Source organism: Psychromonas ingrahamii 37 (assembly GCF_000015285.1).
GTDB classification, from domain to species: domain Bacteria; phylum Pseudomonadota; class Gammaproteobacteria; order Enterobacterales; family Psychromonadaceae; genus Psychromonas; species Psychromonas ingrahamii.
This window is the reverse complement of the sequence record NC_008709.1, coordinates 2883574-3114259: the sequence shown is the minus strand read 5'-3', so window position 1 is coordinate 3114259 and position 230686 is coordinate 2883574. Positions and strand designations below refer to the sequence as shown.

The window sequence follows — 230686 nt, the reverse complement described above, 5'->3', positions numbered from 1 at the left end:
ATTTAAAATCTTTATTAAGTCGCTCAATTCAAGGGTTACAGTTTGACGAATTGACCGCTGAACGGGTATTTCAGCTTTTACAAGCGCATCAAGCTTTTACGCCTGCGATGGGATTTAGCCGTTTAATTGAAGTGCTGGTTATTTTAAGTGAAGCAAAACAGGTAAAACGTTTAAATACTTATAGCTTGCCAAAGATAGAAGATAATCCAAAAGAGTTAAAACTGGTACGAAAAATATCTGATTATATTGAATTAAATTTTCGTAATCATATTCAAGTTATTGATTTATGTAATGAGGTACATGTTAGTGAAAGCACTATTTATCGACTTTTTGAGCGTCATTTTGTCTGCAGCTTTTCGAATCATGTTAAAGAATTTAGGATAGGCAAAGCCTGTGAACTTTTGATTAACGGTAATACCAGTATTGCCGTTATTGCAGACCTGGTCGGTTTTACTAATTTATCGAATTTTAACCGCCAGTTTAAGCAGTGCAAACAGATGACACCTAAGCAGTTTCGTTTACTGTTTGCTTGATATCAAAAGCATTAAGTTTATGATCATTTGCTTCAAAGGCAAAATTTATGCTTACAAAGCCGCTAGGATGAATTTGCAGAGTAAATCTGATCACTTTATTAATACGTTTGTTATAAACACGCTGTTCAAGAGATTGAATCGACATGACAAATTAATTATTGGAATGGGTATTATGTTATCGGTAGGGTGCGCTTCGCGCACCGAAAGTGGCGTAAATCGGTGCGCAGAGCACACCCTACGCGCTGATCACTTAATTAATGCGTTTGCTATTAAAATTTTTCCATACAATCTTTTATTCATAACATCCTGTTATTCACCATTTCGTGGCCAGCTGAAGCTGTTCAAAATCGTTCCATACGATTTTGTATTCATAACGTCCTGTTATTCACCCTTCGTGGCCAGCTGAAGCTGTTCAAAATCGTTCCAGACGATTTTGTGAAGTGAGAATAACGATCGAATAGAACTCACACCTTGTTGTACCAATGGTTTAGGCCTTAATTTAGTTTAATTTAATGACGCGGGTTGCTTGTGATAACCACTGTAAATCACTGTCCGCTAACAGCGGGGATAAAGTGTTAAAGACTTGCTGGTGGTAATTATTAAGCCAGTTGACTTCATTTGGGTTTAATAGTTTTTGATCAATAAGATGCAAATCAAAAGGAACCAAGGTTAAGGTTTCAAACTCATAGAATGTTTTCCCGTCATGGCCATTATCTTTGTTAACCACGGAAACGAGATTTTCACAACGAATACCATATTCATCTTGTTTATAATAACCCGGCTCATTGGAGACGATCATTCCCGGCATTAAGGGCACTGCGCTATTCTTTTTACCTATACGCTGCGGGCCTTCATGGACGTTTAAAAAACTCCCCACACCATGCCCTGTACCATGCTCATAATCATAACCTTCCTGCCATAAAAACTGACGAGCCAGTGAATCGAGTTGGCCACCATTAGTGCCCATTGGGAATTTCATTTGCGCGAGGGATATGTGACCTTTTAGCACTAAGGTAAACATTTTTTTATGTTCAGCACTCGGTGTACCAATCGCGACAGTGCGGGTAATATCCGTGGTCCCGTCAAGGTATTGGCCGCCAGAATCAAACAGGTAAATACTATCCATCGCAAGTACTGCCGGTACGCCATTGGCAGGGTTGTAATGGCACATCGCAGCGTTAGCACCTGCGGCTGAAATTGTATCAAAACTCAGTTCCACAAAATGTTCATTACTGGCTCGGAAACTGGCTAGTTTATTCGACAAAGTGATTTCATCATGCAAACACTCGGCGGCAACTTCTGCTGCTAACCACGCGAGAAAACGTACTTCTGAGGCGCCATCACGAATATGTGCCGCGCGCATACCCGCGAGTTCAGTGATATTTTTACAGGCTTTTGGTAATGCGACCGGATCATCGCCGGCGATTAATGTCGCACCTGCTTGTTGTGCGGTAAGTTGAAAAAATGCATTGCAGGTTTCTGGATCAGCGAGTACCTGGAGTTTTTGTTCGCCTAATGCTTGGTAGGTTGCTGTCGATTGTGACTCATCAATAATGTCGACGCCTGCGCCTACATGGTCGTGGAAACCGGCAGGGATCTTGGCCGGGTTAGTTAAAAACGTGAGAGAACCATCTTTATATAAGATAGCCGAGCCTAAGATCACGCAGAAGCAGTGGATGTCTTTACCGCGAATATTTAATAACCAGGCAATAGAATCTAAGGCATTAATGATCACTGCATCAGCCCCTTTTTTCGCAATATCAGCACCAATTTGTTGGCGTTTTTCTAAACTTGGCTGGCCGGTATATTGTTCATCCAGCAGTAATCCTATATTAGTTGTGGGTAGCGGCCTCCCCGACCAACTCAGGTCGACTAAATTTTCTTGGACCGCAAGCAGATTTATGTGCTGTTTAGACAGCGTATTAACACTGGCATTGTGCCAGTTCAGGTTGTGGACTTTGGGATCATACCCAACATTGGCTTGCACCGGTAATTGCTGACTTAACCAGGCTATATGCGGGGTTTCATGCAGATCATAAAATTCAAATAACTCAGTATTGACCTGTTGCTTAACTTGAATAGTATAACGGCCATCAACAAAAATCGCTGCACGGTCTTTTAAAATAATAACAGTGCCCGCTGAACCACTGAAGCTACTACACCATAATAGGCGTTGGTTATGTTCGGGAATATGTTCACCGAGGTATTCGTCGGCACGGGGAATAATAAAGGCATCTAAATTGGCCTCTTCCATGTGCGCGCGGATTGTTGTCAGTTTTTGTGCGATTGTTTGAGGCAAGTTAGGCTCCGTTTATTTTAAAGGATAATACTAGCTAATAATAAGACTCTAACCTGTTTGGCTTTAGATATACAAGAGTTGCTAGGAAGAATGGATATACTTTTAGTCAATCAAGTTGTTTCGTTTGCTTCAGCATTTGCAACCATTTATTAGCGCAAGTGCTTGATATGAAGTGCTGTCAATTCAAAGACTAATCCCTTGGATATTTGTTTAAAGAGCAACTGAAAAATAAAGTTTAATCAAAAAAAGAGATTGTTTTTATTGAGGGTGGCAATTAATATCAATCAGATTCAGACTTTAAATCTTCAACGACAGTTACCTATACCCAAACAACTTCAAAATGCAGGAATCAGCAAGTCGATAAATGATGAGGTTCTAGGCAGAAGGTTGATGATCTAGTCATTCTAAATCAAAACATTCTAACAACGAAGATCATCGTTTATCGCATTGCCCTCAAGGAGTTTTGCCTGAAAGCTAGCACTGTGTTGCAACATTTGAAAAGGGAATGCCATTCTCATCATGTTACGCTTTGTTCTAGTATCCGGGCGAAGCTCTGAATCTGCATTTTGAAGTAGCTTGGGTATAATATAAAGGATGAAAAACATCATAAATTTTATCAAAATGGAGCTATCTAATGACAGATCTTTTTAATGAAAAAGCCAAAGATTGGGATGCAAATGACTTTAGGCGTCAGCTTTCGACAGCTATCGGTGCAGCCATTCTAAAACACGTACCGCTTCATACAAAGATGGAGGTAATGGATTTTGGTGCAGGTACTGGCTTGATAAGTTCTCACGTCGCCCCCTCGGTACAAAAAATTCTTGCATTGGATATTTCTGAATCCATGTTAAGTCAACTTTTGTCAAAACCTGAGTTACAGGGCAAAGTCGAGGTACTTTGTCAAAATATTTTAGATAAACCTGTCGATACAAAGTTTGATTTGATAATGAGTGCGATGGCAATGCATCATGTCGAGGATGCCGATAAACTTATTCAGCGGTTTAGCGAGCATTTAAAGCCCGGCGCAATGGTGGCCTTGGCTGATCTTGACAAAGAAGACGGAGATTTTCATCCGATCGATACTGAAGGTGTTTTTCATTTTGGTTTTGAACGAGATGAATTTCAGACTTTGTTAGAAAAATACGGCTTTGAGGATATCTGTTTTCACACCGCGCACACTGTTTTAAAAGAAGGCAATAAATTCCCGGTATTTTTGGTTATTGCGACCAAAAAATAATGCCGTTTACTTTTCTTTCGCCTCCAACCTTTATTTTGCTTTCGCCTTTAGCAAGAGAGGCGAAAGCGAGCTTCTTAGACATTTACATTCGTCATTTAAAAGTGCCGCTAAATTGACTTAATCTGAGCGTTTGTCTTAGTCGCCTTGACTTTTATTTTAAATTCTATAGTGTGGGCGTCAGCAAGAAAGAAAGCCTTTTTTTTACATTCTCCATTACGTTGTTATATTAATAATACCTCGCTCTGTAGTCTTTAAGTTCCAGTCTGTTTTTACGCTATTCAAGCCTTTTGAAGGCACCCTACATTAAAATTACAGGATATTATTATGTCTACTAAAGAACAAGGAACCGTTAAGTGGTTCAACGAAGCTAAAGGTTTTGGTTTTATCGAGCAAGCATCTGGTCCTGATGTATTCGCTCATTTCAGCGCTATTGCAAGCGAAGGTTTCAAAACCTTAGCTGAAGGCCAAAAAGTAGAATTCACTGTAAGCCAAGGTCAAAAAGGCCCGCAAGCAGACAGTATCGTAGCACTTTAATTTGCTGTGATATTTTAGCTCCCATGCGGAGCTGATTAAATATTAAAAAAATGGTAAACCTTTACGGGTTTGCCATTTTTTTTTGCTTATTTTAAAGGTGTCAACCAATCCAACCAATTCAATTGATACCAAAACCATTAAGTTTATGATCACTGGCTTCAAAGGAAAAATTACACTGGCAAAGCCGTCACGATGAATTTGAATTGCAAATCTGACACTTTATTAATGCGTTTGGTATTCTCGGTAGTGTGCATTCTTGCGCAGGGAAAAGCGAGCTTCGAGTTTCTCGCAGCTCGTTGCTCGCGACTCGCCTTCAGCCCTATAGCCTTATCATAGCTCTTAGCTCGCCCTCTCGTAGCTCATCCTAAAGTATGAGTTTTTTCATGCGGATGGGGTATGGCGGCATCTGCCTGTCTAAGGTTAAAGTACTTCTCGTAAAATGCTTTTAATCACTTAATGGTGACTTAAAAACTGTTACCGTTGTTGCACTTAGCTTAAAAATTACGTTTTACCTTTATTTTTACTTGATTATGTATTGATAACAAAAAAAGGAGAGAAAAAATGGCTTTAGACATGCTCGACACAACCATTGCGGACCGGACGCAGCACTTTCTGAATGATTTTGGCAGCGCATTGGCTGCCCGTGAGGTGAACCGTGCGGCGGTAATGTTCCTGGATGACAGTTACTGGCGCGATCTGGTGGCCTTTACTTGGAACTTAAAAACGGTTGAAGGCCCAGCGGGTGTGCAGGACATGCTGAAAAGCCAGTTGTCGCAGGCAAACCCCTCGAACTTTAAATTGCAGGAGGGGGAAACTCCAACAGAGGAGGGGGGTGTGACGACCGCGTGGATCACCTTCGAGACTGCGCAGGGCCGTGGTTGGGGCCTGATCCGCTTAAAAGAAGGAAAAATTTGGACTCTCTTGACCGCTTTGCATGAATTAAAAGGCTATGAGGAACAAAAAGGCGATACCCGCCCAAAAGGGGCCGAACATGGCGCAGCGAAAAACCGTCTCAGCTGGAAAGAACGGCGTGAGCACGAGTCGGAGACGCTAGGGTATGATAAACAGCCCCATACCGTTATCATCGGTGGCGGGCAGGGTGGTATCGCACTGGGTGCGCGGCTGCGGCAGTTGGGTGTGCCAACTATTATAGTGGAAAAGAACGACCGCGCCGGGGACAGTTGGCGTCATCGTTACAAGTCGCTCTGTCTGCATGATCCAGTCTGGTATGATCATTTGCCCTATATCAAGTTTCCGGAAAACTGGCCAGTCTTCGCTCCTAAGGACAAGATAGGCGATTGGCTTGAGATGTATACAAAGGTGATGGAGCTGAACTACTGGACTAAGTCTGAGGTCACTTCTTCCAGCTATGATAAGAAGAATGGTAAGTGGACCGTCGAGGTCGACCGTGACGGTGAAAAAGTGACCCTGCAACCCGAGCAATTGGTGCTGGCGACCGGTATGTCCGGCAAGCCGAATATGCCGACATTCCCCGATCAGGATACCTTCAAAGGCACAATCCAGCATTCATCGCAACACCGCAGTGCAGATGCTTGGGAAGGCAAAAAATGTGTGATCATCGGATCCAACAACTCTGCTCACGATATCTGTGCCGCCCTGTGGGAAAATGGCGCGGATGTCACTATGGTGCAGCGCTCCTCGACCCATATAGTGAAGTCCGACACGCTGATGGATATTGGCCTCGGCGGGCTTTACAGTGAGCAGGCGGTGAAAAATGGCATTACGACGGAAAAGGCAGATATGATCTTTGCGTCGCTCCCCTACCGGATCATGCCAGAATTCCAAACCCCTCTGACTAACCAAATGCGCGAACGTGACGCAGATTTTTACAGGGGGCTTGAGGATGCGGGTTTCAAGCTTGACTTTGGCGATGATGATTCAGGTATGTTCCTAAAATACCTGCGCCGCGGGTCAGGCTACTATATTGATGTTGGTGCAAGCCAACTGATCATCGACCGTAAGATAAAACTGGTACAGGGGCAGATGCAGGAATTTGTTGCAGATGGCGTGGTGCTCAAAGACGGCACTAAGCTTGAAGCAGATCTTGTGGTGCTGGCTACCGGCTACGGCTCCATGAATGGATGGGCTGCGGATTTGATCAGTCAGGAAGTTGCCGATAAGATTGGAAAAGTCTGGGGACTGGGATCCGATACTCTCAAAGATCCCGGCCCATGGGAGGGTGAGGAGCGTAATATGTGGAAGCCAACCCAGCAGGATAATTTGTGGCTTCACGGCGGTAATCTGCACCAGTCGCGCCACTATTCATTGTATCTGGCCCTGCAACTCAAGGCGCGGATGGAGGGAGTAGAAACGCCTGTCTATGGTCTGCAAGAAGTCCATCACATAGGCTGATAACTTTCCAGCCCGCCAGCGTTGATGGCGGGCATTTACACCATAAAAAAAGGAATTCACATGAGCATTTCAGGAAAAGTGGCACTTGTCACTGGCGCGGGTCAGGGGATAGGGCGCGCCATCGCGCTGCGCTTAGCTAAGGATGGGGCTGACATTGCATTAGTCGATCTGCAGCGTGACAAGATAAATAGTGTGGCTAAAGAGATTACTGCATTGGGCCGCAAGGCGGTGGTGTTTGTTGCCGACGTTGGACAGCAGCAGGAGATGCTGGAGGCGGTCAATTATGCGAGCAGCGAACTGGGCGGTTTTGATATCATGGTCAATAATGCCGGCATTGCGCAAGTAGCGCCGTTGCTTGATGTTACACCGGAACAAATTGATCAGATCTTTCAGGTCAATGTACAAGGTACGCTGTGGGGCATTCAGGCCGCAGCCAAAAAACTAAAAGCCTTGAAGCGGCATGGCAAGATCATTAATGCATGTTCAATTGCCGGCCATGATGGCTTCGCAATGCTGGGAGTCTATTCATCCACCAAGTTCGCCGTGCGTGCCTTGACGCAAGCGGCTGCCAAGGAACTCGCAGCCGATGGCATTACCGTCAATGCGTATTGTCCCGGTGTGGTTGGCACCGATATGTGGGTCGATATCGACCAGCGTATGTCTGATATCACTGGTGCCGAAGTGGGCAGTACATACAAGCAATACGTCGAGGGCATCGCGCTTGGGCGCGCCGAAACACCGGAAGATGTTGCTGGCTTTGTATCCTTTCTGGCGGGCCCGGATTCCGATTATATGACGGGCCAGTCACCCTTAATCGATGGCGGCTTGTTGTACCGCTGATTTTGTCCTTTAGATCCTCCCCGACCTTTAGGGCTTTAAGGCGTTAGGGCTAGAAGGCGGGAAGGCGAGCTTCGAGCTTTCGGCTTTGAGCTTTCGAGCCTTCGGCTTTCTGGCTTTCGATACTCAGTTTTTATACCGCTTTATTCACTTCAGCATCGACAAGGTATACCCTATCAAATAGTTGTAAAATAATTATTTATCAAAGGAAGCCATAAAATGCATGTAATTGAAGCGTCTGAAGTTCATCAGGCAATGAATTTTGAAGAATTGATCCCGGCAATAGAAGAAACATTTGCAGGCACTCACGGTATGCCGCAACGTAATGTATTTAGTTTGGAAGAAGACAGCGACCACAGTGATGGATTTGCCGTATTACCGGCTTGGAACAGCAAAGCGATTGGCGTTAAAGCCTTTACCCATTTTCCTGAAAATGGCCCGAAGGGCTTGGATCGCTTATATTCAAAGATTTTAATGTTTAAGCGTGAAACCGGGGAGCCCTTAGCCCTCGTTGACGGATCCAGTGTCACTTATTGGCGAACAGCGGCAGTTTCAGCTCTGGGCAGTCAGTATCTGTCACGTAAAAATGCCAGTCGTTTATTAGTTTGTGGTGCAGGTAATCTAGCTGCGTACATGGCATTAGCGCACGCGACTGTGCGACCCATTACGCAGATAGATATTTGGGGGCGCAGCATCGATAAAGCTGAAAAAGTGGCCGAGCAAATACGCATGCAACGACCAGACATCAGCGTTGCAGCCATCACAGATCTTGAACATGCGGCAGGTCAAGCTGATATTATCAGCTGTGCGACGGGTGCCGGTGAGCCATTAATTTTAGGTGAATGGGTAAAACCGGGCACACACACGGACTTTGTTGGCAATCATTCGCCAAACCGCCGCGAATGTGATACTGATTTAATCACCAAAGCCAGTGTTTTTGTTGATAGCCGTGTTAACGTCCTAAGTGAAGCAGGAGAGTTATTAATACCTATTGAGGAAGGGGTGTTCAGTAAGGATGATGTCAAAGCTGAATTGGCCGAACTTGCCAGAGGTCAACATAAAGGACGCCAAACAGAAGAAGAAATCACTGTCTTTAAAACCGTCGGTACCGCGCTGTCAGATTTAGCGGCGGCTTGTTTAGTCGTAGAAAAATTGACTAACTAATATCTTAAGCTGAGTAACGATCCAATTATATGTACATAATATTTAAATGAAAAATTGGCTAAATTATTGAATTTAATTGCCTGACTTGTGCAATATATTGGCGATGTAACAGCCCGTAGGGTGTGCTCTGCGCACCGATTTACACTGCTTGCGGTGCGCAGAGCGCACCCTACCGATAACATAAAACCCATTCCATTAATTAATTTGTCATGTTGATTCACTCTATTGAACAGAGTGTTTACATTCTCTCTCGATCACTGATAAAAAAATTCCACGCTCGGCTGCATTTATTAATATCAAACGTATTAGCTGATGTTGCGCACCAAATCTTTATAAATAAATAATTTACTGTTTTAAGGTGGCGCTCTAAGCCCCTTTCTTAAAAATTTTTTATGGCATTAATAAAGCACCAGGGGCTGTAAAATCATCTCTTATTTTCCCGTATCTCATCCTAAAGTATGATTTTTTTCATGCCAATGGCGGATGGTGGTATCTGCCTTGATAGCGTTATTATAACTCTCGTAAAACACATCCGACTAAAGACAAACAACAGGCAGGTAATTTATCGGCCGACTATAAGAGGTTCATTATGATCTATTCAAATCCAGGCAGTGAAGGTTCTGTCGTTACATTTAAAGAAAAATATGAAAACTTTATCGGCGGAGAATGGGTTGCCCCTGTGAAAGGTAATTATTTTAATAATACGACACCCGTAACAGGCGAAGTCATCTGTCAGATTCCGCGTTCGAGCGCTGAAGATATCGACTTAGCCATTGATGCCGCACATGCAGCCAAAGATGCCTGGGGACAGACTTCCGTGCAGGATCGTGCCAATATCTTACTGAAAATAGCCGATCGTATGGATGCCAACCTTGAACTTCTTGCTGTTGCTGAAACTTGGGATAACGGTAAATCGGTTCGTGAAACAATGGGGGCCGACCTGCCTTTAAGTTCCGATCACTTTCGTTATTATGCCGGCTGTATTCGTGCACAGGAAGGTACCTTGTCACAGATAGATAACGATACTGTTGCTTATCATTTTCATGAACCTCTTGGTGTTGTCGGCCAAATTATTCCATGGAATTTCCCGATCTTAATGGCTTCATGGAAACTGGCACCTGCCTTAGCTGCTGGTAACTGTGTAGTGCTTAAACCTGCAGAACAAACACCCGTCAGTATTTTATTGCTGATGGAATTAATTGCTGATCTGCTGCCGGCTGGTGTGTTAAATATTGTTAATGGCTACGGTAAAGAAGCTGGCGAAGCCTTAGCGACCAGCAAACGTATTGCTAAAATAGCCTTTACCGGTTCAACACCCGTTGGTGAGCATATTCTAAAATGCGCTGCAGAGAATATGATCCCCTCTACCGTTGAGCTTGGTGGCAAATGTCCAAATATATTTTTCGGTGATATCACTCAACATGAAGATGATTATCTGGATAAATGTGCGGAAGGTTTTGTACTGGGATTCTTTAACCAGGGAGAAGTCTGTACTTGTCCTTCCCGTGCGTTGGTTCAGGAAGACATTTTCGATGAGTTTATGGTAAAAGTCATTGAAAAAGCGAAAAAGATTGTTCGCGGAAATCCACTGGACAGCAACACTATGGTGGGTGCTCAGACATCAGAGCAGCAGTTTGATAAAATCATAAGTTATCTGGATATAGGCGTAACAGAAGGGGCTAAAGTACTGACCGGTGGTGGTAAAGAAGTCCTTGATGGCACACTTAATAGTGGTTTTTACATCCAGCCGACCATTATGCAGGGTGATAACTCTATGCGGATTTTCCAGGAAGAAATATTCGGACCAGTTATCGCGGTAACCACCTTTAAAGATGAAGCAGAAGCTCTGGCAATTGCCAACGACAGTATTTTCGGTTTAGGCGCAGGAGTTTGGACACGAGATGCCAACCTTGCACATCGAATGGGCCGAGGCATTCAGGCCGGACGAGTATGGACTAACTGTTACCATTTATACCCAGCGCATTCAGCTTTCGGTGGATATAAAAAATCCGGCATCGGCCGTGAAACACATAAGATGATGCTCGATCATTACCAGCAGACTAAAAACTTATTAGTAAGCTACAGCACATCACCGATGGGTCTGTTTTAACTAGTAACCAGTCGCGAGTGGTGGGCAGCTTTCTGCTCTCTGCTCTCTGCTCTCAGCCCGAAGCTCAACGCCCGAAGGCTGAAAGCTGAAGGCTCTCAGCTTGACACTCGCAACTCGAAGCTCAAATCTTGCCACTCGAAGCTCGCATTCCCGTCCTCCGTCTCGTTTCCCATAGACCATATTTGTTATAGTTTTACCTCAATATTTTACAATTAACGTTTTTGAAAGATCTTCTCAAAAACCGGGAAAAAACATGACTAAGATTAAAACCATTACTGCACTCAGCAGCTTAAGCTCCCCACAACAGGCCAGTGAAGAGATACATCAGCAGCTTAATCATGGCGATCTTGGTTTTATTCTCTTTTACTGCTCCTCAGTCTATTCATTACCCGCGATAGCATTATCGATCCAGGCTTTATTTGCCAATATCAAAGTTGTCGGCTGCACCACGGCAGGCGAAATAAGCTCTGCAGGTGATCAGGAACATTCGATTGTCGCGATCGGATTCTCATCAAAGTATTTTGCTATCAGCGCAGAGTTAATTAAGTCAATGTCCGGATTTGATCTGCTTGATGCACAAAAAACCATTAACAGACTCAGCGAAAAATGCACCTCAAAAGCATTAACTACCATTAAAAATAACACCTTTTTACTGACCTTACTTGACGGACTGTCCTTTGAAGAAGAGCACTTTTTAGCGTCGTTAAATTCAGCCGCCGCGGGCATTCCCCACTTTGGCGGCTCTGCAGGTGGTGATGATCATCTCAGCAATACCCATGTCTATTACGACGGTCAGTTTTATCAGCAAGCGGCTGTTGTTATTATGGTCAATACTATCTGCCCCTTTGAAGTCTTCAACTGTCATCATATAAAGCGGGCCACAGAAAAGTTGGTGGTGACTAAAGTTGATGCGCCAAGACGCACCGTATACGAGCTCAATGCTGAGCCTGCAGCTCTCGAATATGCGCGCTTATTAAACCTTGAGGTTAAAGATCTTTGTCCGACGGTTTTTTCGCTTAATCCGCTGGCAGTAAAAGTGGGCGGTCAGTATTACATCCGCTCTATTCAGAAGGTCAATGAAGCCGATTTAAGTTTAACCTTTTACTGCGCTGTTGACGTCGGCATTGTACTGACAGCGGTAGAGATGGACGATATTCTGGATTCCTTATCCGCTAAGCTTACAGATATTTCAGAGCGTTACGGCAAACCGGAGCTGGTACTTGCCTGCGACTGTGTTTTAAGGCGTCTGGAAATTGAGCATAAAAATTTAAACACGCAGGTACAGGCATTAAACAGTCAATACAAAATAGCCGGTTTTAATACTTATGGTGAACATATTAACGGCATTCATCTTAATCAAACCTTTACCGGTGTTTATATCGCGGGAGGCTCGAATGAATGAGATGCAGCTTAGCGATGAAAATAAACGCCTGAAATATGATAATGCCAAACTCCTGAAAATTAATGAGGCATTGATGCAGCGCGTGGAAGAGGGTGGTAATCAGTCGGCACCCTATGCCGCTTTTGAGCATTCAGTACATTTAGCCGAACAGGTCAGGGAAAAAACTCAAACACTGGGTGAAACCCTGTCACAGCTGGAACGCCGCAACCGGCAATTAAAAACCTTTCAACAGCGCTTTACCGATGCCATCGAAAGCCTTTCTGAAGCCTTCGTTTTATTAGACTGTGACGGACAAATTATTCTTCAGAACAGCAATTTTGAAGCCTTTCTGCAGACATCAAATCTGCCCTCAGAAACTGTGCTTAATCTTAAAGCGCTAACCGAAAAAAAAGATCATCAAAAAAACACTAATAATGATGGCCAGCTGCTAAAACCGGTTTTTCAGTTATCCGACGGACGCTGGTTTCAGCTTAACGAACGTCCTACTGTCGAAGGTGGAAGGGTATTGCTTTATACGGATATCAGCGCATTAAAAAAAGCTGAAACAGTACGTTACGAACAGGCAATGGCGCAGAAATCCGTACAGCTTCATAGTCTGGTGGATAATTTATCTCAGGGTGTGGTGCTGCTGAGCAGTGAAAAGCAGATTGAAGTCTGGAACAGCCGTTTTGTACAACTGAGTCAGTTAGCGACGCAGCAGCTGCACGCTAATATCGGTTTGCGGGATTTGCAGGCCCTGACCGAGTTGGAACTGCCCACCCATCCGCGTTTGGGCAGTGATTTTTATGTGCAGACCTTACAAGGTGGAACCGTACTGGAAATAAGAGTTCACCAGCTTCATGATGGAAAAACCATCATAACCTACACCGATATTACCGAGCGCCACCGCAATCAACAATCTCTGCAGGAAAATGAGCGCCGGCTGCGCCTGATAACAGATAACGTACCGGCGATGATTGCTTATATCGGTGCTGATCTTAAGTTTGAATTTACCAATCAGGTTTATATTGACTGGTACGGCAGCACTTCGCGGGGTTTGGATATTACTGAGCTGGATAAAAGCCTTAATTATAAGCAGATTAAGCCTTTTGTTCAGCGCGCCCTAAAGGGTGAAAGTGTCATTTTTGAAAGTAGAGAACTAAACCGCACCGGTGAACCTAATTATCTGCTTAAATCCTATGTCCCAAACCTTGACGGCAACGGCGTTGTACTGGGATTTTTTGTTTTAATTCGCAATATTACCGAGCGCAGGATAAATGCATTAGCCCTGCAGAAAGCCCATGATCAGCTGGAAAGGAGGGTTGTTGAGCGTACTTCGCAGCTTTCGAGCCTTAACCAAAAATTGCTTAATGAAGTTGAAGAACGCCGCCGGGTACAAACTGACCTACAGGCTGCCACACGCGAAGCTGAACAAGCTAATTTTTCTAAAACAAAATTTCTTGCGGCCGTCAGTCACGATTTACTGCAACCGCTTAATGCTGCCCAGCTGTTTACCAGCTCAATTGTTGAAAAGACTGTTGATGCTCAATTAGCCCCTTTAATTAACTCAGTCAGTAGCTCACTTGATGATTTAGAAAACCTGATCTGCACACTGGTTGATATTTCCAAATTAGATGCGGGTGTGGTGAAAGCGGATAAATGTAATTTTAAGCTTTCCGATTTATTGGATAACTTAGCGCGAGAGTACCAGCAGCAAAGTGGCCTTTACGGTGTGCAGTTGCGCTATGTTAGCTGTGACAGCCTAGTGCACAGCGACAGTTTTTTATTGGCCCGCATCCTGCGTAATTTTTTATCCAATGCCTTCAGATATACTGACAAAGGAAAAGTGCTACTCGGTTGCCGGCGTGTGGATAATAAACTCTGCATCGAAGTATGGGACAACGGCGCAGGTATCGCGCAGGATCAGCAGACTGAAATATTTAAAGAATTTAAACGTCTGAAATCATCACGCAGCGCATTCACCAACGGTTTAGGTCTGGGTCTGGCCATTGTTGATAAAATATCCAAGGTACTTGAACATCCGGTTAAGGTCTCCTCGACACTGGGAAAAGGTTCACTGTTTTCAGTAACAGTACCGCTGGCTGATAAGACTGATTTACCCCAGCCTGCGGCGCAGCTTAATCAGGCATTAACCAAGACAGAGTTAGCCGGGCGCACCGTTTGGTTGGTTGATAACGATTTTAATATTTGCGCGGCAATGAAACAGTTGCTCGAAACCTGGGACTGTACCATTATCACCGCAGCAAGCCTTGCAGATTTACAAGCGCAGGTGGATATTGGCAATGACCATGCGAATATTTTAATCGTTGATTACCATCTTGATGACGGCATTAACGGCCTGGACGTTGCAGAGCAGATTAATCACTTACGCAGCACGCCATTACCGGTATTAATGATCACCGCTAATTACAACAAATCATTACAAAAAGAAATTAAAGAACACGGTTTATTGTTATTACATAAACCCGTCAGGGCAATAAAATTAAAAACAACTATGTTGTATTTGTTAAATAAGAAATAGGAATCGGTTGTTGGCGGTCGGCTGTTAGCTGTCGGTGGTCGGTTGTTGGCTGTCAGCCGTTAGCTGTCGGCCTTATAGCCATCCTGCCTTCAAGCTTTACATGTGCTGACTAAAATCTATATCAGCGCAACCGAGTACTACTTTAACGCGGTTAGAAGCGCCCAGTTTTTTCAGAATGGAGGAAACATGGCTTTTAACTGTTGCCTCTGAAATAAACAGATTAACAGCAATCTGTTTATTGGCTTCTCCCTGAGAAAGGTTTTTTAATACCATCAGTTCGCGGCGTGTGAGCGATGCAATTTTTTCCGGTAAAACAACAAATTCATTATTCGGTTTTGGGATTTCCGGCAAACGCATAATATCAGCCGGCAGGCAGACATTACCCGCAAAAACACTTTCAAGGGCTTCAACAATACACGTTTTAGAAGAAGATTTAGCAATAAAGCCGACTGCACCGTAGGAGAGTGTCTGCAGTATTGTCTGTTTATCCCGTTCTGCTGAAATAATCACCACAGGTATTGTCGGGCACTCATTACGCAGCGCTAATAATCCCTGCAGACCGGACATACCCGGCATATTCAGATCTAAAAGAATCAGGTCAAGATCATCATTATCTTTAACAAATTCAAGAGTCGAGTCAATATCTTCCGTCTGCTCGATGGTCGATGCCTTAAAGCTTTCAGCAATAATATTGGCAATCGCATCTCTAAACAAAGGATGATCATCTGCAATTAAAATTTTATACATACGACTGGCCTCTGCGTAGTGAATAACGCTATCACTTTAACAGCTTTTTTGCGCGTACCGGCAAGCGCACTTAAACCATGTGAAGTTTGACGCCCTTTAAACCTATTCCGGCTAATGCAGACTCGAGCCGCGAGCGGTCAGCCGTCAGCTGTCAGCCATCAGCCGATAGCTGATAGCTGATAGCTGATAGCTGCTCTTCCTAACCTAAATTCGGTTTTAACACATCAAACAAGGCTTCAATATGATCATCCCGATCATTTAATGCGGGAATATAGCGGTATTTTTCACCGCCAGCGTGCTTAAATATCTCGCGATTTTCAACTTCAATCTCTTCCAGAGTTTCTAAGCAATCGGCGCTAAAAGCAGGGCTGATAATCGCGATATCTTTAATACCTCGTCCCGGATAACTTTTTAAGGTTTCATCGGTATAGGGCTTTAACCATTCTGCTTTACCAAAACGACTTTGGAAAGTGCTGACAACGCGCTCCTTATCTAAGCCAAGTTTTTCAACCACCAGACGTGTCGTTTGCAGACACAAGCAGTGATAAGGATCGCCATTTTTTAAAAACAGTTTAGGCATACCATGATAGGAGAAGACTAATTTTTGCGGCATGCCGTTGGCCTCTAAGTCTTCACTGACACTGTTGGCTAACGAATTGATGTAGGATTCATTTTTGTGGTATCCATTAATAAAGTGCAGCTCAGGTACCCAGCGCCATTTACATAAAACCTTAGCAACAGCATCAAAGGTTGAACCTATCGTGGGACTTGAATATTGCGGGTACAAAGGAAACACCACAATCCGAGTAAAGCCCTTCTCACGTAATTCTTCCAGGCCCGCTTCAATGGAGGGATTACCGTAGCGCATGGCCATCACCACTTCGGTATTTTCATAGCCTTTCTCTTTTAAAAAGGCACTCAGTTTATCGCTCTGAACACGCGTCATATGGGTTAAGGGTGAACCATCTTTGGTCCAAACACTTTCATAGAGTTTCGCAGAACGTTTAGGCCGTGTTCTAAGTATAATGCCGTGTAAAATCATCATCCAGAGTAAACGCGGGATTTCAACTATACGTCGATCAGATAAAAACTCTCTTAGATAGATGCGTAATGCTTTGGCAGTGGCGGCGTCCGGGCTACCAAGGTTGGTAAGTAAAATGCCGGTTTTTTGATGAAAACGCCCTTCATGAGGGTTGTCGGTAATACCTGAAAATCGTGACACGCAAAGCTCCTTTTGAGCATATAGAATTGAAATAAACGCCACTGTAACGAATTGACAGTGATTTGAGAATACTTTTTGAGTGAATTTGTAAGACACTCATTTTGATGGCCTAGGGGGTTGCAGTCAACGGTTTAATGCTCGCCGTGACATAATTGACCGACAGATCCCGCTGCGAAATTGACCAGCGCCATAAAAGCGGGTTAAAAGAAAAGCCTCTTTTATTTAACTGCGTAAGACCGGCTTTTTTGGTAATGACGGAAAGTTCGTCAGGAGTAATAAACTTAGCCCAATCATGTGTGCCGATCGGCAGCCAGCGCATTACCCGTTCAGCCCCGATAATAGCCACTATATAACTTTTAGGATTGCGATTGATAGTCGAACAGAGCATTAATCCGCCGGGCTTTAACAGCTCCGCGCAGGCATTAAGAAAGACCTGCGGTGAAGCAACATGTTCGATTACTTCCATATTGAGGATCACATCAAACAGCTCACCCTCATCCACCAAAGCCTCGGCCATGGTATGACGATAATCAATTGTTAGCCCCGATTTCTCAGCGTGAATTTGTGCAACGGGGATATTCCGCGCGGCCGCATCGGCGCCAACCACCTCGGCACCGAGCTGTGCCATCGGCTCGCTTAACAGACCACCACCGCAGCCGATATCAAGGAATCGCAAACCCTCGAAGGGTTTCAGACTATTGCGGTCACGACTGAACTTGGTCGCTATCTGATCAACAATATATTCGATCCGCGTGGGATTGAGCATATGCAGGGGTTTGAATTTTCCGGTTGGATCCCACCACTCGGCGGACATTGCTTCAAATTTAGCCACTTCCGATTTATCGATGGTATTTCTGGATGGTGCTGCACTCATATTATTAACCTGCCTTGATTATTAATTAATCTGAATTCGGGATAAGGTTCAATATTGTTATTTTCACTTCAACATAGTCATCTTCATATCTCAACATAGTCATCCTCACCCATCCACATCGTCATCTTCGAGGTGTTCTAGTCGAAGATCTCGAAGATAAGGCTTATGCGCCAGAAAACTATTTCTCACTTCCAGCCAACACAATGCCGGAATGACCTGATCTAGTGTTTTTCCTTAAGCCAAGCTCAGGTTCATTATAAATAAACAGCGTATTTAAGCGCTTAATCTTTAAACCATTCCGGTGGCGCACGTTTAGTCCACTTTGCAAATTTGGCTTTATCGCCCCGATAAAAATTTCTATAGGCCAATACCGGATCGTTAGCCACTTTATATTGTTCCGGCATGGCTTGGGGAAAAGTGGTTAATCCAATGGATAAAAATGAATACTGAGATATTTCAGAGAGCACCACAATAGATTTATGATCTGTTTGCTTATCATATCGATATTTGTATTCTTTGTTTAGCTCAAGGGTTAAATCACTCAGCCACAAAAAATTATCAAAAGATGCTTCAGCCCACAATACAGAAGGGTGATTAGCATGGGTTGATTTATAAGGGGTTGAAAAGCCTTTTTTATTCAATACAGTACAAAGAATTTGAACACTTTCCAGAATCATTTTAATGACGTGCTGATCACAATGATATTGTGCACATGTTCCAATATCATTATCCAGAATGAAAATATTCATCGACGCCTGTACCTTAAATCATCGCTATTGCCGTTAAGTAAAATAGCTCATTACTGTCCACTGTGTTAACTAATAGATTGTGTATTTTTATACTTTATCTTGGTCAGCCAATAAATCTGATATTCTGTTAAAAAAAATGTCTAGAGTATCTTTTTCTTTATAGTCAAAATCGTGTCTACCATGGAACATAATCGTCACAGTCAAATCTTTATAGGCTAACCAGCAGGTATATCCGTCGAAATCCTGAGACGCACGAATACCTGAAAGCTCATAAACGCCATCGGTCCTAGTGCCCTTAGTGGTGACTAAATTAAATACTTTTAACATGTTTTGTTTTTTTATTCGATCTAAAGACATAACTCTCTCCTTTCTGAACATTCAGTATTAATATTATTTATTTAAAAACTGATTAGATTATCATCTCAAAGATTAAAAAACCTATTAATAATGAACTATTGCCTTAAATACGAGCTGCAAGGAAAGAAGGATCAATTTGAAAAGTAGATGGGCAACTATTTGGCGACTTTACTGTTACTTTCGTTCAAATCACTCCCCGACAAAACGCTTCGGGGATGACGGGTAATAGGGGCGTCATTCCTAAACGGGTAATAGGACCGCGGCACTTTTAAATAACAACCCTCCGTCATTCCCGAAGTCAGTTTGTAGGGTGCATTCTATGCACCGCAAGCAGCGGTAATCGGTGCGCACCATACGAGCCTGTATTAACGAATAGATTGTGTGCTTTTATAAATTGTCTTTTTCAGCCAATAAATTTGATACCATTTTAAAAAAAAACTCCAGCGTCTCTTTATGTTGATACTCAAAATCATACGAACCGTGAAACATGAGTGTGACAGTTAAATCCCTATAGGCTAACCAGCAGGTATATCCATCGAAATCATAAGATGCACGAATACCTGAAAGCTCATAAACACTCTCAGTCTTGTGGCCTTTAGTCGTGATTAAATTAAAGACGTGTAACAGGTTTTGTTTTTCCTCTCGATCTAAATGCATAACGCTCCCTTGCTTGGACATTCAGCACTGATATCATTTCTTGAAAAATGATGAGACTAATCATTGAATCAATCCGCTCAAAGCTTGAAAGCCCGGTTAATAGTAAATCTTGACTATTACAGTGCCTAAATACGAGCTGCAAGGCAATAGCGAGCAATCGATTAATTATCCTGAAAAATTGATGGGCAACTATTTGGCGACCTTACCGACATCGCATGCTTAGGGCTTTGAGCTTTCTAGCTGCGAGTTTCGAGCTGAATAGTTATCGGTAGGGTGCATTCCATGCACCGCAAGTTATGATTGTTGCGTAGCGTTTTACGGATTATGCAATCTGTAGGGTGCATTTTATGCACCGTTAATGACGATCAGCCCACACACTATGAGCTATGTTTATCGGTAGGGTGCATTTCATGCACCATAAATAGTTATTCTTGATGGAGTTTAAATAATGGCTAATTATCGGTGTGCAGATATCAAAGGAGGCACCTATTTTTTCACTGTGGTGACCTATCGACGGCAGCAGATATTATGTAATAAAAAGGTGATGCTTGCCTTGCGTAATGCCATTCGCGATGTACAAGCAATATATCCTTTTGAAATTAATGGCTGGGTATTACTGCCTGACCATCTCCACTGTATCTGGACGCTGCCGGTGGGTGATGCGAATTTCAGTATGCGTTGGGCAATGATAAAACGAGCGGTCAGCAAACAATGTGGGCCAGATCTGTTACATGAGGAGTTACTCAATAAATCCAAGCGGCAACGCAGGGAATCGACTATCTGGCAACGCCGTTTTTGGGAACATCAAATCCGTAATGAAGATGATTATGAAAAGCATCTGGACTATCTGCATTACAACCCTGTTAAGCATAGTTATGTGAATAATGTCGTCGATTGGCCTTACTCGACATACCATCGCTATCTGCATCAGGGTGTTTATGATGACAGTTGGGCTGGTGATGGGATTGATAATGGATTTGGTGAATAACGCAGGTCATCGGTGCGCATAGCGCACCCTACAGCTTATGTTATTGGTAGGGTGCATTTCATGCACCGTTAATAATACTTGATGTGTGGAGAAGGCCCTACGGGGATGTTATCGGTAGGGTGCATTCCATGCACCGTTAATGATGCTCGGTGCGCGGAGCGCACCCTACGGGGATGTTATCGGTAGGGTGCATTCATGCACCGTTAATGATACTCGGTGCGCATAGCGCACTCTACAAGTTATGTTATTGGTAGGGTGCATTTCATGCACCGTTAATAATACTTGATGTGCGGAGAGGGCCCTACGGGGATGTTATCGGTAGGGTGCATTCCATGCACTGTTAATAATGCTCAGTGCGCGGAGCGCACCCTACAAGTTTTTCTCGCCAAGCGGGGCTTTTTAAAAACTGCCCATGGTCATTCCTGAATAACCTGATGCTACCGTCGTATGCTGGTTATTATCACCTGGTTGCCAAACCCAGATATTATCGGCTAACTTTTTCACACATTTCCAGGTGAAAACTGTATTAACGGGCAGCGGTGCAACTATCTTGGTCCATACCGGTGCCGAAGGACCCGGACCATTATGGTTGGGGGGAGGGTTTGAAATATAGGCATGATAAACGCTAGGGTTCATTTTTATCGCCCGATTAAGATTCCAGTTACCCAATTCCACAATACTGCCGACTAAGTAGAGTTCATCACCCGGGTTGGTCCAGCCGTTATCACAGGCAAAATAGGCTGAACTAATAGCCGGCGTGCTTTGCTGATAAAAATCCAAGTATTTGACCTTGCTGGTCAGCATACTAGCTGTTTTGGCATAAACCACATTGTTACCTGCGTTATACCAGCCGGAGCTTGCCCCATCAAAAGAATTTTTGCTGTTATATTGGGTGAGTGACATATTATTGAGTTTCACGTCCGTGGCCTGCTGATTATCCAAAATCAGCTGCACTGTATTTTGACGAGATTTGGGCGCGCCAGCATAAGTGCCACTGCTGGCATGAATCGAGACTCGCTGGTGATCACCTTGTTTTTTCTGCGTGAGCAGGGTGGTTCTAGTATTATAAACTGGCTGCTTCTTGGCATCATAGCTTAAGGTGCTGCCATCATCTTCATAGAGCGTAAAGCCGGCAGGGTTATCACCGGCAACCACCTTAAGTATTAATTCATTATGCACAGCAGTGCCGTTTTTCGAATGACCGAAGGCATCTTTGCTATTAGCATCGACATACATCTGCGGAATAATCGCCCCCGCTTTAACAAAAGCGGGCAAACGGAAAAGTTTATTCCGATAAACAGGCACCTGATTTAACCACTGACCCTGACTGTCAAGCCACTCATTACTGTGGTAGTTAACCCATTTACCGGCAGGCAAATACATATTGCGTTGATATTCACCGTGGTTGGCAACAACGCCTACCAGTAAGTCTTTACCGATCATCTTTTCATGTCCCATTTCACGCAAGTTAATATCATCCTGATAATAAAATAGCGGTGGCGGCATCACAGGTTCGCCTTCCAGAAAAGCGCGATAAGCCAGAGAATAATAGTAAGGAATAAGGGCATAACGCTGGCGGATATTTTCGCGGTTACTGTTAATATAACCCACTAAATAAGGCGCGGTTTCATAGCGCTGCGAGCTCTGAAAAGCATTGTCCGTATGAGGACGTACCGGTACATCAAACCAAGCACCATTAGCGAACCACTGCGTATAGAGTTCATCTTCGTACTGGCGATTACCCGAATGATCCTGATTATAGGGCATACCTTCGCGGCGAAAACCGCCAATATCCGCGCCATAATAATCAATGCCGGAAAAGGACATATGCAGCTGCGCATTTGAATGGCTTGCCAGTAAATCCAGATTTGAGCCGATATCACCGGACCACATGGCTGCGCCAAAGCGTTGAATGCCCGAGGTGCCCGAACGGGTAACAATAAAGGAGCGCTCATCTACCTTATCGCGCTGCTGATAATAGCCCTCATAAATGGATTTATTCCACAGAAAATTATACAGATTGTGTATATCACCGTGGCTGTTTTTAAGACCATTAACCGCTGTTTCTAGACCGTCATAACAGCTTGAAGGATTGTATTTTTCCGGCTCGCCCAAATCTGTCCAGTGCGAAGTAATACCTATGTTAGAGAGATTAGGAAAACGGCGGTTGAGGTGCAGCCAGCCAGCACCCGCAGTGTCGCTCCAGTCAAGCATGGCGGCATCACCAAACCAGTCATTAATATGGGTTATTTTTCCCTGTTGTAAGTCATCACATTTTCCAGCACTTTTTGCATAGGAAAAATAGTTGCCCGTCTGCATCATATCGTTATAGGTTGCAGTATTTTTATTGATATAAGACTCTTCAATCGCCACCAGAGAAATATTATCCTGCTGATATAAGGCTACTTTTCCGGCCGGATCGGGAAAATAATAGTCATTGCCGTCATTGTTGCTGGTATCCCAGTCCAGTTTTCCCATCGGGCTGTCGGGATTGTTGGCTTTGATTCCGCCAAACCAAAACAGATCCAGCACAAAACCGTCAATGGGAAAGTTATTAGTTCGGGCAGCTGACAGTAACGTGTCTACTTCATTCCAGTTTTTATAGCCAAATTCCGATAACCACAGACCGAAGGCTTTTTTCGGTGGTACTGGCGGTCTGCCCACTAGTTCCATATAGTCTTTGCGCAAATCCGGCAGGTCCGCCCCTGACATTATATAAAAGCGAATTTGATCACCCCACATGCGCACTTCCCACCAGTTGGCCTCAAAATCCCACTGCTGCTTGTAAACATTATCCAGAAATAATGCATAATCTGCCTTGCTGCCCAGAGAGTAGATAACTGGAAATTGTACATTGCCCACCATACCTGCCTGGCCAAAAGGCATAAAACCATTGCCGTGCGCCTGTGCCTGACCGTTTGGCTGAGCTTCGCGCACTTTGTGGGCTAACCAGTCACCATCGGCGCTGCCCAGTTTTTTAAATTGCTGACCCAGACCATAAATATTTTCAGTGCCGCTGGGACTGATATTAATGCCTTTCCAGGCGAGACTTAAATCCACCGGGCAGACCGTGGTTAACAGAGTATTTGCCTGGGTTTTATCGCGCACGGCAACGCACAGGTTGCTACTGTTTATATGTACAATTAAATCGCTCGTTTCAAGGGAATTACCCTTGTCCTGGATGCTGGTGGGGCCGCTATAATCCGATTTATAGACCATCGGTGATTGATAAATAGGGCTGCTGCCATTGGTGCTGTTGCTCGGGCTTGCATACTCAAAATGTACTAAATCATCATCGAGCAGCTCCACTATCAGAGTGGCTGAATCGATCGTAAATTTTTTATGAAATATCTCACTGTGGGCATTCAGGCTGAGGCTAAAGATACTTATTGTAAGCAGGCACATACAAAATACTTTACTGACTGTGTTCATTATTCATCTCCATAAAAGCTATCGGCTTCCCTAGTGCTCCTTGCTTGAAGGATCATAAGGGGCCTGTGGCAAACTAACCAAGCGGTGTTCTTTTTTCCCTTTGAACTGCAAACAAACAACGGGATTATTTCCAGCAAATATTTGCTATTGATTATTGTAGACCTTGAGCAGGTTATTGGGGTGGGGCACTGACGAATATGGTTGATTAAAAAAGGATAAGGGTAGTGGATGAGCAAGCGGTTAACAGCCGCTGTTGTTATATTGAATATGGGATTAACATTCTTACCCGCCTCGCTAAGGTACCTGATAAGTCCGAAAAGAAAGGGAATTACGATCAGTTAAAAATTAAACCCTGCGGGTTGCTCTCACCAATAAATCGGGTTACTGCTTAATTGAGCTAACCTAGGCCAATCTTGCCGGAGAAAAAGCGCTAGCTTATTGAGAGGATCGTTTTTCTACCTATTTAAGTTATGCGCTTACTATTTGAATCCAAGATATTGGTTTGGTCACAAATAGGGATCTAAATTTCCTCCTATTTGTAAACTTTATTTAACCTTCATTAGAATATTTCACTTTGTAAATAGTCCGCATAGTGATGTGTTTAGATAGTAGTACTCATTGCCATGCTCGATCTTATCTAAGATTCCAATTTTAACTAGCTTGTTTAAATAGTTTCGTGCTGTATTTCTATGTATATCAAGTTCATCTTTAGCAAATTCGACTTTCGTATAAGGATGTGTGAAAAGATGATTAATCAACTCATGACTATACATCTTTGGGAAAGTCGCTTTAATGATATGTTTATGCTCTTGCATCAGCGCAAGTAAGCGCTTTATAGTGCGTAGTGTATCTTGGCTGGTTATTTGCACGGCTTTTAGCATATACAAAATCCATTCCTCCCAGTCACCAGTCTCGCGTACATGCTGCAAATGTTTGTAGTAGTCAGATTTGTGCTGATTAAGGTAGCTTGATATGTATAGCACGGGGGTATCGAGCAAACCTTGCTTGCACAGGTACAATATATTGATTATGCGGCCCGTTCTTCCGTTACCATCGTAGAACGGATGTATGCTTTCGAACTGATGATGTATGAGTGCCATCTTGACTAGCTCGTCATAATCCGAGAGGTCGTTATTATTGATAAAGGCTTCCAAAGCGCCCATTAAATTAAGCACTTCTTGTTCTGTTTGTGGAGGTGTATGGATAACTTCATCCGTTTTTTCATTCTTAAGAACGGTGCCGCCTTGCTTACGAAAACCCGCATTGTTATGTTCTATATTCTTCTGGATTTCGCAGATTGTGTTGTTCGTAAGCAAGCCTGTCTTTTGTACTATGTCAAAGCCAAAGGTAAGAGCGACAGCATAGTCGTGCACTTCCTTGGCGCTCGCCGAAGTAAATTGCCTTGCCTTGTAATTACTACGGTATAGCTCATCTTGCGTTGTCACAATATCTTCTATCTCAGAGCTTTCACGCGCTTCTTGAAGTGACAGTGTTGCAATAAGTAAATGCGGATTAGGCAGGCTGTTCGTCAAACCTTGTAGCTCTGCGAGAGCTGCACGAGCTTTAACTGTCGCTTTCAGCACAGCTCTACTTTCTAAATTCTCCAGCATCGCTAATGGCTTTAAATAATTGTTGGTAGTCATCGTAGTAATCCATATTTAGTTGTTCTTTTTGTGCACACAGAATAGCGTTTTTGAGTGCAGCTGTCGAGGTGCGCACACAGAATGGCGTTTTTGAGTGCAGCTGTCGAGGTGTGTAAATAGAATAGGGAATTTAAGTGCGCACAAAGAAACTTGCATGCGGAATTGTAACAACAGAAATTGTAACTGAAATCACCAACACGGAAATGGAACTTAGCCTTCAGGCTCCGCGATTTCTCCAACCGTCATCCTCAAGTATTTTGTCGGGGAGTGATTTGAACGACAGTTCAGTATTATTACCCGTCATCCCCGAAGTTTTTTGTCGGGGATCTCAGCATGCAATGCCGTGGAGTGAATTGAAAATACAATATCGGGGTGTTTTAGGAACGGAGTATTCTATGCGAAATGCGCACTGAGATTCCCGACTAACTGACTTCGGGAATGACGGTAAAAAAACCTGCGCTTCCTCCAACCGTCATCCCCGAAGTTTTTTTTCGGGGATCTCAGCATGCGATACCGTGGAGTGAATTAAAAATACAATATCGGGGTGTTTTAGGAACAGAGTCTTCTATACAAAATGGGCACCGATAAAGGGCACGCAGAGCTTAGCTCGTTTATGACACTGAACTGCTGAAAATGACTTCAGCGTCCTATATTATTACCCGTCATCCCCGAAGTTTTTTGTCGGGGATCTCAGCATGCGATGCCGTGGAGTGAATTGAAAATACGATGTGGGGGCGTTTTAGGAACTGAGTCTTCTATGCGAAATATGCACTGGGATTATCGACTAACTGACCTCGATAATGACGGGCAAAAATGCGCACTAAAGGTCCCAATCCCCTACAATAAGGCCTCTAAGTCTTCAATAATATCGTCCAACTTGTTATTGAGTTTCTGCAATTGTTTTTTATTTAAAGAGTCAATTAACTGCGCGAACGTCACTTTCCACAGGGTTTTATTATATTCTGTTTTTTGCTTAAATTGCGCTGAACGAAAAGAGTCAGCCTGCAAAATCGAACGCCTTAATGCTTTTTCAAAAGCGGGTTTATCACCTTGCAGGGTATAAGCTTCCCGTATCGAATTTGCCCAATTACGGCGAAACTCAATCCATTCAACAAATGTCGATAATTGTTGCTCGTTGGTACTATTGATTAATTGCTTTTGTGCTGGGTCAAGCTTACCGATAAAGGAGGATAATCGGCTTTCAATTTTATCAAATCTCTTATCTAATCTTGCTTGCTCACTTAAATCCTCAAACTCCTCAACCCTATCCCGATTTTTCTTTTCATTGGCCGCTAAAAACTCCGTTATTTGTTCCTCTTTTAGTGAATAGGCTAACTTCAGCACACCCGGTTCTATGCCAATTAAAATAGCCTGCCAGAAGCCTTCAAAGGTTTTCATATAAGCTTCTATATCGGTCTGTTCCAACCCGTTATTGATATCCTGTTTAATTTGCTTAATCTGAGTAAGGTAGCTTGGTAATTCTGATTTTCGGTGCCAGTCTAAAAACTGCACTAATGCCGGATCAAACTCCGCTTCCTGCACATTGGTTAAGGTAATATAATCCTCTATATACCAATAAGAAAGCCAGTCCAGGTTGTTGTAAATCATTTTTGAACTGCATGCCGATACCCCTAATAAAAGGAAGACCAGCAAAAATCCGCGGTGTTTTTTGTTTTTAATCAAGCTTAGCTCCAGGTGTAATAATATTCGTACTAAGTGGGATTAAATAGCATCATTACAAGTATACGAAAGTTTGTGCAATCTGGTTCAGTAGAACGCGAGCCTTTAAGCTTTAAAGCGGGAAGGCGGGCGCTAGGGCGGGAAGGCTGGCTTCGAGCGTTCGAGTTTTCTAGCTTCGAGCTTTCAAGCCTTCAAGCTTCTATTTTTGGGCCTTCAAGCTTTATACAGTGTCTTTTATCCTGCAGAGCCTGTATAAAGGCGGACAATCTTTATAGTCAGTTTCAACAACTTTAAATAATTAAAAGGTCTTATTATGAATAAATTTATCCCCGTTACCCTAGCAGCAATCTCTGTGTTTGTTACTGGCTGTTCAAACACCGGAAGTTATCCCGTTATGCAGCAAGGCAGTGTGTTAGTCAGTGAAGTTGTTTCAGTCTGTAGCGCTATTGTCGGTGGTCAGGCAGCACAGCGTATTAATCAAGAATGGGCTAAATACCCGGCCGCAGAAGCCAGCCGCCCAATGATAGAATCCGTTGCCGCTGTATTACTGAACAATCCTGATGCGACGGCGCAACAAAGAACCACTCAGTATACACAATATATAACCTGTGCCACTGGCCTGTTTGTAACAAAGAATGCAATGCAGTAAAGATTTTTCTGCTGTTTTTAATCTCTGAACTTTCCAGCCTTTTAGCTTTTAGCTTCGGGCTGCGAGTTTTCTAGTTTCCAGCTTCAATAATACTCCGCATTATTTTCTGTACTATCTGCTTCAAAAAAACGATTTATCACTCAAATTAAGCAATCATTTATTAAAAGCGTAATAACTCATTGAATATCAATTAAATATAAATTACTGTGACTTTTATTTTAAATAAATATGCTAAAAATGAGAAATGCGACAGCCTCATTATATGCCTAAGTAAATTATGGAATTCTCTGAACGTTATAAATTTTCTGATTGGCCTAATAAAGAAATACCAAAAGTAGCGGCAGGTATCTACGCAATTTGGAATGGCGCTGAGCTGTTCTATTGTGGAATGTCAGGTAGAGAAATGGAGAAAAATCGACACAAGACAAAATATGGGATGGTTACTCGATTGCAGAGTCATTCTACCGGGCGTTTAAGCGGTGATCAATTTTGTGTTTATGTGGCCAATAGGTTGGTTATACCTTCTCTAAAACAGAATGATTTAACATTGTTCGCGAGTGGAGAATTAAAGCTGGATACGCTTACCAAGAGATATATTCATAATTATTTAGAGTATCAGTATGTGTTAGTTGATAGCAGTGCTGAGGCATATTCGATCGAAATAAAAGCAAGAAATGGAGAGCTGTTCGGGCAAAAGCCAAAACTCAATCCTATCGGTATATAGCTGTTCGCCCTGCAGAGTAAAAATCGAACTTCAGGAACAGCTCGTCTTGTGAGTGGTACTGACATAAACCCAAATTGAAAACGTTTGATTTAAACCTTTCTCTTCAGTAGAGTTATTTTCATAATTTTCTCTTTAAAATCAGTAATAAATAATAAATTTATTATGCTAAAAATGAGATCGTGATGCTAAATATAAACCAGCAATATTATGATGAGAATGCTCAGGATTTTTATGATGCGACCATAGCGCTCAATATGCAGTCGCTTTATCGTCAATTTCTACCGTTAATTCCTGCTGGTGGATCAATCTTAGATGCTGGTTCCGGTGCTGGTCGTGACAGTAAGGCTTTTTTAGATTTAGGTTTTGATGTTGAAGCTTTTGACGCCAGCGAGAAACTAGCTTTACTGGCCTCAGAATTAACGGGTAAAAAGGTAGCTGTCGAGCTCTTTCAAACCTTTGAAAGTAAAAAGCAATTTGACGGGATTTGGGCTTGTGCTTCTTTACTGCATGTATCCTTACTGGAGCTGCCAGCGGTGTTTTTGTCTTTATCTAACATGCTTAAATCAGAGGGGCTTTTTTACTGCTCTTTTAAATATGGCGAGGGCGAAGTCGCTCGTAACGGACGCGTGTTTACCAATCTAAATGAGTGCGGTTTTGCTTCGCTGATTAAAGGTTTACCTTTGCGTATTAAAGATCAGTGGATAACGGCTGATTTGCGGGAAGGGCGTGAAAATGAGAAGTGGTTAAACGTTATTTTACAAAAGGATTAAGCATAGGTGTCTGCCATCGCATTTAATAATGTATCACTTGCTTGTGATGCAAAAAAACTAACAACAGGTGGCGATGATCCCTTATTGCCTAAGCTTATTCATGCCATTAATCATGCCAGTGAAATTGAGATTGCCGTTTCATTTGTACAGTGCAGCGGTTTGAATTTATTATTTGAACCTTTAAAAGATGCCATTCTTAATGGCGCAATCTTAAAATTATTAACCTCTGATTATCTTGATATTACTGATCCCGTGGCATTAAGAGAATTAATGCCTTTGCTTGATCGTGGGGCTGATATTCGCATTTACCAAAGTGATAACAAGCAAGCCTTTCACATGAAGTCTTATATTTTTGTAAAAACTGTTGCAGAAAAAAAGGAAGAGGAGCTTATTGATGGCTGTGCTTTTATCGGCTCAAATAATATTAGTAAAAGTGCATTAACGACTGGGCATGAATGGTGTTTCAGACATGATTATCTACCACCAAGAACGTCACGTGAAGCGCTCGAATTTAACTATATACGCAGTGCTTTTAACGAAATCTTTGCCCATCCTTTAGTGCATAAACTGGATCATGATTGGATTTCAGCTTATTTAAGACGGCGTAAAATGATGCAGTTTGTCAGCGTCGATCCCGGCTCACCCCCAGAATATATTGAGCCAGCAACCCCTAATCATATTCAAATTGAAGCATTAACGGCTTTAGTAAAAAGCCGGGAAATTGGCTTTAAACGAGGTTTAGTTGTTCTGGCCACAGGAATGGGTAAAACCTGGTTAGCCGCCTTTGATGTGTTGCAGTTAAAAGCTAAGCGGATTTTATTTGTCGCACATAGAGAAGAGATATTACTGCAGGCTCAACGCACATTTGCACAGTTAATGCCGGAAAAAAGCAGCGGTTTTTATAATGCACAAAATCGTCAAAAAGGGGCTGATGTATTGTTTGCTTCAGTGCAGACGATAGGCAGAGAAAATCATTTGCAACAGTTCTCAAAAGATCACTTCGATTATGTTGTGGTGGATGAATTTCATCACGCCAGTGCACCCGTTTACAGTAATTTATTAGCCTATTTTAATCCGGATTTTCTACTTGGTTTAACCGCAACGCCTGAACGAACAGATCAATCAGATATTCTTTGTTTGTGTGATAATAATTTAGTTTATGAACGTAATTTAACACAGGGAATTGATGATAAAATTCTAGCGCCGTTTAAATATTACGGGATCTGGGATGAATCTGTTAACTATCAGGCAATCCCCTGGCGCAATGGACGTTTTGATCCGGAATCTATTGATAACCAGTTTGCTACCCAAAAACGGGCAAGTCATATATTAAAAAAATGGCATCAATTCAAACAACAAAAAACCTTAGCTTTTTGTATTTCTGTTAAGCATGCAGATTATATGGCAGAGAGTTTTAACAACGCGGGTATTAAGGCTGTGTCAGTGCATTCTAAGTCTGAAATCAGACGCAATGAGGCGCTTACTCAGTTACAAAATGGCACACTCGAGGTAATGTTTTCTGTCGATCTGTTTAATGAGGGCACAGATCTTCCCGCTCTTGATACGATTTTAATGCTCCGACCCAGTAATTCTAAAATTTTATTTCTGCAGCAGTTGGGGCGGGGGCTACGCCTGCACAAGAACAAAACGCATCTTGTTGTACTGGATTTTATTGGCAATCACCACTCATTTTTAAATAAGCCCTACGCGCTATTTGGTAGTTCCACTATCCCTGTATTAATAAAAAAAGTGAAAGAAGACAAGCTCGCCGATGGCTGTTTTGTTAATTATGATATTGAAATAACCCAATTTTGGAAGCAGTTGGCAAAACAGCAGCGCACCACGGCTATTGAAGACTACCAGAATCTATATGAACAACTTGGACATAGACCAACAGCAAGTGAGTTTTTAAATGCGTATGGTGATTTAAATAAGGTTAATAAACAGCACAAAAGCTGGATGGCTCTAGTGGCTGCGCAACAGCAGGAGCCGGAATTTTCAGATCTAATTGAAAACTATGGGGATTTTTTGCTGGAGGCTGTTCAGGCAACTGCAATGGCAAAATCCTTTAAGGCGATTCTATTGGAAGCATTTTTACGTTTAGATGGTTTTTCTAATCCGCCAACATTAGAAAAGCTGGCCAAGGATAGCAAGTTGGTTTTTGACCGTTACCCTCTTCTTAAACAAAGCGAACTATCCAAAAATCTGCAACATTGTCAGTCAGACTCTGTGCAATGGTTAGAGTATTGGAAAAAAAATCCAATAAAATTTAGCTGTACAGTGAACAATAAAACGGGAAAGCAGTGGTTTAAAATCAAAGATAACAGATTAGTTGTCAACCTTGATGTGAGAGAGCAGGACAAACCAGCACTGCATGATGCCGTGCAGGAACTGTTAACATTACGGTTATTACAATATTCACAACGTCCAAATAAAGTTAGTAAGGCAGCTGTGAACCAACAGGAAAATAACAGTTTAATTAAAAGAGAAAAAGCCATTCAACTTGCGTTTTATCCCAACTTGAAAATTGCCTGCGGACACTTTAAAACAGGCGATGATTTAGAGTTTGAATATAAGAATGCACCAGTTGGGTTTGGTCATTTACAGGCAGATAAACATTTTCTTGCTAAAGCTTCCGGAAACTCAATGGATGGTGGTAAAAATCCGGTTAGAGATGGAGACACGTTATTACTTGAGAAGATAACACCAACCAGTGCAGGATCTTTACAAGGTTTAACCGTGGCGATTGAGAAGCAGGATGAAGCAGGTGACGGGCAATGCCTATTAAGAGTTGTCAAAAAAACTGCTGATGGTCGTTATAAATTAGTGGCTAAGAACCCTGACTATAAAACAATTTATGCTGATGAAGATATGCAAACCTTTGCCAGATTGAAAGGGGTTGTACGTTAACGCTATTTGGATGTAATTAATGTTTAAGTTAAGTGAAAATTAAAGAGGCAGAAAATGGATTATAACAGTATGTTAAGTGGGATTGTTGAAGGCCTTCTGAGAACAGCTTTGCAGTGGTGGTATTTGTTTCCAATATTAATATTGGGACTAATAGTTAAAACACCTTGGTTTAAAGGCAAAGCAGGTGAGTTTTTAGTTAATTTTTTACTTAGTAAATTTATGGATAAAAATAAATACCACTTAATTAAAAATGTTACTTTGCCGACTGATGATGGAACCACCCAGATTGATCATATTGTGGTGTCACAGTTTGGTGTTTTTGTCATAGAAACAAAAAATATGAAGGGCTGGATATTTGGCACCGCCAAACAAAAACAGTGGACGCAAAAGATATTCAGATACTCCGGCAAGTTTCAAAACCCATTACACCAGAATTATAAACATACACAAACATTAGCAGGCTGTTTAGATGTTCCTTCCGAGTATATTTATTCTGTTGTCGTATTTGTTGGCGATAGTACCTTTAAAACTAAAATGCCTGACAATGTGACTTATGCTCGAGGCTGTGTTGCGTATATTAAAAGTAAAAAAGAACTTCATTTTACAGAGGATAAAATTACCGAAATCGTCACTGCAATTGAAGAGGGCCGATTATCACGAGGTTTGAAAACGAATTTACAACATATAAAGCATGTGAAAGTAATTGTAGAAGCTAAGCAAGCGCCTAAAGTGATTGAAGAAAAAACATGCCCAAAATGTGGAACCCTGATGATTTTACGTGAAGCTAAAAAGGGTAAAAATGCGGGTAATCAGTTTTGGGGATGCAGTAATTTCCCACAGTGTAGGACGGTAGTTGATCACTGATACAACATATTGTGATGATGAGTTAAAGCAAGAAGGCTGTATATATGTTTCAGTACATGATGATAGCTATTACGAGTTCGGTTAATAGGAATAAGGATATTTAATGGACCCAGTATCAACTTTTCTTGCGGCTATGATTTCAGCTGCAACAACAAATGTTAAACAGAATGTTTCAGATATTTACGGATCAGAAATTAAGACTGAAATAATTGACTATCAAGGGATGAAAATTCCATTTCAATATCAGTTGTGGAAGATAAAAAGTAAGTCAGTGTGCTCTAGTTATAGCCAGAGAATGGAAGTTTATTCTCAGTGCTCTGTAAAAGAAAAATCTCTTTTTAGAGATATTTGTGAAGAGTTATCCAGCCACGATCTATCTCATTGGAAGGTAAAAAAAGTGCAGAATATGTATTGTAATGCAGCAATTGATTACAAACCTGTTATTGCTTCTATATCAAATTCTAAAGAGGTAACAGAGACGCGAGAAAAAGAAAAACAATGTAATTTGTTAATTTTAAAAGCAATGGGAAATAATAATGCAGAACTTATTGCTGAAAGAGATTTAGTTTGTGGGAAAAAGTAATAATTAGTTCTTATTTGAATTAGGGGAATACTTCAACAATCCAAAATGGTATCTGTATTTATCACCTTTTCCTGCATTGCGTTTTCCATTGTTATCACGCTCTTTAACGTATAAATAGCGTTTATGAAGAGGCCCAAATGAAACATGAAGAGGGCGGTTTTTTCCATAAAAATACAGCCTATCAAAGGGTAACTCAGTAATAATGTATTGTGCAATGAGTTGCATCTGGTTCTCATAACCTGCCACCACAATATCGCATGCAGCCCCGTCTCGTTTGCAAATTCTATTACCTCTGCTGTTTAATTCATGTGCAGCATGCTGATCTCTTTCCGGGGATATCTCACCCGGGCTGTTCTTTTTAATGTATTTAAGAAGTTCAAATGAAGTGAAGCCGTAGGTGATATTGATTTTATGAAATTTTTGTTCAAGTGGAAAGAGAATGTTGGCAGAAAACTGCTGCAGTGCTTGTTGTGATTCTTCTGCCAAGGGTTGATTAATACCTTGATAATTAATGTGTTTTGTTGAAACCAATTTAAAAAATCTAAGCGCATTTTTTATTCCACTCTATAAGTTAAAAAATACTTTTACTCTATCTAACATTTCACCATCTGGCACGGATTTGTTTTAACTCTCATTTTTAAAATTGAATCCTCAGGTAAATAAATATTACCTTCATACTATGTAGAACGAAGTAAAGGGATGAGCTCATGGTTAATATCATACAAGAACACACTTATTTTGAATCCATGCATGAAAGCTTAATTGCTCAGGGCTATTGCTTTGATGATTCTGCCATAGAAACTATTGAGGCTTATTTGTCAGGTAAGCCGGTGAAGTCTCAAAAACAGAAAGAGGTGAATAAAAATAAGCTGTTTTGGTCTTCAGCATTTCTATGGGATTTGAGTGATCAAGTTTTAAACTCAGAAACCTTTATTCTCGCTTTGGCACGTTATTTTTCCGTTGATAACTTTTCTAACGTCAGCTTACTTGAACAAATTACTTATAAAGCCCCTAAAGCTATTAGAAAGGGAATTAGAAGTTCTGAAATAGTACTAAGGGCAAATAGCGGTAAATGGATAGAAGCGCAGCAATTAGCTGAGCGGAGTCCGGATGAATTGGATGAACTGATCAATATTTGTAAGGCATTCCAAAAAGTACATAAAGATTGCCTTGAATTAGTCGCTAAATACCAGACGCCTTTTAACGCGTTAACGGTATTTGAGTTATTAAGTTATTCGAGTGTGTATGCCTTCAAATATTTATTTGATAATCCGGAAGCACTTGATGGCAGTATGATTTCAACGGGTGAGCGTTTCCACGCGTTAAAAGAGCTCGTTGAGTGGAAGTTAAGGATAGCTGAGCCCAATTCATTTTTACTTAACGATAGTGTGATAGGTAAATCACTAAAAATACATCAAGCACCCTTGGTCTTTCCTTCTGAAGAAGATTCATACATACCTGATTTTTATTTATACCATTTTGAAAAATTGATGCAGGCACAGGTTGAGTTAGATGGTTTCTTATCTCGATCTGTAATGCCATTTTGTTTTGATGATCAGTGTGAATATTATTTGGATGGTGGCCGCTTAGAAATGCACAAGAATAGTGATGCGGGTGATCAGGTTTGGTTATTAAATGGTAAGAAACAAAGTCTAATAGATGGGTATTGGCTAAATCGCGGCTTGCAGGAATTTATAGACAGTGGTCTTGCTGGTGGAATGATGGGATCGGCAGAAAATCATGAAGATAACCAAATCGCCTATATCAAATCGTTAGGAGTCTATTTACAACTCACTGAGATTTATGGTTTAAATAAATCAATACAAACTGATAATGGTTTGAAAGTAGATATTCACCAGGCTTTGTTATCACTTGAACTGATGATCGCTTTTTATAATAAAGATTACATTAAAGTATTTGCTGCTAATTTGCATAAAACAGGCGATTGGCAAGCGTCTTTAGGCCTGCTAGCGTTAAGTGGCTTAATTGATCCGGTTAATATGCACAATAGATTCCCTATCACTTGGCAAAACTGGAAGAAAAAAGCGCAGAGTATAGTCGGATGGACAGTCTCTGATACTTTCCCCAAAGGTAATATAAAAGCCGCAGAAGCTATCCTTGATTTTTGGTCCCTTGATTTTAAAAAATGGTCCGCTCAACTAAAAACTAATAATCACGATAACCTGCCTCTGCTGACTGAAAGACCCATATTCAAAGTGGGTAATTACAGTGTTCAATTACCCTGGATGATGGCAAGTCAGTTAACAGGTGTGAATGTCATTAATACGTTACGCCGTTTTGCCAATAAACGACCTGAGCTTAAAAGTGAAACTTCAAGAATCGAAACCAATCTGGGCAATCAATTTACAAAACGTGGCTTCACCGTTATTGAAAGTTATCATCCCGAAAGGAAAGAAGGGTTTAACCCGGGTGAAATTGATTTAATTTGTGTGCTGGATAATAGTGTATTAGTCCTTGAGGTTAAGTCGACCTATAGAAGAAACAGTAAAAGAGAAGCCATACGTTATAAACATGCAACATTAAGAAAGGCGGGCATGCAAATTAAGCATAAAACTGCTGCGGTTAAACAGCTGCTGCAAACTGATAGTCAATTTCAATCCCTGCTAGGGATTAAAGATCCTGATTTATATGAGGTAATAGGGTGGATAGCTGATACCAGCCTTGAGTATGATCATGAGTATTTTAACGGTTATTTAAAGGTCTCAATTGAAGAATTACATATAGTGCTCGCTGATACTGCAGATTTTCTAGTAGATTATATTGAATTAGCTCAAAACCAAGCGCCGTTAAAAGAAGATGATAACGAAAAAACAACACTATACCCGAGCGGATTTAGTGCAGCGGCTTTAGTCAATGTAATTGAACAAGCCAAGGTTTGGGCAGGTAGATAGAGTGTTCATTATTATTCAATAATTTTATGAAGTTGAGATTTTAATTTGGTCATCTCTGATTGTAAGGTAGCAAGCTCTTCTCTAAAAATGGCGCTGTTATCATCTTTTAATATTTTGTGCCATTTACTGGTAAAGGGCCTTATATGCTTTTCGAAATAGTGACTTACAAGTATGTAATAGTTTTTACAATTAGGGCCGTGTTTCTTTGCTATAGAACGGTGCAGATAAAATAGTTCATGCAGACTGTTTAAAGCGGCTTTGTCGACACCTGACTCTTTATCTAACGCCTTGGTTATGATCCTTGTGTCTAATTCAACAAAAAAATCCCATGCCGCATTTCTATCAGCTTGAGTATATGTACCATCTTTTTTATATGTACGGTTGAAGTAGTTAATATAAGCGGCAATTCGTTCTGGTGACGATGCTGTTAATTTTTTGAATCTGCCGTAATGATCTTCTAAATTACTACTTGATGCATCTTTGTCTACTTCGTTTAGATAATATTGCCTTGAGAATTCAGCAGAAGTGATATTTATGTCTTTTAATGCACTTTTAAGTTCTTCAATGGTTTTAATGACTGTCAACGTAACTTCCCTGTATTAGTGTCTAATTCCCTTTGTGCTTCTCTATTAATTTCAATTGGTTAGTAATATTATCAATGTATTAGATTAACTCATTAAGGAAATGAAGATGAACAAAAAAATATCACCGGATAATAATAACACCTCAAATCAAAAGAATGCCAATAAAGGCTCAAGTGGTACTAATAAACAGTACGACCAAGCCCAAGGTAATCGCGGTAAGCAAATGAATCCAAATAAAAAAGGTAAATAAGCTTATTAGCTTGGTGTGATTAGAACTTTACTTGGCCCAATTATTTAGCTGAGTAAGGTTCCAATTGGAGATTGGAAAGTGCTTAGCATTAGCTGGCGTTCCTGACGTTGAGTCATTAGGTATCCGCATTAGGAGCACATGATTACTGCCATGTTTGCTTATAAAAGCATTAATTTCCCATTGTACCCATAGGCTGCTGTGCGTATCTGGACCGACTAAGACCAGTAATCTGTCTGATTGAGCTAATAATGAACTAATTTCTTTTTTTACAGGGTTTGAAGCGTTGTCATTCGGTGAGCGGCGATTGATATGGTTGTAATCATTGTAAATAGGCGATGATAATGATTTGTTTTTGAATAACAGATTATTATTCGGATTACTATTAAGAGATTTAATCAGGTTAATAGAGGCAGTATCTCGATGATTATGACTAATGAAAATACGTTTCAAATTTAACTCCAAGTCTTATTTAAACACCATTAATAGTATTTTTAGTAAAAGTATTAGTGGGGCTTAATTTTTAAAATACAATAAACAGGATGTGATAAGTGTCGAACAAATTATTAAAACCAAGAATTGAACAAATAATTGCCCATTTATCAAATGGGCTGCATGAACGAGATGAAGTCATCGCGGTTTCTTTATTAAGTGCTTTGGCAGGTCAAAATACATTTTTATTTGGGCCTCCAGGCACAGCAAAAAGTTTGATATCAAGACGAATATCTCATGGTTTTGAGGGGGCTAATTATTTTGAGTATTTGATGAATAGGTTTAGCACGCCAGAGGAAGTATTTGGTGCTGTTTCAATTAAAGCGTTAAAAGAAGATAAGTACACTAGAAAAACACAAGGGTATCTTCCAACTGCTGATTTTGCTTTCCTTGATGAGATATGGAAATCAAGTCCTGCAATATTAAATACATTACTCACACTCATTAATGAGCATACTTTCAAAAATGGCGATGTTACTGAGAAAGCGCCATTAAAAGCACTTATTTCTGCATCCAATGAAACTCCCCAAGAAGGTCAAGGTCTTGATGCTCTTTATGATCGATTTCTTATTCGCATGTTAGTGCCACCTATGCAGAAAAAAGAAAACTTTGAAGAATTATTACAAAGTAAGCCAACTGTCGCAGCCATTGAAATAAAGAAAGAATTACAAGTTTCAACCAATGAATGGAACGAATGGCAATCTAATATACATGATGTTGCCTTATCTAAAGAGACATTAACTATTATCTCTCTGATTCGTATTGAATTAGATAAACGAAATAAGAAAGATAAAGCAGATGTTATTTATGTTTCAGATAGACGTTGGCAAAGAGCAGCACTCCTGATAAAAGCTTCTGCATTTTTCTGTGACCGTTCAGAAACTAACCATAGTGATACTTTATTATTGCGCCATTGTTTATGGACTAAAGAAAATAATATAAATCAGGTCTATGAGCTTGTTGAAAATGCGGTACAACAATGCGGAATGAATACTGAGAATAACCTTTCATCCCTTGATAAAGAAAAAGAGCGCCTTGATCAAGAGATAACTAAAGAGCTCTATTATAGCGACGATATTTATAGAACAGAAACTCTTGCTGATGGGATTGAATATTTTAAAGTCAGCAGAGACATAAAAGAATACCATTCTTTTCGCTCCCCAAAATCGACTTGTTCTTTTTATATTAAGAATGGGTTATTGAAATCAGCAAAAGAATTTCAGCCAGTTGATAAGCAAGGCCAAGAAATAAAGTGGATAAAATGTGATTTTGATAATCAAGGCGCTTGTGCTTTAAGTTATGACATAGAAAAAACAGGTATAGATTACGATTACATTGACTGGACGGAATTGCCAAGTTTTACGCCTGATATTTTGTTTTATAAAGGGCATCAAAGGTTTGATGTAAATAAAAGGTTAATATCTTCATTATTAGAATCTACTCATAATTTGAAGAATAAAATAAAAAACAATTTAGCATCAATAGAGGACCAAAGGAGTGTATTTGTGACTGCACTAGAAACGCCCTTTGTCCCCAAGAGCACCAGAGAAATTTCTGTCACTGGGGTAGACGAACAAGTCAATGATATTAAATTAAGACTCAGTGATTGCGATCGGCTTGTCGAGCTATGCGTGAGAGCATCAAATGACTGATTATGCAACTTCTGTGGGAACCTCATTAGAGAATAAATATAGCAATTTATTTAAAAAAAACACTTCTCTATCTGTGTTGATGGCAGGGAAGCTGACTGAATTCAATAATCATGTTGAACGTGAAATAAGTACTAAATTTGATTTATCACATTTTGAATTATTATTGGAAAAATCAGAACAAAGCTTACTATCACATAATAAATCAAATCATATTGAGTCTGCACAAGAAGATTATAAGCATTACACTCAATTCGTGAATCAAGCAAAACTTCACCTTAATCCCTATTGGGGGAAAGTAATCCATGCCTTGAGTGAAAAGGTAAGCGTAAAAGAAAAAATTGAACCTAAGGTTGAAAATAAGCATTCCAAAGACCAACGCTACTTTGCGATGGTAAGCACTTCTAAGAGGAAAACACTGCAAAATAAAGTGACTGCGGCTTTAGATCCTTTACTGACCAGAACACACCTGCTCGGCGAATGGCGCAAACAAATAGAGCAGAAGCGTGTGGAGTGGGAATTAAATTTAATTCACAAACTACAACAAAAGTTTTTAGAAAAAATGGAAGAATGGCTTCGTTATTTGAGTGCGTTAATTAATTCCATTGATGATATTGGATTTGATCTGGGCTACTTTTTGGATTTTTCAAAGGGTGAGCTCTCTGAATCGGACATTGAGCAAATAAAAAAGTGGCTTAACTATATTCAAAATGACAAAGGAGCTCAATTATTATGCGACTTATTAGGTAAGATTCGCCAAGTAAGTCATTCTGATAAAATTGAAATTGCCAATAAAATAATTGATGTCCCATCTCAGTATATTGATTCTAATTCAAAAGAAGAAATTGTAGGTATCAAATTAGGTCAAGAATTAGAGCATGTTTTACCGTCAGAATTTGCTTTATTATCTGATCCTTCAACGTCCATTTTATTTGACTTAAAGTACATTGAATCTCGCTTGATGTGTTTTGATATGGTTGGGATTCAAAATTCAGTTGATCAAATTGAAATTGAAGAAGAAGTGACGGTCCAAGAAGAAAATACAAAAGGCCCGATGGTTATCTGTGTTGATACAAGTGGTTCGATGCATGGTTCTCCGGAAGCAATAGCAAAAGCTGTAACCCTTTTCTTATCGTCAACAGCACAAAAAGAAAAGCGCGACTGTTATTTGATCAACTTCTCAACTAGCATTGAAACACTCGACCTGTCAGGTAATTATTCAATTAAAACATTAATTGATTTTCTTCGTAAATCATTTCATGGCGGGACTGATGTTGCTCCTGCTATCAACCATGGTCTTAAAGTAATGCAAAACGATACTTATGAAAATGCTGATATGCTTATTATTTCAGATTTTGTTATGTCGTATTTACCAGACAAAACAGTCAAAAACATTGGGGTATTAAGAGAGTCCGGAAATCGTTTTTACTCTCTTTGCATAGGCAATGCATTTATGTCCAATCGTTTATCAGCGATTTTTGATAGAGAGTGGATATATAATCCGGCAACGACAAGTATAAAAGAGTTAATTGGTTTTCAATGTGAGGTTGAAAACGCTATGAAGGAAAACAACGTTATTATTTAACTTAAAAAAATAATGAACTTCAATAAAGTGATTTTAGATTAAAATTAAGCTTCATTACTTCTTGCATTTCAACTACCTAAATGGACAGTTTGGGTAGTTGAATATTATGCTTGCTGGTAAAGATAAACACTGAAGCTAAATTTCCAATTCAACAAAATCCTTATCAATATCATCCTGCACAATGTCTAAATAACGTAACGTTACAGAACTTTGGCTCTCTCAGTAAAAAGGACATATTAAAATTTGGAATAATAAGATCTGGCGAGATAAGTTATCTTGCCAATTGACAAACTGGCCTGTTCTTCAACAATTTCAACAAGCTTGTCTATTTGATCAAAACGATTCATTGGATACTGCCCTAAAAGAATCTTATTAAGATTGATTGTGTAATGGATAAATTAATTTAACTAAAACGATCGTTTGTGGTTCGCTTTAGGAGGGATATCACTTGGGCTGTTATTTTTAAGGTAGTTGAGAAGTTCAAAGGAGGTAAAGCTGTAGGTAGGGGGTTATTAGCATAGGCTGCTCAATTTATGCAGAGGGATGTGAGTGTTAAAATAGGATGGTTTCGAGTCAACGACAGCATGATAGATGGCTAGGCGAAAAGTGCGCAGAATGGCCGTTAACTAGAGTGATCGCAATGATTCTTACACTGTGGAATTGATTATAATTTTTCAGCGTTGGACAACGAGTCATTAAAAGCCGCTGTTGTTCTTCCTGCTGACTCAAAAATAATCCCGACAAGGGCCGGGATTATTTTTCATGTTTAATTAAGGAAAGGCCAGTATTATAGCGCTAGTTTAAGTATTTCACCTGCCTCTTTGGGCGTAATATCACCATGTTCACCCAATTTAACCAGCCCGTGAAGTATTAATTTCTCCTGCACTGCCGGGATATCTTTTTCACCTAAACCGTAAGCTGAAAGCCGGGTTGGATTGCCCATCAAGACAAAGAATTCTTCGGTTTTTTGGATAGCCAGATCAATACGCTCTTCTTCACTTCCCTGGTGAAGAGCAAAGACACGTTCAGCATATTGCAGCAATTTTTCTCTTTTTTGCTGTTTCTTAAATTTCCAAACAGCAGGTATCACAATAGCCAGTGTTTGTGCGTGATCAAGATTGTAAAGACCCGTCAGTTCGTGACCTATCATATGGGTTGCCCAGTCTGTCGGCACCCCTGTTTTTAAGGTACCGTTGAGCGCCATGGTTGAGACCCACATCAGATTTGCCCGCGCATCATAATTGGTCGGATCTTCGAGTGCGACTGGCCCATCTTCAAGTATGGTCAGCAGCAATGATTCAGCTAAACGATCCGGTACTTTAGCATTAACCGGGTAGGTAATATATTGCTCGACAGTATGCACAAAGCTATCGACCGCACCGTTTGCAATTTGGCGTTTTGGTAGCGTATAGGTTGTTTGCGGATCTAAAATTGAAAAAACCGGATGCACATGCGCTGATTTAAAAGATAACTTATCTTTTGTCGACGCTTTAGTGACCACTGAGCCACAGTTCATTTCCGAACCGGTTGCCGGCAAAGTGAGCACGCAGCCTAATGGAATAGCGGCTTCAACGCAGGCGCCGGAAGTCTGAATAATGTCCCAGCTATCTCCGTCATAGACAGAGCCAGCAGCGATGAACTTACTGCCATCAATGACAGAGCCTCCTCCCACTGCAAGGATATAGGTGACGCTTTCCTTTTTAGCAAGCGCAATGGCCTTAACCAGTGTTTCGTAATGGGGGTTAGGTTCAATACCGTTAAATTCAACCACCTCGTAACCTTGGAGTGCGTCCATTACTTGATCATAGACGCCATTTTTTTTAATACTGCCACCGCCGTAGGTTAGCATCACCTTTGCATTAGCTGGAATTTCTTCTTTTATTTTAGCAATTTGTCCTTTACCGAAATGGATTCTGGTGGGGTTGAAAAAAGTGAAGTTATTCATTTTATTTCCTTCGTTGGCGAATTAAAATTAATCAGATTAGGCGCGACATGATACAGCTATAACAAATAGCTGGACACCCATCTAATTGACTAAATATTAATCCGCTTCTCTGTGGGCAAAGCTTTGAGCATCGCAGACAATGGATGGTCAAACACCTCCAGTTTTTAACTTCTATTTTTAACCTTCATTTTTAATATCGATACCTGTGCTTATGCCATTATGTCTAATCCCCGTAGTTAACATAAAAGGCATCTGGTTTTGCATGTTAATGAATTAGAAAACAGTGGGTTAACCGATGAAGACGTTTTTCTGCGGTGGGGTCATTAGAAGAATTAGCCTCTTACGCTGAACATACTGGTAAATGTTGGATTGCCAAGAAAAATGTATTGCATCGATGTTTAGATTAATCCCCTGATTTAAAATACGTTAATGATGTCTTATACATCTCTGCTCGTTGAGGATCTTAAACACGCGTTAAATTTATCCCCTCTAACTATATAAATCTGTTTTTCAATGAGATTTTGCTCGCTACCTTAATAAATCACTTAAATGTTGCTTATTAGGGCTGATATTTATGCGCCTTTACATTAAATGACAACCATTGTAATTAATGGATGTCCGCAATTTCCCTTGCTACGAAACAAAGTATTTTAACTCATTATTTAACAGGTGTGGAGCGTCCATCTATGTCACATATTTCATTTTATTTTGTAATGACAGAAAACCACATAAAAGACCGCTTACTAAATTGAGGCATGGATTATAAATTGTAACCATTAGAGTGAGATACGGTTGTCGCGATAGAAGATATGGCTATCATCACCATTGAAAAACACTTCAATTTCGCTATCAAGTTTAAGTTCCTGGTCTTCTGAAAGGTGCACTTTTAACTTATTGTAAGTCGAAAAATTGCCAAATAAACAGGTGCTGTTACCCAACCTTTCGATATCTCTCACTGTCATAGGAAGCGAAACATGGTCATTTTTTTCCAAAGAAATATGTTCAGGGCGAATACCAAACAGTACCTCATCTCCCACATTGACAGCACCTGACTGTATGCGTTTCTCTACTAAGACGTTTTCTCCTAATTCAATCGTCGCGATTTCACCATTTAGAGAATAAATTTTTGCCGGAATCATATTCATTTGAGGTGAACCGATAAAACCAGCAACAAAAGTATTATTAGGTTTCTTATATAATTCGATTGGGCTTCCAACCTGCTCTATATTACCGGCTCTTAGTACCACTATCTTATCCGCCAATGTCATTGCTTCGGTTTGATCGTGCGTAACATAAACCATGGTTGCACCCATTTCTCGATGTAATCGTGCAATCTCTAATCGCATATCCACGCGTAATTCAGCATCGAGGTTTGAAAGTGGCTCATCAAATAAAAAAACTTTAGGTTTTTTTACAATCGCTCGCCCAATAGCAACACGCTGACGCTGCCCACCTGAAAGATTAGCTGGTTTTCGGTCGAGCAAGGGAGTTAATTGTAGACTCTTGGCAGCTAATGATACTGCTCCGTCAATTTCACTTTGTTTTTTACCGGCCATTTTTATGCTAAACCCGATATTTTCTGCCACAGTCATATGCGGATACAAAGCATATGACTGAAACACCATGGCAACACCACGTTCAGAAGCATCCACTTTATTCATTAGTTGATCTTCTATCGTTAGTTCACCACCACTGATATCCTCAAGTCCAGCAATCATACGTAACAATGTAGACTTACCGCACCCCGATGGACCGACAAAAACAACAAATTCACCCGAGTTTATTTCTAAATCAATCCCTTTAATAATATTGGTAGAACCATAGTTTTTTACTATTTTTTTTAGTGAAATCTGAGACATTACTTTCCTTCCTGATATCGTTATTTATGCGCCATCGGAGTGGCGCATTTTAGGTGTTACATTATGTCTTCAATATCGTACTGAGCATCTTCAAGCGCCATATCTACGCTCTTACCTGTTAACCAAATAGACTGAAGTTCACGATTTAAAATATCTTGAATTGCACCATATTTTGTTGAAGGAGGGGTATCCGTTGCGCGATCTTTCGTTGCGATATACTCATCACGATGATCTAACTCTTGATATTCTTCAGAATTGAGCACTGAATTTCGTACAGCCATGTGACCGGTACGAGACCAATCAAGGTTATGGTTATTAATCCATGCGAGTAAACCAAGTGAAGCGTCAAATTTTGCTTTGTTCTTAGCTGTTTTCGCAGGTACTACCCACATATGCGTATCAGCCCAGGTTGCTGGTGTCTTGAACAGTGTGGGAAAATCAGCCACTTGATAGTTAGCTAGTGGCACTTTGTTATCTTTTGCTTGAGCAGTATATAAATCAACAGCCCAAGTACCATTAACAAGCACCGCAGATTTACCATCAATAAATTTTTGCTGAGATTCGGTGTAGTTTAGACGCGGATCAGCCCCTTTTTGCTTGAAGAGATCAAGCACAGTGTTAACAGCAGTGCGCATCTCTGGAGTATTAACGGTAACATTACCTTTAGTATCAAAAATATTACTGTCTTGCTGCCATAGCAGTGCCAATACGAAACGTACCCCTACCGGAAATTGTGCAAAATCGGCAGCTAAATAGTCTTCACCCGTTTTCTCTTTCATCTGTTTTGCATGTTCAATAAGCTCTTGTGGCGAGCCAGGTAAAATGGCTTTACCGGCTTTATCCACTAATCCCGCTTTTTGCATCAAATCTATATTGATATGCCATAGGTTTGCATGTAAGTCCATTGGCACACCATAAATTTTTCCTTTATAGGTGACCGCATCTAATGCCGACTGGGTCCAATCTTTACTATCAATACCGGCATTTTTTAGCACTTCTGCACTCAATGCTTGAAGCGCGCCAAGGTCAGCAAACTCGGGCAGACGATGACGGTGCATTACGTGTACATTTGGCGGTGTACCACCAGAGTATGCTGTTTTAATCTGAGCGTAGTAATTTCCCCAATTAGTCGGAAGTGTCCGCGCCGTATTGCCATTATCAGCTTTGCTGTAGCCATCAATAATTGATTGTATAATGCACGCCTCCCCCGTTGCTTCTGAGATATTTTCAGATACTTCTTCACAGGCTCCAAAGAAACGACCGACTGTCACCTCTTCAGCTAGAGACTGAGCAGAAAATAAAGCTAGCGCGATGGTTAATGTTACTTTTTTCATATTTATGTTCCCTTTAATAGTTAATACCACTTTTTTCATGCTTTTGTTTTTCTCAATGTCGTTATTTTTCTCCGCCTAAGGCGAACCCTTTTACAATATGTTTTTGGAAGATAATGTAGAGAATGATAACCGGTAGTGAAGCAAATGCCCCCGATGCCATTACACTGCCTAAGCCTTCTGATTGCGCAAAATTACCCTGAATTGATGCTAAACCAACCGTAATAGTAAACATTTCAGGTTGTTGAGCTGAAACGAGTGGCCATAGATAATCATTCCAGGAAAATAGAAAAGTAATAATGCCTAATGTCGTAAGCACTGGACGGGCAAGTGGCAGGAAGATATATAGGAACTGCTTTGGAATACTTGCACCATCTAATTTAGCCGCTTCCTCAAGTTCATTTGGCACTTCTTTAAAATACTGCGTCATCATAAACACACCAATTGGCAGGCTTAAACGAGGAATAATAAGTCCGGCATATGAGTTGTGCCAACCCAGATCAGAAAAGAAGGTATACAAAGGGATAAAGACCGCTTGTTCTGGAATCATCAGACCCGCAAGTACCAGCGGATACATCACTTTTTTCCCGGGGAAATTCAAACGTGCAAAGGCAAACCCCGCAATGCTTGAAATTAATAGCACCAAAATCGTTGTCATACCGGACACAATTACACTATTCCAAAACCATTGCGGCACTTTACTCATGCTAAATAGGTGAATGTAGTTATCCAAAGTAAACTGTGCGGGAAACAGACCTAAGAGTGTATCGGCAGTATCGCGTGCTAAAAGCGCATTTGGTTGAAATGAAAGTGAGAACATCCACAACATTGGGACCAGCCAAAGAGCTGCAAATACAACCATAGCGCCCAAAATAAAAGTTTGAATATTACGCGTGTTCATTACTGCTCTCCTCTTTTACTTACCTTTGCCTGAATTAAGCTGAAGGTCATCATAATAATAAACAGCATAATGGCCATTGCCGATGCATAACCCACATTCGAATCTCGAAATGCAGTCTGATAGATATAACGTACGAGAACCTGAGTGCTATCTCCAGGGCCGCCATTGGTCATCAGGTGTGACTGACCAAAGACTTGGAAGTGCAGGACGAGCTGCATAATCAATACAAAAGTGATTGTGCCTTTAATAGACGGTACAATGACGTACCAAATAATTCCCCAACCTTTCGCTCCATCAAGACGAGCCGCTTCAAGACGATCGTTTGGAATACTCTGTAAACCAGATAAAAATACCACTAAAGCAAAACCTAATGACCACCAGACGGTTGCAATCACAATTGCGGGCATTGCTAAATTTTGATTGGTTAACCACGCTATAGAGTCCATGCCAAAAATTTCAAAAATATTGGCTATAAAGCCATTTTGGGGGCTATACATTAGCTGCCAGACCAAAGTCACTACCGTGACTGAAAGCACTTGAGTTGAGAAGAAAATCGTACGTAAAATCGCGGTGGTTTTACCTGGTTTATTAAGTTGAATGGCCAGGACTAAAGCCAGTACCGTAATAAGTGGCCCAACATACAATACAAATTTAACTGTATTGCCGACAGAGGTCCAAAAACGACGATCTCCAATACGTCCTCCATTTTCAGGTCCCCAGCCCATCAAGTAAACAATGATTAAGAGTGCAGCAATACTTAATCCCCAGAGTAAGGGAGTCATCTTATTTTTCTTATTTGCATTCCAAACAAGAAAAGTCAGACCTGCGCCTAAAAAAACACGAAATAGGAGTAATTGATCCCATTCAAAATCCCAACTGCGAGGAAAGAGAAGCTTGATATAATTATCTAGACCGACAAACTCTTTTGCATCTGGATTAAATGCAACTTCAAGTAAATTCCACTCATGCAAACTGATCCAAATACCTTTAGCAAATGGATAGAGTAAAAAAAGGCCAAAAATCACCATGTATGGCAGTACAAAAAGACTCCCCCACATTCTTTCTTTTGCTTGATAATTCATAATTCTCTCTTAAATAATATCTTTGAAATCCAATTATTTTTTTGTGAGTTTTTTGAGCAGGTCGATTTCAGATTGATCGTATGCTTGACCATTTTCATCGAATAAATCATGAAACCACTTCGTGCTAAAATTCGGATCATCAGATTTGATTGCAGGCCAAGGTAAATAAGTCTGTGTTTTACCTTTCACTAATCCCCATTGGTAACATCCGATATTAAGTTTATGAAAGATAGGCAACTGTTCATGCATCAAGGATTCAGCATGGCGAGCAAGCCATTCAGTGCACAGCATCGGCCTTTGGTACACTTCCACCTTCTCAATGGCTTTATAAAATAGATCTAAAGGCAGGTAGGCATGAAAAGAGATAACATCAGATAGTTCCAATGCACGCAAATCTGTTTTGTGTTCATAAAGTGGTAAGGAGCGATCTAAGATGCTAGGTGCATGCCAAGCCCCTACAGTTAATGGCTGACTCGGGTTGATTTCTCTCGCCCACTCAAATGCTTTCTCCATCAATTCATGACTAAACTCTTCCATCTCATCATCGAAAGCTAATTCTCCTTCTGTTGAGAAAATCATACGGTTAGTGGGTTCGTTATAGAGATCCCAAATGATGATCCGCTCATCATTTTTATAAGTAGAAATAATGTCACGTAGATACGCTTCAACATCGTGCCACTGTGATTTATCCATCACAATGTTTCGACCTGGTGTGGCAGCAGCTTGGCTGTTATGAAGACCTGATACAGATACTTTTTGAGGGCCAAGGTAGGGGTGATCACCGGAGAAAGCACAATCATCCATTGGTGTTAACATCACCTTCATATGAAAGCGCTGACAGATATCCAAGAAACGTTCAATGCGTTTATGTAAGCCATTACGTTCAGCTTTCCAAACAATAAAAGGTACCGTCGTCCGCAAGGTGTTATAGCCGACATTATGAGCCCACTCAATTTCTTGTTCCATAACTGCCGGCTCAAAAGTTTCCGCTTGCCACATTTCAGTCCAATTTACAGCCGTCCTCGGAAGATAGTTAAATCCTCTCAGCCAACCGTGTTGTGCTTGCCATTCCCAAGCACGCTCTTTCGACCATTTCATCCTAAACACTCCAAATCAATCGAGATTAACTGACATCAGTCAATAACTAATATTATTAGCTGATAGTATTAGTTATTGGCTGACAGTCACCTCGGAATGGACATTAACGTGACTATATTCACGTTTACGATTTGTTTTTAGAAAGAAATTGTGATCTAACTCCGTAAAGCTTTCAATTGTTAATTACTTTAGCTAATATTATTAACTCTTATTTAGCTTGGTGATCTTATGAAAAAAAATAAAAAAATTACAATGAGTGACATCGCCACAGCTGCGGGGGTCTCGCAATCGACAGTTTCACTGGTATTGAATCGCTCTCAATCAATCAAAATTGCCGAGTCAACCAAGCAGAAGGTGTTGGAAACGGCAGATTCACTTGGTTATAGCAATAGGAAAGTGACTCACGCATTGGGCAGAACCCAAAAAATTGCCATGGTGATTAACGGTCTAACCAACTACGATCCCTTTATTGACGCCATCAACGCGGCGCGAGAGGAAGCTTGGTCTAATGACTACATTCTGATCACTTTCAACTATGGCAATGATGCTGAGTTAGCCCATAAGATAGAAGCAGAAGTGAACAGTGGTGAATATGTAGGACTTATTTATGCGTCCAGCATGACACGTGCACTCAAACAGCAAAAAGTTAACAGCAGCCTGCCAACCGTCTTGCTTAATTGCACTAACGAAGATGCTCCTGAGGCTCAATCTATTCTGCCGGCTGATACGATTGGTGCTTATAAAGCAGTTTTTCATCTTACATCTCAAGGGTATCGACGTATTGCGATGCTGACAGGTGAAAGCTGGATGTTGGCAACAAGCAAGCGAGTCAGTGGATACCGTCAGGCGTTGATTGATGCGGATATTATTCCAAAAGACCATTATATTCTTGAGGCAAACTGGTCTCTAAAAGAAGCTCATCAACAAACCCTTAAGTTACTGGAACTTGCCACTCCACCAGAAGCTATTTTCTGTGGCAGTGACTATATGGCAATGGGCTGCTACCAGGCGATTGCAGAGAAAGGACTCAAAATTCCGCAAGATATTGCTGTAGTAGGGTATGATAATCAACCGATTGCTTCTGAGATTTTTCCTGCATTGACCTCGGTGGAATTACCTTATTCTGTCATGGGTAAGGAAGCTATTCAGTCAATTGTCGCGCGGATTGCGCATCAACCGTTGCTTTGTATGCAAAGAAAGATTGAAGGTGAATTGATTGTACGTTCCTCTTCAATAAAAAAATAAACTGAGAAGTTCACCAAAAACGTTATCTAAACCATAAACTGATGGATTGTTTGAGACAGTCAAACCTTTTTGATGAACTTATAATAACCACCTCCCCGCTAATCTATTGACTAATATTTTTAGCTGAAAATTAGCTGAGTTGTCGATCTGCATGGCAATTTTTATATTTAATTCCAATCAACTAGAGAACTAAGATGTCACAAGCAAACTTCTTATTAATCCAAAGCTCCATGACTAAAACCAATGCGATTGATGGTAAACCAGCAAAGCTTTTACATTTAACAAACCAACATGGCATGACCGCTACTTTCATGGATATAGGCGCAACATGGTTAAGCTGTACGTTACCAGTCAATAAAGAACATCGGGAAATCCTACTCCGCTCGCTGAACATGGAAGAACACATAAAACAAACGGCATATTTTGGTTCTGTCGTTGGACGCTACGCAAATCGTATCAGTAGAGGAAAATTTTCGATCAATTCAAAACCGTATAAAATTACCATTAACGATGGTGACAACTCTCTGCATGGTGGTGTAAACGGATTTGATAAACGTCGTTGGACCATCGAATCGTCGAGAGAAAATAGCGTCACCTTTTCTCTATATTCAAAAGATGGTGATCAAGGTTACCCAGCTAATTTACAAGTGAAAGTCACCTATACCTTGACCAATGACAATGAGCTTGTGATCGATTATTTTGCCAAGTCGGATAGCAATTGCCCTGTAAACTTAACCAATCACGCTTATTTCAATTTGGCTGGTGAGCAATCTAACGCGAAAAGCTTAGATCACACCCTACAGATGCACGCAGATCACTACTTGCCAACACATGATGACTTAATTCCTACAGGGGAATTACGAGCAGTGAAATCTACCAGTTTTGATTTCAATCAAGAGAAAAAAATTGGAGCAGAATTTCTTTCTGAACAAGATCAAAAAATCGCGGGAGGCTATGACCATGCTTTTATTTTTAATAAGAAATTAACCAATGGTGAAGCAACAGTTGTTACCTTAACTTCACCAGAAAAAGAGGTGAGCATGCGAGTTTCAACTACCAAGCCTGCGATCCAATTCTATTCAGGAAACTTTCTTGCCGAGACGCCCGGGGCATCAAAAATTTACCAAAATTATGACGGGCTAGCGTTAGAAACTCAATACTTACCAGATGGTCCAAACCATTCTGAATGGGGAGAGAGTAGCGGTATTTTAAGTGCTGAAGCGACATATCAGCACCAAACTACCTATCAGTTTGAGTTCTAAAAACATTTAATCTAAAAGGTGATGTTGGGTTGAAGGTCATAGAATTGATCAGGCAAACATGTAATTCTGTTGAGATTGAGATTTTAAAAGGAGTTGTTAGCAAAGATCATGTTCATCCTTTAGTTTCAGCTCCCCCTAATATGGCACCAAGTGAAATAATGAGAAGGGTGAAGGGGAGATCCTCATCTAAACTATTTGAATGTTTCCCCGGCTTAAAAAAGCGATACTGGGGGCATTATTTTTGGTTTAGAGGATATTTTTTTGTCATATCTGGGGATGTTACCGAAGAAATGATTAAAGAGTATTTAGCCCATCATTTTGAGCCAAAAGTCGATGATAATTTTAGAACTGAGCACTAAAACAACGGGTTTTTGACCCGTATTCGGACTTTAGTCCATAAATCCTAACCCACCTACTTTAGTAGGTGGTTGTTGAGTTTTTAGCTTTATTACTATATAAATAGTAATAGTACTTAATGACCTTGAGCGGTTTACCTGGTAATAGATTTAATAAATAGTCTGCCACAATTGAGTGATAAGGCGGCTAAACTTAAACTAATGCTGTAGGAAAAAATTATTGAACACAGAAAAACATATAACCGTCTCCCTTGACGCTGCAGCGTTGTTGGCTGCTCTCACTCACCTCATCACTTAGTACGTCTAAGCTCATGGGGCTGAGTTCCTTGATCGCCTGGCTGCAACTCCAATGGCTTTGGGTATATATTGATAAAAATGGCGAGGACTTGCCAGAAGTATGAAACTGAATATGGGGCAACACAGAATGAATGCAAACAAAAGATCAAAAGACTTTCCTGTAGTTTGCGTCGGAGGATCGGCCGGCGGGCTAGATGCTTACATCCGCTTACTAAAAAATCTGCCGGCTGAAATGGGGGTTGCCATTGTCATAGTTAATCACCTCAGAACAGTATCTACCATGCTCCACGAGATCCTCCCGACGTACACAGAGATGCCGGTTGAGCTGATCACAGAAAGATTAGACCTCGAGCCTAACCATGTGTACATCATTCCTGAAAATCGAGATTTGCATGTTCTAAACGGAGAGTTCCGCCTGAAACCTATCTCAAAGCCCAAGGGATGGCCCGACGTGATTACGGTTTTTATGTGTTCAATGGTCGGGCACTGGGACGGCAAACTGATCGCTGTTATTGTCTCGGGCTATGATGGTGACGGGGCAGCAGCGCTTTGCAGCATTAAAGATGAAGGCGGCATTACCATCGCGCAGAAACCCGACACCGCCGGGCAGCCTGATATGCCTGAGAGTGCCATAGCCAGCGGATGTATCGATTTTATTCTGGCACCTAAGAGTATCGCTCATGAAATTGTACGAATTGCCCACGCGGAATGAAATAGCATGTATTTGTAGACATCACCCACATGCTTCGACTTTTACAAGAAAGCTAAGAATTGCAGTAAAAAACAGTGGTGTTAGTAAACGTATTTCGGCACATACATTTCGACATTTTTTTGCCACAGGCTTGTTACAAAATGTCACTGACATTCGTACGGTTCAGGAATTATTAGGCCACTCTGATTTATGTACCACCGAAATTTATACGCATGTCATTGGAAGCCAGAAAGCAGGAACAATAAGTCCAATAGATTCCCTTATTTCCAATGGAGAATAGCTGAGTATAAAGAATAGCTGGACACCCATCTAATTGATTAAATATTAATCCGCTTCTATATTATTTTATTCAGACACTGTTTTGAATGATTAGGAGCTCATTATGACGCAATCTCGCGCAACACAATTTTCCCTGGTTGATACACCTTACTTTATGAATAACATCCCTATCATTCACTTCTTCGAAGCCAGCTGAAGCTGTTCAAATTTGTTCCCTAAAAATTTGTCATTGTATTTTTTTTGTGCACGTCGTGCTTTTTTATGCGGCAAGGATAATTCAGCGGGCAAAGCTTTCAGACAATGTATGGTCGAACGTCTTCCGTTTTTAACTTCTATTTTTCCTCTTCATTTTTAATATAGATACCTTCTCTTATGCCATTATGTCTAATCCCCGTAGTTAACATAAAAGGCATCTGGTTTTGCATGTTAATGAATTAGAAAATAGTGAGTTAACCAATGAAGAAGTTTGTCTGCGTTGGAACCGTCTTTATTCAATGCCAACATTGGTTAGCCGATGGCAAGCGGGGGCTGAGTTATCCGAAGGGGAGTTATTGATGGTCAAAACGGTTGTTAGTAGATGGAGAGAAAGATTAATGGATATCTCTTGGTTGATGCGCAGTATTAATGAATTTGTCGCCCGTAAAGCAAACAAAGAAGATAATTGCGCTGGTCGATTTTATTCGCTGCCATTCATGGCACTCACCCTGCGGGCAAGCTAAAGCTGTTCCAATATTTTCCCGAAATATTGGTGGGAGGGGCGCTTTAAATCACAGGCACTATTAGATGAAAATGCGTTGCTTACCTGCATGGCTTATGTTGATTTAAATCCAATACGCGCCAAAATGGCCTCTAGCATAGAGTGCTCAGAGTACACTTCTGTCCATGAGCGCATTCATGGCAAGGCTCAGGATGCATCCCAAGGTATTCCTTTTTCGCTGATTGATTATATTGAATTACTGGATTGGACGAGCAGAATATTACGAGATGATAAGCGGGGTGTGGTACTCGGTACTCAACCTCAATTATTTGATATATTGGGGATTGATGATAAAACCTGGTGTGAATTAGCGAGTAGTTTTGGCAAAAATTATCATGGTGCGGTGGGGTCATTAGAAGAATTAGCCTCTTACGCTGAAAATACGGGTAAACGTTGGATTGCTAAGAAGAATGTATTGCATCGATGTTTACATTAATCCCCTGACTTAAAATAGTTTAATGTTGTCTGATGTATCTCTGCTCGTCGAGGGTCTTAAACACGCGTTAAATTTATCCCATCTAACTGTATTAATCTGTTTTTCAATGAGATTTTGCTCGCTACCTTAATAAATTACTAAAATGCTGGTGATTAGGGTTCATATTTATGAGCCTTTGCATTAAATTATAGCCATTTCAATTAACGGATGTCCGTAATTCCCACTAAGTTAAGTGTGTTGCCTTTTTTTATTTTTCGAACATTTTAATTAAGTACATCCAAGATCAGGTTTTCTAAGGCTAATAAGGACATTTACGAGTTAGCCTTCTAAGTCTTTTTGTAGCACATAGGGGAGCCTACTTGGTTAAAGAATCTTAAAAGTTCGCCAACCAATATCGCTAAGCTGCTAGTAGACAGCACAGATTGTAGCGCAACCGCAAATGAACAACTTGGTTTTGCATTAAATCAGGATGAACAAACCCAATTAAGTAATATTAAGTCAAATAACTATAAAGTGTTTTATAAGGGGATAAAATCCATTCTAGATCAACGCAGTTTTACCGGTTGGACAACCATTGGCCACACTGGCCTAGATGTGCAATATTTGCCAAGGGGCCAGGCAAAGAGCTATTTAAGGGCCATTTAAATAATACCGATATTGCCAAAAAAATATTCAGTTTGCTGGGCCAAAAGTAATCAAGAAAGTTTATATTGAGTGAACAAAAAAGCCAGTGTCGACTGGCTTTTTTGGGTTTTAATCCTGAGGGATAATCTTAGCTTTTATTTATTTTCAGCCAAGAAGTGGTCGAGATCTTGACCGGTTAGTTTTTTGATTTGTGCAAATATATACCATAAGGCACCAAGCAGCATGATCATGCTGGGGATCACAATAACAGGGTAGCTTAACGCCGTCATGTGGCCAAGTTCTTCAGTATATTCAGTGGTGCCAGGGGAGCTAACCAATATGACCTTAGCCAGGATATAGTTAAGTGCTGATGACAGAAAAAACGAACCGGCAACAATATACGAACTGATCGCCAGTTTTTTCTCAAATAAGTCAGCTGTGCCCGTTTCTTCAAGTGACTTATTTAAATTATGCCAATTTACAATCTGCTCATTGAGTACAAATACTTTTAGCAATGGCTTACTGGTGCGTTGGGTAATTAATACTGCTAATCCAATAAATGCCGGAATAGCCGCTTCTTTAATAGCGATATATTCAGCGGGTAATTGTAACAAACTGATACCGCCGGTTAAAATAACGCTAACAATACCTAAAATTGAGAATGCATTCACTTTGCCTGATTGTTTTAAGTCCCATAAACCGAAGCCAATTGGAAAAATTAACGCAGCAACAATGCTCCAAGCCGGCCCTAAACTATCTTCACCACTTAGTTTGGTCATGATCAATACAGGAATGATAATGTTAAAGGCTAAGTTACCTAACATTCTGCCTGGTTTCTTTTCGATATTTTCGCTCATTTAAACCCTATTTAAAAATGCTAATTTCCGCTACATTATATGGTTATTCTGAAAGTAGACCTACCAATAATTTGATTTAAGCTGAGCTGAGCTTCGTGATCGGTACTGCTTATTCATCGTTCAGCTTATTTTGTTGGTTTAGCCAAACCATTGCTCCTAAGATAGACCAAGGTGTTGAATCAGACCGTGTCGCAAATGTAGCAGGGTTCAATCTTCATGCGGGTGTAATGAGTGACGCTCAGGATAGGAATAAATTCGAAAGACTTTGCCGTTACTTCTTTTGAAGAGAGTCCCGCTCTGCTGTATCAAAAAAAGGTTGGCAATAACAACTTACGGGAAAATTCGTTACCAACTTAAAACACTCTATCGTGATGGTACCACCCATGTGATCTTTGACCCCCTCGATTTCATTGGTAAATTAGTAGCCTTCATTCCGCCACCAGGTCTTGTTGTAGTTGAATTAGCCAGATACTTCAATAAAGGATAATATCCGATTTAAATCTTAATTTGCCTGAAATAGACAAAAATTGCCTGATAGCTGACCTAAGCTTTTGTTGATTTTTAGCGACAATATTCGACTGTAAAGTGCCATTTGCAGCCCGCAACAATTTATTTCAACAGTTGCAACACTGCCTTTAATTTTTATCAATGATGATAGAGGTAGTTTTTATTTTTTCATGTCGATGCAGAAGTCAACAATGACTTCTTAAATACCCTCTGATTACCGAAGCACCGCGTCTAAATAAGAGCTAGACAGCAGAAATGTAAAAGTATGAGCGGCTTGCGCTTACTTCTCCTTGCTGCTCACTAGTAAATCTTTCGCCTGGTTTATTTTTGCTGCCAGATAATTGCTTCCTCCCTTATCTGGGTGGAGTTTCAGCATCAGTTTGCGGTGGGCCTTGATAATATCTTCCTCCGTTGCGTTATTATCAAGGCCCAGTACTGCATAAGCTTCAATTACAGTCATCTTACTGCTATCGCTTCCACGAGATTTTTGCCCGCTCTCTTGATAGCCATTTCCTGCATTGGCAGCTTCGCGCCAGTCAGCACCATACTTGCGATCAAGATAGGCAGCCAAAATCTCAATAGCATCTGGATATTCCTTACCAGCTAGGATATAGAGAGAGATTAAATCTGGCAGATCAAATTCAGACAGATATTTACCCTTGCTAACAGTGTCCAATAATTCACCATCTACTTCACCACTTTCATGATCGAAGGTCATTTTTAGTAAACTGGTTTCAACAGTAGAATGCTTGGATGAACCCGAACTCTGTTTAGTTTTAGCCTTCTGGTAAAGGCCTTTAAAAAACGGAAAGTAACGTAGAAAGGGTAACAAGCGCTTAGCAAATACAACTAAACCTGTTCCCAGTGCTGCCAAAATATAAAGCTTTCCAGTGACTGTTAGCAAGATTAGCGTCGCGATAAACGCGAGCACGCCGGCTTTCGCACCGACTTTCTTTCTTTGTTCCCGTTTCAGAGTTCGAATATATCCGACTGTGATATAGCCGATGATGATAACCGCTATTAAAGCGATAAATACTAACATAGAGTTTTCTCTTATTTGAGGTATCAGTTAAGCCGCAAAGCCAATTATTCTTTAATTTACAGTGTTGTTATTTCCGTGGGAACAGTTGGATTATTGGCGGCTATCTAATCATGATTATTTTAGCTACTGCAATAAACGGCGCACGCTCGCATCCTTACTCAATAAATTACTTTCCAGGGCAGGTTTACCGCCCGCTGCATACACTGCAACCGCTGCTAACAACTGACCTAACTGTCTGGCACTGCCTTGATCAAACTGGCAATATGCGCCGCCACTCAATGTCGCTAGCTGTGAGAAGATACTTCCAACCTTTGGATTTTTTCCCTCCTGAAAAACAAACACAGGGCTGAGGGGCAAATCTGAATGGCACTGCATTAAGCCTGAAATGTATAGATAATGGGTGTTCAGTGTAATTTTAAATTCTGAGACAATTCAACATAACTCATTAAGTGCATGTTTATTCATCTATTTACAAAGTATGTAAAATAAAGTCTCTTATTGAAAGCCCCGAAAACATAGGCGTTATCCCTTAATGCAGTGCCATTCGGGTCAAGTCTTTCATTTTGCAGTTTTTTAATAATTAGCATCTGCTCTAAGGCTATGGGGGCGTTTGCAACTTAGCTGTGTACGCCTAATTATTTACTATTAGAAGCGTAGTTTTTGTATTAATTTACAATGAAAAAGATTATTAACTACTTATACAGCTTCAGATATACACATATTGGGAAGTTGAGTTCCCAGCACTATAAATAATTCTATTTTCTTATTTATTGAATTTATAAAGAGGGCTTCTTATCGAATAATTAATGATATTATTTATTTAGTTCTTGATCTGAAATATGTACAAAATAAGATTAATTAAAGGTGAAAAAATGAAAACAACAACTCCGCTAACTGAGTAAGAGATTAAAGGGCAACTCCTAAAGATAAAGAATATAGTTTGGGATATGGAAATGGGCTTTATTTAAAGGTTAAGTTTAGTGGTTCAACATTCTGGCATTTCAGCTATTTACCTCCATTTACAAAGAAGAGAACAAATTTAAGTTTTGGAAGCTACCCTGATATTTCTCTAGAGCATGCAAGAAAAATGAGAATGGATGCGTGTGCCTTACTTGTCCAAAAAATAGATCCTAAGCAGCACCTAGATGCGAAAAAAAGAAAATTCTGAAGTTAATCAATATCTTTTTGATAATGTAGTTAATGACTGGCTCAAAGTTAAATCTTCCGAACTAAAGCCAATTGGTTTAAAACAATGACTAATTCTTTAGAAAATTTTATTTTGCCGTTTGTGGCAACTTATTCAGTTAAAGATATTAATGCTAAGTTGGTAATGGAAGTGTTACAGCCAATTAAGAATAATGGCGATGCGCAAGTATTAATGCAAAATCACTTATATTTTTATCAAATAATGGAACACGCAACAAAAGAGGGTTAATTGATCATAATCCACTTGATAAAATCAAAGTTGACTTAACTTTGTAATACAAGATTGTATTGCTAATGGTCATTATTTTTTTTATAGCTAACCAATAACTCACATTCCCTTTAATCCTGTGATTGAGTTAGATCCTTTCGATGCTGCTTCAATATGATCACTCCAGCAGCCCATTAGTACGCGGCGGCGCTCAAGGTAGTCAGTGCGGTTGTAAGCACTTCTCACTTTATCAACGTGTGAAAGGGCGGCCTCAATCACGTCTGCATCGAAGACGTTTTGCTCATTCAGGGTGGTACTTGCCAGGGCACGTAATCCGTGTGACGTCTGGCGACCTTTAAAGCCCATTCTTTGTAATGCTTTGTTTGCTGTTTCTTTATTAATGTGTTTTTTATTGGTTTTGTCAGCAGGGAAAATATATTCACTGTCACCTGTAATTGCATCAATTGTCTCTAACAGCGCGAGTGTTTGTGTTGTTAGGAGGACTGTATGCGGTCTGCCTTTTTTCATTCGCTCTGCTGGGATGTGCCAAAGTTTATTTTCTCTATCAATTTCATCCCAGCGAGCCCCAGCTGTTTCAGAAGGGCGGGTCATTGTATGTAATTGCCATTCAATCAAACAGCGAGTGATAAGCTTTATATCAGCGTAGTTAAGGGCAGTTAATAGCTCTGGTAGCTCTTCTGGCTTCAGTGAAGCTTGGTTAGTGACTTGAGCGTTTGCAAACGCTTTGCCAATACCGGCAAGTTTATTGTGTTCAATGATGCCAGTGTTAACTGCAAACACCATTATTTCATTAAGGTTGCGGCAAAGTCTGGCAACGGTTTCAAGCTTGCCCTGGTTCGCAACTGGCTGCAGGATTTTGATCGTCTGTGGGGCGGTGATTTCACTAATAGGAAATTTGCCAAGATAAGTTAACAGGTATTTATCTAAGCGTTGTTTGAGTTTTTTAGCGGTTAATTCTTTAATGCTGGTTTTTTTAACGGTAAACCAATCTTCAAAGACAACTTGCAGGGTATTACTGAGCTCTGCTTGTTTAGCTTTTAAGGTTGAATCACGGTGTTCTTTTGGATCGATACCTTCAGCTAGTAGTTCCCTTGCTTCAATTGCTTTTGTTCGAGCTTTAGCTAGAGGTAAATCTGGATACCTGCCTAAAGTTAGATTGGCACGTTTTTTTGTAATTGGACGTTGGTAATTGAAGATCCAAAATTTACTACCAACCGGTTTAACACGTAAGAAAAGGCCATTCCCATCGCTAAGGTTATATTCACTTTCTTTAGTTTCTGCTGTTGAAACGTCAGTAGGTGAAAGAGGCTTAATTATCTTTGCCATTGTAACACTCCAGATTACCACAAATCATTCGTGTTACATTGAGTGTTACATTAAACCGTAGATTCTGCAAGAAAGCTAGAGACGTCATAGGACTGCTACATATGAAAGACTGTTGATTTTAGAGCATTTGTCTGAGGTTTGTGGACTTGTGGAGACGTTCTGGGACGGTATAGAACAGGAATTTGGTGCCGCTACTGGACTCGATTGTCTATATTAACCTGTTGAAATTAATGTTTTTATTAAAATAAAAATGTAAAAAGATTACTTCTGGTATTACTTTGGTTAAAAGTGACTGATTATAGTCATGGGTTAATAGGGAACAGTTATTTTGAACCGCAAGGTTGATACAGGCTGAATATAGCAAATAAACTAAAATATGACCAATACTGAAAAGCAACTAATTTGCTGGTGGAATTATAGATTAACTACTTTTAGCGAGTTGGGTATATCATTTTCTGATGTCAATTTCCTTGCTCCCCTGCTTTATCTCCCAGTTTTTTTGCAGGTGTATTATCAAGTCATATTATTCATTTCCTAGTTCATATTTTCCAAGGTGGGGGAAGTCGTACCAGATATTTAATTTATTTCATTTAAAGTATAAATATCGGTTTAATTTTCAATAGGAATACCATGAGTTTGACTAAGAAATGGCCTTGAACTGAATATTCAATACAAAGCCATTCATATATTTACTATTTTTTCGTTAACGCATTGTTATTATCGGGGTGTTTTTAGAGCTACTTTACCTGCGTGTTTTTTTATAAACGTCTTGAACCGTATTTATCTCTTTCAGTGGCAAGGAGTGCACAACGATTGGGTTTATTTTACGTTGTTCGATGCAGTTAAGGAGGTTTTGGAATACTTCAGGCTTTAAGAGCTGTGCAGCCGTAAAAGGTGAAATCTTTTAGATAAAGTGTTCTGATACCCAACTCAACCAATGCTTCCCCGAACGCACCAGACACTGCGAACGTTTAAAAGTACCAACCACGGCAAATTGCTAAGTCTGTTCGGGCGTTTTTAACGGTCGTATCTTTATTGTTGGTTTGGGCCGATTAAGGGTTATTGAAGGCAAGGTTGCCGCTTATAGGTATCAGGAAATGATAAAAATATACTGATTATTGTCAGTGAAATCAATTGCATGATTAACGAATTATCAAAACCAAAAGTTTCAACCATCTGAGCTGTTGTAATGCCGAGGCGGCTGTCTAGCAAACCTTTTCAGCTTTATAATTGTATTCCTTCCCGATTTAGATAAAGGGCCCTTTAATTTTCAGGCTCCTTCATTTTCAAGTGCTTTGCTTGCCATTTTAAGGCAGTTTTGCATAAAATTATTTTTTTATTTTTTTATTATTTTCACTTGAAAACTAATTTTTAAGCACCATCTATGAGCTACGTACAAGTATCTATTACCCTTGAGGAAAAAACATGACTATTCGTCCATTACATGACCGAGTTATTTTAAAGCGTACAGAAAAAGAAACTAAATCAGCTGGTGGTATTGTCTTAACAGGTAGCGCAGCTGAAAAATCGACACGTGGTGAAGTCCTTGCTGTCGGTAAAGGTCGTATTCTAGATAACGGTGAAGTGAAACCCCTTGATGTAAAAGTGGGTGATATTGTTATTTTTATTGAAGGTTACGGCTTAAAAACAGAAAAAATTGAAGGCGAAGAAGTCCTTATTTTAAGTGAAAACGATATTCTTGCCGTCGTTGAATAACGCCTATCTGCTTTTTTAAAGATCGAAAAGCAAGACTCTCAATATTAAAGATTTAAAGGAATATAATAATGTCTAAAGAAATTAAATTCGGAAATGATTCTCGTAGCAAAATGTTAAACGGCGTTAATATCTTAGCCGATGCAGTTAAAATTACTTTAGGACCAAAGGGTCGTAATGTTGTCATCGATAAAAGTTACGGTGCGCCACAAATTACTAAAGACGGTGTCACGGTTGCTAAAGAAATTGAACTGGAAGATAAGTTTGAAAACATGGGCGCACAGATGGTAAAAGATGTTGCGTCACAAACTAATGATGCTGCCGGTGACGGAACAACAACGGCAACCGTATTGGCGCAGGCTATTATTGCTGATGGTTTAAAAGCCGTTGCTGCTGGTATGAATCCGATGGATTTAAAACGCGGTATTGATCAAACTGTAAAAGCGGCTGTTGCCGAGTTAAAAAAATTATCTACACCTTGTTCAGATTCAAAAGCCATCACACAGGTAGGCACTATCTCTGCCAACTCGGATCATGAAATTGGTGAAATCATTGCGCGAGCGATGCAAAAAGTCGGTAACCAGGGTGTTATCACGGTAGAAGAAGGTCAGGGTCTAGAAACTGAATTAGACGTGGTTGAAGGTATGCAGTTTGATCGTGGTTACCTGTCTCCTTACTTTATGACAAATCATGAATCTGGCACGGTTGAACTTGAAAACCCGTATATCTTATTAGTTGATAAAAAAATAGGCAATATTCGTGAATTATTACCTACATTAGAAGCCGTTGCAAAAGCCTCTAAGCCATTACTGATTATTGCAGAAGATGTAGAAGGTGAAGCATTAGCAACATTAGTAGTCAACAATATGCGTGGTATCGTTAAAGTCTGCGCCGTTAAAGCACCTGGTTTTGGTGATCGCCGTAAAGCAATGTTACAAGATATTGCCACATTAACGGGCGGTACGGTTATCTCTGAAGAGATTGGTTTAGATATGGAAAAAGTCCAACTTGAAGATTTAGGTCAGGCTAAACGTATTGTGATCAACAAAGATGAAACCACTATTATTGATGGTATTGGTGACGAGTCCGTTATCAATGCACGGGTAAGCCAAATTAAACAACAAATTGAAGCTTCCACGTCTGACTACGATAAAGAAAAACTGCAGGAACGTTCAGCTAAATTAGCCGGTGGCGTTGCGGTTATTAAAGTTGGCGCATCCACTGAAGTTGAAATGAAAGAGAAAAAAGATCGCGTAGATGATGCATTGCATGCAACACGTGCCGCGGTTGAAGAAGGTGTTGTTGCCGGTGGTGGTGTTGCCCTGGTACGTGTCGCTGCTATATTAAAAGGCTTAACGGGTGAGAACGAAGATCAGAATGTGGGTATTCGTGTTGCACTGCGCGCCATGGAAGCACCATTGCGTCAAATCGTAGAAAACTGCGGTGAAGAAGCTTCTGTTGTAGCAAACAATGTACGCCAGGGTGAAGGAAACTACGGTTACAATGCAACTACAGGTGAATACGGTGATATGTTAGAGATGGGTATCATTGACCCGACTAAAGTAGCCCGTAGCGCACTGCAGTTTGCTGCATCGGTAGCTGCTCTTATGATCACGACTGAATGTATGATCACCGATCGCCCTGTTGCGGCTTCAGCAGCAGCGCCTGATATGGGCGGCATGGGTGGAATGGGCGGAATGATGTAAAAAATCATCCTTTGATTATTTCATAGGAACTCATCACGTTTCACTAAGCCCGTAAAGCTATGCTTTACGGGCTTTTTTTGTTTTAGGTTAGTGCAATTCACTTCATGATATTTCATAAAGCTGCATTAATTGTAAAGTATAAAATGGGGTATCAGTAGTTACTCCGATATTTCTTTTCCAGGAAAAACAATCATCGTGAAGTTACTTATTTTGAAGGGAGTTTAGATAGCTTGCTGGATGTTTTGAATGCCCTCAATTCGGTAGCTTGAATCAGTTTAATCCAACATTACTACATGAGCCATCTGCTTATTGTAGCGACGCTCTAAAAGGTGGCTAATCAATTTAACCTTATCTAAGTCTTTTACTGCTTGTACTTCTGTCATAATTTTGACCTCTGTGGTTGTACAAATAGTTGCATTTAGCTAATCTAGCTAAATTATCTAACTGGAGTGACTGTAATGACCGACTCTGAAATTTTCAACAACATCAGAAATGCTTTAGATGCTGCCGCTCGTAATCAATACACAGCTGAACTACATCTGCAAATGATCAAATATGCAGATAATCTAAAACACATAACATCAAAAGAGTTTTGTGAGGGAGTAGGGCTTAGAAAAAGCTTTGGTACAGAGTTCAGCAAAATGCGTAACCTCACGCTGCGATTGAAAAATGCAGGTTTAGATGTGACAAAAATTTAAATGACGAGTAATGACTGGTGAGTTTTAATGGAAATAATAGATAATATAAATAGCCTACTCGGTGATGATTTGAAACAAACCATTACTTCTGGATCAAAGTTAAAAATCGCAGCCTCATGCTTTTCAATATACGCATTTGAAGCTCTTAAAGAGCAGCTAGAGCAGGTAGATTCGTTAGAATTCATATTTACATCACCTACATTCGTTGAAATTGAAGTTACTGATAATTTACGTAAAGAAAAGCGTGAATTTCATATACCACGTGAACAAAGAGAACGAGGTTTTTATGGGTCAGAATTCGAAATTCAACTAAAAAATAAGTTAACGCAAAAAGCGATAGCTAAAGAATGTGCTGATTGGATCCGTCGTAAAGCAAACTTTCGATCAAATGCGACCAGCGCATCAATGCAGCAATTTGCCGGTGTTAAAAAAAATATAAATGAATCTGTCTATATGCCTTTACAAGGATTTACTGCCGTTGATATTGGCTATCAAAAGGGCGATGCAGTTTCTAATATAGTTAATCGCATTGATGAACAGCCTATTACTTCTATTTACCTAAATTTGTTCGACCAAATCTGGACCGATAATGAAAAGGTTGAAGATGTAACCGATAGACTTATAAATCATATATCCTCGGTTTATCAAGAGAATGCCCCTGAACGTATCTACTTTCAGTTGCTGTACAATATATTTAATGAATTTTTGAAAGATATAAATGAAGATGTACTTCCTAATGATAAAACAGGTTACCAAGATAGCCTTATATGGAATAAACTATTTAATTTTCAGAAAGATGCCGCAACAGGTATCATAAATAAACTTGAAACATTCAGCGGTTGTATTTTGGCTGACAGTGTTGGTTTGGGTAAAACCTTTACTGCACTTGCCGTGGTGAAATATTACGAGCTCAGAAATAAATCCGTATTAGTTTTATGTCCAAAAAAACTTGCAGATAACTGGTTAAACTTCAATAGAAACCTAACTACCAATCCATTCATCAAAGATCGCTTTAATTTCGATGTACTCTGCCATACAGACATTCAACGTACACGTGGTGAATCTTTTGGTATCCCCATGAATCGCATTAACTGGGGAAATTATGACTTAGTAGTTATTGATGAGTCACATAATTTTCGTAATAATCAAGTCTACAAAGATAAAGAAACTCGCTATCAAGCTTTAATGAATAAAGTGATGCGCACAGGTGTTAAAACTAAAGTACTGATGTTATCAGCAACGCCTGTTAATAATCGTTTTTCAGATTTGCGAAACCAATTAGCTTTAGCTTATGAAGGTGAATCTGAAAAAATACGCCAACAAGTAGGTACTCAGCGTAGTATTGAAGAAATATTCAAACGAGCTCAAAAATCATTTAATGAATGGGTTGATTTAGAGTCAGAGCAAAGAACTGCGAATGCGTTACTTGATTCCTTAGATTTTGATTTTATTAAATTGCTAGATAGCGTCACCATTGCCAGATCACGTAAACACATTCAAACATTTTATGACATTTCAGAGATAGGCCCTTTTCCAGAACGCAGGAAGCCACTATCATTTCATCCCCCATTAACAACTAGAACCGATGTGATAGGTTTTAATCAAATATTTGAGCGGTTATCAAGTTTGAAAATGGCTGTCTATGCGCCAATAAGTTATATCTTACCGAGCCGTATTGCTAAGTATGAAGATATGTATGACACCCAAGTAGGTGGGAAAGGTACGCTAAGGCAAGCCGACCGTGAAAAAGCACTACAGCGTTTAATGACCATCAACCTACTTAAACGTTTAGAAAGTTCAGTTCATGCATTTCGACTAACCCTAACAGGATTAAAAAACACTCTCGAAACGGCGCTTAACAATATAGATTCATTCAAACGCAGCGGTATCGATCAAGGATTTGATGATATAGCTGACGAGTTTAATGGCTTAGATACAGAAGATGACTTTGATGATTTTGATAAATCCTTTTCAACAGGGGGGAAAGTTAAAATTGATCTGGCGGACATGGACATTGAGTCTTGGCAGCATAATCTTGTTGAAGACCTAGAAACTATCATTAAATTATTTGATGAGATGATGAAAGTAACCCCTGAACATGATGCCAAGCTTCAGCATATCAAAGAACAAATCAAACAGAAATGGGCTCATCCCATTAATATTGGTAATAGTAAAGTACTAATATTTACTGCTTTTGCGGATACGGCTAATTACCTATACGATAATATTGCGCCTGAATTTTATAACCAGTATCAAGTCCATACGGGTAAAGTTACAGGTAGTAGCCCTATAAAAACAACCATAAATAAAAATTACGACTTTCAAAGTGTATTAACTCTGTTTTCTCCGATAGCGAAAGAAAAAGCTCAAGTATTACCTAGTGAAACTGCTGAAATTGATATTCTCATTGGTACTGACTGTATATCTGAAGGTCAAAATTTACAAGATTGTGATTGTGTAATGAATTACGACATTCATTGGAATCCAGTTCGTATTATTCAACGTTTTGGTCGAGTTGATCGTATCGGTTCTAAAAATACAGAGATACAACTGATTAACTACTGGCCGGATATAAGTTTAGACGAATACATAAACCTAAAAGAGCGTGTCGAAAATCGTATGGTTATTTCTGATATTACGGCCACGGGTGACGACAATGTATTAAAAGCCGAAGCCAATGACGTTGCTTACAGAAAAGAGCAATTACAACGGTTACAGGAAGAAGTTATTGATTTAGAAGATGTTAAAACAGGTGTGTCAATCACTGATTTAGGGTTAAACGAATTCAGAATGGATTTGGTTAATTACATCAAAACAAACGGAGAGATTAAGTCTACGCCGAATGGTTTGCATACAGTAGTCAATTCAGATCCAAGTGTCGGCTTAGTACCAGGCGTTATATTTGCCCTGCGTAACCGCAACCATAGTCTTAATATCGACCAGCAAAACAGATTACATCCTTATTATTTAATTTATATTGCTACCAGTGGTGAAGTGGTTATTAATCATATGCAAGTTAAGCCCTTACTTGATAGAGTACGAGCTGCCTGTAAAGGCAAGTCCGAACCGATTAAATCTGCATATGACGCTTTTAATAGTGTGACTAAAGATGGCAAAGAAATGAATTTTTACTCTAATTTACTAGAACAATCGATTAGCTCAATGATTAAAGTAAAAGAGAGTAGTGATATTGATAGCTTATTTGGCGGTAAAATGACATCGGCATTAACTAATGAAATATCTGGATTAGATGATTTTGAGCTAATCAACTTCATTGTAGTGAATGGTTAATAGCGTAATGGCTTATATACCGTTTGTGTTTCCACATGCCGCAGCTCTTGGTAATACAATTACATTACCAAGCAATAGTAAATCACATGGTCAATTTGTTGAAAAAAGTGATGTAAAAAATATTTTTTCGGAAAAATCAGGGCAAAAAATCCCCAAAGAAACTATTTATAAACAAGCTAATCCTACGCCAGATATTAAGCGAATATTTATACAGCAAGTTGATCAAATTATCTGGCGTTATAAATTATCAGCTGACACGCTAAATATTTCTACAAGTGATAATATATCTGAAGTTCAGGTGTTCGATATTATTTTAAAACCAGAGTGTGAAGCTATTAACGAGCTGGTGCTTAGTACCTTAGACAAAACCATTCTAACGTCTATTTATTTTCGACTGTTTTACACCAATACTCATCGTATGAAAATGCAGTGCGCTATGGCTGATAAGCGAGTAAATAAGCGCTCTGATGAGCAAATGGTGGTACGTGATTATTTTATAAGTCCTAAAATTGATATCCAATTTAATCTTGAGTTGAATCTGCCTTATATGAGTGAGAGCCAAAAGCTACCGGTTGTAATTGATATGACTGGTTTGCATAAAGAGCTTTTACGCAGTTTATTAGAACAACCCGCACTAAATGATGAAACCTTAGAAGAACAGTTAGACCGTATTGCTACATTAAAAAAACTCAATAATAACTCAGCTAAAATTCAGTCGGCAATCTCTAAAGAAAAGCAATTTAACCGTAAAGTTCAGTTAAATAAGATGCTCAACCAAATAAAAAAACAAATAAAAGCATTGAGTGGATAACAGCCCTGAACCAACAAAAGCCTTGTGCGAGTAACCACTATATTTATCGCTCAACTATAAATCAATGAATAACAGAGCCTTGTAAGAAGGTTAAGCAATGAGAATTAAATCATGGATAAATTAAAGATGCACAGCCCTAACTTGGTTGACCAGAACATAGACAAAATGGTCGAGTTATTTCCGAACTGTATTACTGAAGCTAAAGATGAACTTGGACAGCTTAAAAAGTCCATCGATTTTGATTTGCTTAAGCAAGAACTTTCTCGCCACATTGTTGATGGCCCACAAGAACGCTATCAACTTAACTGGCCAGGTAAGCGCGAAGCGCTGTTAACAGCCAATGCTCCAATTGCTAAAACATTACGACCGTGTCGCGAAGAAAGTGTCAATTTTGATAGCACTGAAAACCTGTTTATCGAAGGCGATAACCTAGATGCGCTAAAGCTCTTGCAAGAGACCTATCTTGGTAAAGTAAAAGTTATTTATATTGATCCTCCTTACAATACAGGCAACGATTTTATTTATGAGGATGATTTTGCAGAGAATGTTGATTCTTATGTTAAGAGATCTAATCAAAGGGATGATCGAGGGAATCGTTTAGTTGCAAACACTGAATCAAATGGACGCTTTCATTCTGATTGGTTAAGTCTGATGTATTCAAGAATAAAGCTAGCAAAGGACTATTTAAGTGAAGATGGTGTGATGTTAATTTCAATTGATGAAGATGAGGTTGTTAATCTTAAAAAAATTTGTAATGAGTGTTTTGGTGAAAATAATTTTGTTGCAACGATTGTTTGGGAAAAAGGCCGAAAAAATGATGCACGGTTAGTATCTGTTGGTCATGAGTACTTGCTGATAATTGCTAAGAATAAGAATTATCTAAAAGATAAAGATATAAAGTGGAGAGAACCGAAACCTGGAGCCAAAGAAATTAATGATGAATATTTAAGACTTGTATCAACACATGAAGGGGATACAGTGAGTATCCAGCAAGGTATAAGGAATTTTTACGCTTATTTACCTAGAAACCATCCATCACGAAAACATAGTAGATACAATAAGGTTGATAAGTATGGTCTGTGGCGAGACGATAATATGTCTTGGCCTGGTGGGGGGGGGGCCTCGCTATGAAGTTATTCATCCAGTTACCAAGCTTCCTTGTGCGGTACCTGACGGCGGTTGGCGTTATGGAACTCCAGAAAAAATGCTTGAAATGATTGAAATAGGAAAAGTCGTATTCCGAGAAGATCATTCTCAGCCACCTATTAGGAAAACATACCTTATAGAAGTAAAAGTAGATGAGCGTGATGAATTCGATCCTGACGTTGATGATAATGGGGAAGATTTACCAATTCAAGTGGCCGGGAGCTATTTTTACCGAAGTGGGTTACAAGCATCAAATGAGCTAGTTAATATATTTGGGAAAAAAATATTTAATAATCCGAAAGATCATGAAGTTTTAACTAAGTGGATCTCCTATATCGGCGTCAAAGATAGCGATATTATCATGGATTTTTTTGCTGGTTCAGGAACAACCGCTCATTCATCAATGTTATTTTCAGCAAATGAAAATAAAGCCGTAAAATATATTTTAGTTCAATTACCTGAAATAATTAATAGTAAAGACTCCACCAGTAAAAATGCAATTGATTTATTGAATAAGCTAGATCGTCCCCTAAAAATATCGGAGATAACAAAAGAAAGAATTCGTAGAGCAGGTCAAAAAGTTGTTGCCGATAATTCCGATAAAGAAGGCATTGATAAGCTCGATATTGGTTTTCGTGTTCTTAAAGTCGACAGTTCAAACATGGCTGATGTCCATTACAATCCTGATGCTGTTTCACAAGCGGGGTTATTTGATCAAGTTGAAAATGTAAAAGAAGGTCGTACGGAAGAAGATTTATTATTTCAAGTGATGCTTGATTGGGGCGTTGATTTAACCTTGCCTATTCGTAAAGAGACCATTGATGGTAAAACCGTTTTTTTTGTTGATGACAATGCACTTGTTGCTTGTTTTGATAACAGCGGAAAAGTATCTGAAACCTTTGTTAAAAAACTTGCTGAATTTGAACCGATGCGATTAGTTTTTCGTGATGGCGGTTTTGCCTCAGATAGTGCAAAAATTAATGTAGAGCAGGTTCTTAAACAGCTTTCACCACTTACCGATATTAAGTCGATTTAAAGCCAATCACAAAATTCAGACGTGGCTTTTAATCTATGTCTAGAAAATGAGAGATAAAAATGGATAAATTAAAAATGCACAGCCCTAACTTGGTTGACCAAAATTTAGAAAAAATGGCCGAGTTATTTCCAAATTGTATTACTGAAGCTAAAGATGAACTTGGACAGCTTAAAAAGTCCATCGATTTTGATTTGCTTAAGCAAGAACTTTCTCGCCACATTGTTGATGGCCCACAAGAACGCTATCAACTTAACTGGCCAGGTAAGCGCGAAGCGCTGTTAACAGCCAATGCTCCAATTGCTAAAACATTACGACCGTGTCGCGAAGAAAGTGTCAATTTTGATACTACAGAAAACCTTTTTATTGAAGGTGATAACCTAGATGCTTTAAAGCTTTTACAAGAAACGTACCTTGGTAAAGTGAAGATGATATACATCGATCCTCCATACAATACTGGGAATGATTTTATCTATAAAGATGATTTCGCAGAAAATGCAGATTCCTATGCGAAGAAATCTAATCAACAAGATGAAATAGGTAATCGCTTAGTTGCTAATACAGATTCCAACGGGCGTTATCATTCTGATTGGACTTCAATGATATACTCGCGACTGAGGTTAGCCAGAAACTTACTTACGGAAGATGGTGTTATTTTTATGTCTATTGGACAGGAAGAAGTCGCAGCATCCTGTCAAATATTGAATGAAGTTCTAGGTGAGAATAACTTTATTACAATAATTTCAAGAGTAATGAAAACCGGGGGACAGAAAGGTGTTCATTTCTCTCCTTGTGTTGATTATATTCTTGTATATGCGAAAAAAATTGAACATCTAAATCAATTTCGAGAAGAAATAAGTCAAAATGTAATAGATAAAGTTTATACAAAAACGTGTACAGAAGGGCTGAGGAAGGGCGAAAAATATCGTTCGATGGGGTTGTATCAAGCAATGTTAGATAAACGCGCTAACCAGCGATATTACATCGAATGTCCAGATGGATCTTATGTTATACCACCAGGTGAATTGATGCCAAACTCACCTAAAGATGGAAATAAGGTAACACCTCAAGATGGTGACGGTGTATGGAGGTGGACATATGAACGTTTTGCTAGAGAAAGAGCCGCCGGTAATGTTGAATTCATCGCATCAGATAGAACATCACTTATTGATAATGAAGGGAAGCAAGCAAAGTGGAATGTATATTATCGGATTTGGCTAAAAGATCGTATGCGAGATGGTCAATTACCGGGAAATATAACTGAAAAATTTCAGAGTCGTCATAGTTCAGCCGAATTAAAAAATATTGGGATACCATTTGATTTCCCTAAACCTACAAGTCTCATTAGATATTTAATGACTTTGGTTTCTCTAAATGATAACGATGTTATTCTTGATTTTTTTGCTGGTTCCGGGACTACTGCGCATGCCTCAATTGAATATGCTAAAGATAACAATTGCAACAATAAATTTGTTTGCGTTCAGTTAAGAGAGGAAACGAATAAAAATTCTTCAGAATATAAAGCGGGATATGAAGCAATTTCAGATATTACTAAAGAACGTATACGGAGGGCTGGCCAAAAAATACTATCTGATAATGCTGCAAAAGATGGTATAGAAAAGCTAGATGTGGGTTTTCGTGTTCTAAAAGTTGATAGTTCCAATATGGCTGACGTTCATTACAATCCTGGCGCTGTTTCTCAAGCCGGGTTATTTGATCAAGTTGAAAATGTAAAAGAAAACCGTACGGAAGAAGATTTATTATTTCAAGTGATACTTGATTGGGGCGTCGATTTAACCTTGCCTATTCGTAAAGAAACCATTGATGGTAAAACCGTGTTTTTTGTTGATAACAACGCACTTGTTGCTTGTTTTGATAACAGCGGAAAAGTATCTGAATCCTTTGTTAAACAACTCGCTGAATTTGAACCAATGCGTTTAGTTTTCCGTGATGGCGGTTTTGCCTCTGATAGCGCCAAAATTAATGTTGAACAAGTATTAAAACAACTTTCACCACTTACCGATATGAAGTCGATTTAAGGAAATAACCATGAAGTTAAAATTTAAACATCAGGGTTATCAAGCCGACTCTGTTCAAGCGATAGTAGATTGTTTTAAAGGGCAATTAATTAATGATACTGCTAGTCGATACCGAATAGACCCTGGGCAACTTGCTAAAGGGCGAACAGGAAGTTTAGGACAAGATGATGCAGGATTCCGTAATACTGATATTCAAGCTAACGTTAGAATATTAGAAAACATTCAAAAAGCGCAGCGTCATCAAAACCTTCCTCAATCCCTAAAATTGGTTAATACCAAAGCTTGCCTTATCAACTTAGATATTGAGATGGAAACAGGTACAGGCAAAACCTATTGTTATGTTAAGTCGATATTTGAACTCAATAAACATTATGGTTGGAGCAAGTTTATTATAGTGGTGCCAAGTATTGCTATTCGTGAAGGTGTGCATAAGACATTAGAAATTACCGCTGAACACTTTTTGGAAGATTATAGTAAACGAGCACGTTTCTTTATTTATAATTCTAAAGATTTACATCAAATCGAAAACTTTTCATCTGATGGTGGCATTAACGTGATGGTGATTAACGTTCAGGCGTTTAATGCCCGCGGTAAAGATGCACGTCGTATTTATGAAGAATTAGATGACTTTCAAACGCGGCGTCCTATTGATGTAATAAAAGCTAACCGCCCGATTATGATTTTGGATGAACCACAGAAAATGGAAGGGGCAAAAACACTCGATTCATTTGCTGAATTTAATCCGTTATTTATTTTACGTTATTCTGCTACACACAAAACTGAACACAATAAAGTTTATCGATTAGATGCCCTCGATGCTTTCAATCAAAAACTCGTTAAAAAAATAGGTGTGCGTGGAATAACCACTAAAGGTTTAGCGGGAACTAATGCTTACCTTTATCTAGAAAATATAGAGATATCGACAAGCAAGCCACCAGTTGCTCGCGTTGAGTTTGAACAGAAATTAAAATCAGGCTCTATCAAGCGGATAGTACGTAAATTAGGCAAGGGTGATAACCTTTATGACTTGTCGGATGGGTTAGATCAATATCAAGGTTTTGTAGTATCTGATATTAATGCCGTTAAAGACACAATCAGCTTTTTAAACGGCCATGAACTTTATGTGGGAGAAGCTAGCGGCGACGTTAATGAATCTGCTCTGCGCCGAATTCAAATACGTGAAACGGTTAAAGCACATTTTGAAAAAGAGCTGCAATTGTTTGATCAAGGCATAAAAGTACTCTCTTTATTCTTTATAGATAAAGTTGCTAAATATCGAAATTATGCAGCAGACGATGATAAAGGAGAATATGCCCATGTATTTGAAGAAGAGTACAACCGTTGCCTAAATGAGTACACCCAACTTGAAGACTCGCCATATCAGCGATATTTAAAAGGTATTACTGCCGATAGAACGCATAATGGTTATTTTTCGATAGATAAAAAATCTAAGCACATGGTTGATCCAAAAACAGCGGCTCGCTCAACGGAAACAGATGATGTTGATGCTTATGATTTAATTCTTAAAGATAAAGAGCGCTTATTAAGCTTTGAAGAGCCTACGCGTTTTATCTTCTCACATTCAGCACTTCGGGAAGGTTGGGATAATCCTAACGTATTTGTAATTTGTACACTGAAACATAGTGATAATACTGTATCACGTCGGCAAGAAGTAGGCCGAGGTTTACGTTTAGCTGTTAATCAATTTGGTGATCGTATAGATGACCCATCAATTGTTCATGATATCAACCGATTAACTGTTGTTGCCAGTGAAAGTTATAAAGACTTTGTTAGTGCATTACAGAGAGACATCAGTGATTCATTATCTGCTCGACCTAAAGTTGCAAATGAGGAATATTTTACCGGAAAAATTTTGGTTACAGAAGAAGGTGACGTAGAAATAACTGCAGCACTAGCCAAACAAATATATCGTTATTTACTGAAAAATGATTATACCGACGATAAAGATCATATTACTGACGAATATCATAATGCAAAACGAGATGACCAATTAGCGACATTACCAGAGTCATTGCAGCCTTATGCACCTCAAATTATTCAACTCATTGATTCGGTATACTCAGATGCTCAATTACCTGATATAGCCGATGAGCGTAAAGCAAAATGCAATGAGCTTAATGGAAATTTTTATAAAAAAGAATTTAAGGAGCTTTGGTCACGAATTAACCATAAAGCCATATATCAAGTCGAATTCGATTCTGAAGAGTTAGTAGTTAAATCAATTAAGTCATTAGACGATAAATTACGTGTGGAAAAGTTACATTTTGATGTGGTGCGTGGTGAGCAGAGTGATGCTGTAAGCTATGAACAAATAAAAGCAGGCCAAGGGTTTAGCGTTATTGATCATGAAATTGAAAACTACGATGCCTCTATTGATTCACGTGTTAAATATGACTTGTTAGGCAAAGTGGCGGAATTAACCAAGCTAAAACGAAACACTGTTGCCAAAATTTTAAGTGGTATTAGTCATCATATATTTGCACAGTTCAAGAATAATCCAGAAGATTTTATCGCAAAAGGTATTAATTTAATTAACGAGCAAAAAGCAACAATGGTTATCGAGCATTTAACCTATGACACTATTGCTGATAAGTTCAAGAGTAATATTTTTACGGCAAGTAAAAAACAAGATTTTTCTGCGGCGGGAAAACCTTTAAATAATCACATTTATGATTATGTCGTGACTGATTCAAAGACTGAACGTAAATTTGTTGAAGAGTTGGATACAAGCAAAGAAGTTACTGTTTATGCCAAACTGCCAAGTGGTTTTTTTATTCCTACACCAGTTGGGAACTACAACCCGGACTGGGCAATAGCGTTTCAAGAAGGAACGGTAAAACACATTTATTTTGTTGCTGAAACCAAAGGCTCATTGCAATCGCTTCAATTAAAAGGTGCCGAATTAGCCAAGATAGAATGTGCGAAACGTTTTTTTGAAAAAGTGAATGAACAAATATCTTCTGATCACGTTAAGTACGATGTATGTGTGAATTATGATGATTTGAAACGCTTGGTTATGTAGGGTAGCGTTTACACATTAAAACTAATTTTAAATGATTTTTTATCAGCTGAACAATGACTGATATAACAAACTAACGGCAGGGTGCTAATTAAAGTATCCAGCTGTTATTTTGCAATCTATTGATTGAAAGGTACATCATTCGTCTTCTTTTATTGGTAAGGCATAACCAAAAAATTAAGTGGTTGTTTTATTCCAATACTGTTTAACTGTCGTTGTCGACAACCCCCTTGCTTTCGCATCCTGTACCGTTTTAATGGTGTTAGTCACGACCGAGCGGACTATTTTTTTACCTTCAGATATTGCCCGAGCAAGACTTTCATTAGTTCGCTCTCTGATTCGATTACATTCAAAATCGGTAATTGCAGAGAACATCTGATGCATTAACTTTTCTTCTGGGCTTGATAGATCCGCAACCGGTAAATTCAAGCAAAGAACCTTTATTCCTTTATCGGTTAAGTATTGAATTGTTTGCTGTGTATTAATATTACCATGCCCGCGGCGGTCAAGTTTTAGAACAATTAATGTATCCCCTGATTCTCAAGTTTGTTATCACTAGATTTTTAAACTCTGTACGTTTTTCTGTAGGGATTGAGCCGGAACAGGTTTCGGTGATCACGCTTTGCGCTTCGACACTATATCCGGCGTTGCTAATTGCTAAAATTTTATTTTCAGTTGTTTGCTCTGTTATCGGGAAACGCGGCAATATGCACAAGTTCTCATAAATCTATTCCATCTGTTTTTTACTACTGGTATCAATAATGCCTGACACTATTTAATGATACTTATTTCAGTACGTCGTTAATGGTGTCATTTAACGGATGTTTGTTGATATCTGGTGGTTATTATTTTGTCGTAGATAAATTAGTGACGATTCACTCACCACCACCTTGTTTTGTCGACCTATTCCATATTCGCTTCAAATCGTAGTTGACCTTTAGTCCCACCAAGATAAGACACAATTACCAAAACAGATAACCTGGTTGAATATTTACAACTTAGGGTGCTGGTGGACTGCCCAAACAATCTGCAACAGGGGAAATGGACATTAGCAACAGTCTTTAATTGTTAAAAATAGTAGGTTAAGATGAACTCGCATGTCCAGGGCAACCCCGAAAATAGGCTGAATACCTACCTGCTTTTGATCGGGTTATTATAAGTTGGACCACGAGAGCGAAATGCAACAAAATAAAAAAATGAGTTTATGCGTTAGATCGCTGATTGAGATATCCATTGATGATGTTACTGATCAGTTCGATAGATACATTGAATTTAAGGAATTACTTTATGATGAGAATGAAAAGTTATTTTCTGCCAAAGGTCTGTTTATTAACAATGCAATTATCCCCGTATAAAATATAATTCGCTGTTTCATCTTCTAATTTACATATACGTAATGATTAAGTTGTTGTATCCAAGATTACTTGATGGTAACAGTATAAGCCTACAGCTTAGTTTTATGTTTGAATGTGTGCTGAAAACACACCCGATAGGCACTATTAAACTAACCACCTTACAAAGAATTAGTTGGGTGGCGAGATCTCAAATTAACCCTGAAATTGAAATTTTATCATCTAACGACAATCCAAAGATTGAAAAAATCACTCAATAACCTCCAGCCCTTGACAACACTGCTCTGCAAGCCAGTTGCAGGATTTGTCCTACAAAACAATATAAAGCGATCAAACAGATGTTTTTTACAACAAAAAGCGGACTTATAGGGTTTGGCAACGACAGATGAATTAAAATGTCGTTTACGGCGTTTTATATCTGTATTTTTTGAAAAGTTATTGGTGAGGATATCATGTTGAATGATTGGGAAGCATTAACTCAGCGTTTTATAAATGAACATGCTCGCAACGAAATATCTGTCAAAGCTTGGTGTCAACAGACAAATATTAATTATGCTAGCGCACGACGACATATCAAAGTAAATGAAAAAAACACGCAGTACAGAGTGCGCAAACTGCGCGCAGCACAAAATGACAAATGCGCTCTCAAAAAAACAGTTCCAAAAAGTTATAAGCATAAAATTCAATCGGTTAACGAAAATAAAAGTGATACTTCCGCAAACACTGCCCTCTTGAAAAAACTGCGGTCACAGAAACGAGTCGCATCACTTGGTAATCAAAATGCACGTAAGTTTGGCCATTACAGTACATTCCTCTGCACTGATGAAGATGTCCGACGATACTTATCTGCTTCAACAGCATCATTACGTGATGAGCTTAATTTAGTGCGTATACTACTATTGCACACGATGGTTATTGTTAAGCAAATCGATGCAGACCTAAAAGATGATATTACAGCCGCGCAAAAGACCAATTTACAGATTATGCATGACAAATTTCATATTCATGAGGACAACCAAATAGCGCGTATCGAATCATTAGAGATGTCACTGCTTAAGCAGGAAAAAATGAAAGTTGATACAGAAAAAACCATTATATTAACAAACAAGTTCGAACTGCAAATTGACAAATTAAATAGGGAAGTAGCTGATCGAAAACCGATATTTGATGAAATATATTGCTACATCATGAAATTTGAAGAGGTGACAGATTAAATAACAACTTACAAACGGCTATGTGCCTTATGCTTTAAATAATCTCTGCTTAAAAGACGGTTACACAATCGTAAGGTAATTCCGTACTTTGATAACAGGAGTTTTTTAATCTCATTAATGAAGTTCGTTCTTTATATACACATCTTTTATTTTATCAATGATAATTCCTTCCGCTTGACGTTGTTTCATTACGTCACGCTCAAACTGATAAAACAGTACCTAGGATTGAACATTAATTCATTCATTTCAAAGTGATGGTCTGAGTCACATTCATTGGGGACTTTTGTTGCTAAATGAGTTGGAATTAATTATACATATGAACTGTAAAAACCCTTACTGGGCGAAGTAGGAGCAACATAGTAATATTAAATTCCACGTAAATGATTCTAATAAAGCCAGCGCCAATATGTTATTAAATATAACTTGTATCAAGGTAAGCAAATATCACTCAGGTTTCTTCGGTTTAACAGTGGCAATGTTCAGTGCTTAAAGATGCAATGATGAAACTTTATAAATATGTTTAGGACAATAGATTTCAAGGCAGTCAAAATGGAAAAAAAAATTCAAAACAATAAGTTGGGTCTAAATTACAAATCAGAAATCGAAGCTGTTGAAAGTGCCTTAAGGAATTTATTCTTTGCAGTTGTTGATGACACGGAAGAAAAAAGCGGACCTACAGAAAAAAAAAGGATGTACTTATCGCATCTTGATATGATGTATAACGAACTTAATAATATAAAAAAAATAGCAGCTAATAAGGATTTGACAGCACGTAAGTATTTTAGACCATCTGGTTTAGCAGGTGCCGGCCTTTATTATCCTAGCGTTGATCAATTGCATGAGGAGATTGAAGAGTTGGTGAAATATAATAGAAAGGTAGTGAAACGTAATGGAGGGGTGGAAGATTTTGCCAAAAGTCTGATTGATATGCGCTCTGTGGATAAAAAAAATCTATTTAAGGTTAAGCAAAGCAAGATAAATGGGGGTGAAAAATCCAAGTATGAAGAGCATGAAGGAGAAATCAAGGAAGTGTTAGATTTTTATCGTGCTTCCGCAAAAGATGATATTAAGAAAGGACAATTACCAGATTTAATTGCCAAAAAAATTGATAGCAAAAACCTCAAAAATGGCACCATCACAAACAGTACACCACCATCACACAGTAGCGTGAAAAATTGGTTAGAAAAATATAAAAATTCTGAATATAAATACATCTTTAAAAAAGACGTCGCTGCCTCATTATCATAAAAAAGTTCGATTTAGCAGGTTTCTTCGTAACAAAATGAAATAGTGTCCTGCTATAACAAACCAATTTTCTTTCTTTATATACAAAAAGACGATCCTTCCTGCTTCATTTATCAAAGCAATGCAGTAAAACCTCTCAATATTATTATTTAAAAAACAAATCAGACTAATCGGCAAAATTTATTTTATATATGGAAGTGTATTTTTATTGCGGATCAGCATGGTTGAGACTCCAATTTTACCCTTCGAAAGTTTCCTATAAATCCAAACAGAATGGCATTTGTGAATCCTCTTTTTCCCCATGAATACCGCCTACAATATTCCAATAATTTTATCAATAACTTTAACTAGTTACTGACAAAAATAACTTTAACTAGTTACTTGGTTTTTATCTAAATATCAATGGGATACATTAAGGTCTTGGAACACTTATAGGAGCTTAATATGATTCGACCAGTAGTTAAAAAACCTTCAGTACTAGAGCAATTCGCTTTTAGTAACTCCACTTTATTTAATCAAATTAACAAAGGCTTAATGCCTCCAGGAATCCATTTAGGTGATCGTGCAGTGGGATATTTACAGCATGAATTAGATGCGGTTCTTTCTGCGCGTATTGCAGGATGCTCAAATGAAGAAATTAAATTGTTAGTGAAAAATTTAATTGAAGAGCGTCAGGCAGACTTTAAAAAAACAGGGGGCACACTATGATGCCTATCCTCAAAAATCCAACGATTGTAAATGAAGATGAATTAACCATGAGCTCGGTGGAAATTGCATATCTAACCGGTAAAAAGCATAAGAATGTTATGCGTGATATTAGGAATATGTTTACAGCGCTTCAAATAGGTGGGCTCAAATCTGAGCCCACCTATTTCAATCAACAAAACAAGGAAGGTAAATGTTATTGCCTTTCTAAGGAGTTAACACTAACCCTTGTTTCAGGTTATAGCATTCAGATGCGGCATCTGATAATTAAACGATGGCTGGAACTGGAACAAGTGCAACCAATAGTATTACCTGATTTTAATAACCCAGTCGTTGCCGCAAGGGCTTGGGCAACTAGTGTCGAAGCGTCTTTAAAATTAAATGGTGTAAATAACAAATTAAAGTGTGAAATAAAGCAATTGAAAATCGATAACAACATGCTGGAAAAACAGTTTTCTGCCGGGCTTACAGCTCCTGGATTTTGTCGGCAATTAAATGGAGTTAACCTTAATCGGGTATCAGGTTGGCTTATGGATAAAAACTTATTCTATCAATTTAAAAGGGGATATAAAGTCAAAAGGAGTGGTCAGAATGGGCGATTTAAAGAGGAAATTATACCGTGTTCAGATGGTGAATTTAGTCATAAAGTGGTTCTTACCGAGAAAGGTGCCAAGTGGCTTTATGGACAATATTTAAACAATAAATTACCAATGAAAAAGGATTGGGATGGAAAGTTTACGCATGATTTGTTTCAAGAAGTGGAATAATAAATAAAGAGCGCTCAGGTATACCGAGCGCATAATTTAAGCATTGGTTGCAATTGCCCTGGTAAGTACATTGCAACCAACAACATAAGGTTAACTTATTTATGATGAAATTTCATTATATTAAACCCTATGGCTTGATAGGTGAATATATTAACAAACTTATCGGCTATAAATGCATTGAAAATCAAAAGGTTAATAAAGGGTGGCTGTTATGAGCATTAATAGCCTGAAGATAAACGGAGAACTGCTTGATGCGGCTATATCCTTTGGTTTGTTACTTTTGGAAATCATTACTGATGGGGAAATTCATAGGGTACCGACAAAGAGTAAACCATGTAAAAAGAACGGCTGGTATGTTGCTTTTCTGAATAGCCCAATCTGTGTTTTTGGTGATTGGTCAAGTGGTGAACGGGTGATTTTTAAACCAAGTGGTTACCAAGTGACATTAGCAGATAGAGCAATAATCAAAGATCAAATTGCGGCTAAAAATTATCAAAAAAAGCAACAACAGCAGAAAGCAGCTCAACAAGCCAAGCAACGTTATAACAAAGCTGAGCCAGTGAAAAATCACGCTTATCTTGAGCATAAATCAGTAAAAACGATGCCTTTTTTGAAAACTGAAGGCAATTTACTGCTGGTTCCATTAATCGATCTATCAGAAAAAAAACCAAAAATTTGCAACTTACAAACGATTGATCAACATGGCTCCAAGCGTTTTATGAAAGAAGGTCGCGTAAAAGGTTTGTGCTGGTCCATTGGTTTGCTTGAATGGTGCGGTGAAGGGAAGTTATACCTATGTGAAGGAATGGTGACAGCAATAAGCATTCAGCAACATACAAAATCACCGACAGTTGCAGCGCTAACTTCCGGTAACCTCATGCCTGTAGCAATTATCTTGAAAAAGCGATACCCAAATGTACAACTGGTTATCGCAGGAGATGATGATTGGCTAACTGAGCAGAAAAGGGGCATTAATACCGGAAAAATAAAAGCAACAGAAGTTGCTGTTAGCCTTGATGCTGCGATCTCATTTCCACCATTTAGCAATGATCAAAAAAAGATGGGCTATACAGATTGGAATGATTACTTTAAATATTGTGATGAGGTGGTCATCAATGAATAACATTACGGACCAAGTGAATATTGTTGCTTTGTCAGAGCATAAACCAAATTCGGCAAATACGAATATTCAGCCATTTAAATGGTATCAAGGTTCAGAGGGTTACGATTCTGAAGTTGGTTATCATATTGATGGGTTAATACCGCTTGAATCATTTGGTGTGATATATGGTCCCAGTGGCGCTTTTAAGTCTTTTTTAGCCTTAAGTTGGGGGCTACATATTGCGACAGGATTATCTTGGAGCGGTCATGAGGTAACTAAAACGGGTGTACTTTATATTGTCGCGGAAGGTGGGGTCGGAGTGCCCAGAAGAATAAAAGCATGGTGTGACCATTTTATAGATGGTGAGGCACCTGAAACATTTTTTTATATTAAAGAGCCTATTCATGTTGCTAATTGGCCACAAAATATGGCACTGGGGGAAACAATTAAAGAGATAGAAGAAAAGACTAACAGTAAAATAGGCTTAGTCATTCTGGACACACTGGCTCGATGTTTTAATGGTGCGGATGAAAATAGTACAAAGGACATGGGGGATTTTATTGCTGGTTGCGACACTATTAAAGCTAATTTTGGTGTTAGTGTTTTAGTTGTGCACCATAGTGGTAAGAGTGAAAGCAAAGCGGCTAGAGGCAGCTCTGCTTTAAGAGGAGCCTGTGATTTCGAATACAAGGTAAAACGTCCGTCGGATGGCGGTGAAAGCCTTATATTAAGCTGTGAGAAAATGAAAGATGATGAGCCGATAAAAAGGTTAGGCTATAGGCTGATTAAGAAAAATTTATTCGTGAGTAAACAGGGCCGTATGATTAATTCATTGGTGTTGATCCCGGATGGGATTGAAGTCGAAAATGAAGCGATTGAAGAAATGAAAGATATGGGCGTTAAAAACTTATCTAAAGAACAAATTTTAATATGGCAAGCGATTCGATCTAGAGCAGATAAAGGTGAATTAACAGATAAAAATGTTATTCGAGTTGATGTTAAGGCAATGGGAGGAAGTATGAATAACTTTGCTCGAACGTTGGATACATTGATTAATAAGGGAGTGCTAGAAGACAATGATGGTCAGTTATCCTGCATTTCTTTAACGCATAATTAATTCTTAAAGTGAGGAGTTGCTGAGGTAGGGTGAGGAATTTTTTAAACCTCCTCACTTTTATTGCCTACGCGGTAAATTGAGGTTTTTTATTTAAATCATCTGGAAGCCTTGCAGTATAAAGGTTTCCAGTTCTGAGCCTCTACCTCTCATAAGGCAAGTGAGGAATAGTAAAAATGAGGTGTTGGCGAGGAAGGCTTTTGTTTTCTGAGTGCGTTATCAGTACCGTATTTTTGATTAATATTATCGAGTACTTTCATTAATCTACTGCAAAAACGCCTTTAATTCATCTCTATTTTGTAAAACTAAATTGGCGGATGCCTGTTCGTCAGCTTGAGTGGCAACATTAAGCTGATCCAGCGTATATTGAACTAATGAGCTGCGGACATTCAGCGTTAATAAATTATCCAGCATGGCATAGTCACGGGCAATCAAGCTTTGCTGACTGATAGTAAATTGAGGGTTCGGTATCAGTTGCACATTAACAAAGTTGTGCCAACGCGTATCTGTTGTACTGTTCTCAATCGATTTACCTAATGTATCATCAATCGATTTTATTCGGTTAATAACAAAATCGCGGTAATCTTTATGCTTTTCACAATAAGCGCGGACATGCCAGCGTACACCGCTATAAACTAAGGTATGTGGAGAGATAATACGATCTTCACCCTCCGGGCTAGTCATCGAGCAGTAGGTGATATCTAAACGCAGTTTTTCACGGCAGGCTTTGGTAATAGGACGAAGAATTTCCGGCGTGATAATTCGGTTCGGAACCTCCATTACTTCAGTATAAGAAACCGGAAAGTCACTGCTTTCAAAAACGCTGGCTAATGCTTTATTAGCATTTAACAGATGCAGGTATTCATTGGCAGTGCCTTGGGTAAAGTATGGTTTAAATTTATCACCGGGTACGTAGCCTTTAGCTCGTTTATCATAAGAAAGGTTTTCCAGGCAGCATGAACGATAAGCATTGATATCTTTTGATGCTTGTTGCCGACCGATACCAAAAGCACTGCACAGGTGGTTGGTAATAATGCGGCCTTCCCATAAGGCAATAATTTCAATAAGTTGGTAACGTAATAAAACTTCCCAGCGAATTGTGCTTTTATCTATCTGGTTCATATTCACTCTCTTCTTTCGTAACGTAAATACCTGCTTGAAAAAGCGACATGGTGATGTACACAGTAATTGCATGTCGTGATAATAAGCATATATTATAACCATCAAAAAGAAATAAAAAAATTATTGTGTGCTGTGGTTATTCAGTTGTTTCTCATTATTTTTACTTTCCTGATTAAGCAGCAAATACGGCAATGGATGCCGTTTCCTTTTAAGAGGCTTCTATGAATAAAATAACTATTCCGTGTAAATACTTAGATCGTGTCTTTAAAAAACCAGAGCAAATGGGCCATCGAGGTGATCCTATGTTATGGGATTGGTTAAAAGACAATCTTAAAAGTGCTGGCGATGAATCAACGGGTGAAGAACTGCTGCGTGAGATACGTAATCACCTTGAAGAGTTTGGTGTAGATTTATCCGGTCGTTTTGATGAGTCGCAAGGTGACGTGCATATAAAAGCATTCGATAGAGGGGGAATGTCCGGCATCTGCGTTAGTACACGATGGTGGGTAAGAAAAGGCTTGCCTCTTATTGAGCAGCGTTTAACTGATGTCAGTAAGGTTTTGGCTTTTAAGCAAATGAAGTTACCAAGAAATGTAGAAAAGCTGTTTTTTATCGGTGATATCCACGCTCAATACGAAAAATTGACCGATCTCTTAACGCATTGTGGTTATATTGAATCAGAGCCTGAAAATGCTTTTACCTACGGCAGGTTGGTATTTCTGGGTGATCTTATTGACAATAAACCGGACTGGGGAGGTGATCACCTTTCACTGCTAAATCATATTAAAGATCTGGTTGATAAAAGATTGGCTTATTGCGTATTGGGCAACCACGAGTTTAATGCCATTGGCTGGAGCCTTAAAAAGCCAGATGGCAGTTATTGTCGGGATAGAAACAAATCGGGCAACCGTCGGCAGCATCAATTATTTCTTGAACAAGTTGGTGAAGATTCCAGGCAATATCACCAATGGATCGAGTGGTTTAAAACCTTGCCTTTGTTCATGGATTTTGCCGATGTGCGCGTGATCCATGCTTGTTGGCATCAGGAATCTATCGATAGAATCCGTCCCTATCTAAATGATGATAACAGTTTGAAAACAGAGTATTGGTATGATGCATTTGACCCTGAACATGAGTTATATCAGTTTTGTGAAACCTTGTTAAAAGGGCCCGAAATCGCGCTGCCTGAGGGCTGTTCATTTAAAGATAAAAATAAGATTGAGCGAAAAAATATCCGGGTCGGCTGGTGGAAAGCCCAAGAAGATATTAAAACCTTCAGAGATCTTGCTGTTGTGCCGAATGCCGAAGGAGATTTTATTCCTGATCTGCCTGTACAGTCTATGCATACAAGATTCAATAAGGAGCAGGATGTGCCTGTTGTGGTTGGTCATTATACGCTTAATTCCGCCGTTCCTTATTGTGTCGGGGATAAGGTGGTTTGTGTTGATTTTAATGCCGCGTCTCCCGGTAAAAGACTTAATGGTTATGTGGTGAATGTGACGTCCTGGAAAAGTGCTGATGAGCTGGTATCTGAAGATAATTTTTGCGCGATTGAGTTGGTCAATGCAGATATTATCGTTTGGCTGGGAGTCGATAACATTTTAAGCGAATACCTTGAGTCCATTGCGCTGCCGGAGCTGAATGAGGAACTCTCTGAGTCTTTACTCGAAAAAATAGGTGCGATCCTTAAACATGAATGGGCGCCACGAAACTCAGTTTTGAAGATTGAATATGATAATTATCTAGAGGATGTACTTAAGCTTGCGGGTGCTCAAAAAGAAGATGAACTGACTATGTATCTTTATTTTACTGAAAAATACATTCAAGGCATAGAAAGGGAGCATGCAGTATCAGTGTGCAGAAGGGTTGCCAGCTATATCACTGCCATGGTTAAGAATGAATCTGAGAAAGTGGCTGATTCACCAACCTATGATGAAGCATTACGAGCTAAGTTTATCTCCAAAGCCAAGGGATCTTTATTGGGTCTTGCACTTGGCGATGCATTGGGAACCACGCTGGAGTTTAAGAGCAAAGACAGTTATCAGCCATTAACTGATATGGTTGGCGGAGGCCCTTTCCGGTTAGAGGCCGGTCAATGGACCGATGATACATCAATGGCACTTTGCCTGGCTGATAGTTTTCTCGCTGTGGGCAGACATAATGCAGAAGATCAAATGCAGCGTTATATAAGATGGCGAGATTTAGGTGAAAACTCTGTTACAGGAAAATGCTTTGATATAGGCAATACAGTCTCAGCTGCTATCAATCAATATTTATCGACAAAAGATGCAAATGCGGGCAGTCAGGAAGCTTATAGCGCCGGGAATGGCAGTCTGATGCGTCTTGCTCCGGTCGCTATATTTTACTCACCAGCTAAAAATGTTGAGTTAGCTGAGCTGTTAGACAAAGCCAGATTATCTTCGATCGTTACACATGCAGAACCAAGAGCAATTGAAGGTTGTCAGATCATGGCCTGGCTACTGTTTCAGATTTTTGATGGCGAGCAAAGTAAAGTCTCGTTGTTTAAAGGACTTTCGGTTGCATTCACAGATCTAAGTACTGATATGGAGAAAATTGTAGCGGGCAGTTTCTTAAGGAAAGAGAGAAGTCAAATAAGAGGAACTGGTTTTGTTGTTGATTCTCTGGAAGCAGCTTTATGGTGTTTTGCAAACAGCGAAAGTTTTGAACAGGGCGCTTTATTAGCTGCAAACCTTGGCGATGATGCAGATACTACCGCCGCCATCTTTGGACAGTTAGCCGGAGCATTTTATGGTATTGAGCAATTGCCTGAGCATTGGCTTCGCAAGCTTGCATGGCGAGATAAGTTAGAGCAAACGGCTGAATTTTTGGCATTAACTCCGCCATTTTCGCAGTTGACTGAACTGATAACAGATATTCAAGAAAAAACGGATAACGGTCGAACTGCGCTTCATATCTCAGATAAGCTATTCATGGATTTTTACCGCTTTAATATGATACTCAATTATACTGGATTGGAATTTGAGATAAGAGATCCATGCGAAGTTATCCAGCGATTTAATTATCTAGAATGTCTGCGTTATCTCACTGTATTGATAAGAGGAGAGAAATTCAATCCTGACGGGATAAGCAACACGGAAAGAAGTGGAGATATTGATTTATGGGCGCAGGGATTAACTGAGTTGTATGACTTCCAACCACATGAGGAGTATGGATATGATCCAGAACTTGAGTCGGATAAATGGGGAAGAAAGCCTTCAGCAAAAGTATCACGTATCAACCTTGATGAAAGCTTTGATACAGACAGTATTTTTGATTATGGCAGTGGTGAAAAAAAAGTGCGAACAGAGCAAAACAAAGTAAACCATTGCCCTATTTGTAATCAGGAGATATATTTTTCGCAACGATATCCCAATTACGTGTGTGAACGATGCTCAGCTCATCCTGTAGATGAAAACGGGCGAGAGTTAAGCTTCCATAATACTTACTTCTCTGGTGGAGGTTTTAAGGCTCAGTATGTAGATAGCAAAGAAATAAGGGATTCCAATATCTGTTATATCGAAGGGATAAAGTGTTGGGCAGCCGAAGCCTACATGGGCGGAATAGTGGTTCAATTATTTACCGAAGCGATTGAACGAGAGCATGATAGTTGGAATTGAAAATAATGAGGGGCTTATTTCCTAACGGTTAAGGATTGAAGGAATAGTTAAACGAGGGGCATCCCCAAAAATCGTTTTTAGATTGCGTTGAACCTGAACCCTGTTTAATTATCCTAAAACAACCTGCTCGAAAAAGCGACATGACAATGTACACAGTCATTGTATGTCGTATAAATGGGCATAATATAACCATTAAAGATAAATAATAACGTGTGAAATATTGAGAGGTTAAAATGAATGTTAACGATCAGCAACTACCTCAGAGTAGATACCATAAAGTGATTGAAAACAGCTTTAAATGGGTGCCGCTTGATAAAAGAAAAAGCAAGTTTGGAGGGCCAATGACTCCCAGAAAAGCAGAACTTAGGAACCCACTTTTATGGCTGGCTCGTGAAGGAAAAGAGCTTTACCTGGTTAATTCATCAGCAGAAATAATTGATTTTGTTGGCGCTGGCACGGGGGGATTTCAAACAGTCGATGACGATTGCATAAGCGTCTCTAGTAAAAAAAAATATAAATATGAATACAAAAATGTAAAACTTAATGATGCCGTTAAGGTTGAAGAATTTGATGGGTTTTATGATTTAGATTATGTTCTACAAGTCTCACTGAGGATCCAATCAAAAAATCTCGGGAACATTGAAATTTTAACTTCGCCAAAAAAAGGTGGAATTGGCGAAACAGTCCTTCTTTGGGATACCATGGAAAATGGGAATCATGTATCAATAAAAAATTGTGATTAAATATTTTTGGTACTGATTTGTTTGGCGTACCCTGTTTTGTATCCAAATAAATTATTTTTTACGGTATTAGGAATGGCGCTGCTTTTTGTTAGAAAAACACATTTGATCAATTATCTGAAGAAAGAAATAACTACATCCATTAACTAACGATATACATTCGTCAATTTAAAGCTGATTAAAGCATGTAGTCTAAATACAATATTTAATAGTCGCTGATTTAACCAATAACTTGCAGGGCGATAAATTACTGCTAAAGCGTTGTTCTTACGATTTTAAATCTATGCAACGTATTTTAAAATAATAAGGAAAATAAAATGAATGAACTAAAAACATTGTTAACTGACTATCTAAAAATGCATAACCTCACCCGTAACACCTTTATTCAAAAACTAGGTTATAAAAACATAACAAAAGGATTAAGGCGGCTAGATGCATTTATTGAACACCCTAAAAATAATGTTTTTAAAGCACAACTATGCAAGCAACTTGATATTTCTATTGAGTCTATGGATGAAATCATTAATAAGCAGATGGATCTTATCATTAAGGATAAAATCAAAAACTTTACCCCTCGTATATGGATTAAATGGAAAAAATATCCACTCCTATTAATGATGGACGATCGAGATTTAAACCATATATATGAAATAGAAATTCCCGGGAGCCTTTTAAATCTCCCCATTAAGCAACAATTGGAAGAAGTCTTTCATCTATATAAACAACATCAACTTGATTTCTATGCTGATAAATTCAATTTTAAAAACTATACAGAGTTGGTCAGTATTACTGATTCAATATTAAAAAAGGGTCTTTATAAGGTTTGGCCTGTAAATGATGGTTTTACTTATCACAAAGCATTTAATGAAAGTTATCAATTTAATAGATTAGGCGAACAAATTAATGGGGTAAATGATAGTAATGTATCTGAAGCAGCATGGAATTATACGACTAATAAGCCGGTTGTTAATAATGTTCCTGATGTCATTGGCTATTAATTTATTTTTATAGTTGCAGTTATATTAACAACCGGGAAGTTCAATCCTAAACCCAAGATAATATGGCGTGTATACCTGACACACTTCATACTTACTTAGCGAGCATATAAAATACCATATAAAATACCATATAAATTACAATCACTTATATACATAAAATGTATTTTGTTTTTTATCACTAGTTGTATAATAATTTGAGTTTTTAACCAATCTTGAAAGAAAGAAATTGTATTTTTCAAAACGTTCTTTTTCGCATGAAAAGTAAAAATAAGAAACACCCTTAGAAAATAGATATTTGATGTATTTTTCAATTTCGATAAATAATGAAAATGGGTTTATGTTACCGCGTAGGTTATTAAAACTTACGCGATCTTCATCGAAAGCAGCAAATTTATCGTATTCATAATTGAGAGTGTAAAAAACGAATTCTTTATTTGCTTTTAGTAAAAATACATAATCCTTACCCTCAATTCTAACTTCTTTTTTATATTCCATAATTAAATCCTTATTAATGGGACATTATACTAGGAAAAATCGTTTCAAATCATACGTATTTATCGATACTGTTTTTAAACGTGATAATCAGCCTGTTTTTATGCTTACGGCTTGTGAAACAATGAGAAAGATACAACTGGTTTGTGATATTCAAATGCGATCTATGCATTGACAGGTTGTACATATTCAATCGTTAGTTAAGCAACATTATATTGATTGCAATTGCTCTCATGTATAATGATGGATATGGATTGACACATTGATTCTAATTTAAATAGGAATTTTATCATGAAGTTATCATTAGAAGAACATATAAACATGGTGTTATTTCAAGCCGATTTATTAAATACGTGTTGTGTTGCAAATGAAGCACATGATGAATATCAGCTTATAGCTGAGCATTTAAATAGCTATATTGTATGTAATGACCACACCATATGCGAAGATATGTTAGAAGATATACTTCATATGTCGTTATCATTAGATGACGATGAATTATTAAGTGATTATGTATCACAGACAGAGTTTGAGCGTGTGATTAATGATTTAAAAGAGCATTTAATCACTAACTTTCCGAAGTGAAAAATAATAAAGAGGTTCGTTTCCTATTGCTTAACGGTGTTTTTCAAGACAGTTGTCACTCATTAGTTGATTTTTATGCTGCTTCTTCCATCGGCTTATCTGGATTTAATGTTACGGCTCCAATTGCATTACAATCTTGAATATCACCAGACCAACGCAATGGATTTTTAGCCTTCGCAGCTAACAATATATTTCTTCTTTTCTCTATCACATCAATTAATAGTTATCACTAAAGGAATTCTTATCAGCTTAACAAAAGAATATTTTTCAGACCGAGATAGCTGGCTTGAAGAGTGCAAAGAAAACGGTGATTTAACGTTGTTTGAATTGTCAGAGCGTGGTTACAGTCTTCAACTAATCGAAATAATGGGGTTAATTGAATTTTCATATGAAATTTCAACAGCAACACTTAATGGATGGCGAGTCACCCCATTTGGTCAATTTTTTTTCAATGAGAATTACCAATGCATTGTTTTACCTCAAACAAAGCTTGAACAGTTTGTGCAACTGATTGATCAATTGAGAGTGCAGTTGTTTTTTGACAAAATAAGTATTCAAGATGTTGAATATAAGATTAAATTTTCGTTAAGCAACTTATTTGAATTACATATATCGGTGCTTGATTTTAATTTTCCGGTTAATCTTGTCTATCAGGTTGAAACGGAACCTAAGCAATATAGGTTCGAGCAGATGACTTCTCTTATTGATCTCAATAGTGAGCTAACTCAACTTAAGAGTTGTCTTGATTACATCATTAATAATGGAAATGATCTCGTTCATTCTATTGATGCTTTAGTTAATAACATTAAATACGGCCAAGAAAAATTTATATCGGAAGATCATTATGCTCAAAAACGAGGATTGTTAAAAAAAGCATTCAAAAATGGTGAAATATCACAAGCGGAATATATTACTCAAGTTGATGAGATAAAGCTTAGTCGTCATCAACGATTAAATGTAAAAACTAAACTGATAGCTGAGTTCCATGACTTATATGCCCACAAATGGGGAAATGCAGTCGGCAGATTTTTTAAGGAATTTTTAATAATGCGATTCCCACAACACCCCTAATTATCGAGTTTTCCGCTATCGTTCCTTTGCAGAATGGGACAGGGTTAATTGCATCCAAAATTTAGGCTAAGGTGTGTTTTACAGTATTTAATCGGCTCAGTTCGATAAATTGACAATACCCCTGTAATAATTGTATTGCTTGAAGGTTTTTCGCCTTCGCATAAATTAATGATGCTTCCATTATTCTAAGCGAATGAGAGTTGTATTGGGTTAAATCTAACCCAATTTTTCTTACCCATTTTTTAACTATTCCTGAATAATAGTGATAACTTATATTATCGTAAAAATAAGCGGTAATGCGACACAGTGCCATTCGGGTCGCATCTTGCCTTTCCAAGTTTACACTCGCTTACAAGTTCTGTTACCTCTACTGTTTAGGCGCATCGGTGAGTGTCGCATATAGTGACATGCGACTATATGTGACACTTAACAAGTTAAAAGTTTTTCTTTACAGTAGATCCTACATTGCAAATCTTAACAAGGAAAATACATGGACTACCGTAATGAATGCGAACCTGTAGGAACTTATACAATACTAAAACAAGTCACCTTGTTAGGTGATTCCATATTCGACAACGCTCCCTATGTTGAGGAAGGCGAGTCTGTTTCAGATCAACTTCAAGCCTTATTTCAAAATTCCGCCAAAGTACATCTTCTCGCAGTGGATGGCCATGTGATGGCCGACATTTCAGACCAGTTGACTAAGGCCGAATCCATATACCCACTAGATCATGTATTTCTAACATGCGGAGGCAATGACCTACTGGGTTATAGCGGCGCGGGGCTACTAGCAGTCATGGCAAACAGTATTGGTGATGCTTTAAACTCTATATACCAAGTGCGGGAGAATTTTCGTCAAAATTATCAGGAAATGTTGGATTCTGTTTTAGCAAAATGTTCAATACTAACCGTATGCACTATTTATGACAAAATTCCCAATCTTAGTAATGCAGAGCAAGTGGCTGTAGGTATCTTTAACGAAGTTATTTTACGTGAAGCAAAAGTAAGAGAGCTGAACGTACTTGATTTACGCACACTCTGTGATCAGGTTGAAGATTTTTCACCAGTATCCCCTATTGAGCCATCAAAACAAGGCGCAGCTAAAATTGCCTCTGCTATTTATCAACAGTGTATGACTTATTCAGCGGAAAATAACATTTAAAGGATTATTATGTGTTTAACAAAAGAATATTTTGATGGTCGAGATCAATTCATCGAAGAACAAAACAAGCAAGGAAATTTGACTCACCAAGTCGCAGCTCAAGAGCTTGGTGTGGAGACCTCTTATTTATTTGACATAGGGATCTTAACTAGCCGCGAATTGAACACGGCGACGACCAATCTTACCCAATTAACACTATTAGGTGGGCTATTTTTTGTTGAAAGTTATCAACAAATATTCATTAGCAAAACAAAGCTAGAGACACTTAAGAAAGCGCTGCAAAACTGGGATAACTTTGTATTGGAGCTCGATATTGTAGATCCCGAAATTAGTTTAACAGGACAACTATCTGTTAAAAATCAAAAGAATGTAAATTTTTTGATTAATGGTGATCTTTTTCAGCATCGTCTGAAATTTAGAATAGATGACGTTCATGATGAAATGTCTTGTTTTCCAGATAGTGATAATAGCAGCCACCTTCAGACAGTATGGCAAAACTTTTGTGAGTGCGGGCTTCTCATTGAAAATAACAAAAAATCTCCCACAAATCTTGAAATTGCCACTGACGCAGACACGATTGAAACGCTCTGCGCTTCTTGGCACAAGTTAGTTCAACGCTATTTTCGTAGCAAAATGCATCAAATTGGATTTGAACATAATCTGCTTCAACTGAAAAAAGAAATAGAGCAGTCATACTCCACTTCTGAACCGGAGTGGTTTCCCCTTACCCAATATTTCTCCAAGGTACGTCCAGTGCGAGGAAATAATGATGGAATCTCGTTACCTGAAACGGAGCAAGAAGAAAAAAGTGTCGAGGTAGTAACACATAAAAGTATCGATGAATTTGGATTTATACAGCCTAGTCTAATTGAAAATACAACACGGAGGCTAAGATCTCTTAGAGAGAGTCCTCAACTTCAACCAGGTGATGTATTGTTATGGCTCTGTTCCATATTAATGTTGGTATTGATAAGCAGCAGCCAATATCTGCTGTTTATCTAACTTAGTCCTCGTTTCTTTAAACCAAGCAAGATAATGTGATAAATACTTAGTCGCAACTCCTCGCATTTTTACATCAATCCAACCTTTAAAATGGGCTATGGCACCATTAACAGTCTGAATATGATAAACCTTATCAATGACTCTGTTTTTCGTACTAATAAGCCGTTTATGCTCGCATTGGGTGACGTTAGCTATTTCCTCATAAGCATGAGCACCATCAGTACATAAAACTGACTCTGTGGTTATATATGGCTGTAAATATGATTTAATTTCCGCTTTAGTATTTGCTGCTAAAACGTGACTCACCATATGTTCGCTGCGATCTATTGAGAGTAGAATGGTTACTTTACTCTCGTTATGTTTTTTACTCATTTGACCACCACGCTTATTGGCTTTTCTATTGTTTTTTAGCTGCTTACTTCCTTTTTCCGAATACGCCATAAAAAACTCATCAGCTTCAATTATTCCCGATAATTTTTCATGATTGTGCTCAGATTGCGCCATCAAAAAACGGTGACGCCAAAGAAATGAGGTTTTCAGATTAATGTTACAAACAGCAGCTGCTTCACGTAATGTGAGTTTCAACGACATACACTCAGCGTATTTATCCCAAAGCTCACATCTATGTAACTTAGCTAAAGGTGTTTTTGTTTTATTATTGAATGTCTTATGACAAGAAAAGCATTTATAGCGTTGTACCGATCCCGCTTTTCCCCACTTAGTAAAATGTGCACAATGGCAATGTGGGCATTGAGGTGATGAATTGAAAATAGGTTGGATCAGCTCATTAATCGTAATTTCTGGTTGAGATACTTGAATAACGTGCTGAACCGTTAATCTTTGAGCGGGTGTCATGGCTAAAAGTGTTTTTGTAATGTGATTGAGCTGACATCGAAATAATTCTGTTTTCATTGCCTTTACCTTCAATAAGTTAAACTCATTTTTAAGTATAGCCAACAATTTGATGGAACAGAGCCATTGTTATACAAAGTCAGTGACCGAAAACATATCTACGCAGCCTATTATTCAAGTAACAATACTCAATGCTATTACACTTCATCGGCATTTTGTCTCTTACGCGCCAATAGCTGTGGCAGCAACTGGGATGGAAAGCGCTTGTTTTTGTTTTTGTTTTTGAAAACTCAAGCGGGCAAACAACTTCTTGAATACACATTCAGAGACTTCTCAGTTAATTTGATGGCTTTACTAAGACTAACGCCGAGGCAGGTTAACCTTTTGGAATTACCCCAGTTAGGTGAAGACCAAGCTAAGAAACTAGACGAGCGTTTCAATAATCTGTCAATTAAGACAAATAAAATAAAAGAGTTAAAAGAGGAAATTCAAGTGGCTATGAGTACGCGGATCTAACTTATAGAATGTCTTTTACATTTTCACGAAAAATTTGCATAGCGGAATAAAAACATGTTTATAAAACTTAGTCCTTCTAACACTGTTCTTCCATTAACTTTTGAAGATGACCTTAACACTCAACAAGAAGCAGAGTTGCTAGCCCAATGCCCAACCATAGACCTCACACAAGTGAGTAGTAAAGAACAAGTGACTCAACATTTGATTGACTTATTTGCCTATTACTTTCAGCTTCCTACTGAGCTTATCAATGAACAAAGTGACATTGTTAATGATATTGAAAGGTATGTCTGGGCAAGAGATCTAGGCGTAACTTTTGAAGATGTCACCTATGGCCGAATATTTTGTGGCAATGATAACGAAGGAAATCTCACTGGGGGTATAGAAGACCGTGGAATAATGATCGCAACCATGTACATGACCGATTTCCCTGATCTAATTGGAATAAAAGTCATTGATGACCGACAAAATGCTACATTTGAAGCTGAGGACGACGAGTTTGGCAGTTATTATGATTGTAATACTGTTAATGAATTATCCACACTAGTGTTTTCTGTATGTAAAAAGCTCAATGCCGCATAAATCCAGCCGGTAACATTATTTTAAGACGCAGAATGAATTTTAGTAAAATCGCAATATCACCATCCCCAGCATCGCCATCAACAGCGAATAAAGGTACCTTTGAATCTTTCCCAAAGTGCTGCTGATGTTGCAATGTAAATACTTTTAGACTCTTTGATTAATGACTGTTGCATTGTTATTTCCCTGTTACTCGTAATTAAAATCCGTTAGTTTACTCAAACAAGAAAGATGGCATAAGTGTTCCATTTGGGGATGGGTAACAAAATGCGATAGTCACAATATCAAATTCTTAATAACCCTCTTTGACTTAAAACACCTTGAATTTCAGTCAGGTTTTTAATCGATACTTGTTGAAAATTTGGCTGAGACTTAACACTAAATAAATCTAAACCTAAGGAGGAGAGCATATAATTGACCAATGCCAGACGTGTTGGAATAACAAGCTGACCCTTGCTCATATCATAATCACGTTCAACTAACGCTTTCTGATGCGTTTTAAGACGGGGATCCGGCTGTAGTATAATGTTCATCGGTGTACACCAATTATTATCATATTCTAAGGTGTTTATTGTTGAATCTATTAAATCTGGTTTATTAATAAAGCGACTTAATACAAAATCGCGATAGTCTTTGTTTTTTTCACAATACGCACGAACATGCCATCTTAATGGCGATTCAACCAACGAATGTGGCGCGATGACTCTGATTTCAGGCTCAGGATTTTCGAATGAAAGGTATTCTATTTCAACGCGGCGCTTTTCTGTTATCGCCCTGACAATTCCCCTGATCACAACGGGTTCAATATAGCGTGGCGGAGGGGTCACTGAACAAATGTCACGCAGGCCAAGCGTTACATGGTTATTTTTAGACACTAGGTTATGATTAAAGCGTAATAAATTTAAGTACTCTTCAATATGTCCGTTGGTTACACGGGGCCTAAAGTCATCAGCAGGTTTATAACCCCGTAACTGTGTATCATAGATTAAGTTATCAGGTGCAATTTCACTTAAGTAAGCGTTGATAAAGCGAGATGCTTGTTGGCGACCAATATCAAAGCCTTTACACAAGTGATTTGTGGTAAGACGACCTTCCCAATAGGCAATAATTTCGATTAATTGATAACGCTGTAGCGTTAATTGGCTTAAACCATCAATGCGTTGATTATTAGCTGCTACCATTTTATTTCCCTTAAAGTGTTTCACAACTATATGTTGCCATAAGACGAGATGAAATCAGTAAAATTTAATAAAAAGAAAGGGTAGCTTAACACCAAAAGTTCAGTACCGATTTAATTTAATCAGTTATAACGTACTGTCAACTTAACAACTGCTCTATCAATTATCCGATAATCTGCTAATAAATAATTTCAATATTTGCGCTACCTATTATTATCCCGCACAAATCATTAGCCATGCAGTTTAGCTTTATCATCGTTTAACTCTTAACTTTCGAAATATTAAAGAATGGCTCGTAGCGCGAAGCGTCGTTGTAAGCTACGAAACAATTCGTCAATGGTGCAAAAAGTATGGGCTAAACGATTGTAAACAGATAAAAAGAATCGTGGGCAGCTAGGTGATGTATAATATTTGAGGGCTGAGGGATCAAGTCTTTCATTTTGCAGTTTTTTAATAATTAGTTTCTATTCTAAGGCGCTATGGGGGCGAAAGCGATTTAGTTATCTATGCCGGGTTGTTTACTATTAGAAGCATATTTTTGTATTAATTTACAATGAAAAAGATTATTAACTACTTATACAGCTTCAGATATGCACATATTGGGAAGTTGAGTTCCCGGCACTAGAAATAATTCTATTTGCTTATTTATTGAATTTATAAAGAGGGCTTATTATCGAATAATTAATGATATTATTTATTTAGTTCTTGATCTGAAATATGTACAAAATAAGATTAATTAAAGGCGAAAAAATGAAAAAAACAGCTCCGCTAACTGAACAAGAGATTGAAGGGGCAACACCAAAAGAAAAAGAATATAACCTTGGTGATGGTAATGGGCTTTATTTGTACGTTCGACCCAAAGGAACAAAATCTTGGAAATATAATTACACCCATCCATATACTAAAAAAAGAGCAAATCTTGGATTAGGCGTTTATCCAAATGTTACTCTTGAGCAAGCTAGAATGGTGAGGGATGAATTTAACTCTTTGTTAGCGAATAATATTGATCCTAAAAAACATCGAGATGCGAAGATAAAAGAAGAAACTGAAGTTAATCAGTACCTTTTTGATAATGTAGTTAATGACTGGCTTAAAGTTAAAGCTTCTGAACTTAAACCGCTTGGCTTAAAAAGAATAACTAATTCATTAGATAATTTTATTTTACCGTTTGTGGCAAATTGTTCAGTTAAAGACATTAACGCTAAGTTGGTAATGGAAGTGTTACAACCGATCAAGAAAAATGGTGATATACAAGTGTTGATGCAAAACCATCTCTATTTTTATCAAATAATGGATTATGCAAAATCAAGTGGGTTAATAGATCATAACCCACTCAATAAACTTAATGTTGCTATTAGCGACATTTAATAAGACTTACCATTATTTTTTGTATTGGTTAATTAACAATCTTTAGCGCTTTTAATCCGGTGATTGAGTTAGATCCTTTCGATGCCTCTTCAATATGATCACTCCAGCAGCCCATTAGTACGCGGCGGCGCTCAAGGTAGTCAGTGCGGTTGTAAGCACTTCTCACTTTATCTTTATCAACGTGTGAAAGGGCGGCCTCAATCACGTCTGCATCGAAGACGTTTTGCTCATTCAGGGTGGTACTTGCCAGGGCACGTAATCCGTGTGACGTCTGGCGACCTTTAAAGCCCATTCTTGCGAGTGCTTTGTTCGCTGTCTCCTTGCAAATATGTTTTTTATTAGTTTTATCTGCCGGGAAGATATATTCACTGTCACCCGTAATTGAATCAATTGTCTCTAACAGCGCGAGTGTTTGTGTTGTTAGGGGGACTGTATGCGGCCTGCCTTTTTTCATGCGTTCGGGTGGGATGTGCCAAAGTTTATTTTCTTTATCAATTTCACCCCAGCGAGCACCAGCTGTTTCAGCAGGGCGGGTCATAGTATGCAGTTGCCATTCAATCAAACAGCGAGTGATAAGTTTTATATTGGCGTAGTTAAGGGCTATGAGTAGCTCTGGTAGCTCTTCTGGCTTCAGCGAAGCTTGGTTAGTGACTTGAGCGGTTGCAAACGCTTTGCCAATACCGGCAAGCTTGTTGTGCTCTATAATTCCGGTGTTAACTGCAAATGTCATTATTTCATTAAGATTACGGCAAAGCCTGCCAACAGTTTCAAGTTTGCCTTGGTTAGCAACTGGCTGCAGGATTTTGATCGCTTGTGGGGCGGTGATTTCAGCAATAGGGAATTTGCCAAGATAAGTTAACAGGTATTTATCTAAGCGTTGTTTTAACTTTTTTGCTGTTAATTCTTTAATGCTGGTTTTTTTAACGGCAAACCAATCTTCAAATACAGCTTGGAGTGTATTTGAAAGCTCAATTTGTTGGGCTTTAAGTGTGGTGTCTCTTTGTTCTTTAGGATCAATGCCATCAGCAAGCAGTTTTCTGGCTTCAATCGCTTTGGTTCTAGCTTTGGCTAAAGATACCGAAGGATATATACCTAAAGCTAAATGCGCTCTTTTCCTACTGACTGGCCGATAATAAGAAAAGCGCCACAACTTTGAGCCTAACGGCAAAATCTTTAAAGATAAGCCATCACCATCTCCCAGGTTATAAACTTTGTCTTTTGGTTTAGCTTGAAGGACTTGTGTAGCCGTTAAAGGCTTAACTTTTATTGCCATGAGGTAATCACTTAAAAGTCTGTTCTGAATTGATTACCTTAAAGCTTACCTCAGAACGTGGATTTTGCAAGACGTTAATAGACGCTATTGGACTGCTAAATAGTGAAGTGTTTGAAATTAATGGGGTTTATTTTTTATTTTGGACGTTATGGGATGGTATAAAACAAGATTTTGGTGCTCGCTACTGGACTCGAACCAGTGACCCACGCCATGTCATGGCGGTACTCTACCAACTGAGCTAAGCGAGCGTTTAGTTGGTTGCTATGGAAGCGAAGTGATTTTGCTTTATGGCAGCCAAAGTGTCAATAATTCTTTTTATATTCCAGTCTGTTTGATGTTTTTTTGTTCATATTTAAACAAAAACACTTAACTGTAACAAAAATAAGCGAATATCTAGTTTTCATCATCGAGTAATTGTGTTTTTTGCTCTGTCTCTTTTTCAGACTCGGTTGTTTGTTCTTTGGTTTTGATTAGTGTTTCTAATGCTTTATTACCGTCTAACCAAACCTGTTTACCTTTATCTTTGACATCATCCCACACGCCGGCACTGCTTTCTTGCGTATCAATCCAAATCTCATGGGAATTTTCTTTGGTCGATTGCCATAACTCATCGGTTGTTTTTTTACTCTTTTGTAAAGCTTCATTGCCTGATTTTTTGCCTTTATCCAATAGTTGCTCACCCGACTGTTTACTTTTTTCCCAAATGTCTTTACTTAATTGTTGGCTTTCCTGCCACAGTTGTTTAGCTGATTTTGGGACACTATGAGTGTCTGTTTGTTGCTCATCGGTGGCAGCTATCTCTGTTACTGTCTGTTGGTTTTGTGCATTTTCCTGGTTCATTGAATAGGATGCGGTTTGATCATTACATGCCATAAGAGAAAGTAATAAAGGGCTGAATATTATAAACGGAATACATCTTTTCATTAATTTGCTACCAAAGAGAGAAGTAAATACGAGAAGGATACCAATTGTTTCTGGCTGTCCTGTTAGTCAGTTCACTGTTAGTCAGTGATAGAGCCTAATAGTTCCATTAATGATGCTTTAAACTTGAATTTTTTATATCAGTAGACTACTGTGTAAAAAAACAGTTTAAATGAAGGTGCCATGAAACTTTATATTGCCGAAAAACCAAGCCTGGCACGTGCGATTGCTGATGCGCTACCAAAACCGCATCGTAAAGCAGACGGTTGTATTTATGTTGGTAATGGAGATGTTGTAAGCTGGTGCATCGGGCATCTGTTAACTCAGGTTGATCCCGAGGCTTATGATCCCGAATATAAAAAATGGAAATTCGAACACCTGCCGATTATTCCCGAAAACTGGAAATTAAAATCAACACCGCGCACCAGTAAACAACTGAGTATATTAAAAAAACTGATCAAACAGGCTGATAACCTTGTGCATGTTGGCGACCCCGACCGCGAAGGCCAGTTGCTTGTGGATGAGGTGATTCATTTCAGCGGTGTTAAGGGCAATAAATTAAAACAGGTTGAGCGCTGTTTGGTCAGTGATTTAACCACCAATGCGGTAAAACGTTCGCTTCAGCAATTACGCTCTAATCAGGAGTTTATTGCATTATCAACCTCGGCGCTTGCGAGAACGCGTGCTGACTGGTTATATGGGCTAAATTTGACACGAGTTTATACCTTACAGGCACAAAAGTCAGGTTATCAGGGGGTTATCTCGGTGGGGCGAGTGCAAACACCTTTATTAGGCTTGGTGGCAAGGCGCGATAAAGAGATTGAAGTTTTTGTGAGTAAACCCTTTTATGAAGTGGAAGCACACTTAACGACACTCAAACCTGAAAATGTTGCTGCCTTTACGGCCAAATGGAAGCCCAGTGAAGCCTGCGAAAAATATCAGGATCACGAGGGGCGTGTACTGGTTAAAAAGTTGGCAGAGAATGTCGCGCAGCGTATTTCTCAGCAACACGCTGTGGTAAAAAGCTTTACGGCTAAAAATAAAAAGCAGGTTGCGCCTTTACCCTATAACTTATCGGCGTTACAGATTGATGCTGCCAAGCGTTTTAGCTACACGGCGCTGGAAGTATTGGATATTTGTCAGGCATTGTATGAAAAATATAAGCTGATTACTTACCCGCGTTCTGATTCCCGTTATCTGCCTAAAAATCATCTTTCTCAAGCCGGATCAGTGACCCGGGCGATTGCTAATAACCAGCCTGCTTTAAAAAAGGCGGTCAGTAATGCTGATATTTCTTTGCAGAGCCGTGCCTGGAACGATAAGAAGGTTGATGCCCATCATGCGATAATTCCAACGGATAAACATCAGTCTTTAACGAGTTTAGATACTGCCTCACAAAATATTTACGCTTTAATTGCCCGTCAGTATTTATGCCAGTTTTATGCCGATTATCATTACGGTGAATGCGTGGCTGAAATTGAAATAAATAACGGCTTATTTATCAGTAAAGCAAAAGCTAAAATCAGCGACGGGTGGAAAGTATTATTTGATAAGCAGGAGAAAGACAGTTATTTACCTGCGCTTAGCAAAGGGCAAAAGTTGTTTTGTGATAAAGGTGAGGTGATTGAAAAAAACACTCAGCCGCCAGCCTATTTTACGGATGCTACTCTGTTAGCCGCAATGAGTAATATTGCCCGTTATGTGAAAGACGGAGAATTGAAAGCTGTGTTGAAAGAAACCGATGGTCTGGGCACGGAAGCGACCCGAGCGGGGATTATTGAGCTGCTGTTTAAACGTTTGTTTCTGCAGCGCACGGGTAAACTTATTAAAGCAACTGAGACCGGCAGAAAGTTAATTGAAAGTCTGCCGGAAATGTTGACCCTGCCTGATATGACCGCGCAATGGGAGATGGAATTAAATGCTATCAGTCAAAAAGAGCAAAGTTATCAGGGATTTGTTGTGCCATTACAAAATCAGCTTAAAAGCATTATAGAAAAGGCAATTGCAGACGGGCCGCGGGCATTGGCGAATTTACCAAGCAGTGGCAATGTTTTTAAGAAAACCTACAGAAAAAAATCAACAAAAAAAGGCACTTTTAAAAAGAAAGGCAGTTAATAATGCCCAAAGAAATTAAACTGTGATTTTCCAGCTTCGGGGTTTGGGCTGCGAGTTCCGAGCTTCGGGCTTGCGAGCTTCGAGCTGAATAGTTATCGGTAGGGTGAATTCTATGCACTGCAGCCGTGGTAATCGGTGCGCGGCCTACGAGCAGAAAATACCCCGACATCGCACGTTTAGATCCCCAACAAAACACCTCGGGGATGACGGTGGGAGGAAGTTATCGGTAGGGTGCATTCTATGCACTGCAGCCGTGGTAATTGGTGCGCGGCCTACGAGCTTCGAGCTTTCGCATTTAATGAGAGGAAAATTATCTCATATTAAATGCGCGTAATATCCTGGTCACTTCATCTATACGTCGAAGAAAACTTGTTTTTTTAGCACGTTCATGAACAGTATGATCACCATCACCAAAAGGACCAAAACCATCAAGGGTTGCGACACCAGCAGAGGACACTATATTAGCATCACTGACGCCACCACGTTTTTCTGTTTTAAGCGGATAGCCTAGTATGCTCTCCAGCTGCTTTAATAATTGTGCTTGCTTATCAGATGGCTGCATAACATCACGCTGTATTCCCCCGGTCATGGTTGCTGTCACGCCTTCAACAAATGTCTGATTAACAATCGCTTTAATACTAAGCAGTAATCGTTCTTTTTCTTGGCTTTGGGTATAACGTATTTCGACAATAATTTCAGCTGTCGGTGATATCGTATTTGCGCCAATTCCTCCACTAAATTTACCCGCATTGACTGTCGTTCCTTTGATTAAATCAGTTAACTCGGTTAGTTTTATAATCATATGTGCAGCGGCTAAATTAGCATTATATCCATTAATATAATGGTTGCCTGCATGAGCCGCCTTACCTAATAATGAAATAGTAAAAGTACCCACTCCTTTCCGGCCGATGACCACTTCATGATCAACACCTGCCGCTTCAAAAACCAAGCAAAGATCATAATCTTTTGCCAATTCAGCTGTTAACTTTTTACTGTCATCACTGCCGCTTTCTTCGTCGCTAACCAATAACATATCAATATTACTGATTGCGCCATGCTCAGCGCTTACGGCTCGTAACGCTTCAAGGGCAACGATGTTTCCCCCTTTCATATCACAGACTCCAGGGCCATATACCCACTCATCATCTTCTGAAAAAGCCGTAAATGTATTAGGAGGAAAAACCGTGTCTAAATGTCCCAATAATAAAACGCGTTTTTTTCCTTTTTGGAAGGAAGCATTAAATAACAGATGATCTCCAATCTCTGTCCGTGGAAATACGGTGCATTTATAACCAAGCGCTTCCAGCCATCCACGGAAAATAAGACCATTTTTATCGACACCACTTTTATTCTTGGTATATGAATTCAAATTAATAATGCTGGCTAATTCCGAAAAATCCATGGCTTTTCCCTATCTAACTCTTTGATTAATATTGCCTCAATAAAAGAAAACTTCAACATTATTAACCAAGACGAATACCAAAAATTAAATTTTTGCACTATAAAGATAAGCACTTAGCGTAAAAATTTTACGTTATTCATACTTTATTTATTTCACATAAAAAGATGATATTGGCCTAAAAAAGGCTGTTAAATGATTCGTACGCCTAATCTTAGTACACAACAACGCAATGAATGATCGAATAACAAAAGTATTATTTAGGCAGGAGAGATATTGACCTTTTTTAACAGATAAATTAGCAAAAACCATTTAAATTAGTCATTATTTAATTTCTTTTTGTTATAAATAATTCATTTTTTTGTGCTAATTTTATACTTGATATAAATGTATAGGTGGAGCGTTTTATTTAATCATAAAAATATCTAGCATTATTTATACAACGAGATGTACTTCGAAACGGGGCAATCAAATAATGAGTAGTAATAAAAGGATAGGCTCAGAACCAACGGTTGGAATATGGTTATATAAAAACGGTGGGGGGATTGAAATACAGCAAAAATTAATCGAGATTCTTACAAAAAAAGGCATAAGGACCATAACAGATCTCAATCTCGGACATGCTTATGCATCTGGAGGTGAAATTATTTGTAACGGTATTAATATGGAAAACTTAAACGCTTTTTTCTCCTATAATGCAGGAGAGCAATCAACCTTTCAATTATATATGTATCAATTACTTAATCAAACGACTTCTACCCTTAATAATTATGATGCTTTTGCTTTGACTGAAGATAAGTTTTTAACCGCTCATGCATTAAATCATGCCGGAATAAGAACAGCTGAATATCGCATGATTCATTGTGATGATATTTCATTATTAAAAAAAACAGTCAGTGATTGGCAAGGCCAAGTTGTCTATAAGCCGACCGATGGCTGGGGAGGGAACGGACTCGTTAAGATAGAAGACGAAAGTGCACTCGATGTTTTAATCCCCTTTTTAAACCGGATGGGTTTGGAAAACCTTTATTTAGAAAAATATATTAATTATGACAAAACAGATTGGCGAGTCGATATTGTTAATGGTGAATTTGTAGGCTGTTATGGCCGTAGCGCGCCAGAAGGTGATTGGAAAACTAATATTACCAGCGGCGGTTCTATTTTATTACGGGAACCTAAAGATGATGTTATTGAGTTAGCTATCAAAGCGGCAAAAGTCACTGGGCTTGAAATTGCAGGTGTTGATTTATTATATGATTTAGATACCGAAGAATATGTGGTGCTTGAAGTGAATGGGATACCCGCATTTGCAACACCAGAGCAAGAAAAAATAGGGCTAAATTTTAATGACTTTAAAATTAATAAAATAGCCAATATGATAGAAAGTATTATAGAGGGTGAGCAGAGTGAAAAAAGCCACACAAAAATCGTTGCCTAAAATTGGTTTATTATATTTAGACCATGTCTTACGGTTTTTTGATAAATCAAATTTTAAAGGTTGGCCTGATAAAATAGAAAGCGTTGTTTACCATTGGCGAAATGATAAACAACGCTTTATCAAAGAAGTTAAACGAAAGAACATTGAAGTATTAATTGGTAACGTACCCGCAACGGCATATGAAACCTTTAGAGAAATATCTCGTGCATTGCCTAATGTACAGTTTATACCTTCACTAGATACTCAGTTTGCTAATAAATCTAAGGAAAATGTTACCCAACTTTGTGAAAAATATAATATTCCTATTCCTAAAACAAAAATATTTTATGAACCCTCAGAAGTAGAGCCGTTTTTTAAAAAAACGGTTTATCCTAAAATTATTAAAAAATCCTATGGCCCTTCTAATTATGGCGGATATTTTGTTCATAAAGTAGATAGTTACCAAGAGGCCACCGCATTACTCAGTAAGAAAAAATATTATCCCGTTTATACACAAGATTTTGTCCCTATGGCCGCTGATATCCGCGTGATGTTAATTGGTCATAAACCTGTTTGTGCTTTTTGGCGCAGACCACCTGCAGGCGAATGGTTAACCAATACCAGTCAAGGTGGCAGCATGGACTATATGAAGGTACCTCAAGCAGTCTTAGATCTTGCGGTTAGCGTGTCTAAAGTTGCAAATGCTGAATACTGGGCCTGTGATGTTGCAGTGGGAGTCGATGGAAAATATCGCATTTTAGAATGTGCAACTGCTTTTGCTGCCTTTCCTTATATTCGTGATTGGATTGGTCAGTATTTAATGTGGAAATTTTCCGCAGGTCAATTTCATCAACCTCATATTCCCCTCTATAACTGGGAAGAATTGTGTAAAATTAGCGCTCATGTTTTACGTACTATGCGCTATATCACTTTTGGACGAGAAGTCTCTCCAAGTTGCGATAGCGGTGAAATGTTTACGGCACAGAATGATGATAATTACCCGATCATCAATACCATTGACGGTAAGCAGGAAGAATGGCCGAGTGAAGTCTGGAACCGGCAAGATAACTACTGCAGGCGCGAAACTAACAGGCAAGTCGCAACAAAGACTAAGCTTGCCGATGAATGTTCCTTTCTAAATAAATCCAGTAATGCCCCCTCAAGTGAAGATAGTGATGAATCTCCGGCACTTAATCCGCCACTTAAAAATATCGAATCAATTTTAACCATGACGGTTGATGATATTGAATTTTTTTTAATGGGCATTAACGGCATAGGTAAAAAACACACTGAGCTCATTCTTCAAACCCTTGGTGTTGAAAGTACTTATAACAGCTTGCAGGGTGACGGCAGTCATTTTTATCAAGTGAAAAATATAAAAGAGAAAAAAGTGGCCAGGATCATGGAAGCTTGGCAAGTATTTAAGCTGAAGTTTAATTATTAGAGAGAAGAGGGATAATGAAAAAACAATATGTTTCGTATCAAGAGACCATTGATTTCCTGAATACGGCTGCCACTTTGTATCCTGATTTAATTAAGGTACAGAGTATTGGTGAAACGTGGGAAAAGCGGCCAATTATGATGGCGACGATTAGTATGGATGTTGCCAATGCGGACACTAAACCCGCTTTATTATACACTGGCACTATTCATGCGAGAGAGTGGATAGGTATTGAATTAGCGAATAATTTTATTAAGTATATTATTGATAATTATCAATTCAATCCTAAGTTGCAACAAGCATTAACGCTTAACACGCTTTATATTGTTCCTTGTTTAAACCCCGATGGATTTGAGTTCTCTCGGACTCATTTTTCATTTTGGCGAAAAAATCGCCGTGATAATGGTGATAGTACCTTCGGTGTAGATTTAAACCGTAACTTTGGCGTGCGATTTAAAACCCGATCCGATACCAGCTCAAATACTTACAGTGGCCCATCCGGCTTTTCAGAGCCGGAAACCTGTGCGATTCGTGATTTTGTTGAAACCCATAAAAATATTACCATCGCACTTGATTACCATTCGCAAGGTAATGTTTTCTTCCCGGCTCATAAATTTAATCATGAAGCTGAAATAGATACCACCGATCTCAATACGCTCTGCGCCAATATGGCCTTTGAAATAGAAAAAGTGACCGGTAGAAAATACGGGATTCATCGCGGAAAACCACCAACAAATTTAATTAATGGCAGTGCTCGAGAGTATTATTATAATCGCGGCATACTTTCTACCGTTGTAGAGGTAGGTACAAAAAATATTCCTGACTATATGGAAAATATGTCGGAAAGTATCAATGAAAATATTCCTGCATTAGTGCACGCTTTTGGCTCCGCTATTAACTACTCTCATTTAGCGCCTAAACGAGTCGATAATTTTAATCTCACTGAGTTAACTGAAAATAGTATTTCGTTAGCATGGGAATATTCTGATAACGATCCTGTCTATTTTGAAATTTATCGCAGTATCAGTCATAAAAGTCCATGTAGCGACGATAACCTTGTGGGTATTACTAAATCATTATTTTTTACGGATGTGCAGTTAAAAAGTGGTCGGCACTACTTTTATAAAATTCGAGCGGTTGATCAAAAAACTAAAATTAAAGGCCCTTATGCGCCTGAGCTTAAATTAAATACCTTATTAGCGCGTGACCGATATAGCAAAACCTTATTCCCTGCCAGTCAAGATATTGGTTATGTGGGGCAATATACCCCAGAAAAAAATCAGGAACATTTTGGTTTAAATTCTTTATTTATTGGGGTGAATAAGTCTCGTGGTATTTGTTACGGTGTCATCGCTTTTTCTCTCGACCGCCTACCTGATGATGCCTCTATTAAAGAAGCCAGTTTTTCACTCTATCCGATGAACAGGGTGAGTGCAAAAATTGAAGGCTATGGTGAATGGGGGATTTCATTTTTAGAGGCGAGCTCTGTCCCTAATATTCGTGACTATAACGATATTGCGAATGCGACCGTTATTCACTCGGGGCAAACCATTGAATCAGATCATGTTACTCAAGGTGTCTGGTGTGTTTGGCATTTAAACGGTAAAGAGCGTGATATTCTGCAAGAACAATTAAAAATGGGGACAGTGCTTATGCGTATTGATGGCCCTACTGTATTACCTAAAGGTAACGATTCTCAAATCATGCAATTTGACATCGGGTATGGTCGCTTTGGCTCTGGTATTCATTATCGGCCTAATTTGCACATCACCTATAGCCGTCAACCTGAAACCGTTGAAGTATATCCTACTGCTGTTAATACTATCTCTGAACATGGCATTGTATCTGGAAGTTTACAATCGGGTTATGATGAAAATGGGCATAAAATTTACGCTCAGTTAGCCTTTTCCTTGCATTCTATGCCTGATCCAGAAAAAACAGTGATCACCGATGCCTATCTAGAGCTTGAAAACACTAACGCCCTCAGTGATAAAAAAGACATTCGTTTTACTGTCGAACTTGCTGAATTTGAAGATGTTAATGTTGAAAGTATTAAGCAGCGTAAAAGTATTCAGTATATTGGATATGAAGTGGGTTATGAGCAATTACGTTATAAAACACAACATTTTTTTAATTTTGATACTTTGAGCAGAACAGAACTAGAAAGGTTTCATTTAGAAAATAAGCAAGCCTATTTCATTATTCGTGCAACCTCCGCATTGAAAAATGGGCAGGGAGAATTGATTAAATGGCTTAATGATCCCGTTCATGAAAAACAGGCTAAATTAGTTATTCAATATATTGAACGCGCTAAGGTTGCCTTACAGCCTCCAGGCGATATAAAGACATCAATAGAAAATAGTAAAACTAAAATCACCTGGGAAAACCCTAAAAGCAAAGACTTCTTGGGTTCTTTTGTGGTTAGAAATTGTTTTCATCCACCGCGTACGCCTTTTGATGGTGTTAAAATTTATGCGGGTCAAGATACCTATACCTATGATAGTTTTGGTAACCCTAATATACCGAAATATTATTCTATATTCTCATATGATGATGTGCCGAATTATTCAATTCCAGCTTGTATTCACTTCAGTGTTGAAGAAACTATTCCGGTGATTGAAATTGATCCTGAGGAGGTTGAAATGCAAGGAGATGAAGAGATGCAGAGTTCGGCTGATAATAATTAAATAGTTTATAAGCCTGCGAATATGCTCTGTAAAAAGGGCTAAAGAAACAGCTAAGGCAGCCTGCCGCCTAAATATTTTGCATAATCTACACTTAACCTCACACTTCAGCAGCTTCAGCCACTTTTCCTGAATCACGAATTACGCTGAAAGTCGCATAGATAGGGTTGTGGTCTGAGATTTTCTTTGTATCGATAGCTTCAGCTTGGAGTAATTTCAATTCTCTGTAGAAGATATGATCGAGTGGTTTTGCAAATATATGTTTGACATGATGGCCTTCCTGAATGTCTGCTTTTTCCAATCCGAGTGCGTGCTGAAAAGTCTCCAGTGCCATTATCCGTTTTTTTGTCCAATTATTAAAATCCCCTGCAACTATTATCGGGCCGCTACAGCTGTGCAGTACTGCTTTAATCTTCTCCAGCTCTTTTATAAATCCTTTTATGGAGACAAAATTGATGCCATGAATATTGACTATATGCAGAGTGCGGCCATCGGGCAGTTTGTGATGCGTGATAAGCATACTTTTATGGGTAATAAGACCGACTTCCCGCTGATGGGTAAGGTGTGAACTGATGGTGGTAAAGGCAATTTTGGTCGCAGTTAAAACGCCGTAGATATGTTGAGAAGTCTCTATATTGCTGGCCATCGCATAGGAAAAAGCATCCAATACAGAGGCAATCTTTTTTGGGAATTTGACCTCCTGGAAAAGCAGGAAGTCACAGGGGTACTCTTGGATCAGGGTTTCAAAGTTCTCTATAAACTGCGGGTGCAGGTTCTCTTTATGGATATTCCATACAATAAGGGAAAACGTGTCCGACAGGTTGTGCTGCTGATGGGCAAGTCTTTGCGGGAAAATACGTGGTGTAAAAATAAGTGATCCCTTAGGGTCTGTTGACCTTTCGTGTGCATTTATACAGCAATTTGTGGGTGCTTTATACAAGGCAGAGCCTGCAACCTGTCGTTATTCTACATAAGTAGGCGATAACATAGTCGATCGTATCTACAAATGCTGCCTTTCGGGTTCATCTAAAAGCGTCCTGCGCTGCGTTATGCGTCGTTTACATAGAATAACTATGTGAACGAAGCATGCCTTGCTCAGAATACGTTTAAATTGAACAAAATTTGTACTCCAAAGGTCAGCAGACCCTAGAGTTGAGGGGCTAAGATACGCATAAAATTTTCTGCAATACAACGGAGCCTGGAGGCTTCTTTCATTTGCGTGTCAGCATTGGTGATAAAACCCTGCATCCATTTTTCTATCTCGGAGATAATAGCTTTAGAATAGGCAAAGCTGACAACTTCGTAATTAAGCAGCAGGGAGCGGTTGTCAATATTGACTGAGCCTATCATAACGGCATCCTGGTCAAACAGAATGGCTTTGGCATGCAGCATCTTACCATTATATAAGACCAGATTGATTCCTTCTTCCTGCAGTTCTCGCATGTAGGAACTGCGGCCAAGGTCGGCGACTAAATGATCGGACTGCTTAGGTGTGATAAGTTTGATATCGACGCCATTGTGTTTGGCAATCTTTAGCGCATGCATTAAGGTCTCATCGGGCAGAAAGTAGGGGGTGACTATCCAGATGCGCTCTTTAGCCGAGTGAATTGCACTGATCAGTGCTTCAAAAAGGGCATCACCTTTGATATCGGGCCCAGAGGGCACAACTTGGATATAAGCATCGCCACAGACTTTTTGTAAGGGCCGAGTCGCTTGTCGCTGGGGAGAGTCGGAAGCATAGGCCCAGTCAGCTTCAAAGATCTGGGCATACTGATAGGCTGCATCCCCTTGAGTTTTGAACAGAATATCTTCGCACTGATCCTGTTTTTTTGCGGGCCCCATATACTTCTTTGATAGATTCATTCCTCCGGTAAGCAAGGTGGTCTCGTCAAAGAGATAGATTTTACGATGGTTGCGCAGATTAATGGAGTTTTGATAGGGCAGACGAAGTAGCGGCATAAAAAAGTGGACTTCGCATCCCGCTCTTCTGAGTTTTAGCAGTGGGCCCTGAAAAAAGTAGAGTTGATAGGAACCGAGTGAATCGAGTAGCAGTCGCACATGAACACCGCTTGACTCTTTCTCTATCAGGGCATCAATGATTGTTTTAGTGACCTTGTCTTGTTTTAGGATATAGGTACTGAAACTGATGCTCTTTTTCGCATTTTTGATTTCATTTATTAACGTGTTGTAGGCGTTGACGCTGTCACTGATAAACTCAAAACTGTTATGCTCACTTGCTCCGGCAAGACCGTTAGCGCGTATAATACCGTCTATGCTGTTAATTTTTCCGTTACTTTCGCTGGTACTTTTGACATGCAGAGATGATTTTTTCTTTCTAACCGGACGTTTGCGAACACCTATCAGAAAATAAAGTACAAGAGAGAAATAGGGGAGAATGATCATCAGTAGAAGCCAGGAGATGATACTCGTCGGAGAACGTCTTTGGTAGAGCATGTGCAGCATAGTAAACACGATAATAATTTCGGTTACGATAAAAACACTGTTGAGTGTTAAATACTCAAAAAAGTTGTTCTGCATAAAAAAGTTCCATATGTCTTGGATAATCAGAGAAAAATCGCCTTCAAGGTGAGATTGCGCTTTAGATTATAGAGCCAGAGAATAAGCGGGCCACTAAAGAGGAGGCGCCTCAAAAAGTTAAAAAAGTACATTAGTATCTCGTTTTTCCATATTATGAAAGTCGCCACAATTCCTTAAAATAGGGAAAAAATCAGGAGTGAGGATGCCGAACAATCGAAGTCGCTTTTGCCCCGATAAGGGATTGTATCAGCTAATAGCGTCGCGTTTTGATTGATTTTTGCGAGATTTTTTTTAGTACATTCCTGTTATGTCACATTCCTATTTAAACATGCCACGATTTTTCTATGGCAGTTGGCTTATCCATTATTATGCGCCCGCCGGCAGATATTTGTATTTAGCGACTGAATAGTTAATTGATACTTAAGCATAAGCTGTTTTTAAGCGAAAAAACATGATTCATAACTCATAACTCGCCTCTCGAAGCTGAAAGGCTGAAGGCTTGAAGGCTTGAAGCTCGCTAATCGTAGTTCATTGCTGGCCACTCGTGATTTGGGTATATAAACAAATGCAGCTCCTATTTTCTTATCAAAACTTAACTGGAATAGTGCTTTAGTGATTGATGTTATTTTAAAAACAAAATACTAAGCTACACTGATCTATTTTAATCGCTATCAGTCATTTATTGGTTTTTTAAGTTTAAAGGAACGAGTATGAAAAAAATCATTTCTGCACTCGGTTTAATGTATTTATCAGCCTGTACAATGCAACCTGCCAGGCCAGTCCAACCTGATGAACAGGGGCCGGTTAACAGTGAGGAGAGTCAATGTATTGGCAGCGTTGAATTAGATCCGCAGGTCGCTCAATTGTTTGCGGTGTCCGATGATCGTGAAATGCTGCAGCGTGCTTTAGGAAGTCCTGAACAGGGAAAATTATGTCAGGGTAAGGTATATCAACTTAAACCGGGACAGACTCTGCCGCTGCATCGTTCCTGGAACAGTACTAATCCAAGTAGTCAAATGGGGAGCTGGTGGGCATTTAATAAACCAACTGGGAAGGTCAGTTTATACCGTAATGATTATGAAATCTGTTATCAATGGTCACCGTTAGATAAATTAACCCAGTGTCAATTAAAAGCAGGGGCAAAGGTGGTGATTGGTAATGGACAAAGTGCCCAATGTTCGGCGTATTTATCTTATCCGGTCTCAGCAGTACAGCAGGTCTATATTGAGAATAGTAGTGAGTCAATGCAGGACTGTGAGCAGTTTGACGGTGTCTTCAAATGGCAGTCAGATATGATTGAATCAAACTGATAAAAGGGCCGTTATGGCCCTCAAATTAATTATCTCATCTTAATTAACGACTTTTATAGTTACGTTTTCGAGATTTTTTCTTTTCTATTTTATTTTCTGCCTGCTCAGCCATTAGCGCCGCCACTGCCACTTTTTCTACTGTTGCCATTTCCGGCGTTTCAATACTTAAGGGACCTAGTGCACCGGATCTTAATTCATTAAGTAAAATGGTGGAAACTTTATAGATATCAAAATGACCTCCGGCGCGTAAACAGCCTCGGCGCAATGCAATAGCTTCCATTAATTCATGGTCACTCTCGGGCAAGGTTTCCAGTTCGTAACGTTTTTTTAAACGTTCGGGATAATTCGCCAGCAGGTACTCAGCAGCATAATAAGCGATATCTTCATATTCAATTGCAGTATCTTTGATGGCGCCGGTAACGGCAAGACGGTATCCAGAATTTGCATTTTCGATTTTAGGCCATAAAAACCCGGGTGTATCGGAAAGCATGATTCCGCTTGGTAGGCGGATCCGCTGCTGTTGTTTAGTGACGGCGGGCTCGTTACCTGTTTTTGCGATAATCCGATCTGCTAATATATTGATAATGGTTGATTTTCCAACATTTGGAATGCCCATGATCATGGCTCTAATCTGTTTATCTTGGCCTAATTTATGGGGTAACATCTGTTCACACAGTTTGGTTATTTGATGTACTTGCTCAGGTTTGCTGGTGGTAATGGCAAGTGCTTTTATACCCTGCTCCTGCTCTAAATAAGTGATCCACTGTGCCGTAATCTCAGGATCGGCTAAATCTGATTTATTGAGTACTTTAATACAGGGGGTATTTTCGCGGATATGAGCAATGAGCGGGTTTTCACTGCTATAGGGAATGCGTGCATCAACGACTTCAATAATTATATCAACCTGAGGCAAGACCTCTTTGATTTGCTTGTGTGCTTTGTGCATGTGCCCGGGAAACCATTGGATATTAGCTTTACTCATTTGATTTTAAACTCTTTTGTTTTATATAGTATCCAATGGGGTGGTTCTTGGGGTACTAAATGTGATTGTAGGAATGATCGACAGTGATCCTGCTGAAAGAAAGTTTAACTTATTGAGGGGTAACCATCAAATATCATTGCTGGTGAGGTTATCTTATATTCGTATCTGACTATGATTAATCAGCGGATTAATCATAGTCAAGGTTCAAGGTTATTACTGTGATCGTAATGCAAGCTCACTTGAATGGGTAATCTCTTAATTATTCGATTTGGAGCATCCAATCTTTCGCTTTGATCTCAAGAACCTCTTTAGCTTTTATCTCGCGAATCTTTTTCGCAGTATCTGATTGTGATGCTTCTTTTTTTGCTGCCAGTGCTTCTTCCACAGTTTCTTGTGCCGATTTTTTTGCAAGTGGTATTTCCAGTTGCGGAAAGGGCACACCAGTCTTGTTCGCGTCGAGCAGAGCCTTCGATTGGCCAGCCATATGGGTATACAACGCTTGATAACTGCTGGCGATCTGTCCCATCAGTTTAGCGCTGTCGGAAAAGTGGTTACTGACCTGAAATTTGTAATTATCCAGTTCTACTTTGGTCTTGTCCAGCTCAGCTCTGGTCTTGTCCAGCTCAGCTTTGGTCTTGTCCAGCTCAGCTTTGGTCTTGTCCAGCTCAGCTTTGGTCTTGTCCAGCTCTGCTTTGGTCTTGTCCAGCTCAGCTTTGGTCTTGTCCAGCTCAGCTTTGGTCTTGTCCAGCTCTGCTTTGGTATTACTCTGCCCTTGTTGCCTGCTGCCTGAGGTTATACGACTAATAACAAAACCGATGATGCCACCAACAAATCCGCTGATAATAAAAATCAACATTCCGCTTATTTCTGTCATATCCACTCCTTAATATAATATATAATAAACCACCACGTCATCGGTATAACTATTTGAATAATATAGATTAAGACGATGCAGAAAAACTTTAGTCAAAGTAGGATAAGAATAAGCGCGATTTTAAATTATGCAAACTCATTAGCTAAGTATTCGTGGCTGGATGAGAGATAACAGTCAATCAATCAGAGTTATAATCGCCATTCGATAAACTTCATGCTTTTGGTATTAATTTAGACCCGATCGTTTCCCTGCCTTTTTTTTCTCTAAAAGCAGATGTTTATCAATGAATAGTGTAAAGCGACAGTGCTGCCATTTTTAACTATTAATCTGGGTAAGGGACTTGTGCAGGTTAAATTTTGATTTGTTTTTGGCAGTGCGACGTCAGGTATTGTTTGGGTGTTTGATTCAGACCATCGAGTCTCGGCTGTCTGAATATGACGTTGGTTCTTGCCAAGCATTAAAATTAAATTTCTGATTGCGCTAATTTTTCTTTTTTGTCCCGAGGCTGTACTCTGAAGTCCTGTCGCCACGCTGTTGTTATTGGAAAGATTATTGAGCATTTATAAAATGACTATTCACTACAGAGCTTAAGCGTTAGAATATTCACACTAATCAAGAACAGTGGAAGGTACCAATGGCTTATATACCCAGTAATTATAAAAGTTTAGAAAGCGATTATCGAGATAAAGCATTAAAATTATTTCCTTGGGTCTGTGGAAAGTGTGCGCGTGAATTTGTTTATTCAAATCTGCGCGAGTTAACTGTCCATCATGTTGACCATGACCATGCCAATAATCCGGCAGATGGCAGCAACTGGGAGTTATTATGTATCTATTGTCACGACCATGAACATGATAAATATACTCAGGCTGACCTCTACGGCAGCAGCGTTAAGGCGGGTGACGATGAGCACGTGAGTGCCACCTATAATCCCTTTGCGGATTTACTGAGTAAAATAAAAAAATAATTTTATGAATGTTTGTTTAATAACTTACTCTGCTCCGCACATTGAAACTCGCATTTACAGGCTGCATGGGTATAATCGCTTTTTTTATTGAGACCTAGAGTAAATTATGGAAAACTTATTGGACAAGCGTTTTCGAGGCTTTTTTCCGGTCATTATTGATATTGAAACTTCTGGTCTTAATGCGCAAACTGATGCTATTTTAGAAATAGCGGCGATTTTACCAGCGATGGATTCACAAGGTTATCTTTTTGCTGCTGAAAAAATTCATTTTAATGTGTTGCCTTTTGAAGGTGCAAATTTAGATCCGAAAGCCTTAGCCTTTACCGGTATTGATCCTTTTAATCCTCTGCGTGCTGCGGTGGATGAACGGGATGCACTCACCGAGATATTTAAATTAGTGCGTAAACATCAAAAGCAAAACCTCTGTAACCGGTCAATTATCGTTGCGCATAACGCCACATTTGATCAAGGTTTTATTAATAAAGCCACTGAACGCTGCAACTTAAAACGTATGCCATTCCATCCTTTTGTGAGCTTTGATACTGCCAGCATGGCCGGTTTGATTCTGGGACAAACGGTTCTTGCGAAAGCCTGCCAACAGGCAAGTATTCCCTATGATAATAAGCAGGCACATTCGGCTTTATATGATACGGAAGTGACTGCAGATCTGTTTTTTTATATGGTAAATAAATTGAAGGCATTAGGAGGTTGGCCACTCGCGCCGGTTTAAGCGGGGGGTAGGGTATGACTTTTCAGTTTAATATTGTGCTGACGTCGCGTTTATTCTTAGACAATAAAAAAGGGATACATTCAGTATCCCTTTTTTCTGGTGTGATTCAGCCTTTATTCTGACTCAGCTGTTGCTGTTGCAGCAACTGCTTGTTCAACAATAGGTTTTAATTCACCTTGTTGTGACATTTCCATGATAATATCGCAACCACCTACTAACTCACCAGCGATCCATAGTTGTGGGAAGGTTGGCCAGTTTGCATATTTTGGTAGCTCTGCGCGAATATCTGGGTTTTGTAGAATATCTACGTAAGCAAAAGGGTGACCACATTGCATTAGTGCTTGAGAAGCCTGTGATGAAAAGCCGCAGCTGGGTAATTTTGGCGAGCCTTTCATGTAAAGCAATACTGTATTTTCACTGATTTGGCTTTTGATTTTATCTAATGTTTCCATTTTTATATCCGGTAATTATGTTATTGGGATCGTGCCCATACTCTAGCACAGTCAGAATGCTTTATAAATATGGACTAATTAAATCTACTTTATCATAAACTTTCATTGACATGGATCATTTTCTTGGGGACTATTACAATAAGTTAAGATCAAAAATGATAGTAATAATCCTATCACTCATAACTATATAAATTAACTATATAAATTGGAGATTACAAACATGGCTTTTGAATTACCAGCATTACCCTTTGCAATCGATGCGTTAGAACCACACATTTCTGCTGAGACTCTTGAATTTCATCACGGCAAACATCATGCAACTTATGTTTCAAAATTAAATGGGCTAGTTGAAGGTACTGATTTGGCTGAAAAATCATTAGAAGATATCATTAAATCTTCTAAAGGACCTCTGTTTAACAATGCAGCACAAGTTTGGAACCATACGTTCTACTGGAACTGTCTGGCACCTAATGCGGGTGGCGAACCTACTGGTGCTGTTGCAGATGCAATTAATTCAAGTTTTGGTTCGTTTGCAGAATTCAAAGCAGCTTGGAATGATCGAGCAGTTAATAACTTTGGTTCATCGTGGACTTGGCTTGTGAAAAAAGAAGACGGTTCACTGGATATTGTTAACACATCAAATGCAGCTACCCCATTAACAGACGCAACAGTAACACCACTATTGACTGTTGATCTATGGGAACATGCATATTACATCGATTACCGTAACGCTCGTCCTAACTACTTAAATGGTTTCTGGGCATTAGTTAACTGGGATTTTGTGGCTAAAAACCTAGCATAATTAACAGCTTTATTTTATCTGCATGCTGCCCCTTTAAATCTTTGAAGAGAGCCAGCTAAGCAGTTCGGCTGTTGTTAATAATAAAAACCTTAATTTTTATATTAAGGTTTTTTTATGGGCGAGAGTATAATTATTGAATTAATATATCTTATTATTATTTAAAATATTGTTGGTTTTGCGTCACTAATTTAGATATTAGGCCTGAAAGGCGAGAATAAAGTGCTTCAATTCTTCTAAAAAACAGTGCCATGGCAATAGTGCCGACTAAAAAAGATAAGACAAATAATAACAACATGGTTGAAAAACTTTTTTCCTGATAATCATTAATTAAGCTAAGAATTTTTCCCTGCTCAAGAGCGATCCTAATATAACCAATCTTCTCATTGTCTTTATAAAGTTCGGCTATCTGCGGAATAATCCCCTGCGCTCGCTTATCATCGGAAGACGCTATGTTGAGCAATATAGGTAATGGCAGCGCATCTTCTGATTGGAAAATTATTTTTCCAAACTGATCGTATATTGTTACATCTCTGACGATAGGATCATCTGTTAACTCACTGATAAGTAACTGTAAATCTTCATTCTTCTGCTGTGACAGATAACGAGAGGCCTCCGAGGCTGCCAGGTTTGTTAATGAATATGAAAACCTTTCTGTTTGCTGATAACGAATCCCATCAGAAGTATTACGTAAGCTTATAAATTGATAGGCAATAATGCTACAGATAATCAATAAACTTGAAATTTGTACTGTCCGTAGCAGATAATACATTTTTTTATGCATTTATTATTCCTCAAGAACTGGCGGGTAAAACTTGCAATGATAAATCGCAATAGTTATGGTGTTAGCCATAATTTAAACCCATTTAGGTGTAGGTATTTTACAGTGAAAGTAATCAAAAATCTTTGTAACCCTTCAAATTCTCAATCACTGATTCAATGGCGAGATTGTTTAAAAGAAGATCTTAATGAATTAGAAAATCTCTTTTACCATCAAGGAAACTTAACGCAAGTATTACTTTCTGATTTTACAGTGAAAGCAGAACTTATTGTGATGGGCAAACAATTTACAACATTAGATTTACATAACCTACTCACCTTTTTAGAAAATGAAAAAATCGATACGATACAATTATTTGCACCTGAAATAATAGAAAATACAGTGGTTATGTGTTTTTCTTTAAATGCTTTCCCTTCCTCTTTAAAGGTTAAGTTAGATAATTTTGCAGCAAGGTTTAAGTTAGATTTTGCGTTGATGAAAAATTTCCCTGACTGGGGTAAACCAGGTTTAGTCTTGATGGACATGGACTCTACCACTATTCAAATAGAGTGTATCGATGAAATTGCACGACTGTTTGGTGTTGGCGAGCAGGTATCAGCAGTAACGGCTTTGGCGATGCAGGGAAAAATAGATTTTAATGAAAGCTTAAGGACACGAGTTGGTAAATTAGCAGGGGCACCTGTTTCAATTTTAAAAGAGGTTGCAGATAATATGCCCTTGATGCCGGGCTTGCTTGAACTCATCAAGGGCTTAAAGAAAAGTGGTTGGAAAGTGGCTATTGCTTCAGGTGGGTTTAACTATTTTGCAGATCGCTTAAAAGACGACCACGGTTTTGATATGGCTGTCGCAAACACCCTGGAAGTTGTCGATCATCATTTAACTGGTCAAGTTGTTGGTGAAATAGTTAACGCCAGCGTCAAGGCACGGACACTGTCTGAATTAATGGAGCGCTTTGATATTCCAATATCACAAACCGTTGCTATTGGTGATGGGGCTAATGATTTAATGATGCTGCAGGCGTCGGCGATGGGTATTGCCATACATGCCAAACCAATAGTACAAGAAAAAGCAGCAGTATCACTGAACCATTTGGATTTGTATGGGGTATTGGGCATTTTAAGTGCCAATAAGGGCACTCATTGGCATTAAACTTCAATTTTAAGAGGGGTAATTGCAACAGAGGGGGCGATAAGTTTGAGGTTTGAATCAAAATGCGTCTATACCCTATAAATTGTTAATTAAGCAATAGGGTATAGCACTATGTCATAGATAATAATTGATCTGTATTAGACATTAATTGATTCATTTGTCTTTATTTTATTCGCTATATCAAGTTCAATAATACGTTGCAAATGAGCCAAATTGTCTACACTTACCGTTAAAAACTTAATGCCTAAAACACCTAGTCGTTGATGCACAATCATACCACTCAATTTGAGCTCGATGTCTCCCCCTTCCTGTGTTAACGTCATGCGGACGTTATCATCTGGAAGACCTGGCCAAGTGTCAGGACATTCAATTGAAGCTCCCTGAGCCGTTATATCTAATATTTTAGTCTGCCATGTTTCTAAATCTGTTGCGCCTTCACGGCTCAATATACAAGACCCAATATGTTGAACACGTGGAAATTCCCGTTTTTCTTTCATAACCTTCCTTTTTTATTTCGTTATTAGGGTGTTCCTATATTACAGATAAATTGCTCATATATAATGGGCAATTGTTCGCATATAAGCGATTTAGCCAATACATTATGGTGTGAAATTGTTCCTTCTATAAGGGACTGATCCAATTGTTCAATAGCCTGCTGAGCAATTGGAAAATAGCTTATATGCCAAGGTTCAATAGCCACTCCACCGTTATATTTTTGGTACGGTCGATAAAATCCAAAGGATTTCATATTCTCTGAGAGCCATTGAGAGAGTTCAAAAAAGTAGCCTGCTTCACTGTATTCACTGACAGTTAATTGTAATTTTTTTCCCGCCGGAAGGCAATTTGGATCAAAAATATCAAAATCGGTTCCCCAATGATGGCGACTGGTACCCGGTAAAGCAGACCAGTGGAGAATGGCAAATAATTTTTCAACCTCAGAGAGTGTCTCTATTGCTAAGGGGTGCCCATCTTTATTCAATATCTTGGTTTTGCCTGAAAATTTATTATTCCAGATTAATTGCTGCCGTTCAAAACTACGAAATCCACTGGCTATTTGCAGATTAAATCCGGCTTTTTGTGCTGCGAGTTGCAGTCCCTTAAAAGCAGAGACAACCTGTTTATGCACATAAAGATCATCTGAAAGTTGGGTCAAATGTGAATACACTTGACCGGTTAATTGCTCAGCTATCATGTTAACAATTTTTCCAGAGTCAGCCGGTGAATATGTACCAGCTCCTCCAGGTCGGCAATTTTTACTGATTCATTCACTTTGTGAATGGTTTTATTGCCGGGACCCAGTTCAACAACTTGCGCTCCTGTCGGTGCAATAAAACGTGCATCGGAGGTCCCACCACTGGTGGAAAGCTCAGTTGTTAATCCATTGACAGCAAAGATAGCCTCACTTACGGCATTAGTCAACGAACCTGGTTGGGTAATAAATGGTGAGCCGTTATAAGTCCACTTAATCTGGTAATTAAGCTTATGTTTTTGCAAAATAGCTACCACACGTGCAATTATCATCTCGGCTGTTAACTCGGTCGAATAACGAAAATTAAACTGAATCTGTGCTTCTCCAGGAACAACATTACTCGCGCCCGTGCCAGCATTAAAATTGGTTACCTGAAAACTGGTTGGTGGGAAATACTTATTACCCTTATCCCACTCCATCTGTGATAACTCAGTGAGCGGTCCGATGCAGGTATGAATAGGGTTTTCGACCATGTGCGGGTAAGCCACGTGACCCTGTACGCCATTAATGGTTAAATCGGCCGTTAATGACCCTCTGCGACCATTTTTAATAGTATCACCCACATGCTCTGTGCTTGAGGGCTCTCCAACAATACAATAATCTATTTTTTCATTGCGCGCTTCAAGTGTTTCAATTACGCGCACTGTGCCGTTGATAAAAGGTCCCTCTTCATCGCTGGTGATAAGTAAGGCAATGGAACCCTGGTGATCCTGGTGTGCTTTGATGAACTGCTCTAACGCAATGATAAAAGCGGCAATACCACTTTTCATATCCGCAGCGCCACGGCCAAATAAAAAACCATCGACAACGGTTGGCTCAAAGGGAGGGTAAGTCCAATTTTCTTCAGGGCCGGTTGGTACCACATCGGTGTGTCCCGCAAAACAAAAAAGCGGTTTTTCTGTGCCTCTGCGTGCCCATAAATTGGTAGTATCTGCAAAGATCATTACTTCACACTCAAAGCCTAATTTTTCAAGTCTAGATATTAATAACTGCTGGCACCCTTCGTCGCTTGGGGTAATCGAACGTCGGCTTATTAAGTCTTTTAAAAGAGCCAAAACTGGGCTGTCTGACATAATGTTTCCTTTATAATGAAAATAGAGTTTGGTAAGTATCGATGTTAAAACCTAGCTGATAGTGATTATTATGGCGCAGAAGAGGGCGCTTGATTAATGTTGGGAATGCTATAAAGAGTGCGATGACAGTTTCGGCAGATAAATTTTCTTTCTGTTCAGCCGTCAGTTGCCTGAAGCTGGTGCTGCGTTTGTTAATAAGATCTGTCCACTCAATATTTTCTAAAAAAGAGTCAAGCAGGGTTTTATCTAAACCGTCTTTACGGTAATCATGGAAAGTATAAGGTAAGTTGTTTTGCTCAAGCCATTTTCGGGCTTTTTTAACGCTATCGCAATTGGGAATGCCATAAAGTGTGGTGTTCATTTTTTACTCGTTAGCAATAATAGTTAAAATATTGTAACAATTAATAATAATAAGATCAGCACAGAAACTAAAAGAGTCGCATCAGCGACTCTTTTAAAAGTTAAAAAAATTTCGTTTATTTAACTATTTTAAGGACAGGATCAATTCCAACTACAACAGTACCAGACATTTTTTGCAGTTCTTTAATTTCATCCATGTTTGAGATAACAATAGGCGTCAGGATTGATTTTGCTTTTTCAGTCAGAAATGCAAGATCAAACTCAATAATGGTATCACCCATTTTTACTTTTTGGCCTTCTTCAGCAATACGTGTAAAACCTTTACCTTTCAGCTCAACAGTATCAATACCGAAATGCACAAAAAGCTCAATACCCGTGTCAGATTCAAGCGAGAATGCATGATTTGTTTCAAATATTTTACCAATTGTTCCGTCACAAGGAGCAACCATTTTGTTGCCGGTAGGACGAATGGCAATACCATCACCCACTATTTTTTCAGCAAAAACAACATCAGGCACATCTTCAATCGCTACAATTTCACCAGAAATTGGCGCAATCAGATTGATTGTGTTTTCAGTTGCAGTGTTACCTGAAACCGCTTTTTTTAATGAATCAAAAAAACCCATAGTCGAACTCCCTATTATTGTTAATAGTTATATTTTTTAAATGAACTATTTTTGTTTTTATATACATTGTAGTTCGTTTAAATATTTAGTTAATACCTTTAGTTTTGTTGAAATCTTTAACTAAGGCTTCAATTTCAGCTGCTGTGGCGACTGATAATGCTTGATCAGCAAGTGCTTTTACGTCTGCATAATTAGTGTTACGGATAATTTTCTTAACCGTTGGAATAGACATAGCACTCATGGAGAACTCATCAAGGCCCATGCCGACTAACAATAATGTCGCTTTTTCATCACCCGCTAATTCGCCACACATACCCGTCCATTTACCTGCCGCATGAGAAGCATCAATCACTGTTTTGATAATGCTTAATACAGAAGGTGTCATTGGATTGTAGAGAGCAGAGATAAGTTCATTACCGCGGTCTACAGCAAGGGTGTATTGGGTTAAATCATTTGTGCCAATACTGAAAAAATCAACTTCTTTAATCAAGTGATGCGCAATAGCTGCCGCTGCCGGTGTTTCGATCATAACACCGATTTCGATTTCTTTATCAAAATCGACACCTTCTGCAGTAAGTTCCTCTTTCAGTTCATCCAAAATCTCTTTTAGTCGACGAATTTCTTCAACTGAGATTATCATCGGGAACATAATACGAATTTTACCAAATGAAGATGCACGCAATAAAGCACGTAATTGAGGATTCATTATTTCTGGTCGATCGAAACAGATGCGGATTGCACGCCATCCTAAGAAAGGATTCATTTCTGTTGGCAAATTAAGGTAGGGTAAATCTTTATCGCCACCAATATCCATTGTACGTATAATACAAGCTTGACCATCCATTGCTTCAACAACGTCTTTATAAGCTAAAAACTGTTCTTGTTCAGTGGGTAACTGGTCACGATCCATAAATAAGAATTCAGTGCGGTACAGACCAACACCCTCAGCACCATTACGTTTTGCACCTTCAGTATCTTTAACACTGCCGATATTGGCACAAACTTCCACATGATGATCATCAAGTGTTACTGCAGGCAAGTCTTTCAATTTGGCAAGTTCAGCTTTATCAGCCAAGAAGCCTGCTTTGATGCGTTTCGCTTCTTCAATTTCCGCATTCGTCGGATTAATAGTAATTTTATTATTAAGTGCATCTAAAATGATTAAATCACCATTTTTTACACGCTTAGTAATATTTTTTGTACCAACGATCGCAGGAATTTCGAGGGAACGTGCCATGATTGAAGTATGTGATGTTCTGCCGCCAATATCAGTGATAAAACCCAGCACTTTATCAAGGTTGATTTGTGCTGTTTCTGATGGTGTTAAATCATTAGCAATTAACACAACCTCTTCAGTAATATCACTTAAATCAACAATTTTGATACCCAGTACATTTTTCAGTAAACGGTTACCGATATCACGAAAATCAGAAGCACGTTCACGTAAGTAAGGATCTTCTAGCTGTTGAAGCATGTTGGCATTTTCTTCAAAAATAGAATTAATCGCAACATCAGCACTGCATTTATTTTCACGAATGTGGGAAACGATATCTTCTTCTAGCTCTTCATCATCAAGTAGCATCAGATGGCCTTCAAAGATCGCCTCTTTTTCTTCGCCAAATTTTTCAAGTGCTTGTTGTTTGATAATTTCAAGTTGAGCTGATGTTTTTGCCCGCCCGTCTTTAAAACGTGCGATTTCTTTATCAGAATCACTCACTTTTGCCTTATTAAGGGTAATTTCATCTTCCTGTAATAATAATGCCTTCGCTATTGTTATACCAGGAGATGCTAGAATGCCAGATATCATAATCCATCCTTTAAAGTTCTAATTAAAATTTGGACTCTTTCTATAAGTAATTGTAATTAAAAGATTATTTTTCAGTAATCCAATAAGAAAGAGCCTAAAATTTACAAATTATACAATGAAATTATACCAAAGTGGCCATTAGTTCAATCAGTGCTTCAACGGCTTTTTGTTCATCGCTACCTTCAGCTTTAATGTTTACTTCAGTGCCCTGAGTTAATCCTAACGTTTGTAGTTTAAAAAGACTTTTGGCACTCGCAGATTTTTCACCAACTTCAACCGCAATGACAGATTCAAAAGATTTAGCTTCTTTTACAAATTGTGCTGCTGGACGAGTATGAAGGCCGTTTGGTGCAGTGATAGTTACTTTTTGTTCAAACATAGTGATGTCCTAATATTATGAGAAATTAGTTGTTATTTTATCACCTTACTAAATCATAAGGTGATGTGATAATAAAGAAATATTGTTGTGTTACTTAAAATAACCAATAAAGTTAACTCGGGTGTTAATCTAGGTCAAGTTTTTGTTTGCCAGTTAGTTATTAAGGGTTAAAACCTTATTATTAACGGGCAGATGACATTGGTTATTCTAAAAATGATGAGGATACTCCGTAAAAACGGTGAATAGGTCAATATATTTTTGCTTAGAAGTGATAATAATTTCATTTCACTGTGTTTTTTTGTGATTTGTCTTGTTAAAAAGGGGCGAAAAGGGGGTTGACAAATGATATTTTCTAAATTTGGTGGGATATACCCAAATCAGTCTAGGTTGCTGCTCATAGCCTCTTAGCAGTACCGTTGAAATGATACGAGTGAATCTAAAGGTATACCAGAAGCAGTTGCTTCAGTTGTCTCTAGACTCGCTCAAAAGTCGCGAGGAAATGCTTCACTCACAACGCTGTTATTTCAACACAGTCTATATTGAAGGGAAATTTTCACCTTCAAAAGCACCTGCAAAAAGTGCGCTTGATAAATAACGTTCAGCTGCACTTGCTAAAATAACAACAATGTTTTTGTCTTTAAATTCATCTAGCTCGGCTAAACGAGCAGCAGCAACAACGGCAGCGCCCGATGAAATTCCTGCTAGAATACCTTCTTCTTCCATTAAACGACGCGCCATTGCGATTGAATCTTCATTACTGACCGCTTCAACACGATCAATTAAAGAAAGATCTAAATTCTTTGGAATAAAACCAGCGCCAATACCTTGAATTTTATGCGGGCCAGGTTTGACTTCTTCACCGGCGAGCGTTTGTGCAATCACCTGAGAGTTTGTTGGCTCAACAGCAACACTAATAATTGCTTTACCTTGAGTCTGCTTAATATAACGACTGACACCTGTGATTGTCCCACCAGTACCCACTCCAGCAACAAATACATCGATTTCGCCATCGGTATCATTCCAAATTTCAGGACCTGTTGTTTTTTCATGAATTTCAGGGTTAGCTGGGTTATCGAATTGTTGTAATAACAAGTATTTAGAAGGATCTGTACTCACAATAGCTTCAGCTTCAGCAATCGCACCTTTCATACCTTTTGCGCCATCGGTTAATACTAAATTAGCCCCTAATGCTTTTAATAACTTACGACGCTCAATACTCATTGTATTTGGCATCGTTAAGGTGATTTTATAACCACGTGCAGCGGCAACAAACGCCAGCGCAATACCGGTATTTCCACTTGTAGGCTCAACAAGTTCAACATCTTTAGTTAACGTGCCTTTCTTCTCTGCGTCCCAAATCATGTTTGCACCAATACGGCATTTAACACTGAAGCTTGGGTTACGGCTTTCTATTTTTGCAAAAACATTACCAGATGTAACGTTATTTAAGCGGACCAGAGGTGTTTTGCCGATAGCTTGTGAATGGTCACTAAATATGTTTGACATGTCATTCCCTTTTTTTATTGAATATTTATTAATATTGCAGCAATATTGCGACAATATAGTAGCATCTCGAATATAACGGATCTATTGATTGTGATGAAATGAAATTTTGTTATAGCATATAGGATTTTACGATAACTTAGCATTATAGCGTTCTATACCCCGCTTGTTATTGATTTTAAATAAAAAATTCCAGTTTAAACCCCTCTGCATTGGTTGGAATAGCAACAACTTGATAATAAGCATTTCTTTTAAATGTACTTTTGGCTATTGAAGTATTAAAAGACAGTTTTTGATAAAAAGAGGTAAATATGGAGTCCAAGTATAAATAGGTTGCTTCCGGAATTTGAAAAGCAGGATTTAAATAAAATGCCGTAGAGTTTTGTTTAATCCTTTTCTGATACTGATACTGAGCCTGTAATGAATTCATCTGCATTTTTTGGCAAAACAGCACATTGCCAGGAAAGAAGCTAAAATAATAATAAGTTTGATTACAATCTTAGCTTGCTTTTCTAGTGATTAAAATATGAATTCGTTTTACTCATTAAATCTTAATTAATTTTAAGGTTAACAGTTGCTTATTCATAGTTTAAATAATTCAAATAATCATATAGTTGCTTCAATAATTCTATTTTTTCCGGATTGCTCTGATTTTCAAGTGCAAGCGCTTCAAGTTTTTCAATATAGGCTTCACTGTTTTCTAATAAATAATTTTGGCGGTGCCTTGCCCATTTCTCCTGCTCTGCTACATCCAATGAATCTGGTGCATTTCTGGCCCTGTAATGCCATAATAGTATGCCTAATCGGTCGTCTTCAAAGTTGAATTCTTTATTACCTAACGCTGGCCAAGTGCTGTTACAAACTTCTTCGCTTAGCGCTTTGTCTGCCGCAGACAAGAATCCTCCGCTATATAACATCTCCTCCACGGATTTATTTTCCGTACTCGGCGTTTCCTGTATAAAAACCTTTTGTAGTTTTTCTGCAAGTTCTGGCTGGTTACTTAAAAAATCTAATGAACGTCGACATTGTTTTCGATCAATCCCCAATTGATCGGCACGTTCCTCGGTTAATGTTTTTGCCGGTGCAATAATAGGACATTTATTAATATGGATTAATTTTATGGCGGGTCGTTCAATGCCTTCCGGTAAATCAATACTGGGGGTATATAAGTAGGTTTGTATTTGTTCTATCGAAAGTGTTGCTAACCCGCTTAAATCTTTATTTAAATCAACGACTATAACGGCATTTTTATTAGAAGGATGTTGCGTGATAGGCATCACGTAGGATGCGCAGCCTTGGAGGGCTGGAAACATTCCCGAAACATGCACTACGGGTGTATTACTCCCCAGTTTAAGTTGCGCCATAACATTATTTTTTTTACGCAGGCCAAAGAAATAATCATAGAGCTTAGGATGTGTTTCTTTTATTAACTTTGCCATGGCAATGGTGGCATAAACATCTGACATTGCATCATGCGCTTGTTGGTGCGCGAGGCCATTTTCTTTGGTTAACAACTCTAAACGAAAGGAGGGTGCATCATTCTCATCGACGGGCCAATTTATACCCTCAGGACGCAAAGCATAACAAGCTCTTACCAGATCGATAATATCCCAGCGCGAACAGCCATTTTTCCATTCACGCTGATAAGGATCGCGAAAATTTCGATACAGCGTAAAGCGCGTTATTTCATCATCAAAACGTATATTGTTATAACCCACAACACAGGTGTTTTTCTGGCTGAACCGTTGATTAATAAGCGCAATAAACTCACTTTCTACCATGCCTTTTTGTAATGCACGTTGTGGTGTGATCCCGGTAATTAAGCAGGCTTCAGGATTTGGAAGGTAGTCATTGGGCGGTCGGCAGTACCATTCATCAGGTTCAGAGATAATATTTAAATCGAGATCGGTACGAATACCGGCAAATTGAGCAGGGCGATCTGTTCCAGGATTAAGTCCAAAGGTTTCATAATCGTGCCAGTATAACGTAGGCTGATCGCCGGTGTTTTTTTGTGTTGTTTCTTGTGCTGAATTACTCATTTAAAACCTTGTTTTTTAAAGTGTTTTTTTATTTTGTTTTATTCTGTTACTTTTTATGCGCTGCCGTCTGCTAATTTTACACTCAGTTTTAACTTACTTTGCATTACAGTAGACTATATTATTGGATTCAAAACTGCGCATTATCAAGGCTCCTTATATTGGAATCTCCGACATATCTGACCGTGATGGTTTAATTGTCCGTATCACTAAAAATGCAGTGGTTACTTTTAATCTTCGTTTTTAATGGCTTAGTAACGCTAAACCTATATTGCTTGACCATTTCAGAGATTAGACTAGCTGAGGCACGAGAGCAAGTCATTAAGCACAGGTGTGCGGTGTGTGATGGTGATGGTCCCAGACATTTACTTAATAATAGTTTTGCACATCCATTATTAGGCAATGTTGCTAAGGAATATTTAATATTACGCATTGATAGAGACCTGAGTGAAAACGCCATCTTTTAATTGCTACTTTGATGCGCCGTTACCGTACAGGTGAATGGGTGGCGCTATTGCTGAGAAGTTTGTGTGTGGCACTTCACTATTTTATTGCTTAATCTTTTACAATTAGTCCTTAAACCAGTCAGTACAATAACTGGGTTTAACAGAAAATGTATTGCATAAATTGACAATACTTTTTTGATCGCTAATCTCCGTCGAGTGAATGCCGCTAGTAATAAACAAACTGGATATAGAGGCGCCATTTGCACCCGCAATATCGTGTTCTAAGCTATCACCGACGGCAATTGCACGATCCCATCCGCCCACTAATTCATTGCACATCTTATAAATGTCGCTCTGAGGTTTTCCATGCCAGTGTACAATCCCACCCATCTCCTGATAAGCTTTTGCAATGCTTCCCGGACAGATTTTTAACGAGCCGTCAGGGTTCATGGCAACCAGATCTGGATTACTAACCACTAATTCAAGATTCCTTTGATAAGCTAATTTTAAATCATTCGTATAATGGCTAAGATCTCCACGAGCAACGCCACAACAGAGAATAAATGATGCATCTTGAATCGCCGACTCTGTTAATCCACAATCTTCGAGCACACTAGCATCTTCATCCCAAGAGAAAAATAAGGCATTTTTACCAAGCGCTTTAAATTTTCCTGAATTGAAATTGTGACGCATATGCTCACCGGAAGTTAACACATCGAGATAGAGCGCGCGGCTAATGCCTGAGTCTTGTAAACGTGTATGAGAAAACTTTCCTGTATTACCGCTGTTAGAAAGAATCACTACTTTCTTGTTATGCTCTTTTAAAAATTGTAATGCCTGAATAGCTTCTGGAAATGCTTCGCCGCCGTTGTGCAAGACTCCCCATTGATCTAAAATGAAGGTATCAAAGTCATTGATTATATCTTTAAGGCCATTAATTATTTTCACTTGAGAGGATTCCTGTTGTATTAATAGCGATGGGATAAATCGCCAGATTTGCTCTTACTAGGGCGGAATAGTCCGTTCAGCAAGGAGATTTAATTCATATATTGTCAAAGCTGAGGTGAAATTTGAATTGTCCGGGCCCTGAATAAAAAAGTGACAGAACTAAAAATCAATACTACACCCTATGGCACTAAAGGGTACTATCAACTTAGCAATAACCTTTGAAATCATGATGTACACTAATGATGAATAATACTAATAATGACTCAGGTTATTGTTATCTGGCACAAATCATTAGTCATATTGTTTGGTTTTACGCCCTATTTACCTTTAGTTTCAGCTACATAGAAGAGTTGCTTGCTGATCGACATGTCATTGTAAGCTAACAAACTATTTGGCAGTGGTGTATCTAAAAGGGGCCGAGGGTCACCCATTAGTAAGTTCTGGTCAAGCTGGTATGTAAGCTTCCTTGGTTTTTTTTAACCAAATATTAAATTGTACATGAACTGCTAATTTGTTGCTTATTAATACACACTTAAAAAATCACAATGTTGGTGTCAATATGCACCAGTCACCTATTTGGCTTTTTATTATTGGGAAAGTAAGCCTTATCTCATCGAAAGCTTCGATTAAAACACTTCGAAGATGACAACCTTGAGCTGTCATATTCTTATCCCAAATTTAGGTTAGAATGGCTTAACTGTTCAATATACTTCTTCCTTGGCAAAATATATTTTGCAGTTTTATAAAATCAGCCCTGCAGTCTTTATTTTTTTTGATTTTTTTTATTCAGATAGTGAGTAAATAAAGGAGACAGTAGGGAGGTTAGAATCATTGCCACCATCAGTGAGTATTGATAAAAACTAAAAGACTCTCCAAGCAACAATAAGCCCATTAAAATCCCGGCTACCGGGTTGCTAATGCCGGCAAAAGTAAATTCAACCACTGTCATGCGGCCTAATAACCAGACATATAAGCTATAAGCTAAAACCGTATTAAGCAGGATCAGCCACAGTAATCCCAATCCGTTTAAGAGGTTAAAATTCTGCCACACATTAATATATTGTGTCGGTGAAATAATGGCCTGCAGACTTGCTACAATCGCTAACAGACTTCCCCCTAAAATTAATTGCCAGGATAAAATCGTCCACCAGTGAATGTGCTTACTTAAAGATTTAGTGATATTGCTGCCCAGCACAATACAAGTTATCGCGCCTGCCAATGCCAGTAAACCGAGACTGCTCAATTGTATTTTTTGTGGATCAAATAAATGCCAGGCTAAGATTATCAATAATATTCCGGAGAGAGTTTGTACTTTAGTGGGGGACTTTTTATAAATAAGCCAATGGAATAGCATCGCAAAAACAGGTACATAAATCATACCCATACTCGAGATGGCCGAAGGCAGAGTTTGTGACATCACAAATAATAAGCTAAAAAATAGCGCAATATTAATGGCACCCAGACGCAGTAAAACAGCCCAGTTATTAGGTTTGGGTAAGTTGGGTTTAATCATTAATAACAGTAAACCCGCAGGCAAAGCACGCAGCGCACCCAGTAGCAGTGGTGGCCAACCCTGAAGGCTGTATTGCGTGACGGCATAGGTCGTACCCCAACAAAAAGCCGCCACCATCGCCAATATAATATTCATATTTTTATCTCTATATATCTTTACGCTAAGAGCCTGACTGAGAATAGAATGCACTAGTGCAAAAAACCAAAGTTGGTCGCTTTTGGAAGCATGTATATTAAATTTTAAAAAATATCCACAGTGTGACATTTTTTGTAACCCATTTCTAATGTCATTCCCATTTTTAATCTTCTAGCAAATATCAAAAATACGATCGAGGTAATAATCAGTTACGAATATTTTTCGGTATTGAAATTAACTTCAGTTGGATTATAAATTTAATAATATTTATATGATCATTTTAAAAGATTTAGCGATTTGGGTTCTATTTTACCTCTCAATAAAATCAGATATGGTAAGTATACGAATACGGAACCTAGCATATTGAGTTGCAGCTAATATTTGTGATAAATCTTCGTTCATATTACATCCTCCTCAGTAAAATTAATGAAATTGCTATCAGTTATGTCTGCCAGTGGTAGCTGACAGGTAGATTAAAATCGTAACATTATCTTGAGCTGCCAATGCCAGTTTCGTTCACAAGTCATAAAGCCTTATATAAGTAGGCCAGAAATCAGGTTTGGTCTTTAATATCGATAATTTTTTCTTCTTAAATCTATTTTTTAGCACCAAAAAAGTGCTCTCTTGCACCATCTTGTGTTTTCTTGTTTTCCGAGTGCTTTAGTCATTTAAATTTAACTGATTGTTTTTAAATAGTTTAAATTTTCAACCTCTTTTGGCGCGATTGTTGCAAGTATCTTATTTGCTGTTCCAATCGTTTTGTTTTTTTATTGTAGTTATACGGAGATACCAGATGAAATTATGTAAAGTATTAGGAAATGTATTCACCTCTTTATTGTTAGTGTTTACGATCCACTCAGCGCAAGCTAATCAGCTCGAATCTATTAAAAAAGCGGGGGTGTTAAGAGTGGCTGTCCCACAAGATTTTCCACCTTTCGGCTCTGTTGGTACTGATTTCAAACCTCAAGGTTATGATATTGACATGGCTGCCTATTTAGCCGATGAATTAAATGTGGAGCTTGAACTTGTTGCTGTCACCAGCGCTAACCGCATACCTTACCTACAAACACGTAAAGTGGACCTGGTGATATCGAGCCTGGGTAAAAATCCAGAGCGCGAAGCTGTTATTGATTTTAGTTCAGCTTATGCGCCATTTTTCCTTGGTGTCTTTGGTACCGATAATGAAATGGTGTCTTCGCCAGCGGATCTTAAGAATAAAACAGTCGGTGTTACCAGAGGTTCAGTGGAAGATCTTGAATTGACTAAACTGGTCTCCTCAACGACGACTCTGCAACGTTATGAAGATAATAATGCAACATTATCAGCCTTTTTATCTTCTCAAGTGAGTCTTATTGCGACAGGTAACTTAGTGATTGCTGAAATTGCCACTCGCTTTCCAGAAAAAGCGCCTAAAACAAAATTTTTATTAAAAAATTCACCTTGTTATATCGGTGTGATGAAAGGTGATGCTGTATTGCTTAAAGAAATTAATCGTCTTGTTGCTAAAGCTAAACAAGTTGGTGTACTTGAAGGATTTTCACAGAAATGGTTAAAAGCCCCATTTCCTGCAGACCTCAGCGCATAACTTACTGACAATATAAGCACTTTTCTATGAGCTATAATCTTGATTTTTATGGGTTGGTTCCTTATCTGCCACAGTTTGTGGCAGGTGTAGGTACAACAATACAACTAACGGTTATTTCTACCGTTTTAGGGTTAATACTCGGAACATATTGTGCGGCAGGGCGTATTAGTAAAGCGCGTTGGTTAAATTGGATTTGCGCTGTTTATATCGAAGTGACGCGAAATACGCCCTTTATTATTCAATTGTTTTTTATCTTTTTTGGGCTGCCCGCATTAGGGATTAAGCTTTCTGCATGGCAGGCAGGAATGATTGCGATGGTGTTTAACTTAGGTGCTTACAGTGCCGAAATTATTCGCGCAGGTATTGAGGCAACGGCAATAGGCCAATGGGAAGCGGCAAAAACCTTAGGTCTTACACACCGCCAAATTTTTATGCATGTTATTTTGCCACCCGCCTATCAACGGGTTTATCCGGCACTGGTCAGTCAATGTATTATTGTGATGTTAGGCTCCGCCGTGGTGTCACAAATATCAGTCGAAGAACTTACTTTTGCGGCAAACTTTGTTCAATCGCGCAGTTTTTTGAGTTTTGAATCTTATATGTTAACAGCGCTGATTTACCTTTTTTTAGCGATTTTAATGCGTCAACTATTCTCACTGCTGAAAAAATTCATCTTTAAATCATCTGCTGTATAGGAAACAAAATAATGATGCAATTTACAGACTGGGATATTTTAAGAAATTTATTGTTTGCAGCGCGTTGGACATTGCTGCTTTCTCTCTTTGCTTTTATTGGCGGAGGCCTGGTAGGGCTGGCTTTGACCTTTATAAGAAGTATTAAAAATCCGTTTCTGACCAAACTGGTGCAAATTTACGTGGAGTTATTTCAGGGAATTCCATTATTAATGCAACTGTTTTTAACCTTTTTTGGTTTGTCTTTAATTGGCCTTGATGTTGATGCCTGGTCTGCCGCTATTTTATCACTGACTTTATTCAGCAGCGCTTTTTTGCATGATATTTGGCGTTCATGCATTGAAGCCTTACCTAAAGGTCAATGGGAAGCTTGCAGAACATTAGGCCTCACTCATGTGCAAAGTATGCGTCATGTCATTTTTCCTCAAGCTATAAAAATGGCAATTGCACCCACCGTTGGATTTTCTGTGCAGATTGTTAAAGGCACGGCATTGGCATCGATTATTGGTTTTGTTGAATTAACCAAAGCGGGCACCATGCTAAATAATGCCACATTTCAACCCTTTAAAGTATTTGCGCTGGTCGCTTTGCTGTATTTCGTTATCTGTTTCCCTTTGTCTGTTTTAGCCCGCTATCTGGAGAATAAAAATTATGTACGTCGTTAGTGTTGATAAGATCCATAAATATTATGGTGAGAACCATGTGCTAAAGGGAATTAATTTAAAGGTTAAAGCAGGAGAGGTGATTTCCATTATCGGACGCAGTGGTTCAGGTAAAAGTACTTTATTGCGCTGTATGAACGGATTAGAAGAGTTTCAGCAGGGCGCAATTATTGTTGATAACCAGGCTGTTGAAAATGACGAATTTAAATTACGTTTATTAAGCCGCAGTGTTGGCATGGTATTTCAAGGATTTAATCTTTTTCCGCATAAAACCGTGGGCGAAAATATCATGCTTGCACCGGCTTTGGTCTTAAAGAAAACCCCGGAAGAATGCCGTCAATTGGCTAAAGAGTTACTTGAGAAAGTGGGCTTAAGTGATAAATTTGATGCCTATCCAGCTAATTTATCCGGGGGACAGCAGCAGCGAGTTGCTATCGCTCGCTCGCTGGCTATGTCACCTAAGGTTTTGTTATGTGATGAAATTACTTCTGCGCTGGATCCTGAGTTGGTTGGAGAAGTATTAAAGGTTTTAGAGAAATTGAAAGCAGAAGGCATGACCTTAATATTAGTGACCCATGAAATGAACTTCGCGCGCAATGTGGGTGATCGTGTGGTGTTTATGAATCAAGGAAAAGTGTGGGAAACAGGGCCAAGTGATGAAATCTTTGCCAATCCGCAAACGCCAGAATTGCAAAGCTTTATTTCAGCCGTAAGATAGCATTCTTTATTTTAAATTAGGACAAAGGTCATGACACCCACGAACAATCCGTTGAGTGAGCGAATTACTAAAAATTATGCTCAATTGACAAAAAATGATCAACGTTTAGCCGATTATCTGCAGATTAATCCAGAAAAAATATTGATCCTGTCGACCAATGAAATTGCTGAAGCATGCTTGGTATCAAAAACCAGTGTCAGTCGTTTTATTCGTAAATTGGGTTATGAAGATCATTTGGCGCTAAGAAATGAACTGCTTGCAGCCAGGGATAAAGGAGAGCCTTTATCTGTTACCGCACTTGAGGACTCTGAATTTCGTCAGGAAGTGCACTCATTAGAGCAATTATGGGCACAACTGAGCGGAATGAATCTGGAGCAGTTAATTAAAAAAATAGCCACCGCCAAACGCGTTAAGATCATCGGTTATCGTAATAGTTATCCGCTGGCACTGCATTTTCGCCAGCAGCTGATGCAATGCCGCTCTGGCGTTGATCTGCTGCCTTTACCCGGGCAAACGATAGGGGAGGATCTGTCCTCTATCGATGAAGATGACTTTATTATCATTATTGGTATTCGTCGCCGGGTGAGTAATTTTGCCAATATTATTAGCCAACTGTCCGGTCATGACTGTTTGCTTATCACCGATCAATCCGGTCAAAAATATGCGCAAAGTGTGTCGCATTTTTTAGTCTGTTATATGAATAATCAGGCACCTCTTGACAGTTATGCCGTACCGATGAGTTTGATTTCTCACCTAGTGAATAAAACCTATCGCCTGTTGAGCAGCGAAGCGGTCAAAATAAGCAGAAAAATCAGCATGAATTATTCCAAGCTCAATGAGCTGGAATGATTTTAAATACTATCAATATCAATATCAATATCACTATCACTAGCACTTTCACTTTAATAAGCCTGTAATATTATGAATATAATAAAAAAAATAAAAAAAGAGTGGTTTTTGGTCGGCATGGTTGCCGCTATTTTATTAGCGATAATAACCCCTGATGTGGGACGTTCTGGTGGTTTTATTCACCTTAATCAACTGACCGGTATTGGCGTGGCTATCGTCTTCTTTCTCCATGGTTTAGGTTTGTCACCTGCTGCGATCAAAGCCGGGATTAGTAACTGGCGATTACATATTTATATTCAGCTGGCAACCTTCTTGCTCTATCCCTTAATTTGGGTCGTATTCGGTGACAGTTTTCTTGCCTACATGCCGCCTGCATTGGCATTCGGTTTTTGTTATCTTTTTGTGCTGCCAAGTACGATTTCCTCTTCCGTAGCAATGACTAGTGTCGGCAGAGGGAATGTGCCGGGCGCTATCTTTAATGCTTCTCTCTCAAGTATTCTGGGTGTTTTTATTACCCCGTTATTAATTCAGCTTTTTATGGGTTTTGAAGGAGTAGAGCTGGATCTAATGGCATCGGTTATATCCATTTCTAAATTACTTTTACTACCAATGATTGCAGGGCAAATTGCCCGGCCTTTTCTGCTTGCTCTGGCTGAAAAACATAAAAACATCGTCGGTAAGGTGGATAAATACGTCATCTTACTGATTGTTTATAACGCTTTTTGTGATTCAGTTGCTAATGGAATTTGGCAGGAATTTTCACTGGGATTATTAGTGACATCCTTTGTGATTTGTACTGTGATTCTTTTGACCATGGTGCATTCGCTGCAGTGGGGGGCGCGTCGTTGCAAGTTTGATTTACCCGATGAAGTTGCCGCCGTGTTCTGCGGAACGAAAAAAACGCTGGCTGCAGGTATCCCTATGGCTAAAGTTATCTTCGGTGCTGATCCAAAGCTTGGCATGATTCTATTACCTATTATGCTTTATCACCCTATACAAATTTTCTACTGCGCAATGTTGGCTAACCGTTATGTAAAACAAAGTGAAAAGAACCAACAGCTAGCGGCTAAGCAGCCATAAGGAAGGTTAATAATGAATGGATTGATAGATAAGGACAGCCGTGTTTATTGCCGGCAGGGGCCGCAAAGGCTATTGCCCATTAGCGAGGGTTTACTGTCGGGTTATACTTTTGTTTTTAAAGATTTGTTTGATGTCAAAGGTTATGTTACCGGCGCGGGTAATCCGACCTGGCTTGAGACTCACAATATGGCAGAGCAAACATCGCCACTGATTTTAGCGCTGTTAAGTCAAGGAGCAAATTGCGTTGGGCGAGTACAAAGTGATGAGCTTGCTTATAGTTTAAATGGTCAAAATATTCATTACGGTACTCCTGTTAATCCTATCGCGCCGAATTGTCTTCCGGGTGGATCATCCAGTGGCAGTGCCGTAGCTGTTGCCAGTAAGGATGCTGATTTTTCTATTGGCACCGATACCGGTGGTTCGGTTCGTGTACCCGCCAGTTACTGCGGGTTATATGGTTTAAGGCCGACCTTGGCAAAGTTTAATCTTGAGCACTGTTTTGAGCTGGCAAAGAGCTTTGATACTGCGGGTATCTTTACGCGAGATCTGGATTTAATGCATAAAGTATTCGAGGTGCTTAATGGCGCACCGGTTAAGGGGGAATCTGCCCAAACTCTTTATCTGGATAAGACTCTGGCAGCGCAGCTTAGTGATCAGCGTTTAAAGCGTTTACAAGTTTGCTGCATTGAGGCTGGGATCACCCTGCTTAATGGTGATTTTCTGGCTAAGTATCATCTTAGCCTTGAAGCCATCAGTTTGTTATTTCGCACTGTTCAGGGTTATGAAATCATTGCAAAGCATCGCGAGTGGTTAGCTGAGTTCGGACACAGTTTAGAGCCTTCTATTTACCAACGGGTGGAATGGTCACGCACGATCAGTGCAGAGCAATATACCCAGGCTAAAAAACGTCAAACAGATTTCAGGCTGCAACTGACCGTTCTGCTTCAGCAGCAAGGGGGGTTGTGGTTAGTGCCAACAACACCTTCAGGGCCACCAAGCCTCTCTCTTGCAGGCGATCAGCTGGCCAAGTATCGATCGAACTTAATGGGACTCACCAGTATTGCAGGGCTGAGCGGTTTCCCGCAACTGCATCTGCCTATCAAGGGCCTAGAAGAAGGGCCCTGCGGAATATCACTGTTAGGTCTGCCGGACAGTGAAGGAGATCTGTTCGCTACCGCGCAACAGTTAATTCAAGGAAAACAATTATGAACTATCAATCAGCATTTAGCGCATCGCATTATCAAGCCACTCAAACAGGTCAAGCTATATTAGATGCAGGAGGCACTGCAAGCGAAGCGATGGTTGCAGCCGCTGCAATGATCACCGTGCAATATCCGCATATGAACAGTATTGGCGGAGATAGTTTTTGGCTGATTTGCCATCCGGGCAAAGCACCGATTGCTATTGATGCCTGTGGTGCGGCGAGCCATTCTATTGATGTAAATGCCTACCGTGCCAAGGGCGGTGAACTGCCCGAGAGCGGTGGCGAATCGGCTATTACTATGGCCGGTACTATCTCGGGCTGGCAAAAAGCATTGCAGATTAACGGCGGTCAGCATTCACTCAGTGAACTGCTTAAGCCTGCTATAGAGGCTGCTGAACAGGGTATTGAAGTGACGCAAAGTTTTGTTGACGCCAGTGAAAAAACCTTCGATCGTCTGCACGCACTTGATGATTTTGCCAATCTTTTTTTAAATCAGTCCAAAACCTTAAAAGTAGGTGACAATTTAGTTAACCCGGAGCTTGCTGCAACGTTAACTCGTCTTGGCGAAGTGGGATTAGATGACTTTTACCGTGGTGAAATCGCAGAAAAAGCGGCACTGGATTTAAGTAAAGCCGGCAGCCCGATTACGCTCGATGATTTTCATATCCATCGGGTAAAAGTGATGGAGCCACTGACGGTGGAAATATCCAAAGGACAATTATATAACTTTGGTGCACCGACTCAGGGACTGGCTTCGCTGTTGATTATCGCTATTTATGATCAACTGGTAAGTACCACCGGTAATGAATTTGAGCACATGCATTTGCTGGTTGAAGCAACCAAACAGGCATTTATTATTCGTGACCGATTGATTACCGATGAGGCCTGTTTAAGCCAACCATTACAAGATTTACTCAGTGAAAAAATGATTCGTGAGTGTGCCGATCGTATCTCATTAGAGAAAGCACAACCTTGGCCGCATCAGGCAAAAGTGGGTGATACGGTTTGGATGGGAGCGACGGACAAGTACGGTACTATGGTGAGCTTTATTCAAAGTATCTATTGGGAATTTGGTTCGGGAGTGGTATTACCAAGCACCGGTATTTTATGGAATATCCGCGGCAAAAGTTTCTCCCTTGATGCCGATCACCATAATGTTTTAGCGCCAGGTAAAAAACCCTTTCATACCCTTAATCCTGCCTATGCAGAGCTGCATGATGGCAGGCGCATGGTGTATGGAACCATGGGCGGTGAAGGGCAGCCGCAGACTCAAGCCTGTCTGTTTAGCCGTTATATCTATCAAGGGTTGAATCTCCAGGATGCGATCGCAAAACCGCGTTGGTTACTGGGCCGCACTTGGGGAGATACGACCAATAATTTACGTTTAGAATACAGCCTTTATAAAGCTCACGCGGCGCAGCTAAGTAAGCTTGGTCATGACGTCACTTATGTGACAGATAATAATGAATTAATGGGGCACGCCGGTGCAATTGTTATAGACTCGCAAGGTCTAGCCTGTGCAAGCAGCGATCCCCGCAGTGATGGAAGCAGTTTACTTGGAGATGTTTTATGAGCACCAGCGACCTTTTTGAAACCCTTGATCCACCGCAGCGTTTACTAATGGGGCCTGGCCCAATTAATGCTTATCCGCGTGTACATCAAGCTATTTCAGCGTCACTGATTGGTCAGTATGATCCGGTGATGACAGGTTATATGAATCAGGTGCAATCTTTGTATCGTGGTGTGTTTGAGACGAATAACCAGCAAACATTACTGGTTAATGGTACCGCGCGTTCGGGCATTGAAGCGGTATTAGTGTCGGTATTACAACCGGGGGATAAAGTATTAATCCCGGTAATAGGACGTTTTGGCCATTTGCTGTGCGAAATAGCGAAACGTGTTGGTGCACAAGTAAAAACCATTGATATTGAATGGGGTGAAGTGTGCTCGCCGGAGCAAGTGGAAAAAGCGATTAAAGCATTTCAACCAAAACTGTTCGCCACGGTGCAGGGTGATACTTCGACGACCATGAATCAACCTTTGGCGGAAATTGGCGAAATTTGTCAACGCCACGGCGTCTTATTCTACTGTGATGCCACCGCCTCTATTGCCGGCAATGAGCTGAAAATAGATGAATGGCATCTTGATGCTGTATCCGTGGGCCTGCAGAAATGTCTAGGAGGGCCATCGGGCAGCGCACCCATTACCTTAAGTGATCGCTGTGCCGAGGTTATTAATCGCCGCAAACATATTGAGGCAGGTATTCGTGCCGCTCATCATGTTGAGGGCTGTGATGCGATGATTCAATCTAACTATTTTGATCTGGCGATGATCATGGATTACTGGGGCCCTGAGCGTTTGAACCATCACACGGAATCAACCAGCATGTTATATGCAGCACGTGAATGTGCGCGTCTTTTTCTCGAAGAAGGGGTGGATAAAGTGATTGCCCGTCATCAACAAGCGGGTGATGCAATGGCATCCGGCCTGCAGGCAATGGGCTTAACCTTATTTGGGAATCAGCAATATAAAATGAATAACGTGGTCGGTGTGTATATTCCACAGGGTATTGATGGCGATAAAGTGCGTCAGCAACTCCAGCAGCGTTTTGGTATTGAAATTGGCACTTCGTTTGGGCCCTTACATGGCAAGGTTTGGCGTATTGGCACTATGGGTTATAACGCCCGGCAGGATTGTGTTTTAACGACTTTGGTGGCGTTGGAATCTATTTTATTAAAATATAAAGTGAAGGTTAGTTCAGGTCAGGCGGTGTTAGCTGCGATGGCGCACTACCGCGATTAAATGAACAATGGTAAATATGGAAAAGGAGACGCTATGATAATGGAAGATGGCGCCAGAAAAATTATGCAACAATCTGATCAGCTTGCTGTATTCAGCTCAATGCAGGGCGGCTTAACACGTGCTTATCTGACCCCTGAACATGCGCAGGCACACCAGCAATTAGGGTCATGGATGGAGCAGGCAGAACTTGAAACCTGGCAGGACAGCGTAGGTAATCAATGGGGGCGTAAAGTTTCTGCTAACCCGACATTAGCCACCTTAATTATTGGTTCACACAGCGATACGGTTGCCAATGCGGGAAAGTATGACGGCAATTTAGGGGTATTACTGGGTATTGAAGCTTTGTCTGCTTTGGCGGAAGTGGCATTACCCTTTCATGTTGATGTGGTGGCTTTTGCCGATGAAGAGGGCACGCGTTTTAATACCACCTTGATTGGCTCAAGCAGTGTGGCAGGTTGTTTTCAACCTGAATGGTTAAATGTTAAAGACAAGAATAATCTGACCATGGCAGAAGCGTTAGTTAATTTTGGTCTGCCTGCTAATCTGGCTGGCAGTGATGCACGCAAGCCACAGGACACCTTAGCTTATTTAGAAGTGCATATTGAGCAGGGTCCGGTATTGGAAGAACAGGATTTAGCCGTTGGTGTCGTGACCGGCATTGCGGGCGCAAAACGTTATCAATTGACCCTCAGTGGAATGGCCGGGCATGCCGGTACTGTGCCGATTGATATGCGCCAGGATGCACTCTGTGGCGCAGCGGAAATGATCCTTGCCATTGAGATTTTTGCGCAGCAGCATGATGTCGTTGCGACGGTCGGGAAATGTGACGTTAGTCCTGGTGCCGTCAATGTTATCCCCGGTGAGGTGCTGTTTACACTGGACATTCGTAGTCTGAGACAAGCGACATTAGAGTCCTGCAGCGTTGCATTGCTTAAGCAGTTGGAGGTGATTGCGCAACGTCGTAATTTACAAATGCAAAGTCAGCAATTGTATCAGGCGCAGGCGGTTCCCTGCGCTGAAAAATTACAGACATTGTGGGGGAGCGTTGTTGAAAAAAAAACCGGGCAGGCGGCATTTTATCTTGCTAGCGGCGCAGGCCATGATGCCATGGTGATGACCCAAATCACCGATATTGGCATGTTGTTTGTACGCTGTGAAAAAGGCATCAGTCATCATCCCAGAGAGCAGGTATTACAAGACGACGTTGGTATTGCACTGGATTGTTTAATCGGCATGATCAATAAAATGGCTGGCGAATACACGAACTAATTCATTAATGCGCTTTTATTAATAAAATAATAAAGGCACTTGACGTTAAACTTAAAGACAATAAAAGTGACTTTATGACGGATCCTAAAAAATTATTCACCCCTTTATTTGGTCTGGGTATTGCCGGAAATTCGGCAGGTCATTTACAGCAAACAGGCGAGATAAATGGGTTAAGTGCAATTGATGACGCAGCAAAACCGCAAGCCTTATTTCCCTTTTTTGTCGCCAATGCAAAATCCGCTTATCTCACTTGTATGCCGTATTCATCGACTCAACTGCACTTACCGAAGGCGCTGGACGCTAAGGTGCAAATGGAGGCGGAATTAGGGCTCAAACTCGCTGTCGTTTATAATGCAGAGGGTGACGTCACGCAGCTTACTGCTATTTCGATGACAGTTATCAATGATGCCACTTATCGAAATGCCAGCGTAGGCAAATTAGCGGAGAAAAAAAACTGGGGCATCGCGACTAAAGGTATTGCTGAACATGACATTCCGATTGATAATTTTGTAGAGGGCGGTGAGCTTGATCATTTTAGACTGTGCGGATTTCATCAATCTAATGGACAATGGCAATTATGTGGGCAAGATACAGCAATTACAGAATACACTTATTTTTATCAGGCATTGCTGCAGTGGTTATTAAAACAAATCCGGCAACAACAGGATAAAAACGCACTGCATAATATACAAGATCTACTCTCACAAGCTGATTATCCAGAGCAAATTTTAATCTCGATCGGTGCAACCCGTTACAGTGATTATGGCGAGCAGCATTATCTATCATCTGGAGATCAATTGGTTGTCGCATTGTATGACAGCAGGGCTTATCATTTTCAAACGCTAGTAAGCCTGCTTGAAAAAACTGGGTCTTTGAAGGGATTGTCCAACAATAAAATCATTTTTCTACAACAACAAGTTGTTTGAAATAATCGGGTTGTCACCGATACTAGCTCAATGTATTAGTGGTCTAAAATTAAACCTATTATCTTTTTAACCGCTTAGCCGTAAAACCCCGTCATGCATTTATGGCGGGGTTACTATTAAGTAAAACGTTTATTAACTCAAACTCAGATTAAGTCACAAAAATAGTCTTGATGGACTACAAGCTATAATTGTTCGTCAATCATGTATCGATATTTTACATTAAGCGCACTCTTGCTTATTTATCATCTGTTGTTCAGTTTCTATCGGTATAGCGTCCATCAATGCTTTAGTATAAGGGTGTACTGAACTATTCATCACCGTTTCAGTATCGCCTTGCTCAATTATTTCCCCCTCTTTCATTACCAATATTCGCTGACTGAGCATTTTAACAACGTGCAAATCATGGCTTACAAATAAGTAACTTAAACCAAGCTTGCGCCGAAAGTGCTCTAGTAACTGTAATACCGTGGCCTGTACGGAAACATCTAATGCGGAGGTCGGCTCATCTAAAATCAATAACTTAGGTTCAAGTGCGATCGCGCGTGCAATGCCTACTCTCGCCTTTTGTCCGCCACTTAATTGGTGCGGTAAACGATCAATAAGGGTTAAGGGTAAACCAACCTGTTCGGCCAAACTATGCACTTTACTGTTAATCTCTGTCCTTTTCATTTTTGGGCCAAGTCGTAATAGTGGTTCAGCAATTAAGTCGAGTACTGAATGGCGCGGGTTTAACGATCCTGTCGGGTCTTGAAAAACCATTTGTATTTCTTTACGCAGAGGGTGTTTTATAAAATCATGGCTGGATACCTGAGTAATATCAATACCATCAAAGACTATACGCCCGGCAGAGGGATCCTCTAAACGACTTAACATTCGAGTGGTGGTCGATTTCCCACACCCGGAGCCGCCGACTAAACCAACGCATTCTCCAGGAAAAATACTAAAATCACTGCCCGCAACGGCCACAAATTCGCTAGTCGATGATTGATAGGGCAACCAAGATTTTTTATTTTGGCCATATATTTTACGCAGTCCGTGTACTTCAAGCAGAGGCTGCTTAGGAATAACGGGCTCTGGTAGCTTAAGATAGGAGGGGGATTGAGCCGTCAGACCGGCTACCGAAGCACTTCTTGATGGTGTCGCCAATAATAATTTTTGGGTATATGGATGCTTGGATTCACTAAAAAATTTGTCTCGGCTATTCTGCTCTACTACTCGGCCTTTTTCCATCACAACAAACTTATCGCAGTACTGTGCTGCAAGGCTAAGATCATGAGTGATTAAAATAACGGCGAGTCCCTCTTCTTTTACAAGGTTATGAATAAGATTCATTATAGATTTTTGAGTTGTTACATCAAGGCCGGTTGTCGGCTCATCGGCAATTAACATTCGAGAGCGACACACTAATGCCAGTGCTATCATCACCCGTTGGCACATGCCACCACTCAGTTCAAAGGGATAAGCATTTTTCACTCGCTCAACATCTAAAATCTCGACCTGATGCAGCAGTTTTTCTATTTCAGCATCTATTGTTGACCAAGATGGGTAGCCATGAGTACGCAGCATATCGCGCAAATGTTCGCCCACTTTACGGATAGGATTTAACGTTGACATCGGGTTCTGGAAAATCATGGCTATTTCTCTACCACGAACCTCACTAAGCAGTTGGCTATCGGCATTGTGTAAAGACATACCATGATAGATTATCTCTCCCGCAGCTAAACGACCATTTTGATCCAGCAGGTTAAGTATACTATAAGCTGTAACCGATTTGCCGCTGCCGCTTTCTCCAACCAGTGCTAATATTTCCCCCTTAGATAAGGTAAAGCTGACATCTTCAACGGCCCTAACAGTACCCTTACTCGTTTCAAAATCGATAGACAGATTACTGATACTGAGTAAGACACCTTTGTTATTATTGTTATGCTTCTGTTTCTGCTTATGCTTATGCATTATTAGCTCCTTTTCTGCGGGTCAACCAGATCACGTAAAGTGTCACCAAGCAGGTTAAAACTAAACACTGCTAACATAAGAATCAAGCCGGGGAAAAGTACCAACCACCATTGACCTGAAATAATGTAATCGGCTCCCTCTGCGACTAAAATCCCCCACTCTGCTGCAGGAGGGCGTACACCTAAACCAATAAATGACAAACCCGCCGCATTTAGAATTGCCCAGCCCATATTGGTCGATATCTGTACCACTAGATTTGGTAAACAGTTAGGGAAAATATGATAAAGTAACGTACGCATATGGCTATTACCCGACAACAATGCGGCCTGAACATATTGCCGATCACGTTGGATACTGACTTCAGCCCGGGCGATACGGATATAAAATGGAATATTAATAATAGCTGTCGCATAAATGACGTTTATCAGTGAATTCCCCATCACCGCCACTATCCCCATTGCCAGAACGAAAAGTGGAAACGCCAGTACAATATCAGCTACCCGGCCAATAATTCGTTCATACCAGCCACCAAAATAGGCAGCAATACTGCCAAGTGTGGTACCTATTACAAAACTGATAGAAACGGCATAGACTGCAATGCCAAGATCAAGGCGCGTTGCGACCATTACTCGCGAAAATACATCTCTGCCAAGGTGATCAGTACCAAATAAATGAATTAAATTTGGCGCTTCTAGAGCAATAGCCGTATTACTCTTAAGGGGTTCAAAGGGCACCCAGTAATTAGCGGTTAACGCGACAAAAACATACATACCAAAGAGTGCTAATGAAAGTAAAGAAAGTGGATTTTTGCGTGCTAAATACCACAGGCGTTGTATTAAGTTTTCTTGAGCTATAGTCACGCTATTCATTACGTCCCATCCTTGGATCAAAGAGTGTGTAAAGAATGTCAATAATAAGATTAAGAGAGACAAACAATACCGCCATAATAAGGACAAACCCTTGAATTGCCGCATAATCTGAGGCGACTAAGGCATCAATTGCAAATGTTCCAACCCCTGGCCAAGAGTAAACTTTTTCAACTAATACATTACCGCCAAGCAGGAAACCAAAAACTAAACCTATTACAGTTAATAATGGCAGAGATGCATTTTGTAGCGCATAAACATAAATGCGTACCGAGGACTTGATACCATTGGCTTTAGCAGCCTTAACGTACTCACTGCCAAGTGCGGTTATCATTGACGAACGAGTCATTCTTGCAATAGGTGCCAAAGCACACAAAGCTAACGTGATTGCGGGCAAAATCAATTGCGAGAGTGCTGCGTAAAAAGTTTCAAAATCGGCTTCTAAAAGCGCATCAATAGTAAAGAACCCGGTGACATGTGTAGGGGCTAAATAAATAAAATCTAGCCGCCCGATGGGGGAGGGTGCCCAACCTAACAAATAATAGAATACAAACATCAAAAATAGCCCGCTAAAGAAAATCGGCGTTGAAGCCCCCGCGGTGACCAATATTCGACAAAGATGATCAATCCATGTATTTGGCTTAAGTGCTGAGAGTATCCCCAATGGAATGGAGGTGACCAGAGCAATAAATAAGGCAAACAGGGTTAATTCCAGAGAAGCTGGTAAACGGGTACTTATTTCGCTGCTGACACTTTGGCCGGTGCTTAGGCTTTGACCTAGCTCTCCTTGAGCCAGGTTTTTACAGTAGGCAATAAATTGATACGCTAAAGTACGATCAAGACCGAGTTGTTCACGCACTTGCTGTATAGAAGCCTCATCGGCCATAGCGCCGGCAAAATAGACTGCCGGATCACCAGGAAGTGCGCGAGTAAGGCTAAAGGAGATGACTAGCACCCCCAATAGCGTCGGGATCGCTAACAATAAACGTTTTAGAATTAAAGTAGCTTTGTCATACAACATTGGATTGCTTACTCCTTGCTAAAGGTACGAATATCCAACTGGCGGTGAAACCAATTCACATAGCCACTTACATTTTTTTGCATAACAACATCAAGTGATGGCTGCCATAAAGGAATCATTGGCACTTCATCCGTTGCTATATCGATCATTCGTAAAACGTTTTGAGTATATTGCTTGTCATCGATTGGCATATTCAGTGTACTGTCAACTAAGGTCTTAATTTCGGTATTATCATAGTTCATAGAGTTAAATAGATGACCTTTAATGTATGCCCAATAGAAGTAATAATCCGGATAGTTAAGCCAACCGCCAAAGTTCTTCAGGTGTAACTCTAAGCCCTTTTCAACCAAAGCTTTCGTACGCCAGCTAGCGCCTGGGATCTTATTAACAGGTGCATCAATGCCGATTGCCTTTAGATTTTCTTGAATAAGTAGTGCTGTTGGTTCTGTCCACTGAGCAAAGCCCAGGTTGATTGAAATCGGGACACTGAAACCATCTGCGTAACCCGCTTCTGCAAGCAAAGCTTTGGCTTTAGCTAAATCTGTGTGATACGGGAAAGGTTGAGGCCAGACAGCTGAAGTAGCATATTTGCTATCACGTCCCCACATAGGTTCACCTATCCCGTAGGCTGCCACATCAAAAATTTGCTGATAGGGAATAGCATAAGCAATGGCTTGTCGAACTTTGATATGCTTAAAGGGTTCAAATTTCATATTCATCCCTAAGGCATGCAAAGTATTATCTATGTTAGAGCTAGCAACCTTAAGATTATTATTACTTTTAAGCTCTTTTACATCTTTTGCTGAAAGGCTAAGTGCTACGTCGGCATCGCCACGTTCAATTAAAGCACGGCGGGTTGCTGCACTGGGAACTTCACGTACAATTACACGCTCCATTTTTGGTAAAGAGCCACTTTTCCACTTGTCGAAACGTTTGTAGACCAGTTGTTGACCCGGCGTCCAGCGCTCAAGCATATAGGCACCACCCCCTGCTGGGGTTTTGTGCAGGTATTCTGTTGCCCATGGATCATCTTTAGTGACATGCTTTTTAGCGATATCAGCATTAATAACAATGGGGATTGGCACAGCCAGATCCGGCAAGGTCAGTTTACTGGCTTGTTGCATTTTTATTTTAAAGGTGTGTGCGTCTACTGCTTCAAATTGCTCTGGTGATATGAGGCCTCCCGCTTTCATTTGTACCGTTGGAAAACCACCAAGACTGACGGCGCGGTCAAAGGACCATTTTACGTCGCTTGCAGTGACCGGTGTACCATCCCAGAAAATAGCATCTTCACGTAAATGGAATAAATAACTCATACCATCATCGACAAGCTCCCAACTCTTAGCAAGTTCAGGTTTAATCATTTCTGAGTCGTATTTGAGGCTACCATTGCCACTATCTTTGATATTGAACGTCACCAGACGGTCATACATATTGACCGCTACCTGATAACTTGCGCGATTAGTGCCTGCACGGTGAATATCTAAGCTGTTAATACTTGCTCCTGATACAACGACCAGGGTATTTTCTCGTGAAACCGCATGCGCACCAGATGATAAAACACCTGATACGGAGACAGCCAGCAAAGCATACAAGCCCGCTTTGGTTGGTAATTTTATTTTACTTTTTAGATTATTTAGCATAATCGCTCCATAGATAGAAAAATGTAGAAAATGTGTAACTAAAGACTTTCAGCTTGGCAAAATGCTCGCCACCCGCCGAAATGAGTAATGTCACGGCTATCTTTGAGCCCATGAGGCTCACATAAAAAACCTTTTACTTGTTGCTTATCTGACAGCGTAATCGAACCAATGCTGAGGGGTGAGGGTATTTGGGCAATCAAATCACCGATCTTGTTTTTGGGTAAGGCCCAGACTTCAAGGTCAATTATCTGCCCATCATCATCTCTAATAAGCCCTGGACGATTACCAAGTTGGTATAAACGATAGTGTGAATCTGTCTGGGCAGAGGTCAGAAAACGACCTCCTTTATCTGTTAGTTGGTGATTAAGCGGGAGGTTCGTCATATGTGCTCCTACGACCGCAATCGCTATTTCATGGTTACTTGTCATTTGCATTATATTAGTGGTCGTTGTGAGGCGATCAGGAACGGGGATTTTATGACTTGTTGCACCTAAATAATCACCTTGATTTGCATGATAATCAGCTGCCAGCGCATGAATAAAGGCATCACAACCATTTTGTGCAATAAGCGTAATGCTTGATGGATAACCATCGCTACGCGTTTTTCCCGGTATCGCGATAGCACATAAATCAAGTAAATTAACAAAGTTAGTGTAAGTGCCGAGACGACTATTTGGGCCTATAGGGTCGACCTCTATGTCACTTTTGTAAACTAGCCCCGGCATTGACGGAACACAGATGACGTCGATCTTGGTTAGTATTGACGCTATTTGCCTGGAAAGTGCCCGCAGGCGATAGTAGGCATTAAATGCATCACTTGCGGAGAATTTATGCGCAGATTCAATAATCTCACAAGTTACCGGATACAGCGCGCTGCGATGCTTTGCCATAAAAGGCGCTAATGCCGCGAGTCTTTCCGCAACCCAGGGGCCTTCATATAATAATTTAGAGACTTCATAAAAAGGTTTAAAGTCAATTTCAACCAGCTTCGCGCCTTTTTGTCGCCAGTAGTTAAGGGCTTGCTCATAAGCTTTCTTTTGAGCGGGTTCATCTAATATCAGGCTTTCTGAATCAGGGACTGCAACAGTAAAATTAACGGGTATATTCTGCTTAGCAGGGCCGTGATAGGGTTTAGAAAAGGGATCTTGTTGATCGTAGTATCGACAGCAAGCATACACTTGTGCAGCATTTTCAACAGTAAGCGCCAATATCGATACTGTGTCGAGTGAACGACAGGCGGGGATCACTCCTCGGCTGGAGATACTGCCCAGCGTCGGTTTGAGGCCGACAATATTATTGAGGGCTGCAGGTATGCGCCCTGAACCTGCAGTATCAGTTCCAAGTGAAAAGCAGACTTGCCCATGTGCCACTGCCACCGCTGACCCCGAACTAGAACCACCGGGTACTAGTTTTGCATCAATTGCATTTTTAGGTGCGGGATAAGGTGTTCTTAAACCCACTAAACCGGTTGCAAATTGATCTAAATTGGTTTTACCAATAAGGATTGCCCCTGCCTGTTTCAATAAAGAAACCACATAAGCATCTTGCCTGGCAATATAACTAAACGCCTTGCAGGCCGCAGTCGTAGGCATATCTACTGCATCAATATTATCTTTGACGGCAAAGGGAATTCCCCATAACGGCTTTAGCGTAAGATCGAAGGGACCAAGATCTGCAACAGCCTTCGACAACTGTGAATCACTGGCAACATACAGATAAATACCTTCATCTGCGATATTTGAAAGACGCGTTAGTGATTCACGGATCACTTGATCAGCACTGACCCCTTGACGATAGGCCTGGTGCAAAGCATCTATGGTAAAGGGAAGGTTAGTTAACATTATGACTGTCCTGTATTAAACGATATCAGTAGTTAACCAATTAATAGTGATGCTGTATACTGCTTGTTTTGCATTTGTGTGGTGCATATTTTGCATCGCATGGGTAAGGGGGTAATATATCAATTATCTAAATCTTGGTTAATGGAAGAATACAAATGAAGCAACTTATAGATTTTCAGTATTTTCAGGCGGTCGCTAAGGCAGGTTCAATTCGTAAGGCTGCCGACAAACTCTCGATCACTTCAACAGCACTTAACCGACGTATTCTTACGATGGAAGATGAACTGGGTGAAAAACTATTTGAGCGTCAAGCCAATGGTGTACGCCTGTCTGCTGCAGGAGAGTTATTCTTACATCACGTCCAAAAACAACTTGCTGATCTTCAAAGAGTTAAAAGTCAAATATCAGATCTTAGCGGGGTCAGGCGAGGGCATGTCAATATCGCATGCAGTCAAGCACTGCTGACGTCATTTTTTCCGCAACAAATTGCACGTTTTCGTCACCAACACCCCGCGGTAACTTTTAGTCTTTATGTAAGAGATAGGCAGGCGGCAGAATCGACATTATTAGACAATAGTGTCGATTTAGCCATGGTATTTGAACCCGTGCACATGAATGAACTGCAGATTCTTATATCTAAAGAACAACAGCTGTACGCCATTATGCCAAGTGGCCATCCATTAGCTGAAAAAAGCGACGTTAAATTAAGTGAATGTATGGCTTATCCCTTAGCACTTCCCACAAGCGAGTACGGCGTACGTCATATTTTGGATTTTAAAGCCAATAGAACCATGCTTAATATGCAACCCACTGTGGAATCCGACAGCTTTGAGTTTCTGCGTAATTATGTGCTTAACGAGGGTTGCATCACCTTTCAAATAGAAATTGGATTACCGCAAATTATGGAAGATTTAGGGCTAATTGCGCGGCCGATATCAAAGGCCGATATGGCAGCCGGCAGTATGTACCTTATTCAGAAAAAAAATCGTACATTACCCACGGCTGCTGCACGTTTTGCAGAACAGCTAATACAAACACTGTCACAGTAATAACAATCCAATAGTTAAAGGATCACAGTATAAAACCGTGGTTGTTGCCTATTATCGATAGGAAATCCTCACTGCCTTGCATAAATGCCGACGCGTTTTCACTAATATGATCAGCAGATCCCTATCCCGGATCACTTTTCATCTGTTTATCTATCCCCAAAGCCATTGGTGTTGCAGTTGAGTACTCTTTCGGGCGAGTACTTGGGTGGCAAAGGAAATCATGCCCTGAGATTAGATGTAATAATACTAAACGCATTAATTAAGTGATTAGATTTATTATTCAATCATCATCACTACTGCTTTATAAATGTCAATTTTTCCTTTGAAGGCATTGGTTTTTTATTAATAACATTCTCGGACACTCGCTGCTTATTTGGTCTGCTCGTAGGGTGCGCTCCGCGCACCAATTACCGCTGTTTACGATGCATAGAATGCACCCTATCAATAATACCAAACGCATTAATAAAGTGATTATATTTACTATTGAAGTTCATCCTGACGGCTTTGCGGGCGTCAATTTTTTTGAAGCAAGTGATTATAAACTTAATGCATTTGGTATAAGTGCAATGTCGGTGACTTATTGGGGGGGGAAGCTTCAATGGAACCGTCGCTACGTCTGGGTTGTTCGCTCACTATTAACCTCAGCCCCTTACTCAACTGCAATTCGTAGGGCTCAACCGGCGGGTTGCGATCACGGCTCATTATATTGTAAAACAGTACTCTATAAAAAATCTGGGCCTGATAAGTCGGTTATGACATAAAAATGTAACATAAATGACATATAATACTATATCATAATAATATTGATGCTTTACAATCAAATAGTTAAGGGCCTGATTAAGAATATGAGTACTGAAAAATTCTATATCGAAAAAGAACTTAGTTGGCTTTCGTTTAATGAGCGAGTGCTTCAAGAAGCCGCTGATAAGAGCGTGCCTTTAATTGAAAGAATTCGCTTTCTGGGCATTTTTTCTAATAATTTAGATGAATTTTATAAAGTTCGTTTTGCCGATGTGAAGCGCCGTATATTAATCGACCAGGAGCATGCCTGGAACGAACCTTCCTTGAACACCCATGGACTTAAGTTTAATAAACAATTATTGTCCAATATGCAAACCAAAGTATTTCAGCTGAATGAACGATTTGACGTGCTTTATAATGAGCTAATCCGTGAAATGGCAAGACGACGGATTTTTTTAGTCAGCGAGCTTCAACTCGATGAAGCACAACAAAACTGGATTAGAAAATACTTTAAAAAAGAAGTGATGCCGCACATCACCCCCTTATTACTAAATGATGATATTGATCTTCTGCAGTTTCTTAATGATACCGATGCCTACATTGTTGTTGAACTAAAAAAAGATAACCATTCTCAATATGCATTGCTGGAAATACCCACCGGGTATTTACCGCGCTTTGTTAGGGTACCGGAGCAGAAAGGCAGGGGGCGTAAAACCATTATCCTCCTTGATAACATTGTTCGTTATTGTCTGGATGAACTTTTTCGGGGATTTTTTGACTACGACGAGCTTAACGGTTATGCCATGAAAATGACACGCGATGCCGAGTACGATTTAAGCCATGAAGTTGAATACAGTGTTTTGGATAAAATGTCTGAAGGGGTCAGCCAACGTTTAACCGCGATGGCGGTACGCTTCGTTTATGAGCGTGAGATGCCGCAAGCCATGCTCGATTTTTTATGTGAAAAATTAAAAATATCCAACTATGACAGCCTGCTTCCCGGTGGTCGTTATTATAATTTCAAGGACTTTATCAGCTTTCCAAATATTGGCCCTAACTACCTGGAAAATAAATCTCTTACACCGATAGAGTGTGCTGACTTTGAAGGTTATGTAAACTATTTTGATGCCATTCGTGCAAAAGATATCTTAGTTTATTATCCATACCATACTTTTAGTCATATCGCGGAGCTGGTGCGTCAAGCCTCATTTGATCCCAAAGTGCTCAGTATTAAAATAAATATTTACCGTGTGGCGAAACATTCACAGTTAATGAATTCTCTGATCGACGCCGTCCATAACGGTAAAAATGTGACTGTGGTAGTCGAGTTGCAGGCGCGTTTTGATGAAGAAGCTAATATCGAATGGGCTAAAGTGCTGACTGAAGCGGGCGTTCATGTTGTTTTTGGTTCTTCAGGGCTTAAAATTCACTCTAAACTACTGCTGATTAGCCGTCGTGAAAAAGAGGCGGTGATTTATTATGCGCATATAGGCACAGGCAACTTTCACGAAAAAACCGCGCGTATCTATACTGATTTTTCTCTGTTAACCGCGGTTCAAGAGATTGCTTTAGAAGTGCGCAAAGTGTTTAGCTATATCGAGAATCCCTATCGTCCAGTGCGTTTTAACCACCTTATTGTTTCACCACGCAATTCGCGTAAACGGATCTATCAAGTGATAGATCAAGAAATCGCTAATGCAGCTCTTGGAAAAAACGCCGGATTGACACTCAAGGTGAATAATCTTGTGGATAAAGGGCTTATCAATAAACTCTATAATGCAAGCAGGGCGGGTGTACAGATTCAAATGGTCATTCGGGGCATGTGCTCTTTAGTACCCGGTATTAAAGACGTCAGTGAAAATATAAAAATCATTAGCATTATCGACCGATTTTTGGAACATTCAAGGGTGTTAATTACACATAACGATGGCGATCCGCAAGTTTATATCTCCTCGGCTGACTGGATGACCAGAAATATCGACAATAGAATCGAAGTGACTGTTCCAATCCGTGATCCCCGTTTAAAACAACGTATTATTGATATTGTTAATATTCATTTTACTGATACAGTAAAAGCGCGTTTGATGGATCAAAATATGAGCAATGATTATGTACCGCGAGGAAACCGCAAAAAAATTCGCTCACAGCTCGATATTTATGAATACCTTAAAAACACCGAAAAACAAACTAGAAAACAACAAAAGCAGAGCCGAGATAATGTCGCAATCCGTTGAACAAAAAGTACGCAATATAGCCGCTATTGACTTGGGATCAAACAGCTTCCACATGGTAGTCGCAAAAGTGGTGGGGCAGGATCTCCAGATGGTCAGTCGCCATAAACAGAGAGTGCGCTTAGCATCCGGGCTTGATAGTGAAATGAATTTAAGCGACGCTGCAATAGAACGCGGACTTTTGTGTTTGGTGATGTTTGCAGAACGTTTACAAGGATTTGAAGGTGACAATGTGCGTATTGTCGCAACGCATGCTCTGCGCCAGGCAAATAACGCCCCTGTTTTTATCCAGCGCGCGCGCGAAGTGTTGCCTTTCCCTATCGAAATTATTTCAGGCGAAGAAGAAGCGCGTCTTATTTATCTGGGGGTTGCCCATACACAGGTTGAATCAGACTCCAAACTTGTTGTCGATATTGGTGGTGGCAGTACTGAAATGATCATCGGTCAGGGGTTTGAAGTTGATCTGCTCAACAGTCAGCAAATGGGATGTGTGAGCTTTACCAATCAATTTTTTAATAATGGCAAGCTTTCTAAAAATAATTTTGCAAAAGCAACACTGGCTGCGGAGCAACGCCTTAAGCCACTTGTCAAACAATACAGGAAAAAAGGCTGGAGCACCGCATTTGGCTCATCAGGTACGATCAAAGCCATTAAGGAAGTACTGATTGGCTTTGGCTATCACGACGGCTTGATTACTCATAAGCGACTCCAAGAATTGATAGATGCACTGTGCACCTTTGACAGTATTGATGCTATCGAGCTCTCGGGATTAAGCAAAGAGCGAAAGCCCGTTTTTGCAGCGGGTGTTGTTATTTTAAATGCACTTTTTCAAGCGTTTCAAATTATTGAAATGCATTTCTCCGATGGTGCATTGCGGGAGGGGGTGTTGTATGAAATGGAAGCCCGTTTTGCCCGCTCAGATATCCGCATGCGCACTACCGAAAATTTAGCCAATAAACATAATGTTGAATTAAATCATGCAGTTTGTGTTAAGCATCAGGCGACTGAATTATTTTCCCAAATCCGTCAAACTTTGGGTATCAAAAAGCACAGTGAGCTGCTGTCGTTATTGCAGTGGGCCGCATTGTTACATGAAGTTGGCTTAAATATCAGCTTACCCGGTTTTCACCGCCATTCAGCCTATATACTGCAGCATACTAATATGCCCGGTTTTAATAGTGAGCAGCAATTAGTGCTTGCCACTCTGGCACGTTTTCAGTGTAAATCATTGAAACTGAATGAAATGCCTGAATTTAACTTGTTTGATAAAAACCATTTACTCGCGCTTATAAAAATACTTCGGCTGGCGATTATTCTTAATGGCCAGCGCAACGATCAGCTATTACCGGAAATATTATTAACCGTGGAAGGTAAGCTCTGGGTGTTGGACTGCGTTAACCAGCTGTGGCTTGAAGACAATAAATCTCTGTATGCAGACTTGTTAGCCGAGCAAGAGCGCTGGTTAAGTGCTGGATGGCAACTTAAATTTTAAGGTGCTTCTCAATCTTTTTGAACACTTAGCTTATTCTTATTCCGATCTTTGAGCCGGCATCTAGAAATGCTTTAATCAGCCCCGTAAGTCAATATATTTAAATCAGCGTATTTAAGTCAGTATTTTGAATTAACTGGCTAATATTTATCCGCTAGGTGTTGCTGATTATTGATCGTCGGTTTTATATTCTTCTTTATTTATCGCCAGCAGCTCGATTATCGAATGCGCTATTTGATGGTAATCAATAGAGGATCATAGATGGCTTATGCAGTTCAAACGTGTCTTTTTTATAATTAGAAGGTACTGCCCAGCAGGGGGATTGCTTTAAAGGGGGAGGAAGTATTAAATCTTGTAAGTTAGTTGCGGTTAAAACTGCCCGTTAATGATGACTTAATAGTGTCAGAATGATTCGCTATTTAGAATCTGCGCTTATTATCTTGTTATAAAAAACACCTTTCCTTGCTTTCAGCCCAAGCTTTATTTGTCAAGACTGGGTAGAAGGCAGGGAAAGATGCTCGATCAGCTATTTAAGCTGATTTTTTTGCTGATTTCTTCACTTTTTTAACTTTAGCTTGAACTTCTTTAGCCGGTTTTTTCAGTGATTTTTTAAGTACTTTAAGTTTGCCTTCCTGCTTAACAATTTTGGCTTTTCTTAATTTAATTTCTTTTTTAATTGATTTAACTTCTTTTGATATTTTAGTCATTGTGTATTTCCTTTAAGTTGGACGAAGTGAGCATCACAGCTCGTTTTAGTGAATCCTGGCCTTGAAGTGTTAAACGGTACAAACTTCTGCAAGGCGCTTATTATCGTGTCAGAAAAATACTTTTCCTTACTTTTAGCCTAATTTAAATCTGTCAATATTGGCTAGAAGGCAGGAAAAATAAGCTATTTAAGCAGATTTTTTTGTTGATTTTTTCACTTTTTTAACTTTAGCTTGAACTGCTTTAGCAGGTTTTTTTAGCGATTTTTTAAGTACTTTAAGTTTGCCTTCCTGCTTAACAATTTTAGCTTTTCTTGATTTAATTTCTTTTTTAATTGATTTAACTTCTTTTGATATTTTAGTCATTGTGTATTTCCTTTAAGTTGCATGAAGTGAGCATCACTGCTCGTTTTTGTTAACCATTGCCCTAAAATAATAAAACGCTCGATGTAGAAACTAACTCAAGGCGCATGGTCAAAAGATGAATAAAATTAATGTTAACAGGTCAAATTTATGCTATTTAGCATGTTCTTCAACAGGTTCTTCGGCATGTTCTTCAACAAAGCCACGGATAAATTTTCGTATTTCACGTGCTGCACTTGTATCTAGTTCTTCGCAAAGGCTGACGAATCTATCTCGCTCTTCGCCATTGATACGGATAACTAATTGGCTGTCTTTTTTTCCCGCTTTTTTGTGTTTATTTTTAGTTGTCATTATTATTGCGCCTTTATTCTGTTTTTAGTATATACATTGCATAGCTAATAGATATACTTTTGTGGGGTTTTTTTAAATTTTGAGATTGATCAACAATTTGGAATTTTCCCAAATTAGTTTATCGGGGTGGAATAAAAATAAGATTACCTGATTTTATTTTTAGAATAAGTCATATTTATTACTCATTGTCATTAATATGTCATAACTAATCGTTACGCTGTATTTCATTATCAGAATCCCATTTTGCTGATTTTTTTTCTTAATTATTAAAATTGCAATGTGTTATAAAAAACATGAAATGAAAGCAATTTTTATCTGCATTAGAATGGGGATAATTAAGCCGCAGAACTATTCTGTATCAATTTCTCTTACCACTAGCTGCGATGAAGAAAATATGCCAAATTTAACTATATTATCACTTGATTTGATAATCCAAGATAAAAATCTCAGTGTTTTTTTTCAGCCTATTGTTGAAAATATTGAACGGAATATTTTTGGCTATGAAGCATTAATTCGGGGCCCCTTTAACAGTCAATTGTACTCACCCATTGCCCTTTTTGCTGCAGCAAAAGACCAAAGTAGATTAGTGGAGCTGGAGCTTTTATGCCGAGAATTATCGATATTACAATTTAAAAAACTTAATCTCCAGGGAAAATTATTTCTCAATGCCAGCCCTGAAACTCTCTTTCAGCCTAATTTCCGCTCTGGTCAAACATTAAAATTACTCAAGAAAATAGACCTTGATCCGAGCCGTGTGGTGATCGAGTTAACCGAACACAGTCCTTTAGAAAATTATGAAGTAATTCGAGATGCATTAAAACATTATAAAGAAATGGGCTTTGAAATTGCGATGGATGATTTGGGATCCGGTTATTCGGGCTTGCGCGCTTGGTATGAATTACGTCCTGATTATGTAAAGATCGATCGCCATTTTATGTGTGATATTGACAGCGATAAAGTAAAGCAGCAATTTGTACTCTCTATCAAAAATATCGCGCAGGAGCTGGGTTGTAAAGTCATTGCAGAAGGTGTTGAAACAGCCAATGAATTTCGATTTATAGAAAAAATTGGTCTGCGGTTCTGCCAGGGTTACTATTTTAAGCGTCCGGCACCGTTGCCCGTCAGGCGTATCAATAATAACTTGTTTAGTGAAAGAAGGTTGACAGCGCAATCTAAAAATAGACTTATTTCATCTAAAATGGTGGGAGAGTTATTGCAGCCTATTGATGCAATTAGTACAGCAACGACCATTGAATCTTGCGCTACATTATTTAAGCAAAAACCTGATCTAGACAGTATTCCAGTGCTCGAGAACAACAAACCAATCGGTTTAATCCACCGTAACAACCTCACTAATTTATTTTTTTCAGCCTATGGCAGAGAACTCTCAGGCAGAAAGACGATCGCCTCATTGGTTGATCGCCAGGTACTGATTTTGGAACATGACTTACCCGTTGAGCAAGCGAGTATCTTAATTAGTGATCAAGCTGGAAGAAGGAAAATACTGGAGTTTATTATTGTCAATAAGGGGGAATATCAGGGCATTGGCTCAATTATTGATCTTCTCAAGGAAATAACCCATCTGCAAATTAATAACGCACGTTATGCAAACCCTTTGACCTTGTTGCCGGGTAACGTGCCGATCAGTAAAAATTTGGATCAGCGACTTAAAGAACAATCACCCTTCACTATCTGTTATGTCGATTTAGATCATTTCAAACCGTACAATGATTGTTATGGTTATGAAAAAGGAGACCAAATTATTCTTGGTGTTGCTGATATTTTGCGGGATATAGTGACCGATAGAGATGATTTTATTGGCCATATTGGTGGGGATGACTTTATTGTTATTTTATCTTCAGATCATTGGCAAATACAATGCGAAAAAATACTGGCAAATTTTTCGGAATGGGTTATCCACAGCTATAGTCCGGAAGACCAGGAGAGGGGCGGAATCGCAAGCGAAGATCGTACGGGAGCCAAACAATTTTATCCTTTACTGAGTCTATCGATAGGTTGTGTCAATTTGTCGCCTTCCATTTGTAACAGTCATAACGATGTGGCGGTATTAGCCTCCTATGCAAAATCGAAGGCTAAAAAAATAAAAGGCAATTCATTATATTTATATGACAGTAAAACGACGGCCAACGCATTGCCAGAAAAAAAATATCTCACCGAGTTATGTCATAGTTCATGATTTTTTATCTTTTCAATTCAAAATTAAAGACAGTCATGGTTGATGCTTAACCGCCGCCGATAATGGTTATTAATTTTTTTATAAAAAGTGTTACTGCTTTACTATTTTCAAACTTAAAAGAAATTCCATAATGGATTTCATTGATACCTTTGTGGACTCTTTTAGGAAATCGGGTCATTTCTGCGCTATGAAAATAGGCTTCTCTTTTAGTGACGCCTTTAATAGCCGCTAACTCTGAGGCAAAAACTTCAAAAACCGGGCGAATAATAATGTGTGGTGACTGGTTTTCTATGTGCAGATAAAATGCTTCTTTTAGTTTAGGCAGCATATATTCTGTTATTTTTTTAATACTGAAGTTAGTGCGGCACTCCAATGTGGTTAATACATTAACGATATCAGTTTCTTTAATTATCAAAACTCTTCTCCTGGCAGCCATTGTCATTCAAATATTGTCATTAAAATATGCTGCGTATATTTATTTAGGCCCGCATAGTTGCACTCGTTCCCCGAGGCGATAGACACAAATTACTTGAAGATTGATAAGGCAGCAAGCTTTACCTTGCTCGCGTCGTTTTGTCGTTCGGGCGGGAAGGCGAGTTTTGAGCGGCGGGCTGATGGCTGACAGCTTTAGAGCATAGAGCTTCAAGCCTTCAAGCGTTCGGGCTTTAGAGCTTTAAGGCGGGCTTTGAGCGGCGGGCTGACGGCTGACAGCTAACAGCTAACAGCTTTAGAGCATCGAGCCTTCAAGCTTCAGGCGTTCGGGCTTTGTTGTCGTTAATTAAAACTTCAAAATCACTGTCATTAAATTGTCACAAACCTGTAATGAACTTGTAATGGTATGGGCTGATAATCATCACATCGTCATACATAAGGAAATTAAAAATGAAAAAATTAGTATTAAACACGGTAGCACTAACATTTACAGTTTCATTATTAGCATCAGCGGCTGCAACAGCTGCAAGTCGAGATATGATTAGCGTCGTTGGTTCTTCAACTGTTTACCCTTTTTCAACCGTAGTGGCAGAACGTTTTGGGAAAAAAACGCAATTTAATACACCTAAAATAGAGTCAACAGGGACAGGTGGCGGCATGAAATTATTCTGCGCCGGCAATGGTATTGATACTCCGGATATGTCTAACGCATCACGCCGCATGAAAAAAAGTGAATATGAGATGTGCGTTGAAAATGGCGTAACAGATATCACTGAAGTACTGATCGGTTATGACGGTATTGTTGTTGCTAACTCTAATGCTGCACCGCAGATGAAACTCAGCCGTAAAGATCTGTTTTTAGCCTTAGCCAAGGAAGTGCCGGCACTTGACGGTAGCGAAACATTAATAAAGAACCCGTATAAAACATGGAAAGATGTTAACCCGAGTCTACCCGCAACTAAAATCGAAGTACTGGGGCCACCGCCAACATCAGGTACACGAGATGCCTTTGCAGAATTAGTTATGGAAGGGGGTTGTAAGCAGTACCCGTGGATTAAAGCTATCAAGAAAACAGATAAAAGTGCTTACAAAACGATTTGTCACTCGGTCCGTGAAGATCATGCTTATATTGAAGCCGGTGAAAATGATAATTTAATTATTCAAAAGATAGATGCTAATCCTGACGCAATGGGAATATTTGGCTTTAGCTTCCTTGATCAAAATACAGATAAAATTCAAGGTTCATTTATCGACGGTACTGCACCTTCATTCGATGCGATTGCCGACGGTAGTTACCCTGTTTCACGTCCACTTTTCTTCTACGTGAAAAATTCTCATGTTGATAAAGTACCGGGCATTGCCGAGTATTTAGCTGAATTTACCAGCGAATCAGCAATGGGGCAAATGGGCTATTTAACAGATAAAGGCTTAATACCACTTGGCGATGAAAAGTTTGCTGAAGTGAGTGCGGATGTGAAGTCCTATAAAGCGTTACAACTGTAATATCAGTCTGCTCTATTAACTGATAATACTTAAAATGAAGGTAGCCCAATCATGGTCTACCTTTTTACTTTAAAGGCCACTGTATGACCTCAACAGCTTTAATTTTAATCATAACGCTACTTACACTCGGAAGTTATTGGTACGGAATGCAACGCTCGATTAAGGTTGCAGGCGGCGTTAGTCAGATTAAAAACATGCACTCTTTGCCACAGCAATTTGGTTTGCTGACTGCATTTTGCTGCGGTTTACCCGCGTTATTTCTTCTCTTATTATGGGGGATAGTTGAACCCATTATTATCGAATCACTGCTAGTTAACTCTCTGGGTAAGTCGGTACAGGCATTATCCACTGCAGATTTGAGTTTATATCTTAATGATATCCGTATTATGGCGGGTTCTGCCCTAAGCGACCTATCAAATCTCAGCGATTTATCAAATGAGGTTGTAAAACAGCAGGCGGCACTGTATTTACGGGTGTTAAAAGACCAGGCTAGTATGTTAAAAGCCGGCTTAATACTGATCACTGCACTCGCGAGTGTGATGTTCATTGTTAGTCGCTTCAAGTTAAGCTTTTCTGCTCGTGCATTATCTGAGAGTGTCACTAAATTCTTGTTTTTAAGCTGCTCAATTGTTGCCATTTTTACCACCTTAGGCATTTTGATGTCAGTGTTGTTTGAATCACTGAAATTTTTTCAATCGGTGTCAACCTTAGATTTTTTATTCGGAACCACCTGGAGTCCGCAAATAGCGATGCGTAGCGAGCAGGTTGGATCATCGGGTGCTTTTGGCGCTGTACCTTTATTTGCAGGTACTATGCTGATCTCGTTTATTGCCATGACGATTGCGGCACCGGTTGGATTGTTGACTGCAATCTATTTATCACAATATGCGAGTCCTACTTTGCGAACCGTTGCTAAACCTATGTTAGAAATACTGGCGGGTATCCCAACGGTCGTCTATGGATTTTTTGCGGCACTGACGGTGGCCCCGTTTATTCGTGATACGGGTGAAGCACTGGGGTTAAATGTGGCTTCAGAAAGTGCGTTAGCCGCAGGAATAGTGATGGGTGTGATGATTATTCCCTTTGTTTCTTCTCTTTCCGATGATGCGCTTAATGCCGTGCCACAGGCATTAAAAGAAGGTTCTCTTGCGATGGGGGCAACGGAATCTGAGACCATTAAAAACGTATTATTACCCGCGGCGTTACCGGGCATTATCGGTGCCATGCTATTGGCTGTTTCCCGTGCTATTGGTGAAACCATGATAGTTGTTATGGCGGCGGGGATGGCCGCAAATTTAACCGCTAATCCGCTGGCTGCGGTGACCACAGTAACGGTACAAATTGTAACGTTACTAACGGGCGATCAGGAATTTGACAGCCCTAAAACATTAGCCGCCTTTGCGTTAGGTTTAATGCTGTTTGTTACAACATTATTACTTAATGTGATTGCTTTGAAAGTAGTCAGAAAATACAGAGAACAATATGACTAATCAGCTAAAAACTGGCCATGAGCCGCTTAATATAAATGATTCAACCATGCAAAGTAATATGCACAGTAATACCGACAGAATTAAACAAAGCCTGAAAAAACGTAACAGCAAAGAAAAACGATTTCGTCTATGGGGAAGACTTGCGATCAGCTTTGGCTTTCTGATGGTGGTGATACTGTTCGCTGATATTGGCACTAAGGCTTACCCTGCTTTTTTCCAGCATTGGATAAAAGTGGATATTGAGTTTAATAGGCAGTGGCTGAATATCGAACCATCGGATTCAGCGGTGCAACCTAATATGCAAGCCTTCAAGCAGGCAAACTATTCGACAACAGTAAAAAAATCGCTTTATCAAATGTTCCCGCAGGTAACCACGCGCGGCGATAAACGTGATTTAATGAGACTACTGAGCTACAGTGCTGAGTTCAAAATTGAGGATCTGGTCACTGCCAACCCTGATTTATTAGGGCAGACAGTCTCGCTGTGGCTACTGGCTGACGATGATGTTGACAGCTATTTTAAAAGTGGAGTTACGGTGGGTCAAAGTAGCGGCCGTATTAACGACAAGCAGGCCATGTGGTTAAAGCAATTATTCGAGTCGGGCGCGGTTGAAAAACGTTTTAACACGCTTTTCTTTACCAATAGTGATTCACGTGAACCTGAATTAGCCGGGATACGGGGGGCGCTTAGCGGCACCATCTTAACCATGATCATTGTACTGCTGATTTCTTTCCCCATTGGTGTTTCTGCCGCATTATACCTGGAAGAATTTGCACCTAAAAACCGCTGGACAGATATTATAGAAGTTAATATCAACAACCTTGCTGCGGTACCTTCTATTGTCTTCGGCTTATTGGGGTTAGCCGTGCTGATTAATATCTTCGGTTTACCGCGTTCAGCGTCCTTAGTTGGCGGTATTGTACTGAGCTTGATGACTTTGCCGACTATTATTATTGCCAGTCGCGCATCGATAAAAGCGGTGCCAAACTCGATTCGTGAAGCCGCTATTGGTTTGGGTGCTTCAGATATGCAAGTCGCATTAGGGCATGTGCTGCCGATGGCCATGCCGGGTATTTTAACGGGCACTATTATTGGGCTCGCACAGGCACTGGGTGAAACGGCTCCGCTGTTAATGATCGGAATGGTCGCTTTTATTGTCGATGTACCGGTTAACTTTACCGATGCAGCGACGGTGATGCCCGTGCAGATTTATTTATGGGCTGACAGTCCTGAATCGGCTTTTTTAGCTAAAACCTCTGCCGCTATTTTAGTGCTTTTAGCTTTCTTATTAATAATGAATTTTAGCGCAACATTATTGCGCAGTAAATTTGAAAAAAAGGGCCAGTAGTGCCCATTTAGCAGACAATATATAGACAAGGCGAAATAAAATGACAATAAAAAATAAATCACTGACAGATGGAATGGAGATAGAACACACTGTCGGTAATGTGTTTGCCGACGATGCTAAAATGTCAATGCGTAATGTCGATGTGTTTTATGGCGATAAACAAGCGATAAAAAATGTCAGTATTGACCTGGCGCGTAATCAGGTTACCGCGTTAATTGGGCCCTCCGGCTGTGGTAAATCAACCTTTTTACGTTGTTTAAATCGAATGAATGACACTATTGATATCTGCAAGATTAAAGGCAGTTTATTACTTGATGGTGAAGATATCTATCATAAAAAAATGGATCCGGTGTTATTGCGTGCGCGGGTCGGTATGGTCTTTCAAAAGCCCAATCCTTTTCCTAAATCTATTTATGATAATGTCGCTTATGGTCCAAGAATACATGGTCTGGCAGCATCTAAAGATGATCTGGATGAAATAGTGATTAACAGTTTACAAAAAGCGGGATTGTATAAGGAAGTTAAAGACAGATTAAGCGCATCGGGTACCGGATTATCCGGTGGTCAGCAGCAACGTTTATGTATTGCCAGGACAATTGCCGTGAGCCCCGAAATTATATTAATGGACGAACCTGCATCGGCACTCGATCCGATTGCAACTGCCATTATTGAAGAGTTAATCGATGAATTAAAAGAGAAATATACGATCGCGATTGTAACGCATTCGATGCAGCAGGCTGCCCGTATATCTCAAACCACTGCCTATTTTCATATGGGAAGTTTAGTTGAAGTCGGCAGTACCGATCATATTTTTACTAACCCTTCACATAAACTGACTGAAAACTACATAACAGGCCGTTTTGGTTAAATCTAAATCAGTCGCTGGAGCATAAGATGAGAAAAGATTTAAATATTACGGGACATATCTCTAAACGTTATAATGATGAGCTCGAACAGATCCGTTATTTATTAATTGAAATGGGCGAATTGGTGATCAGACAAGTTGAAGACGGCTTGAATTGCCTGCTTACATCGGATACAGAGCTTGCTCAGCAGGTAATTGATAACGATAAGAAAATCAATCAATTTGAAATTAAGATAGATGAAGCCTGCACCCATATTATTGCGACCAGACAACCCGCTGCAAGTGATTTGCGTTTAATCATCTGTATTATTAAAACTATTACCGATATCGAACGTATTGGTGATGAAGCAACAAAATTAGGACGTAATGCGTTAAAAATAATTAATTCAGAACAAAATCCGCGTCAATTTAATGAGTTAAAACATTTAGGCGAAACGGTGATAGCGAACCTGCATCAAGCAATGAAAGCTTATGCGGCCCTGGATATTGAAACAGCACTGCAGGTCATTGAACAAGATGAGCAGATAAATATAGAATTTGACAATATTTCGCGACTATTAATCACTAAAATGATGGAAGATCCCCGTGAAATAAAAAATTGCCTGCGGATCACCTGGTGCGCTCGAGCGTTCGAACGCATAGGCGATCATGGTAAAAATATTTGCGAGTATGTGGTTTTTTTAGTCGAAGGCAAAGATGTGCGCCACATCAGTATCGAACAGATTAAGCAGACTCTGAAAGACTTCTAGAATCTGCCGCTCAGGGTATTTATTAAGCCCTGAGTGACTTCAGTTTATTATCTGCTTTCGTGGCAGGGTGGGCTATCAAAGCAGGATCATTTGAAACAAGGCTGTCTCTATATTGTACAAACTAATTTGTACAATATAATTTAAGCAACATGGTTTAAGCAATATAGTTTAAGCAATATTTTTTATACGGCTTAACCCTGCTTCAGGTAGATTGGTTTTATTACTGCCAGCAATACTAATCTTCCTGAAGTGCCATGGCGGCCATTTTCATTACGCTTGAAAATGATTCTGCACCCGCAATAAATAAACCATTATGGCAGAACATAGCATCATCAATACCGGTTACATCCACCAGTGCTTTACCGGATAAGCCGGCCCATTCTTTTGGCAGTGATTTTCTGTCTTCGAATGAACCCGGTTCAACAGGCACGGTTTGAATTCTCCATTCGCCCGTCTGAGAGGGGAATACCATATATAACGCCTCCTTAGATAAGGCGTGAACCGTTCTTTTCCAGGGAGTATATTTTTCCAATACAATCACTCTTGGATCAAGCGCATTTTCAATCGCGCCGGCGACAATAACTTTTGCACTAATGCCGCCGTTAGCAGAGGCTATAAAGCGGGCTAAAACGCGTACTGCAAAGTCAACCGCGTCATCAAAACAGGCATCAAAGTGACTCTCTTCCTGCCAGGTAGGGTTGAACATTGAAATAGTCTGGCTAAGGCTGATACCTTTAGAAACCCCTTCGACATGACCACAATCTATGGCATCAATGTTTGATACCAGGCCCGCATCAAGCGCATTGGCGACGTCCTGATTACCTTGACATATTTCTAGGCCATATTTTTTCCAAATTAAACCAAATGAAGAATAAGGAATACCGTTTTCGCGTTCACCTGCACCGCCACGTTGATGATGATCAAAACGGCCCGCATCGGGATCATATTCACCACCCACATCAAGCACAATATCTGCCTGGCCGATAAGCGCTAAATCACGTGTGCGGATGAGTTTAAAAGTAGGGAAAATGCTTTTAAGGGCAGCGATACTAAAAACATCATCTGCATGAAAATTACCGTTGTGAGTTGCTATCGTTATATTATTCATTTTAGTGCCATTTTAGAAAGAGATAAGAAGGTGTCGGCGGTTAAACTGTCGTGGTTTTGAAGTATTAAATAAGTAAAAATCACAGGTAGGAGTCTATAGGAAGACGGCTTACAAAAATAGCTGATTTTAACGTCTGAAGAGCAAGCTGCGAGTTTTCGGGCTGCGAGCTTTCGAGTGGCGGGCTGACAGCTGACAGCTTTAGAGCATCGAGCTTTCGAGCTTTCCAGCTAGGGGGTATATCTCACGCTTTAAAGTTGCCATAATGGCACTGTCAGTTAGCAACTGGATCTCTTAAAAGGAATATAACTATGGCAACATTTACCGCAATTAATTTAATTAAACGTCCTACTGGCGGCCCTCTTGACTCATCATTATTTGAAGTTGTTAAAAAAACGATTCCAACTGTTGAAGCAGGGCAGTTTCTGGTAAAACAACAGCATATGTCATTGGATCCGGCTATGTTCGGTTGGATGAGCGCTGATATGAACAGTTATATCCCGCCCGTTGCATTGGGTGATGTGATGCGCAGTTCCGGCATCGGTGAAGTGACGATGAGTCACCATCCTGATTTTGAAGTGGGCGATCGTGTTACGGGTATGATGGGGTGGCAGGAGTATTTTTTAAGTGATGGCCAAGGGGTAAATAAAGTAACGGCGCCATTACCTAATGAAAATATTTTATCTGTATTTGCATTGCCCGGTTTAACCGCAGTACAAGGTTTATTTAATGTAGGCAAGCCTAAAAAAGGTGAAACACTTATTGTTACAGGCGCAGCAGGTTCAGTTGGTTCAATCGTTGGACAACTCGCAAAAGCTGAAGGTCTACGGGTGATTGGGGTTGTCGGAAACCAGGAAAAAGCAGACTGGATAGTCAATGAATTGGGTTTTGATGCCGCAATCAATTATAAAAGTGATGATTTAGACGCGCAACTGGCAAAAGCGGCACCCGATGGCATTGATCTTTTCTTTGAAAATACCGGTGGCCCAATCCAACATTTCATCTTTGATCGTATTAATGCACATGGCCGTGTTGTTGTCTGTGGATTAATTTCAGCTTATGATGCCGACGTGCCGGATTTAGGTCCAAGTTGGTTAAATATTATTAAACGTCGTATTACCATTCAAGGTTTTACCATGCCGGATCACTTTCATCAGGTACCGGAGTTGTTAGAAAAATTGACCCCCTATGTAATGGCTGGACAAATCAAACATCGCTCACATGTATTACAGGGGTTAGAGTCTGCTATTGAAGGCCTGAACTTATTCTCCACCGGTGAAAATAAAGGCAAGCTGATCGTTCAACTTTAATGTAAAAACGATGCTTTAATTGTTTTTTTGTTCATTCTGACTATTAGCTTAAAGGTTGCCACGTTTTGCTTGGCAACCTTTAATTTAATATAAAAAACAGTGTCCCAATAGTCATAACCCCCATCGTATAGTTAAACGCTCTTTTACGTTTTGTAGTCGTAAATCGTTGCGCGATGCTCACTCCAAGATAAGCCTAGTTTTGTAGTCGTCAATCGTTGCGCGATGCTCACTCCAAGATAAGCCTAGTTTTGTAGTCGTCAATCGTTGCGCGATGCTCACTCCAAGATAAACCTATCAGGTTAAACATGTCGCCTGCCCCCATTAGCGATAGCCGATTTTATCCAGTCAGACGGATATAAAAATCATACTCGTAAAGTCCGCCAGCTTGCTGCTTATATCAACAAACAAATTAATAATTAACAATAATCCACACTTGATCTGAATCAGAATCTTCTGACTAAGGTTTCAACAAACAATCATTTTTTTAACCACTAAAATTGATCAGCTATTTAATCTCATTACAGTTATTATACGACGGGTAAAAAAGCGTGATTAAAGAAAGGGTGCTCTACACCCTTTCTATCTTATATGTTCAAATAATAAGTTGAGGTAATAGTCGTTAATGCTAGCTAATCCAAGTCAATTAAAAACTACTTATGATGCACAAGGTTACTTTGTGATAAGAGATTATTTTACTGCGTCTGAGATTTCATCTCTTAGAAAGGTAATATTAAAATTTCATACCTTATGGAAAGATGACAACGAAATTTTCTATCGGGAGGAAGCGTTTAATTCATCTTTAATCACCGGCAGTCAGTACTTAGGATATGACAACCGGGTAAAGCTTTTTAATTTTATCAGCTCAAAAAAAATAATGAATATTGTCGAGTCGGTTATGGCGGCTGATCCCGCTTTTATGAATACCCAATTATTCTTTGACCCGGTGAGTCCTGAGCAAAAAGATTTTTGGCATCGAGACTGCCAATATGATTATGATATCGAAGACCAAAAGAAAGTGATTTATAATCCGCAGGTATTACATCTTCGTGTGCCTTTATTTGATGAACCCGGCATAGAACTGGTGCCTGGAACCCATAAACGCTGGGACAGCGATGAAGAATTTAATGTGCGCGAAGAAATCAAGGGGAGAGTGAGCAGTGACAACCTCTCAACCGGTCAGGAAATTGAATTAGCCGCGGGCGACTTGTTAGTTTTTTCGGCCGATATGATTCACCGTGGTCGATACGGCTTGGATAGATTAGCATTGGATATTCTAGTCTTTGATTCAGCAGGGGATTATGCTGATTATGTTGATGACGACTGTTTGCCCGATACTTCAATGCTGGATAAAATTGCCGATCCAAGGTTATTTCTGAATACTATTAACTTAAAGTCGAAGGGCTGATTTTACGCTAAAAATAAGTGTGGTTAAGTTGTTATTTGCCATATGATTGATGCTATGGAGTGAATTGTCCGAATAGAAAAATGCTTAGGGTTAGTATTTACATAACCAATAATAATCACTGAGTTTTCTTAGGGTAATAGCTGTTGTTAAACGGCTTCTTACTTGAAATAATTTTCACCATTAATAATGTATTGAGATAAATTTTTTCAGCATATTTCCCATTAATAAAAAGCCCCTTTTATTCCGGCAAAAAACAGTCCTAAAGTAGTCCCACGGATCAAAAATTTGATCTCACCTCAATATTTTCACCTATTATTGAACGGAAAATTTTATTTGTTATGTTCTGATGAGGTAATATAGTATTAACATTTTAGTAACATTAACTGCAATCCAATAAGGCAGAACCACTGCACGGAAAGTGAGGCCGCAAATGTTAACTGGGACAATCCTCTCACCTTGGCAGCTTGGCAGCTAAAATAGAAAATTCCATAACTATTTTATAACGGGGGAATGTGTGAGCATTGCTCCCAGAAAAAACAGACCCCAGAACAATGAAATAAATCTAATCGACAGACATCCTCCTGCTACCAATGAATCATTATGTTTAAAATTCAAGGTACTGAAGGCAATGATGTCACTGAATTTTAACAATCTGAAAGAAGGTAATCTTATGAAAGATGTCGTTATCGTAAGTGCAAAACGCACTGCAATTGGTTCTTATCTCGGTGTATTCAATAATGTATCACCCATCGATCTGGCTGTCACAGCGGTAAAATCTGCCTTGGAGGCCGCAAATGTAACACCACAACAAGTCGATAATCTGATTTTTGGTCATGTCTTTTCAGCAGGTCTTGGTCAGAACCCCGCTCGCCAAATAGCTAAATTTGCAGGTATTCCCGATCAGGCAACCGCCAATGTGGTCTCAATGGTATGCGGATCCGGATTAAAAGCGGTGATGGATGCGGTGCTGCAAATCCAAACGGGCGAATCAGAAATCGTTGTTGCTGGCGGTACAGAATCGATGTCTAATGCAGTATATACCCTTGATTCACATCGCACAGGCGCGAAAACGGGTAACTCTCAACTGACTGATATTGTACTTAAGGATGGCTTAATTGATGCGTTTAGTGGTTTTCATATGGGCATTACCGCTGAAAATTTAGCGAAAAAATACCAAATCTCCCGCGAAGAGCAGGATGCATACGCGCTTCAATCTCAACAGCGCGCAGAAACAGCGATAACATCCGGCAGATTTAAAAATGAGATTGCTGCGCACATTATCTCAACGCGCGGTGGTGATACCATTGTTGATAGTGATGAATACCCGCGTTTCGGGATACCACTTAAGGTTATCAGTAAAGCACGTCCAGCCTTTAAAAAAGATGGCACAGTGACGGCCGCAAATGCATCGGGTTTAAATGATGGTGCAGCTGCCGTCGTTCTTATGAGTAAAGAAAAAGCGCTGGCACTGGGGTTAACACCTATGGTCACTATTCGTGCGCAAGGTGCAGCTGGGGTTGATCCTGATATTATGGGGTATGGCCCCGTGCCGGCAACACAAAAAGCGCTGAAAAAAGCTGGCCTGACGGTTCAAGACTTGAATTTGGTTGAAGCAAATGAAGCATTTGCATCTCAATGCCTGTCTGTTATCAAAGGCCTGGGTCTAGACCCTGCTATTACAAATGTAAACGGCGGCGCAATTTCTCTTGGTCATCCGGTCGGAGCCAGCGGTGCACGCATACTTGTCACCCTGCTTCACGAACTGACTAAGCGAAAAGAACGCTACGGACTGGCGACATTGTGTATCGGTGGAGGTCAAGGTGTTGCGCTGCTTGTTGAAAATGAAAATAGATAAAAAGGGACATTATAGAATTTAAAATCATTAGTGTTACTGTGCCAATCTATGTGCGTTATGACTGAAGATAAGAGTAAAAGTAATACCACCAGACGGTCATGTCGAACAATGTATTGCTCTGTTTCAATCAGATGGAGATAAAAAATACCTATTTTCATTATAAAATAACTAGAACAAGGAAGTATATATGAACTTGAATAAAGTCGACGATACCAACGTCTAGCAACTAAATGGTCTGCAGTGGCTTACCCAATTTTTTGTTGCTATTGTGAAACGCTATCTGCCTAATCTCTTTATTTTGCAGCCTTACTCACTTTAGCTGTATTTGTGATAATGATGCCAGCCACAGGAAAAAATCCGCTTCAGGTCATTGGCGCCTGGTCCGGTGGCTTCTGGAAGCTACTGACCTTTGCCATGCAAATGTCTATGGTGTTGTTAATTGGCCATGCAATGGCCTGCGCCCCTGTTTTTAAAAACGTCTAGCTATACAGCCCCCTCGGACAGGCGATTCTGCTGGTGGCTGTTATCAGTGCTATATTTGCCCGGGAATTAGCGGCTAAAGTGATAGGTGTCGTCTATCGCCTGCTCATTACTTCAGCTTATACTGGTTTCTTATTCTGGCACGGTACCTTTAGCCAGTGGTGTAAACTTGGAAGGCGTCACAGCCAGAGTAGTCACATCTGCGATAGGTATCAATGAGACTTTATTTTCAACGATGAATTTGGCTATTCTGGCGGGAATGTTAGTCGTGATCCCGCTGCTAAACCGCGCGATGCATCCGTCATCACAGTATGTTATCACTATCGATCCCTAGCTGTTAAAAGAGCCAGAGCAGGAAAAAAAGCCGACCTCTGAAATGACACCAGCCTCCTCTTTGACTTCGGCAGTCGCCATTCATTTTAAAGCGTTTTTAGCATCCCATTTAAATGATCACAATGACCTTAAAATTTAGCAGATGGCCCATAAAAATCAGAAAAATAGCTATAGTCTGTTTATTTTTGCTGTTTTTTCCTGCAGGAGGCTATTTTATGCTCAGCAAGGTGGAAGTAACGCACTGTCATTAATGGCTGATAACTAAGTTGGGAGTAGAAATACCGAAGGTTCTTCGGGTTGAGCCTATGCAGTGTGCATAGGATATTTGTTCAATCGTCGCGTCCATGGCTTGCAAATAAAATTGATGACGTCACCTTGATAGAGTAAATTAAAGCCAATTAGCACGCCATTTTCAGTCTCGGCAACAATGTGCTGTGTGGGCCTATAGTCAAAAAATATAACAGAATCCAGCTCATCATATTATTAACAACGAGTCTTTAAGGGAGTAACACATGGAAACAGTTCAAAACTTTATTAATGGCCAGATCAGTGAAAGCAACAGTCAACGGTTTTCCCCTGTCTTTAACCCTGCGACGGGTAAGCAAACCAGACAGGTCGTGCTTAGCAATGAAGCCGAAACGGAAAAAGCGATTACTGCGGCTGATAGCGCCTTTCCGGCCTGGGCAAAAATGCCACCGTTAAAACGTGCCCGAGTCATGTTTGCTTTTAAGGCGTTATTAGAGACCAATATGGACAGACTGGCGCGTCTGATTTCAAATGAACACGGTAAAGTGTATTCCGATGCCGTTGGAGAAATTACGCGCGGGTTGGAAGTGGTGGAGTATGCCTGTGGTATTCCGCACCTGCAAAAAGGCGAACATTCAGCCAATGTGGGAACGGGCGTGGACAGCCATTCGTTGATGCAGCCGCTAGGGGTCTGTGTCGGAATTACACCCTTTAATTTTCCGGCTATGGTGCCGATGTGGATGTTTCCGATTGCAATAGCGACGGGCAATACCTTTGTACTCAAACCATCGGAAAAAGATCCATCCTTCGCATTGGAACTGGCTGCATTGTTGAAACAAGCCGGATTGCCCGATGGCGTGTTTAATGTTGTTAATGGTGATAAACAAGCGGTCGATGTACTGTTGACTGATCCGCGTGTACAAGCGGCAAGTTTTGTTGGTTCAACACCTATTGCTGAATATATTTACAGCACCGCATCTGCCCATGGTAAACGTTGTCAAGCTTTGGGTGGCGCGAAAAACCACTGTTTATTGATGCCCGATGCAGACCTTGATATGGCGGCTAATGCCATCATGGGCGCGGCTTACGGTGCTGCGGGTGAGCGCTGCATGGCCTTGTCTGTTGTTGTCGCGGTCGGTGATGAAACCGGTGACCAACTGGTTGAAAAGCTGCAAGCTCAGATCAAAGAGATGCGCGTTGGCCCTGGCATAGTTGATGGACCAGAAAACGACATGGGACCTGTGGTGACGGCTCAGCATAAAGCTAAAATCTGTGATTACATTACAGCGGGTGAACAGCAGGGTGCTTCACTGCTGGTTGATGGTCGTCATTTAACAGTAGACGGACATGAAGCGGGCTATTTTGTAGGACCTACGTTATTTGATAATGTCTTACCGGATATGAGCATTTATAAAGAAGAGATTTTTGGTCCGGTATTAGTAGTAGTGCGAGTACCGAATTATCAGACCGGGCTTGAACTGATTAATAATCATGAATTCGGTAATGGTACTGCTATCTTTACCCGTGATGGTGAATCTGCCCGCCAGTTCAGTGAAGATGTTCTGGCTGGAATGGTCGGCATCAATGTACCTATTCCTGTACCTATGGCATTCCACAGCTTTGGTGGATGGAAACGCTCGGTCTTTGGACCATTGAATGTACACGGCAGTGATGGTGTACGTTTTTATACGCGCATGAAAACTGTGACCAGTCGTTGGCCTGCCAGTGTGCGTTTAGAAGAGCACGCTAGCAGCTTTGTTATGCCAACCATGTAATAGACCAAACATTCGAGTAAGCCTAGTTAGTGCCGAAGCTGACTGGGTTTTTTTGTGGCAGCCAATAATGCAACTTGTTGGCTTAATTGCTACTTATAATGAGACTTGGCGGTATCGTGAAAATAATTTTTTTGGGGCCGCGACAACAAGTTTCATTGTGCTTATACCAGCTGCTATTTTCTGGCATAATCAAGTTGGCAATTGTGCTTATACCTGTTGTTATTTTTCTGGCATGCTCAAGTTGGTAATATTGTCATGTTGATCCGCTTCAATACGCCGGTAGAGTTCAAGATAAGCAATATTGTGATGTATTTTTTAGATGATGGGTTGCTGCTTATATCTTCAATGGACTGGCAATAAATATAACTTTTAACAGGGTAATACAGTGATGATTGTTTTAGATCCTTGGTTTTATGCCACGGCTATTCCTGCAGTATTAATCTATGGTATCAGTAAAGGAGGATTTGGAGGGGCGTTGGGTATTATTGCAGTGCCTTTGATGTCAATGGTTATCGTGGCCTCTCAGGCAGCAGCTATATTATTGCCTATTCTATGTGTGATGGACTTTTTCGCCGTTAAACAACACTATCGGCATGCGGATTATGGGCTATTAAGAGGTATGCTGCCAGGGTCTTTAATAGGGGTTGCGTTGGCCGGTCTCTTTTTGAGCGTAACACCAGAATCAGGACTGAAATTACTGATAGGTGGTTTATCACTGTTTTTTTGTCTGCAGTACATTGCCCTCGGCGCAGATAAGCAGAAAAAAAGAGGAACCCTTAGTGCTTGGTTTTGGAGTCTAATGAGTGGTTTTTCCAGCACTGCTATTCATGCAGGCGGCGGGCCAGCCAGTATCTATTTGTTACCATTGAAACTGGATAAAATAGTGTTTGTCGCCACTATGGCGGTATTATTGGGGGTTCTTAATTTGTTTAAACTGATCCCGTATAGCCTATTGGGTGGATTTAATCAGACCAACTTGATGACTTCGCTGGTGTTGATGCCGTTGGCACCCGTTGGTGTGAAAATAGGAGTGTGGTTACTGCACAGGGTAAGCCAGCCATTGGTCTACCGCTTGTGTTACATATTTCTGTTTCTCTCGGGCTGTAAGTTGTTTTGGGATGGGGGGCAAACACTACTTCAATCTTAGTCTTGGCTTCACCAATTCTTTAGCCTTGTTCTCTATTATGTTAAAGCTTCTGCTTGGGACTATTCCGTATCGTTTTTATCAACTTGACGTTTTCCTGTACTTGCCCATGGGTGAGCTGCCAATATTACATTTATCCTGCGCCTCAATAGAAGATTAAATTAATGGATTACATCAGTTCATGCCAGAGTGACTGCATTCAACTTTTGGTTAGGAGATGGGAATGGATTATCGATATGTTAGTCATACGGTTTTTAAGATTCAGTCTCATTTTGTTTTTGTTACTAAATATAGGTATTAAGTTTTAAAAGGTGATATTGGGTTGAAGGGGAGATCATCATCTAAACTATTTGAATGTTTCCCCGACTTAAAAAAGCGATACGGGGGTGTCATTTTTGGTCTAGAGGATATTTTTGTGTCACATCTGGGGATGTTACCAAAGAAATGATTAAAGAGTATTTAGCCCATTATTTTAAGCCAAAAGTCGATGATAATGTTAGAACTGAGCACCAAAAAAATGGGTCTTTGACCCGTATCTGGACTTTAGTCCATAAATCAATAACCACCTACTTTAGTAGGTGGTTATTGCGTTTAATTCTTATCCCAAATTTAGGTTAACTATTAAGCAAAGCTAAATTTTTTAAACAAAACAACTCCCGTCACTAACTATCATTGTATTGTAGTTCTATTATGGGTGGAAAAACGCCGGTGTCATACGGGCGTTTTAACTGATTGAGAGCTGCAGTCGTTAATCTCCTAAAGCAATACCCTCACGACGAGGATCTGCGCCGCCGATTAATTTACCATCTTTAAATAGGATTGCGTGAAGTCCAGAGTTTAGATCGCGAATATTCACTTCATAGCCCATCATCTCAAGCGCTTCTTTAAATCGTATTGCCTTGGTATCTTGTTCAATATCATAGGTTCCAAAACGGTTCACTAAATGCGGTAAATCTATTGCTTGTTGAATTCCCATTCCCCAATCTAAATGCGCGATAATAGTTGAGGCAACATATCCGATAATGCGTGAGCCACCGGGAGATCCTAATGCCATATAAGGTTTTCCATCTTCCATAATAATGCTTGGAGACATGGACGAACGCGGACGTTTTCCAGGCTCTACCCGGTTAGCGATAGGATAGCCATCCTTATATGACGCAAATGAAAAATCAGTCAGCTCGTTATTAAGGATAAAACCATTGCTCATTACCCTTGAGCCAAAGCCATTTTCAACGGTACTGGTCATAGAGAGGGTATTGCCCTCTTTATCGGTAATAACAATATGGGTAGTGGAAGGAAATTCAATGGATTGATCATCTGCCCGCGCGATAGCATTCTTCCACGGTGGGTTACCTGCAGATACCTCTGATAATGCTTTACCTGGTTGGATCAATTTTGCTCGCCCGGCAAGATAGTCTGAGTTAAGCAACCCCTCGGGCATTGGTACAAAGTCAGAATCAGCCATATAACGACCACGGTCAGCAAAAGCGAGTCTTGATGCATCACCAATGATCTGCCACGCTTCCGGGCTGTCTGCACCGAGTTTTTTCAGATCAAAATGACTGGCAATACCTAATATCTGACCAATAGTTAATGCACCTGAACTGGGAGGTCCCATGCCGCAGACAGAATATTGATGGTAAGGCGCGCACACCGCTTTACGCTCTATTATTTTATATGTTGAAAAATCTTCCTGCGCGAGTACTCCCGGGTTATCAGTAATGCCGGTCACTTTATTTACAATGTCTTTTGCTATTTGTCCTTGATAGAAAGCCTTTTCACCGTGCTCAGCTATCACTGACAAGGTTTCAGCGTACTTTTTATTTTTCAGTAAACTACCTTCTGATAAAGGTTCGCCATTTTTTGTAAAGAAATACGCTTTGGTGTCAGGATATCGACTTAACCGCGCTTTATCTTTTTCGATGGAAGAGGCTAATCTTTCTGAAACAGTGAAACCATTATTGGCAAGTTTCTGTGCGGGCTGGAAGAGTTCTGACCATTTTTTACTGCCGTATTTATCATGCAGCGTTGCCAATAACTTAACGGTTCCCGGTGTACCAACCGAACGCCCGCCGACGACCGCATCATAAAATTTTAAAGGTTTACCGTCGCTGTCTTGGAATAACTCAGGCTTTGCTGCCAAAGGGGCGGTTTCACGCCCGTCAAATGTGGTTAATACTTTCAGTTTTGCATCGTAATAGACTAGAAAAGCGCCACCACCAAACCCTGACGATTGAGGTTCAACGAGTCCGAGTACGGTTTGAACCGCAACTAAAGCATCAGCTGCATTCCCACCGTTTTTTAATACTTGGTATCCTGCTTCGACAGCAAGAGGGTGTGCAGCTGCAACCATATATTGATTCGCAACAACACTGGTTTTTTGTTTATATGAGGTAGCGGTTTCAGGGGCGACAGTGTCTGCGACTTGAGGGGAAGCAAACACATTCAAGGAGAGGAGGGCGACACCTGTGCACAACAATAAATTCTTATTCATTAATATCCTTATTTTATCATTAAACTAGCCAATTAATTTATCCGGTAATCGATATCTATCTCGAAATTAGAGACCATATTTTTGTAATGGAATGCAGATAGGTAACTATCAGTCATCTATCAATAGCATCTTTAGTTGATGGTTATCTATTTATAGCATGTATAGCAGTGAACTTAGCTGACGGTTATTCATTAATAGCATTTTTTGTGATGCACTTAGTTGAGGGGTATTTATTAGCAGCCTTTATAGAGGAGAATTGAGTGGATGAATGCACAACCTTATATTTAATCAACCGATTTAGATTAATTTGTACCTTTTACGTACGATAAAATCCTATTTTGTTTGTTATTTAAGCGGTTGATTTTTTAATGCAAATAAACCCTTGCCAAGGTTCACAAAATCTCTATAATGCGCCTCCACGGAAACGGGAAAGACGCAAGTCAGTCCGGTTACTTAGAACGAAAAAGTTAAGTTTTTAATAACGTATCACGTTGATTAAAAACATTATAATTTTATGTTTTAGCAAGATTAATAATCCTGATAAAACATTAAAAAATAAATATTGACATCGTTTGCAGGTAGCGTAATATACGCACCTCGCCGAAAGGCACGCTCTTTAACAATTTAATCAAACAATCTGTGTGGACACTTATTGTTGATGTGATTTCAAAAAAATCAAAGTCCTTTCTTGTAAAGGCAGTAACTTTTTACTTCGTAAATAGATTGCTCATCAATAAAAGTGACACACGAATAAATTTATTTATTCAGAATAATAAGTTATTCATTATTTTTATACTGAAGCTTTTATACTTAGGTATTGAAATGAAGAGTAATTAGTTTTAGTCAGTTATATTGAGTCGCAGCGCAAGCTGCAAATTAAACTTTAAATTGAAGAGTTTGATCATGGCTCAGATTGAACGCTGGCGGCAGGCTTAACACATGCAAGTCGAACGGTAACAGAGAATAGCTTGCTATTTTGCTGACGAGTGGCGGACGGGTGAGTAATGCTTGGGAATTTGCCTTGTTGCGGGGGACAACAGTTGGAAACGACTGCTAATACCGCATAATGTCTCCGGACCAAAGGTGGCCTCTATTTATATGCTATCGCGACAAGATGAGCCCAAGTGGGATTAGCTAGTTGGTAAGGTAATGGCTTACCAAGGCGTCGATCCCTAGCTGGTCTTAGAGGATGACCAGCCACACTGGAACTGAGACACGGTCCAGACTCCTACGGGAGGCAGCAGTGGGGAATATTGCACAATGGAGGAAACTCTGATGCAGCCATGCCGCGTGTGTGAAGAAGGCTTTCGGGTTGTAAAGCACTTTCAGCGAGGAGGAAAGGGTATTGGTTAATATCCAATATCTGTGACGTTACTCGCAGAAGAAGCACCGGCTAACTCCGTGCCAGCAGCCGCGGTAATACGGAGGGTGCGAGCGTTAATCGGAATTACTGGGCGTAAAGCGCGCGTAGGCGGTTAATTAAGTCAGATGTGAAAGCCCAGGGCTCAACCTTGGAACTGCATTTGAAACTGGTTAACTAGAGTTTTGTAGAGGGTGGTAGAATTTCAGGTGTAGCGGTGAAATGCGTAGAGATCTGAAGGAATACCAGTGGCGAAGGCGGCCACCTGGACAAAGACTGACGCTGAGGCGCGAAGGCGTGGGGAGCAAACGGGATTAGATACCCCGGTAGTCCACGCAGTAAACGATGTCTATTAGAAGTTTGTGGCTATATGCCGTGGGTTTCAAAGCTAACGCATTAAATAGACCGCCTGGGGAGTACGGCCGCAAGGTTAAAACTCAAATGAATTGACGGGGGCCCGCACAAGCGGTGGAGCATGTGGTTTAATTCGATGCAACGCGAAGAACCTTACCATCCCTTGACATCCAGAGAATCTGTTAGAGATAGTAGAGTGCCTTCGGGAACTCTGAGACAGGTGCTGCATGGCTGTCGTCAGCTCGTGTTGTGAAATGTTGGGTTAAGTCCCGCAACGAGCGCAACCCTTATCCTTAGTTGCCAGCACGTAATGGTGGGAACTCTAGGGAGACTGCCGGTGATAAACCGGAGGAAGGTGGGGACGACGTCAAGTCATCATGGCCCTTACGGGATGGGCTACACACGTGCTACAATGGCAAATACAAAGGGTTGCTAGCCTGCGAAGGTATGCGAATCTCATAAAGTTTGTCGTAGTCCGGATCGGAGTCTGCAACTCGACTCCGTGAAGTTGGAATCGCTAGTAATCGTGGATCAGAATGCCACGGTGAATACGTTCCCGGGCCTTGTACACACCGCCCGTCACACCATGGGAGTGGGCTGCACCAGAAGTCATTAGCTTAACCCTTCGGGGATGGCGATGACCACGGTGTGGTTCATGACTGGGGTGAAGTCGTAACAAGGTAGCCCTAGGGGAACCTGGGGCTGGATCACCTCCTTACGTAAAGAGACACATCAGTTAATTCGCTTGCGGATTAATACATCGAAGACTTGCTTGCAAGTGCTTCACAGTACAAGCCTTTCGGCGATTTTGCTCTGCAAATTCACCTTCCGGCTCAAGTTTTTGCTTCGCAAATACTTGATGAGTGTCCACACAGATTGTTTGATTAGAATGATAAAGCGTAATAGCAAATACACTTATTAACTGTTCTTTATAAAGAATAATTAATAAGTGTTTTTTTAACACTGCTCTTTAACAATTAGGAAAGCTGATAAAAGTTCTTTTTATCACACAAAAACAATGGCACTCAGGTGTTGATTGGTGTGATAAATTAAACGAAATTGTTCTCAATTATTAAGATTTATTTTAATAATTGTAATCAAGCAAAAATAAATGTTGTTCAAACTGATACTTTGGATAACGTACGTATCTATTGAATCATTGTTAATTCAATGATTCTTAGGTGCACGAAAAACGAATGTTGTTTTTTGTATTGTAAAATATGAGAAATCGCAAGCGTCTTGGAAACTCAAATAAATACAAAATCTAGATTTTGTTATCTTATGCGTTTTTTGAATGTTATTAACATTCATAAAAACGATTAAAGTGACACCTTTTAGGTGTTGTATGGTTAAGTGAATAAGCGTGCACGGTGGATGCCTAGGCAATTAGAGGCGATGAAGGACGTGGTAATCTGCGATAAGTCCAGGGGAGTTGATAACAAGCGTTATATCCTGGAATTTCCGAATGGGGCAACCCGGCACTTAGTGTCATCGTTAAGTGAATACATAGCTTAACGAAGCGAACGAGGGGAACTGAAACATCTAAGTACCCTTAGGAAAAGAAATCAACCGAGATTCCGATAGTAGCGGCGAGCGAAATTGGAACAGCCCTTAAGCTGTTTAAAAGTTAGTGGAAGGCTCTGGAAAGTGCCGCGATACAGGGTGATAGCCCCGTACACAAAAACTTCTTTACAGTGAAAGCGAGTAGGTCGGGACACGAGAAATCCTGACTGAATATGGGGGGACCATCCTCCAAGGCTAAATACTCCTAATTGACCGATAGTGAACCAGTACCGTGAGGGAAAGGCGAAAAGAACCCCTGTGAGGGGAGTGAAATAGAACCTGAAACCGTGTACGTACAAGCAGTAGGAGCGGACATTGTGTTCCGTGACTGCGTACCTTTTGTATAATGGGTCAACGACTTAATTTCAGTAGCAAGGTTAACCAAATAGGGGAGCCGTAGGGAAACCGAGTCTTAACTGGGCGAATAGTTGCTGGGATTAGACCCGAAACTTGGTGATCTAGCCATGAGCAGGTTGAAGGTTGAGTAACATCAACTGGAGGACCGAACCCACTAATGTTGAAAAATTAGGGGATGACTTGTGGCTGGGGGTGAAAGGCCAATCAAACCAAGAGATAGCTGGTTCTCCTCGAAAGCTATTTAGGTAGCGCCTCGTGTATCACTGTTGGGGGTAGAGCACTGTTTGGGCTAGGGGGTCATCCCGACTTACCAACCCCATGCAAACTCCGAATACCAACAAGTGCAATCACGGGAGACACACGGCGGGTGCTAACGTCCGTCGTGGAAAGGGAAACAACCCAGACCGCCAGCTAAGGTCCCTAAGTATATGTTAAGTGGGAAACGATGTGGAAAGGCTCAGACAGCTAGGAAGTTGGCTTAGAAGCAGCCATCTTTTAAAGAAAGCGTAATAGCTCACTAGTCGAGTCGGTCTGCGCGGAAGATTTAACGGGGCTAAACATATCACCGAAGCTGCGGATGCTTATTTATAGGCATGGTAGAGGAGCGTTCTGTAAGCCGTCGAAGGGAAAGGTGTAAACCATCCTGGAGGTATCAGAAGTGCGAATGTTGACATGAGTAACGATAAGGGAGGTGAAAAACCTCCCCGCCGGAAGACCAAGGGTTCCTGTCCAACGTTAATCGGGGCAGGGTGAGTCGACCCCTAAGGCGAGGCCGAAAGGCGTAGTCGATGGGAAACGGGTTAATATTCCCGTACCCTTTATTATTGCGATGGGAGGACGGAGAAGGCTAGGTGGGCCTGGCGATGGTTGTCCAGGTTCAAGTGCGTAGGCGGGAGACTTAGGTAAATCCGGGTTTCTTTTAACGCTGAGACACGATGTCGAGTCACCAAGGTGATGAAGTCATTGATGCCATGCTTCCAGGAAAAGTCTCTAAGCTTCAGATAATAGAGGATCGTACCCCAAACCGACACAGGTGGTCAGGTAGAGAATACTAAGGCGCTTGAGAGAACTCGGGTGAAGGAACTAGGCAAAATGGTACCGTAACTTCGGGAGAAGGTACGCCTCCGACGGTGACGAGACTTGCTCTCTGAGCTGTTGGAGGCCGAAGATACCAGATGGCTGCAACTGTTTATTAAAAACACAGCACTCTGCTAAATCGTAAGATGACGTATAGGGTGTGACGCCTGCCCGGTGCCGGAAGGTTAATTGATGAGGTTAGACTTAGGTCGAAGCTTTTGATCGAAGCCCCGGTAAACGGCGGCCGTAACTATAACGGTCCTAAGGTAGCGAAATTCCTTGTCGGGTAAGTTCCGACCTGCACGAATGGCGTAATGATGGCCATGCTGTCTCCACCCGAGACTCAGTGAAGTTGAAATCGCAGTGAAGATGCTGCGTCCCCGCGGCTAGACGGAAAGACCCCGTGAACCTTTACTACAGCTTAGCAGTGAACTTAGAGCCTACATGTGTAGGATAGGTGGGAGGCTTTGAAGCGTTGTCGCTAGATGACGTGGAGCCAACCTTGAAATACCACCCTTGTATGTTTTGAGTTCTAACCATGGCCCCTGAATCGGGGTTTGGGACACTGTTTGGTGGGTAGTTTGACTGGGGCGGTCTCCTCCTAAAGAGTAACGGAGGAGTACGAAGGTTGGCTAATCACGGTCGGACATCGTGAGGTTAGTACAATGGTATAAGCCAGCTTAACTGCGAGACAGACACGTCGAGCAGGTACGAAAGTAGGTCATAGTGATCCGGTGGTTCTGAATGGAAGGGCCATCGCTCAACGGATAAAAGGTACTCCGGGGATAACAGGCTGATACCGCCCAAGAGTTCATATCGACGGCGGTGTTTGGCACCTCGATGTCGGCTCATCACATCCTGGGGCTGAAGTCGGTCCCAAGGGTATGGCTGTTCGCCATTTAAAGTGGTACGCGAGCTGGGTTTAGAACGTCGTGAGACAGTTCGGTCCCTATCTGCCGTGGGCGTTTGAGAATTGAGAGGATCTGCTCCTAGTACGAGAGGACCGGAGTGGACGAACCGCTGGTGTTCGGGTTGTATCGCCAGATGCATTGCCCGGTAGCTACGTTCGGAATCGATAACCGCTGAAAGCATCTAAGCGGGAAGCGAGCCTCGAGATGAGTTCTCACTGGAGCTTTAAGCTCCCTAAAGGGCCGTTGGAGACTACAACGTTGATAGGCAAGGTGTGTAAGTGCAGTAATGTATTGAGCTAACTTGTACTAATTACCCGTGAGGCTTAACCATACAACACCTAAGACGTGTTGAGTTGCAGTAGACGCATAGTTGGTCAGTGAATGTTATTAACATTCCCTTTGATTAAGCTAAGAGTTGAAACAACAGTGACCAAGAAAAATAAAAATATGCTTGCGAAACATATTTTACAAAGATTATTGCTTGTATCAAAACACAGAACAATAAACAGCTTTTCTAATTAAATTTTAAAAAGACTTTAGATTGTTGCCTTACGGAAGATTAACAAAAAAACGTTAATCTCCTACCGGCCAAAACAATTTAAAGCTAAAAAAAAGCTCAAGCTTTAAAAAGTTTTTGTTTGGCGACCATAGCATTGTGGTACCACCTGATCCCATTCCGAACTCAGCAGTGAAACGCAATTGCGCCGATGGTAGTGTGGGGTCTCCCCATGTGAGAGTAGGTCATCGCCAAGCGCCTAATAAACGATAAATCCCCATCCTTCGAAAGAAGGGTGGGGATTTTTTCGTTTAAGCGCTTGATGCGATGACTACTCGAACATGGGGAAAGGTAGACAGCAGCAACTAATACGAAAAGCATTAAGTAAGTTTATGGTCACTTGCTTCAAAGGCAAAATTTACGCTCACAAGCCGCTAAGATGAATTTGAATGGTAAATCTGATCATTTTATTAATAGGTTGGTATAAACACTCTGTTCAATAGATTGAATCAACATAACAAATTAATTAATGGAATTGGTCTATGTTATCGGTAGGGTGCGTACCGCAAGAGGCAGAAATTGGTGCGCCGAGCGCACCCTACGGGCTGTTCCATCGCCAATGTATTGCACAAGTCAGGCAATTAAATACGATAATTCAGCCAATTTTGTATTTAAAGATGATGTACATATAATTAATCAGGTTAGTCGAGGATGGAATAATGTTAGGTATTAGCTCGAAGAGGTAAAAACACTCTGCCAAAGGGAGTGGGCAAATCTGATCACTTATTTAATGAGGCTAAAATAGCAATCTTATTATTGGTTCTTAGATCTGATGCCGGTCCCTCTGTCGAGACTGAAGCGCGGCTATTAGCCGGCTTCAGGTTTTAGCTTTTGTAGTGGTGTAAGCAGCTTGACGCTGATATTCTCTGATATTATGTTTCAGATGGTCAGAATCTGCGGGCGATTTCGGCCCATGCGCGGTAGTTTGCAGTATCCTCCAGCAACGCAGGGCGCGTGCCAATAGGGGTGGCGACATGCAGCTGGGCACTCCAGTCCTGAGGCCCCGTCCAATTGACGCCCACACCAGTTCCGCTAAGTGTAGCCGTGTTGTCTGCGCTCGCTTCCGGCCAGAGATCTTTGTTGATTTTAAGATAGGCGGTATCGATGAAAGCGATTCCCTGCCATCGTTGATTCTCATTTGAAAACAGCTCGTGCCGCCATTCGATTGTTCCGGTGTAGCCGCTATCGCCTGAGATTGCACCAGTCTCATAACCACGAACCGTGTAAGCCCCACCGGCGCTGAATTTTTGCGATGAATCTAGATTATCGCCGGCCCATTGACCAGCTACATTGAAATACAGCATGTCTTTGGTAGTCAGTCCCTGCAACCTTCCGATGCTGGCGATCCATTTCTCATAGCGGCCATCGGTTTTTGCCGTTTGTGCATCGTTTGATTGGGCAACTGGATCATCGAAACCAAGCCAGCCAATGTTCGCCTCCAGCTTCCAGACCGTGATCGCGCCGACCAAAAAATTGTCGCGTATATTGCCGTCCAAGCTTGCTGTTAAGTTATTCAGATGACGGTCGGTACGGTTGTCAATGGCGTCCACTCGGTCGCGCAGTTGTAAGTGCTTAAGCTGGAACTTCCCATAGACGTTGGTATCACGGCTGCGAAAAAGTGGTTTCTGTGCCCAAATGCTTGCCGTCCGCGCGCTACCATATGCTTTTAGAGCCTCCAGTGGCTCGCCGAGTTTATAGCTCAATGCTGACACCTCTCCTCCCAAGTGAGTACCATTTCCATCGATTAGCGTATCGTAGGAGAGACGTCCATAGTTCATATTAGCGCCAGCGCTGAGAATGCTAATACTGAGTACATCGCCATGATGTAGTTGATTGACGAAGAACACAGAGCCTGCTATACGTGTATTACCTGTATAGCTACTGCCATTATTATCGAGGGTGATATTGCCTGTCACCGACGGACCAGATTGGACAGTAGTGACAATTAAATCAGTAGTCCCTTTGCTCTTGCCCGGTTTCAATAGGCCTTTCACCTTAACTCCTGGCACATCGGACAGAAGCAACAATGTACGGTTAAGTGGGGTTTGATTGATCAGTTGCCCAGTCTCAAGCGGAGCAAGTGCAGATTGCAGCAATTGACTCTGCACCTGACTGGAATCATTCAGACTAATATCCCCATAGCGTCCTTCGATAACTTCGACCCTGACGATACCATCCCGGACCACTTGCGCTGGAATGACAACACGTACCAGCGGATAGTTCTTGCCACTGTAATAAGCAGGGATTGCAGCGATCAAAGCTTCCAGCCGGTTCAGTGGCATGCTTTGCCCCTCGGCTTGTACCACCAATGCATGCAAGGTTTCTGTATCGAACAAGGTATTACCTGTAATAAGCAACTTTGTAATAGAAAATGGTGCGCCCGATGGTGTGGGCTTATCAGGAATTTGATCTATCTCCTGCAATGGCCCTATTCGTGCAGGAGTAGGAGTAGGAGCAGGGGATTGGAGCGGCTTAATTTGTTGTAGTATCGTGCCCGCCCCGGGAATTATTTGGTTTTGCGCGAGCGCGGGGGATGCAACCAACTGCACCGCGAGAACATATAACAATTTGTTTTTTATATAATATTTTTTTTTCATTGTGCACTCTCTATATTATTATCTTGTAGCATGATGCCACCATCCTGTATATCTAAGTTAGCGTTCAGGCCAAACATCGCCGTAGTCTCCATTTTATCTGCCGAAGCGACACCACTTAGTGAGTCTTCAGCGGCATTTCCGCCGCTTGTATTTCCGTCGTTCGCATTGCTACCGCTCTCATTACCTGTAGTAGGGGTCGGTTCAGCACTGACAGTATTCGTTACTACGATCGGTAGTGACAGGCTCAACATGGGCGGTTTGGTACTCACACTGGACAAGTAATTAGCCGATCCTGCAGCAGCGGGCTCTACTGGCGATTGAGCCACAGGTAGCGCGGTGATATCCGCCGTAAAGTCGGTCGGATTAGTAATATTGTAATTGCTTGCCAGGCCGGTGATGGTATCAACACCCGTCACGGTAACTGTTTTGCCATTCTCTGCGTTCTGGTCGCTGAACTGGCCGCTTAAATCAAGCGCCTCGCTGCCAATTAGGCCATTAAAGGTAATATTGGTCAGTGCAGCAACATCATCGCCATCGTAGGTTTTGTTATTGGCGGTAGCATTCACCGTGACGTCTTTGGCGGTAATGTCGGCTGTCAGGCCGGTTGGATTGGTAATATTGTAATTGCTGGCCAGGCCGGTTGTGGTATCAACGCCTGCTACGGTAACACCTTTATTAGTAGCCGCATTCTGGTCGCTAAATTGGCCGCTTAAATCAAGCGCCTCGGTGCCGATCAGGCCGCTAAAGGTGATATCCGTCAGCGCGGCAACTGTATTTCCATCGTAGGTTTTGTTATTGGCGTTGGCATTAACCGTTACGTCTTTGGCGGTAATGTCAGCGACCAGGCCGGTCGGATTGGTAATATTATAATTACTTGCCAGGCCGGTGGTGGTATCAATGCCTGCCACGGTGACGCCTTTATTAGCAGCCGCGTTCTGGTCGCTGAACTGGCCGCTTAGATCAAGCGCCTCGCTGCCAATTAGGCCATTAAAGGTAATATTGGTCAGGGCAGCAGCCGTATTGCCATCGTAGGTTTTGTTATTGGCGTTGGCATTCACCGTGACGTCTTTGGCGGTAATGTCAGCTACCAGGCCGGTCGGATTAGTAATATTGTAATTGCTTGCCAGGCCAGTGGTGGTATCAACGCCTGCCACGGTGACGCCTTTATTAGCAGCCGCGTTCTGGTCGCTGAACTGGCCGCTTAGATCAAGCGCCTCGCTGCCAATTAGGCCGTTAAAGGTAATATTGGTCAGTGCAGCAACCGCATCACCATCGTAGGTTTTGTTATTGGCGGTGGCATTCACCGTGACGTCTTTGGCGGTAATGTCCGCTACCAGGCCGGTCGGATTAGTAATATTGTAATTGCTTGCCAGGCCGGTTGTGGTATCAACGCCTGCCACGGTGACGCCTTTATTAGCAGCCGCGTTCTGGTCGTCGAACTGGCCGCTTAAATCAAGCGCCTCGCTGCCGATCAGGCCGTTAAAGGTAATATTGGTCAGTGCAGCAACCGTATTGCCATCGTAGGTTTTGTTATTGGCAGTGGCATTAACCGTGACGTCTTTGGTGGTAATGTCCGCTGTCAGTCCAGTCGGATTGGTAATATTATAATTACTGGCCAGGCCGGTGGTGGTATCAACACCCGTTACGGTAACGACTTTATTGGTAGCCGCGTTCTGGTCGCTAAACTGGCCGCTTAAATCAAGCGCCTCGCTGCCGATTAGGCCGTTAAAGGTAATATTGGTCAGTGCAGCAACTGTATTGCCATCGTAGGTTTTGTTATTGGCAGTGGCATTAACCGTGACGTCTTTGGCGGTAATGTCAGCTACCAGGCCGCTCGGATTGGTAATATTATAATTACTTGCCAGGCCGGTGGTGGTATCAACGCCTGCCACGGTAACGCCTTTATTGGTAGCCGCGTTCTGGTCGCTGAACTGGCCGCTTAGATCAAGCGCCTCGCTGCCAATTAGGCCGTTAAAGGTAATATTGGTCAGTGCAGCAACCGCATCACCATCGTAGGTTTTGTTATTGGCGGTGGCATTCACCGTGACGTCTTTGGCGGTAATGTCCGCTACCAGGCCGGTCGGATTGGTAATATTATAATTACTTGCCAGGCCGGTGGTGGTATCAACGCCTGCTACGGTAACGCCTTTATTAGCAGCCGCATTCTGGTCGCTAAACTGGCCGCTTAAATCAAGCGCCTCGCTGCCAATTAGGCCATTAAAGGTAATATTGCTCAGTGCAGCAACATTATCGCCATCGTAGATTTTGTTATTGGCGGTGGCATTCACCGTGACGTCTTTGGCGGTAATGTCCGCTACCAGGCTGGTCGGATTGGTAATATTGTAATTACTTGCCAGGCCAGTGGTGGTATCAACGCCTGCTACGGTGACGCCTTTATTAGCAGCGACGTTCTGGCCACTGAACTGGCCGCTTAAATCAAGCGCCTCGCTGCCGATCAGGCCATTGAAGGTGATATCCGTCAAGGCAGCAGTCGTATTGCCATCGTAGGTTTTGTTATTGGCGGTGGCATTCACCGTGACGTCTTTGGCGGTAATGTCGGCTGTCAGGCCGGTTGGATTGGTAATATTGTAATTGCTGGCCAGGCCGGTGGTGGTATCAAAGCCTGCTACGGTAACGCCTTTATTAGCAGCCGCATTCTGGTCGCTGAACTGGCCGCTTAGATCAAGGGCCTCGCTGCCGATCAGGCCATTAAAGGTAATATTGGTCAGTGCAGCAACATTATCGCCATCGTAGGTTTTATTATTGGCGGTGGCATTCACCGTGACGTCTTTGGCCGTAATGTCCGCTGTCAGGCCGGTTGGATTGGTAATATTGTAATTGCTGGCCAGGCCGGTTGTGGTATCAACGCCTGCTACGGTAACGCCTTTATTAGTAGCCGCGTTCTGGTCGCTGAACTGGCCGCTTAAATCAAGCGCCTCGCTGCCAATTAGGCCATTAAAGGTAATATTGGTCAGTGCAGCAACCGCATCGCCATCGTAGGTTTTGTTATTGGCGGTGGCATTCACCGTGACGTCTTTGGCGGTAATGTCGGCTGTCAGGCCGGTTGGACTGGTAATATTATAATTACTCGCCAGGCCGTTTGTGGTATCAACGCCTGCTACGGTAACGCCTTTATTAGCAGCCGCATTCTGGTCGCTAAATTGGCCGCTTAAATCAAGCGCCTCGGTGCCGATCAGGCCGCTAAAGGTGATATCCGTCAGCGCGGCAACTGTATTACCATCGTAGGTTTTGTTATTGGCGGTGGCGTTAACGGTCAAGTCTTTGGCGGTAATGTCGGCTACCAGGCCGGTTGGATTGGTAATATTATAATTACTGGCCAGGCCGGTGGTGGTATCAACACCCGTTACGGTAACGCCTTTATTGGCAGCCGCATTCTGGTCGCTGAACTGGCCGCTTAGATCAAGGGCCTCGCTGCCGATCAGGCCATTAAAGGTAATATTGGTCAGTGCAGCAACATTATCGCCATCGTAGGTTTTATTATTGGCGGTGGCATTCACCGTGACGTCTTTGGCCGTAATGTCCGCTGTCAGTCCGGTCGGATTGGTAATATTATAATTGCTGGCCAGGCCGGTGGTGGTATCAACGCCTGCCACGGTGACGCCTTTATTAGCAGCCGCGTTCTGGTCGCTGAACTGGCCGCTTAAATCAAGCGCCTCGGTGCCGATCAGGCCATTGAAGGTGATATCCGTTAGTGCAGCAGTCGTATTGCCATCGTAGGTTTTGTTATTGGCGGTGGCATTAACCGTTACGTCTTTGGCCGTAATGTTCGCTGCCACGGCTTGCCCGCTCGCTAGGCTGTAGTTGCCGGCCAGACCGCCATTGCTGCCGTTGGTCAGGGTGGTGGTATCGATCGTGACCAGATTAGCGTCCGCCACATTATTGCTGTTAAAGCTTGCGGTGCCGTTGACGCCCAGTGTTTCTGCACCGACCAGACCAGCGGTGATAGAGAGTGTTGGTGCCGCGGTGCCGTTGCCGTCATAGATTTTGCTTGGCGCTGCCACTGTGGCGGTTAATGCTTTGGCGGTGATGCTCGCTGCCACGGTTTGCCCGCTCACCAGGCTGTAGTTGCCGGCCAGACCACCATTGCTGCCATTGGTCAGGGCGGTGGTATCGACCGTGATCAGATTAGCGTCCGCCACCTTCTTGCTGTTGAAGCTGGCGGTGCCGTTGACGCCCAGTGTTTCTGCACCGACCAGACCAGCGGTGATAGAGAGTGTTGGAGTCGCTGTGCCGTTGCCATCATAGATTTTGCTTGGCGTTGCCACTGTGGCGGTTAATGCTTTGGCGGTGATGCTCGCTGCCACAGTTTGTCCGCCCACCAGACTGTAGTTGCCGGCCAGACCGCCATTGTCACCGTTGGTCAGGGTGGTGGTATCGACTGTGACCAGATTAGCGTCCGCCACATTCTTGCTGTTGAAGCTGGCGGTGCCGTTGACGCCCAGTGTTTCCGCACCGACCAGACCAGCGGTGATAGAGAGTGTTGGAGCCGCTGTGCCGTTGCCGTCATAGATTTTGCTTGGCGCTGCCACCGTTGCCGTTAATGCTTTGGCGGTGATGCTCGCTGCCACAGTTTGTCCGCCCACCAGACTGTAGTTGCCGGCCAGACCGCCATTGTCACCGTTGGTCAGGGTGGTGGTATCGACTGTGACCAGATTAGCGTCCGCCACATTATTACTGTTAAAGCTTGCTGTGCCGTTGACGCCCAGTGTTTCTGCACCGACCAGACCAGCGGTGATAGAGAGTGTCGGTGCCGCGGTGCCGTTGCCGTCATAGATTTTGCTTGGCGCTGCCACTGTGGCGGTTAATGCTTTGGCGGTTATGCTCGCTGCCACGGTTTGCCCGCTCACCAGGCTGTAGTTGCCGGCCAGACCGCCATTGCTGCCATCGGTCAGGGTGGTGGTATCGATCGTGACCAGATTAGCGTCCGCCACATTATTGCTGTTAAAGCTGGCGGTGCCGTTGACGCCCAGTGTTTCTGCACCGACCAGACCAGCGGTGATAGAGAGTGTCGGTGCCGCGGTGCCGTTGCCGTCATAGATTTTGCTTGGCGCTGCCACTGTGGCGGTTAATGCTTTGGCGGTTATGCTCGCTGCCACGGTTTGCCCGCTCACCAGGCTGTAGTTGCCGGCCAGACCGCCATTGCTGCCATTGGTCAGGGCGGTAGTATCGACCGTGACCAGATTAGCGTCCGCCACATTATTGCTGTTAAAGCTTGCGGTGCCGTTGACGCCCAGTGTTTCCGCACCGACCAGACCAGCGGTGATAGAGAGTGTTGGAGTCGCTGTGCCGTTGCCATCATAGATTTTGCTTGGCGCTGCAACTGTTGCGGTTAATGCTTTGGCGGTGATGCTCGCTGCCACAGTTTGTCCGCCCACCAGACTGTAGTTGCCGGCCAGACCGCCATTGTCACCGTTGGTCAGGGTGGTGGTATCGACTGTGACCAGATTAGCGTCCGCCACATTATTGCTGTTAAAGCTTGCGGTGCCGTTGACGCCCAGTGTTTCTGCACCGACCAGACCAGCGGTGATAGAGAGTGTCGGTGCCGCGGTGCCGTTGCCGTCATAGATTTTGCTTGGCGCTGCCACTGTGGCGGTTAATGCTTTGGCGGTTATGCTCGCTGCCACGGTTTGCCCGCTCACCAGGCTGTAGTTGCCGGCCAGACCGCCATTGCTGCCATTGGTCAGGGCGGTGGTATCGACCGTGACCAGATTAGCGTCCGCCACATTATTGCTGTTAAAGCTTGCGGTGCCGTTGACGCCCAGTGTTTCTGCACCGACCAGACCAGCGGTGATAGAGAGTGTTGGAGCCGCTGTGCCGTTGCCATCATAGATTTTGCTTGGCGCTGCAACTGTTGCGGTTAATACTTTGGCGGTGATGCTCGCTGCCACAGTTTGTCCGCCCACCAGACTGTAGTTGCCGGCCAGACCGCCATTGCTGCCGTTGGTCAGGGTGGTGGTATCGATCGTGACCAGATTAGCGTCCGCCACATTATTGCTGTTAAAGCTTGCGGTGCCGTTGACGCCCAGTGTTTCTGCACCGACCAGACCAGCGGTGATAGAGAGTGTTGGAGCCGCTGTGCCGTTGCCGTTATAGATTTTGTTTGGCGCTGCCACCGTGGCGGTTAATGCTTTGGCGGTGATGCTCGCTGCCACAGTTTGTCCGCTCGCCAGGCTGTAGTTGCCGGCCAGACCGCCATTGCTGCCGTTGGTCAGGGTGGTGGTATCGACCGTGACCAGATTAGCGTTGGCCACATTCTTGCTGTTGAAGCTGGCGGTGCCGTTGACGCCCAGTGTTTCCGCACCGACCAGACCAGTGGTGATAGAGAGTGTCGGTGCCGCGGTGCTGTTGCCGTCATAGATTTTGTTTGGCGCTGCCACCGTGGCAGTTAATGCTTTGGCGGTGATGGTGCTGGCCGTATTATCAGCGTAGCTAACGCTGTAGTTGCTGGCGTTAGTGCCGTCAGAGACGGTCACGCCGCTGGTGGTGACCGTCTTGTTGCCGCTGCCGACGTTCTTGTCGGTAAAGGCGAAGGTGCCACCGGTGAGGGTGTCGCCCGTAAACAGGGTACCGCTGGTCACTGCGGCTGTACCCGATGCCGTCAGGCTGCCGTCATAGGTTTTGCTGATGTTATTGGCACCCAGGGTCAAGGCCGCTTGATTGATGGTGCTGGTTACATTATCGGCATAACTGAGGTTGTAGTTACCAGCGTTAGTGCCATCAGAGACAGTCACGCCGCTGACGGTGACGGTCTTGTCGCCGCTGCCAACGTTCTTATCGGTAAAGGCGAAGGTGCCACCGGTGAGGGTGTCGCCCGTAAACAGCGTACCGCTGGTGACTGCGGCTGTACCCGATGCCGTCAGGCTGCCGTCATAGGTTTTGCTGATGTTATTGGCACCCAGGGTCAGATCGGCTTGGGTGATACTGACCGCACTGTCAGCAATGCTCAGTGCGTTGTAGTTTGTGGAAAGGCCGCCGTCGACGCCGTTACCTAAGTCGAGGCCATCGAGGTTGACTAGTCCTGTTGCGGACTGCACATCTTTGCTGGCTAGGTTGCCGGTAGCGCCGGTGCCGTTAACCGCAAAGGTTTCGCCGTTGACGCCGGTTGCGGTGAGTACACTACCTGTAACCCCGTTGGTGCCGTCGTAGATACGCGTACCGTTGAGGGTCAGATCTGCCTTGTCGATGGTCAAGATGCCATCCACTGAACTGAAGTCGTAGTTGCTGGATGCCAAACTGCCAACACCGGCGGTAATCGTTGCCGTGCCGGCACCGGTTGTGGCATCGGCGGTGGTGGTGGTGGCGCTGCCGGCCCCCGTCAATACGCTGTCGGTCTCGCCATTGACAAAACCGGTCAGGCTGCTGGTCAGGGCGGGGTTGACGGCACCGTAGGTGCGGCTCTGGTTATCGGCCGTGACCGTTAGCGCGGCCTTGTCGATGGTCAAGATGCCATCCACTGAACTGAAGTCGTAGTTGCTGGATGCCAAGCTGCCAACACCGGCGGTAATCGTTGCCGTGCCGGCACCGGTCGTGGCGTCGGCGGTGGTGGTGGCGCTGCCGGCCCCCGTCAATACACTGTCGGTCTCGCCATTGACAAAACCGGTCAGGCTGCTGGTCAGGGCGGGATTGACGGCACCGTAGGTGCGGCTCTGGTTATCGGCTGTAACCGTTAGCGCGGCCTTGTCGATGGTCAAGATGCCATCCACTGAACTGAAGTCGTAGTTGCTGGATGCCAAGCTGCCAACACCGGCGGTAATCGTTGCCGTACCGGCACCGGTCGTGGCGTCGGCGGTGGTGGTGGCGCTGCCGGCCCCCGTCAATACACTGTCGGTCTCGCCATTGACAAAACCGGTCAGGCTGCTGGTCAGGGCGGGGTTGACGGCACCGTAGGTACGGCTCTGGTTATCGGCCGTGACCGTTAGCGCGGCCTTGTCGATGGTCAAGATGCCATTCACTGAACTGAAGTCGTAGTTGCTGGATGCCAAGCTGCCAACACCGGCGGTAATCGTTGCCGTACCGGCACCGGTCGTGGCGTCGGCGGTGGTAGTGGCGCTGCCGGCCCCCGTCAATACACTGTCGGTCTCGCCATTGACAAAACCGGTCAGGCTGCTGGTCAGGGCGGGATTGACGGCACCGTAGGTGCGGCTCTGGTTATCGGCTGTAACCGTTAGCGCGGCCTTGTCGATGGTCAAGATGCCATCCACTGAACTGAAGTCGTAGTTGCTGGATGCCAAGCTGCCAACACCGGCGGTAATCGTTGCCGTACCGGCACCGGTCGTGGCGTCGGCGGTGGTGGTGGCGCTGCCGGCCCCCGTCAATACACTGTCGGTCTCGCCATTGACAAAACCGGTCAGGCTGCTGGTCAGGGCGGGGTTGACGGCACCGTAGGTACGGCTCTGGTTATCGGCCGTGACCGTTAGCGCGGCCTTGTCGATGGTCAAGATGCCATTCACTGAACTGAAGTCGTAGTTGCTGGATGCCAAGCTGCCAACACCGGCGGTAATCGTTGCCGTACCGGCACCGGTCGTGGCGTCGGCGGTGGTAGTGGCGCTGCCGGCCCCCGTCAATACACTGTCGGTCTCGCCATTGACAAAACCGGTCAGGCTGCTGGTCAGGGCGGGATTGACGGCACCGTAGGTGCGGCTCTGGTTATCGGCCGTGACCGTTAGCGCGGCCTTGTCGATGGTCAAGATGCCATTCACTGAACTGAAGTCGTAGTTGCTGGATGCCAAGCTGCCAACACCGGCGGTAATCGTTGCCGTACCGGCACCGGTCGTGGCGTCGGCGGTGGTAGTGGCGCTGCCGGCCCCCGTCAATACACTGTCGGTCTCGCCATTGACAAAACCGGTCAGGCTGCTGGTCAGGGCGGGGTTGACGGCACCGTAGGTACGGCTCTGGTTATCGGCCGTGACCGTTAGCGCGGCCTTGTCGATGGTCAAGATGCCATTCACTGAACTGAAGTCGTAGTTGCTGGATGCCAAGCTGCCAACACCGGCGGTAATCGTTGCCGTACCGGCACCGGTCGTGGCGTCGGCGGTGGTGGTGGCGCTGCCGGCCCCCGTCAATACACTGTCGGTCTCGCCATTGACAAAACCGGTCAGGCTGCTGGTCAGGGCGGGGTTGACGGCACCGTAGGTACGGCTCTGGTTATCGGCCGTGACCGTTAGCGCGGCCTTGTCGATGGTCAAGATGCCATTCACTGAACTGAAGTCGTAGTTGCTGGATGCCAAGCTGCCAACACCGGCGGTAATCGTTGCCGTACCGGCACCGGTCGTGGCGTCGGCGGTGGTAGTGGCGCTGCCGGCCCCCGTCAATACACTGTCGGTCTCGCCATTGACAAAACCGGTCAGGCTGCTGGTCAGGGCGGGATTGACGGCACCGTAGGTGCGGCTCTGGTTATCGGCTGTAACCGTTAGCGCGGCCTTGTCGATGGTCAAGATGCCATCCACTGAACTGAAGTCGTAGTTGCTGGATGCCAAGCTGCCAACACCGGCGGTAATCGTTGCCGTACCGGCACCGGTCGTGGCGTCGGCGGTGGTGGTGGCGCTGCCGGCCCCCGTCAATACACTGTCGGTCTCGCCATTGACAAAACCGGTCAGGCTGCTGGTCAGGGCGGGGTTGACGGCACCGTAGGTACGGCTCTGGTTATCGGCTGTAACCGTTAGCGCGGCCTTGTCGATGGTCAAGATGCCATTCACTGAACTGAAGTCGTAGTTGCTGGATGCCAAGCTGCCAACACCGGCGGTAATAGTTGCCGTGCCGGCACCGGTCGTGGCGTCGGCGGAGGTAGTGGCGCTGCCGGCCCCCGTCAATACACTGTCGGTCTCGCCATTGACAAAACCGGTCAGGCTGCTGGTCAGGGCGGGATTGACGGCACCGTAGGTACGGCTCTGGTTATCGGCGGTGACCGTTAGCGCGGCCTTGTCGATGGTGCTGGTCGTGTTCTTGATATAACTGACGTTGTAGTTGTCATTGTGGGTACCATCACCAACTGTAACACCGCTGGTGGAGACCGTTTTGTTGCCGCTGCCGGCGTTCTTATCGGTAAAGGCGAAGGTGCCACCGGTGAGGGCATCGTCAGCAAACAGCGTACCGCTGCTTATAATTGCCGTACTCGACGCTGTTTTGAGGCCGTCGTAGGTCTTAGTGATGTTGTTGGTGCTCAGTGCCAAGGGGGCTTGCGTGATGGTCAGCGCAACATCGGCAACGGTGAAATAGGAGGACAGTGCTGTATTGGTCAAAGTAAGTAATGGGGTGATGGTGTAGTCACCTGCATTGACATCTGTGGTCGGAAAGCTTGCGGTCATAATATCGACGCAGCATGAAGATGACAGGGCTGTTGTGCCGCTGTATGCGCTGCCATCGTAAGTTTTTGTGAAACTTGTGGTCGATAGCGTCAGCGTCTTGTCTATATTTGCAAGAACAGGGTTGCCGCCAGTGACTGTCTTCCAGATATCGCCGGAAGTATCAATTGTTCCACCTTCCTCGATAGTGGCGCGAGCAGCGTTCGTTACTATGCCATCCTTGTCGGTCACTGTGCCTGAAGAATAGCTGGTTGCAGCAATGGTTCCACCGGTCTGATTATCTCCGACTAAACCACCTATTCCGGCAGCGTAGCCGATCACATCCCCTGCGGCATAGGTATTAGCAAGTAATCCTGCGTTGCTGCCCACTAATCCGCCCACGGAGGCGCCATTGGTCGCCGTGGCGTTATAGATTAAGGGTGTGCTGTTGTTATCTGCGGTAACATGTTCTGCGATGGAACGAGCCGCACCAGTCACATTACTCACAGAAAAACTTTGGCTGATCGCTCCCGAAGTATTGCTACCGGCCAGGCCGCCAGTGCCAGCACCACCGCCGTTGACCTTGCCTGAGGCAAAGCTGGCCATGATTATACCGCTGGTGTTACTGCCAATCAGTCCACCGGTGCCTGCGCCGACGCTCTCGACATTGCCGGTGGCGTAAGTGTTGATAATAGCCTCGGAACCCGCGCTGCTGCCGACGAGACCGCCGGCAGCAGCGCCGTCACCCAGCACGTCGCCGGACGCACAGCTATTGGCAATCGTGCCCGAGGCCGATGTGCTGCCCACCAGGCCGCCAGTGGCGGAACCTGTGTTGGTTACATCGCCAGTCGCATAACTATTACTGATATTGCCGGAGTTGACGGCAAGGCTGCCTACTAGCCCGCCCGCGCCGGAGCCACCTGCTGCAGGAGTGGCGTTGACATTGCCAGTCGCGTAACTGTCACTGATATTGCTGGGTGCTCCCGTATCGTCGCCGGCAATACTGCCGACCAGCCCGCCGCTGGCCGCATCGCCGGCCACATTGCCGGTCGCATAGCTGAAGCTGATATTGCTGGCATTGCCCGACGCTGCGCCGGCAATACTGCCGACTAGTCCGCCGGTGCCGGCATTGCCCTTCACCGTCGTGCCGGTGGCGTAGCTGTTGCTGATTTCGCAGCCGCCTATACCGGCAATGCTGCCGACCAGCCCGCCGGTGCCGGCATCGCCGTCCACCTTGCCGGTCGCATAGCTGTTACTGATGATGCTGGCATTGGTGCCGGCAATGCTGCCCACCAGGCCACCGGTACCAGCCTTGCCCGTCACATCACCTGTGGTGTAGCTGTTGCTGATATTGATGGCGCCGGCACCGGCAACGCTGCCTACCAGGCCGCCGGTGTCGGCGGCAGCGGCAGCGGTGTTCACATTCTGTGTTGAATAGACGTTGCTGATGGTGCTGATGGTGGTGCTGGCGACGCTGCCGGCCAGCGCGCCGGTACCGGCACCGCCGGTTACTTGACTGCCTATCAGGCCTAGGTTGCTGATTGTCGCCCCCTGGATCTCTGGAAACAAGCCGTTGCCGTTGGATATACTGTGCCCCAGACCGTCGAAGCTGCCGCCAAAAGAGGTGATCGTCATGGCAGTTGATCCATCGATATTGCTGCCCAGCGCATAGTGGCCTGTTGAGCTTATTACATCGGCAGTACTGCCAATAACAGTGTAAGGATTACCGTCTATGGTGAGAAGTCCGGTGCCGGTGCGCGGCGTCGTGATCGTGCCAACCGTGTCTGAAAAGTCTACCCGGCCACTGAAGCCACTGCTGTCCAGTCCAACATTGACCTTGCCACTGTTGTTACCGTCGCTATCAGACTGCAGATCAAGGCTGGAGGTGCCGCTGGCGGTTATTACGGCATTGATATTAATGTCGTTATGGGCCTTTAGGGTCAGTTTGTTGGCTGACCATTCAACTTCGGCGTCAACATTGATATCGCCCGCCTCAGTGCCGCTGTCAACGCTAACAGTTTCGATGATTACATTGTTGCTGCCCAAGTTAGTGGTCAGCGTGTCGGCGCCGATGCCGCTGTCGGTTTTCACTGTGCTGCCCGATGAAATAGTGAAATCGGTCGGATCGATTAGCCAGGTGCCGATTTTCCCCTTTGCAGACTGAGTCGTGACTTTGGCATCATCGGCAATATGCACATGGGCAGCTGAGGTGTCGATATAGCCGCCATCGCCGCCGTCCGGTGCCGAAGCATCAAGCGTACCGTCGATATCGGCGGTGCCGGCTGCCATGCCGCCCAGGATGGTTATATTGCCTGGTAAATTTTCGACCGTGCGCGCCTGGATCACGCCGGTATTACTCACCAGACTCTCCTGCAGCGTGGCCTTGGCACCGGCTGTTAGGAGCACCCTACCTCCATCGGCTTGAATCAACCCGCCGTTTTTGGCAAGACTGTCCAACATGCTCTGGTCGATTTCAATACTGGTCAGATGATTGTCTTTGAAGGTCAGTATCGCAGAATTACCCGCGGCTAGCCCAACACTGCCGAGCGGGGCGGTAATCGTTCCCTGGTTGCTGACACTGTTGCCTAGCAGCGCCACGTAACCGCCGTCGGCTGCATTGATTGTTCCCTGATTGACGATCGCCCCGTCGCCATCGCCACTGAACGAGCGAACATTACCGTCTATATTGGCGTCATTGGTATCCAGCGTCGAGGCGACTAGTCCGCCAACATTTACCTGCGCGCCTTCCCCGAACAGGACACCGTTCGGGTTGATCAGAAAGACTTGGCCGTTGGCATTGATGCTACCCAGAATCTGGCTGCCGTTGGTATCAATAATATGGTTGACCGCAAGCGATGAAGCACCCGGCTGCTCGAAATTAACCGTCTCGCTGCTGCTGACGTTGAAGCTATCCCAGTTCAAGGAAAGGTTCTGACTGTTTTGCGAGATGACGGTGGTGGTGCCGGACTGAGTGATGCCAGCGCTACCGGTAAGAACTTGCCCATTCTGCGGCGCGGCTATTACGGCAAATCCGGGCAGCGATAGCGCCACTGCAATCAGTTTCTTATTGTTGCCTTTGCCGCGTTCCCGCGTGTTGGCTTTGCCGCGTTCCTGCGTGTCTGCCGCCACCGCAACCCAGCATTTCATAGTTTGACTCCAAACTAGATGGGCTCTTTTGTTCAATGATTGATGGCGCATAATGACAATTCCTTTTGTGGGTTTTACAGAAGCTTGATTTTTCATTCGCAAGAAGAAGCCCTTGGTTTGTTAAAATATAAAACCAGAGGCTCCTCAAAGAGAAAATAAAGACTTCTCAAAGACAACTAAAATAGTTGTACAGTAAACGCACTATACTTTATTGTTCCTTATAAAACTTTTTTATTATGGTATTACATTATAATTATTTTTTCTTTTCAAACAGCGCCTTAACTAAAATAAATTGGATTTTTTTTGCGCTGTTATCAGTCTGCTGACCCACTGTATGCTAGGTTGTATTGACGCATTACAATATACTCAGGCTACTAGCATTTGCTGAAATTAACGCTCTACTCTTGAACATAGTTGTGATTTTTTGTGAGCTAAACGACTTTTTATTACCATCCCCAGTAAATTTTCCATCTATTTGGTACTCATTTCACACCCGGATAAATTTTTTTAACTTAATAAATCATTTTTCTACAGTCTAAACTTGATTGAAAATTCTTTAACCGTATGAATATTAATATTTTTAATATTTAAACTGATCAAGGTAAAGCGTCTGGCCAAATCTCCGTATCATAACCCTCTCAATACAAATGATAATTATCTGCACTTACGAATGATTTTCATTATTATCTACACTGCTTTCTATCCGAGCATTAATTACAAAGATGGTTCTGTTACGCATTGGACTTTTCTGCTGTGCCGCATGGTTAAAGTAGCAAAATTTTCGTTTACATTTTCTTTATTTATGGAGGTTAAATTTTGTCTGACGCAGTTATGTCATCGAGTGAATCCAGCAACGTTTTTTCAAATAACACTACAGATAACACTGCAGAAAGAAGTCCAGAGAGCAGTGTTGAGAAAGCGACTATTAGTAATGTTTCTGATTCACCGAGAGGAGCGGAGCAAACACTCACCGATGGTTCAGGCTCGGTTGATTTAAAATCCCTTGTTGATCAAAGCAATACTGCAATGACGGACACTTTCTCCACACATTCTCCACATTAAACTCTGTCGATGGACTGCAGGCTTCAGCTGCGCTTGGCAATGTTGATAGCAGCATGCTTTTGGATATGCTTGATCCGCTTCTGAATCTGCTTAAAATAGGCGGGCCAGTTGTGTGGATCCTATGGGTGTTTTCCATGTTGGCCCTAAGTATTGTTCTTATTAAGTTATGGCTGTTTTTTCCTCTGCAGGCTGAAAATATTAAAGATGTCGAGCTGGCACTCAGTTACTGGCAGCAGGGGCCGTTAAGCAAAGCACAAAGCAGTTTAAAGACTCGTCGTCCGGTGTCGATGCTGGTTCAAGATGCCATGGCAGGGATGCGCGAGCAGCAGTCATTGACGCTGTTAAAGCAGGCGTTAAGTTGTCAGGCGACGGATAAAATCAACCAGTTTTGCATGCTGCTGCGTCCCCTTGAGGTGATTGCCAACCTCAGTCCTTTGCTGGGATTGATGGGCACTGTGCTGGGTATGATAAGTGCGTTTCAGAAAATGGAAGCCGCGGGTAATCAGGTCGATCCTTCCATTTTATCGGGGGAGATTTGGCAAGCACTGCTGACCACTGTGGTGGGGCTTGCGGTCGCTATCCCTGTTGTGGCGGCCTATCACTTGCTGGACAGAAAAGTTGAGCGGATAAGCAATAGCATGAACAGCTATGTAACCCGGGTGTTTACTCAGCAAACCGCAGAACTACTCAGTATCAATCAAGATCAAGTGCTGCAAAATGCTACTTGATCTGAATCTGCCAAAACGCAAACAAGCGATTAGCCTGACTCCTTTTATTGATGTGGTCTTTATTCTGCTGCTGTTTTGTATGCTGTCATCGAATTTTGCCAAATGGCAGGCTATTCGATTACCTGCCAGCGCAGCATCACAGCAAGCGTCTAATGAGCTTTTTCGAGTGATCTTACACCGTGATGGTAATGAATTTAGCGTTAATGCTAAGCGCTAAAAAGTGACTAACTTAAACGCCCTGGCTTAGCTGATTGCAAATAATCCTCAGGCTGTTTTGCACTGGAAGTTGAACAGCAGGTAAGCACGCAGGCATTATTTACGCTACTTGATAACTTTAAAAAAAAAGGGGTGCCAGACAGTTCTCGCTTGCGGGAGTTATAGACTGATGTTAATACCCGAAATGGCTAAGCGGCCACCTGCAAGCGATGAAAATCTGATCCCGCTGATCAACGTAGTGTTTCTGTTGCTTATTTTTTTATGGTGGCTGGGCAAATTCAGCGTTCGAATCCGCAGAAAATTGATTCGCCTGATTCCATTAGTGAGCAAGTTTTGCAGAAAAAAATATTGCCAAGTTGCTGGTCACAGAAAACGGCATTTTATATCTCAATGGAAAGTTAATCGTAACGCCGGATCTTAGTGAACAATTGCGACTGATGGTAACACAAGCAGGCGATCCGCAAAGCTCACTGTGCAGGTTAAAGTGGATGTGCAGCTTGATGTTGCGCAACTGCAAACCACACTGCGCAGTATTAAGGTGGCCGGATTACTGCGTATCTCTTTGATTACACAAAAAATGATTACCCTATTATTTATTGCCGATGGTGCGATTGAGCGTAGTACCGATATTTATAAAGCGCTTGCTCTGGGCCCAAATACCGTAATGGTCGGCAGGCCGCAGCTTTATGCGCTGGCAGTGGCTGGTGCTTTAGGGGTTGCCCATATGCTGCGGGTACTTCGAGAAGAGCTGGAAGTCACCATGGCGATGATAGGCACATCAAGCATTGACGATATAACCGAAGACACGCTTTACCGAAGTGATTATTAAAGTGATCAATGTTAAGGGGTGAATGTTAAGGGGTAAATATTAAGCGGTAATTTATTGCGGCATCACATGAGTGATTTTTATCAGGCTAAAAATACGGGTCTTTTGACCCGTTTTTTTACTTGAGTTTATAAAGCCTAAACCACCTGATTTAGCTGGTGGTTTAGGCTGTAACTTAGTCTTAAAAAGAGCTTTGCAGCATTTTATGCAGTCGCTCCAAGGCAACCGGGGTCGCTTTTAGGGTTATACGCATACCATCTTCATGATATTGCTCATCTGTTACCTGCATTTTACTGTGAATTTCGCCCATCACCCCACTGGCAGTGTAGGGAATATGAAAACAGGCGGGGCACATTTTCTTTTCCAGAAAATCTTGAATTTCCTGATGTACCAGGGCGACATCACCTTTATTGCGCGCACTAATTTGCAGCGCATCGGGGTATTGCTCTAGCAGCGCTAATTGGCGCTCTTCACTGATACAATCGACCTTATTCAGTAATAATAGTCTGTTGCTGGCATCGACATTTAACTCTGCTAATACATGATCAACAACGGCTAATTGAGCCGTGAAGTTTTCATCCGAGGCATCGACCACATAAAGCAATAAATCCGCATCTTTTGCTTCTTCCAGAGTTGAATGAAATGAGGCCACTAAATCATGGGGCAGCTTTTTGATAAAACCCACGGTGTCTGATATTAAAATTCGCGGCTGTGTTGGCGGCTGCAGGGTACGTACTGTGGTATCTAAGGTGGCAAATAATTTATCTTCAACTAACACTTCCGAGTCCGTCAGGGCGCGCATTAAAGATGATTTTCCGGCATTGGTATAACCCACTAACGCCACACACAATTGCTCGACACGACTACTGCGCCTGCCCTGCATCTCTTCCTGCAGTTTTTTTATCTCACGTTTTAGATCGGCTATTTTATCGCGAATACGGCGACTGTTAATTTCAAAGGCACTTTCACCTATCCAACTGCCTTTTTGACGTTCGCGATCGCCACTGTTTTCATCACGTAATCTGGGTGTTAAGTAATTAAGTCGCGCTATTTCTACCTGTAGTTTAGCGGTGCGGGTCCGTGCGTGTTTACTAAAGATTTCAATAATCACGCGGGTACGATCGTAAACCTCTACCCCTAATGCCGCTTCAACATGGCGTATTTGATTGGGGCTCAGTTCGCAATCAAAGACCGCCACATTTGCCTGTTCCTGAATGTCGCCTGCGGCTATTAATGCGCTTAATTCATCCGGGTTAAAGTCTAACTGCGATTGATCTTCAGACTCACTGGTTAATTCGGCTAATTCTTCCAGTTTTCCGGAGCCCAATACTGACAGCTGTTTGGTCGATCTTTGTCGCTGCGTTTTAGTCGCTACCACAGAAAAACCTAAGGTGCTCACTAAACGGCTTAATTCAGCTAATGATTCCTCCACTTCCTGCAGGCTGACATCAGGTGTGCGAATAGAAATTAATAGGGCGCGGGTGACTGATTTTTCTGTTGTTGGAATCGTCATATTGCTGCTCATTGCTTAAAGTAATATAAGGTACATTCTACGCATTTGTGCTGAGCTTATATACCCATTTTATCCTAGGCTAATAAAGCCCAGTATTTTAATAAAACCAGACACTGCTTTAGCGTTACTGCAGTCAATTATTTTTTCCCGATCAGAACCATCACCCGTGCTGCTCAGTCATTTAGACTATATGTACTTATTGATAGGACTCATTTTTCGAAAGATAACAGTGTTTGTTACTTTTTTGGTGGGCTTAACGGTTATTTAACACTCTAAATTGCATTTTAGATTCAGCCTTAACCAAACTTACAACTAAGCGCAGATCAAATACGGCTATTTTAGAATCTTTCCTGACTGCCGTGAAGCAAATTATAATATGAGATAATATCGCAATTAGTGTGAGAATAAGATAAATTGTCGCGAATTCCTATTAAAGAGAAAAACTGATGAACCCAATTATTGAAACCCTAAAAGATCACAACGTAACTGATGAGAAAATCACGGAAGTATTTGAAGCTTTAACGGAAAATCCATTAGCTGCAATGACTATCATTCAAACCTTAGGTATTCCTCAAGATAAACTGCAACCGCTGCTGATGACAGTGATGACCAACCCGGATTTACTCACACAAGCCATTGAAGAATTAAATTTAGATTTTTCAAAATTAGAAGCTGCAACAGCTAAACTGCAAGAAACTAAATAACGGCTTATAAAAACTAAAAAACCTCAACCCTGTATTGAGGTTTTTTTTAAGGCATGATTTAAAAAATATGCCCTGACTTATACACTCCAGCCTTATGCAACCTCATCGAAAATTTCAATTAAAATTCAGTGTTTATTTTTGACGGGTACTTGAGCAGTATTGCTCGTTTATTTTCATCTAAATTAGCCCGCAGAGTGCGCGCTTTGCGCACTGGTTACCGTTGCTTGCGGTGCATAAAATGCACCCTACAGATAACAGAACAGTCCGTAGGGTGGGCTCCGCGCACCAATTTCCGCTGCTTTAACTCGGTAAAACGACAAGGCGCAGTGATGCTAATAATTGTTCCTGCTGTCAGCTGTCTACTGAAAATTCGTCTACAGATTGATTAGGTGATATTTTGATTCAGTGTTTTCAGCGTAAATACGGAATAATTCCGCCTGTCACCAAGATAATTTATTTACATTTTAATTTATCGCATTGAATTAAAAGTATTTAAAGTGCAGTATTAACAAGTAATAATCAAAAAAATAAGATGCTTTCTTGTGGAAACACGGGGTTATTTCTTTTGAAAGATGCTATACACTTTTTTAATTTTGGAGGTTGCAATGTCATTTCGAGACAATTCAGAATGGAATGAGCTAAATGAATTACGATCTTTAGCAATATTTAAAAAGTTAGAATTAGAAGGGTTTCCTAGAAATAAACAGATAGAATATTGCAAAAACATGGCGTTGAAAACTAAATTAGACGCTGGAAATATTAGTGCTAAAGTTTCAAATTATAAATCAGTAGCAGGTATTAATAAACCATCAAATGCCTCTGTAGCAACAAAAGAAACATTCAAAAGGCATGGTAAGTTATCGCTAGCTGAAATAGAAGAAAGATCGTCTAAAATGGAAGTCGTTGTATAACAAGCCCTTTAAAAGGACAATGATCTTCCCCCGCTTTAACGGACACCAAAATCTAATTAAAGATGAGGTGTCTTATGCCAAAGTACAACAATCCAAGGCGAACTTGGAAGTATTCAAATGAGTTTAAAGTTAATGCAGTACAACTCAGTTTTGTTGTGGGTGTCACTATTAAAAGTGTTGCAGAAAATCTCGACATCCACCCATTTATGCTGTCACGATGGAGAAAAGAATATCGTGAAGGAATTATTGTGGCTGATAAACGTAAAAAAGTAGCGGATCAATCGAAGGTAACAAAGTAACAAAGCAACTTACCAGAGAACAACAACTCGAGCGTGAAAATAAAAAGCTTAAGGAGGAGCTGTACGTCCTAAAAAAGTGGCAACGGTTTCTTGCCGAGGAACATCAGGACGATATCGATTCATCGAAAAACTCAGAGCAGAAATAAGTGTTACAGCTTTAATCGAACTACTTGGTGTATCGAGAAGCGGTTATTACGATTGGAGAAAGCGTCAGCCAAGTGAACGTTCAATTGAGGATGATGAATTAAAGGTAAAGATTCAGCAAATATTCACTGAGAATAAAGGGCGCTACGGAAGTCCTCGCATATTTAAGGCCTTACAAAAGCAAGGGTACAACCTAGGTAAGAAGCGCGTTGAGCGTTTGTATCTTGCACTTGGCCTGATCGCTAGAGTGATGCGCGTGACAACACGTTCGGCGGCGTATAAACGCTTTCTCGTTACAGGAGAAAACTTACGCCAAGATGGCGGAGTACCTGATGCTGTCAATAAAGTATGGGTTGCGGACGTGACTTACTTAAAAGTAAAAGGAGTGTGGCGTTATTTGTCGGTGATAATGGATTTGTATTCTCGACGTATTATTAGTTGGGGTTTAGATAAAAATAGAACCATGGATGTGACAAAACGTACTTTGCTGAATGCCATTAAAAAGAGAAAACCGCAAGAGAAGCTCATGCTACATACTGATAGAGGTGTTGAATATCGCGGTCAAGTTTATCAAAGAGCATTGAAAAAAAATGGGATAGTACATAGTTTGAGCCGTGCAGGAAAATGTACGGATAATGCCCACATGGTGTCATTTTTCATTCAATGAAAACAGAAGTTATTCGTGGTAATGTTTTTAAAAGTGATGCTCAGTTACGTGCAACACTTGGCGGGTACATTAACAAATATTACAATGCGAGAAGAATGCACTCTGGAATAAATTATTGCTCACCGATAGAATATGAAGCAATAGCAGCGTGAAAAAAATGTGTCCCTTTTATTGGGGGAGGATCACAAATAACATTTGGCCATCGCTGTGTGATTATACGGCAACCATTATTTTCTGCTTAATAAGGCGTTGAGGCTGTAGAAAATAACCCACTTTTTATAAACATTTAAAATATTTAACTTATTGATTTAAAAGGTTATTAAGTTTATGGAAAATGTGTTCTTTCTGAAAAAATAGAAATTATGTAGCCTCGTTATGCAAACTACATCATTCACCTAATACGGAGAGTCTCATGCTCGATGATATTATTAAAAAAGCAACGGGTGGACTTGATGGCTTAGTCGATGACTTGGTTAAGTCTGCAACAGGAAAAGTTAAAGAGAAGATTTCTGAAGCTTTTGCAATTAATAAACTTCAATATTTTAAAGATAATGTTGCTCGTATAGGTCAAGTAAAAACAATATTACATCCTGATTCTATCGTACATTTAACTGATATATTTTTTGATCAGGCAGTTTTATTTAATGATGAATATATAGAATCATTTAGTCAATTTGGCGATAAACAAGTTTTAGTTGAGGGAGGGCCAGGACAAGGTAAATCTTTATATCTGAGAAAACTGTGTTTAAAAGAAGGTACTGGGAATTCTTATATTCCTATTTTTATTGAGTTTAGGAATCTCAGGTATAAAAATAAGCTTAAAGAGGAAATAATGGATGCTATAGAAGATTTAGGTGTCAAATTAGACAATACTCTTTTTGACTTTCTAGCTAAATCAGAAAAAATACTATTACTCTTAGATGGATTTGATGAAGTTCCTAATAATGAAAGAAAAAGAGTTGCACGAGAACTCGAAACAATAGTTCGCACGTATCCAAAACTACGAGTAGTTATATCATCTAGACCTGATTCTGGTATGGGCTCATCATTTTATTTTTCTAAAAAAAAGATTAGTCCCATGACATTAGTAACACAACAAGATTTTGTGAAGCATCTATATAAGGCGGATAGACAATCAGAAAGTATAAATAATATATTATCTAATAGTAGTTTTATTTCAGAAATTACAACCACTCCACTGTTACTCACATTATTTACAATCACATATAATACGCGTCAGTTCAAACCAGATAGTCTAGCTGAATTTTACAGCCTAATATTCCCTACTATGCTTTATCGCCATGACAGAATGAAGATCGGTTTTGAGCGAGAAAGAAAAGCAGGGCTAACTGATTATCAGATGCAGCGTTTATTTGATTCAATCAGTTTTTTATCTCTTCATGATAACAACACTCGGTTTCCTGTATTGCAATTTCAAGGTTATCTCGAAAGAGCAGCAAAACTTGAAAGATTACCTGAGAATATTGAAGATCTTCTTATTGATGATATTACTAGCATAACTGCATTGATAATCCGAGATGGATTTAATTATTTCTCATTTACTCATAAAAGTATTCAAGAATATTTTGCTTCCGTCTTTATTTTTCGATTGCCTGAAAGTAGAAAAAAAAGTTTTTACAATTTAGTCATAACCGATTTTGATGAATTTAGAAAATGGCAAAATACATTATCATTTTTAGAAACTATAGATGAACGAAACTATACAAAATATTTTTCAATTCCGTATAAGAAAAAGGCTCTTTGCTTAAATAGTAAATCAATAGTAAATATCAATTATCTTTCATTGCTTAAATTAATAGGGGGTGATTCAAAAGTGTGTGTAGATGAATCAGGAGAAATCAAAGAGATATATTGGGGTGATACATTATCATCAGTTTTATATGTAGAGTATTCTGATTTTGCTAAAAAAAATATATTGCAATTCTTAGCTAATAATAAACTAATGATTGCGAATCTTTTATCTTATTGTGATGAATCTGATTATACTAATTTTCAACAGTTCAATGGATATTTTACAATTGAAATCGACAAGCTTATGAGGCTGTGTAAAATTCAAAAAGATGCTAGTAAGTATTTGTCGGAAAAATTCGAACTTAGTAAATTTAAATCTGAGGTGCTAGAAATGGAATTTGAACTTAATAAATCAGATCTTGCCACAGATGAGATATTGCCTTTCTAAATTTAGCTAACAATAAAAAAAAGCAGGATAGCCAGAAACTTTTCCGTTTGTATTGTTAGCCTCAAGTTGTTTAAATGCTTGGAGCTTTTTTATGAAATGTTTAAAAGAAATCGTTTATATTGACAACCTTTTGGGGTTTTGATTTTCTAAAAAAACGGGTGCTTTCTTGCAGAAATACGGAGTTATTTATTCTAATAAGATATTAGATGTAAGGAACTATGCCAAATGAGTAAACATAATCAGGATCTTAAGTTTTCTTTAAGTGCAGAAGAGTTTAATTTAATTTTTGATTATCAACTTGCAAGTAGTGTTCAATTGAAAAAATTACAATTAATCAAAATTGAATTATTTAAAAAACGCCCAAAATTTAAAAGAGTAAACATCATTTTAACTTTGGGTGATATAGATAATTTGCTTGTAAATATTTCTAGAGAAGCGAATAAGAATAACAACTCAGTTAAAGAGCAATATTTACTGCCTAGCTTATTTAGTAAATTGGGTAATAAATATAATGAAAGTATTTACTCATAAATGACAGCGATAAGTTAATCAACAAGGTAAAAATACGACTGGCTATCTGACTGAACTCGTATTTTAGCCAACCAAATTTTTCCTGCTATTAAGACGTTACTCGTTCCCACGCCGAGTATGTGAACGAGTAACGGCGAATTTTTACTCTAACTTTTATTACAGGTGCATGATGGCGTTTACTGAAACGGAAAGAAAAAAGTATGAGCATTTGGTCGCTAACCTTATTGAAAGTCGGAGAAGGCAAGCTACTGAGAATGGTTTTGATCTGAGTTATATATTTGATAATCAAAGTATCGAGTTATTTGAGATTCATCCTAGTACTCACAATGAACAAGGTTTCTTTCATTCATCCGTTGCAAAAATTACATTTATTAGGACAACTCATATATGGAAAATATCCTGGATGAGAGGTAGCTTAAAATGGCAGGTTTATAGAATAAATTCAAAAGTTAATAAACTCAGTGAAGCATTATTTATTGTTAATGAAGATCAAGACGGTTGTTTTTGGAAGTTGTCATCGGCAACATAACCGTTGGCCATCGCTAAATGCTAAATAAGGACAGCCAAACCTTTTTGACGAATTACCAGCTGTGTTCGCCGAGCAATTCTTTGTGGCGACGCTCCCTATGGTGGTAAAAGTGTTACACATAGCCACCAATCGACGGTTGATCGTATTGGTCAACTCAGAAAAAATGATTTACTCTCCAGCCTTTTAGCCATCCAGCCTTTTCGGCTCTCCAGCCTTTTTTGTTCCCTCCGTTTGTATCGCGTTTCTCAGTCGAGGGGAATTTTTCTGTAGCTTAGGTCACATTTTTCAATCAGCTTGAGGCGAATAATAGGCAGAAAAATCTGCCAAAGATCACACTTCTTCCGAGTGATATGCATTTTTTCTATGAAAGATGCGAGAAAATAGCATTTCAGTCTATGTTAGTTGCTGCTTATGATAGTGCCTATTCAAGATCAATCTGCACGGTTATTTTCAAGGACAATAGCGATGACAATTGTGATGACAATGGATGCTAAAAAAAATGAGACTGGCACAGTACCTGAATCAGATAAAAAATGGTGGCATAATGCCGTCGTTTATCAGATCTACCCTCATAGTTTTATGGATGCCAATCATGATGGCATAGGCGATTTGGCGGGGATCATCAGTAAACTTGATTACCTCAAGCAATTAGGCATTAATGTTATCTGGTTATCGCCGGTGTTCAAGTCTCCGATGGATGATAACGGTTATGATATTTCCGACTATCAGGATATCGCCTCAGAATTCGGCACGTTAGAGGAAATGAATAAGCTGATTGCTGAAGCTGCGAAACGTGATATCCGTATTATTATGGATCTGGTGATCAACCACAGCAGTGACGAGCATCCCTGGTTTATTGAGTCAAGAAAATCTAAAGATAACTTTTATCGCGATTATTACATTTGGCGTGAGCCAAAAGCCGATGGCTCAGCGCCGAATGATTTCAAATCTTATTTTGGCGGCAGTGCTTGGGAGTTTGATGGTACTACGGGGCAATATTATTTCCACCAGTTCTCTAAAAAGCAGCCGGATCTAAACTGGGATAATCCCAAGGTGCAGGAAGAGGTGCATAAGATGATCAACTGGTGGTTAGACCGTGGCATAGGTGGTTTCCGGATGGATGTGATCGACTTGATTGGCAAGGATGTGGATAAGCAGATTATGACCAACGGGCCGCGCCTGCATCCACTATTGCAAGAGATGAATAAAGCAACTTTTGGTGGGCGCGATTTACTGACCGTCGGTGAAGCGTGGAGCGCAACCCCGGAGACTGCCAAGCTGTATTCCGATCCGGCCCGCGATGAACTCTCCATGGTGTTTCAGTTTGAGCATATCACCATCACCTTTGATCCCGAGCAAGGTAAATGGAAACCTCGGCCGTTTGATCTGCTGGAGTTCAAGCAGGTAATCAGCAAGTGGCAAACTGAACTTGCTGATTGTGGTTGGAACTCGTTGTTCTGGAATAACCATGATCTGCCGCGCGCGGTTTCAAAATATGGCGATCCGGGGTGCTACCGCGTGCAGTCCGCTAAAATGCTGGCGACTGCGCTGCATTTCCTCAAAGGTATACCGTATATCTATCAGGGAGAAGAGATAGGCATGACCAATGTGCATTTCGATGCCATTGAGGATTATCAGGATATTGAAACCCTGAATCTTTATCAGGAGCGTATTGCAGCGGGCGTCTCGCATGAGGATATGATGCAGGGGATCCATGAAAATGGTCGTGACAATGCCCGCACACCTATGCAGTGGGATAGCAGCCTTAACAGCGGTTTTAGTGATGGTAACCCCTGGCTTAAGCTCAATCCAAATTATACCGAAATTAATGTCGAGTCGGCATTGGATGATCCTGATTCCATTTTTTACCACTACCAAAAACTGGTTCAGTTGCGCAAGACCCACGAGGTAATGGTCTATGGTGATTATCAGCCATTGTTTGTTGAGCATAAAAAGGTATTTTCCTACCAGCGGCAGTTAGGTAATGAGAAAGTTATCGTTATTAATAACTTCACGAATGAGCCGCTGGAGCTGACCTTGCCAAAACCACTGCAGGGATTGAAAGGGCAATGCCTGATTAGCAATTATGCGCCGCGTAAGCAGTTAAGCGAGTCACTCGCGCTTGCACCCTATGAGTCTTTTGCACTGCTCATTAAGCCGTGTTAAAGAATACCGGATATATGAATAATAAGTTTCTAATAAGGAAAATAAGATGAAACAGGTTAGTTTGGTCGGCGATGTGGGCGGCACTAATGCACGTCTGGCATTATGTGATCTGGAAACGGGCAGCATTTCTCACTCTCTGACCTATTCAGGTCTTGATTATCCCTCTCTGGAGGCTGTGGTGCGAGTCTATCTGGATCAACAATCGTTGCGTATTGAGCAGGCATGCATTGGCATCGCCTGTCCCATTGATGGGGATCAAGTCTCGATGACTAACCATAGCTGGGCATTTTCAATCAAACAGATGCAGGAAAATCTTGGCCTAAAAAAGCTGACTATTATTAATGATTTTACTGCGGTATCGATGGCGATTCCGGTGCTTGGTGCTGATGACAAAGTTCAGTTGGGAGGCGGTTTAGCCCGTTCCGGTAAACCCATTGCTGTCTACGGGGCGGGCACGGGGCTTGGCGTTGCACATCTGGTGCAGTCTTGCGATCGCTGGTTAAGTTTACCGGGTGAAGGAGGGCATGTGGATATGGCGAGTTGTACTGAGCAAGAGGATGCGCTGATTCAGCAGCTGCGGCTCGAGCTGGGGCATGTTTCAGCGGAAAGGCTGCTTTCCGGACCGGGACTGGTTAATATCTATAAGGGTTTAGTGACCTCCGATCATCGGGTGCCTGAAATATTAACGCCCAAGCAGATTTCAGATCGCGCGCTTTCTGGAGAGTGCCATGATTGCCATCGGGCACTGAGCCTTTTTTGTGTATTGATGGGACGCTTTGCCGGTAATCTGGCGCTCAATCTTGGCACTTTCGGCGGTGTTTATATTGCCGGTGGCCTAGTGCCTCGCTTCCTTGAGTTTTTTAAAGCCTCTGGTTTCCGCGAGGCTTTTGCAGACAAAGGGCGTTTTAAAGAACATCTGGAGGCCATTCCCGTTTACGTAATTACCCATTCGCAGCCGGGTTTACTGGGTGCTGGCGCCTATCTGCGTCAGTCCCTGGGAATCACTCTTTAACGGATTTGTTAGATAATTGATGACTTCTCGGTAAAATGATTTTTCATTATCGGCGGCTATTTTATAATGCTTATTTGAGTGTGCGATACACCCCCGCGATAACATAACCGCTCAGCCTAAGTTTATTTTTTGTGCTTATTAAGTAATCGGATTATAACCATGTTAAATACAAGCAAGACAGTAACAAACAGCCATTATACAAAAAACTGGTGGAAAGAAGCGGTGGTTTACCAGATTTATCCGCGCAGTTTTATGGATTCCAATGGTGACGGTATTGGTGATCTTAAGGGTATCACCGAGCGGCTTGATTATCTTAAAGACCTTGGCATTGATGTTATCTGGATCTGCCCTATGTTCAAATCACCTAATGATGACAATGGCTATGACATCAGTGACTATCAGGAGATTATGGATGAATTTGGCAGTATGGCTGACTTCGATTGTCTGTTGGAAGCTGTGCATGCGCGTGGGATGAGATTGATTTTGGATCTAGTGGTCAACCATACCTCCGATGAGCATCCTTGGTTTGTGGAGTCCAAAGCATCTAAGGATAGCCCCAAACGAGACTGGTATATCTGGCGTGATGGTAACTTTGGTAAGGAGCCTAATAACTGGGAGAGCATCTTCAAGGGACCGGCCTGGGAGTACGATCAAAGCACTGACCAGTATTATATGCACCTGTTTTCCAAAAAGCAGCCGGATCTTAACTGGGAAAATAAGGCGGTGCGTGAAGCTATCTACAAAATGATTAACTGGTGGCTGGACAAGGGGATAGACGGTTTTCGTGTCGATGCCATTAGCCATATGAAAAAGGAGCCAGGCTTTAAAGATATGCCTAATCCGAAGGGACTCAAAAATGTGCCGTGCTGGGATAAAATGATGAATGTTGGCGGTATCATCGACTATCTTGATGGCATGTGCGACAACACCTTTAGACACTATGACATTATGACGGTAGGAGAAGCTAATGGCGTCTCTGTGAGTCAATCCAAAAACTGGGTCGGCGAGGATAAGCAGCGATTAAATATGATTTTCCAGTTTGATCACCTTAAGCTATGGGAAGATAAACCAGATGCTCAGCTGGATCTGGTTAAGCTAAAACAGATTTTTAGCAAATGGCAGAAAGGGTTGGAGAATATCGGCTGGAATGCCCTCTTTCTGGAGAACCATGATATCCCGCGAATAGTCTCTAAATGGGGGGATACAAAGCACTACTGGTTTGAAAGTGCGACCTCTTTAGCAACGATGTATTTTCTGATGCAGGGCACCCCGTTTATCTATCAGGGGCAAGAGATTGGGATGACCAATACCCAGTTTGCCAGTATTGATGATTTTAATTGTGTTGGCGCTAAAAATCAGTATGCCGAGTTGCGTAAGGAGGGGATGCCTGAGCAAGAGATCCTGCATCTGTTGGCACAAACAGGCAGGGATAATTCGCGCACGCCTATGCAGTGGGATAGCACAGTTAATGCAGGCTTTAGTTCCGGTACACCTTGGCTCAAGGTAAATCCAAACTATCAACGTATTAATGTTGCGCAGCAAGAATTGGACAAAGGATCTATTCTGAATTTTTATCGCCAGCTGATTGCCCTGCGTAAGGCCGAACCGGTATTGGTTTATGGTCATTATGATTTATTGCTTGAAAATGATCTGCAGATTTACGCCTATACGCGCACCTTAGGGGAGCAGCAGTTGCTGATTATGTGTAACTTGACAGGCTTGTCTGCACAATATATGCATCCAGACTGTCTACCAAAGAGTGAACATCTGTTACTGGGTAATTACTCTGTGGCCACGCATGGAGCCGAAAATAGTCTGGTATTAAATCCCTTTGAGGCTAGAATCTACCGCCTGTGCAAGGCTTAATATCTGTTTCCCGTTAGCAATCAAAATACTGATTTTTACACCTTCAATAATAACAGATAGTTAGGTGTTGCGGCTCGTTTCACTGGCTGATTGTTAATCAGCCAGTTGAGCTTGCGTTATGTGGTGTTCTTTTTGCCGCTATCTGTAGCGTAATACCAAATCCATTAAATTCATGCCTTACTTTTATGTGTTTTCCGGCGCCTAAATAGATCATCTAATAAGTGGAATTGGTATAATGCGCCAAGTTTAAGCTCTCTTCTGAACTACTTGAATCACACCTCCCCTTTGATATAAGGATTATTTTTTATGAGATCTTTAAACTGCTCCAACAACCTGATGCTTTGCTTATCCTGTTGGCCATCTTTATGGAGATAAGCCCCAATGGTGGCTTTGCTGAAACACTCCTGCATCTGAAGAGGGACAATATCAAAGGTTTCAAAATATGTTTTCATGCCGGCAGGGTAGAGTAAAAGCGCGTCGCTGTTTTGTAATAAATCGATCGCTGTTAAAAATGAGTTGGTATTATAAGTCACCTTTTCATGCAGATAGTGGCGTTTGAGAAAAGATCTCATTTCAGGGCTTTGCTGCTGCAAATGGGCAAAGCGTTTTTTCGACGTCCCTAGATGAACCGAGGGAAAGTGCGCCATATCCTCATTGCTGCAGATGATCACCTACGTCGATGGTGATATTGCTGTGCGGGTAAGCATTTTGGAAGTTCTGCACACAGTCGCGAATAAAGAGGTGCCACCAAGCGTCACCGCAGCCTATTTTAAGTTCGTATTGATGCCTGAGCTTATTTTTATCGAGCTTATTGAGGGTATTTTGATAGAGGTGCTGCATCATTTTCGCTTGCTCATAGAGCAGTTTCCCACTTGACGTGAGCGTGATCCCTTTAGAGTTGCGATTAAATAACTTGGTTTCAAGCTTTTCCTCTAATTTATTCATGTTATGACTTAAGGTAGGTTGGCTTAAACAGAGTTTGTTGGCAGCTTGTGTCACATTTTGTGCTTTTGCGACCTGAATGAATTGAAGCATTAACTTGAACATTGCTGCCCTTGTCGTAATAGATAAATTCTATGATCTGGCCATTATAATAGTGTTTTTGTATGGCTATGTTGGCATCGCTCACTGTGTCAGAAATTTTTCAAGTGGGCAATCGAGGCGAGAAAAAAGTGCTTGGCAGGAAGTTTGCTTTTAGGAAAAAGCAGTAAATTAATAATAAGGCGGGTTGTGAGGTGATTTATGGCATTGCTGCTGTAGGTCGAAATAAGCCCCTTTGATCTAAATTCTCAATGCTGCTCTCTTTTTTATCGGAAGGCTGCGTCCAATTTTTTTCTGCATAGTTAACTAAAGTGAGTACTTTTTAATTAATTTATGATTATTTCCCTCGTCCTTTAACGACCTGTCTTTTCGACCTAAAGGTCCGGGCTTCACGCACAATAGGTGAAGACAATTTACAGCACAGTTGTTGATGATTTCAACAAATCTGTCTGATTAATTTTTTAGTTTTTTGTGTGATTTCTGAGTCTTTCGATTGCTATGAAAATGAGCTCCCTTACGCAAGGGAACCCTTGCTCTTTCAAAAAAACTTGTTATTATTGCTGCAAATATAGTCGGGGGGCCTGAAGGCTGAGATCGCATAGTGCGAAACCCGTTGAACCTGATTCAGTTAATACTGGCGTAGGGAACTATAAGTCTTGTTTTTGATTCTCTCTGCTACACCTATCTTAAATATTTGGCTTGATATAGTTCCTTTTACCCGTTATAGGAGCTTTTATGTCAAACCTTAGTGCAACTTCTACTGCTCAAAATTCATCAACGCCTATCGTGCTGACTATTGCCGGATCCGACAGTGGTGGTGGAGCAGGTATTCAAGCCGATATTAAAGCCATTTCAGCAACGGGCGGTTACGCCTGTTCTGTGATCACTGTGATTACCGCTCAAAACACCCTTGGGGTGTCCGCTATTTTCCCTATTCCCCTTGAACATATAGAAAAGCAACTTGATGCGGTTTTTAGCGATCTGAATGTGGTTGCTGTTAAGGTTGGGATGTTGGCTGATTGCGACATAATCAAACTCGTGGCAGCAAAAATAAGACAGTATCGTCCTGCCTTTTTAGTGGTTGATCCGGTGATGATCGCAACCAGCGGAGACTTATTGCTGAAAGCATATTCGATTAGTACACTGAAATCGGAACTGCTTCCTCTTGCAGATCTTATCACGCCTAATCTGCCCGAAGCGGCGGAATTGATTTCTTCAGATGTGCCAACCAATAAAGAGGGCATGGAGAAGATGATCGGCAAACTCCGTAAATTGAAATTTAATGCGCTGCTGCTTAAAGGGGGGCATTTGATTGATGATGAAAATAGTAATGATCTGCTTATCCTACCTAATCATGTTGAACAGTTAAACGCCATCCGTATCAATACGCTTAATACCCATGGTACAGGTTGCACACTTTCGTCGGCAATCGCCTCCTATCTGGCGCAGGGTAATGATCTTTTACGTGCGGTGCAGCTGGGCAAAGACTATATTTCGCAAGCGATCGCGCATGCCGACGAATTAGATGTCGGGCAGGGTCATGGCCCGGTAAACCATTTCTTTGTCGGACATGCGAATGTCCGTTAGCACGCGGCCTTTATCAGTTAAAAGTCCTGCCCTGCAGATAGATATCTCTGCGGGTTATCTGCGTTATACCGGCAGTAAAGCGGCCACATTACAGGGTATTAATATGAGATTCCCTGCCGGGCAATGGACCTGTATTTTGGGCCGCAGTGGTTGTGGGAAAACTTCATTGCTTCGTTATCTGGCCGGTTTGCTTGATCAGCAAGTCAGTTGGTCTGGCGAGCTTACGATCACACCTCCCCAATTTGATTTGAAAAATAACATTGCTTATATGGCGCAACAGGACTTGTTGATGCCATGGCTGTCGGTGCTGGACAACGTTACCTTAAGCGCTAAATTCGGTAATACTATTACGCCTGTTCACAAAGAAGCTGCCTTGGCCTTGCTTGAAAAGGTTGGACTTTTAGATAGTGCCGACTGCTTGCCTCAAAAACTGTCGGGTGGTATGCGCCAGCGTGTCGCGCTGGTGCGCACATTAATGCAGAATAAGCCCGTGATATTAATGGATGAACCCTTTTCTGCCGTGGATGCGGTAACACGTTACCGCTTGCAGGATATGGCTTGTGAACTGCTCAAAGATAAAACCGTTGTTTTGATTACCCACGATCCGCAGGAAGCAATTCGCCTGGCGGATAAGATCTACATTATGCAGGGAAAACCCAGTTCAGCCGAGTCTTTAAAGGTACCCGCTTCTTTAACACCCCGTCAATTTGATGCCGAGTGTGCACAACTTCAGCAGTCTATTATGGCATATCTGGAGCGCTCAGATGCCTGATGTCAGCGTCTTAGATAGTCAGCCAGCTTCGACAAAATATAAAAAAATAGTTCTTAAACCCCTTCTGCGCATTATGATAAGCGTGCTAATTATTCTGGGTTTATGGCAGGCAGTGGTGGTTTTTTTTGAGATGCCTTCCTTTATTTTACCTGCTCCTTTAGAAGTATTTGCAAGACTGCTGCAACGCTATGACGTTCTGCTTAAACATACTTTGGTCACGGCACAAGAAATTATTCTGGGCCTGTTTTTAGGCCTGTTTATGGGGTTGTTTTTTGCCCTGCAGATGCTGTTATTTAAGCCGGTTAAACATTGGCTCTTACCCATTTTGATTGCCAGTCAGGCGATTCCCGTGTTTGCGCTTGCCCCCGTGCTGATGCTTTGGCTGGGTTATGGGATCGCCTCCAAAATAGTGATGGCCGCGTTAATCATCTTTTTTCCGGTGACGACCTGCTGCTACGATGGGCTGCGTAATACTCCGTCGGGTTATCTTGATCTTGCACAAACCATGGGGGCGACAAAATGGCAGATGCTGCGCCATATTCAGTTTCCAGCCTCTTTACCGACACTGGCTTCCGGTATTCGGGTTGCCGTGGTGATTGCGCCTATTGGTGCAATAGCAGGGGAGTGGGTTGGCTCGAGCGAAGGTTTGGGTTATCTGATGTTACAGGCCAATGCCCGAATGATGATAGATGAAATGTTTGCCGCACTGTTTATCTTATCTCTCTTGTCCGTCCTGCTTTATTTTGTTGCTGAAAAGTTGTTAAAAAAATTTATACCTTGGGAAGTTTAATCAGAAAGAGCGTTATTGATAAATGCTCTGCTATAAAAAAGGAAATACAATGAAAAAAAGAATAATCTTAAGTGCAGTTGCATTAATGTTAGCGCTGCCGGTACAGGCCGAGATGAAAAAATTGACCCTGATGCTGGACTGGTTTGTTAACCCCAACCACGGACCCGTGGTGATTGCCCAGCAGCGCGGTTATTTTAAACAACAAGGCCTTGAGGTTGATATTCAAGAGCCGGGCGATCCGAGCATACCCGCTAAATTGGTTGCAGCCAATAAAGTGGATTTGGCTATCTCTTATCAGCCTAGTTTAATTATGGATGTGGCTGCGGGTCTGCCTCTTATCCGCTCTGCGACTTTGATTGCTACGCCGCTTAATACTTTGACCATATTAGACAATAATAAGATTAAAAAACTATCTGATCTTAAAGGTAAAAAAATTGGCATTTCCATTGCGGGTAATGAAGAGGCGACTATCAGCACGATGTTGAAAACACAGGGTGTTAACTATGATGAGGTGGAGATTATCAATATTGGTTGGGCTTTGTCTGCCTCGCTTGCCTCGGGAAAGGTCGATGCAACCTGGGGAGGATTCCGCAATTTTGAAACAAACCAGCTAGCACTTGAAGGCATTAAGGCAAAATCTTTCTTCCCTGAAGAGCACGGAGTACCGCCCTATGATGAACTTGTCTTTGTAGCGAATGCCGACAGCTATGATAAAGCGGCGATTCTGGCATTTAATAAAGCCCTGGAGCAGGCGACAATCTACATTGTAAACCACCCCGAAGAATCCTGGAAAGAGTTTGCGGCCTATGCGCCGGACACTTTGAATAACGAGCTTAATAAACTCGCCTGGAACGCGACATTGACCCGATTTGCATTACGTCCGTCTGCGATTGATTTACAGCGTTATGATGATTATGCCCAGTTTATGTATAGCCAAAAAATCATTAGCACACTGCCAAAAGCACAGGATTATATTCCAACATTTTAATAAATAGAGTGGTTATATGAATCATCAAGATTTAATTAATGCATGTGGCAAGGATTGGAATGCCTACACTAAACATGCCTTTGTACGGCAATTAGCAAAAGGCACGTTAGCGCAGCCCTGCTTTTTACATTACCTGAAACAAGATTTTTTGTTTCTTAAGCAATATGCACGTGCTTATGCGCTGGCTATTTACAAAGCGCGCACCTTAGCTGATATGCGTAAAGCGCTGCCTAGCGTACATGCATTACTGGACGTTGAAATCGACCACCACGTAAGTTATTGCGCTAACTGGGGACTGACTGAATCGGATTTGGAAGCAGAAGATGAAGATTTTGGTACGGTTGCCTATACGCGTTATGTGCTCGATGCGGGCATGCAAGGCGATATAGTTGATTTATACGCGGCGCTAGCACCATGCTTTATTGGTTATGCAGAAATAGGGCGTAACCTCTGCAACGATCAAAACACCCACCGGGAAGGTAATCCATTTGAGAATTGGATTGCACTTTATGGCGGTGATGAATTCCAGCAAGGCGTTGCGCAGGGCACTGAACATATTGATGCATTACTCGCTGATATTGATTTAAACAGTTCGCGCGGCCGGGAACTTATTCGCGTATTTAGAACCGCAACTCGAATGGAAATTGCTTTTTGGGAGCAAGGGTTGAATGCGGCAGAGTCTGTCCCTTTAAATTGATTTTCTGTGGTTCAAAAAATGCTTACCACTGAGGACACCGAGAAAAGAATTTGGACTAAAAGTGCCTTTTAAGATAGTTAATATCAGTAATTATGTCACTTACTCTGTGAATTTGGCGTTCTCTGTGGTTCAAAAGACTGTTACCACTGAGGGCACAGAGGATACAGAGAAAAGACTTTGAGCACTTATATTTGACACTTTTACGCTATTAGTCATGTTTTTTATGGCGGTTAAGTGCCTTTTAAGATGGTCAATATCCTTCCTCTGTGATCTCGGCGTTCTCTGTGGTTCAAAAACGGTTACTACCGAGGACACAGAGCAAAAGTTTGAGCGTAAAAGGGTCTTTTAAATTAGTTTTGGTAAATTAGAGCAGCAGCTCAGAAGGATAAAATATGAAGAAAAATATAGATTCAAATATTAAAACGATCGTCAGCGCGCTTAAAACGCTGCGTGAACAGAAACCGCTGGTGGTCAATATTAGTAATTATGTCGCGATGAATAATACCGCTAATGCCTTGCTTGCCCTTGGTGCGTCGCCGATTATGGCGCATTCCCGTGATGAAATGGCTGAAATGCTGTCTTTTTCTGGTGCTTTGGTAGTCAATATCGGTACTCTGGATAGTCTCTGGATTCCGCGTATGTTGTTTGCCGTCGAGCAGGCTAATATCCATAAAAAAACGGTAGTGCTTGATCCTGTCGGATGCGGTGCAAGCAGCCTGCGAACGGCAACCTCATGGCAAATTGCGGAAGCCGCCAACAAGCTAATTATTAGAGGAAATGCATCAGAAATCATTGCCTTAGCCGGAGAGAAAGGACAAAGCAAAGGTGTTGATTCCCTTGATAGCAGTGAGGCGGCGCTTGGTGCCGCACGGTATTTGCGTGACACTTATCAGTGCGCTGTAGTTATTTCTGGGGCGACAGATTTTATTGTCACCGCAGGTGGGCAAATTCAGCTTAATAACGGTCATGCCATGATGCCTTATGTGACGGCAATGGGCTGCACACTCAGTGCCTTAACTGGAGCTTTTGCAGCCGTTGGTGAAGAAACTGGATTAGCGGCTGCAGCCGTTTTAGGCGTTGCGGGTGAAATCGCTGCAGAGCAATCAAAAGGCCCCGGCAGTCTGCAGCTTAATCTTTTAGATGCTTTATATCAGCTCGATGAAGCGACGCTGATTCAGCGTTTAAAATTATCCTAGCCTGTATCAAAAAATTTGGAGAATAAAGAGTTGGAGAAAAAAGTGAACCCCTATCGTTTATATTTAGTGACCGATGACCAGCAGAATCTTGAAACATTGAAAAGGGTGGTTGCTGAAGCAGTTGTCGGTGGTGTGACTATGGTCCAAGTTCGGGAAAAGCAGGGTGATCTTCGCGTTTTTATAGAAAGGGTGTTAGCGGTAAAGGCAATTTTACACGGGACGGGCGTACCTTTGATCGTCAATGACAGAGTGGATGTTGCACTGGCCGTTGATGCTGATGGTGTACACTTGGGTCAATCGGATATGCCGGTAGAAACCGCCCGCAGACTAATAGGAAAAGATAAATTACTTGGCCTGTCTATTGAGAATCCGCAGCAGCTTATTGAAGCGGAATCTTTGCCCGTCGATTATTTGGGGTTGAGTGCTATTTTTTCTACAGCAACAAAAACCAACATCAAGAAAGAATGGGGTATTGAGGGGCTTACCAATGCCGTAGCGCAAAGCTCCTTGCCGATAGTTGCTATTGGTGGTATTAATGTTTCAAATCTTGATGAGGTTATTGCAAGCAATGTTGCTGGCGTGGCATTAGTCTCGGCTATTTGTCATGCACCGTCGCCAAAACAAGCGGCAATAAATTTGCTCAAACAGATGGGGAAATAGCTGATAAAGGCGAGAAGGTGGGAAGGTGGGAAGGCTGTCGGCTTTCGGCTGTCAGCTCTAAACTCGAAGCTCGAAGGCTCTAAACTCGAAGACTCGATTATTTAAATAAAGGAAAATAAGAATGTTTAGTCATGTAATGCTTGGAACCAATGATATAGAAAAGTCAAAGCTGTTTTACGATGCAGTATTGGCTGCACTTGGACACAATGAAGGTGTCTTAGACGGCAACGGACGCTGTTTTTATATGACAAAAGCGGGCGTTTTTGCGTTAACACTGCCAATAAATGGAGAAGCTGCTACCTGTGGCAATGGTATGACTATTGGATTTAAAGCCAATAATCCTGAAGCGGTTGAGGCATTTCATGCGGCAGGCATCGCTAACGGAGGGACCGAGTGCGAACAACCACCTGGGCTGCGCGAAGCGGGTTCTAGAAAACTCTATTTAGGCTATCTGCGCGATCCATCGGGCAATAAAATTTGTGCTACCCACTTTGTTGCTTAATCTGTTTCCATTTCATTTCGAGATGTATATTGAGAGGTTAGCTGTCAGGTAGCCTCTTTAGCCTTGATTTCGAGTGACCCTTTTTCTTCATACCCCTTTCGCTTGATTTATAATAAAATCGTCACCAATAGAACGATTTTAATTGCTCCATATAATCAGAATAACTTTTGTTGTAATGGCTTATATTTTTTTCGTTATCATTCCCTGAAAATGTAAAAACAGCCCGGCAATAATAGGTGTTACGCTAATGCTTTGTCTTCTGTAGTATTCGGTGCCGCTAATACTATGGTTAGATCTTTTCAAACTTCACTATAATTTAATCTGACCACAGAAAATAGCCGATGATTTGTGGAGATAGCTTGCATTTTTTGGCTTTTTTTTCTGCTATTCTGAATTTTTAAGTAACGCGGGTATCTAATTAATGTTTGTTGACTCGTTAATGACCGTAGGGCGTGCTGATGCACAATAAAATCGCTAACATATTAAAGCAATTGAATCACATTTTACTGGGGAAAGAAGATCAGATTAAATTAGCGCTCGTTTGTCTGCTTGCCGATGGCCATCTTTTAATTGAAGATCTGCCGGGTATGGGTAAAACAACACTGGCCTCAGCGTTAGCAAAAACCCTTGGACTTGATTATCAACGGGTGCAATTTACCAGTGATATGTTACCTGCTGATATTCTAGGTGTGTCGATATTTGACAGTAATAAAAAGCAATTTAATTTTCATAAAGGGCCGATTTTTAGTCAGGTATTATTAGCCGATGAAATAAATCGCGCCAGCCCTAAAACACAAAGTGCATTACTAGAGGCAATGGAAGAAAAGCAAATTTCACTGGACAGTCAAACCTATGCTTTGCCAACGCCTTTTTTTGTGATTGCAACACAAAACCCCACGGATCAAGCGGGTACATTTCCACTACCCGAATCCCAGTTAGACCGATTTATGATGCGTATTGAGCTTGGTTTTCCGAATATGGATGCGGAATTAAAAATGTTAAAAGCGCACGTATCGTCGAATAAAAAGCAGCAAATATCGGCTATTATAAATGTTGATGATTTGCGAATAATGCAATCTGCCGTACGTAAAACGCAAGCCAGTGAAGCGGTTTTAAATTATCTGCTGCGCCTAATACATGAAAGTCGCTATGGTGGTCTTTCAGCTCATCCATTATCGCCTCGCTGCAGCAAAATATTACTGCAGGCCGCTAAAGCAACGGCTTTTTTGCAGCAAAGAGATTACCTCATTCCTGAAGATATTCAGGCTGTCTTTGTGGCGGTAACCGAACACCGTTTAGCGGGGATTAATAATGCTAAACCAGGCAGTAAAACATTCAGTCAAACATTGCTTGATAGTGTTGATCCCTTTGCTTAATTTATGAAAAAAAATTTGAATATAAGTGGCCCATTCAAGAGGTTAATCAAGCGCCGTTTTGAACGTTGGTTAACGGCGCGCATGCCAGCGCAAAATAGTTTCACCTTGAGTCAGAAAAATATTTTTATATTTCCTTCTAAATTTGGTCTGCAGTTTTTAATAGTTTGTTTTATTTTGTTTCTGCTCGGCACTAACTATCAAAATAACTTGATTTTATTTGTGGTGTTTTTCCTGTGCAGTTTTATGGTGACTTGCCTGCTGTTAAGTTATCAAAATATGGCGAATTTAACCCTGACGGCCAGCCCGATTAAAGCTCAATTTGCGGGGCAAGATAGTGTGTTTTGTTTACGTCTCACTAAAAATCCTGACCTTGGACAGCAGATTTATTTTTATTTTAAACAGCCAAGTTCGGCACTTAAATCGGTCATAAAAGAGCAACAAGTGTTTATTTACGGCTTGTCGAAAAAAAGAGGTTGGTTTAATCCGGGCAGAGTGACCCTGCGTTCAACCTTTCCCTTTGGTTTATTTACAGTGTGGACCTACCTTGATTTCGGATTGAAGGTATTATTATATCCCGAGCCACTCACTCATGATATGCCGCTTGTTAGCCTATCTCCTGAGCAAAAAAATCAGGGGTTAACAAATTTTTCGCCTGGTTTTGAGCAATTTTCAATGCTAAAAAGTTATCAACCAGGAGACTCTTTAAAATCGGTTGCATGGAAACAGCTGGCCCAAGGGCGAGGTTGGTTTAGCAAACAGTTCGAACAAGCGCAAGGGGGGGATGTGCTTTTAGATCTGGCCTTATATAAAAATTTAGATCTGGAGACAAAGCTCAGTTTACTGTGTTTTCAAATTATTGAATTAGACAAGAGTGATTGCAGTTATGCTTTAAAACTGGGTCGTAAAACGATTGCTGCAGGTCATGGTTTACAGCATAAAAAAATGTGCTTAAAAGCATTAGCATTATACGTATGAAAGAGTTCCTTAATCGTTTGGGTTTGTCGTTAATTATCCTAACCTATCTCAGTATGGTAAGCGCATTATATGAACAGATAAACCCATTCTTAATTTTCTTTGGTCTGCTCTGTAGCGGTTGGCGTATTGCTCACTTTTACGGGCGTGTGCCCCTGCTGGGCAGGTTATGGCTGAATTTTATTACGATTGCCAGTAGCTTAGTCACTGTCATCATCGTATACCCACTGGGTTTATTTAGCATTATGCTGCATCTGATTATGTTAGGTTTTAGCTTGAAATTTTTGGAACTGAAATCAATCCGTGATGTGCATTTTTTTGTTAATACGGGTTTTGTGTTAGTCGCACTGTTCTTTATCTTTAATTACTCGATAGCGATGACGCTGGTGGCTGGTTTATTGATTCTGTTATTATTAGCCGTACTGTTAAGTGTGCATGGGGGGCATTTAGCCGGCAATCGCTTTATTAAATTATTGTTGAAAAGTTGCTTGCTCAGTTTACCACTGGCACTGGTCCTCTTTGTTGTTATTCCGCGTTTACCCTCATTGTGGAAGATGCCGTTACAAAAATACGCTACCACGGGGTTAAGTGATACTGTCAGCCCCGGACAAATAGCTGAATTAAGCAGGTCCAGTGCTTTGGCTTTTCGTGCTTCATTTGTTGGGGAGCCGGTACGTCAAAGCGAGCGTTATTGGCGAGTGATGACCCTTGATAATTTTGACGGACAAACTTGGTCACAAAGCCTAAGTAAAAAAAATCAGGAGCAACAGGCTAAAACAGGGTCAAGTGTCAGCTTTCAATTAAGCACCAAGAAAAATAGCATTGACTTGATCATTGAGCCGCACTACAACTATTGGATCCCCACGCTTGATTATGGCAAGGCTGATCTCGGTCAGGTTAGTTTAAGTGACTATGCCTTGCGCAGTACAAAACCTGTGGTAAAAAGGGATCACTTTGAGGTTGATTTATATCAACAGATAGAAACAAAACCATTAACAACAGTAGAAAAGCAACAACTACTCAGCCTGCCGACACAAGGTAATCTAGAAACACAAGACTGGGTTGCCACTAAGGTCAAGCAAGGGCTTGATAAACAAGCTATTCTTAAGCAACTGCTTAATGATTTTTCAACAAAAAACTTCCGCTATACGCTCAAACCACCCCCGCTTGGGATCGACCAGGTGGATGATTTTCTATTCTCAACACAAGCCGGATTTTGTGTGCATTATGCCAGTAGCTATCTTTATGTGGCACGGCTTTTAGGTGTTCCTGCACGCATGGTGACAGGATATTTGGGGGGCGAGTGGCAAGCTCAGGATCAGTTTATGTCTATTCGTCAATATGATGCACATGCCTGGGTTGAAATTTGGCAAGAGAACAAGTGGCTTAGGATTGATCCAACCGCTTATGTTGCCCCGGAGCGTGTTGAATTAGGGTTAGAGCAAAGTTTATCAAACCGTGACGAGTTTTTAGCCGATGAGTATTTCTCTCTGCAGAAATGGCGAAATATAAGGCTGTTAAACAAATTGCGCACAAAAATCGCGCAGATAGATTATTTATGGGCAACCTGGGTCATCAATTATGATAATAAAAAACAGCTGCGTTTGCTGCAGTCCTGGTTTGTCAACGTGCCCTGGTTGAATTTGTTTTCCGCCGTATTAATGATCATGTTATTAGTGTTTTCAAGTGTTTTTTTAATAATATTTAAACCTTGGATTAGACAAAAAATCAATGCAGAAGATAAGCTTTATATAAAACTGCAACGCTATTATTCAAAAAAGGGATTGCGCAGGCTTAAAGGGCAAACTGTCACGGATTTCTGCCAACTGGCCAGCACTAAATCTTCACATCCCTCTGCTCTGTTTGAAAGTTTTTCTTCGAAATACAATAGCTTAAAATATGACGTTAATTTATCAGCAAGTGAGCGTAAAAAACGCCTGAAACAGTTACGTTTTATCTGCAAACAATTACAGAAAGGATGAAAGGTGACGCAGGCTTACCGTTGATGAGTCAATGACTTCGGTATCCTGTCTCAGGGCTTTCAGGTTGTTTTCGTAGCAGAATACATAATTTAATGACGAATTTGTATTCGACAAATTTTAGACACAAAAAAGCCCATACCGAAGTACAGGCTTAAAAAATTTTGACTAATTATTGTTTATTTTGCAATAAGAGTAATTAGATCAAGAACTTTGTTTGAGTAACCGATTTCGTTGTTGTACCAAGATACGGAATTTAATGACGAATTTATATTGGGCAAATTTCAGACACAAAAAAGCCCATACCGAAGTACAGGCTTAAAACAAATATCGACTAATTAAACTTATTTAGCAATAAGTGTGATTAGGTCAAGAACTTTGTTTGAGTAACCGATTTCGTTGTCGTACCAAGATACAACTTTAACGAATTTGTCAGTGAGTGAAACGCCTGCAGTAGAATCAAATACTGAAGTTTGAGTTTCACCGATGAAATCTTGAGAAACAACAGCATCTGCTGTGTAACCAAGAACACCAGCGTATTCATTTTCAGAAGCACGCTTCATTTCAGCACAGATTTCAGCATAAGTAGCAGCTGTTTTAAGGTTAACAGTTAAGTCAACAACAGAAACGTTTGCGGTTGGTACACGGAAAGCCATACCCGTTAGTTTGCCATCAAGCGCTGGGATTACTTTACCTACTGCCTTAGCAGCACCAGTTGATGATGGGATGATGTTTTGAGAAGCACCACGACCACCGCGCCAATCTTTAACAGAAGGTCCGTCAACGGTTTTTTGCGTTGCAGTAGTTGCATGAACTGTCGTCATAAGACCAGATTCAATGCCCCATTTATCGTTAAGTACTTTAGCGATAGGTGCAAGACAGTTAGTAGTACAA

At 41.2% G+C, this 230686-nt stretch carries 180 protein-coding genes, 1 tRNA gene, 3 rRNA genes, 8 pseudogenes and 1 riboswitch (2 of these 193 running past the window's edge); of the genes and pseudogenes, 123 read left to right on the top strand and 69 right to left on the bottom strand.

The window, feature by feature from the left end:
* Positions 1-533: the 3' portion of a helix-turn-helix transcriptional regulator gene (locus PING_RS13110; RefSeq protein ID WP_011770827.1), read on the top strand. 322 nt of this gene lie to the left of the window's left edge; only the last 533 of its 855 coding nucleotides appear in the window; its start codon lies beyond the left edge, outside the window; the stop codon is at positions 531-533.
* A 499-nt stretch (positions 534-1032) separates the two neighbouring features.
* Here the strand turns inward: PING_RS13110 and PING_RS13105 are convergent, their stop codons facing one another.
* Positions 1033-2832, bottom strand: a complete 1800-nt coding sequence (locus PING_RS13105) for an aminopeptidase P family protein (protein WP_011770826.1) — start codon at positions 2830-2832, stop codon at positions 1033-1035.
* Positions 2833-3466: 634 nt separating this feature from the next.
* Between PING_RS13105 and PING_RS13095 the strand changes: the two genes are divergently transcribed.
* The 8 genes from PING_RS13095 (at position 3467) to PING_RS13060 (ending at position 15010) form a co-directional block, all read left to right on the top strand.
* Positions 3467-4069, top strand: a complete 603-nt coding sequence (locus tag PING_RS13095) for a class I SAM-dependent DNA methyltransferase (RefSeq protein WP_011770825.1) — start codon at positions 3467-3469, stop codon at positions 4067-4069.
* Between the two features lie 324 nt (positions 4070-4393).
* The gene (locus PING_RS13090; RefSeq protein WP_011770824.1) at positions 4394-4603 is read left to right on the top strand and encodes a cold-shock protein; all 210 of its coding nucleotides are present in this window, start codon (positions 4394-4396) and stop codon (positions 4601-4603) included.
* A gap of 561 nt (positions 4604-5164) precedes the next feature.
* A complete protein-coding gene (locus PING_RS13085) occupies positions 5165-6976 on the top strand; it encodes a flavin-containing monooxygenase (protein ID WP_011770823.1) in 1812 nt (603 codons plus the stop codon).
* Positions 6977-7036: 60 nt separating this feature from the next.
* Positions 7037-7816, top strand: a complete 780-nt coding sequence (locus PING_RS13080) for an acetoin reductase (protein WP_011770822.1) — start codon at positions 7037-7039, stop codon at positions 7814-7816.
* A gap of 216 nt (positions 7817-8032) precedes the next feature.
* The gene (gene lhpI / locus PING_RS13075) at positions 8033-8977 is read left to right on the top strand and encodes a bifunctional Delta(1)-pyrroline-2-carboxylate/Delta(1)-piperideine-2-carboxylate reductase (RefSeq protein ID WP_011770821.1); all 945 of its coding nucleotides are present in this window, start codon (positions 8033-8035) and stop codon (positions 8975-8977) included.
* 589 nt (positions 8978-9566) lie between these two features.
* Positions 9567-11087: an acetaldehyde dehydrogenase ExaC gene (exaC, locus tag PING_RS13070; protein WP_011770820.1), complete on the top strand. Its 1521-nt coding sequence runs from the start codon at positions 9567-9569 to the stop codon at positions 11085-11087.
* Positions 11088-11340: 253 nt separating this feature from the next.
* Positions 11341-12489, top strand: coding sequence for a nitric oxide-sensing protein NosP (gene nosP, locus PING_RS13065; RefSeq protein WP_011770819.1), 1149 nt, complete (start codon positions 11341-11343; stop codon positions 12487-12489).
* On the top strand, positions 12482-15010 hold the full coding sequence (locus PING_RS13060; RefSeq protein WP_011770818.1) for a hybrid sensor histidine kinase/response regulator: 2529 nt from the start codon (positions 12482-12484) through the stop codon (positions 15008-15010). The genes nosP and PING_RS13060 overlap by 8 nt, the downstream gene beginning before the upstream one ends.
* Positions 15011-15106: 96 nt before the next feature.
* On the opposite strand, the gene PING_RS13055 is transcribed toward PING_RS13060, so the two are convergent.
* The 6 genes from PING_RS13055 to PING_RS13030 form a co-directional block, all read right to left on the bottom strand.
* Positions 15107-15757 (bottom strand): response regulator transcription factor, encoded by a 651-nt coding sequence (locus PING_RS13055; protein WP_011770817.1) that lies wholly within the window; start codon positions 15755-15757, stop codon positions 15107-15109.
* A 199-nt stretch (positions 15758-15956) separates the two neighbouring features.
* A complete protein-coding gene (hemH, locus tag PING_RS13050) occupies positions 15957-16979 on the bottom strand; it encodes a ferrochelatase (protein WP_011770816.1) in 1023 nt (340 codons plus the stop codon).
* 109 nt (positions 16980-17088) lie between these two features.
* Positions 17089-17853: a bifunctional 2-polyprenyl-6-hydroxyphenol methylase/3-demethylubiquinol 3-O-methyltransferase UbiG gene (gene ubiG / locus PING_RS13045; protein WP_011770815.1), complete on the bottom strand. Its 765-nt coding sequence runs from the start codon at positions 17851-17853 to the stop codon at positions 17089-17091.
* 281 nt (positions 17854-18134) lie between these two features.
* A complete protein-coding gene (locus PING_RS13040) occupies positions 18135-18602 on the bottom strand; it encodes a pyrimidine dimer DNA glycosylase/endonuclease V (protein WP_011770814.1) in 468 nt (155 codons plus the stop codon).
* 87 nt (positions 18603-18689) lie between these two features.
* The gene (locus tag PING_RS13035) at positions 18690-18959 is read right to left on the bottom strand and encodes a DUF3081 domain-containing protein (RefSeq protein ID WP_011770813.1); all 270 of its coding nucleotides are present in this window, start codon (positions 18957-18959) and stop codon (positions 18690-18692) included.
* A 387-nt stretch (positions 18960-19346) separates the two neighbouring features.
* Complete coding sequence (locus PING_RS13030; RefSeq protein ID WP_011770812.1) at positions 19347-19616, bottom strand: DUF3081 domain-containing protein; 270 nt, start codon at positions 19614-19616, stop codon at positions 19347-19349.
* Between the two features lie 448 nt (positions 19617-20064).
* On the opposite strand from PING_RS13030, the gene PING_RS13025 reads away from it, so the two are divergent.
* Entirely contained in the window at positions 20065-20604 is a 540-nt protein-coding gene (locus PING_RS13025) for an REP-associated tyrosine transposase (protein ID WP_011770811.1), read from the top strand.
* A 399-nt stretch (positions 20605-21003) separates the two neighbouring features.
* On the opposite strand, the gene PING_RS13020 is transcribed toward PING_RS13025, so the two are convergent.
* The 3 genes from PING_RS13020 to PING_RS13010 all read right to left on the bottom strand — a co-directional run bounded on the left by PING_RS13020 (position 21004) and on the right by PING_RS13010 (position 27362).
* The gene (locus PING_RS13020; RefSeq protein WP_011770810.1) at positions 21004-24036 is read right to left on the bottom strand and encodes a TIM-barrel domain-containing protein; all 3033 of its coding nucleotides are present in this window, start codon (positions 24034-24036) and stop codon (positions 21004-21006) included.
* Between the two features lie 569 nt (positions 24037-24605).
* A complete protein-coding gene (locus PING_RS13015; RefSeq protein WP_011770809.1) occupies positions 24606-25679 on the bottom strand; it encodes a Fic family protein in 1074 nt (357 codons plus the stop codon).
* Positions 25680-26516: 837 nt separating this feature from the next.
* Positions 26517-27362, bottom strand: a complete 846-nt coding sequence (locus PING_RS13010; protein ID WP_041766486.1) for a DUF6279 family lipoprotein — start codon at positions 27360-27362, stop codon at positions 26517-26519.
* 310 nt (positions 27363-27672) lie between these two features.
* On the opposite strand from PING_RS13010, the gene PING_RS13005 reads away from it, so the two are divergent.
* The 6 genes from PING_RS13005 to PING_RS12980 all read left to right on the top strand — a co-directional run bounded on the left by PING_RS13005 (position 27673) and on the right by PING_RS12980 (position 33859).
* The gene (locus PING_RS13005) at positions 27673-28008 is read left to right on the top strand and encodes a hypothetical protein (RefSeq protein ID WP_011770807.1); all 336 of its coding nucleotides are present in this window, start codon (positions 27673-27675) and stop codon (positions 28006-28008) included.
* Between the two features lie 277 nt (positions 28009-28285).
* Positions 28286-28732 (top strand): hypothetical protein, encoded by a 447-nt coding sequence (locus PING_RS13000; protein ID WP_011770806.1) that lies wholly within the window; start codon positions 28286-28288, stop codon positions 28730-28732.
* A 182-nt stretch (positions 28733-28914) separates the two neighbouring features.
* The gene (locus tag PING_RS12995) at positions 28915-29502 is read left to right on the top strand and encodes a class I SAM-dependent methyltransferase (RefSeq protein ID WP_011770805.1); all 588 of its coding nucleotides are present in this window, start codon (positions 28915-28917) and stop codon (positions 29500-29502) included.
* A gap of 6 nt (positions 29503-29508) precedes the next feature.
* On the top strand, positions 29509-32412 hold the full coding sequence (locus PING_RS12990) for a DEAD/DEAH box helicase family protein (RefSeq protein WP_011770804.1): 2904 nt from the start codon (positions 29509-29511) through the stop codon (positions 32410-32412).
* Positions 32413-32466: 54 nt separating this feature from the next.
* Positions 32467-33276: an NERD domain-containing protein gene (locus PING_RS12985; RefSeq protein WP_011770803.1), complete on the top strand. Its 810-nt coding sequence runs from the start codon at positions 32467-32469 to the stop codon at positions 33274-33276.
* Positions 33277-33379: 103 nt separating this feature from the next.
* Positions 33380-33859 (top strand): hypothetical protein, encoded by a 480-nt coding sequence (locus PING_RS12980; RefSeq protein ID WP_011770802.1) that lies wholly within the window; start codon positions 33380-33382, stop codon positions 33857-33859.
* Positions 33860-33862: 3 nt separating this feature from the next.
* Here the strand turns inward: PING_RS12980 and PING_RS12975 are convergent, their stop codons facing one another.
* Positions 33863-34345: a hypothetical protein gene (locus PING_RS12975; protein WP_011770801.1), complete on the bottom strand. Its 483-nt coding sequence runs from the start codon at positions 34343-34345 to the stop codon at positions 33863-33865.
* A gap of 221 nt (positions 34346-34566) precedes the next feature.
* Between PING_RS12975 and PING_RS12970 the strand changes: the two genes are divergently transcribed.
* Positions 34567-36771 carry a PDDEXK family nuclease gene (locus tag PING_RS12970; protein WP_011770800.1) on the top strand — a complete coding sequence of 735 codons (2205 nt, stop codon included), beginning with the start codon at positions 34567-34569 and terminating at the stop codon, positions 36769-36771.
* Positions 36772-36782: 11 nt separating this feature from the next.
* Here PING_RS12970 and PING_RS12965 read toward each other — a convergent pair whose 3' ends face one another.
* Entirely contained in the window at positions 36783-37355 is a 573-nt protein-coding gene (locus tag PING_RS12965) for a hypothetical protein (RefSeq protein ID WP_011770799.1), read from the bottom strand.
* A gap of 106 nt (positions 37356-37461) precedes the next feature.
* On the opposite strand from PING_RS12965, the gene PING_RS21055 reads away from it, so the two are divergent.
* Positions 37462-37605 carry a hypothetical protein gene (locus PING_RS21055; protein ID WP_011770798.1) on the top strand — a complete coding sequence of 48 codons (144 nt, stop codon included), beginning with the start codon at positions 37462-37464 and terminating at the stop codon, positions 37603-37605.
* A gap of 27 nt (positions 37606-37632) precedes the next feature.
* On the opposite strand, the gene PING_RS12960 is transcribed toward PING_RS21055, so the two are convergent.
* A complete protein-coding gene (locus tag PING_RS12960; RefSeq protein ID WP_011770797.1) occupies positions 37633-38055 on the bottom strand; it encodes a TIR domain-containing protein in 423 nt (140 codons plus the stop codon).
* Between the two features lie 98 nt (positions 38056-38153).
* On the opposite strand from PING_RS12960, the gene PING_RS12955 reads away from it, so the two are divergent.
* The gene (locus PING_RS12955; protein WP_011770796.1) at positions 38154-39746 is read left to right on the top strand and encodes an AAA family ATPase; all 1593 of its coding nucleotides are present in this window, start codon (positions 38154-38156) and stop codon (positions 39744-39746) included.
* Positions 39739-41328, top strand: coding sequence for a VWA domain-containing protein (locus PING_RS12950; RefSeq protein ID WP_011770795.1), 1590 nt, complete (start codon positions 39739-39741; stop codon positions 41326-41328). The genes PING_RS12955 and PING_RS12950 overlap by 8 nt, the downstream gene beginning before the upstream one ends.
* A gap of 787 nt (positions 41329-42115) precedes the next feature.
* Here the strand turns inward: PING_RS12950 and PING_RS12945 are convergent.
* The 6 genes from PING_RS12945 to PING_RS12920 form a co-directional block, all read right to left on the bottom strand.
* Positions 42116-43273, bottom strand: coding sequence for an iron-containing alcohol dehydrogenase (locus PING_RS12945; protein ID WP_011770794.1), 1158 nt, complete (start codon positions 43271-43273; stop codon positions 42116-42118).
* Positions 43274-44049: 776 nt separating this feature from the next.
* Positions 44050-45132 carry an ABC transporter ATP-binding protein gene (locus tag PING_RS12940; protein WP_011770793.1) on the bottom strand — a complete coding sequence of 361 codons (1083 nt, stop codon included), beginning with the start codon at positions 45130-45132 and terminating at the stop codon, positions 44050-44052.
* A 56-nt stretch (positions 45133-45188) separates the two neighbouring features.
* Entirely contained in the window at positions 45189-46466 is a 1278-nt protein-coding gene (locus PING_RS12935) for an extracellular solute-binding protein (protein ID WP_011770792.1), read from the bottom strand.
* Positions 46467-46527: 61 nt separating this feature from the next.
* On the bottom strand, positions 46528-47364 hold the full coding sequence (locus tag PING_RS12930) for a carbohydrate ABC transporter permease (RefSeq protein WP_011770791.1): 837 nt from the start codon (positions 47362-47364) through the stop codon (positions 46528-46530).
* Positions 47364-48446 carry a carbohydrate ABC transporter permease gene (locus tag PING_RS12925; protein ID WP_157035368.1) on the bottom strand — a complete coding sequence of 361 codons (1083 nt, stop codon included), beginning with the start codon at positions 48444-48446 and terminating at the stop codon, positions 47364-47366. Before PING_RS12925 ends, PING_RS12930 begins: the two co-directional genes overlap by 1 nt.
* A gap of 33 nt (positions 48447-48479) precedes the next feature.
* The gene (locus PING_RS12920; RefSeq protein WP_011770789.1) at positions 48480-49544 is read right to left on the bottom strand and encodes a cellulase family glycosylhydrolase; all 1065 of its coding nucleotides are present in this window, start codon (positions 49542-49544) and stop codon (positions 48480-48482) included.
* A 228-nt stretch (positions 49545-49772) separates the two neighbouring features.
* Here PING_RS12920 and PING_RS12915 point away from each other — a divergent pair, with 228 nt between their 5' ends.
* From PING_RS12915 to PING_RS21880, 8 genes and pseudogenes are all read left to right on the top strand, one after another.
* On the top strand, positions 49773-50789 hold the full coding sequence (locus tag PING_RS12915) for a LacI family DNA-binding transcriptional regulator (protein ID WP_011770788.1): 1017 nt from the start codon (positions 49773-49775) through the stop codon (positions 50787-50789).
* 194 nt (positions 50790-50983) lie between these two features.
* Positions 50984-52051, top strand: a complete 1068-nt coding sequence (gene galM / locus PING_RS12910) for a galactose-1-epimerase (RefSeq protein WP_011770787.1) — start codon at positions 50984-50986, stop codon at positions 52049-52051.
* A gap of 11 nt (positions 52052-52062) precedes the next feature.
* Positions 52063-52410, top strand: a pseudogene (tnpA, locus tag PING_RS12905) (IS200/IS605 family transposase); the annotation flags it as partial.
* A 421-nt stretch (positions 52411-52831) separates the two neighbouring features.
* The gene (locus tag PING_RS12900; protein ID WP_011770786.1) at positions 52832-53416 is read left to right on the top strand and encodes a chemotaxis protein CheB; all 585 of its coding nucleotides are present in this window, start codon (positions 52832-52834) and stop codon (positions 53414-53416) included.
* A complete protein-coding gene (locus tag PING_RS21445) occupies positions 53385-53696 on the top strand; it encodes a tyrosine-type recombinase/integrase (RefSeq protein ID WP_083761767.1) in 312 nt (103 codons plus the stop codon). The genes PING_RS12900 and PING_RS21445 overlap by 32 nt, the downstream gene beginning before the upstream one ends.
* A 418-nt stretch (positions 53697-54114) precedes the next feature.
* A complete protein-coding gene (locus PING_RS20295; protein ID WP_049752985.1) occupies positions 54115-54414 on the top strand; it encodes a hypothetical protein in 300 nt (99 codons plus the stop codon).
* Positions 54415-54501: 87 nt separating this feature from the next.
* Complete coding sequence (locus PING_RS20290) at positions 54502-54888, top strand: hypothetical protein (RefSeq protein WP_041766484.1); 387 nt, start codon at positions 54502-54504, stop codon at positions 54886-54888.
* A 549-nt stretch (positions 54889-55437) separates the two neighbouring features.
* Positions 55438-55583: pseudogene (locus tag PING_RS21880) on the top strand (alkaline phosphatase); the annotation flags it as partial.
* An 84-nt stretch (positions 55584-55667) separates the two neighbouring features.
* Here PING_RS21880 and PING_RS12885 read toward each other — a convergent pair.
* Positions 55668-56369, bottom strand: coding sequence for a VC0807 family protein (locus PING_RS12885; RefSeq protein WP_011770785.1), 702 nt, complete (start codon positions 56367-56369; stop codon positions 55668-55670).
* Between the two features lie 265 nt (positions 56370-56634).
* Between PING_RS12885 and PING_RS20095 the strand changes: the two genes are divergently transcribed.
* Positions 56635-56856 (top strand): transposase, encoded by a 222-nt coding sequence (locus tag PING_RS20095; RefSeq protein WP_198134691.1) that lies wholly within the window; start codon positions 56635-56637, stop codon positions 56854-56856.
* Between the two features lie 300 nt (positions 56857-57156).
* On the opposite strand, the gene PING_RS12880 is transcribed toward PING_RS20095, so the two are convergent.
* Together PING_RS12880 and PING_RS12875 are read right to left on the bottom strand one after the other, a co-directional pair.
* Positions 57157-57918: a DnaJ domain-containing protein gene (locus PING_RS12880; protein ID WP_011770784.1), complete on the bottom strand. Its 762-nt coding sequence runs from the start codon at positions 57916-57918 to the stop codon at positions 57157-57159.
* Positions 57919-58041: 123 nt separating this feature from the next.
* The gene (locus tag PING_RS12875) at positions 58042-58275 is read right to left on the bottom strand and encodes a hypothetical protein (RefSeq protein WP_232279364.1); all 234 of its coding nucleotides are present in this window, start codon (positions 58273-58275) and stop codon (positions 58042-58044) included.
* Between the two features lie 574 nt (positions 58276-58849).
* Between PING_RS12875 and PING_RS19585 the strand changes: the two are divergent.
* Positions 58850-59086: pseudogene (locus PING_RS19585) on the top strand (integrase arm-type DNA-binding domain-containing protein); the annotation flags it as partial.
* Between the two features lie 84 nt (positions 59087-59170).
* Complete coding sequence (locus PING_RS19580; RefSeq protein WP_049752983.1) at positions 59171-59353, top strand: hypothetical protein; 183 nt, start codon at positions 59171-59173, stop codon at positions 59351-59353.
* A gap of 99 nt (positions 59354-59452) precedes the next feature.
* Here PING_RS19580 and PING_RS12865 read toward each other — a convergent pair whose 3' ends face one another.
* Entirely contained in the window at positions 59453-60679 is a 1227-nt protein-coding gene (locus PING_RS12865; RefSeq protein WP_011770782.1) for an integrase arm-type DNA-binding domain-containing protein, read from the bottom strand.
* Positions 60680-62104: 1425 nt separating this feature from the next.
* Here PING_RS12865 and PING_RS12860 point away from each other — a divergent pair.
* The 9 genes from PING_RS12860 (at position 62105) to PING_RS12820 (ending at position 76159) form a co-directional block, all read left to right on the top strand.
* A complete protein-coding gene (locus PING_RS12860) occupies positions 62105-62395 on the top strand; it encodes a co-chaperone GroES (protein ID WP_011770780.1) in 291 nt (96 codons plus the stop codon).
* Positions 62396-62463: 68 nt separating this feature from the next.
* On the top strand, positions 62464-64098 hold the full coding sequence (groL, locus tag PING_RS12855; protein WP_011770779.1) for a chaperonin GroEL: 1635 nt from the start codon (positions 62464-62466) through the stop codon (positions 64096-64098).
* A 458-nt stretch (positions 64099-64556) separates the two neighbouring features.
* Positions 64557-64796 carry an HTH-like domain-containing protein gene (locus PING_RS12850; RefSeq protein WP_041766482.1) on the top strand — a complete coding sequence of 80 codons (240 nt, stop codon included), beginning with the start codon at positions 64557-64559 and terminating at the stop codon, positions 64794-64796.
* A gap of 27 nt (positions 64797-64823) precedes the next feature.
* Positions 64824-68087, top strand: coding sequence for a helicase-related protein (locus PING_RS12845; protein WP_011770777.1), 3264 nt, complete (start codon positions 64824-64826; stop codon positions 68085-68087).
* Positions 68088-68094: 7 nt separating this feature from the next.
* Positions 68095-68898, top strand: a complete 804-nt coding sequence (locus PING_RS12840; protein WP_041766481.1) for a DUF4391 domain-containing protein — start codon at positions 68095-68097, stop codon at positions 68896-68898.
* A 111-nt stretch (positions 68899-69009) separates the two neighbouring features.
* A complete protein-coding gene (locus PING_RS21050) occupies positions 69010-70029 on the top strand; it encodes a site-specific DNA-methyltransferase (RefSeq protein WP_083761765.1) in 1020 nt (339 codons plus the stop codon).
* Positions 69971-71080 carry a site-specific DNA-methyltransferase gene (locus PING_RS21045; RefSeq protein WP_198134690.1) on the top strand — a complete coding sequence of 370 codons (1110 nt, stop codon included), beginning with the start codon at positions 69971-69973 and terminating at the stop codon, positions 71078-71080. Before PING_RS21050 ends, PING_RS21045 begins: the two co-directional genes overlap by 59 nt.
* A gap of 59 nt (positions 71081-71139) precedes the next feature.
* Positions 71140-73116: a site-specific DNA-methyltransferase gene (locus PING_RS12825; RefSeq protein ID WP_011770775.1), complete on the top strand. Its 1977-nt coding sequence runs from the start codon at positions 71140-71142 to the stop codon at positions 73114-73116.
* Between the two features lie 10 nt (positions 73117-73126).
* Positions 73127-76159: a type III restriction-modification system endonuclease gene (locus PING_RS12820; protein WP_011770774.1), complete on the top strand. Its 3033-nt coding sequence runs from the start codon at positions 73127-73129 to the stop codon at positions 76157-76159.
* Positions 76160-76333: 174 nt separating this feature from the next.
* Here PING_RS12820 and PING_RS21435 read toward each other — a convergent pair.
* Positions 76334-76681, bottom strand: a pseudogene (locus tag PING_RS21435) (recombinase family protein); the annotation flags it as partial.
* Between the two features lie 671 nt (positions 76682-77352).
* Between PING_RS21435 and PING_RS20640 the strand changes: the two are divergent.
* The 7 genes from PING_RS20640 (at position 77353) to PING_RS12785 (ending at position 83658) form a co-directional block, all read left to right on the top strand.
* A complete protein-coding gene (locus PING_RS20640) occupies positions 77353-77511 on the top strand; it encodes a hypothetical protein (RefSeq protein WP_157035367.1) in 159 nt (52 codons plus the stop codon).
* A gap of 449 nt (positions 77512-77960) precedes the next feature.
* Entirely contained in the window at positions 77961-78722 is a 762-nt protein-coding gene (locus tag PING_RS12810; protein WP_011770773.1) for a hypothetical protein, read from the top strand.
* Between the two features lie 549 nt (positions 78723-79271).
* Positions 79272-79970, top strand: coding sequence for a hypothetical protein (locus PING_RS12805; RefSeq protein WP_041766479.1), 699 nt, complete (start codon positions 79272-79274; stop codon positions 79968-79970).
* A gap of 441 nt (positions 79971-80411) precedes the next feature.
* Positions 80412-80675, top strand: a complete 264-nt coding sequence (locus tag PING_RS12800) for a helix-turn-helix transcriptional regulator (protein WP_011770771.1) — start codon at positions 80412-80414, stop codon at positions 80673-80675.
* On the top strand, positions 80672-81439 hold the full coding sequence (locus PING_RS19570; protein WP_011770770.1) for a Rha family transcriptional regulator: 768 nt from the start codon (positions 80672-80674) through the stop codon (positions 81437-81439). The genes PING_RS12800 and PING_RS19570 overlap by 4 nt, the downstream gene beginning before the upstream one ends.
* 211 nt (positions 81440-81650) lie before the next feature.
* Positions 81651-82562, top strand: coding sequence for a toprim domain-containing protein (locus PING_RS12790; RefSeq protein ID WP_011770769.1), 912 nt, complete (start codon positions 81651-81653; stop codon positions 82560-82562).
* The gene (locus PING_RS12785; RefSeq protein ID WP_198134689.1) at positions 82519-83658 is read left to right on the top strand and encodes a helicase RepA family protein; all 1140 of its coding nucleotides are present in this window, start codon (positions 82519-82521) and stop codon (positions 83656-83658) included. The genes PING_RS12790 and PING_RS12785 overlap by 44 nt, the downstream gene beginning before the upstream one ends.
* Positions 83659-83919: 261 nt before the next feature.
* Here the strand turns inward: PING_RS12785 and PING_RS12780 are convergent, their stop codons facing one another.
* On the bottom strand, positions 83920-84777 hold the full coding sequence (locus PING_RS12780) for a WYL domain-containing protein (protein WP_011770767.1): 858 nt from the start codon (positions 84775-84777) through the stop codon (positions 83920-83922).
* Between the two features lie 221 nt (positions 84778-84998).
* On the opposite strand from PING_RS12780, the gene PING_RS21040 reads away from it, so the two are divergent.
* From PING_RS21040 to PING_RS12760, 3 genes are all read left to right on the top strand, one after another.
* Positions 84999-88415, top strand: a complete 3417-nt coding sequence (locus PING_RS21040) for an ADP-ribosylglycohydrolase family protein (protein WP_011770766.1) — start codon at positions 84999-85001, stop codon at positions 88413-88415.
* 233 nt (positions 88416-88648) lie between these two features.
* On the top strand, positions 88649-89158 hold the full coding sequence (locus PING_RS12765) for a hypothetical protein (protein WP_011770765.1): 510 nt from the start codon (positions 88649-88651) through the stop codon (positions 89156-89158).
* A gap of 314 nt (positions 89159-89472) precedes the next feature.
* Positions 89473-90153 (top strand): hypothetical protein, encoded by a 681-nt coding sequence (locus tag PING_RS12760; RefSeq protein ID WP_011770764.1) that lies wholly within the window; start codon positions 89473-89475, stop codon positions 90151-90153.
* A gap of 141 nt (positions 90154-90294) precedes the next feature.
* Here PING_RS12760 and PING_RS12755 read toward each other — a convergent pair whose 3' ends face one another.
* Positions 90295-90648, bottom strand: coding sequence for a hypothetical protein (locus PING_RS12755; protein ID WP_041766478.1), 354 nt, complete (start codon positions 90646-90648; stop codon positions 90295-90297).
* A gap of 288 nt (positions 90649-90936) precedes the next feature.
* On the opposite strand from PING_RS12755, the gene PING_RS12750 reads away from it, so the two are divergent.
* Together PING_RS12750 and PING_RS12745 are read left to right on the top strand one after the other, a co-directional pair.
* Positions 90937-91230, top strand: coding sequence for a hypothetical protein (locus PING_RS12750; RefSeq protein ID WP_011770763.1), 294 nt, complete (start codon positions 90937-90939; stop codon positions 91228-91230).
* A gap of 318 nt (positions 91231-91548) precedes the next feature.
* A complete protein-coding gene (locus PING_RS12745) occupies positions 91549-92301 on the top strand; it encodes a hypothetical protein (protein ID WP_011770762.1) in 753 nt (250 codons plus the stop codon).
* Positions 92302-92362: 61 nt separating this feature from the next.
* Here PING_RS12745 and PING_RS20635 read toward each other — a convergent pair whose 3' ends face one another.
* Complete coding sequence (locus PING_RS20635; protein WP_198134688.1) at positions 92363-92614, bottom strand: site-specific integrase; 252 nt, start codon at positions 92612-92614, stop codon at positions 92363-92365.
* A gap of 177 nt (positions 92615-92791) precedes the next feature.
* Here PING_RS20635 and PING_RS12740 point away from each other — a divergent pair, with 177 nt between their 5' ends.
* Both PING_RS12740 and PING_RS12735 read left to right on the top strand, forming a co-directional pair.
* Positions 92792-93463 (top strand): SGNH/GDSL hydrolase family protein, encoded by a 672-nt coding sequence (locus PING_RS12740; RefSeq protein ID WP_011770761.1) that lies wholly within the window; start codon positions 92792-92794, stop codon positions 93461-93463.
* Between the two features lie 9 nt (positions 93464-93472).
* Positions 93473-94465 carry a hypothetical protein gene (locus PING_RS12735; protein WP_011770760.1) on the top strand — a complete coding sequence of 331 codons (993 nt, stop codon included), beginning with the start codon at positions 93473-93475 and terminating at the stop codon, positions 94463-94465.
* On the opposite strand, the gene PING_RS12730 is transcribed toward PING_RS12735, so the two are convergent.
* Positions 94418-95377 carry an IS1595-like element ISPin1 family transposase gene (locus tag PING_RS12730; RefSeq protein WP_011770759.1) on the bottom strand — a complete coding sequence of 320 codons (960 nt, stop codon included), beginning with the start codon at positions 95375-95377 and terminating at the stop codon, positions 94418-94420. The genes PING_RS12735 and PING_RS12730 overlap by 48 nt on opposite strands.
* 66 nt (positions 95378-95443) lie before the next feature.
* On the opposite strand from PING_RS12730, the gene PING_RS20630 reads away from it, so the two are divergent.
* Positions 95444-95833 (top strand): hypothetical protein, encoded by a 390-nt coding sequence (locus PING_RS20630; protein WP_011770758.1) that lies wholly within the window; start codon positions 95444-95446, stop codon positions 95831-95833.
* A gap of 54 nt (positions 95834-95887) precedes the next feature.
* Positions 95888-96415: a hypothetical protein gene (locus tag PING_RS12720; RefSeq protein ID WP_011770757.1), complete on the top strand. Its 528-nt coding sequence runs from the start codon at positions 95888-95890 to the stop codon at positions 96413-96415.
* Positions 96416-96696: 281 nt separating this feature from the next.
* Here PING_RS12720 and PING_RS12715 read toward each other — a convergent pair whose 3' ends face one another.
* Positions 96697-97593 (bottom strand): helix-turn-helix transcriptional regulator, encoded by an 897-nt coding sequence (locus tag PING_RS12715; RefSeq protein ID WP_011770756.1) that lies wholly within the window; start codon positions 97591-97593, stop codon positions 96697-96699.
* Between the two features lie 178 nt (positions 97594-97771).
* Between PING_RS12715 and PING_RS21995 the strand changes: the two are divergent.
* A pseudogene (locus PING_RS21995) lies at positions 97772-97995 on the top strand (IS6 family transposase); the annotation flags it as partial.
* A gap of 345 nt (positions 97996-98340) precedes the next feature.
* Positions 98341-98958 (top strand): integrase arm-type DNA-binding domain-containing protein, encoded by a 618-nt coding sequence (locus PING_RS12710; protein ID WP_049752982.1) that lies wholly within the window; start codon positions 98341-98343, stop codon positions 98956-98958.
* A 28-nt stretch (positions 98959-98986) separates the two neighbouring features.
* Here the strand turns inward: PING_RS12710 and PING_RS12705 are convergent, their stop codons facing one another.
* The 3 genes from PING_RS12705 to PING_RS12695 form a co-directional block, all read right to left on the bottom strand.
* Positions 98987-100231, bottom strand: a complete 1245-nt coding sequence (locus PING_RS12705; RefSeq protein ID WP_011770754.1) for a tyrosine-type recombinase/integrase — start codon at positions 100229-100231, stop codon at positions 98987-98989.
* A 172-nt stretch (positions 100232-100403) separates the two neighbouring features.
* Positions 100404-100479 (bottom strand) — tRNA-Val (locus PING_RS12700).
* A gap of 145 nt (positions 100480-100624) precedes the next feature.
* A complete protein-coding gene (locus tag PING_RS12695) occupies positions 100625-101155 on the bottom strand; it encodes a hypothetical protein (RefSeq protein WP_011770753.1) in 531 nt (176 codons plus the stop codon).
* A 180-nt stretch (positions 101156-101335) separates the two neighbouring features.
* Here PING_RS12695 and PING_RS12690 point away from each other — a divergent pair, with 180 nt between their 5' ends.
* Complete coding sequence (locus PING_RS12690; protein ID WP_011770752.1) at positions 101336-103267, top strand: DNA topoisomerase III; 1932 nt, start codon at positions 101336-101338, stop codon at positions 103265-103267.
* Between the two features lie 310 nt (positions 103268-103577).
* On the opposite strand, the gene PING_RS12685 is transcribed toward PING_RS12690, so the two are convergent.
* A complete protein-coding gene (locus PING_RS12685; RefSeq protein ID WP_011770751.1) occupies positions 103578-104669 on the bottom strand; it encodes a M20 family metallopeptidase in 1092 nt (363 codons plus the stop codon).
* A gap of 472 nt (positions 104670-105141) precedes the next feature.
* Between PING_RS12685 and PING_RS12680 the strand changes: the two genes are divergently transcribed.
* Genes PING_RS12680 through PING_RS12670 form a run of 3 tightly spaced genes read left to right on the top strand, consistent with a single transcriptional unit; the run spans position 105142 to position 110211 of the window.
* Positions 105142-106104 (top strand): ATP-grasp domain-containing protein, encoded by a 963-nt coding sequence (locus tag PING_RS12680; protein WP_011770750.1) that lies wholly within the window; start codon positions 105142-105144, stop codon positions 106102-106104.
* Positions 106073-107527, top strand: a complete 1455-nt coding sequence (locus PING_RS12675) for an ATP-grasp domain-containing protein (RefSeq protein ID WP_011770749.1) — start codon at positions 106073-106075, stop codon at positions 107525-107527. The genes PING_RS12680 and PING_RS12675 overlap by 32 nt, the downstream gene beginning before the upstream one ends.
* A 14-nt stretch (positions 107528-107541) precedes the next feature.
* The gene (locus tag PING_RS12670) at positions 107542-110211 is read left to right on the top strand and encodes a M14 family zinc carboxypeptidase (protein ID WP_011770748.1); all 2670 of its coding nucleotides are present in this window, start codon (positions 107542-107544) and stop codon (positions 110209-110211) included.
* Between the two features lie 97 nt (positions 110212-110308).
* Here the strand turns inward: PING_RS12670 and PING_RS12665 are convergent, their stop codons facing one another.
* Both PING_RS12665 and PING_RS12660 read right to left on the bottom strand, forming a co-directional pair.
* Complete coding sequence (locus PING_RS12665; protein WP_011770747.1) at positions 110309-111148, bottom strand: endonuclease/exonuclease/phosphatase family protein; 840 nt, start codon at positions 111146-111148, stop codon at positions 110309-110311.
* A gap of 206 nt (positions 111149-111354) precedes the next feature.
* Entirely contained in the window at positions 111355-112746 is a 1392-nt protein-coding gene (locus tag PING_RS12660; protein WP_011770746.1) for a phospholipase D-like domain-containing protein, read from the bottom strand.
* A 710-nt stretch (positions 112747-113456) separates the two neighbouring features.
* On the opposite strand from PING_RS12660, the gene PING_RS12655 reads away from it, so the two are divergent.
* Positions 113457-114056 carry a hypothetical protein gene (locus PING_RS12655; protein ID WP_011770745.1) on the top strand — a complete coding sequence of 200 codons (600 nt, stop codon included), beginning with the start codon at positions 113457-113459 and terminating at the stop codon, positions 114054-114056.
* Positions 114057-114099: 43 nt separating this feature from the next.
* On the opposite strand, the gene ylqF is transcribed toward PING_RS12655, so the two are convergent.
* Positions 114100-115038 carry a ribosome biogenesis GTPase YlqF gene (gene ylqF / locus PING_RS12650; RefSeq protein ID WP_011770744.1) on the bottom strand — a complete coding sequence of 313 codons (939 nt, stop codon included), beginning with the start codon at positions 115036-115038 and terminating at the stop codon, positions 114100-114102.
* A 259-nt stretch (positions 115039-115297) separates the two neighbouring features.
* A complete protein-coding gene (locus PING_RS19565; protein WP_011770743.1) occupies positions 115298-115912 on the bottom strand; it encodes a ZapG family protein in 615 nt (204 codons plus the stop codon).
* 634 nt (positions 115913-116546) lie between these two features.
* Between PING_RS19565 and PING_RS12640 the strand changes: the two genes are divergently transcribed.
* Together PING_RS12640 and rnt are read left to right on the top strand one after the other, a co-directional pair.
* Positions 116547-116879 carry a YajD family HNH nuclease gene (locus tag PING_RS12640; protein WP_011770742.1) on the top strand — a complete coding sequence of 111 codons (333 nt, stop codon included), beginning with the start codon at positions 116547-116549 and terminating at the stop codon, positions 116877-116879.
* 106 nt (positions 116880-116985) lie between these two features.
* Entirely contained in the window at positions 116986-117609 is a 624-nt protein-coding gene (gene rnt, locus PING_RS12635) for a ribonuclease T (RefSeq protein ID WP_011770741.1), read from the top strand.
* A gap of 113 nt (positions 117610-117722) precedes the next feature.
* On the opposite strand, the gene grxD is transcribed toward rnt, so the two are convergent.
* Positions 117723-118061: a Grx4 family monothiol glutaredoxin gene (grxD, locus tag PING_RS12630; protein ID WP_011770740.1), complete on the bottom strand. Its 339-nt coding sequence runs from the start codon at positions 118059-118061 to the stop codon at positions 117723-117725.
* A 220-nt stretch (positions 118062-118281) separates the two neighbouring features.
* Between grxD and sodB the strand changes: the two genes are divergently transcribed.
* Entirely contained in the window at positions 118282-118863 is a 582-nt protein-coding gene (sodB, locus tag PING_RS12625; RefSeq protein WP_011770739.1) for a superoxide dismutase [Fe], read from the top strand.
* A 154-nt stretch (positions 118864-119017) separates the two neighbouring features.
* Here sodB and PING_RS12620 read toward each other — a convergent pair whose 3' ends face one another.
* Positions 119018-119644: an AhpA/YtjB family protein gene (locus PING_RS12620; protein ID WP_011770738.1), complete on the bottom strand. Its 627-nt coding sequence runs from the start codon at positions 119642-119644 to the stop codon at positions 119018-119020.
* A 102-nt stretch (positions 119645-119746) separates the two neighbouring features.
* Between PING_RS12620 and serB the strand changes: the two genes are divergently transcribed.
* Complete coding sequence (gene serB, locus PING_RS12615; protein ID WP_041766476.1) at positions 119747-120790, top strand: phosphoserine phosphatase SerB; 1044 nt, start codon at positions 119747-119749, stop codon at positions 120788-120790.
* 137 nt (positions 120791-120927) lie between these two features.
* Here serB and PING_RS12610 read toward each other — a convergent pair whose 3' ends face one another.
* The 12 genes from PING_RS12610 to PING_RS12555 form a co-directional block, all read right to left on the bottom strand.
* On the bottom strand, positions 120928-121287 hold the full coding sequence (locus PING_RS12610) for a PilZ domain-containing protein (RefSeq protein ID WP_011770736.1): 360 nt from the start codon (positions 121285-121287) through the stop codon (positions 120928-120930).
* A gap of 23 nt (positions 121288-121310) precedes the next feature.
* A complete protein-coding gene (locus PING_RS12605; protein ID WP_011770735.1) occupies positions 121311-121982 on the bottom strand; it encodes a M15 family metallopeptidase in 672 nt (223 codons plus the stop codon).
* The gene (dapE, locus tag PING_RS12600) at positions 121979-123112 is read right to left on the bottom strand and encodes a succinyl-diaminopimelate desuccinylase (RefSeq protein ID WP_011770734.1); all 1134 of its coding nucleotides are present in this window, start codon (positions 123110-123112) and stop codon (positions 121979-121981) included. The genes PING_RS12605 and dapE overlap by 4 nt, the downstream gene beginning before the upstream one ends.
* A gap of 10 nt (positions 123113-123122) precedes the next feature.
* Positions 123123-123473 carry an ArsC family reductase gene (locus PING_RS12595; RefSeq protein ID WP_011770733.1) on the bottom strand — a complete coding sequence of 117 codons (351 nt, stop codon included), beginning with the start codon at positions 123471-123473 and terminating at the stop codon, positions 123123-123125.
* A 115-nt stretch (positions 123474-123588) separates the two neighbouring features.
* Positions 123589-124098, bottom strand: coding sequence for a PTS glucose transporter subunit IIA (crr, locus tag PING_RS12590; RefSeq protein WP_011770732.1), 510 nt, complete (start codon positions 124096-124098; stop codon positions 123589-123591).
* A gap of 85 nt (positions 124099-124183) precedes the next feature.
* Complete coding sequence (gene ptsI, locus PING_RS12585) at positions 124184-125905, bottom strand: phosphoenolpyruvate-protein phosphotransferase PtsI (protein WP_011770731.1); 1722 nt, start codon at positions 125903-125905, stop codon at positions 124184-124186.
* A 121-nt stretch (positions 125906-126026) separates the two neighbouring features.
* Complete coding sequence (locus tag PING_RS12580; RefSeq protein WP_011770730.1) at positions 126027-126284, bottom strand: HPr family phosphocarrier protein; 258 nt, start codon at positions 126282-126284, stop codon at positions 126027-126029.
* 534 nt (positions 126285-126818) lie between these two features.
* Positions 126819-127790, bottom strand: coding sequence for a cysteine synthase A (gene cysK / locus PING_RS12575; RefSeq protein WP_011770729.1), 972 nt, complete (start codon positions 127788-127790; stop codon positions 126819-126821).
* A 175-nt stretch (positions 127791-127965) separates the two neighbouring features.
* Positions 127966-128217: a hypothetical protein gene (locus tag PING_RS12570; RefSeq protein ID WP_157035364.1), complete on the bottom strand. Its 252-nt coding sequence runs from the start codon at positions 128215-128217 to the stop codon at positions 127966-127968.
* Between the two features lie 148 nt (positions 128218-128365).
* Positions 128366-129826: an exodeoxyribonuclease I gene (gene sbcB / locus PING_RS12565; RefSeq protein ID WP_011770727.1), complete on the bottom strand. Its 1461-nt coding sequence runs from the start codon at positions 129824-129826 to the stop codon at positions 128366-128368.
* 566 nt (positions 129827-130392) lie between these two features.
* On the bottom strand, positions 130393-131217 hold the full coding sequence (locus tag PING_RS12560; protein ID WP_011770726.1) for a TIGR01459 family HAD-type hydrolase: 825 nt from the start codon (positions 131215-131217) through the stop codon (positions 130393-130395).
* 763 nt (positions 131218-131980) lie between these two features.
* A complete protein-coding gene (locus tag PING_RS12555) occupies positions 131981-132865 on the bottom strand; it encodes a DMT family transporter (protein ID WP_011770725.1) in 885 nt (294 codons plus the stop codon).
* Between the two features lie 793 nt (positions 132866-133658).
* Between PING_RS12555 and PING_RS12550 the strand changes: the two genes are divergently transcribed.
* The 11 genes from PING_RS12550 (at position 133659) to PING_RS12500 (ending at position 144652) form a co-directional block, all read left to right on the top strand.
* On the top strand, positions 133659-134450 hold the full coding sequence (locus PING_RS12550; protein WP_011770724.1) for a transporter substrate-binding domain-containing protein: 792 nt from the start codon (positions 133659-133661) through the stop codon (positions 134448-134450).
* A gap of 26 nt (positions 134451-134476) precedes the next feature.
* Positions 134477-135145: an amino acid ABC transporter permease gene (locus tag PING_RS12545; RefSeq protein ID WP_011770723.1), complete on the top strand. Its 669-nt coding sequence runs from the start codon at positions 134477-134479 to the stop codon at positions 135143-135145.
* Positions 135146-135156: 11 nt separating this feature from the next.
* Complete coding sequence (locus tag PING_RS12540; RefSeq protein ID WP_011770722.1) at positions 135157-135807, top strand: amino acid ABC transporter permease; 651 nt, start codon at positions 135157-135159, stop codon at positions 135805-135807.
* The gene (locus tag PING_RS12535) at positions 135794-136522 is read left to right on the top strand and encodes an amino acid ABC transporter ATP-binding protein (RefSeq protein WP_011770721.1); all 729 of its coding nucleotides are present in this window, start codon (positions 135794-135796) and stop codon (positions 136520-136522) included. Before PING_RS12540 ends, PING_RS12535 begins: the two co-directional genes overlap by 14 nt.
* A 30-nt stretch (positions 136523-136552) precedes the next feature.
* Positions 136553-137371, top strand: a complete 819-nt coding sequence (locus PING_RS12530; protein ID WP_011770720.1) for a MurR/RpiR family transcriptional regulator — start codon at positions 136553-136555, stop codon at positions 137369-137371.
* Positions 137372-137443: 72 nt separating this feature from the next.
* Positions 137444-138451 (top strand): bile acid:sodium symporter family protein, encoded by a 1008-nt coding sequence (locus tag PING_RS12525; RefSeq protein WP_011770719.1) that lies wholly within the window; start codon positions 137444-137446, stop codon positions 138449-138451.
* A gap of 12 nt (positions 138452-138463) precedes the next feature.
* A complete protein-coding gene (locus PING_RS12520; protein WP_011770718.1) occupies positions 138464-139660 on the top strand; it encodes an amidase in 1197 nt (398 codons plus the stop codon).
* Complete coding sequence (locus PING_RS12515) at positions 139657-141228, top strand: gamma-glutamyltransferase family protein (protein ID WP_011770717.1); 1572 nt, start codon at positions 139657-139659, stop codon at positions 141226-141228. Before PING_RS12520 ends, PING_RS12515 begins: the two co-directional genes overlap by 4 nt.
* Positions 141225-142457 carry a pyridoxal-phosphate-dependent aminotransferase family protein gene (locus PING_RS12510; RefSeq protein WP_011770716.1) on the top strand — a complete coding sequence of 411 codons (1233 nt, stop codon included), beginning with the start codon at positions 141225-141227 and terminating at the stop codon, positions 142455-142457. The genes PING_RS12515 and PING_RS12510 overlap by 4 nt, the downstream gene beginning before the upstream one ends.
* Before the next feature lie 33 nt (positions 142458-142490).
* Complete coding sequence (locus PING_RS12505) at positions 142491-143726, top strand: allantoate amidohydrolase (RefSeq protein ID WP_011770715.1); 1236 nt, start codon at positions 142491-142493, stop codon at positions 143724-143726.
* A 74-nt stretch (positions 143727-143800) separates the two neighbouring features.
* Complete coding sequence (locus PING_RS12500; RefSeq protein WP_011770714.1) at positions 143801-144652, top strand: DUF5718 family protein; 852 nt, start codon at positions 143801-143803, stop codon at positions 144650-144652.
* A gap of 219 nt (positions 144653-144871) precedes the next feature.
* Here PING_RS12500 and PING_RS12495 read toward each other — a convergent pair whose 3' ends face one another.
* Genes PING_RS12495 through atzF form a run of 5 tightly spaced genes read right to left on the bottom strand, consistent with a single transcriptional unit; the run spans position 144872 to position 151976 of the window.
* Complete coding sequence (locus PING_RS12495) at positions 144872-146605, bottom strand: dipeptide ABC transporter ATP-binding protein (RefSeq protein WP_011770713.1); 1734 nt, start codon at positions 146603-146605, stop codon at positions 144872-144874.
* Positions 146606-146607: 2 nt separating this feature from the next.
* On the bottom strand, positions 146608-147474 hold the full coding sequence (locus PING_RS12490; RefSeq protein WP_011770712.1) for an ABC transporter permease: 867 nt from the start codon (positions 147472-147474) through the stop codon (positions 146608-146610).
* Positions 147467-148492 (bottom strand): ABC transporter permease, encoded by a 1026-nt coding sequence (locus PING_RS12485; protein WP_011770711.1) that lies wholly within the window; start codon positions 148490-148492, stop codon positions 147467-147469. Before PING_RS12485 ends, PING_RS12490 begins: the two co-directional genes overlap by 8 nt.
* Before the next feature lie 8 nt (positions 148493-148500).
* Positions 148501-150135: an ABC transporter substrate-binding protein gene (locus tag PING_RS12480; RefSeq protein ID WP_011770710.1), complete on the bottom strand. Its 1635-nt coding sequence runs from the start codon at positions 150133-150135 to the stop codon at positions 148501-148503.
* Between the two features lie 38 nt (positions 150136-150173).
* On the bottom strand, positions 150174-151976 hold the full coding sequence (atzF, locus tag PING_RS12475) for an allophanate hydrolase (protein ID WP_011770709.1): 1803 nt from the start codon (positions 151974-151976) through the stop codon (positions 150174-150176).
* 155 nt (positions 151977-152131) lie between these two features.
* On the opposite strand from atzF, the gene PING_RS12470 reads away from it, so the two are divergent.
* The 4 genes from PING_RS12470 to ppx all read left to right on the top strand — a co-directional run bounded on the left by PING_RS12470 (position 152132) and on the right by ppx (position 157489).
* Positions 152132-153025, top strand: a complete 894-nt coding sequence (locus PING_RS12470; protein WP_011770708.1) for a LysR family transcriptional regulator — start codon at positions 152132-152134, stop codon at positions 153023-153025.
* 431 nt (positions 153026-153456) lie between these two features.
* Entirely contained in the window at positions 153457-153786 is a 330-nt protein-coding gene (locus PING_RS12465) for a hypothetical protein (protein ID WP_041766474.1), read from the top strand.
* Between the two features lie 84 nt (positions 153787-153870).
* Entirely contained in the window at positions 153871-156000 is a 2130-nt protein-coding gene (ppk1, locus tag PING_RS12460) for a polyphosphate kinase 1 (RefSeq protein WP_041766473.1), read from the top strand.
* Entirely contained in the window at positions 155984-157489 is a 1506-nt protein-coding gene (gene ppx / locus PING_RS12455; protein WP_011770705.1) for an exopolyphosphatase, read from the top strand. The genes ppk1 and ppx overlap by 17 nt, the downstream gene beginning before the upstream one ends.
* A 527-nt stretch (positions 157490-158016) precedes the next feature.
* Here the strand turns inward: ppx and PING_RS21035 are convergent.
* The 3 genes from PING_RS21035 to PING_RS12450 form a co-directional block, all read right to left on the bottom strand.
* Positions 158017-158193, bottom strand: a complete 177-nt coding sequence (locus PING_RS21035; RefSeq protein WP_198134687.1) for a hypothetical protein — start codon at positions 158191-158193, stop codon at positions 158017-158019.
* Positions 158194-158379: 186 nt separating this feature from the next.
* Entirely contained in the window at positions 158380-158556 is a 177-nt protein-coding gene (locus tag PING_RS21030) for a hypothetical protein (RefSeq protein WP_198134686.1), read from the bottom strand.
* Between the two features lie 150 nt (positions 158557-158706).
* Positions 158707-158904, bottom strand: a complete 198-nt coding sequence (locus PING_RS12450; protein ID WP_011770704.1) for a hypothetical protein — start codon at positions 158902-158904, stop codon at positions 158707-158709.
* Positions 158905-159298: 394 nt separating this feature from the next.
* On the opposite strand from PING_RS12450, the gene PING_RS12445 reads away from it, so the two are divergent.
* Positions 159299-161101, top strand: coding sequence for a bifunctional diguanylate cyclase/phosphodiesterase (locus PING_RS12445; RefSeq protein ID WP_041766472.1), 1803 nt, complete (start codon positions 159299-159301; stop codon positions 161099-161101).
* Positions 161102-161147: 46 nt separating this feature from the next.
* Here PING_RS12445 and PING_RS12440 read toward each other — a convergent pair whose 3' ends face one another.
* Positions 161148-161516: a hypothetical protein gene (locus tag PING_RS12440; protein WP_041766471.1), complete on the bottom strand. Its 369-nt coding sequence runs from the start codon at positions 161514-161516 to the stop codon at positions 161148-161150.
* 467 nt (positions 161517-161983) lie between these two features.
* On the opposite strand from PING_RS12440, the gene PING_RS12435 reads away from it, so the two are divergent.
* From PING_RS12435 to phoU, 5 genes are all read left to right on the top strand, one after another.
* Positions 161984-163036, top strand: a complete 1053-nt coding sequence (locus PING_RS12435) for a PstS family phosphate ABC transporter substrate-binding protein (protein ID WP_011770701.1) — start codon at positions 161984-161986, stop codon at positions 163034-163036.
* Positions 163037-163119: 83 nt separating this feature from the next.
* Positions 163120-164526, top strand: a complete 1407-nt coding sequence (gene pstC / locus PING_RS12430; RefSeq protein WP_011770700.1) for a phosphate ABC transporter permease subunit PstC — start codon at positions 163120-163122, stop codon at positions 164524-164526.
* Entirely contained in the window at positions 164519-165874 is a 1356-nt protein-coding gene (gene pstA, locus PING_RS12425) for a phosphate ABC transporter permease PstA (RefSeq protein WP_011770699.1), read from the top strand. Before pstC ends, pstA begins: the two co-directional genes overlap by 8 nt.
* 40 nt (positions 165875-165914) lie before the next feature.
* On the top strand, positions 165915-166742 hold the full coding sequence (pstB, locus tag PING_RS12420; RefSeq protein ID WP_011770698.1) for a phosphate ABC transporter ATP-binding protein PstB: 828 nt from the start codon (positions 165915-165917) through the stop codon (positions 166740-166742).
* Positions 166743-166768: 26 nt separating this feature from the next.
* On the top strand, positions 166769-167488 hold the full coding sequence (gene phoU / locus PING_RS12415) for a phosphate signaling complex protein PhoU (RefSeq protein WP_011770697.1): 720 nt from the start codon (positions 166769-166771) through the stop codon (positions 167486-167488).
* Between the two features lie 235 nt (positions 167489-167723).
* Here phoU and PING_RS12410 read toward each other — a convergent pair whose 3' ends face one another.
* Entirely contained in the window at positions 167724-168596 is an 873-nt protein-coding gene (locus PING_RS12410) for an MYG1 family protein (protein ID WP_011770696.1), read from the bottom strand.
* Between the two features lie 308 nt (positions 168597-168904).
* Here PING_RS12410 and PING_RS12405 point away from each other — a divergent pair, with 308 nt between their 5' ends.
* The 7 genes and pseudogenes from PING_RS12405 to PING_RS20065 all read left to right on the top strand — a co-directional run.
* Positions 168905-169903, top strand: a complete 999-nt coding sequence (locus PING_RS12405) for an NADP-dependent oxidoreductase (protein WP_011770695.1) — start codon at positions 168905-168907, stop codon at positions 169901-169903.
* A 622-nt stretch (positions 169904-170525) separates the two neighbouring features.
* Complete coding sequence (locus tag PING_RS12400; protein WP_011770694.1) at positions 170526-171308, top strand: phytanoyl-CoA dioxygenase family protein; 783 nt, start codon at positions 170526-170528, stop codon at positions 171306-171308.
* 670 nt (positions 171309-171978) lie between these two features.
* The gene (locus PING_RS12395) at positions 171979-173163 is read left to right on the top strand and encodes an acetyl-CoA C-acetyltransferase (protein WP_041767246.1); all 1185 of its coding nucleotides are present in this window, start codon (positions 171979-171981) and stop codon (positions 173161-173163) included.
* Positions 173164-173496: 333 nt separating this feature from the next.
* Positions 173497-173977: pseudogene (locus PING_RS21875) on the top strand (TIGR00366 family protein).
* Between the two features lie 511 nt (positions 173978-174488).
* Positions 174489-175997 carry a CoA-acylating methylmalonate-semialdehyde dehydrogenase gene (locus PING_RS12385; RefSeq protein WP_011770692.1) on the top strand — a complete coding sequence of 503 codons (1509 nt, stop codon included), beginning with the start codon at positions 174489-174491 and terminating at the stop codon, positions 175995-175997.
* A gap of 388 nt (positions 175998-176385) precedes the next feature.
* Positions 176386-177144, top strand: a complete 759-nt coding sequence (locus tag PING_RS12375) for a sulfite exporter TauE/SafE family protein (RefSeq protein WP_011770691.1) — start codon at positions 176386-176388, stop codon at positions 177142-177144.
* Positions 177145-177364: 220 nt separating this feature from the next.
* Positions 177365-177651: pseudogene (locus PING_RS20065) on the top strand (transposase); the annotation flags it as partial.
* Positions 177652-177889: 238 nt separating this feature from the next.
* Here the strand turns inward: PING_RS20065 and ggt are convergent.
* A complete protein-coding gene (ggt, locus tag PING_RS12370) occupies positions 177890-179635 on the bottom strand; it encodes a gamma-glutamyltransferase (RefSeq protein ID WP_011770690.1) in 1746 nt (581 codons plus the stop codon).
* An 885-nt stretch (positions 179636-180520) separates the two neighbouring features.
* Here ggt and PING_RS12365 point away from each other — a divergent pair.
* A 16S ribosomal RNA gene (locus tag PING_RS12365) occupies positions 180521-182067 on the top strand.
* Positions 182068-182085: 18 nt separating this feature from the next.
* Here the strand turns inward: PING_RS12365 and PING_RS12360 are convergent.
* Positions 182086-182313, bottom strand: a complete 228-nt coding sequence (locus PING_RS12360) for a hypothetical protein (protein ID WP_041766469.1) — start codon at positions 182311-182313, stop codon at positions 182086-182088.
* A 383-nt stretch (positions 182314-182696) separates the two neighbouring features.
* Between PING_RS12360 and PING_RS12355 the strand changes: the two genes are divergently transcribed.
* From PING_RS12355 to PING_RS20625, 3 genes are all read left to right on the top strand, one after another.
* Positions 182697-185588: ribosomal RNA gene (locus tag PING_RS12355) — 23S ribosomal RNA — on the top strand.
* A 306-nt stretch (positions 185589-185894) separates the two neighbouring features.
* Positions 185895-186010: ribosomal RNA gene (gene rrf / locus PING_RS12350) — 5S ribosomal RNA — on the top strand.
* Together the 16S, 23S and 5S rRNA genes form the textbook arrangement of a ribosomal RNA operon.
* Positions 186011-186295: 285 nt before the next feature.
* Positions 186296-186445, top strand: a complete 150-nt coding sequence (locus PING_RS20625; protein WP_157035363.1) for a hypothetical protein — start codon at positions 186296-186298, stop codon at positions 186443-186445.
* 255 nt (positions 186446-186700) lie between these two features.
* Here PING_RS20625 and PING_RS12345 read toward each other — a convergent pair whose 3' ends face one another.
* Both PING_RS12345 and PING_RS12340 read right to left on the bottom strand, forming a co-directional pair.
* Positions 186701-188410 carry a ShlB/FhaC/HecB family hemolysin secretion/activation protein gene (locus tag PING_RS12345; RefSeq protein WP_011770689.1) on the bottom strand — a complete coding sequence of 570 codons (1710 nt, stop codon included), beginning with the start codon at positions 188408-188410 and terminating at the stop codon, positions 186701-186703.
* A complete protein-coding gene (locus PING_RS12340; protein WP_041766468.1) occupies positions 188407-201858 on the bottom strand; it encodes a YDG domain-containing protein in 13452 nt (4483 codons plus the stop codon). Before PING_RS12340 ends, PING_RS12345 begins: the two co-directional genes overlap by 4 nt.
* Before the next feature lie 816 nt (positions 201859-202674).
* Here PING_RS12340 and PING_RS12335 point away from each other — a divergent pair.
* From PING_RS12335 to PING_RS12315, 4 genes are all read left to right on the top strand, one after another.
* Positions 202675-202920, top strand: coding sequence for a hypothetical protein (locus tag PING_RS12335; protein WP_041766467.1), 246 nt, complete (start codon positions 202675-202677; stop codon positions 202918-202920).
* A gap of 134 nt (positions 202921-203054) precedes the next feature.
* A complete protein-coding gene (locus PING_RS12330) occupies positions 203055-203648 on the top strand; it encodes a MotA/TolQ/ExbB proton channel family protein (RefSeq protein WP_011770687.1) in 594 nt (197 codons plus the stop codon).
* Complete coding sequence (locus PING_RS12325; protein ID WP_041766464.1) at positions 203638-203865, top strand: ExbD/TolR family protein; 228 nt, start codon at positions 203638-203640, stop codon at positions 203863-203865. Before PING_RS12330 ends, PING_RS12325 begins: the two co-directional genes overlap by 11 nt.
* A gap of 471 nt (positions 203866-204336) precedes the next feature.
* Positions 204337-204693: an alpha-hydroxy-acid oxidizing protein gene (locus PING_RS12315; RefSeq protein ID WP_041766460.1), complete on the top strand. Its 357-nt coding sequence runs from the start codon at positions 204337-204339 to the stop codon at positions 204691-204693.
* A 178-nt stretch (positions 204694-204871) separates the two neighbouring features.
* Here PING_RS12315 and hflX read toward each other — a convergent pair whose 3' ends face one another.
* Positions 204872-206203, bottom strand: a complete 1332-nt coding sequence (gene hflX, locus PING_RS12310) for a GTPase HflX (protein ID WP_011770686.1) — start codon at positions 206201-206203, stop codon at positions 204872-204874.
* A 446-nt stretch (positions 206204-206649) separates the two neighbouring features.
* Between hflX and PING_RS12305 the strand changes: the two genes are divergently transcribed.
* The 9 genes and pseudogenes from PING_RS12305 to PING_RS12260 all read left to right on the top strand — a co-directional run bounded on the left by PING_RS12305 (position 206650) and on the right by PING_RS12260 (position 217232).
* The gene (locus tag PING_RS12305; RefSeq protein WP_011770685.1) at positions 206650-206907 is read left to right on the top strand and encodes a DUF2999 domain-containing protein; all 258 of its coding nucleotides are present in this window, start codon (positions 206650-206652) and stop codon (positions 206905-206907) included.
* A 605-nt stretch (positions 206908-207512) separates the two neighbouring features.
* Positions 207513-207818, top strand: coding sequence for a hypothetical protein (locus PING_RS12300; protein WP_041766458.1), 306 nt, complete (start codon positions 207513-207515; stop codon positions 207816-207818).
* Positions 207819-207892: 74 nt separating this feature from the next.
* Positions 207893-209080: pseudogene (locus PING_RS12290) on the top strand (IS3 family transposase).
* A 260-nt stretch (positions 209081-209340) separates the two neighbouring features.
* Entirely contained in the window at positions 209341-211128 is a 1788-nt protein-coding gene (locus PING_RS12285) for an NACHT domain-containing protein (protein ID WP_011770683.1), read from the top strand.
* A gap of 225 nt (positions 211129-211353) precedes the next feature.
* Positions 211354-211659 carry a hypothetical protein gene (locus tag PING_RS12280; RefSeq protein WP_011770682.1) on the top strand — a complete coding sequence of 102 codons (306 nt, stop codon included), beginning with the start codon at positions 211354-211356 and terminating at the stop codon, positions 211657-211659.
* 166 nt (positions 211660-211825) lie between these two features.
* Positions 211826-212188, top strand: coding sequence for a DUF3024 domain-containing protein (locus tag PING_RS12275; RefSeq protein WP_011770681.1), 363 nt, complete (start codon positions 211826-211828; stop codon positions 212186-212188).
* Between the two features lie 465 nt (positions 212189-212653).
* Positions 212654-214354: a glycoside hydrolase family 13 protein gene (locus PING_RS12270; RefSeq protein ID WP_011770680.1), complete on the top strand. Its 1701-nt coding sequence runs from the start codon at positions 212654-212656 to the stop codon at positions 214352-214354.
* A 46-nt stretch (positions 214355-214400) separates the two neighbouring features.
* Complete coding sequence (glk, locus tag PING_RS12265; protein ID WP_011770679.1) at positions 214401-215366, top strand: glucokinase; 966 nt, start codon at positions 214401-214403, stop codon at positions 215364-215366.
* A gap of 159 nt (positions 215367-215525) precedes the next feature.
* A complete protein-coding gene (locus tag PING_RS12260; RefSeq protein ID WP_011770678.1) occupies positions 215526-217232 on the top strand; it encodes a glycoside hydrolase family 13 protein in 1707 nt (568 codons plus the stop codon).
* Between the two features lie 272 nt (positions 217233-217504).
* On the opposite strand, the gene PING_RS21015 is transcribed toward PING_RS12260, so the two are convergent.
* Positions 217505-217879: a putative transcriptional regulator gene (locus PING_RS21015; protein ID WP_011770677.1), complete on the bottom strand. Its 375-nt coding sequence runs from the start codon at positions 217877-217879 to the stop codon at positions 217505-217507.
* Between the two features lie 4 nt (positions 217880-217883).
* On the bottom strand, positions 217884-218279 hold the full coding sequence (locus PING_RS21010) for a LysR family transcriptional regulator (RefSeq protein ID WP_011770676.1): 396 nt from the start codon (positions 218277-218279) through the stop codon (positions 217884-217886).
* 557 nt (positions 218280-218836) lie between these two features.
* A riboswitch (TPP riboswitch) is annotated at positions 218837-218936 on the top strand.
* 72 nt (positions 218937-219008) lie between these two features.
* Between PING_RS21010 and thiD the strand changes: the two genes are divergently transcribed.
* The 11 genes from thiD (at position 219009) to PING_RS12200 (ending at position 229795) form a co-directional block, all read left to right on the top strand.
* Positions 219009-219860: a bifunctional hydroxymethylpyrimidine kinase/phosphomethylpyrimidine kinase gene (gene thiD / locus PING_RS12250; protein ID WP_011770675.1), complete on the top strand. Its 852-nt coding sequence runs from the start codon at positions 219009-219011 to the stop codon at positions 219858-219860.
* Positions 219844-220632, top strand: coding sequence for an ABC transporter ATP-binding protein (locus tag PING_RS12245; RefSeq protein ID WP_011770674.1), 789 nt, complete (start codon positions 219844-219846; stop codon positions 220630-220632). The genes thiD and PING_RS12245 overlap by 17 nt, the downstream gene beginning before the upstream one ends.
* Complete coding sequence (locus PING_RS12240; protein WP_011770673.1) at positions 220625-221422, top strand: ABC transporter permease; 798 nt, start codon at positions 220625-220627, stop codon at positions 221420-221422. The genes PING_RS12245 and PING_RS12240 overlap by 8 nt, the downstream gene beginning before the upstream one ends.
* A 49-nt stretch (positions 221423-221471) precedes the next feature.
* Entirely contained in the window at positions 221472-222410 is a 939-nt protein-coding gene (locus tag PING_RS12235; RefSeq protein WP_011770672.1) for an ABC transporter substrate-binding protein, read from the top strand.
* A gap of 16 nt (positions 222411-222426) precedes the next feature.
* The gene (locus tag PING_RS12230) at positions 222427-223107 is read left to right on the top strand and encodes a TenA family protein (protein WP_011770671.1); all 681 of its coding nucleotides are present in this window, start codon (positions 222427-222429) and stop codon (positions 223105-223107) included.
* Between the two features lie 392 nt (positions 223108-223499).
* The gene (gene thiM / locus PING_RS12225) at positions 223500-224303 is read left to right on the top strand and encodes a hydroxyethylthiazole kinase (RefSeq protein WP_011770670.1); all 804 of its coding nucleotides are present in this window, start codon (positions 223500-223502) and stop codon (positions 224301-224303) included.
* A 30-nt stretch (positions 224304-224333) separates the two neighbouring features.
* A complete protein-coding gene (thiE, locus tag PING_RS12220) occupies positions 224334-224963 on the top strand; it encodes a thiamine phosphate synthase (protein WP_086004607.1) in 630 nt (209 codons plus the stop codon).
* A gap of 121 nt (positions 224964-225084) precedes the next feature.
* Positions 225085-225465 (top strand): VOC family protein, encoded by a 381-nt coding sequence (locus tag PING_RS12215; RefSeq protein ID WP_011770668.1) that lies wholly within the window; start codon positions 225085-225087, stop codon positions 225463-225465.
* A gap of 458 nt (positions 225466-225923) precedes the next feature.
* Entirely contained in the window at positions 225924-226841 is a 918-nt protein-coding gene (locus PING_RS12210) for an AAA family ATPase (protein WP_011770667.1), read from the top strand.
* Positions 226842-226844: 3 nt separating this feature from the next.
* Complete coding sequence (locus tag PING_RS12205; RefSeq protein WP_011770666.1) at positions 226845-227816, top strand: DUF58 domain-containing protein; 972 nt, start codon at positions 226845-226847, stop codon at positions 227814-227816.
* A complete protein-coding gene (locus PING_RS12200) occupies positions 227813-229795 on the top strand; it encodes a transglutaminase family protein (RefSeq protein ID WP_011770665.1) in 1983 nt (660 codons plus the stop codon). Before PING_RS12205 ends, PING_RS12200 begins: the two co-directional genes overlap by 4 nt.
* Positions 229796-230136: 341 nt before the next feature.
* Here PING_RS12200 and gap read toward each other — a convergent pair whose 3' ends face one another.
* On the bottom strand, positions 230137-230686 hold the 3' portion of the coding sequence (gap, locus tag PING_RS12195; RefSeq protein ID WP_011770664.1) for a type I glyceraldehyde-3-phosphate dehydrogenase. It continues 443 nt past the right edge of the window; only the last 550 of its 993 coding nucleotides appear in the window; the start codon falls outside the window, past its right edge; its stop codon occupies positions 230137-230139.

Coding starts and splice junctions, on each gene's coding strand:
- PING_RS13095 (WP_011770825.1), top strand. CDS start 3,467: ATGACAGATCTTTTTAATGAAAAAGCCAAAGATTGGGATGCAAATGAC.
- PING_RS13090 (WP_011770824.1), top strand. CDS start 4,394: ATGTCTACTAAAGAACAAGGAACCGTTAAGTGGTTCAACGAAGCTAAA.
- PING_RS13085 (WP_011770823.1), top strand. CDS start 5,165: ATGGCTTTAGACATGCTCGACACAACCATTGCGGACCGGACGCAGCAC.
- PING_RS13080 (WP_011770822.1), top strand. CDS start 7,037: ATGAGCATTTCAGGAAAAGTGGCACTTGTCACTGGCGCGGGTCAGGGG.
- lhpI (WP_011770821.1), top strand. CDS start 8,033: ATGCATGTAATTGAAGCGTCTGAAGTTCATCAGGCAATGAATTTTGAA.
- exaC (WP_011770820.1), top strand. CDS start 9,567: ATGATCTATTCAAATCCAGGCAGTGAAGGTTCTGTCGTTACATTTAAA.
- nosP (WP_011770819.1), top strand. CDS start 11,341: ATGACTAAGATTAAAACCATTACTGCACTCAGCAGCTTAAGCTCCCCA.
- PING_RS13060 (WP_011770818.1), top strand. CDS start 12,482: ATGAATGAGATGCAGCTTAGCGATGAAAATAAACGCCTGAAATATGAT.
- PING_RS13055 (WP_011770817.1), bottom strand. CDS start 15,757: ATGTATAAAATTTTAATTGCAGATGATCATCCTTTGTTTAGAGATGCG.
- ubiG (WP_011770815.1), bottom strand. CDS start 17,853: ATGAGTGCAGCACCATCCAGAAATACCATCGATAAATCGGAAGTGGCT.
- PING_RS13040 (WP_011770814.1), bottom strand. CDS start 18,602: ATGAATATTTTCATTCTGGATAATGATATTGGAACATGTGCACAATAT.
- PING_RS13035 (WP_011770813.1), bottom strand. CDS start 18,959: ATGTCTTTAGATCGAATAAAAAAACAAAACATGTTAAAAGTATTTAAT.
- PING_RS13030 (WP_011770812.1), bottom strand. CDS start 19,616: ATGCATTTAGATCGAGAGGAAAAACAAAACCTGTTACACGTCTTTAAT.
- PING_RS13025 (WP_011770811.1), top strand. CDS start 20,065: ATGGCTAATTATCGGTGTGCAGATATCAAAGGAGGCACCTATTTTTTC.
- PING_RS13020 (WP_011770810.1), bottom strand. CDS start 24,036: ATGAACACAGTCAGTAAAGTATTTTGTATGTGCCTGCTTACAATAAGT.
- PING_RS13015 (WP_011770809.1), bottom strand. CDS start 25,679: ATGACTACCAACAATTATTTAAAGCCATTAGCGATGCTGGAGAATTTA.
- PING_RS13005 (WP_011770807.1), top strand. CDS start 27,673: ATGAATAAATTTATCCCCGTTACCCTAGCAGCAATCTCTGTGTTTGTT.
- PING_RS13000 (WP_011770806.1), top strand. CDS start 28,286: ATGGAATTCTCTGAACGTTATAAATTTTCTGATTGGCCTAATAAAGAA.
- PING_RS12995 (WP_011770805.1), top strand. CDS start 28,915: ATGCTAAATATAAACCAGCAATATTATGATGAGAATGCTCAGGATTTT.
- PING_RS12985 (WP_011770803.1), top strand. CDS start 32,467: ATGGATTATAACAGTATGTTAAGTGGGATTGTTGAAGGCCTTCTGAGA.
- PING_RS12980 (WP_011770802.1), top strand. CDS start 33,380: ATGGACCCAGTATCAACTTTTCTTGCGGCTATGATTTCAGCTGCAACA.
- PING_RS12970 (WP_011770800.1), top strand. CDS start 34,567: ATGGTTAATATCATACAAGAACACACTTATTTTGAATCCATGCATGAA.
- PING_RS21055 (WP_011770798.1), top strand. CDS start 37,462: ATGAACAAAAAAATATCACCGGATAATAATAACACCTCAAATCAAAAG.
- PING_RS12950 (WP_011770795.1), top strand. CDS start 39,739: ATGACTGATTATGCAACTTCTGTGGGAACCTCATTAGAGAATAAATAT.
- PING_RS12945 (WP_011770794.1), bottom strand. CDS start 43,273: ATGAATAACTTCACTTTTTTCAACCCCACCAGAATCCATTTCGGTAAA.
- PING_RS12940 (WP_011770793.1), bottom strand. CDS start 45,132: ATGTCTCAGATTTCACTAAAAAAAATAGTAAAAAACTATGGTTCTACC.
- PING_RS12935 (WP_011770792.1), bottom strand. CDS start 46,466: ATGAAAAAAGTAACATTAACCATCGCGCTAGCTTTATTTTCTGCTCAG.
- PING_RS12930 (WP_011770791.1), bottom strand. CDS start 47,364: ATGAACACGCGTAATATTCAAACTTTTATTTTGGGCGCTATGGTTGTA.
- PING_RS12925 (WP_157035368.1), bottom strand. CDS start 48,446: ATGAATTATCAAGCAAAAGAAAGAATGTGGGGGAGTCTTTTTGTACTG.
- PING_RS12920 (WP_011770789.1), bottom strand. CDS start 49,544: ATGAAATGGTCGAAAGAGCGTGCTTGGGAATGGCAAGCACAACACGGT.
- PING_RS12915 (WP_011770788.1), top strand. CDS start 49,773: ATGAAAAAAAATAAAAAAATTACAATGAGTGACATCGCCACAGCTGCG.
- galM (WP_011770787.1), top strand. CDS start 50,984: ATGTCACAAGCAAACTTCTTATTAATCCAAAGCTCCATGACTAAAACC.
- PING_RS12900 (WP_011770786.1), top strand. CDS start 52,832: ATGAATGCAAACAAAAGATCAAAAGACTTTCCTGTAGTTTGCGTCGGA.
- PING_RS21445 (WP_083761767.1), top strand. CDS start 53,385: ATGAAATTGTACGAATTGCCCACGCGGAATGAAATAGCATGTATTTGT.
- PING_RS20290 (WP_041766484.1), top strand. CDS start 54,502: ATGGCTTATGTTGATTTAAATCCAATACGCGCCAAAATGGCCTCTAGC.
- PING_RS12885 (WP_011770785.1), bottom strand. CDS start 56,369: ATGAGCGAAAATATCGAAAAGAAACCAGGCAGAATGTTAGGTAACTTA.
- PING_RS12880 (WP_011770784.1), bottom strand. CDS start 57,918: ATGTTAGTATTTATCGCTTTAATAGCGGTTATCATCATCGGCTATATC.
- PING_RS19580 (WP_049752983.1), top strand. CDS start 59,171: ATGACTAATTCTTTAGAAAATTTTATTTTGCCGTTTGTGGCAACTTAT.
- PING_RS12865 (WP_011770782.1), bottom strand. CDS start 60,679: ATGGCAAAGATAATTAAGCCTCTTTCACCTACTGACGTTTCAACAGCA.
- PING_RS12860 (WP_011770780.1), top strand. CDS start 62,105: ATGACTATTCGTCCATTACATGACCGAGTTATTTTAAAGCGTACAGAA.
- groL (WP_011770779.1), top strand. CDS start 62,464: ATGTCTAAAGAAATTAAATTCGGAAATGATTCTCGTAGCAAAATGTTA.
- PING_RS12850 (WP_041766482.1), top strand. CDS start 64,557: ATGACCGACTCTGAAATTTTCAACAACATCAGAAATGCTTTAGATGCT.
- PING_RS12845 (WP_011770777.1), top strand. CDS start 64,824: ATGGAAATAATAGATAATATAAATAGCCTACTCGGTGATGATTTGAAA.
- PING_RS12840 (WP_041766481.1), top strand. CDS start 68,095: ATGGCTTATATACCGTTTGTGTTTCCACATGCCGCAGCTCTTGGTAAT.
- PING_RS21050 (WP_083761765.1), top strand. CDS start 69,010: ATGGATAAATTAAAGATGCACAGCCCTAACTTGGTTGACCAGAACATA.
- PING_RS21045 (WP_198134690.1), top strand. CDS start 69,971: ATGGTCTGTGGCGAGACGATAATATGTCTTGGCCTGGTGGGGGGGGGG.
- PING_RS12825 (WP_011770775.1), top strand. CDS start 71,140: ATGGATAAATTAAAAATGCACAGCCCTAACTTGGTTGACCAAAATTTA.
- PING_RS12820 (WP_011770774.1), top strand. CDS start 73,127: ATGAAGTTAAAATTTAAACATCAGGGTTATCAAGCCGACTCTGTTCAA.
- PING_RS20640 (WP_157035367.1), top strand. CDS start 77,353: ATGAGTTTATGCGTTAGATCGCTGATTGAGATATCCATTGATGATGTT.
- PING_RS12810 (WP_011770773.1), top strand. CDS start 77,961: ATGTTGAATGATTGGGAAGCATTAACTCAGCGTTTTATAAATGAACAT.
- PING_RS12805 (WP_041766479.1), top strand. CDS start 79,272: ATGGAAAAAAAAATTCAAAACAATAAGTTGGGTCTAAATTACAAATCA.
- PING_RS12800 (WP_011770771.1), top strand. CDS start 80,412: ATGATTCGACCAGTAGTTAAAAAACCTTCAGTACTAGAGCAATTCGCT.
- PING_RS19570 (WP_011770770.1), top strand. CDS start 80,672: ATGATGCCTATCCTCAAAAATCCAACGATTGTAAATGAAGATGAATTA.
- PING_RS12790 (WP_011770769.1), top strand. CDS start 81,651: ATGAGCATTAATAGCCTGAAGATAAACGGAGAACTGCTTGATGCGGCT.
- PING_RS12785 (WP_198134689.1), top strand. CDS start 82,519: ATGATTACTTTAAATATTGTGATGAGGTGGTCATCAATGAATAACATT.
- PING_RS12780 (WP_011770767.1), bottom strand. CDS start 84,777: ATGAACCAGATAGATAAAAGCACAATTCGCTGGGAAGTTTTATTACGT.
- PING_RS21040 (WP_011770766.1), top strand. CDS start 84,999: ATGAATAAAATAACTATTCCGTGTAAATACTTAGATCGTGTCTTTAAA.
- PING_RS12765 (WP_011770765.1), top strand. CDS start 88,649: ATGAATGTTAACGATCAGCAACTACCTCAGAGTAGATACCATAAAGTG.
- PING_RS12760 (WP_011770764.1), top strand. CDS start 89,473: ATGAATGAACTAAAAACATTGTTAACTGACTATCTAAAAATGCATAAC.
- PING_RS12755 (WP_041766478.1), bottom strand. CDS start 90,648: ATGGAATATAAAAAAGAAGTTAGAATTGAGGGTAAGGATTATGTATTT.
- PING_RS12750 (WP_011770763.1), top strand. CDS start 90,937: ATGAAGTTATCATTAGAAGAACATATAAACATGGTGTTATTTCAAGCC.
- PING_RS20635 (WP_198134688.1), bottom strand. CDS start 92,614: ATGGCACTGTGTCGCATTACCGCTTATTTTTACGATAATATAAGTTAT.
- PING_RS12740 (WP_011770761.1), top strand. CDS start 92,792: ATGGACTACCGTAATGAATGCGAACCTGTAGGAACTTATACAATACTA.
- PING_RS12735 (WP_011770760.1), top strand. CDS start 93,473: ATGTGTTTAACAAAAGAATATTTTGATGGTCGAGATCAATTCATCGAA.
- PING_RS12730 (WP_011770759.1), bottom strand. CDS start 95,377: ATGAAAACAGAATTATTTCGATGTCAGCTCAATCACATTACAAAAACA.
- PING_RS12720 (WP_011770757.1), top strand. CDS start 95,888: ATGTTTATAAAACTTAGTCCTTCTAACACTGTTCTTCCATTAACTTTT.
- PING_RS12715 (WP_011770756.1), bottom strand. CDS start 97,593: ATGGTAGCAGCTAATAATCAACGCATTGATGGTTTAAGCCAATTAACG.
- PING_RS12710 (WP_049752982.1), top strand. CDS start 98,341: ATGAAAAAAACAGCTCCGCTAACTGAACAAGAGATTGAAGGGGCAACA.
- PING_RS12705 (WP_011770754.1), bottom strand. CDS start 100,231: ATGGCAATAAAAGTTAAGCCTTTAACGGCTACACAAGTCCTTCAAGCT.
- PING_RS12695 (WP_011770753.1), bottom strand. CDS start 101,155: ATGAAAAGATGTATTCCGTTTATAATATTCAGCCCTTTATTACTTTCT.
- PING_RS12690 (WP_011770752.1), top strand. CDS start 101,336: ATGAAACTTTATATTGCCGAAAAACCAAGCCTGGCACGTGCGATTGCT.
- PING_RS12685 (WP_011770751.1), bottom strand. CDS start 104,669: ATGGATTTTTCGGAATTAGCCAGCATTATTAATTTGAATTCATATACC.
- PING_RS12680 (WP_011770750.1), top strand. CDS start 105,142: ATGAGTAGTAATAAAAGGATAGGCTCAGAACCAACGGTTGGAATATGG.
- PING_RS12670 (WP_011770748.1), top strand. CDS start 107,542: ATGAAAAAACAATATGTTTCGTATCAAGAGACCATTGATTTCCTGAAT.
- PING_RS12660 (WP_011770746.1), bottom strand. CDS start 112,746: ATGCAGAACAACTTTTTTGAGTATTTAACACTCAACAGTGTTTTTATC.
- PING_RS12655 (WP_011770745.1), top strand. CDS start 113,457: ATGAAAAAAATCATTTCTGCACTCGGTTTAATGTATTTATCAGCCTGT.
- ylqF (WP_011770744.1), bottom strand. CDS start 115,038: ATGAGTAAAGCTAATATCCAATGGTTTCCCGGGCACATGCACAAAGCA.
- PING_RS19565 (WP_011770743.1), bottom strand. CDS start 115,912: ATGACAGAAATAAGCGGAATGTTGATTTTTATTATCAGCGGATTTGTT.
- PING_RS12640 (WP_011770742.1), top strand. CDS start 116,547: ATGGCTTATATACCCAGTAATTATAAAAGTTTAGAAAGCGATTATCGA.
- rnt (WP_011770741.1), top strand. CDS start 116,986: ATGGAAAACTTATTGGACAAGCGTTTTCGAGGCTTTTTTCCGGTCATT.
- grxD (WP_011770740.1), bottom strand. CDS start 118,061: ATGGAAACATTAGATAAAATCAAAAGCCAAATCAGTGAAAATACAGTA.
- sodB (WP_011770739.1), top strand. CDS start 118,282: ATGGCTTTTGAATTACCAGCATTACCCTTTGCAATCGATGCGTTAGAA.
- PING_RS12620 (WP_011770738.1), bottom strand. CDS start 119,644: ATGCATAAAAAAATGTATTATCTGCTACGGACAGTACAAATTTCAAGT.
- PING_RS12610 (WP_011770736.1), bottom strand. CDS start 121,287: ATGAAAGAAAAACGGGAATTTCCACGTGTTCAACATATTGGGTCTTGT.
- PING_RS12605 (WP_011770735.1), bottom strand. CDS start 121,982: ATGATAGCTGAGCAATTAACCGGTCAAGTGTATTCACATTTGACCCAA.
- dapE (WP_011770734.1), bottom strand. CDS start 123,112: ATGTCAGACAGCCCAGTTTTGGCTCTTTTAAAAGACTTAATAAGCCGA.
- PING_RS12595 (WP_011770733.1), bottom strand. CDS start 123,473: ATGAACACCACACTTTATGGCATTCCCAATTGCGATAGCGTTAAAAAA.
- crr (WP_011770732.1), bottom strand. CDS start 124,098: ATGGGTTTTTTTGATTCATTAAAAAAAGCGGTTTCAGGTAACACTGCA.
- ptsI (WP_011770731.1), bottom strand. CDS start 125,905: ATGATATCTGGCATTCTAGCATCTCCTGGTATAACAATAGCGAAGGCA.
- PING_RS12580 (WP_011770730.1), bottom strand. CDS start 126,284: ATGTTTGAACAAAAAGTAACTATCACTGCACCAAACGGCCTTCATACT.
- cysK (WP_011770729.1), bottom strand. CDS start 127,790: ATGTCAAACATATTTAGTGACCATTCACAAGCTATCGGCAAAACACCT.
- PING_RS12570 (WP_157035364.1), bottom strand. CDS start 128,217: ATGAATTCATTACAGGCTCAGTATCAGTATCAGAAAAGGATTAAACAA.
- sbcB (WP_011770727.1), bottom strand. CDS start 129,826: ATGAGTAATTCAGCACAAGAAACAACACAAAAAAACACCGGCGATCAG.
- PING_RS12555 (WP_011770725.1), bottom strand. CDS start 132,865: ATGAATATTATATTGGCGATGGTGGCGGCTTTTTGTTGGGGTACGACC.
- PING_RS12550 (WP_011770724.1), top strand. CDS start 133,659: ATGAAATTATGTAAAGTATTAGGAAATGTATTCACCTCTTTATTGTTA.
- PING_RS12545 (WP_011770723.1), top strand. CDS start 134,477: ATGAGCTATAATCTTGATTTTTATGGGTTGGTTCCTTATCTGCCACAG.
- PING_RS12540 (WP_011770722.1), top strand. CDS start 135,157: ATGATGCAATTTACAGACTGGGATATTTTAAGAAATTTATTGTTTGCA.
- PING_RS12535 (WP_011770721.1), top strand. CDS start 135,794: ATGTACGTCGTTAGTGTTGATAAGATCCATAAATATTATGGTGAGAAC.
- PING_RS12530 (WP_011770720.1), top strand. CDS start 136,553: ATGACACCCACGAACAATCCGTTGAGTGAGCGAATTACTAAAAATTAT.
- PING_RS12525 (WP_011770719.1), top strand. CDS start 137,444: ATGAATATAATAAAAAAAATAAAAAAAGAGTGGTTTTTGGTCGGCATG.
- PING_RS12520 (WP_011770718.1), top strand. CDS start 138,464: ATGAATGGATTGATAGATAAGGACAGCCGTGTTTATTGCCGGCAGGGG.
- PING_RS12515 (WP_011770717.1), top strand. CDS start 139,657: ATGAACTATCAATCAGCATTTAGCGCATCGCATTATCAAGCCACTCAA.
- PING_RS12510 (WP_011770716.1), top strand. CDS start 141,225: ATGAGCACCAGCGACCTTTTTGAAACCCTTGATCCACCGCAGCGTTTA.
- PING_RS12505 (WP_011770715.1), top strand. CDS start 142,491: ATGATAATGGAAGATGGCGCCAGAAAAATTATGCAACAATCTGATCAG.
- PING_RS12500 (WP_011770714.1), top strand. CDS start 143,801: ATGACGGATCCTAAAAAATTATTCACCCCTTTATTTGGTCTGGGTATT.
- PING_RS12495 (WP_011770713.1), bottom strand. CDS start 146,605: ATGCATAAGCATAAGCAGAAACAGAAGCATAACAATAATAACAAAGGT.
- PING_RS12490 (WP_011770712.1), bottom strand. CDS start 147,474: ATGAATAGCGTGACTATAGCTCAAGAAAACTTAATACAACGCCTGTGG.
- PING_RS12485 (WP_011770711.1), bottom strand. CDS start 148,492: ATGTTGTATGACAAAGCTACTTTAATTCTAAAACGTTTATTGTTAGCG.
- PING_RS12480 (WP_011770710.1), bottom strand. CDS start 150,135: ATGCTAAATAATCTAAAAAGTAAAATAAAATTACCAACCAAAGCGGGC.
- atzF (WP_011770709.1), bottom strand. CDS start 151,976: ATGTTAACTAACCTTCCCTTTACCATAGATGCTTTGCACCAGGCCTAT.
- PING_RS12470 (WP_011770708.1), top strand. CDS start 152,132: ATGAAGCAACTTATAGATTTTCAGTATTTTCAGGCGGTCGCTAAGGCA.
- PING_RS12465 (WP_041766474.1), top strand. CDS start 153,457: ATGCACCCTATCAATAATACCAAACGCATTAATAAAGTGATTATATTT.
- ppk1 (WP_041766473.1), top strand. CDS start 153,871: ATGAGTACTGAAAAATTCTATATCGAAAAAGAACTTAGTTGGCTTTCG.
- ppx (WP_011770705.1), top strand. CDS start 155,984: ATGTCGCAATCCGTTGAACAAAAAGTACGCAATATAGCCGCTATTGAC.
- PING_RS21035 (WP_198134687.1), bottom strand. CDS start 158,193: ATGACTAAAATATCAAAAGAAGTTAAATCAATTAAAAAAGAAATTAAA.
- PING_RS21030 (WP_198134686.1), bottom strand. CDS start 158,556: ATGACTAAAATATCAAAAGAAGTTAAATCAATTAAAAAAGAAATTAAA.
- PING_RS12450 (WP_011770704.1), bottom strand. CDS start 158,904: ATGACAACTAAAAATAAACACAAAAAAGCGGGAAAAAAAGACAGCCAA.
- PING_RS12445 (WP_041766472.1), top strand. CDS start 159,299: ATGCCAAATTTAACTATATTATCACTTGATTTGATAATCCAAGATAAA.
- PING_RS12435 (WP_011770701.1), top strand. CDS start 161,984: ATGAAAAAATTAGTATTAAACACGGTAGCACTAACATTTACAGTTTCA.
- pstC (WP_011770700.1), top strand. CDS start 163,120: ATGACCTCAACAGCTTTAATTTTAATCATAACGCTACTTACACTCGGA.
- pstA (WP_011770699.1), top strand. CDS start 164,519: ATGACTAATCAGCTAAAAACTGGCCATGAGCCGCTTAATATAAATGAT.
- pstB (WP_011770698.1), top strand. CDS start 165,915: ATGACAATAAAAAATAAATCACTGACAGATGGAATGGAGATAGAACAC.
- phoU (WP_011770697.1), top strand. CDS start 166,769: ATGAGAAAAGATTTAAATATTACGGGACATATCTCTAAACGTTATAAT.
- PING_RS12410 (WP_011770696.1), bottom strand. CDS start 168,596: ATGAATAATATAACGATAGCAACTCACAACGGTAATTTTCATGCAGAT.
- PING_RS12405 (WP_011770695.1), top strand. CDS start 168,905: ATGGCAACATTTACCGCAATTAATTTAATTAAACGTCCTACTGGCGGC.
- PING_RS12400 (WP_011770694.1), top strand. CDS start 170,526: ATGCTAGCTAATCCAAGTCAATTAAAAACTACTTATGATGCACAAGGT.
- PING_RS12395 (WP_041767246.1), top strand. CDS start 171,979: ATGAAAGATGTCGTTATCGTAAGTGCAAAACGCACTGCAATTGGTTCT.
- PING_RS12385 (WP_011770692.1), top strand. CDS start 174,489: ATGGAAACAGTTCAAAACTTTATTAATGGCCAGATCAGTGAAAGCAAC.
- PING_RS12375 (WP_011770691.1), top strand. CDS start 176,386: ATGATTGTTTTAGATCCTTGGTTTTATGCCACGGCTATTCCTGCAGTA.
- ggt (WP_011770690.1), bottom strand. CDS start 179,635: ATGAATAAGAATTTATTGTTGTGCACAGGTGTCGCCCTCCTCTCCTTG.
- PING_RS20625 (WP_157035363.1), top strand. CDS start 186,296: ATGTTATCGGTAGGGTGCGTACCGCAAGAGGCAGAAATTGGTGCGCCG.
- PING_RS12345 (WP_011770689.1), bottom strand. CDS start 188,410: ATGAAAAAAAAATATTATATAAAAAACAAATTGTTATATGTTCTCGCG.
- PING_RS12340 (WP_041766468.1), bottom strand. CDS start 201,858: ATGAAATGCTGGGTTGCGGTGGCGGCAGACACGCAGGAACGCGGCAAA.
- PING_RS12330 (WP_011770687.1), top strand. CDS start 203,055: ATGTTGGCCCTAAGTATTGTTCTTATTAAGTTATGGCTGTTTTTTCCT.
- PING_RS12325 (WP_041766464.1), top strand. CDS start 203,638: ATGCTACTTGATCTGAATCTGCCAAAACGCAAACAAGCGATTAGCCTG.
- hflX (WP_011770686.1), bottom strand. CDS start 206,203: ATGACGATTCCAACAACAGAAAAATCAGTCACCCGCGCCCTATTAATT.
- PING_RS12305 (WP_011770685.1), top strand. CDS start 206,650: ATGAACCCAATTATTGAAACCCTAAAAGATCACAACGTAACTGATGAG.
- PING_RS12300 (WP_041766458.1), top strand. CDS start 207,513: ATGTCATTTCGAGACAATTCAGAATGGAATGAGCTAAATGAATTACGA.
- PING_RS12285 (WP_011770683.1), top strand. CDS start 209,341: ATGCTCGATGATATTATTAAAAAAGCAACGGGTGGACTTGATGGCTTA.
- PING_RS12280 (WP_011770682.1), top strand. CDS start 211,354: ATGAGTAAACATAATCAGGATCTTAAGTTTTCTTTAAGTGCAGAAGAG.
- PING_RS12275 (WP_011770681.1), top strand. CDS start 211,826: ATGATGGCGTTTACTGAAACGGAAAGAAAAAAGTATGAGCATTTGGTC.
- PING_RS12270 (WP_011770680.1), top strand. CDS start 212,654: ATGACAATTGTGATGACAATGGATGCTAAAAAAAATGAGACTGGCACA.
- glk (WP_011770679.1), top strand. CDS start 214,401: ATGAAACAGGTTAGTTTGGTCGGCGATGTGGGCGGCACTAATGCACGT.
- PING_RS12260 (WP_011770678.1), top strand. CDS start 215,526: ATGTTAAATACAAGCAAGACAGTAACAAACAGCCATTATACAAAAAAC.
- PING_RS21015 (WP_011770677.1), bottom strand. CDS start 217,879: ATGGCGCACTTTCCCTCGGTTCATCTAGGGACGTCGAAAAAACGCTTT.
- PING_RS21010 (WP_011770676.1), bottom strand. CDS start 218,279: ATGTTCAAGTTAATGCTTCAATTCATTCAGGTCGCAAAAGCACAAAAT.
- thiD (WP_011770675.1), top strand. CDS start 219,009: ATGTCAAACCTTAGTGCAACTTCTACTGCTCAAAATTCATCAACGCCT.
- PING_RS12245 (WP_011770674.1), top strand. CDS start 219,844: ATGCGAATGTCCGTTAGCACGCGGCCTTTATCAGTTAAAAGTCCTGCC.
- PING_RS12240 (WP_011770673.1), top strand. CDS start 220,625: ATGCCTGATGTCAGCGTCTTAGATAGTCAGCCAGCTTCGACAAAATAT.
- PING_RS12235 (WP_011770672.1), top strand. CDS start 221,472: ATGAAAAAAAGAATAATCTTAAGTGCAGTTGCATTAATGTTAGCGCTG.
- PING_RS12230 (WP_011770671.1), top strand. CDS start 222,427: ATGAATCATCAAGATTTAATTAATGCATGTGGCAAGGATTGGAATGCC.
- thiM (WP_011770670.1), top strand. CDS start 223,500: ATGAAGAAAAATATAGATTCAAATATTAAAACGATCGTCAGCGCGCTT.
- PING_RS12215 (WP_011770668.1), top strand. CDS start 225,085: ATGTTTAGTCATGTAATGCTTGGAACCAATGATATAGAAAAGTCAAAG.
- PING_RS12210 (WP_011770667.1), top strand. CDS start 225,924: ATGCACAATAAAATCGCTAACATATTAAAGCAATTGAATCACATTTTA.
- PING_RS12205 (WP_011770666.1), top strand. CDS start 226,845: ATGAAAAAAAATTTGAATATAAGTGGCCCATTCAAGAGGTTAATCAAG.
- PING_RS12200 (WP_011770665.1), top strand. CDS start 227,813: ATGAAAGAGTTCCTTAATCGTTTGGGTTTGTCGTTAATTATCCTAACC.